At 70.6% G+C, this 230686-nt stretch carries 212 protein-coding genes, 1 pseudogene and 1 riboswitch (1 of these 214 running past the window's edge); of the genes and pseudogenes, 116 read left to right on the forward strand and 97 right to left on the reverse strand.

Going from position 1 to position 230686, the window contains the following annotated elements; genetic code table 11:
* Positions 1-116 carry the 3' portion of an EamA family transporter gene (locus BJ998_RS28860; protein ID WP_184866502.1) on the forward strand. 790 nt of this gene lie to the left of the window's left edge, so the window shows 116 of its 906 coding nt (coding positions 791-906); the start codon falls outside the window, past its left edge; it ends in the stop codon at positions 114-116.
* A 10-nt stretch (positions 117-126) separates the two neighbouring features.
* Here the strand turns inward: BJ998_RS28860 and BJ998_RS28865 are convergent, their stop codons facing one another.
* The 3 genes from BJ998_RS28865 to BJ998_RS28875 all read right to left on the reverse strand — a co-directional run bounded on the left by BJ998_RS28865 (position 127) and on the right by BJ998_RS28875 (position 4117).
* Positions 127-1062, reverse strand: a complete 936-nt coding sequence (locus tag BJ998_RS28865; RefSeq protein ID WP_184866503.1) for an ABC transporter permease — start codon at positions 1060-1062, stop codon at positions 127-129.
* Positions 1059-3740 (reverse strand): alpha/beta fold hydrolase, encoded by a 2682-nt coding sequence (locus BJ998_RS28870; protein WP_184869010.1) that lies wholly within the window; start codon positions 3738-3740, stop codon positions 1059-1061. The genes BJ998_RS28865 and BJ998_RS28870 overlap by 4 nt, the downstream gene beginning before the upstream one ends.
* 68 nt (positions 3741-3808) lie before the next feature.
* The gene (locus tag BJ998_RS28875; protein ID WP_184866504.1) at positions 3809-4117 is read right to left on the reverse strand and encodes an antibiotic biosynthesis monooxygenase family protein; all 309 of its coding nucleotides are present in this window, start codon (positions 4115-4117) and stop codon (positions 3809-3811) included.
* Positions 4118-4487: 370 nt separating this feature from the next.
* On the opposite strand from BJ998_RS28875, the gene BJ998_RS28880 reads away from it, so the two are divergent.
* From BJ998_RS28880 to BJ998_RS28890, 3 genes are read left to right on the forward strand one after another with little or no spacing between them, the layout of a single operon-like run.
* Positions 4488-5519 (forward strand): TerC family protein, encoded by a 1032-nt coding sequence (locus tag BJ998_RS28880; protein ID WP_184866505.1) that lies wholly within the window; start codon positions 4488-4490, stop codon positions 5517-5519.
* Between the two features lie 15 nt (positions 5520-5534).
* Positions 5535-7454: a S9 family peptidase gene (locus BJ998_RS28885; protein WP_184866506.1), complete on the forward strand. Its 1920-nt coding sequence runs from the start codon at positions 5535-5537 to the stop codon at positions 7452-7454.
* A gap of 17 nt (positions 7455-7471) precedes the next feature.
* Complete coding sequence (locus BJ998_RS28890; protein ID WP_184866507.1) at positions 7472-8050, forward strand: GNAT family N-acetyltransferase; 579 nt, start codon at positions 7472-7474, stop codon at positions 8048-8050.
* Positions 8051-8053: 3 nt separating this feature from the next.
* On the opposite strand, the gene BJ998_RS28895 is transcribed toward BJ998_RS28890, so the two are convergent.
* Positions 8054-8710 (reverse strand): RES family NAD+ phosphorylase, encoded by a 657-nt coding sequence (locus BJ998_RS28895; protein ID WP_184866508.1) that lies wholly within the window; start codon positions 8708-8710, stop codon positions 8054-8056.
* 99 nt (positions 8711-8809) lie between these two features.
* Positions 8810-9394, reverse strand: coding sequence for a helix-turn-helix domain-containing protein (locus tag BJ998_RS28900; RefSeq protein WP_184866509.1), 585 nt, complete (start codon positions 9392-9394; stop codon positions 8810-8812).
* A 200-nt stretch (positions 9395-9594) separates the two neighbouring features.
* Between BJ998_RS28900 and BJ998_RS28905 the strand changes: the two genes are divergently transcribed.
* Complete coding sequence (locus BJ998_RS28905) at positions 9595-10857, forward strand: glycosyltransferase 87 family protein (RefSeq protein WP_184866510.1); 1263 nt, start codon at positions 9595-9597, stop codon at positions 10855-10857.
* On the opposite strand, the gene BJ998_RS28910 is transcribed toward BJ998_RS28905, so the two are convergent.
* Positions 10819-11364, reverse strand: coding sequence for an HdeD family acid-resistance protein (locus BJ998_RS28910; RefSeq protein ID WP_221338155.1), 546 nt, complete (start codon positions 11362-11364; stop codon positions 10819-10821). The two genes, BJ998_RS28905 and BJ998_RS28910, sit on opposite strands and share 39 nt — an antisense overlap.
* 333 nt (positions 11365-11697) lie before the next feature.
* Here BJ998_RS28910 and BJ998_RS28915 point away from each other — a divergent pair, with 333 nt between their 5' ends.
* The gene (locus tag BJ998_RS28915) at positions 11698-12129 is read left to right on the forward strand and encodes a DoxX family membrane protein (RefSeq protein ID WP_184866511.1); all 432 of its coding nucleotides are present in this window, start codon (positions 11698-11700) and stop codon (positions 12127-12129) included.
* Positions 12130-12177: 48 nt separating this feature from the next.
* Here the strand turns inward: BJ998_RS28915 and BJ998_RS28920 are convergent, their stop codons facing one another.
* Complete coding sequence (locus BJ998_RS28920; RefSeq protein WP_184866512.1) at positions 12178-13194, reverse strand: LacI family DNA-binding transcriptional regulator; 1017 nt, start codon at positions 13192-13194, stop codon at positions 12178-12180.
* 203 nt (positions 13195-13397) lie between these two features.
* On the opposite strand from BJ998_RS28920, the gene BJ998_RS28925 reads away from it, so the two are divergent.
* From BJ998_RS28925 to BJ998_RS28940, 4 genes are all read left to right on the forward strand, one after another.
* Positions 13398-14702 (forward strand): ABC transporter substrate-binding protein, encoded by a 1305-nt coding sequence (locus BJ998_RS28925; RefSeq protein ID WP_184866513.1) that lies wholly within the window; start codon positions 13398-13400, stop codon positions 14700-14702.
* A gap of 4 nt (positions 14703-14706) precedes the next feature.
* The gene (locus BJ998_RS28930; protein ID WP_184866514.1) at positions 14707-15588 is read left to right on the forward strand and encodes a carbohydrate ABC transporter permease; all 882 of its coding nucleotides are present in this window, start codon (positions 14707-14709) and stop codon (positions 15586-15588) included.
* A gap of 73 nt (positions 15589-15661) precedes the next feature.
* Positions 15662-16477: a carbohydrate ABC transporter permease gene (locus BJ998_RS28935; protein ID WP_184866515.1), complete on the forward strand. Its 816-nt coding sequence runs from the start codon at positions 15662-15664 to the stop codon at positions 16475-16477.
* A 27-nt stretch (positions 16478-16504) separates the two neighbouring features.
* Positions 16505-19507: an alpha-mannosidase gene (locus tag BJ998_RS28940; RefSeq protein WP_184866516.1), complete on the forward strand. Its 3003-nt coding sequence runs from the start codon at positions 16505-16507 to the stop codon at positions 19505-19507.
* A gap of 25 nt (positions 19508-19532) precedes the next feature.
* Here BJ998_RS28940 and BJ998_RS28945 read toward each other — a convergent pair whose 3' ends face one another.
* A complete protein-coding gene (locus tag BJ998_RS28945; protein ID WP_184866517.1) occupies positions 19533-21281 on the reverse strand; it encodes an AMP-dependent synthetase/ligase in 1749 nt (582 codons plus the stop codon).
* A gap of 171 nt (positions 21282-21452) precedes the next feature.
* Here BJ998_RS28945 and BJ998_RS28950 point away from each other — a divergent pair, with 171 nt between their 5' ends.
* From BJ998_RS28950 to BJ998_RS28965, 4 genes are read left to right on the forward strand one after another with little or no spacing between them, the layout of a single operon-like run.
* Positions 21453-22271 carry an oxygenase MpaB family protein gene (locus BJ998_RS28950; protein ID WP_184866518.1) on the forward strand — a complete coding sequence of 273 codons (819 nt, stop codon included), beginning with the start codon at positions 21453-21455 and terminating at the stop codon, positions 22269-22271.
* The gene (locus tag BJ998_RS28955; protein ID WP_184866519.1) at positions 22261-22821 is read left to right on the forward strand and encodes a TetR/AcrR family transcriptional regulator; all 561 of its coding nucleotides are present in this window, start codon (positions 22261-22263) and stop codon (positions 22819-22821) included. The genes BJ998_RS28950 and BJ998_RS28955 overlap by 11 nt, the downstream gene beginning before the upstream one ends.
* Before the next feature lie 37 nt (positions 22822-22858).
* A complete protein-coding gene (locus BJ998_RS28960) occupies positions 22859-24178 on the forward strand; it encodes a flavin-containing monooxygenase (RefSeq protein WP_184866520.1) in 1320 nt (439 codons plus the stop codon).
* A gap of 1 nt (position 24179) precedes the next feature.
* A complete protein-coding gene (locus tag BJ998_RS28965) occupies positions 24180-25013 on the forward strand; it encodes a crotonase/enoyl-CoA hydratase family protein (RefSeq protein ID WP_184866521.1) in 834 nt (277 codons plus the stop codon).
* A 7-nt stretch (positions 25014-25020) separates the two neighbouring features.
* On the opposite strand, the gene BJ998_RS28970 is transcribed toward BJ998_RS28965, so the two are convergent.
* On the reverse strand, positions 25021-25431 hold the full coding sequence (locus BJ998_RS28970) for a PPOX class F420-dependent oxidoreductase (protein ID WP_184866522.1): 411 nt from the start codon (positions 25429-25431) through the stop codon (positions 25021-25023).
* Between the two features lie 59 nt (positions 25432-25490).
* The gene (gene pgm, locus BJ998_RS28975) at positions 25491-27134 is read right to left on the reverse strand and encodes a phosphoglucomutase (alpha-D-glucose-1,6-bisphosphate-dependent) (protein ID WP_184866523.1); all 1644 of its coding nucleotides are present in this window, start codon (positions 27132-27134) and stop codon (positions 25491-25493) included.
* A gap of 120 nt (positions 27135-27254) precedes the next feature.
* On the opposite strand from pgm, the gene BJ998_RS28980 reads away from it, so the two are divergent.
* Together BJ998_RS28980 and BJ998_RS28985 are read left to right on the forward strand one after the other, a co-directional pair.
* Positions 27255-28259 (forward strand): LacI family DNA-binding transcriptional regulator, encoded by a 1005-nt coding sequence (locus tag BJ998_RS28980; protein WP_184866524.1) that lies wholly within the window; start codon positions 27255-27257, stop codon positions 28257-28259.
* Positions 28260-28308: 49 nt separating this feature from the next.
* Positions 28309-30750 carry an FUSC family protein gene (locus BJ998_RS28985; protein ID WP_184866525.1) on the forward strand — a complete coding sequence of 814 codons (2442 nt, stop codon included), beginning with the start codon at positions 28309-28311 and terminating at the stop codon, positions 30748-30750.
* A 289-nt stretch (positions 30751-31039) separates the two neighbouring features.
* Here the strand turns inward: BJ998_RS28985 and BJ998_RS28990 are convergent, their stop codons facing one another.
* The 4 genes from BJ998_RS28990 to BJ998_RS29005 all read right to left on the reverse strand — a co-directional run bounded on the left by BJ998_RS28990 (position 31040) and on the right by BJ998_RS29005 (position 35846).
* The gene (locus tag BJ998_RS28990; protein WP_184866526.1) at positions 31040-32185 is read right to left on the reverse strand and encodes an HNH endonuclease; all 1146 of its coding nucleotides are present in this window, start codon (positions 32183-32185) and stop codon (positions 31040-31042) included.
* 257 nt (positions 32186-32442) lie between these two features.
* Positions 32443-33222, reverse strand: a complete 780-nt coding sequence (locus BJ998_RS48690; protein ID WP_312890382.1) for a lysophospholipid acyltransferase family protein — start codon at positions 33220-33222, stop codon at positions 32443-32445.
* Between the two features lie 10 nt (positions 33223-33232).
* Complete coding sequence (gene crtI / locus BJ998_RS29000) at positions 33233-34759, reverse strand: phytoene desaturase family protein (RefSeq protein WP_184866527.1); 1527 nt, start codon at positions 34757-34759, stop codon at positions 33233-33235.
* A gap of 1 nt (position 34760) precedes the next feature.
* The gene (locus BJ998_RS29005; RefSeq protein ID WP_376776011.1) at positions 34761-35846 is read right to left on the reverse strand and encodes a polyprenyl synthetase family protein; all 1086 of its coding nucleotides are present in this window, start codon (positions 35844-35846) and stop codon (positions 34761-34763) included.
* A 158-nt stretch (positions 35847-36004) separates the two neighbouring features.
* On the opposite strand from BJ998_RS29005, the pseudogene BJ998_RS29010 reads away from it, so the two are divergent.
* Positions 36005-36888, forward strand: a pseudogene (locus BJ998_RS29010) (methylenetetrahydrofolate reductase).
* Between the two features lie 224 nt (positions 36889-37112).
* Entirely contained in the window at positions 37113-37466 is a 354-nt protein-coding gene (locus tag BJ998_RS29015; RefSeq protein WP_184866530.1) for a hypothetical protein, read from the forward strand.
* A gap of 69 nt (positions 37467-37535) precedes the next feature.
* Here BJ998_RS29015 and BJ998_RS29020 read toward each other — a convergent pair whose 3' ends face one another.
* Entirely contained in the window at positions 37536-38216 is a 681-nt protein-coding gene (locus tag BJ998_RS29020; protein WP_184866531.1) for a DUF3153 domain-containing protein, read from the reverse strand.
* A 92-nt stretch (positions 38217-38308) separates the two neighbouring features.
* On the opposite strand from BJ998_RS29020, the gene BJ998_RS29025 reads away from it, so the two are divergent.
* Positions 38309-39991: a DUF885 domain-containing protein gene (locus BJ998_RS29025; protein ID WP_184866532.1), complete on the forward strand. Its 1683-nt coding sequence runs from the start codon at positions 38309-38311 to the stop codon at positions 39989-39991.
* Positions 39992-40015: 24 nt separating this feature from the next.
* On the opposite strand, the gene BJ998_RS29030 is transcribed toward BJ998_RS29025, so the two are convergent.
* Together BJ998_RS29030 and BJ998_RS29035 are read right to left on the reverse strand one after the other, a co-directional pair.
* A complete protein-coding gene (locus BJ998_RS29030; RefSeq protein WP_184866533.1) occupies positions 40016-40585 on the reverse strand; it encodes a GNAT family N-acetyltransferase in 570 nt (189 codons plus the stop codon).
* Positions 40582-41079: a YbaK/EbsC family protein gene (locus BJ998_RS29035; protein ID WP_184866534.1), complete on the reverse strand. Its 498-nt coding sequence runs from the start codon at positions 41077-41079 to the stop codon at positions 40582-40584. Before BJ998_RS29035 ends, BJ998_RS29030 begins: the two co-directional genes overlap by 4 nt.
* A gap of 177 nt (positions 41080-41256) precedes the next feature.
* On the opposite strand from BJ998_RS29035, the gene BJ998_RS29040 reads away from it, so the two are divergent.
* Together BJ998_RS29040 and BJ998_RS29045 are read left to right on the forward strand one after the other, a co-directional pair.
* Positions 41257-41715 carry an SAV_6107 family HEPN domain-containing protein gene (locus BJ998_RS29040; protein ID WP_184866535.1) on the forward strand — a complete coding sequence of 153 codons (459 nt, stop codon included), beginning with the start codon at positions 41257-41259 and terminating at the stop codon, positions 41713-41715.
* A complete protein-coding gene (locus BJ998_RS29045; RefSeq protein ID WP_312890383.1) occupies positions 41712-42476 on the forward strand; it encodes a maleylpyruvate isomerase N-terminal domain-containing protein in 765 nt (254 codons plus the stop codon). The genes BJ998_RS29040 and BJ998_RS29045 overlap by 4 nt, the downstream gene beginning before the upstream one ends.
* 114 nt (positions 42477-42590) lie before the next feature.
* Here BJ998_RS29045 and BJ998_RS47730 read toward each other — a convergent pair whose 3' ends face one another.
* Entirely contained in the window at positions 42591-42899 is a 309-nt protein-coding gene (locus BJ998_RS47730) for a ribosomal protein L7/L12 (protein WP_184866536.1), read from the reverse strand.
* Positions 42900-42951: 52 nt separating this feature from the next.
* On the opposite strand from BJ998_RS47730, the gene BJ998_RS29055 reads away from it, so the two are divergent.
* Both BJ998_RS29055 and BJ998_RS29060 read left to right on the forward strand, forming a co-directional pair.
* Positions 42952-43638 carry a GntR family transcriptional regulator gene (locus BJ998_RS29055; RefSeq protein WP_184866537.1) on the forward strand — a complete coding sequence of 229 codons (687 nt, stop codon included), beginning with the start codon at positions 42952-42954 and terminating at the stop codon, positions 43636-43638.
* A 210-nt stretch (positions 43639-43848) separates the two neighbouring features.
* Entirely contained in the window at positions 43849-44838 is a 990-nt protein-coding gene (locus BJ998_RS29060; protein WP_184866538.1) for a 1-aminocyclopropane-1-carboxylate deaminase, read from the forward strand.
* Positions 44839-44911: 73 nt separating this feature from the next.
* Here the strand turns inward: BJ998_RS29060 and BJ998_RS29065 are convergent, their stop codons facing one another.
* On the reverse strand, positions 44912-49450 hold the full coding sequence (locus BJ998_RS29065) for an ATP-dependent helicase (RefSeq protein WP_184866539.1): 4539 nt from the start codon (positions 49448-49450) through the stop codon (positions 44912-44914).
* A 166-nt stretch (positions 49451-49616) separates the two neighbouring features.
* On the opposite strand from BJ998_RS29065, the gene BJ998_RS29070 reads away from it, so the two are divergent.
* The 4 genes from BJ998_RS29070 to BJ998_RS29085 all read left to right on the forward strand — a co-directional run bounded on the left by BJ998_RS29070 (position 49617) and on the right by BJ998_RS29085 (position 55919).
* Positions 49617-51293: a chitinase gene (locus tag BJ998_RS29070; RefSeq protein ID WP_221338156.1), complete on the forward strand. Its 1677-nt coding sequence runs from the start codon at positions 49617-49619 to the stop codon at positions 51291-51293.
* Positions 51294-52077: 784 nt separating this feature from the next.
* Positions 52078-52692 (forward strand): sigma-70 family RNA polymerase sigma factor, encoded by a 615-nt coding sequence (locus BJ998_RS47735; RefSeq protein ID WP_376775928.1) that lies wholly within the window; start codon positions 52078-52080, stop codon positions 52690-52692.
* Positions 52693-52819: 127 nt separating this feature from the next.
* Positions 52820-54559, forward strand: coding sequence for an Hsp70 family protein (locus BJ998_RS29080; RefSeq protein ID WP_184866542.1), 1740 nt, complete (start codon positions 52820-52822; stop codon positions 54557-54559).
* 43 nt (positions 54560-54602) lie between these two features.
* Complete coding sequence (locus BJ998_RS29085; protein ID WP_312890384.1) at positions 54603-55919, forward strand: MFS transporter; 1317 nt, start codon at positions 54603-54605, stop codon at positions 55917-55919.
* Here the strand turns inward: BJ998_RS29085 and BJ998_RS29090 are convergent.
* The 6 genes from BJ998_RS29090 to BJ998_RS29115 all read right to left on the reverse strand — a co-directional run bounded on the left by BJ998_RS29090 (position 55856) and on the right by BJ998_RS29115 (position 60754).
* Positions 55856-57127 (reverse strand): glycoside hydrolase family 27 protein, encoded by a 1272-nt coding sequence (locus BJ998_RS29090; protein WP_221338157.1) that lies wholly within the window; start codon positions 57125-57127, stop codon positions 55856-55858. The genes BJ998_RS29085 and BJ998_RS29090 overlap by 64 nt on opposite strands.
* 381 nt (positions 57128-57508) lie before the next feature.
* Positions 57509-58126 carry a histidine phosphatase family protein gene (locus BJ998_RS29095; protein WP_376775929.1) on the reverse strand — a complete coding sequence of 206 codons (618 nt, stop codon included), beginning with the start codon at positions 58124-58126 and terminating at the stop codon, positions 57509-57511.
* Positions 58045-58884, reverse strand: a complete 840-nt coding sequence (locus tag BJ998_RS29100; protein WP_184866544.1) for a CbtA family protein — start codon at positions 58882-58884, stop codon at positions 58045-58047. Before BJ998_RS29100 ends, BJ998_RS29095 begins: the two co-directional genes overlap by 82 nt.
* Before the next feature lie 24 nt (positions 58885-58908).
* Positions 58909-59124, reverse strand: coding sequence for a CbtB domain-containing protein (locus tag BJ998_RS29105; protein WP_221338158.1), 216 nt, complete (start codon positions 59122-59124; stop codon positions 58909-58911).
* A gap of 33 nt (positions 59125-59157) precedes the next feature.
* Positions 59158-59277, reverse strand: a riboswitch (cobalamin riboswitch).
* 50 nt (positions 59278-59327) lie between these two features.
* Positions 59328-60149, reverse strand: coding sequence for a bifunctional 5,10-methylenetetrahydrofolate dehydrogenase/5,10-methenyltetrahydrofolate cyclohydrolase (locus tag BJ998_RS29110; RefSeq protein ID WP_184866545.1), 822 nt, complete (start codon positions 60147-60149; stop codon positions 59328-59330).
* On the reverse strand, positions 60146-60754 hold the full coding sequence (locus BJ998_RS29115; protein WP_184866546.1) for a cyclodeaminase/cyclohydrolase family protein: 609 nt from the start codon (positions 60752-60754) through the stop codon (positions 60146-60148). Before BJ998_RS29115 ends, BJ998_RS29110 begins: the two co-directional genes overlap by 4 nt.
* A gap of 511 nt (positions 60755-61265) precedes the next feature.
* Between BJ998_RS29115 and BJ998_RS29120 the strand changes: the two genes are divergently transcribed.
* The 3 genes from BJ998_RS29120 (at position 61266) to BJ998_RS29130 (ending at position 63214) form a co-directional block, all read left to right on the forward strand.
* On the forward strand, positions 61266-61460 hold the full coding sequence (locus BJ998_RS29120; protein ID WP_184866547.1) for a DUF3046 domain-containing protein: 195 nt from the start codon (positions 61266-61268) through the stop codon (positions 61458-61460).
* A gap of 166 nt (positions 61461-61626) precedes the next feature.
* Complete coding sequence (recA, locus tag BJ998_RS29125) at positions 61627-62667, forward strand: recombinase RecA (RefSeq protein ID WP_184866548.1); 1041 nt, start codon at positions 61627-61629, stop codon at positions 62665-62667.
* A 4-nt stretch (positions 62668-62671) separates the two neighbouring features.
* Entirely contained in the window at positions 62672-63214 is a 543-nt protein-coding gene (locus BJ998_RS29130) for a regulatory protein RecX (RefSeq protein ID WP_312890385.1), read from the forward strand.
* Positions 63215-63510: 296 nt separating this feature from the next.
* On the opposite strand, the gene BJ998_RS29135 is transcribed toward BJ998_RS29130, so the two are convergent.
* Entirely contained in the window at positions 63511-63699 is a 189-nt protein-coding gene (locus tag BJ998_RS29135) for a hypothetical protein (protein WP_184866549.1), read from the reverse strand.
* A 103-nt stretch (positions 63700-63802) separates the two neighbouring features.
* Here BJ998_RS29135 and BJ998_RS29140 point away from each other — a divergent pair, with 103 nt between their 5' ends.
* Positions 63803-64216, forward strand: coding sequence for a hypothetical protein (locus tag BJ998_RS29140; RefSeq protein WP_184866550.1), 414 nt, complete (start codon positions 63803-63805; stop codon positions 64214-64216).
* Between the two features lie 4 nt (positions 64217-64220).
* Entirely contained in the window at positions 64221-64877 is a 657-nt protein-coding gene (locus tag BJ998_RS29145) for an HAD family hydrolase (protein ID WP_184866551.1), read from the forward strand.
* On the opposite strand, the gene BJ998_RS46655 is transcribed toward BJ998_RS29145, so the two are convergent.
* The 6 genes from BJ998_RS46655 to edd form a co-directional block, all read right to left on the reverse strand.
* On the reverse strand, positions 64834-66210 hold the full coding sequence (locus tag BJ998_RS46655; RefSeq protein ID WP_221338159.1) for an MFS transporter: 1377 nt from the start codon (positions 66208-66210) through the stop codon (positions 64834-64836). The two genes, BJ998_RS29145 and BJ998_RS46655, sit on opposite strands and share 44 nt — an antisense overlap.
* Before the next feature lie 193 nt (positions 66211-66403).
* A complete protein-coding gene (locus BJ998_RS29155) occupies positions 66404-67819 on the reverse strand; it encodes an MFS transporter (RefSeq protein WP_184866552.1) in 1416 nt (471 codons plus the stop codon).
* On the reverse strand, positions 67816-69774 hold the full coding sequence (locus BJ998_RS29160; protein ID WP_312890386.1) for a PEP/pyruvate-binding domain-containing protein: 1959 nt from the start codon (positions 69772-69774) through the stop codon (positions 67816-67818). Before BJ998_RS29160 ends, BJ998_RS29155 begins: the two co-directional genes overlap by 4 nt.
* Before the next feature lie 186 nt (positions 69775-69960).
* Positions 69961-71643, reverse strand: coding sequence for a PQQ-dependent sugar dehydrogenase (locus BJ998_RS29165; RefSeq protein WP_221338160.1), 1683 nt, complete (start codon positions 71641-71643; stop codon positions 69961-69963).
* A 249-nt stretch (positions 71644-71892) separates the two neighbouring features.
* On the reverse strand, positions 71893-72528 hold the full coding sequence (eda, locus tag BJ998_RS29170; RefSeq protein WP_184866553.1) for a bifunctional 4-hydroxy-2-oxoglutarate aldolase/2-dehydro-3-deoxy-phosphogluconate aldolase: 636 nt from the start codon (positions 72526-72528) through the stop codon (positions 71893-71895).
* An 8-nt stretch (positions 72529-72536) separates the two neighbouring features.
* The gene (gene edd, locus BJ998_RS29175) at positions 72537-74390 is read right to left on the reverse strand and encodes a phosphogluconate dehydratase (protein WP_184866554.1); all 1854 of its coding nucleotides are present in this window, start codon (positions 74388-74390) and stop codon (positions 72537-72539) included.
* A 371-nt stretch (positions 74391-74761) separates the two neighbouring features.
* Here edd and BJ998_RS29180 point away from each other — a divergent pair, with 371 nt between their 5' ends.
* From BJ998_RS29180 to BJ998_RS29200, 5 genes are all read left to right on the forward strand, one after another.
* Entirely contained in the window at positions 74762-75052 is a 291-nt protein-coding gene (locus BJ998_RS29180) for an Rv0250c family protein (protein WP_184866555.1), read from the forward strand.
* A 69-nt stretch (positions 75053-75121) separates the two neighbouring features.
* Entirely contained in the window at positions 75122-75910 is a 789-nt protein-coding gene (gene sdhC / locus BJ998_RS29185) for a succinate dehydrogenase subunit SdhC (RefSeq protein WP_184866556.1), read from the forward strand.
* 27 nt (positions 75911-75937) lie between these two features.
* On the forward strand, positions 75938-77839 hold the full coding sequence (locus BJ998_RS29190) for a fumarate reductase/succinate dehydrogenase flavoprotein subunit (protein ID WP_184866557.1): 1902 nt from the start codon (positions 75938-75940) through the stop codon (positions 77837-77839).
* A 1-nt stretch (position 77840) separates the two neighbouring features.
* Complete coding sequence (locus tag BJ998_RS29195) at positions 77841-78587, forward strand: succinate dehydrogenase/fumarate reductase iron-sulfur subunit (RefSeq protein WP_184866558.1); 747 nt, start codon at positions 77841-77843, stop codon at positions 78585-78587.
* A 78-nt stretch (positions 78588-78665) separates the two neighbouring features.
* Positions 78666-79532: a transporter substrate-binding domain-containing protein gene (locus BJ998_RS29200; RefSeq protein WP_184866559.1), complete on the forward strand. Its 867-nt coding sequence runs from the start codon at positions 78666-78668 to the stop codon at positions 79530-79532.
* Positions 79533-79653: 121 nt separating this feature from the next.
* Here BJ998_RS29200 and BJ998_RS29205 read toward each other — a convergent pair whose 3' ends face one another.
* From BJ998_RS29205 to BJ998_RS29220, 4 genes are all read right to left on the reverse strand, one after another.
* Entirely contained in the window at positions 79654-80553 is a 900-nt protein-coding gene (locus BJ998_RS29205) for an amino acid ABC transporter permease (protein ID WP_184866560.1), read from the reverse strand.
* Entirely contained in the window at positions 80550-81227 is a 678-nt protein-coding gene (locus BJ998_RS29210; protein ID WP_184866561.1) for an amino acid ABC transporter permease, read from the reverse strand. Before BJ998_RS29210 ends, BJ998_RS29205 begins: the two co-directional genes overlap by 4 nt.
* 191 nt (positions 81228-81418) lie before the next feature.
* The gene (locus tag BJ998_RS29215; RefSeq protein ID WP_184866562.1) at positions 81419-82264 is read right to left on the reverse strand and encodes a glutamate ABC transporter substrate-binding protein; all 846 of its coding nucleotides are present in this window, start codon (positions 82262-82264) and stop codon (positions 81419-81421) included.
* Positions 82265-82293: 29 nt separating this feature from the next.
* Positions 82294-83022, reverse strand: a complete 729-nt coding sequence (locus BJ998_RS29220; RefSeq protein ID WP_184869020.1) for an amino acid ABC transporter ATP-binding protein — start codon at positions 83020-83022, stop codon at positions 82294-82296.
* 406 nt (positions 83023-83428) lie between these two features.
* On the opposite strand from BJ998_RS29220, the gene BJ998_RS29225 reads away from it, so the two are divergent.
* Positions 83429-84127, forward strand: a complete 699-nt coding sequence (locus BJ998_RS29225) for a response regulator transcription factor (RefSeq protein ID WP_184866563.1) — start codon at positions 83429-83431, stop codon at positions 84125-84127.
* A gap of 1 nt (position 84128) precedes the next feature.
* On the forward strand, positions 84129-85532 hold the full coding sequence (locus BJ998_RS29230; protein ID WP_184866564.1) for a sensor histidine kinase: 1404 nt from the start codon (positions 84129-84131) through the stop codon (positions 85530-85532).
* Positions 85533-85587: 55 nt separating this feature from the next.
* Here the strand turns inward: BJ998_RS29230 and BJ998_RS29235 are convergent, their stop codons facing one another.
* Complete coding sequence (locus tag BJ998_RS29235) at positions 85588-86538, reverse strand: TAXI family TRAP transporter solute-binding subunit (protein ID WP_184866565.1); 951 nt, start codon at positions 86536-86538, stop codon at positions 85588-85590.
* Positions 86539-86605: 67 nt separating this feature from the next.
* On the opposite strand from BJ998_RS29235, the gene miaB reads away from it, so the two are divergent.
* Both miaB and BJ998_RS29245 read left to right on the forward strand, forming a co-directional pair.
* Positions 86606-88069 carry a tRNA (N6-isopentenyl adenosine(37)-C2)-methylthiotransferase MiaB gene (gene miaB, locus BJ998_RS29240; RefSeq protein WP_184866566.1) on the forward strand — a complete coding sequence of 488 codons (1464 nt, stop codon included), beginning with the start codon at positions 86606-86608 and terminating at the stop codon, positions 88067-88069.
* Positions 88066-88569: an Rv2732c family membrane protein gene (locus BJ998_RS29245; protein WP_184866567.1), complete on the forward strand. Its 504-nt coding sequence runs from the start codon at positions 88066-88068 to the stop codon at positions 88567-88569. The genes miaB and BJ998_RS29245 overlap by 4 nt, the downstream gene beginning before the upstream one ends.
* A gap of 188 nt (positions 88570-88757) precedes the next feature.
* On the opposite strand, the gene BJ998_RS29250 is transcribed toward BJ998_RS29245, so the two are convergent.
* Positions 88758-90134, reverse strand: a complete 1377-nt coding sequence (locus BJ998_RS29250) for a DUF349 domain-containing protein (protein ID WP_184866568.1) — start codon at positions 90132-90134, stop codon at positions 88758-88760.
* 177 nt (positions 90135-90311) lie between these two features.
* Between BJ998_RS29250 and BJ998_RS29255 the strand changes: the two genes are divergently transcribed.
* The 3 genes from BJ998_RS29255 to dapF are packed head-to-tail and all read left to right on the forward strand — an operon-like array spanning position 90312 to position 92735.
* On the forward strand, positions 90312-91019 hold the full coding sequence (locus tag BJ998_RS29255; protein WP_184866569.1) for a class III extradiol ring-cleavage dioxygenase family protein: 708 nt from the start codon (positions 90312-90314) through the stop codon (positions 91017-91019).
* 2 nt (positions 91020-91021) lie between these two features.
* Entirely contained in the window at positions 91022-91915 is an 894-nt protein-coding gene (miaA, locus tag BJ998_RS29260; RefSeq protein ID WP_184869021.1) for a tRNA (adenosine(37)-N6)-dimethylallyltransferase MiaA, read from the forward strand.
* The gene (dapF, locus tag BJ998_RS29265) at positions 91893-92735 is read left to right on the forward strand and encodes a diaminopimelate epimerase (protein WP_184866570.1); all 843 of its coding nucleotides are present in this window, start codon (positions 91893-91895) and stop codon (positions 92733-92735) included. Before miaA ends, dapF begins: the two co-directional genes overlap by 23 nt.
* 160 nt (positions 92736-92895) lie before the next feature.
* Here the strand turns inward: dapF and BJ998_RS29270 are convergent, their stop codons facing one another.
* Both BJ998_RS29270 and BJ998_RS29275 read right to left on the reverse strand, forming a co-directional pair.
* Positions 92896-93492: a lamin tail domain-containing protein gene (locus BJ998_RS29270; RefSeq protein ID WP_184866571.1), complete on the reverse strand. Its 597-nt coding sequence runs from the start codon at positions 93490-93492 to the stop codon at positions 92896-92898.
* A gap of 453 nt (positions 93493-93945) precedes the next feature.
* Complete coding sequence (locus BJ998_RS29275; RefSeq protein WP_312890388.1) at positions 93946-95175, reverse strand: MFS transporter; 1230 nt, start codon at positions 95173-95175, stop codon at positions 93946-93948.
* Between the two features lie 54 nt (positions 95176-95229).
* On the opposite strand from BJ998_RS29275, the gene BJ998_RS29280 reads away from it, so the two are divergent.
* From BJ998_RS29280 to tatA, 3 genes are all read left to right on the forward strand, one after another.
* Positions 95230-95745 carry an ArsR/SmtB family transcription factor gene (locus tag BJ998_RS29280; RefSeq protein WP_184866572.1) on the forward strand — a complete coding sequence of 172 codons (516 nt, stop codon included), beginning with the start codon at positions 95230-95232 and terminating at the stop codon, positions 95743-95745.
* A gap of 43 nt (positions 95746-95788) precedes the next feature.
* Positions 95789-97234, forward strand: a complete 1446-nt coding sequence (gene hflX, locus BJ998_RS29285; RefSeq protein WP_184866573.1) for a GTPase HflX — start codon at positions 95789-95791, stop codon at positions 97232-97234.
* 67 nt (positions 97235-97301) lie between these two features.
* Entirely contained in the window at positions 97302-97583 is a 282-nt protein-coding gene (gene tatA / locus BJ998_RS29290) for a Sec-independent protein translocase subunit TatA (protein WP_221338162.1), read from the forward strand.
* Between the two features lie 186 nt (positions 97584-97769).
* Here the strand turns inward: tatA and lexA are convergent, their stop codons facing one another.
* Positions 97770-98477 carry a transcriptional repressor LexA gene (lexA, locus tag BJ998_RS29295; protein WP_184869024.1) on the reverse strand — a complete coding sequence of 236 codons (708 nt, stop codon included), beginning with the start codon at positions 98475-98477 and terminating at the stop codon, positions 97770-97772.
* Between the two features lie 204 nt (positions 98478-98681).
* Here lexA and BJ998_RS29300 point away from each other — a divergent pair, with 204 nt between their 5' ends.
* The 4 genes from BJ998_RS29300 to BJ998_RS29315 all read left to right on the forward strand — a co-directional run bounded on the left by BJ998_RS29300 (position 98682) and on the right by BJ998_RS29315 (position 103018).
* A complete protein-coding gene (locus BJ998_RS29300) occupies positions 98682-99107 on the forward strand; it encodes a LysM peptidoglycan-binding domain-containing protein (RefSeq protein WP_184866574.1) in 426 nt (141 codons plus the stop codon).
* A gap of 230 nt (positions 99108-99337) precedes the next feature.
* Positions 99338-99832: a transcriptional regulator NrdR gene (nrdR, locus tag BJ998_RS29305; protein ID WP_184866575.1), complete on the forward strand. Its 495-nt coding sequence runs from the start codon at positions 99338-99340 to the stop codon at positions 99830-99832.
* 42 nt (positions 99833-99874) lie between these two features.
* Positions 99875-102688 (forward strand): vitamin B12-dependent ribonucleotide reductase, encoded by a 2814-nt coding sequence (locus tag BJ998_RS29310; RefSeq protein ID WP_184866576.1) that lies wholly within the window; start codon positions 99875-99877, stop codon positions 102686-102688.
* 171 nt (positions 102689-102859) lie between these two features.
* Complete coding sequence (locus BJ998_RS29315; RefSeq protein ID WP_184866577.1) at positions 102860-103018, forward strand: hypothetical protein; 159 nt, start codon at positions 102860-102862, stop codon at positions 103016-103018.
* A gap of 345 nt (positions 103019-103363) precedes the next feature.
* On the opposite strand, the gene BJ998_RS29320 is transcribed toward BJ998_RS29315, so the two are convergent.
* Positions 103364-103501 (reverse strand): hypothetical protein, encoded by a 138-nt coding sequence (locus tag BJ998_RS29320; RefSeq protein WP_184866578.1) that lies wholly within the window; start codon positions 103499-103501, stop codon positions 103364-103366.
* 430 nt (positions 103502-103931) lie between these two features.
* On the opposite strand from BJ998_RS29320, the gene BJ998_RS29325 reads away from it, so the two are divergent.
* Positions 103932-104768 (forward strand): aminoglycoside phosphotransferase family protein, encoded by an 837-nt coding sequence (locus BJ998_RS29325; RefSeq protein WP_221338164.1) that lies wholly within the window; start codon positions 103932-103934, stop codon positions 104766-104768.
* Here BJ998_RS29325 and BJ998_RS29330 read toward each other — a convergent pair whose 3' ends face one another.
* The 4 genes from BJ998_RS29330 to BJ998_RS29345 all read right to left on the reverse strand — a co-directional run bounded on the left by BJ998_RS29330 (position 104769) and on the right by BJ998_RS29345 (position 107933).
* A complete protein-coding gene (locus tag BJ998_RS29330; protein WP_184866579.1) occupies positions 104769-105761 on the reverse strand; it encodes a glutathione S-transferase family protein in 993 nt (330 codons plus the stop codon).
* A 91-nt stretch (positions 105762-105852) separates the two neighbouring features.
* Positions 105853-106830: an aldo/keto reductase gene (locus tag BJ998_RS29335; RefSeq protein WP_184866580.1), complete on the reverse strand. Its 978-nt coding sequence runs from the start codon at positions 106828-106830 to the stop codon at positions 105853-105855.
* 102 nt (positions 106831-106932) lie between these two features.
* Positions 106933-107553, reverse strand: a complete 621-nt coding sequence (locus BJ998_RS29340) for a GyrI-like domain-containing protein (protein WP_184866581.1) — start codon at positions 107551-107553, stop codon at positions 106933-106935.
* Between the two features lie 8 nt (positions 107554-107561).
* Complete coding sequence (locus tag BJ998_RS29345; RefSeq protein ID WP_184866582.1) at positions 107562-107933, reverse strand: DUF4267 domain-containing protein; 372 nt, start codon at positions 107931-107933, stop codon at positions 107562-107564.
* 95 nt (positions 107934-108028) lie between these two features.
* On the opposite strand from BJ998_RS29345, the gene BJ998_RS29350 reads away from it, so the two are divergent.
* The 7 genes from BJ998_RS29350 to BJ998_RS29380 all read left to right on the forward strand — a co-directional run bounded on the left by BJ998_RS29350 (position 108029) and on the right by BJ998_RS29380 (position 113079).
* Positions 108029-108604 carry a TetR/AcrR family transcriptional regulator gene (locus BJ998_RS29350; RefSeq protein ID WP_184866583.1) on the forward strand — a complete coding sequence of 192 codons (576 nt, stop codon included), beginning with the start codon at positions 108029-108031 and terminating at the stop codon, positions 108602-108604.
* 34 nt (positions 108605-108638) lie between these two features.
* Positions 108639-109370, forward strand: a complete 732-nt coding sequence (locus BJ998_RS29355; protein ID WP_184866584.1) for an SDR family oxidoreductase — start codon at positions 108639-108641, stop codon at positions 109368-109370.
* Positions 109371-109482: 112 nt separating this feature from the next.
* Entirely contained in the window at positions 109483-109695 is a 213-nt protein-coding gene (locus BJ998_RS29360; protein WP_184866585.1) for a hypothetical protein, read from the forward strand.
* Positions 109692-110555 carry an ADP-ribosylglycohydrolase family protein gene (locus tag BJ998_RS29365; protein ID WP_184866586.1) on the forward strand — a complete coding sequence of 288 codons (864 nt, stop codon included), beginning with the start codon at positions 109692-109694 and terminating at the stop codon, positions 110553-110555. The genes BJ998_RS29360 and BJ998_RS29365 overlap by 4 nt, the downstream gene beginning before the upstream one ends.
* Before the next feature lie 172 nt (positions 110556-110727).
* Positions 110728-111783 carry a nucleotide disphospho-sugar-binding domain-containing protein gene (locus BJ998_RS47740; protein ID WP_376776012.1) on the forward strand — a complete coding sequence of 352 codons (1056 nt, stop codon included), beginning with the start codon at positions 110728-110730 and terminating at the stop codon, positions 111781-111783.
* Entirely contained in the window at positions 111783-112271 is a 489-nt protein-coding gene (locus BJ998_RS29375; RefSeq protein WP_184866588.1) for a GNAT family N-acetyltransferase, read from the forward strand. Before BJ998_RS47740 ends, BJ998_RS29375 begins: the two co-directional genes overlap by 1 nt.
* A gap of 10 nt (positions 112272-112281) precedes the next feature.
* Complete coding sequence (locus BJ998_RS29380; protein ID WP_184866589.1) at positions 112282-113079, forward strand: helix-turn-helix domain-containing protein; 798 nt, start codon at positions 112282-112284, stop codon at positions 113077-113079.
* Here BJ998_RS29380 and BJ998_RS29385 read toward each other — a convergent pair.
* Entirely contained in the window at positions 113063-114067 is a 1005-nt protein-coding gene (locus BJ998_RS29385; protein WP_246488679.1) for a DUF2293 domain-containing protein, read from the reverse strand. The two genes, BJ998_RS29380 and BJ998_RS29385, sit on opposite strands and share 17 nt — an antisense overlap.
* A 24-nt stretch (positions 114068-114091) precedes the next feature.
* On the opposite strand from BJ998_RS29385, the gene nudC reads away from it, so the two are divergent.
* The gene (gene nudC, locus BJ998_RS29390; RefSeq protein WP_221338165.1) at positions 114092-114892 is read left to right on the forward strand and encodes an NAD(+) diphosphatase; all 801 of its coding nucleotides are present in this window, start codon (positions 114092-114094) and stop codon (positions 114890-114892) included.
* A gap of 58 nt (positions 114893-114950) precedes the next feature.
* Positions 114951-115379, forward strand: coding sequence for a CBS domain-containing protein (locus tag BJ998_RS29395; RefSeq protein ID WP_184866591.1), 429 nt, complete (start codon positions 114951-114953; stop codon positions 115377-115379).
* 40 nt (positions 115380-115419) lie between these two features.
* Here BJ998_RS29395 and BJ998_RS29400 read toward each other — a convergent pair whose 3' ends face one another.
* Together BJ998_RS29400 and BJ998_RS29405 are read right to left on the reverse strand one after the other, a co-directional pair.
* Entirely contained in the window at positions 115420-117630 is a 2211-nt protein-coding gene (locus BJ998_RS29400) for an RCC1 domain-containing protein (protein ID WP_184866592.1), read from the reverse strand.
* Positions 117631-117685: 55 nt separating this feature from the next.
* Positions 117686-118240 (reverse strand): TetR/AcrR family transcriptional regulator, encoded by a 555-nt coding sequence (locus tag BJ998_RS29405; RefSeq protein ID WP_184866593.1) that lies wholly within the window; start codon positions 118238-118240, stop codon positions 117686-117688.
* A gap of 91 nt (positions 118241-118331) precedes the next feature.
* Between BJ998_RS29405 and BJ998_RS29410 the strand changes: the two genes are divergently transcribed.
* From BJ998_RS29410 to BJ998_RS29425, 4 genes are read left to right on the forward strand one after another with little or no spacing between them, the layout of a single operon-like run.
* Complete coding sequence (locus BJ998_RS29410) at positions 118332-119375, forward strand: aldo/keto reductase (RefSeq protein WP_184866594.1); 1044 nt, start codon at positions 118332-118334, stop codon at positions 119373-119375.
* A 37-nt stretch (positions 119376-119412) separates the two neighbouring features.
* Complete coding sequence (locus BJ998_RS29415) at positions 119413-120468, forward strand: S-methyl thiohydantoin desulfurase family protein (protein ID WP_184866595.1); 1056 nt, start codon at positions 119413-119415, stop codon at positions 120466-120468.
* A complete protein-coding gene (locus BJ998_RS29420) occupies positions 120465-121928 on the forward strand; it encodes a hypothetical protein (RefSeq protein ID WP_184866596.1) in 1464 nt (487 codons plus the stop codon). The genes BJ998_RS29415 and BJ998_RS29420 overlap by 4 nt, the downstream gene beginning before the upstream one ends.
* A 34-nt stretch (positions 121929-121962) precedes the next feature.
* Positions 121963-123171, forward strand: a complete 1209-nt coding sequence (locus tag BJ998_RS29425; RefSeq protein WP_184866597.1) for a D-alanyl-D-alanine carboxypeptidase family protein — start codon at positions 121963-121965, stop codon at positions 123169-123171.
* Positions 123172-123189: 18 nt separating this feature from the next.
* Here the strand turns inward: BJ998_RS29425 and BJ998_RS29430 are convergent, their stop codons facing one another.
* On the reverse strand, positions 123190-124731 hold the full coding sequence (locus BJ998_RS29430; protein WP_184866598.1) for a PP2C family protein-serine/threonine phosphatase: 1542 nt from the start codon (positions 124729-124731) through the stop codon (positions 123190-123192).
* 283 nt (positions 124732-125014) lie between these two features.
* Between BJ998_RS29430 and BJ998_RS29435 the strand changes: the two genes are divergently transcribed.
* The gene (locus BJ998_RS29435) at positions 125015-129028 is read left to right on the forward strand and encodes a HAMP domain-containing protein (RefSeq protein WP_246489641.1); all 4014 of its coding nucleotides are present in this window, start codon (positions 125015-125017) and stop codon (positions 129026-129028) included.
* 31 nt (positions 129029-129059) lie between these two features.
* Positions 129060-129605 carry a hypothetical protein gene (locus tag BJ998_RS29440; RefSeq protein WP_184866600.1) on the forward strand — a complete coding sequence of 182 codons (546 nt, stop codon included), beginning with the start codon at positions 129060-129062 and terminating at the stop codon, positions 129603-129605.
* Between the two features lie 84 nt (positions 129606-129689).
* On the opposite strand, the gene BJ998_RS29445 is transcribed toward BJ998_RS29440, so the two are convergent.
* The 6 genes from BJ998_RS29445 to BJ998_RS29470 form a co-directional block, all read right to left on the reverse strand.
* Positions 129690-130064 (reverse strand): FKBP-type peptidyl-prolyl cis-trans isomerase, encoded by a 375-nt coding sequence (locus BJ998_RS29445; protein WP_184866601.1) that lies wholly within the window; start codon positions 130062-130064, stop codon positions 129690-129692.
* A gap of 44 nt (positions 130065-130108) precedes the next feature.
* On the reverse strand, positions 130109-130513 hold the full coding sequence (locus BJ998_RS29450) for a hypothetical protein (RefSeq protein ID WP_184866602.1): 405 nt from the start codon (positions 130511-130513) through the stop codon (positions 130109-130111).
* A 79-nt stretch (positions 130514-130592) separates the two neighbouring features.
* On the reverse strand, positions 130593-131222 hold the full coding sequence (locus BJ998_RS29455; RefSeq protein WP_184866603.1) for a response regulator: 630 nt from the start codon (positions 131220-131222) through the stop codon (positions 130593-130595).
* Positions 131215-132327: a sensor histidine kinase gene (locus BJ998_RS29460; RefSeq protein WP_184866604.1), complete on the reverse strand. Its 1113-nt coding sequence runs from the start codon at positions 132325-132327 to the stop codon at positions 131215-131217. The genes BJ998_RS29455 and BJ998_RS29460 overlap by 8 nt, the downstream gene beginning before the upstream one ends.
* Positions 132328-132333: 6 nt before the next feature.
* Positions 132334-133050 carry an ABC transporter permease gene (locus tag BJ998_RS29465; protein WP_184866605.1) on the reverse strand — a complete coding sequence of 239 codons (717 nt, stop codon included), beginning with the start codon at positions 133048-133050 and terminating at the stop codon, positions 132334-132336.
* The gene (locus BJ998_RS29470) at positions 133050-133964 is read right to left on the reverse strand and encodes an ABC transporter ATP-binding protein (RefSeq protein ID WP_184866606.1); all 915 of its coding nucleotides are present in this window, start codon (positions 133962-133964) and stop codon (positions 133050-133052) included. Before BJ998_RS29470 ends, BJ998_RS29465 begins: the two co-directional genes overlap by 1 nt.
* A gap of 134 nt (positions 133965-134098) precedes the next feature.
* On the opposite strand from BJ998_RS29470, the gene BJ998_RS29475 reads away from it, so the two are divergent.
* A complete protein-coding gene (locus BJ998_RS29475; RefSeq protein ID WP_184866607.1) occupies positions 134099-134521 on the forward strand; it encodes a DUF4383 domain-containing protein in 423 nt (140 codons plus the stop codon).
* A gap of 76 nt (positions 134522-134597) precedes the next feature.
* On the opposite strand, the gene BJ998_RS29480 is transcribed toward BJ998_RS29475, so the two are convergent.
* Positions 134598-134891 (reverse strand): hypothetical protein, encoded by a 294-nt coding sequence (locus BJ998_RS29480; RefSeq protein WP_184866608.1) that lies wholly within the window; start codon positions 134889-134891, stop codon positions 134598-134600.
* A gap of 304 nt (positions 134892-135195) precedes the next feature.
* Between BJ998_RS29480 and BJ998_RS29485 the strand changes: the two genes are divergently transcribed.
* The gene (locus BJ998_RS29485) at positions 135196-135636 is read left to right on the forward strand and encodes a L,D-transpeptidase (protein WP_184866609.1); all 441 of its coding nucleotides are present in this window, start codon (positions 135196-135198) and stop codon (positions 135634-135636) included.
* 45 nt (positions 135637-135681) lie between these two features.
* Here BJ998_RS29485 and BJ998_RS47745 read toward each other — a convergent pair whose 3' ends face one another.
* From BJ998_RS47745 to BJ998_RS29505, 4 genes are all read right to left on the reverse strand, one after another.
* Positions 135682-138627 carry a S53 family peptidase gene (locus BJ998_RS47745; RefSeq protein WP_246488680.1) on the reverse strand — a complete coding sequence of 982 codons (2946 nt, stop codon included), beginning with the start codon at positions 138625-138627 and terminating at the stop codon, positions 135682-135684.
* A gap of 202 nt (positions 138628-138829) precedes the next feature.
* Positions 138830-139045 (reverse strand): hypothetical protein, encoded by a 216-nt coding sequence (locus BJ998_RS29495; protein ID WP_184866610.1) that lies wholly within the window; start codon positions 139043-139045, stop codon positions 138830-138832.
* A 34-nt stretch (positions 139046-139079) separates the two neighbouring features.
* Positions 139080-139580, reverse strand: a complete 501-nt coding sequence (locus BJ998_RS29500; RefSeq protein WP_246488681.1) for a Uma2 family endonuclease — start codon at positions 139578-139580, stop codon at positions 139080-139082.
* Positions 139581-139986: 406 nt separating this feature from the next.
* Positions 139987-141255 carry an MFS transporter gene (locus tag BJ998_RS29505; RefSeq protein WP_184866612.1) on the reverse strand — a complete coding sequence of 423 codons (1269 nt, stop codon included), beginning with the start codon at positions 141253-141255 and terminating at the stop codon, positions 139987-139989.
* A gap of 133 nt (positions 141256-141388) precedes the next feature.
* Here BJ998_RS29505 and BJ998_RS29510 point away from each other — a divergent pair, with 133 nt between their 5' ends.
* Positions 141389-142042 carry a peptidoglycan recognition protein family protein gene (locus BJ998_RS29510; RefSeq protein WP_184866613.1) on the forward strand — a complete coding sequence of 218 codons (654 nt, stop codon included), beginning with the start codon at positions 141389-141391 and terminating at the stop codon, positions 142040-142042.
* Between the two features lie 2 nt (positions 142043-142044).
* A complete protein-coding gene (locus tag BJ998_RS29515; RefSeq protein WP_184866614.1) occupies positions 142045-142536 on the forward strand; it encodes an NlpC/P60 family protein in 492 nt (163 codons plus the stop codon).
* Here the strand turns inward: BJ998_RS29515 and BJ998_RS29520 are convergent.
* The 4 genes from BJ998_RS29520 to BJ998_RS29535 form a co-directional block, all read right to left on the reverse strand.
* Complete coding sequence (locus tag BJ998_RS29520) at positions 142533-143726, reverse strand: MFS transporter (protein WP_184866615.1); 1194 nt, start codon at positions 143724-143726, stop codon at positions 142533-142535. The two genes, BJ998_RS29515 and BJ998_RS29520, sit on opposite strands and share 4 nt — an antisense overlap.
* A gap of 98 nt (positions 143727-143824) precedes the next feature.
* On the reverse strand, positions 143825-147904 hold the full coding sequence (locus BJ998_RS29525) for a non-ribosomal peptide synthetase (protein WP_184866616.1): 4080 nt from the start codon (positions 147902-147904) through the stop codon (positions 143825-143827).
* Positions 147888-148370 carry an SET domain-containing protein-lysine N-methyltransferase gene (locus tag BJ998_RS29530; protein ID WP_184866617.1) on the reverse strand — a complete coding sequence of 161 codons (483 nt, stop codon included), beginning with the start codon at positions 148368-148370 and terminating at the stop codon, positions 147888-147890. Before BJ998_RS29530 ends, BJ998_RS29525 begins: the two co-directional genes overlap by 17 nt.
* 105 nt (positions 148371-148475) lie before the next feature.
* Positions 148476-149933: an aminotransferase-like domain-containing protein gene (locus BJ998_RS29535; RefSeq protein WP_312890389.1), complete on the reverse strand. Its 1458-nt coding sequence runs from the start codon at positions 149931-149933 to the stop codon at positions 148476-148478.
* Here BJ998_RS29535 and BJ998_RS29540 point away from each other — a divergent pair.
* Positions 149884-150906 (forward strand): DMT family transporter, encoded by a 1023-nt coding sequence (locus tag BJ998_RS29540; protein WP_221338167.1) that lies wholly within the window; start codon positions 149884-149886, stop codon positions 150904-150906. The two genes, BJ998_RS29535 and BJ998_RS29540, sit on opposite strands and share 50 nt — an antisense overlap.
* Here the strand turns inward: BJ998_RS29540 and BJ998_RS29545 are convergent, their stop codons facing one another.
* Complete coding sequence (locus BJ998_RS29545; protein WP_246488682.1) at positions 150907-152055, reverse strand: citrate/2-methylcitrate synthase; 1149 nt, start codon at positions 152053-152055, stop codon at positions 150907-150909.
* 92 nt (positions 152056-152147) lie between these two features.
* Here BJ998_RS29545 and BJ998_RS29550 point away from each other — a divergent pair, with 92 nt between their 5' ends.
* The 3 genes from BJ998_RS29550 to BJ998_RS29560 are packed head-to-tail and all read left to right on the forward strand — an operon-like array spanning position 152148 to position 155271.
* Positions 152148-153341 (forward strand): citrate synthase, encoded by a 1194-nt coding sequence (locus BJ998_RS29550; protein WP_184866620.1) that lies wholly within the window; start codon positions 152148-152150, stop codon positions 153339-153341.
* A 6-nt stretch (positions 153342-153347) separates the two neighbouring features.
* Positions 153348-154409, forward strand: a complete 1062-nt coding sequence (locus BJ998_RS29555) for an HpcH/HpaI aldolase/citrate lyase family protein (RefSeq protein ID WP_184866621.1) — start codon at positions 153348-153350, stop codon at positions 154407-154409.
* Positions 154402-155271, forward strand: coding sequence for an HpcH/HpaI aldolase/citrate lyase family protein (locus tag BJ998_RS29560; RefSeq protein WP_184866622.1), 870 nt, complete (start codon positions 154402-154404; stop codon positions 155269-155271). The genes BJ998_RS29555 and BJ998_RS29560 overlap by 8 nt, the downstream gene beginning before the upstream one ends.
* Here BJ998_RS29560 and BJ998_RS29565 read toward each other — a convergent pair.
* Entirely contained in the window at positions 155180-155644 is a 465-nt protein-coding gene (locus BJ998_RS29565) for a DUF3995 domain-containing protein (RefSeq protein ID WP_184866623.1), read from the reverse strand. The two genes, BJ998_RS29560 and BJ998_RS29565, sit on opposite strands and share 92 nt — an antisense overlap.
* A 47-nt stretch (positions 155645-155691) precedes the next feature.
* Between BJ998_RS29565 and BJ998_RS46660 the strand changes: the two genes are divergently transcribed.
* A complete protein-coding gene (locus BJ998_RS46660; protein ID WP_221338168.1) occupies positions 155692-156177 on the forward strand; it encodes a ClpX C4-type zinc finger protein in 486 nt (161 codons plus the stop codon).
* Positions 156178-156203: 26 nt separating this feature from the next.
* Here BJ998_RS46660 and BJ998_RS29575 read toward each other — a convergent pair whose 3' ends face one another.
* Positions 156204-156638 (reverse strand): hypothetical protein, encoded by a 435-nt coding sequence (locus tag BJ998_RS29575; protein ID WP_184866624.1) that lies wholly within the window; start codon positions 156636-156638, stop codon positions 156204-156206.
* 82 nt (positions 156639-156720) lie between these two features.
* Between BJ998_RS29575 and BJ998_RS29580 the strand changes: the two genes are divergently transcribed.
* A complete protein-coding gene (locus BJ998_RS29580; RefSeq protein ID WP_184866625.1) occupies positions 156721-157797 on the forward strand; it encodes a J domain-containing protein in 1077 nt (358 codons plus the stop codon).
* A 77-nt stretch (positions 157798-157874) separates the two neighbouring features.
* Here the strand turns inward: BJ998_RS29580 and BJ998_RS29585 are convergent, their stop codons facing one another.
* From BJ998_RS29585 to BJ998_RS29605, 5 genes are all read right to left on the reverse strand, one after another.
* Positions 157875-158630 carry an SWIM zinc finger family protein gene (locus tag BJ998_RS29585; protein WP_184866626.1) on the reverse strand — a complete coding sequence of 252 codons (756 nt, stop codon included), beginning with the start codon at positions 158628-158630 and terminating at the stop codon, positions 157875-157877.
* A complete protein-coding gene (locus BJ998_RS29590) occupies positions 158623-161403 on the reverse strand; it encodes a DEAD/DEAH box helicase (protein ID WP_184866627.1) in 2781 nt (926 codons plus the stop codon). The genes BJ998_RS29585 and BJ998_RS29590 overlap by 8 nt, the downstream gene beginning before the upstream one ends.
* 37 nt (positions 161404-161440) lie before the next feature.
* Positions 161441-161854, reverse strand: coding sequence for a MarR family transcriptional regulator (locus BJ998_RS29595; protein WP_184866628.1), 414 nt, complete (start codon positions 161852-161854; stop codon positions 161441-161443).
* A complete protein-coding gene (locus BJ998_RS29600) occupies positions 161851-163296 on the reverse strand; it encodes an MFS transporter (RefSeq protein WP_184866629.1) in 1446 nt (481 codons plus the stop codon). The genes BJ998_RS29595 and BJ998_RS29600 overlap by 4 nt, the downstream gene beginning before the upstream one ends.
* 182 nt (positions 163297-163478) lie before the next feature.
* The gene (locus BJ998_RS29605) at positions 163479-164150 is read right to left on the reverse strand and encodes an ImmA/IrrE family metallo-endopeptidase (protein ID WP_184866630.1); all 672 of its coding nucleotides are present in this window, start codon (positions 164148-164150) and stop codon (positions 163479-163481) included.
* Between the two features lie 42 nt (positions 164151-164192).
* On the opposite strand from BJ998_RS29605, the gene pnuC reads away from it, so the two are divergent.
* The 5 genes from pnuC (at position 164193) to BJ998_RS29630 (ending at position 171054) form a co-directional block, all read left to right on the forward strand.
* A complete protein-coding gene (gene pnuC, locus BJ998_RS29610; RefSeq protein WP_184866631.1) occupies positions 164193-164798 on the forward strand; it encodes a nicotinamide riboside transporter PnuC in 606 nt (201 codons plus the stop codon).
* Entirely contained in the window at positions 164795-165835 is a 1041-nt protein-coding gene (locus BJ998_RS29615) for an AAA family ATPase (RefSeq protein ID WP_184866632.1), read from the forward strand. Before pnuC ends, BJ998_RS29615 begins: the two co-directional genes overlap by 4 nt.
* A 96-nt stretch (positions 165836-165931) precedes the next feature.
* Positions 165932-168508: a hypothetical protein gene (locus BJ998_RS29620; protein ID WP_184866633.1), complete on the forward strand. Its 2577-nt coding sequence runs from the start codon at positions 165932-165934 to the stop codon at positions 168506-168508.
* Positions 168509-168622: 114 nt separating this feature from the next.
* Positions 168623-169903: a sensor histidine kinase gene (locus BJ998_RS29625; protein ID WP_184866634.1), complete on the forward strand. Its 1281-nt coding sequence runs from the start codon at positions 168623-168625 to the stop codon at positions 169901-169903.
* Positions 169900-171054, forward strand: coding sequence for a S8 family serine peptidase (locus tag BJ998_RS29630; RefSeq protein ID WP_184866635.1), 1155 nt, complete (start codon positions 169900-169902; stop codon positions 171052-171054). The genes BJ998_RS29625 and BJ998_RS29630 overlap by 4 nt, the downstream gene beginning before the upstream one ends.
* On the opposite strand, the gene BJ998_RS29635 is transcribed toward BJ998_RS29630, so the two are convergent.
* Positions 171044-171688: a TetR/AcrR family transcriptional regulator gene (locus BJ998_RS29635; RefSeq protein ID WP_184866636.1), complete on the reverse strand. Its 645-nt coding sequence runs from the start codon at positions 171686-171688 to the stop codon at positions 171044-171046. The two genes, BJ998_RS29630 and BJ998_RS29635, sit on opposite strands and share 11 nt — an antisense overlap.
* Positions 171689-171745: 57 nt before the next feature.
* On the opposite strand from BJ998_RS29635, the gene BJ998_RS29640 reads away from it, so the two are divergent.
* Positions 171746-172189 (forward strand): VOC family protein, encoded by a 444-nt coding sequence (locus BJ998_RS29640; protein ID WP_184866637.1) that lies wholly within the window; start codon positions 171746-171748, stop codon positions 172187-172189.
* A gap of 74 nt (positions 172190-172263) precedes the next feature.
* Here BJ998_RS29640 and BJ998_RS29645 read toward each other — a convergent pair whose 3' ends face one another.
* The 6 genes from BJ998_RS29645 to eccCa all read right to left on the reverse strand — a co-directional run bounded on the left by BJ998_RS29645 (position 172264) and on the right by eccCa (position 179451).
* Complete coding sequence (locus BJ998_RS29645; protein ID WP_184866638.1) at positions 172264-172983, reverse strand: transglycosylase SLT domain-containing protein; 720 nt, start codon at positions 172981-172983, stop codon at positions 172264-172266.
* A gap of 1 nt (position 172984) precedes the next feature.
* On the reverse strand, positions 172985-174229 hold the full coding sequence (locus BJ998_RS29650; RefSeq protein ID WP_184866639.1) for a WXG100 family type VII secretion target: 1245 nt from the start codon (positions 174227-174229) through the stop codon (positions 172985-172987).
* Positions 174220-174570, reverse strand: coding sequence for a DUF2563 family protein (locus tag BJ998_RS29655; RefSeq protein WP_052395864.1), 351 nt, complete (start codon positions 174568-174570; stop codon positions 174220-174222). Before BJ998_RS29655 ends, BJ998_RS29650 begins: the two co-directional genes overlap by 10 nt.
* Positions 174571-174657: 87 nt before the next feature.
* On the reverse strand, positions 174658-174960 hold the full coding sequence (locus BJ998_RS29660) for a hypothetical protein (RefSeq protein WP_184866640.1): 303 nt from the start codon (positions 174958-174960) through the stop codon (positions 174658-174660).
* 16 nt (positions 174961-174976) lie between these two features.
* Complete coding sequence (locus BJ998_RS29665; protein WP_312890390.1) at positions 174977-175336, reverse strand: WXG100 family type VII secretion target; 360 nt, start codon at positions 175334-175336, stop codon at positions 174977-174979.
* A 188-nt stretch (positions 175337-175524) separates the two neighbouring features.
* Positions 175525-179451, reverse strand: a complete 3927-nt coding sequence (gene eccCa, locus BJ998_RS29670) for a type VII secretion protein EccCa (protein ID WP_312890391.1) — start codon at positions 179449-179451, stop codon at positions 175525-175527.
* A gap of 116 nt (positions 179452-179567) precedes the next feature.
* On the opposite strand from eccCa, the gene BJ998_RS29675 reads away from it, so the two are divergent.
* The 7 genes from BJ998_RS29675 to eccD all read left to right on the forward strand — a co-directional run bounded on the left by BJ998_RS29675 (position 179568) and on the right by eccD (position 186911).
* Positions 179568-181442 carry a multicopper oxidase family protein gene (locus tag BJ998_RS29675; RefSeq protein WP_184866642.1) on the forward strand — a complete coding sequence of 625 codons (1875 nt, stop codon included), beginning with the start codon at positions 179568-179570 and terminating at the stop codon, positions 181440-181442.
* A gap of 81 nt (positions 181443-181523) precedes the next feature.
* Positions 181524-182264: a WXG100 family type VII secretion target gene (locus BJ998_RS29680; RefSeq protein WP_184866643.1), complete on the forward strand. Its 741-nt coding sequence runs from the start codon at positions 181524-181526 to the stop codon at positions 182262-182264.
* A gap of 14 nt (positions 182265-182278) precedes the next feature.
* Positions 182279-183319 (forward strand): WXG100 family type VII secretion target, encoded by a 1041-nt coding sequence (locus BJ998_RS29685; RefSeq protein ID WP_184866644.1) that lies wholly within the window; start codon positions 182279-182281, stop codon positions 183317-183319.
* Positions 183316-184746: an AAA family ATPase gene (locus tag BJ998_RS29690; protein WP_184866645.1), complete on the forward strand. Its 1431-nt coding sequence runs from the start codon at positions 183316-183318 to the stop codon at positions 184744-184746. Before BJ998_RS29685 ends, BJ998_RS29690 begins: the two co-directional genes overlap by 4 nt.
* Positions 184740-185210 (forward strand): hypothetical protein, encoded by a 471-nt coding sequence (locus tag BJ998_RS29695; RefSeq protein ID WP_184866646.1) that lies wholly within the window; start codon positions 184740-184742, stop codon positions 185208-185210. Before BJ998_RS29690 ends, BJ998_RS29695 begins: the two co-directional genes overlap by 7 nt.
* Positions 185203-185553, forward strand: coding sequence for a YbaB/EbfC family nucleoid-associated protein (locus tag BJ998_RS29700; RefSeq protein ID WP_246488683.1), 351 nt, complete (start codon positions 185203-185205; stop codon positions 185551-185553). Before BJ998_RS29695 ends, BJ998_RS29700 begins: the two co-directional genes overlap by 8 nt.
* Positions 185550-186911, forward strand: a complete 1362-nt coding sequence (gene eccD, locus BJ998_RS29705; RefSeq protein WP_184866647.1) for a type VII secretion integral membrane protein EccD — start codon at positions 185550-185552, stop codon at positions 186909-186911. The genes BJ998_RS29700 and eccD overlap by 4 nt, the downstream gene beginning before the upstream one ends.
* 101 nt (positions 186912-187012) lie before the next feature.
* Here eccD and BJ998_RS29710 read toward each other — a convergent pair whose 3' ends face one another.
* On the reverse strand, positions 187013-188092 hold the full coding sequence (locus BJ998_RS29710) for a type VII secretion protein EccE (protein ID WP_184866648.1): 1080 nt from the start codon (positions 188090-188092) through the stop codon (positions 187013-187015).
* A 162-nt stretch (positions 188093-188254) separates the two neighbouring features.
* On the opposite strand from BJ998_RS29710, the gene eccB reads away from it, so the two are divergent.
* Together eccB and BJ998_RS29720 are read left to right on the forward strand one after the other, a co-directional pair.
* Positions 188255-189622 carry a type VII secretion protein EccB gene (gene eccB / locus BJ998_RS29715; protein ID WP_184866649.1) on the forward strand — a complete coding sequence of 456 codons (1368 nt, stop codon included), beginning with the start codon at positions 188255-188257 and terminating at the stop codon, positions 189620-189622.
* Between the two features lie 14 nt (positions 189623-189636).
* The gene (locus tag BJ998_RS29720; RefSeq protein WP_184866650.1) at positions 189637-190296 is read left to right on the forward strand and encodes a LuxR C-terminal-related transcriptional regulator; all 660 of its coding nucleotides are present in this window, start codon (positions 189637-189639) and stop codon (positions 190294-190296) included.
* Between the two features lie 6 nt (positions 190297-190302).
* Here BJ998_RS29720 and BJ998_RS29725 read toward each other — a convergent pair whose 3' ends face one another.
* Together BJ998_RS29725 and BJ998_RS29730 are read right to left on the reverse strand one after the other, a co-directional pair.
* Positions 190303-191982 (reverse strand): APC family permease, encoded by a 1680-nt coding sequence (locus tag BJ998_RS29725; protein WP_184866651.1) that lies wholly within the window; start codon positions 191980-191982, stop codon positions 190303-190305.
* A 170-nt stretch (positions 191983-192152) separates the two neighbouring features.
* Positions 192153-192653 (reverse strand): winged helix-turn-helix domain-containing protein, encoded by a 501-nt coding sequence (locus tag BJ998_RS29730; RefSeq protein WP_184866652.1) that lies wholly within the window; start codon positions 192651-192653, stop codon positions 192153-192155.
* A 198-nt stretch (positions 192654-192851) separates the two neighbouring features.
* Here BJ998_RS29730 and BJ998_RS29735 point away from each other — a divergent pair, with 198 nt between their 5' ends.
* Entirely contained in the window at positions 192852-193601 is a 750-nt protein-coding gene (locus tag BJ998_RS29735) for a DUF1684 domain-containing protein (RefSeq protein WP_184866653.1), read from the forward strand.
* Here the strand turns inward: BJ998_RS29735 and BJ998_RS29740 are convergent.
* Positions 193598-193999: a rhodanese-like domain-containing protein gene (locus tag BJ998_RS29740; protein WP_184866654.1), complete on the reverse strand. Its 402-nt coding sequence runs from the start codon at positions 193997-193999 to the stop codon at positions 193598-193600. The genes BJ998_RS29735 and BJ998_RS29740 overlap by 4 nt on opposite strands.
* Positions 193996-194514, reverse strand: a complete 519-nt coding sequence (locus BJ998_RS29745) for a cysteine dioxygenase (protein ID WP_184866655.1) — start codon at positions 194512-194514, stop codon at positions 193996-193998. Before BJ998_RS29745 ends, BJ998_RS29740 begins: the two co-directional genes overlap by 4 nt.
* Before the next feature lie 211 nt (positions 194515-194725).
* Here BJ998_RS29745 and BJ998_RS29750 point away from each other — a divergent pair, with 211 nt between their 5' ends.
* Positions 194726-195109, forward strand: coding sequence for a Na-translocating system protein MpsC family protein (locus BJ998_RS29750; RefSeq protein ID WP_184866656.1), 384 nt, complete (start codon positions 194726-194728; stop codon positions 195107-195109).
* A gap of 7 nt (positions 195110-195116) precedes the next feature.
* Here the strand turns inward: BJ998_RS29750 and BJ998_RS29755 are convergent, their stop codons facing one another.
* From BJ998_RS29755 to BJ998_RS29770, 4 genes are all read right to left on the reverse strand, one after another.
* Positions 195117-195782, reverse strand: coding sequence for a histidine phosphatase family protein (locus tag BJ998_RS29755; protein ID WP_184866657.1), 666 nt, complete (start codon positions 195780-195782; stop codon positions 195117-195119).
* A 10-nt stretch (positions 195783-195792) separates the two neighbouring features.
* Positions 195793-197007, reverse strand: coding sequence for a hypothetical protein (locus tag BJ998_RS29760; RefSeq protein ID WP_184866658.1), 1215 nt, complete (start codon positions 197005-197007; stop codon positions 195793-195795).
* Complete coding sequence (locus BJ998_RS29765; RefSeq protein WP_246488685.1) at positions 197000-197596, reverse strand: RNA polymerase sigma factor; 597 nt, start codon at positions 197594-197596, stop codon at positions 197000-197002. The genes BJ998_RS29760 and BJ998_RS29765 overlap by 8 nt, the downstream gene beginning before the upstream one ends.
* 102 nt (positions 197597-197698) lie before the next feature.
* Positions 197699-198817 carry a glycoside hydrolase family 3 N-terminal domain-containing protein gene (locus BJ998_RS29770; protein ID WP_246488686.1) on the reverse strand — a complete coding sequence of 373 codons (1119 nt, stop codon included), beginning with the start codon at positions 198815-198817 and terminating at the stop codon, positions 197699-197701.
* A 246-nt stretch (positions 198818-199063) separates the two neighbouring features.
* Here BJ998_RS29770 and BJ998_RS29775 point away from each other — a divergent pair, with 246 nt between their 5' ends.
* The 5 genes from BJ998_RS29775 (at position 199064) to BJ998_RS49250 (ending at position 204025) form a co-directional block, all read left to right on the forward strand.
* Positions 199064-199825: a DeoR/GlpR family DNA-binding transcription regulator gene (locus BJ998_RS29775; RefSeq protein WP_184866660.1), complete on the forward strand. Its 762-nt coding sequence runs from the start codon at positions 199064-199066 to the stop codon at positions 199823-199825.
* Between the two features lie 79 nt (positions 199826-199904).
* Positions 199905-201266, forward strand: coding sequence for an ABC transporter substrate-binding protein (locus BJ998_RS29780; protein WP_184866661.1), 1362 nt, complete (start codon positions 199905-199907; stop codon positions 201264-201266).
* 1 nt (position 201267) lies between these two features.
* On the forward strand, positions 201268-202215 hold the full coding sequence (locus tag BJ998_RS29785) for a carbohydrate ABC transporter permease (protein ID WP_184866662.1): 948 nt from the start codon (positions 201268-201270) through the stop codon (positions 202213-202215).
* Positions 202212-203039 carry a carbohydrate ABC transporter permease gene (locus tag BJ998_RS29790; RefSeq protein ID WP_184866663.1) on the forward strand — a complete coding sequence of 276 codons (828 nt, stop codon included), beginning with the start codon at positions 202212-202214 and terminating at the stop codon, positions 203037-203039. Before BJ998_RS29785 ends, BJ998_RS29790 begins: the two co-directional genes overlap by 4 nt.
* The gene (locus tag BJ998_RS49250) at positions 203036-204025 is read left to right on the forward strand and encodes a zinc-dependent alcohol dehydrogenase family protein (protein WP_184866664.1); all 990 of its coding nucleotides are present in this window, start codon (positions 203036-203038) and stop codon (positions 204023-204025) included. The genes BJ998_RS29790 and BJ998_RS49250 overlap by 4 nt, the downstream gene beginning before the upstream one ends.
* A gap of 82 nt (positions 204026-204107) precedes the next feature.
* Here BJ998_RS49250 and BJ998_RS29800 read toward each other — a convergent pair whose 3' ends face one another.
* Positions 204108-205679, reverse strand: coding sequence for an MFS transporter (locus tag BJ998_RS29800; protein WP_184866665.1), 1572 nt, complete (start codon positions 205677-205679; stop codon positions 204108-204110).
* Positions 205676-206254 (reverse strand): PadR family transcriptional regulator, encoded by a 579-nt coding sequence (locus BJ998_RS29805; RefSeq protein ID WP_312890392.1) that lies wholly within the window; start codon positions 206252-206254, stop codon positions 205676-205678. Before BJ998_RS29805 ends, BJ998_RS29800 begins: the two co-directional genes overlap by 4 nt.
* A 127-nt stretch (positions 206255-206381) precedes the next feature.
* On the opposite strand from BJ998_RS29805, the gene BJ998_RS29810 reads away from it, so the two are divergent.
* Both BJ998_RS29810 and BJ998_RS29815 read left to right on the forward strand, forming a co-directional pair.
* Positions 206382-207290: a proteasome assembly chaperone family protein gene (locus tag BJ998_RS29810; RefSeq protein WP_184866666.1), complete on the forward strand. Its 909-nt coding sequence runs from the start codon at positions 206382-206384 to the stop codon at positions 207288-207290.
* Positions 207290-208075, forward strand: a complete 786-nt coding sequence (locus tag BJ998_RS29815) for a PIG-L family deacetylase (protein WP_184866667.1) — start codon at positions 207290-207292, stop codon at positions 208073-208075. The genes BJ998_RS29810 and BJ998_RS29815 overlap by 1 nt, the downstream gene beginning before the upstream one ends.
* A 126-nt stretch (positions 208076-208201) precedes the next feature.
* Here the strand turns inward: BJ998_RS29815 and BJ998_RS29820 are convergent, their stop codons facing one another.
* Positions 208202-208618 carry a nitroreductase/quinone reductase family protein gene (locus BJ998_RS29820; RefSeq protein ID WP_184866668.1) on the reverse strand — a complete coding sequence of 139 codons (417 nt, stop codon included), beginning with the start codon at positions 208616-208618 and terminating at the stop codon, positions 208202-208204.
* 101 nt (positions 208619-208719) lie between these two features.
* Between BJ998_RS29820 and BJ998_RS29825 the strand changes: the two genes are divergently transcribed.
* The 8 genes from BJ998_RS29825 to BJ998_RS29860 all read left to right on the forward strand — a co-directional run bounded on the left by BJ998_RS29825 (position 208720) and on the right by BJ998_RS29860 (position 215458).
* A complete protein-coding gene (locus BJ998_RS29825; RefSeq protein ID WP_184866669.1) occupies positions 208720-210258 on the forward strand; it encodes an esterase-like activity of phytase family protein in 1539 nt (512 codons plus the stop codon).
* Between the two features lie 196 nt (positions 210259-210454).
* Positions 210455-212026 (forward strand): tannase/feruloyl esterase family alpha/beta hydrolase, encoded by a 1572-nt coding sequence (locus BJ998_RS29830; protein WP_184866670.1) that lies wholly within the window; start codon positions 210455-210457, stop codon positions 212024-212026.
* 85 nt (positions 212027-212111) lie between these two features.
* Positions 212112-212777 (forward strand): DNA alkylation repair protein, encoded by a 666-nt coding sequence (locus BJ998_RS29835; protein WP_184866671.1) that lies wholly within the window; start codon positions 212112-212114, stop codon positions 212775-212777.
* Entirely contained in the window at positions 212777-213037 is a 261-nt protein-coding gene (locus BJ998_RS48700) for a hypothetical protein (RefSeq protein ID WP_184866672.1), read from the forward strand. The genes BJ998_RS29835 and BJ998_RS48700 overlap by 1 nt, the downstream gene beginning before the upstream one ends.
* Positions 213038-213081: 44 nt before the next feature.
* A complete protein-coding gene (locus tag BJ998_RS29845) occupies positions 213082-213450 on the forward strand; it encodes a VOC family protein (RefSeq protein WP_184866673.1) in 369 nt (122 codons plus the stop codon).
* A 173-nt stretch (positions 213451-213623) separates the two neighbouring features.
* Complete coding sequence (locus tag BJ998_RS29850; RefSeq protein WP_184866674.1) at positions 213624-214634, forward strand: hypothetical protein; 1011 nt, start codon at positions 213624-213626, stop codon at positions 214632-214634.
* A gap of 121 nt (positions 214635-214755) precedes the next feature.
* Entirely contained in the window at positions 214756-215151 is a 396-nt protein-coding gene (locus BJ998_RS29855) for an SRPBCC domain-containing protein (protein WP_221338171.1), read from the forward strand.
* Complete coding sequence (locus tag BJ998_RS29860) at positions 215141-215458, forward strand: ArsR/SmtB family transcription factor (protein WP_184866676.1); 318 nt, start codon at positions 215141-215143, stop codon at positions 215456-215458. The genes BJ998_RS29855 and BJ998_RS29860 overlap by 11 nt, the downstream gene beginning before the upstream one ends.
* Positions 215459-215573: 115 nt before the next feature.
* On the opposite strand, the gene BJ998_RS29865 is transcribed toward BJ998_RS29860, so the two are convergent.
* Positions 215574-215939: a DUF2203 domain-containing protein gene (locus tag BJ998_RS29865; protein ID WP_184866677.1), complete on the reverse strand. Its 366-nt coding sequence runs from the start codon at positions 215937-215939 to the stop codon at positions 215574-215576.
* Between the two features lie 34 nt (positions 215940-215973).
* Here BJ998_RS29865 and BJ998_RS29870 point away from each other — a divergent pair, with 34 nt between their 5' ends.
* The 6 genes from BJ998_RS29870 to BJ998_RS29895 all read left to right on the forward strand — a co-directional run bounded on the left by BJ998_RS29870 (position 215974) and on the right by BJ998_RS29895 (position 222326).
* The gene (locus BJ998_RS29870; protein WP_184866678.1) at positions 215974-216642 is read left to right on the forward strand and encodes a DUF4129 domain-containing protein; all 669 of its coding nucleotides are present in this window, start codon (positions 215974-215976) and stop codon (positions 216640-216642) included.
* Positions 216639-217100 (forward strand): hypothetical protein, encoded by a 462-nt coding sequence (locus BJ998_RS29875; protein WP_184866679.1) that lies wholly within the window; start codon positions 216639-216641, stop codon positions 217098-217100. The genes BJ998_RS29870 and BJ998_RS29875 overlap by 4 nt, the downstream gene beginning before the upstream one ends.
* 73 nt (positions 217101-217173) lie before the next feature.
* Positions 217174-218121, forward strand: a complete 948-nt coding sequence (locus BJ998_RS29880; RefSeq protein ID WP_184866680.1) for an AAA family ATPase — start codon at positions 217174-217176, stop codon at positions 218119-218121.
* Complete coding sequence (locus tag BJ998_RS29885; RefSeq protein WP_184866681.1) at positions 218118-219452, forward strand: DUF58 domain-containing protein; 1335 nt, start codon at positions 218118-218120, stop codon at positions 219450-219452. The genes BJ998_RS29880 and BJ998_RS29885 overlap by 4 nt, the downstream gene beginning before the upstream one ends.
* Positions 219449-219943 (forward strand): hypothetical protein, encoded by a 495-nt coding sequence (locus tag BJ998_RS29890; protein ID WP_184866682.1) that lies wholly within the window; start codon positions 219449-219451, stop codon positions 219941-219943. Before BJ998_RS29885 ends, BJ998_RS29890 begins: the two co-directional genes overlap by 4 nt.
* A gap of 79 nt (positions 219944-220022) precedes the next feature.
* Positions 220023-222326 (forward strand): polysaccharide lyase 8 family protein, encoded by a 2304-nt coding sequence (locus BJ998_RS29895; protein WP_184866683.1) that lies wholly within the window; start codon positions 220023-220025, stop codon positions 222324-222326.
* A gap of 69 nt (positions 222327-222395) precedes the next feature.
* Here BJ998_RS29895 and BJ998_RS29900 read toward each other — a convergent pair whose 3' ends face one another.
* On the reverse strand, positions 222396-223091 hold the full coding sequence (locus tag BJ998_RS29900; protein WP_184866684.1) for an SDR family oxidoreductase: 696 nt from the start codon (positions 223089-223091) through the stop codon (positions 222396-222398).
* 302 nt (positions 223092-223393) lie between these two features.
* On the opposite strand from BJ998_RS29900, the gene BJ998_RS29905 reads away from it, so the two are divergent.
* Positions 223394-224254, forward strand: coding sequence for a LysR family transcriptional regulator (locus BJ998_RS29905; protein WP_221338172.1), 861 nt, complete (start codon positions 223394-223396; stop codon positions 224252-224254).
* On the opposite strand, the gene BJ998_RS49255 is transcribed toward BJ998_RS29905, so the two are convergent.
* The 3 genes from BJ998_RS49255 to BJ998_RS29920 form a co-directional block, all read right to left on the reverse strand.
* Positions 224251-225363: an acyl-CoA dehydrogenase family protein gene (locus BJ998_RS49255; RefSeq protein WP_184866685.1), complete on the reverse strand. Its 1113-nt coding sequence runs from the start codon at positions 225361-225363 to the stop codon at positions 224251-224253. The two genes, BJ998_RS29905 and BJ998_RS49255, sit on opposite strands and share 4 nt — an antisense overlap.
* Before the next feature lie 119 nt (positions 225364-225482).
* Positions 225483-229724, reverse strand: a complete 4242-nt coding sequence (locus tag BJ998_RS29915) for a GH92 family glycosyl hydrolase (protein WP_184866686.1) — start codon at positions 229722-229724, stop codon at positions 225483-225485.
* Positions 229725-229818: 94 nt separating this feature from the next.
* Entirely contained in the window at positions 229819-230664 is an 846-nt protein-coding gene (locus tag BJ998_RS29920; RefSeq protein ID WP_184866687.1) for an SCO6745 family protein, read from the reverse strand.
* Positions 230665-230686 lie beyond the last annotated feature (22 nt).

The following is a 230686-nucleotide window of genomic DNA, read 5'->3' on the forward strand; positions in this document are numbered from 1 at the left end:
CCGCGCTGGCCGGGGTGCTCGTGCTCGGCGAGAACCTGCGGCCGGTGCAGTGGCTGGCGATCATGTGCGTGGTCACGGCCTCGGCCGGCGCGACGTACCTGGCCCGGAACAAGTGAGTTCGGGCTCTCAGGACGTGATGTCCTTGCGGCCGAAGCGCCGCGCGGCCAGCACCACGAAGACCGCCGCATAGGCCAGCGACGAGAACGAGCCCCGGACCATGTCGCCCCAGTCGACGTCCGAGCTGAGCAGGTCCGACCACGCCGTCGCGTAGTGCGTCGGCAGGTAGTCGCGCAGGTCGCCGAGCGCCGTGATCGAGTCCAGGATCTGCGACACGATCGACACCAGCACCGCCCCGCCGACCGCGCCCAGCGGCGCGTCCGTGGACACCGACAACAGCAGCGCCAGGCCGGCGATCCACGTCAGGTAGACGATGAGGTAGGCGACGGCCAGGGCGAGCCGGACGAGGCCGGTGCCGAACGCCAGCGACTCGCCGGTGGTGCTGATCAGGTCGCCGCTGCCGTACCAGATCAGGCCCACGACCAGCGCGACCGCCGGCAGCACGATCAGCCCGAGCACCGACAGCAGGCCGGAGACGACCGCCTTCTGCCGCAGCAGCCGGCCCCGGGGGACCGGGATCGCCAGCAGGTACTTCAGGCTCGACCAGGAGGCCTCGCTGGCCACGGTGTCGCCGAAGAACAGGGCGATCACCACGACCAGCAGGAAGCTGGCCGAGGCGAACAGCGCGAAGATCGCGAAGTTCAGGCCGCTCGACGTGGCCAGGTCCACGAACGCCGACGAGGCCGACCGGGAGTTGCTCTGGTTCGGCGCCGCCTTGAACGCGATCAGCAGCAGGAACGGCAGCACCGCCAGGAAGCCGAGCGCCAACTGGGTGCGCCGCCGCCGCAGCTGGCGACGGAGCTCCACTCCCAGCCGCAACGTCCGCGAGCCGCGGTAGCCGGCGACGGACCCGTCGGCGGCGATGTCGGCGTGCTCGCTCTCGGCGGCGGCGACCAGCTCGGCGATCGCCGCCGGATCGGTGTGCACCCCGTGGTCGTCGGTCATGGCTGCCCCTGTTCGTTCTCCACGAGCCGGAGGAACGCGTCCTCCAGCCGCCGCCGCGGCCCCGCCTGCTCGACCGCGATGCCGGCCCGGACCAGCGCGTCGACCGCCGCCGACCGGGCCGTCGTGCCCAGGTCCGCGTGCACGAGCTGGCCGTCGGCGGTGACCGACGACGTGCCGTTCAGGTCACGCAGCACCCGGGCGGCGTCGGTGACGCGGTCGACCCGGAACGTCGCCTCGCCGCCGCCGGCGACGATGTCGTCCACGTCGCCCGCCGCGACCAGCCGGCCGCGGTGCATCACCACGACGTGGCTGCAGGACTGCTCCACCTCGGACAGCAGGTGGCTGGAGACGACGACGGTGCGACCCGTCGCCGCGTACCGCTTGAGCACGTCCCGCATCTGGTGGATCTGCGGCGGGTCCAGCCCGTTGGTGGGTTCGTCGAGCACGAGCAGGTCCGGCAGGCCGAGCATGGCCTGCGCGATGGCCAGCCGCTGCCGCATGCCCTGGCTGTACGTGCCGACCCGGCGCCGCACCGCGTCGCCGAGGCCGGCGATCTCCAGGGCCTGCTCCAGGTGCGCCTCGGCCGGCGGCCGCCCCGTCGCAGCCCAGTACAGCCGCAGGTTGGCCGTGCCGGACAGGTGCGGCAGGAAGCCGGCGCCCTCCACGAACGAGCCGATCCGTGACAGCACCGGCGCGCCGGCGTGCACCCGGTGGCCGAACACCCGGATCTCGCCGGCAGTGGGCCGGACCAGGCCCATCAGCATTCGCAGCGTGGTCGTCTTGCCGGCGCCGTTCGGTCCGAGCAGGCCCAGGACCTGGCCCTTCTCCACCCGGAACGACAGGTCCTTCACGGCCGTCAGCCGGCCCGGGTACGACTTGGTCAGCCCGGTGATCACCATCGGCACGTCGACCAGGTCCGGGTCGACGTCGCCGCCGCCCCGGCGGCGCAGCGCGGCGACCAGCGCCGCCAGCAGGCCGAGGCCGAGAATGACCGCGATGCCGATCACCGGTCCGGCCGGGATGCCGCTGCCGGAGGCGCTGGCGCCGTTGACCACGGGCACTCGCAGCGGGCCGGCCAAGGTGACCGTCCGCACCGACGGCGCGGTCTGGTTCGCGTACGCCTGGTCCGTCGTCGTGACGACCAGTTGCAGCCGGTGTCCGGCGGCTACCGGCCGGACGATGCCGGCGAGGCTGACGTTCACGTCGACAGACGAGCCGTCGGCCGGCAGTTGCACCCGGAACGGCGCGACCGCCGATCCGGGCAGCGTCCGCCGCCCGTCGGGGCCGACGTCGTAGAGCTTGGCGAACAGCACGGTGTCGCCGGAATCGCCCTCGGCCGGCACCGGCGCCCGGCCGATACGCAGCGTCGTGAGGGTGGAGCCGGCGATCGTCAGCGGCGACCCCAGCGGCTCGCTCGTGAAGACGGCGGACTGCCCGGGCAGGTCCACGGCGAGACCACCGGCCAGGCCGGCCGCCGATCCACCGAGCAGTGCCGTCCCCACGCCGGGCAGGCTGCTCACGGACGCGGGGCTGCCGCCCGGTGGCGTGATCACCGGCTGCTGCGGGCCGGTCAGGAGCACCTTCTGCCGGGCCGTCGGATCGTTGCGCAGACCGGGATAGTCCGGCGCGGCGATGGTCCGCAGCGTCGGCGCGCCGCGGGCCCGGATCGTGCCCTGCACGTCGTACGAGAAGCCGGTGCCGGGATCGGGAGCGTTGCCGTGCTTGAGGTAGAAGGCGAACCAGTCGGCGACCTCGGCCCGGACGTCGTCGCCGGGCGCGCCGCCGTCGTGGCCGCCCGGGTACCAGGAGACCTTGACCGGGACGTTGTTCTTCGCCAGCTGCCGGGCCGTGGCGTCGGCCTGGTCCAGCCCGAACAGCGTGTCCTGCTCGCCCTGCACCAGCAGCGTCGGGGCGCTGATCCCGTCGGCGACGCTGACCGGCGAGTTGCGCCGCAGCAGGTCGATCGTGGCCTGGTCGGCGCGCCCGGTGGTGGCGACCCGCGTGTAGGCCGCGCACACGTCCGGGGCGAACCGCCCGCACGAACTGGCCGCACCCGGCCGGATGCCGGTCATCGCGCTGCCGAAGAGGTTGCCCGCCCACGTCTTCTTGAACACGCCGTCGTCGCCGCCGACGCCCGCGGCCGGTGTCGACCCGTCGATCGGGGCGGCGGTCGCCGCGTCCGGCAGCAGGGCCTTCGACAGGTCGTTGTACGTGATCAGGGACGCGACGGCGTCGACCCGCTTGTCCTTGTCCAGGCCGGCGAGCATCAGCGCCAGCGCGCCGCCGTACGAGCCGCCCATGACGCCGACGCGCGGGTCGTCCTGCTTGTCCTGGACGACCTCGGGCTGCCGGGACAGCCACCCGACCAGCTGGTCGGCGTCCCGCACCTCGTAGTCCGGCGAGTTCAACTCGATCTGTCCGGTGCTGCGGCCGAAGCCGCGGGCCGAGTAGGCCAGCACCGCGAACCCGCGCCGGGCCAGGTCGGTCGCGTCGTCGGCGAGGTCGGCCTTGGTCTGGCCGAAGCCCGGCGACACGATCACCGCCGGCGCCGGTGTCGTCTCCGGCACGTAGAACGTGGCGTCCAGCTGGATCGGCTGCTTGGCGTCGTCCGGGCCGTCGACCACGTCGATCAGCACGTCCCGGGAACTGATCGACGGTTGCGGCGCGGGCCGGGTCATCCACAGCACGCCCGCCACCGCGAGCAGCAGCAGGACGACGAGACCCACCGCGGGCCATGTGCGGCTGGTCAAAGCTCTCCCCGTGCGTCGAGCACCTCGCTGACGTGTTCGACCATCGGCGGTTCGTCGAAGAACTCGCTGACCGCGGTACGCCAGTTGACGAGGTGCTCGGAGTAGTAGAACTGCTGGGTGTGCGACTCGAGCGAGTCCCACTCGGTGATCACCAGATACCGGCACGGATCCTCGACGCTGCGGGTCAGCTTGGCCGACCGGCAGCCCGGGCTGGCCAGGATGTGCTCGATCGCGCTCCGGGACGCGTCGACGAAGGCGTCTGCGCAACCCGCCCGGATGTGGATCTCGGCGATCGTGAGGATCACGGGGTGAATCGTGTCATGGGCTCCCGAAGGTGTGGTGACCGGTTGTCCGTGGAACCCCGGCGAGTCACGCTCTGGGACACCCCGAATGCAGGTTTCGGGCACACCCGTTCGGAGGTACCCGAAACCGGCATTCGCCCTGCCTGAGAGCGTGACTCGCCGGGGTGGCGAGGTGAGGTTGCCCGCCCTGGCTGGCTTCGGACAGGGGGCATGAGGGACACTGGGTGTGTTGGAGGGGAGTATTCCCCCGCGGCGGCGTCGTCAGCACGGTGTTCGACGAGGAGCACCCGGTTCCGCCGGTCGGCATCCCCCGGGATGTCGGCGGAAGAGACCTCCGGTCAGTGGCGCACGCCCTAGGACCGGAGGTTGTTCAATGATCGTCCCACTGTGGTTGTGGATCGCCACCCTCGGTGGACTGGCTGTCCTCCTCGCCCTTGACCTGGTGATAGTCGACCGCCACCCGCACGTTGTGAAGGTGGGCGAGGCGGCGCGGTGGGTCGTCTTCTACATCGCCTGTGCGCTGGCGTTCGCCGGCGGTCTGTGGTGGTTCGCCGGCTCGACGCCGGCCAGCGAGTTCATCGCCGGCTATCTCACCGAGTACTCGCTGTCGGTGGACAACCTGTTCGTCTTCGTGATCATCATGACCACGTTCGCCGTGCCGAAGATCCACCAGCACCGGGTGCTGCTGGTCGGCGTGGTGCTGGCGCTGCTGATGCGCGGCGTCTTCATCGGCGTCGGCGCGGTGGTGATCAGCCACTTCAGCGCGGTCTTCTACCTGTTCGGCGCGTTCCTGGTCTACACGGCGGTGCAGATGGCCCGCTCGCAGGGCCAGTCGCACGACGACGAGGAGTACAAGGAGAACCTGATGATCAGGCTCTCCCGCAAGGTCCTCCCGGTGACGGACGACTACCACGACGCCAAGTCGTTCGTGCGGCACAACGGCCGCCGCATGGTGACCCCGATGCTGATCGTGATGATCGCCATCGGCACCACCGACCTGCTGTTCGCCCTGGACTCCATCCCGGCGATCTTCGGCCTGACCAAGGAGCCCTACCTGGTCTTCACGGCCAACGCCTTCGCGCTGATGGGCCTGCGGCAGCTGTACTTCCTCATCGGCGGCCTGCTGGACCGGCTGGTGTACCTGCCGATCGGCCTGTCGGTGCTGCTGGGCTTCATCGGCCTGAAGCTGATCCTGGAGGCCCTGCACGACAACGAGCTGCCGTTCATCAACGGCGGCGAGGGGCTGCCGGTGTGGGAGATCAGCACCGGCACCTCGCTCACGGTGATCGGCGTCGTCCTGGTCGTCACCACCGTGGCCAGCCTGATCAAGACGCACGTCACGGGCAAGGCCGGCAGCACCGGAAAGCCCAAGACAACCGGCAAGCCGAACACCGAAGCGGCCTAGAGGTACGGTCGCCGGGTGCGCCCTGAAGACGTCGCGCTGCTGCGCGTGCCCGGTTCCGTCACCCTTCGCGGCGATCTGCTGCTCACCGACGTGGCCCGCCCCGACCTGGAGTCCGACAGCTACCGGGGCGGGCTCGTCCGGGTGCCGACGGACGGTTCCGAGCCGCAGCCGTGGACCCGGGGCGAGCGGGACACGGCGCCGCGGATCTCCCCGGACGGGCGCTGGGTCGCCTTCCTGCGTGACCGCCAGCTCTACGTCATCGCCACGGACGGCGGCGAGGCCCGCCGGGTGACCGACCTGCCCGGCGGCGCCGGCACGCCGGTGTGGGCCCCGGACTCCCGCCGCGTCGCCTTCGCGGCGAGGGTGCCCGAGGAGGGCCGCTACGGCATCGACGGCGCACCGGCGGCCGAGGCCGAGGCGCCGCGCCGGATCACCGACCTGCGGTACCGGCTGGACGGCGTCGGCTTCCTCCGCGACCGCGTCCAGCAGCTGTTCGTCGTCGACGTCCTGGCCGAGGAGGAGCCTCACCGGCTGACCGACGGCGATGTCGACCTCGACGACCCGACGTGGACTCCGGACGGCCAGCACGTGTTGGCCGTCGGCGCACGGCAGGACGCCGGGCCGCAGAACCTGCACGACGACGTGTACGCCGTGCCCGCGGCCGGCGGCCAGCTGGTCGTCGCCGTCCGCGGCGAGGGCATGATCACCTCTATCGCCGCCGCCGAAGGGCGGATCTACCTGCTCGGCTCCGAGTTCACCGGCCTGGCGGCGCGGCCGCTGCCCGATGGCGTGTGGGTCGCGCCGTTCGACCCGGCCGGCTCCCCGCAGCCGCCGCGGCTGCTGACCGATCCGCGGACCGTCGACTGCGAAGGCGGCACCGGCAACCTCGTCGTCACGGCGGACGGCGTCCTCGCGCTGGTCCGCAACCGGGGCGCGGTGGAGCTGCGTCTGGTGCCCGTCGACGCCGACCGGGCCCCGCTCGACGACCTTCCCGTCATCGCGGGCGGCCAGGTGGTCGTCAAGACGTTCGCCGAGGACGCCGGCCGCATCGCGGTGGTCGTGTCGACGCCCGAGAGCGCTGGCGAGGTCGTCCTGGTCGGCACGGACGTCAAGACCGACTTCGGCGCCGACCTGCGGGCCGCCGGCATCCGGCCGCTCCGCGAGATCCACGGCACCGCGCCGGACGGCTACCCGGTGCACGGCTGGGTCGTGCTGCCCGAGGGCGACGGCCCGCATCCTGTGCTGCTGAACGTCCACGGCGGCCCGTTCATGTACTACGGCTGGGGCCTGTTCGACGAGGCCCAGGTCTATGCCTCCGCCGGCTACGCCGTGGTGCTGCCGAACCCGCGCGGCTCGGCCGGCTACGGCTTCGACCACGGCGTGGCCATCGTCAACGCGCTGGGCACCGTCGACGCCGACGACGTGCTGGCGCTGCTCGACGCCGCCCTTGAGCTGCCCGAGTGCGACGCCGAGCGGGTCGGCGTGATGGGCGGCTCCTACGGCGGCTTCATGACCAGCTGGCTGGCCGCCCACCACGGCCACCGGTTCAAGGCGGCGTGGAGCGAGCGGGCCGTCAACGCCTGGGACTCGTTCGTCGGCTCGTCCGACATCGGCTGGTGGTTCGGGCAGGTTTACTGCGGCTCCGATCCCGATGTGCAGCGGGCCGTGAGTCCGCTCACCTACGCCGACAAGATCCGCATCCCGTTCGCGGTCGTGCACTCGGAGCAGGACTGGCGCTGTCCCATCGAGCAGGCCCAGCGCATGTTCGTGGCGCTGAAGAGCAACGGCACCGAGGCTGAGCTGCTGCTTTTCCCCGGCGAGGGGCACGAGCTGACCCGCTCCGGGCGGCCGGTCCACCGGCGGCAGCGGTTCGACGCCGTGCTCGACTGGTGGCAACGGCACCTCGGGGAATCCATTGGCACCGGGACCCGGTGATTTGGCAGGCTCCCGTCATGACATGGACGGTGCGACGGGCCGATTCCGGTGACGTTCGCGAGCTGGCCAGGATCAACCAGGAGTCCTGGCGAAATGCCGCTCGCGGCACGGTGCCGGACGTGTTGCTCGACCGGATGCTGCCGGAGAGCCACCTGAACGGATGGCGGCGATGGGTGTGCCTACCCGACCCCGACGGGGTGTTCGTCGCCGAGGACGCCGAGGGGCGAATAGGGTCCTACTGTGTCGTCGCGGAGGCCCGTGACGACGATGACGTGCACGCCGACCTGCGTACCGGCGAACTCGTGGGGGTGCACGCCGATCCCGAGTGCCAGGGCACCGGCGCCGGCCGGATCGTGCACGACGCCGCCCTGGACCACCTGGCCGACCAGGGCTTCCGGTACGCCGTGCTGTGGGTGCTCCAGGACGACTGGACCACCCGCTCCTTCTACGCCCATCTCGGCTGGCGGCACGACGGCGCCGCCAAGGAACACGTTGTCGGCGAGCACCGATTGGGGCTGGTCCGCTACGGCAGGTTTCTTCCTGCCCGCCGACGCAACCACCCCCCGTCCGGCTGGCGATTCCCCGCCTTCGGCTGAGCCTCAGCCCAACATGATGTAGTTCAGTTCCTCGCAGATCCGGCTCAGCGGCAGGTCAAGGCCCGGATGCTCCAGCGGCAGCAGCACGTCGGGGGCGTCCGGCATGGCATTGCCGCCGGGCGGGTCCCACAGGCAGATGGCCGGGTCGCCGGCGTCCATCGACGAGCGGTACCAGAGGCCGTCGAGCTCCGGGTAGGCGGCGCGGATGGTCCGCGCCCACGCCTGCGTCAGGTCCTTGGGGCCGCTGCTGATCTCCTGGGACGCGCCGGCCCGGGTCGGCCACAGCCCGGCCAGGTCGAGCAGCCGCAGGGTCCGCTTGGGCCGGAACACGACCAGGTGCGGCCGCCGCGTCTTGCGGTCGACGGTGGACGTCGCCTGGTACACCTCGGCGACGCTGGTCCGCACCGAGAGTCCGAAGTAGAGGACGCCGTGCGCCGGGTCGTCCGCCGGGACGCCGTCGGGCGTCGGCGGGTGCGGGTCGAACCGGGCGTGCGGCAGCGGGCCGGTGTACCGGAAGGAGTTCCACCGCTGCGGGTGGCTGCCGCCCGCCGTGAAGATGCGGACCAGCCGGGTCGCGCGGTGCACCGCCACCACATCCTCGGCGCGGCGCAGAAGCGCCTGCAGCACTGCGGGTGCCGGCGGTGGGGGGAGCCGAGCCATTCAGATACGTCGTTTCCGTTCGGGGATGGTGCAGGGGCCGACCCCACATGCTGCCGGGTCGGGCCGGATGTCGATCATTGAGGGGGCATTCCTCGGGCGTCAGGCCGGTGTGCCGAGCATGGCGGCCTGGGCGGCGACGCGCCGGGGATCGCCGCCGGCGAGCAGCCAGGCCCGGGGCGTGCCGGGGGCGTCGCCGACCGGGAAGTCCGACTGCGGCGTCGTCATGAAGCCGGCCAGCACCAGCGGCGGCTGGTCCTCGGGCATGGCGGCGAGCACCACCTCCAGCCCGGGCAGCACGCCGGAGTCGGTGAACTGCCACGCGGGCAGCCGCCAGCTGCCGCGGTCCTTCCAGCCGGCGAGCCGGCCGGCGGCGAGGCGGTGGCGGATACGGCTGGTGTCGACGTCGAGTACCCGGGCGGCGTCGGTGACCGTCAGCGCGGTGTCCAGCAGCACGGTCTGGGCGGCGAGCTCGCGGGCGCGCGGCTCGAAGTCGTCCTCGCGCAGGCCGCCGAGGTCGAGGCCGACGTCGGTGAGCGCGACCTGCTGCTCGGGTGTGAAGTAGGTCGCCGGCTCCGGGTGGGGCGGCGACAGCCGCTTGGCGACGTCCTCGACCAGGGTGAGGAACTCGTCGGCGGTGACCCGTAGGCCCGCCTTGGCCAGTACAGTCTCCAACGCCATGGTCATACGCACAGGGTAGCCTGCGCGTGCGCATTCGTGCGACAGGTGTCACCCGAATCACCGTGGAATTCGACCGACCGCACCCGTCCAGCCACTCTACGTAGGCACTACCTAGCCAAAACGGCCGGAGTGCCCTTGGGGGAATGCCCCCGGCGGCGACCCGTTACCCTGGCCTTCTTGTGACAGGCCGACTCGTAAGGGAACCGGTGGACGACCAGCCGAACCCCACGTCCGTGCGCAGGTCTCCCGTTGAGTTGATCTTGTGGTCGCTGGCGGCCGTCGCGCTCGTCGCGGTGATCGTGATCAGCACGGTCTACATCGGGACGTACAACCAGCACCATTTCACCGACCTGTACGTCTATCTCGGCGGTGGCGACGCCTGGCGGCACGGCCAGGACCTCTACCAGACGGAAATGGCGACGCCGTTCGCCGGCTTCATGCTCAAGTTCACCTATCCGCCGCTGGCCGCGGTGCTGTTCGCGGCGCTGGCGGTGCTGCCGCTGGCCGTCGCGATCGGCATTTTCACCACGGCGACACTGGTGATCCTCTTCCTGTGCATCCGCGCCGTGCTGGTGCGGGTGGCGCCGGCGCGGCTGCTGGCCCGGTTCCCGGTCCCGGTGCTCGCGCTCCTGCTCACGCTCGGCGCCGCGTGGCTGGAGCCGGTCCGCGAGACGATCTCGTTCGGCCAGGTCAACATCCTGCTGCTCGGCCTGATCGTGGCCGACTGCCTCGTCGCCAAGCCCTGGTGGCCGCGCGGCCTGCTGATCGGGCTCGCCGCCTCGATCAAGCTCACCCCGGCGGCGTTCGTGCTGTTCTTCGTGGCCAAGCGGGAATGGCGGGCCGCGCTGACCATGATCGGCGGTTTCGTCGGCTTCGGCCTGGTCGGCTTCGCGCTGGCCGCCGGCGACTCGACCAGCTACTGGTTCAAGGACTTCTTCGACACCAACCGGGTCGGCAACCTCGGCTTCAGCTACAACCAGTCGCTGCGCGGCATGGTCGCCCGGCTGGGCATCCCGGCCAACCTGGAGGGGCCGCTCTGGGTGGTGCTCTGCCTCGGCGTCCTGGTGCTGACCTGGCTGGTCGTGCGCCGGACCCGGATGGCGGGGCAGGACCTGCCGGCGATGCTGGCCGTGGGCGTGTTCTCGCTGCTGGCGTCGCCGGTGTCCTGGGCGCACCACTGGGTGTGGGCCGCGCTGGCGCTGGTGTGGGGCGCCGCCGCAGCGGTCCGCGCCCGGTCGTGGCTGCTCGGCGCGCTCACCCTGTTCGCGATCTACCTGTTCTGGCAGGCCCCGTACCACCAGGCGCCCGAGCTGCGGGACCCCGGGCAGTACTGGGACCTGTACGACAACGTCATCGGCAACGCCTACGTGTGGCTGGCCATCGCCGTGCTGGCGGTGATGACGGTGTGGTCGCGCCGGCTGCGGTCGGCCTCAGACCGCGTCGACCGTGCCGTAGCGGAGACCGCGTAGCCGCAGGGCCAGCAGGATCAGCGAGATCCCCCAGATCAGCGCGAACACCGCGATCGTCGTCACCAGCGCGAGCGCACCGGCGCCGGGGTTGAGCAGCAGCACGATGCCCAGCACGAGCGTCAGCGCGCCGGTGACGACCAGGAACCAGGCGTGTTTCAGCGTGCGCCGCAGCGCGAGCGCCGCGGCCACCTGGATCACGCCGGCCACGATCGCCCAGATCGCGATGATCACCAGCAGCACGACGGCGGTCTCGCCCGGCAGCATGATCGCCACCAGGCCGGCGAGCACGCCGACGACGCCGATCAGCACGTTCGCCCAGCGGTGGCCGCGCACGGCCGCGCCCAGCGCGATCGAGCTGATGCCGTCGACCAGGGCGTAGATGCCCCACAGCAGGATCAGGGCCACCAGCGTCACGCCCGGCCAGGCCAGGGTGAGGATGCCGAAGATCACGGCGAGTGCGCCGCGGAGGGCCACCAGCCACCAGTTGCGCGCCATCAGTTCGACCACGCGGTCATGGTCGCGGTCGGCGCCCACGCCCGCAACGCGAGAGGGGCCAACGACCCGTGATCCTTGCCGCGACCACTCGGCGCGGTTGGCCCAATCCGGTCGTATGGGCACTGGGCTGAATAGGTGACATTGTTGCTCGAGATTTCTCAGAACTAGCTTGGAGCGAGATGTGAAGATGATCGAAGTATCGCTCGAAAGTGGCCGCTGAAGTGGGACGTTCACTGCTTTTAACAAAAGCGACAACTGTCAACGTTAACGGTTAAGGGTACTCCAGGTCGGAAGTCACTGGTGAGAATTGGCGGAGCCGCCCGTCCGTACGTGCTTGGAGCGACCATGCGTTTTCTTGAGCAGGGAAAAGAGTATGTGATCTCTTTGTATCGCATCGTGATAGGGCTGCTGTTCGTCTGTCACGGGGCGTCCAGCCTTTTCGGCATGTTCGGCGCCAAGAAGGCGGTCGCCTTCGGCGTCTGGCCGAGCTGGTGGGCCGCGGCGATCCAGCTTGTGGCCGGCGGGCTGGTGCTGGTCGGCCTGTTCACCCGGGTCGCGGCGCTGCTGTGCTCGGGCTCGATGGCGTACGCCTACTTCACCGTGCACCTGCCGAAGTCGTTCTTCCCCATGGTCAACGGCGGCGAGGCCTCGGTGCAGTTCTGCTGGGCCTTCCTGCTGGTGGCCTTCCTCGGCCCCGGTGTGTGGTCGATCGACCGGCTGCTCCGCCGCACCGCCGCGATCCGGGTCAACGCCGTTCCGCAACCGGCGGCCCGGTGATCCGCTGACCGGACACCTCCAGTGGAATTGTGGTCGCCGAATACGGTTTCAGGCCGAGGGCGCCGACGTGCTTTCCCGATGGACCAGTATCGGCACATGGTCCTCCACGTCGGCGCCCTCGCCGCCGTCGAGAACCGCCAGCAGTGACCGCGCGGCCGAGGCGCCGAACGCGAACGTGTCGCGGGTGAGCGCGGTCAGCGGCGGATGCAGCAGCTGGCACAGTGGCGAGTCGTCCCAGGCCACAATGGACAGTGACGCCGGGACCGCGACGCCCAGTTCGGTCGCCACCGCGACACCGGCCACGGCCATCACGTCGTTGTCGTAGACGATCGCGGTCGGCGGCTGTGGCGACCGGAGCAGCCGCCGGGTGGCGGCGGCGCCCTGCTCGCCGGAGTAGTCGGTCATCAGAATCGGGGCCGCGTCGATGCCGTGCGAGTGCGCGGCCGCACGGAAGGCCTCCGTCCGCCGCTCGGTGTGCAGGAGGTCGGGCAGCCCGGCGATGCGCGCGATCCGCCGGTGACCGAGCCCGGCGAGGTGGTCGACGATCCGGGTCATCGCCTTGGCGTCGTCGGCCCACACGCTCGGCAGCCGGCCGTGATGCCCGGGGCCGCCTATCACCATCGCCGGCAGGTCCAGTTCCTCCATCAGTTCGACGCGCGGATCCTCGACCCGGAGGTCGATCAGGAACACCGCGTCGACCCGGCGTTCCGACCACCACTGCCGGTAGACGGCGATCTCCGCGTCCAGGTCCTCGACCACCTGGAGCAGCAGCGCGATCCGCCGCCCGGACAGTTCCGCCTGCAGGCCCGAGATGAGCTGGAAGAAGAACGGCTCCACGCCGAGCGTGCGGGCCGGGCGGGCCAGCACCAGACCGATCGCGTCCGCCCGGGCCGCGGACAGGGCCCGGGCCGCGTTGTTCGGGTGCCAGTCCAGCTCCCGCGCCACCTCGAGGATCCGGCTGCGGGTCGCCTCGGACACGCCCGGCAGGCCGTTGAGCGCCATGGAGACCGCGCCCTTGGACACGCCCGCCCGGCGGGCGATGTCCATGATCGTCGGTCGTTTCACGGCTACCCCAAACGGCGAGAGCGCAGCAGCTAAACCGGTTCAGCCACGTCGCTAAACCGGTTTATCTCCATCGAAGGATCCGACGGTACGGATGACATGTCAAGGCCTCTACCAGGACAAATTCGACGGTTGACAACGATGGCGGGCCTTTGGCACATTCGTGCGGGTCCCCCGGCGCTGCTCAACACCTTTGGACGGTTGTCATGCCGACGAATCCCCTGTCCAGGCGTGGTTTCCTGCTCGGCGTCGCGGCGACAACCGCGCTGGGAGTGGCCGGCTGCGGCCTGGGCGGCTCCTCGGACGACAACGCTGACAGCGGCCCGGTCACCGGCGACGTCACCGGCGAGATCAAGTTCCAGACCTGGGCGCTCAAGCCGAAGTACACCGACTACATCAACGGCCTGATCACGGCGTTCCAGAAGCAGCACGCCGGCGTCAAGGTCAACTGGATCGACCAGCCCGCCGACGGCTACCTGCAGAAGGTCACCGCCGACGCCGCCGCCGGCAACCTGCCCGACGTGGTCAACGTGCCGCCGGACCTGTCCTTCCCGCTGGCCCGCAAGAAGCTGCTGCTCAACATCGACACGGCCATGCCGGACGCCAGGAAGGACTACCTGGACAACGCCTGGGCGGCGTACGCGATCCCGGGCCAGACCGGCTCCTACGGCTTCCCCTGGTACCTCAACACCGGCCCGACCTTCTACAACAAGGCGCTGTTCCGGCAGGTCGGCCTGGACCCGGAGCACCCGCCGACGAACTACTCCGAGCTGGAGAACGACGCCCTGGTCATGGCCCAGCGCAGCGACAAGAAGATCGCCATGCTCGGGCTGACCCCGGTGATCGCCGACTTCGGCCTGTACGGCGTGACGGTGATGAACGCCGACGGCAGCAAGTTCACCTTCAACGAGCCCAAGGGCGTGCAGTTCGTCGAGATGTACAAGCGCCTCTACGACGCGGGCGCGCTCATTCCCGAGGCGCTGACCGCGAACTACACCGGCGCCGGCACGAAGTTCATGAACCAGCAGATCGCCTGGGCCCCCGGCTCGGCCTACGACCTGCAGAACTTCAAGACCAACGCGCCGAGCCTGTACGCCAACGTCGGCATCACCAAGACGATCACCAACACCGGCAAGGCCGTGCTGTACGTGCAGGGCCTGTCGGTGCCGGCGGCCAGCAAGAACAAGCCGACCGCGCTGGCGTTCGCCAAGTTCGTCACCAACGCCGAGAACCAGATGGCCTTCGCCAAGCTGACGGCGATCTTCCCCAGCACCAAGGGGACGATGAGCGACCCGTACTTCTCCCAGGACGGCGGCACCGACGAGGGCCGGGTCCGGGTGGCCGCGGCCAAGCAGCTGGAGACTGCGGTGAACTACACGCCGGTGCAGTGGAGCGAGCAGATGACCACGCTGCTGCAGCAGAAGATGTCCGACGCCATGCAGGGCAAGACCTCGCCGAAGCAGGCGCTGGACGACACCGTCGCCCAATGCAACAAGCTGTTGGCCGGCTAGCGCGGTGAGGATCGCTCAGCAGCGCTGGTTCACGCCCTGGCTGTTCCTGCTGCCCGGCCTGGCCGTGGTGATCGGCTTCAGCCTGTTCCCGTTCCTGAACACGGTCGTCCTCGCCTTCACCGACGCCAAGGTGTTGGGCGGCGGGCACTTCACCGGCGCGGACAACTTCGTGCGCATGGTGCGGGATCCGGCGTTCTGGACCGCGGTCGGCAACAGCGCCCTCTACATCGTCGGCGTCGTGCCGCCGCTGGTGGTGCTGCCGCTGCTGCTGGCGCTGCTGGTGGAGCGCAAGCTGCCCGGCATCACGTTCTTCCGCACGGCCTTCTTCACGCCCGTGATCGCCTCGATTGTCGTCGTCGGCCTGATCTGGACCTGGCTGCTCGACACCCGCGGCCTGGTCAACGACGTGCTGACCGCGTTGGGCGTGCTGAAGACGCCGATCCCGTTCCTCACCGACCAGTGGCTGCTGCTGGTCAGCGCCATGCTCGTGACGGTGTGGAAGGGGCTGGGCTACTACATGGTCATCTACCTGGCGGCGCTCGGCACCGTGCCGAAGGACCTGCACGAAGCCGCCCAGGTGGACGGGGCCGGCTGGTGGCGGCGGCTGTTCTCGGTGACGCTGCCGGCGCTGCGCCCGACGATGGTGCTGGTGGCGGTGCTGTCCTCGGTGTCGGCGTTCCGCGTGTTCTCCGAGGTGTACCTGCTGGCCGGCCAGGCCGGCGGCCCCGGCGGCGCCGACACCACGCTGGTGATGCTGATCCAGCAGGTCGGCACCGGGCTCACCGGCGATCTCGGCTACTCGTCGGCGCTGTCGGTGGTGCTGTTCGTCCTCACGCTCGGGCTGCTGCTGGCCACCAACCGGCTCAACCGCCAGGAGGACCTGTGAGCGAGCTTGCGAGCGAACCATCGAGCACTGCGCCCTTGCTCGCAGGCGCGACGAGCGCTAGCGAGGAGGGCCTGTGAGCCGGATCGTCGGCCGGTACGCGTTGCTGCTCCTGGTCCTCGTGATCACGGTCGGCCCGTTCCTGTGGCAGCTGTCGACGTCGCTCAAGGGCGTCACCGAGGACATCTACTCGACGCCCCCTCAGCTCTTCCCGCTGCACCCGACGCCCGGCAACTACGCGCGGGTCGCCGACGCGGTGCCGATCTGGTCGTTCGCGCTGAACTCGCTGATCGTCGCGGTGGCCAACGTCGTGGCGAACTGCCTGGGCGCGAGCATGGCCGGCTACGCCCTGGCCCGGCTGCGGTTCCGTGGCCGGACGGCGGCGACGACGGTGTTCCTGGCCAGCCTGCTCGTCCCGTTCGAGGCGATCATGGTGGCGCTGTTCCTGGTGATGCGATCGCTGCACCTGAGCAACACTCTGGCGGCGGTCGTGCTGCCCGGCGCGATCGGTGCGCTGAACGTGATGCTGATGCGCAACGCCTTCCTGGCGCTGCCGTCGGCCGTCGAAGAGGCCGCTGTCATCGACGGGGCCAACGCCTGGCAGCGGTTCACCCGCATCGCGCTGCCCTCGGCGCGGGGGACGGTGGTCGTGGTCGCCGTCTTCTCGTTCATGTTCAGCTGGGACGACTTCCTGTGGCCGCTGATCGTGCTGAGCGATCCGGCCCGCTACACGCTGACGATCGGGCTGAGCTACCTGCAGGGCACCTTCGTCAACGACCAGCGGCTCATCGCGGCTGGCACGATGATTGCGGTGGCGCCGCTGGTGCTGCTGTTCGTGGCGGCGCAGAAGTACTTCTTCCGCGGGGTCGGAGAAGGCGCTGTCAAGGGTTGACCAACACACGGGGACACGGAGCGACCCATGCACGATGATCGCAGCCTGCTCGACGAGCGGCTGACCAGGACCGTCCGCCAGCGCATCCGGCCGGAGGTCTACGGCGCGGCCGTGCCGCTGCGGCTGGAGGTCTGGCACGCGCCGGGGGAGCCGGTGCCGGTCGCCGAGGCGCTGGCCGCGCAGTACGGGCCGGCCGCGGTCGGCGACGCCTGGGGCGCGCCGTGGGCGACGAGCTGGTTCCGGATGTCGGGCACGGTGCCCGCGGAGTGGGCCGGCCGGCACGTGGAGGCGGTGGTGGATCTCGGGTTCACCCACCCGGGCCCGGGTTTCCAGTGCGAGGGCCTCGCGTACACGCCCGAGGGCAAGCCGATCAAGGGCTTGGCCCCGCGCAGCACCCACATCCCCGTCGGCACGTCCGTGGCCGGCGGCGAGGAGGTGCTGTTCTACGTCGAGGCGGCGGCCAACCCGGTCATCCAGGACATCGTGCCGTTCCAGCCGACCCAGCTGGGCCTGAAGGAGACGGCCGGCACCGACCCGATCTACCACGTGGTCCGGGCCGAGTTGGCCGTGTTCAACCGGGACGTCTGGGACCTGCTGTTGGACATCGAGGTGTTGAGCAGCCTGAAGAACGAGCTCGGCGACCGGGAGCCGCGCCGCTGGGAGATCCAGCGCTCGCTGGACCGGGCGCTGGACCGGCTGGACTTCCTGGACGTGCCCGGCACCGCCGCGCTGGCCCGCGAGGAGCTGGCCGAGGTGCTGTCCCGGCCGGCGCACGCCAGCGCGCACCGGGTCACGGCCGCCGGCCACGCCCACATCGACTCCGCGTGGCTGTGGCCGCTGCGGGAGACCGTCCGCAAGTGCGCCCGCACGTTCTCCAACGTGACGGCGCTGATGGAGGACTACCCGGAGTTCGTCTTCGCCTGCTCGCAGGCCCAGCAGTACGCGTGGATCAAGGACAAGCACCCGGACGTCTGGGAGCGCGTCAAGCAGCGCGTCGAGAGCGGGCAGTTCGTGCCCGTCGGCGGCATGTGGGTGGAGTCCGACACCAACATGCCCGGCGGCGAGGCGATGGCCCGCCAGTTCGTCCACGGCAAGCGCTTCTTCCTGGACGAGTTCGGCATCGAGACCGAGGAGGTGTGGCTGCCGGACTCCTTCGGCTACAGCGCGGCCATGCCGCAGCTGGTGAAGCTGTCCGGCTCGCGCTGGTTCCTCACCCAGAAGCTGTCGTGGAACCAGATCAACCGGTTCCCGCACCACAGCTTCTACTGGGAGGGCATCGACGGTTCCCAGGTGTTCACCCACTTCCCGCCGGTCGACACGTACAATTCCGACCTGCTCGGCGCCGACCTGGCCCGCGCCAGCCGGCAGTTCTCCGAGCACGGCAAGGCGACCCGGTCGCTCGTGCCCTTCGGCTACGGCGACGGCGGCGGCGGTCCGACCCGGGAAATGCTGGAGACTGCCCGGCGCTCGGCCGACCTCGAGGGTTCGCCTCGGGTGACGATCGAGCCGCCGTCGAAGTTCTTCGCGGCGGCCGAGGCGGAGTACACCGACGCCCCGGTGTGGTCGGGGGAGCTGTACCTGGAGAAGCACCGCGCCACGTACACCACGCAGGCGCGGACCAAGCAGGGCAACCGCCGCAGCGAGCACCTGCTGCGCGAGGCCGAGCTGTGGGCCACGGCGGCGCTGCTCAAGGGCGGGTACGAGTACCCGTACGAGCAGCTCGACCGGTTGTGGAAGACGGTGTTGCTGCACCAGTTCCACGACATCCTGCCGGGCAGCTCGATCGCGTGGGTGCACCGCGAGGCCGAGGCGACGTACGCGAAGGTCGCCGAGGAGCTGGAGTCGATCATCGGCGGGGCGCTGGAGTCCTTGGCGGGCAACGGTGAGCAGACCATCGTCTTCAACGCCGCCCCGCACGGGCGCTCCGGCGTGCCCGGACTCGCCGCCGGCGCAACGGATTCCGCCGACGAGCAGCCGGTTGCCGTCGAAGGTTTGGTGCTGGACAACGGGTTGCTGCGGGTCACCGTCGACGAGCGGGGTCTGATCACGTCCCTCCGCGACCTGGTGGCCGACCGCGAGGTGCTGGCCCCCGGCGCTGTCGGCAACCTGCTGCAGCTGCACGTCGACACGCCGAACCAGTGGGACGCGTGGGACGTGGATCCGTTCTACCGCAACAACGTCCGCGACCTGGTCGAGGCCGACGAGGTCGTCGCCGTCGACGAGGGCAAGGACGTCGGCGCGATCCGGATCCGCCGCACGTTCGGGGAGTCGACCCTGACGCAGGTGCTGCGGCTGCGTGCCGGCGAGCGGCGGCTGGACGTCGAGACCGAGGTCGACTGGCAGGAGACCGAGAAGTTCCTGAAGGTCGCCTTCCCGGTCGACGTGCACGCCGACCGCTCCACGTCGGAGATCCAGTTCGGCCACCTGCACCGGCCCACGCACGTCAACACCTCTTGGGACGCTGCGAAGTTCGAGATCTGCGCCCACCGCTGGGTGCACGTCGGCGAGCCCGGCTACGGCGTCGCCGTCGTCAACGACTCCACCTACGGGCACGACATCACCCGCAAGGCCCGGTCGGAGGGCGGCACCACCACGACCGTCCGGCTGTCGCTGCTGCGGGCCCCGCGCTACCCGGACCCGTTGACCGACCAGGGTTTCCACAAGCTCAACTACTCCCTGGTGCCCGGTGCGGCCATCGCCGACGCGGTGCGTGAGGGCTACCGGATCAACCTGCCCGAGCGTCGGGTCACCGGCGGCGAGCCGGTCGCGCCGGTGTTCACCGTCGACAACCCGGCCGTGGTCGTTGAGGCCGTCAAGGCCGCGGACGACCGCTCCGGCGACATCGTGGTCCGCCTGTACGAGTCACTGGGCGGCCGGGCCAAGGCTGTCGTCACCCCGTCGTTCACGGCTTCGGGCGTTCGCGAGACCGACCTGCTGGAGCGGACCCTGGCCGACCGTTCGTTGGCGGACAACGGGGTTGAGGTCGAGCTGCGACCGTTCCAGGTCCTGACGCTACGCTTCACCCGCTGAATCGCCAGAGGAGCTGTGCGCCGGCTCAGTCGGCGTACAGCTCCTCGATCTCGGCGGCGTAGCGCTCGGTGATCGGGCCGCGGCGAAGCTTCAACGTGTGCGTCAGCTCCGGGCAGCCGGGCTCCCACCAGGTCGGCAGGATGGCGAACCGCTTGACCTGCTCGACCCGGGACAGCCGCTGGTTGCCGGCGTCGATGCCGGCGGCGACGGCATCGCGCACCGCGTCGGCCTTGGTCAGTTCGACGAGGTCGGCGTCGGCGAGGCCGTTGGCGCTGGCGAAGCCCTTGGCCACCTCGGGTTCCAGCAGCACCAGGCCCACGTTGTACGGCCGCGCGTCGCCGATCACCACGAGCTGGCCGATCAGCGGGCAGCCGGCCTTGATGGTGTTCTCGATCGTGCTCGGCGACATGTTCTTGCCGCTGGAGTTGATGATCAGTTCCTTCTTGCGGTCGATGATGCGGACGTACCCGTCCGGGTCCATCGTGGCGACGTCGCCGGTGTGCAGCCAGCCGTCCTCGTCGAGGGAGGCGGCCGCGTGCGTGACGGCGCCGCGGTAGCCCTTCATCACCAGGTCGCCGCGGACCAGTAGCTCGTTCTCGTCGCCGAGCCGCAGCTCGACGCCGGGGATGGCCGGCCCGCAGGTGCCGAAACGGTTGGCGTGCGGGGGATTCAGCGTCGCCAGCCCGCACACCTCGGACATGCCCCAGCCCTCGGACAGCGGAATGCCCAGCGCGTTGATGAACTCGACGGCGTCGGCGGTGATCGGGGCGGCGCCGCACAGCGCGTACCGGATCCGGTCGAAGCCGATCATCGCCCGCAGCGGCGCCAGCGTGCGCTCGTCGGCCGATCGGTAGCGCGACCGCAGCTGCTCGTCGGGCTCCTCGGCGCGGACGTAGTCCAGGCCGATCCTGATCGCCTGGGTGAGGGCGGTCTTGCGGGCCTGGTTGATCTCGCCGGCGATCATCGCCTCGACGCCGGCGCGGATGTTGTACCAGACCTGCGGCACGGCGCCGAAGATCGTCGGCTTGGTCTCGCCGACCGCGGCCAGCACGGCCCGGCGGTTCGCCACGCACGTGACCTGCAGGCCGGTGACTATCTGCGTGTAGTGCGTGCCCCAACGGTCGGCGACGTGCGCGTGCGGCAGGAAGGAGATGATCCGGTCGTTGTGGTCGGCCGGCAGCACGGACGCCGCCGCAGTCACCGCGGCGAGCATGTTCCGGTGGCTGAGTTCCACCCCTTTGGGCGGCCCGGTCGTCCCGGACGTGTAGATCAGCGTCAACACGTCGTCCGGTTCGACGGCCTGCCACGTCCGGTCGAAGTCGAAGTCCTCCGGCTCTCGCGTCTCCAGCTCGTCGAGGCCGATGGTGCCCTCCGGCGCGGCGTCGACGCAGACGACGTGCTCCACGGCGGTGCCGTCGCGGCCCGCGAGCACGGTCGGCAGGAACTGCTCCTCGCAGATCACCACCCGGTTGGCCGCGTTGCCGACGAGGAACTGGATCTGCTCCGGCGAGGACGTGTTGTACAGGGAGAACGGCGTCGCGCCGAGATGGAAGACGGCGGTGTCGACCAGGTGGAACTCGGGCCGGTTGACCATCATCAGGGCCACGGTGTCGCCGCGGCGGACGCCGAGCGTCGCCAGTCCGGCGGCGATGCGCCGCACCCGCTCCGCGTACTCGCGCCAGGTGACGGTGACCGCGTCGGCCGGGGTGCGCAGCGCCACCAGGTCGGGGTGCTTGGCCGCCGTCGCCTGGAACACGGCGCACAGCGTGCTCATCGATCCTCCTCCCCGCCGGCTCCTCCACACGCCCCCAGCTCAGAATCGCGTTGACGCTAACAGTTCCCCTGGTGGGTGCCAATCGACGTGCCCGAGCGCCGCGAGGGTGGTGGCCGAGTTGCCGCGGTGATACAAAGAGGGGGAATCGTCTCACCGTTTCGGGAGGCGGCCATGGACCTGGCCGGACCGGGCTCGCTGCACTGGCGGCACGCCGGGGACAACCGCGTTCTGCTGCTGCTCGTACGGGTCGGGCTGCTGCAGCTGATGCATCCCGGCCTCGGCGCGGGCGTGCGGGACCATTCCGACTTCTTCGGCGAGCCGTGGGAGCGGATCATCCGCTCGGTGCCGCAGATCCAGGGCGTCACCTTCGACTGGCCGGACGCGGAGACCACCGCCCGTCAGATCACCTCGTACCACGTGGACATCAAGGGCGTCGACGAGCAGGGCCGGCGCTACCACGCCCTCGATCCGGAGACGTACTTCTGGGCGCACCTGACGATTTTCGACACGATGGTTCGCTCGATCGAGTTGTTCGACCATCGGCTCAGCGACGCCGAGAAGGCGCAGCTCTACGCCGAGACGATGGCCGGCTACCGGCTCTACGGCGTCAGCGACCGCGTCGCCCCCGAGGACTGGGCCGGCTACGAGCGCTACCTGGACCGGATGTGCCGCGAGGTGCTGGAGGTGACGCCGGTGGCCCGGGGGCTGCTCGATTTCGTCGACCGCCCGCCGGAGCGGTTTCCGCTCCTGCCGGCCCCGATCTACCGGCTGTTCAAGCGCCCGTTCGGCAAGTTCCTGTGGTGGGTGAACCGCGGCACGCTGCACCCGGCGATTCTCGACCGGATCGGGGCGTCCTGGACGGCGCGGGACGAGCGGCTGCTGCGGATCTTCGCCAAGATCGTGCACGTGGTGTGGCCACTGGTGCCGTACCGGCTGCGGTATTCGCCCCGCTCCCGGGCGGCGATGAAGCGGGTCGCCGTTGCCCGTTGACGACGACCTGATCCTCGACGCGGCCGTCGAAGAACTGCGTGCCTACGGATTGCGGCGCACCAGCGTGGACAACGTCGCCCGCCGCGCCGGGCTGTCCCGGGCGACCGTGTACCGGCGGTTCGAGAACAAGAACGTGCTGGTCCAGGCGGCCCTGGTGCGGGAGAGCGCCCGGTTCTTCGGCGAGATCGTCGCGGCGATCGGCCCGCTGCCGACGGCCGCGGAGCGCCTGGTCGAGGGCTTTGTGGTGGGGCTGCGCAAGGTTCGCACGGACGCGCTGCTCACCCGGTTGCTGATCAGCGATCCCGAGGAGCTGGTGCCGTACCTGACGCTGCGCGGCTCGGGGGTCATCGCCGCCGCCAGCGACTTCCTCGTCTCGCAGTACGAGGAGGTGGCCGGCCCGTCGATGAGCCGGGATCCGCGGGTGCTGGCGGAAATTCTGGTGCGGTTGGCCATCTCGTTCACGCTGACGCCCGACGGTGTCGTCGCCGTCGATGACGACGACGCGGTTCGGGAATTCGCCAATTCCTATCTGGTGCCGCTGCTGTCCTGACTGCGAGGCTGATGCCCGTCGACCGGAGGGAGGGCGCATGGCCGAGGTGTGTGTCATCGGGGCCGGCTCGTCGGGCATCGCGGCGGCCCAGGTGCTGCAGTCCCGGGGAATCGAATTCGACTGCTACGAGGTGGGGTCGGAGGTCGGCGGCAACTGGCGGTACCGCAACGACAACGGCATGTCGTCGGCGTACCGGTCGCTGCACATCAACACCTCGACCCGGCAGATGCAGTACGCCAGCTTCCCGATGCCGGCGGGCCTGCCGGCCTATCCCGACCACTTCCAGATCGCCCGCTACTTCGACAGTTTCGTGGACCACTTCGGCCTCCGCGACAAGATCGCCTTCCGGACCGAGGTGACGGCCGTCGTCCCTCGCGACGGTGGGTACGACGTGACGATCCGCGAGCGGGACACCGGGGCCGAGCGGACTCTGCCGTACCGCTCGGTGATCGTCGCCAACGGCCACCACTGGGATCCGCGGGAACCGGAGTTCCCCGGTACGTTCACCGGCGAGCGGGTGCATTCCCACTACTACAAGACGTTCGAGCCGTACATCGGCAAGCGGGTGCTGGTGCTCGGCATCGGCAACTCGGCGTGCGACATCGCGGTCGAGCTGTCCCGGGTGGCCGACCGGACGTTCCTGGCCATGCGCCGCAGCGCCCACATCCTGCCGAAGTTCCTGTTCGGCATTCCGACCGACCACCTGACGACGTCGCCGCTGGCCCGCGGACCCCTGTGGCTGCAACGGCTTTCCATGCGAGCGTTGCTCGCGTTGACCCGCGGTTCGGTGACCCGCTACGGCTTGCCCGAGCCGGACCACAAGGTGTTGGCCGCGCATCCGACCGTCTCCGACGACATCCTCACCCGGGTCGGTCACGGCGACATCGTGGTGAAACCGAACATCGCTCGTTTCGACGGCTCCGATGTCGTTTTCGACGACGGCAGCCGCGAACAGGTCGACGCGGTCATCTATTGCACGGGATATCGGATAACTTTCCCGTTCCTGGCCGACGACATCGTGCCCACGGCCGACAACGAAGTGGCGCTCTATCAGCGGGTGGTGCCGGTGAACCATCCCGGGCTGTACTTCCTCGGACTGATCCAGCCGCTCGGCGCGATCATGCCGCTGGCCGAGGCGCAGGCGCACTGGATCGCCGACCTGATCGAGGGGGCGGCCGCGCTGCCGTCCGCCGACGAGATGAACCGGGAGATCCGCCGCTACCGGGAGCGGATGCGCCGCCGCTACGTGGCGTCGAAACGGCACACGATCGAGGTCGACTTCCAGGAGTACCTGGCCGACCTGAAACGGCTCCGCCGTATGTTACCGTCGAGTAAGTTGATGGGCACGGGGAGCTGAGATGGCCGATCTGGATCAGTTGGTGTCGCTGAACGTCAAGGTGACCGGGCACGTCGCCGAGGTGACCCTGCTCGGGCCGGGCAAGGGCAACGCCATGGGCCCGGACTTCTGGCGCGAGCTGCCGGTCGTCTTCGGCGCGCTGGACGCCGACCCGCAGGTCAGGGCCGTCATCCTGACCGGCAGCGGGGCCAACTTCTCGTACGGGCTCGACCTGCCGGCGATGATGCCGAGCTGGGCCGAGCTGCTCGGCTCCGACCCGGCGCTGGCCGAGCCGCGGACCCGGTTCCTGCACGACCTGCGCCGGCTGCAGGACTCCGTCACCTCGGTCGCCGCCTGCCGCAAGCCGGTGATCGCGGCCGTGTCCGGCTGGTGCATCGGCGGCGGCGTCGACGTCATCTCCGCCGCCGACATCCGCCTGGCCAGCGCCGACGCCAAGTTCAGCGTCCGCGAGGTCAAGGTGGCCATCGTCGCCGACCTGGGCAGCCTGCAGCGCCTCGTCGGCATCATCGGCGAGGGGCACCTGCGGGAGCTGGCGTTCACCGGCCGGGACGTCGACGCCCGCCGGGCCGAGAAGATCGGCCTGGTCAACGACGTCTACGAGACCCAGGACGACGTGCTCGACGCCGCCCGCAAGCTGGCCGAGGAGATCGCCGCCAACCCGCCGCTGGTCGTGCAGGGCGTCAAGGACGTGCTCGACACCGCCCGCGCCCCGCAGGTCGCCGCCGGCCTGCGCTACGTCGGCGCGTGGAACTCCGCGTTCCTGCCCAGCAAGGACCTCGGCGAGGCGGCGCAGGCCTTCTTCGAGCGCCGCCCGCCGAAGTTCACGGGGGAGTAGGCCCCGCTCAGCCGTTGCGGTCCGGACCGGCCTTGTCGAGGCTGATCCGGACCAGCACGCGCTTGTCCCGGACCATCGCCGCCCGGTAGTCGTCCCAGTCCGGGTGCTCACCCGAGACCCGGCGGTAGTACTCGACCAGGCCGTCCATCGCCTCCGGCAGGTGCACGACCGACGCCGTGCCCTCCACCTGGATCCAGCGGCCGAAGAACTCGTCCGGCAGCACGCACACCGCCACCCGCGGGTCGCGCAGGATGTGCTTGAGCTTGTACGCGGTCTCCCGGGTGCTGATCACCACGTAGCCCTCGTCGTCCACGTCGACCGTCACCGGCGACATCTGCGTCGAGCCGTCGGCGCGTGTCGTGGCCAGCACCGCACGGTGCTGCGTGCGGATCACGTCCCTGGCGGCGTCGAGATCCATCGGGGTCCCTTCCCTAGGTGTTTGACGGCTGCAACCGCCGTGTCCCGGGACACATTCCCCTAGCCGGCCAGGGCCTGCGTGACCACGTCCCTGGCCTCCTGCTGGATCCGGGCCAGGTGCTCGTCGCCCTGGAAGCTCTCCGCGTAGATCTTGTACACGTCCTCGGTGCCGGACGGCCGTGCCGCGAACCAGCCCGACCGGGTGGTCACCTTGAGGCCGCCGAGGGCGGCGCCGTTGCCGGGGGCCTCGGTCAGCCGCTGCTCGATCGGCTCGCCGGCCAGTTCGGTCGCGGTGACGGCCTCGGGGGAGAGCTTGGCCAGCTTGGCCTTCTCCTCCCGGGTGGCCGGCGCGTCGACGCGGGCGTAGCTGGGCGCGCCGAACTCGCCGACCAGCTCGGCGTAGCGCTGGCTCGGGGTCTTGCCGGTGCCGGCGGTGATCTCCGCCGCCAGCAGGCACAGCAGCAGCCCGTCCTTGTCCGTGGTCCACACGCGGCCGTCGCGGCGCAGGAACGACGCGCCGGCGCTCTCCTCGCCGCCGAACGCCACCGAGCCGTCCAGCAGGCCCGGCACGAACCACTTGAAGCCGACGGGCACCTCGACCAGCCGCCGGCCCAGGCTGGCGGTCACGCGGTCGATCATCGACGAGCTGACCAGCGTCTTGCCCACGGCGGCGTCGGCGGACCAGCCGTCGCGGTGCCGGTACAGGTAGTCCACGGCGACGGCGAGGAAGTGGTTGGGGTTGAGCAGGCCGGCGTCGGGCGTGACGATGCCGTGCCGGTCGGAGTCGGCGTCGTTGCCGGTGGCCAGGTCGAACTCGGCGCGGCGGCCGATCAGCGAGGCCATCGCGTTCGGCGACGAGCAGTCCATCCGGATCTTGCCGTCCCAGTCCAGCGTCATGAACCGGAAGGTGGCGTCCACCAACGGGTTCACCACGGTCATGTTCAGCCCGTACCGGTCGGCGATCTCGCCCCAGTAGGCGACCGATGCGCCGCCCAGCGGGTCCGCGCCGATACGCAGCCCGGAGGACTTGATCACGTCCAGGTCGACCGCAGTCGGAAGTTCGCTCACATACGCGTCGAGGAAGTCGTAGCGGCCCGTGGTGTCGGCGGCGAGCGCCTTCGCGTAGGTCACGCGCTTCACGCCGTCGAGTCCGGCGGCCAGCAACTCGTTGGCGCGGTCCTGGATCCAGCGCGTCACGTCCGTGTCGGCGGGGCCGCCGTTGGGCGGGTTGTACTTGAAACCACCATCGCGTGGGGGATTGTGCGACGGCGTGATGACCACGCCGTCGGCCCGATCGGCGCCGCCGCCGGCGTTGTGCGCCAGGATCGCCCGCGACAGGGCGGGGGTCGGCGTGTAGCCGTCGCGGCTGTCGATCAGCACCCGCACGCCGTTGGCCGCGAACACCTCCAGCGCGCTCACGAACGCCGGCTCCGACAGGGCGTGCGTGTCCTTGCCCAGATACAGCGGACCGGTGATGCCCTGGCCGGCCCGGTACTCGCAGATCGCCTGGCTGGTGGCCAGGATGTGGTCCTCGTTGAACGCGATCGACAGGGCCGAACCGCGGTGGCCGGAGGTGCCGAACGCCACCCGCTGCTCCGGCACCGACGGGTCCGGGTGTTCGGCGTAGTAGGCCGTGACCAACTTGGCCAGGTCGACCAGATCGGACGGCTCTGCGGGCTGTCCGGCCCTGGGATCCACCGACATCCGGGCTCCTCCTCGATAGGTGCGCAGCGGCGGTCGGCATTGTCTCACCCTGACGGCGGTGTTCCGCCGGGCCCGGATGCAATCAGGTAACTCCAGGGGAATCCGAGCGAGGAAGGGCGCATGAGCAGACCTGGACGCCGGGGCCGAGCGACCATCGAGGACGTCGCGAAACTGGCGGGGGTGTCGCGGCAGACCGTCTCCCGGGCGGTCAACGACATGGCCGAGATAACGCCGTCCACCAAGCAACGCGTTCTGGAAGCGGTGCGCACCCTCGGCTACCGGCCGAGCCGGTTCGCGCGGGGACTGGTCAAACAGGACACCACCACCATCGGCCTGATCGTCTCCGACCTGGCCAACCCGTTCTTCCCGGAGGTGACGGCCGGCGTGCTGGCCGCCGCCGAGCACCGCGGCTGGCACGTCGTCGTCTGCGACACCCAGTACTCGCTGGAGCGGGAGCTGGCGGCGCTGGAGGTGCTGTCCCACCAGGCCGACGCGATCGTCGGCTACCTCGGCAACCCCGACGACGAGCTGGAGCGGCACGCCGGCGGGGTGCCGCTGGTGCTGCTGGAGCGGCCCAGCACCTCGCCGCGACTGGGGTCGGTGCGCATCGACATCGAGGGCGGCATGCTCGCCGGCCTGCGGCACCTGGTGTCGTCCGGGCACAACCGGATCGGCATGCTCGACGGGGCGCCGTACCCGTCGCAGAGCGGCCGCCGCCGGCACTACCTGGCCGTCGCCCAGGAGCTGGGGCTCGCCGTCGACGAGGGCTGGATCTTCGACTGCGACCACTCGGTCGCCGGCGGCGCGGCCGCGATGGAGGCCCTGCTCGGGGCCCATCCCGACGTCACGGCGGTGTTCGCGTTCAACGACCTCGTCGCCGTCGGGGCCGTGCAGGCCGCGCGGGGGCTGGGGCGGCAGGTGCCGGCCGACTGCGCCGTCATCGGCTTCGACGGCCTGCAGCTGGGGGAGCTGGTCGACCCGCCGCTGACCACGCTGCACATCGACAAGCGGCGGATCGGGGAACTGGCCGTGGAGCAGGTCGGGCTCATCCTGTCCGAGCAGACGACGGCGGCGACGCACTGGCCGGTCGTGCGCCCCAGGCTGGTGATTCGGCGCTCAGCCTGACGGCATGTCTTGATCTCCCGGTGCCGGCGTACGGCATAGTCGTCAGCCTATGAGGCACGTGTTCGACGCCGTGCTCGATCGGTTCGCCGCTGCCGATCCGGGCACGCTCCGGCTCCGGCAGGCGATCCGCACGGCGGTCAGCGTCGTGCTGGCGATCGCCGCGCTGGCGCTGCTCGGCCTGCCCATCACGACGATCATGCTGGGCACGATCGTGGCGATGATGTCGGCGATGTCGGTCAACGACAAGACCGTCCGCGCCAAGGCCGGCACGTTCCTGCTGCTGCCGGTGTCGGCCGGGGTGTCGATCTCCGCCGGCGCGCTGCTGGAGCCGTGGCCGCCGGTCGGCGACGCGGTGTTCCTCGTGATCATCTTCGTGGCCGTCTACCTGCGGCGATACGCCCCGCGCGGGTTCGCCGTCGGCATGGTCGCGTTCATGACGTTCTTCTTCTCGCTGTTCATCCACGCCACGGTCGAGCAGCTGCCGACGCTGCTGCTGTCGGTGGTGGTGGCGCTGTGCTGCTCGGCGCTGGCGCACTTCGTGCTGGTGCCGCGCCGGCCCCGGCTGTCGCTGCGGCGGATCGTCGTGGCGTTCCGAGCGCGTCTCGGCCAGCTGGTCGACGCCGCCGCGCATCTGGTGGAGGACCCGGACGACCGCCGGCACGAGCAGCTGCGGCGCCGGGTGGGGCGGCTGCACGAATGCGCGCTGATGGTGGAGACGGAGCTGGCCGAGCTGGTCGAGCCGGCGCAGTTCGACCAGTGGCAGCTGGACGTCGTCGACATCGAGCTGACCGGCGAACGGCTGGCCATCGCCGCCCGCCGGCTGGTCGCGGGCGCGGAGATCCCGGCGGAGCTGCGGTCGGGGCTGGTCGCCGAGCTGCAGGAGCTGCGGCTGCTGGCGGGCCGGGATCCGCGGCCGGCACTGGTGTACGAGGACGACATGTCGATCAGCCGGCTCAGCGAGATCGGCCGGCAGCTCGACGCCCTGGACAACCCGCCGCACGTGACCCGGCTGCGCCGGGCGATCCGGGAACTGGCCGTCAGCATCACGTCCGCCCGGGCCGAGCTGGAGTCGGACATGCTCGCCGCCGTCACGGAGGAGCACGCCGGCCGGCATCGCCGGGTCGAGGAACCGGCGTCCGACCAGTCGTCGACACCGCCCGCGCCCCAGGAGGGCTTGCGGCTGACGACGCGGCAGGCGATCCAGGCGGTGATCGGCGCGGGCTTGGCCATCCTGGGCGGGGAGTTCGTGTCGACCCAGCGCTGGTACTGGGCGGTGATCACGGCGTTCCTGGTGTTCGCCAACACGACCTCCCGTGGCGACATCCTGATCCGGGGCTTCCGTCGGACCATCGGCACGCTGCTGGGCATCCTCGCCGGCATGGTCGCCGCGACCCTGGTGTCGGGGCAGAACGCGCTCATCCTCATTCTGATCATCGGGTGCATCAGCCTGGGCGTGTACGTCGTGCAGGTCTCGTACGGGCTGATGACCTTCTTCATGACGATGATGCTGGCGCTGCTGTACAGCCTGATCGGCACCTTCACGCCCGAGGTGCTGGTGCTGCGGCTGGAGGAGACCATCATCGGCGCGCTGGGCGGCGGGATCGCGGCGGTGCTGGTGCTGCCGACCAAGACCCGGACGATCATCAAGGAGGACGTCGCCGCCGTGCTGCAGGCGCTGCGACAGTTCATCCAGGACGCCACCGGGCTGCTGCGGGACGCCGACAACGTGGATCTCATCGACCAGTCCCGAGAGATCGACAAGAAACTGGCCGACCTGCGCAAGGCGGCCGAGCCGATGACCCATGTGATCAGCCCGTACCGGAACCAGCGCAGCGAACTCCGGCACATGCTGGCGATTCTCGGCAGCGCGGCCTACCACGCCCGGAATCTGGCGGCGAACGCCGAGCCGGCGTTGCTGGCGCAGGACGATCGGTTGCCGCGGACGAGCGGTCGGATCGCGGAGAACCTGAGTCGACTGATCGGGGCGGTCGGCGGGGATGACGGGGCGGGTGGGCGGGAACGGGTCGTCGCCGGTGACGCTCTGTCGACGCACGTGCGGCCGCGGCATCTCGCCGAAGGCAATGCTGAGGCCGATGACGCCGTCGGGCGGCGGATCATGGCCAGCGTCGACCATCTCGACGAGCTGGTGGTGGCGCTGGCTCGGCCGCTCGGGTTGGCCGACGACACCGAGACCGAGCCCGCGGAAGAGGTCGACCGGGTCACGTCACGGCTGCTCGGGCAGGTCCGGGACGGGGCCGGGGAGCCGGTTGTGGACGCGGCTTTGACCCTGGTCGATGGCAAGGGACGGCAGGTGGGGCGGTCCGTGCCGGCAGATGACGGGCGGTACCGGATCGAGGTGCCGGAGAGCGGGACGTATTTGCTGATCGCATCCAGCCCGGGGCGGCATCCGAGTGCGGATCTGGTGACCGTGGGGGCGGGACCGGTGAGCAAGGACGTGGTGTTGGAGGAGGAGCGGGACGCCTGGCGGTGAGGCGGGGATTTGGTGATTGATGAGTGCGTGAGATTTCTCTGTCGGGCCGTGGCGGGTTTATGTGGTGTTGGGTGGGCCGATTTGGTGTGGAGCCTCTGGACGATGGCACTCAGGGCTGTTTAGGGGCAGGCAGAGCCTGCCCTGAGTTGCTGTCAATTGTATGCCATCGTCCACCTCCACACAAAATCGGCCCAAGTGTGGGGTGGAGGTGGTGAAAGGGCTCCGGCAGGTTGGGGTGGGCGGGTTTCGTTCGCTGTGGAGTTGTCAAAGAATGGGGGGCGGGGGCGGGTCAGTATTGGTGGGGTCGGGTGGTATGGACCCGGCCCTGGGGTGTGGTCCAGCGGATGGTGCCGTCGGAATCCAGGGTCACCGTGTAGTTGTCGTGTTTGCGGTGGTGGTGCCAGGAACACAGGCCCTTGAGTTGGGTGGCCTTGGTTTTGCCCTTGGGCCAGGGGATGACGTGGTCGAGTTCGCGGATAGGGCTGGTGCAGCCGGGGGCGGTGCAGAGGCCGCCGTCATGGACCTTGACCATCTCGCGCATGGGGGCGGTGGGCCGGTACTTGGCGGTGCTCATGGCGGTGGCGTGGCGGTACTGGTCGAGCAGGATCCCGCGCCAGGGGCCTTGCATGGCCAGTTCGCAGGCGAGTTCGGCGGGGATGGGGCCGTAGCCGTCCAGCAGGCCGGGCTCTTTGGTCAGGCCGATGAGGGTCTCGACGGGGATCGTCACATGGACCTGGACCTGGCGGTCCTTGGTGTTGGCGAGGAAACGGTCGAGGAAGGCGTCGGCCCGCTTCTGGTCGGTGGTCCGGTCGTCTTTGGGTAGCTCGGCGACATCAGCGTTGAGCAGGTCGTAGACCATGCGGGCCTCCACAGCGGGCAGCACCGCCTTGAGCTGGGCCATCCCGTCCGGCAGCGGCGTGAACTCAACCCGCCGCTCGGCTTTGGCGCGCTGACAGCGCTGGTCGCTACCGTCGGGATCGGCCAGCGCGACCAACTTCGTCGTCTGCCGGGCGAGTTGGCTGCGGTTCAACCCCGCAGCGACCTCGACCAGGGAGTCCTCGACCTGGGTGACCAGGGCCTGGGTGGGCAGGTGGGCGACCCGCTCATCCACGACCTCCAGCCGCCGCTGGTCGATTTCCCCGCGCCGCAGCTGGGCGAACAGGCGGGGCAGTGTCTCGACCACCCGGCTGAATTCCTTGCGTTGTCCCAACGCCCGCTCGGGTTCGTGGCCGGCCATGGCCAGTTCGGTGAGGTCGTCGACGTGGTGGAGGACCTCCAGCTGGATGGCGTGGCCGAATGCGGCGATCTTGCCGGCCAGAATGTAGGCGGTGACCTTCTCCTGATCGGAGAGGCCGGGAATGTCCACCCTCGCCAACAGGTCAAACAGGGCCCCGCAGGGCTCCTGGTTCTCCATGTCGAGGGTGAGTTCTTCCATGTGTCTAGAATATGCTCGGCGAAGATCGAACTCGAATCACTAACGGGTGATTGTTTCATGCATAATCGCCGACTCCCGGCGCTGTGCGCCCTGGGGGATCGGGGAAGCGCTGAGCGAAGCGTGGATTTTGTGTGGAGGTGGACGATGGCATGCAATTGACAGCGACTCAGGGCAGGCTCTGCCTGCCCCTAAACAGCCCTGAGCGCCGTCGTCCAGAGGCTCCACACCAAATCCACGCGACCCAACAGAAGCCCCCCTCAAACCCCCCGAGGCGCCTTCTCCCCCCGAGCCCTCTCCACCTGCTCCACGATCCCCTTCACGATCCGCCGCGTCGCCTCCTCCACCACTTCCCGAGTCGGCTCCTGCCCCAGCAGATCCGCCAAATCCACCGGCTCCCCGGTGCAGATCACCACCCGCCGTCGCGGCAACAACCGCGGAAACCGCCCCTTCGGCGGCAACACGAACTGCGTCCCCCAGTGCCCGATCGGCACCACCGGTGCCCCGGTCGCCAACGCCAGCCGCGCGATGCCGCTCTTGGCCTGCTTCACCGACGGCCACCCGTCGGGATCCGCGGTGAACGTCCCCTCCGGGAACACCAGCACGCACTCCCCGGCCTCAACTGCCTTCACCGCATCCCGGTAAGCATCGGTCGCCTTCGACGTCCCCCGATGCACGGGAATGTGCCGCCCACCCGCCAGCACGCTCCGTACCACCGGAACCTTCCACAGCCCGGCCTTCGCCAGATACCGCGGAATCCTCCCGTGCGCCAGCACGTACGCCGTCACCGTCACCGGATCCGCGAAGGACACGTGGTTGCTGGCGATCAGCACCGGCCCCTCGGCAGGTATGTGCCGCCCGCCATGCCAACCCGACCGCGTGAAGATCATCACGAACGGCCAGAGCACATCGATCGCCAAGCCGTACCAGAAGCCGCGCCCCCTGCGCGGGGTGCGCAGCGTCAGCAGGAACTTCTCGCGCACACCGCGGGGCGCGGTGCTGGTGTCGTCGGTCGCCTCCGGGATGAGCACAGCGGCCACTCTCGCACGATCAGGTGGCTGAGCGGGCCAGATCGTGATGTGACGATCCACTGGCCGCCGCCCGCCCGCCGGTGATCCGGTCGGCCGCCAGCCGCCCCGAGATCAGCACCGGCGGGATGCCCACCCCCGGCGTCGTCCCGCAGCCGGCCAGCACCACGTTGTCGATGCCCCGCAGCAGGTTCCGCGGCCGGAACGGACCGGTCTGCGCAAACGTGTGCGCGGCGGCGAACGGCGTCCCCGCGGCCAGCCCTTGCCGGGCCCAGTCGGACGGCGTGAGCACCCGTTCCACGGTGACCGAATCGCCGAGGCCGGTCAGCCCCCGCTCCTCCAGCAGACCCACCAGCTCGTCCCGGTATGCCGGCGCCACCCGGTCCCAGTCGATCGGAGCCAGCTCCAGGTTCGGCGTCGGGGCCAGCACCGACAGCAGCTGCCGGCCCTCCGGCGCCAACGAGGCGTCCGTCGCGGTCGGACGGGTGATCAGCAGCGACGGATCGCTCATCAGCCGCCCGAGCGAAGTGATCTCCGAGAACGTGCGCTTCCAGGCCGCCCCGAACGAGATCGTGTGATGCCCCAACGTCTCCCACGACCGGTCCACGCCGGCGTGCAGCACGAAGGCCGACGGCGACCACCTCAGTGGCACGACCCGCCGCGGCAGATGCCCCAGCAGCCGGTACGAAGCCGGCAGGTCCGGCGTCAGAACCACGGCGTCACAGGCGATCCGCTCACCATGGGTCGTCCGCACGGCCGCCACCCGCGACCCGATGCGCTCCAGCCACGCGACGGTCGTGCCGTAGCGGAACTCCGCGCCCGCCCGGGCCGCCGAGGCCGCCATCGCCTCCGGCACGCTCCGCATGCCGCCGCGCGGGAACCACACGCCGGCGACGGTGTCCATGTACGCGATCACCGCGTACGCCGCGAGCGCCCGCTCCGGCGGCACGCCGGCGTACAGCGACTGGAACGAGAAGATTCGCCGCAGCCGGCGGTCCTTGACGAAGCCGCCGACCTTCGCGCCCAGGCTCCCGAACGCACCCATGCCGGCCAGCCGGGCCAGCGACGGCCCGACCAGGTCGAGCGGCGAGTCGAAGTTCGCGCCGATGAACCGGTCGCGCTCAGCGACGTACAGCCCGGTCAGCCACTGCCGTAGCCGCCGATACCCCGCCGCCTCGCCCGGCCCGGCCACCCGCAGCACCTCCGCCTCCATGGCGTCGGCGTCGCTGTGCACGTCGATGGAGCTGCCGTCCGGGAACCGCGCCACGTACGCGGGATGCAGCGGCACGAGGTCCAGGCGCGCCGCCAGCGAGTCGCCGACCGCCGAGAAGGCCTCGTCGAGCAGCTCGGGCATGGTCAGCACGGTCGGGCCGGTGTCCAGCCGGTAGCCGTCGACGTCGAGCTGCCCGGCCCGCCCGCCCGGGACCCGGTCGCGTTCGACGACGGTCACCCGCCGGCCCGCGCCGAGCAGGTGCAGCGCCGTGGAGAGCCCGGCCAGCCCGGCGCCGACCACGACGACGTGGTCCGTGTGCCCCTTGATGGCTTTCATGTCAGTGGTTACGCCTGGTCGCGGCGACTGCCAGGCGCGCGAGCTCGGACGCGGCGGGTTCGGCCACCGGTGTCGCGGCCAGCGTCGCCAGCGCCTGGTCGCGCAGCTCGGCGATGCGTGCCTCCACGGCCGCCACCGCGCCCAGGTCGACCAGCAGGTCGCGGATCACGTCCACGGCGGGCTCGTCGAGGTCGTGCCGGCCGATCGCCGACCGGAGCCGCGTGGCGTCGTCGAACCGGCGCTGCTCCTCGGCGTGGCGGAGGCCCAGCGACACGAGCAGCGTGCGCTTGCCCTCACGGAGGTCGTCACCGGCCGGCTTGCCCGTGACGGCCGGGTCGCCGAACACGCCGAGCAGGTCGTCCCGCAGCTGGAAGGCCAGGCCGATGTCCACGCCGAACTGCCGCAGCCCCTGCACCAGCCCGTCACCGGCACCCGCCAGCACGGCGCCGAGGTGCAACGGCCGCTCCACGGTGTAGGCGGCGGTCTTCAGCCGGTCCACCCGCAGCGCCGCCTCCGCCGACTCGTCGGCGTGCGCCTGCGTCAGCACGTCGAGGTACTGCCCGGCGAGCATCTCCGTACGCATCGCCCGCCACGGCTCGTACGCCCGGTGCAGCTGGCCGGCGCCGAGGCCGGACTCACGGAGCATGTCGTCGGCCCAAGCCAGCGCGAGGTCGCCGAGCAGCACCGCCGACGCCTGCCCGAACCGCTCCGCGGTACCGGCCCAGTGCGAAGACCGGTGCATGTCCGCGAAGGCGACGTGCACGGTCGGCGAGCCTCGGCGCACCGCCGAGGCGTCCATCAGGTCGTCGTGCACGAGCGCGCACGCCTGGATCAGCTCCAGCGCGCTGACGGCCATCACCACGGCGTCGGTGCCCGCGTCGCGCGGGTCGCCGCCCGCACCGCGCCAGCCCCACCAGGCGAACGTCGGCCGGATCCGCTTGCCGCCGCCCAGCACGAAGTCGGCGAGGGCGTCCACCGCGATCGCGAAGTTCTCGTCCACCAGCGCCGCCTCGGTGCGGCGGCGGTTGAGGTAGTCGGTCAGCGCCCGCTCGACCAGGCCGAGGAAGCCGGTGTCGCAGGGGTGCAACGCCGTCGGGTCGTCGCTGGGCTGGTCCGGCCAAAGCTCGGCCAGAATGCCCGGCTTGCTCATGCCAACCTCCGTCGTGCGCCCAACGCGTGCATTGCCAACAGTACGTGGCCCGGCGCGGGCGCCACTGGCGAGGCTCCTCCCCGTAATCTTGAGTCATGACGTCGGTGGTCGAGCGACTCCACGGGCCTGATCCGGTGTTCTCGGTGGAGTTCTTCCCGCCCCGCGACGAGGCCGATGAGCAGCGGCTTTGGCTGGCGATCCGGCAGTTGGAGGGCCTGGAGCCGGCGTTCATGTCGGTCACCTACGGGGCCGGCGGGTCCAGCCGCGATCGCACGATCCGGACCACCGGTCGTGTGGTGCAGGAGACGTCGCTGTTGCCGATGGCACACCTGACGGCCGTGGACCACTCGGTGGCGGAGCTGCGCAACGTCATCGGCTGGTACGCCGCGGTGGGCGTGCGCAACATCCTGGCCGTGCGGGGCGACCCGCCCGGCGACCCCAACGGCGAGTGGATCAGGCACCCGCAGGGCCTGACCTACGCCGAGGAGCTGGTCGCCCTGGTCAAGCAGCTCGGCGACTTCTGCGTCGGGGTGGCGGCGTTCCCGTACGGGCATCCCCGCTCGACCGACCTGGACTCCGACACGGAGAACCTGGTGCGGAAGTTCCGGGCCGGCGCCGGCTTCGCCATCGCGCAGCTGTTCTTCGAGGCCGAGGACTTCCTGCGGTTGCGGGACCGGCTGGCCAAGCGGGGCTGTGACGCCCCGCTGCTGCCCGGGATCCTGCCGCTGACCACGGTCCGGACGCTGCGCAAGACGGTCGAGCTGTCCGGCGCCCCGGTACCGCCATCGCTGGCCCGCCGGCTGGATCCGCTGGTCGACGACCCGAAGGCGTTCCGCGCCGAGGGCATCGACATCGTGACCGAGCTGGCGCAGCGGCTGATCGACGAGGGCGTGCCGGGCGTGCACTTCTACACGTTCAACATGTCCAAGGCGACGACCGAGGTGGTCGAGCGGCTGGGCCTGCACCGGCCCGCGCATGATCGTTCGGCCGGGTGACACACCCCGACCGGTCGGGTGGGTGAACGGCCTGGTCAGCCCGGGTGCCGGTGGCGACACGCCGTGCGATCGAACTGTCACTCAATGGGGTCGTGACGAGGCGAAGTTGCTCCGAATGGCGGTAGTTTTCACGCCTGCACGGCTTCGGCGGTTTCGCCGGTGCGGTGTCTTCATGAAGAAGCGGTGCAACTCAAGGAGTGTGGAGTCCGTGCTGAAGAAAGCCGGAATGATCGCTGGCGTCGCGGCCGGTCTGATGATCGTCGGCTCGCCGGCGTTCGCGGACGCCCCGAACGACCTGGTCCTGCACGACGGCGGGGACACCCAGGTCACGCACTACGTGCCGATCCAGATCGTGGACAACCACGTGCCGGTCTCCAGCGAGGAGTACGTGGACGGCTCCGGTGCCAGCCACACCAACGCCTCCAACGTGCTGGGCGGCGGTGGCGACCTGCAGGAGTCCGACTACCTGCCGATCCAGTTCGCGGGCAACACGCTGCCGATCAGCAGCTACCTCGAGTACATCGGCTCCAACGCCGACAACAGCTCGAACACCGCCGGCTGATCACGGTCGACGAGAAACGGGGCGGGCCCTGCGGGGCACGCCCCGTTTTCGGGTGTACGGGACCAGGTTTCAGCGGCGGCGGACCCGCAGGCTGCGGCGGTGCGCCCGCAACGCGAGCACGCTGATCACCAGCACCGAGCCGACCAGCAGCGCCGCGACGAGCACGCTCCAGCGCATCCACGACGCGGTCGCCAGCGTCGACAGGTCGGACGTCGCCGACAGCGACGTGATCGAGCCGGGCTTCGGGTTCCAGGTGACGGTGTCGTCGTCGACCGACCCCGTCGCGCTGGTCACGCCGGCCGGAAAGGTCATCTTCAGCTCGACGTCGGAGTGGTCGGCCGGCACCGTGCGCAGGTCGACGGAGCCGGTGAAGTAGACCAGGTCGCCGACCCGGCGCAGCAGCAGCTGGTAGTTGCTGCTGGCGGCGCTCGACCCGCCGACGAGCGTGGTGAACTGGTCGAACTCCAGGTCGCTGAACGACAACTGGGTGCCGACGTAGCCGTCCGCGCTGTACGGCTGCACCATCACCTCCTCGCCCAGATCGGACGGGATCGACAGCTGCGGGCCGTGGTCGTCGGGGGAGGCCGGCACGGTGGCGGCGATCATCGTGCCGGACACCTTGAAGTCGCCGGACACGGTCAGGTCGGCGCGGGCGCGGACACAGCCCGTCAACATCACCACGGCGGCCGTGAACGCGAGCGAGAGCCCGACGATCCGGGGGAACGGCCTGGCCACAAGCCTTGACAGCACCGGGTCATCCTGCCAGCAGGACCGGACTTCCCGGCGGATCACCGCCCGAAGGAGCTACGGAGGTGTCGGTGTGGCCGGGTAGCGTGCCGAACATGTCATCCACCCCACGAGGCGTGCATCAGCTGAGCGACGACTTCGTCGCGGACTACGCCGCTCTGGACCCGAACGCGGCGACCCACCTCGGCATCACGGGGTACGACGAGGACCTGACGGACTATTCGCCCGAGGGCCACGAGAGCCGGGCCGAGCTGACCGCCCGGGCCGTGCGCGAGATCGGGGCGGCCGAACCCGCCGACGACTCGGAGCGGGCGGCCAAGGCCGTGTTCCTGGAGCGCAACGGGCTCTTGCTGGAGTTCCACGACGCCGGGCTGGACCTGTCCTCGCTGAACGTGATCGCGAGCCCCGTGCAGGACCTGCGGCAGCTGTTCGACCTCATGCCGACCGAGACCGCCGAGCAGTGGTCGACCATCGCCACCCGGCTGACCAAGGTGCCGCAGGCGCTGGCCGGGCTGCGGGCGTCGCTGGCCAAGGCGGCCGACCGCGGCGTGGTGTCGGCGCTGCGCCAGGTGACCCGTGTCGCGGAGCAGTGCGACACGTGGGCGGGCCTGCGCGGCGGATCGTCCTTCTTCGCCACGATGATCGCCCGCGCCGAGGGCGTCGACGACGCGCTGCGCACCCGGCTGGAGACCGGCGCCAACGCGGCCGCCCAGGGCTACGCCGACCTGGCCACCTTCCTGCGTGACGAACTCGCCCCGAAGGCGCCCGCCAAGGACGCCGTCGGCGTGGACGTGTACCGGCTGAACTCCCGCTACTTCACCGGCGCCCAGCTCGACCTCCAGGAGGCGTACGAGTGGGGCTGGGAGGAGTTCTCCCGCATCGAGACGGAGATGAAGCAGGTCGCCAACCGCATCCGCGGCGGCGCGACGCTGGCCGAGGCCGCCGCGGTGCTGGACGCCGACCCGCGCTACCAGCTGCACGGCCAGGACGCGCTGCGCGACTGGATGCAGGGGCTGTCCGACAAGGCCCTGGCCGACATGCGCGGCGTGCACTTCGACATCCCCGACCCGTTGATGGCGCTGGAATGCAAGATCGCGCCGCCCGGCGGCACCGTCGGCGCGTACTACATCGGCCCGACCGACGACTTCAGCCGGCCGGGCGCGATGTGGTGGTCGGTGCCCGCCGACCGCGAGGAGTTCTCCACCTGGCGCGAGACCACCACCGTCTACCACGAGGGCGTGCCCGGCCATCACCTGCAGTTCGCCACCGCGGTCTACCGGGCCGACCAGCTCAACCGGTTCCAGCGGCTGATGTGCTGGGTCTCCGGCCACGGCGAGGGCTGGGCGCTGTACGCCGAGCGGCTCGTGCGCGAGCTCGGCTACCTCGACGACGACGGCGACCTGCTCGGCATGCTCGACGGCCACCTGTTCCGGGCCGCGCGGGTGATCGTCGACCTCGGCATGCACCTGGAGCTGGAGATCCCGGCCGGCACCGGATTCCACGAGGGCGAGCGCTGGACGCCGGAGCTGGGCCTGGAGTTCATGCTGACCCGGACGATCACCGACCCCGCCCACGTGCGCGACGAGATCGACCGCTACCTCGGCTGGCCGGGGCAGGCGCCGTCGTACAAGCTCGGCGAGCGGCTGTGGCTGGCCGCCCGCGACGAGGCCCGCGCCCGCCAGGGCGACGCCTTCGACCTGAAGGCGTTCCACAAGCAGGCGTTGGAGATGGGCTCGATGGGCCTGGACACGCTGCGGGAGCGGCTCGCCCAGATCTGAGGGTTGCTCACCCTCCCGGTCGGATCAGGCCGGTTCGATCGGGAGGGTGCGGCCCAGCACGGCAAACGGCCGGGGGTCGCCGGCGAAGTGGTAGTGCCGCAACACATCCTGGAAGCCGACCCGTCGGTACAGCCGCCACGCCCGGGACGGACCCTCCGGCGTGGACAGCAGGACCCGCTCGGAGGTGACGCCGTCCAGCAGCCCGCGCAGCAGCCGCTCGCCGATGCCGCGGCCCTGCGCGTCCGGCGACACGTGCAGCTCGGTCAGCTCGAAGTAGTCGCGCATCCACTCGTCGACGGCGGTCGGCGTGGACACCGCGGTGAGACCGCGGCGGACCTGCTCGTGCCACCACTGGCCGGCGGCGCCGCGATAGCCGTAGCAGATGCCGACCAGCGCGCCTTCCTGGTCGAGCGCGCCGACGCAGCGCCAGCCCGCCCGGATCATGTGCGCCAGCCACATGGGGGCGCGCTGCTGGGCGGTGCCGCTGGGGTAGCGCATCGCGGTGACGTACAGGTTGAGCGCCTCCGGCAGGCGGGCCCGCAGCGTCTCGGCGCTGAACTCGACCAGTCGCTCGGTGCGTGGCGACGCTGTCATTGCTGGTCTCCGGCCACGGTCGCAGGGGTTCCGCCGGTGACGGCGACCAACTCGTCGAACGTCGTCGGGTAGACGGCATTGGGATGCCCGGCGGCGGCCCAGACGACGTCGTACTCGGCGAGGTGCACGTCCACCAGGGTACGGATCTTTTCGGGGTGGCCGACGGGCGAGACGCCGCCGATCACCTGACCAGTGTGCGTTCGGACGGCATCGGGGTCCGCGCGCTGCACCTTCCGCACGCCGACGAGTTCGGCCAGGCGCTTGGTGTCCGCGCGGTGCGCGCCGGACGTCAGCACCAGCAGCGGCTTGCCGTCGGCGAGGAAGAACAGGCTGTTCGCGATCGCGCCGACCGGCACCTCGACCGCGTCCGCCGCGGCGGACGCCGTGCGCACCGCGTCGTCGAGCACCCGGATCCCGGCGGCCGCATCGGTCGCCCCCGCCGCCCGCAGCGCGTTGCGGACCGTGCTCACCCCTGGGTGCTCCTGATCGCTCACGCAGCCAATGACACCACGGCTGGGCCGTCCGAGGGGAAGTGACCCCTGTTCCGGCGCGGGCTTGAACCCGCCGTCGGCTACGCGCTATTCTCGAAGTATCGAACAGACGTTCGATCCGAGCCGCCGGCTTCCCCACGGCGGAGACGTCGAGCCACGACGCCTGCGAGGAGGCCGCTGATGTCTGTGCCCGTTCGTCTTCCCGAGTCGTTCCTGGTGTCCACCCCGCCCAGGTCCCGACTTCGCGCGGTTCCGTCGCCCGGCGCGTCGCCGTCGGCGCGGACGCTGCTCGCCCAGGCCCGGCAGGGGCTGCTGCAGGCCGAGCAGGAGGCCGACCCCGCCGAGCGCTTCGTGCGGGCGCACCTTGCCGCCCTGCGGGCCGCCGCCGCCGTGCTCGCCCTGCGCGGGCGGCCGCACCGCACCCGCACCAAGCCCATGAGCGCGTGGGTGCTGCTGGCCAAGGTCGCCCCCGAGTTCGCCGAGTGGGGCGCCTTCTTCCAGTCGTGCGCGTCCACCCGGCACGCCGTCGAGTCCGGCATCACCCGGCTCGTGTCCGCCCGCAGCGCCGACGACCTCGTCCGGCAGGCCGGTCAGTTCGTCGAGCTCGTCGACCGTGCCGTGCACGGGGCGGGGCGGTGACCGGGCGGGCACTCATCGACCACGACAGGTTGCTCGACGTTCTCGTCGCCGAGGGAGAGCTGATGGCCGACACGGCCGACGGCGCCCGGCCGGACCTGCCCATTCCCAGCAAGCCCACCTCCACCCTGGCGGACACCGTCCGTCATGTCGGCGGTGTGTTCCGGATGGTCGCCGCGCGGCTGCGCGGCGGGAACGGGCCCGTGCGGTGGGAGAGCGAGCCGCCGCCCGGCGGCGCACTGGTCGAGTTCCTGCGGGGCGGGCTGCACGAGCTGGTCGATGAGTTGGCTGCACATCCCGCCGACGAGGTGTGCACCACGTGGTGGACCTTGGACCAGACCTACGGCTTCTGGCGCCGTCGGATGGCCCACGAGGCCACCATCCACCGCGTCGACCTCCAGTCGGCCACCCACACCGAGGTCTTCACCGTCGACGACGACGTCGCCGTCGACGGGGTGGACGAGGCCCTGACGCTCTGGTTCGCCCACCGCCTGTCGGTGATAGGAGTCTCCGGCAGCTCCGAGTTCAAGGTCGCCGTCCGCTCCGGCGGCCGGGTGTGGCTGGTGACGTCCCATGGCGACAACAAGGCCGCCTGGCGCGCCTCGCCCGCCGACACCAAGTCCGCCCAGGCCACGGTGACCGGCGAGCCCATGACCGTCTACCTGTGGCTGTGGGGGCGGTTGCCCTTCACCGCCGTCCGGATCACCGGCGACATGGACGCCGTCGCCGCCCTCTGGGCCCTGCTCCGCCTGGCCACCCACTGAGCGGTCCGGCCGGTTCCCGTACCGGCCGGCCCCCGAACCGGCGAGGCGCGCCCGCTCCGCGCGTCTCGCCGGTTCCTGGTGGCTCCGCAGGTTCCCGCGTGCCTCGCGGTTCCTTCAGTGGATCCGTTCCACCGCGTCCTTCGCCTCCTTGAGTCCCACTCCCGTGAGCTCCCGGTAGCGCTTGATCGCCTCGATCTTACGGCCCGCCCGGGCCAGGGCGACGACGTCCTGGTCCACCGCGAGGTCCGGGCCGGCGAGTCCCGGCTGCGGCACGTCGAGGTGCTGCATGAGCACGTCGAGCTTGCGTTCCAGACGATCCAGCCGCCGTTCGAGCTGCTTGGTCGAGCCGCCGCGGCCCGCCACCGCGAGGAGCAGCACCAGCACCGCGACGCCGACCAGCACGGCCGTGAGTGTGGGATCCACCGGAGCACCGTAGCCCCTTGACGAATGCGTCCCAGCAGGTCACGCTACCGAAATGCAATATATTAGTCGCCTGGACCGGCCGCTCCTGCGGGATCGTGCCCTGGCCACGATCCGCCAGGCCATCGTCTCCGGCGACCTCGTTCCGGGCGAGGCCATCCGCGACCTCGACCTCGCCGCGCGCCTCGGCCTCTCCCGCACCCCCGTCCGGGAGGCCCTCAGCCACCTCGCCGAGGAAGGCCTGGTCGAGTCCAAGCCGCACAGCTACACCCGCGTCACCCCCATCGACCCCGTCGCCGTCCGCGACGCCCTCCAGGTCGTCCAGGCCATGCACGGCCTCGCCCTCCGCCTCGCCGTGCCCCTGTTGACTCCCGACGACCTGGCCCGCATGCGTTCCCACAACTCCCGCTTCGCCGCCGCCCTCACCGCACCCGACATCGCCGAGGCCCTCGCCGCCGACGACGACTTTCACCGCATCCCCGTCGAGGCCTGCGGCAACTTCGCCGTGGCCGCCACCATCCAGCGCTACACCCCGCTGGTGCGACGCCTTGAGTACCAACGCTTCTCGTCCAGCTGCGGCGTGGATTCCGTCGCCATGCACGAGGAGATCGTCGTTGCCTGCGAGCAAGGCGACGGCGACCTGGCCAGCCGCCTCACCGAACGCAACTGGGCCACCCTCGCCGCGGAGCTGGCCGACCAGACCACCGCGGGCGAGACCCCGTCCACCGATCCCGCGGACTAGTGCGGGCTCGCCGACCATCCGAACCGGCCGGCAGCGACCCGGATCCCGCCGACCATCCGAACTGCCCGGCAGCGAGCCAGATCCGGCCGCCGACCATCCGAACGATGCCCTGCTCGCCTGACCGTGTGATCCGTCCGGCCGCGCACATTCCTGCCCTCCCGTGTGGCCCTCCCGACCATCGCCGACCACCAGACCGATTGGAGCCTTCCCATGGGGCTTGAGGACTTCGCGCGTTATCCGCTGACGTTCGGGCCGTCGCCGGTGCATCCGCTGGAGCGGCTGAGCGATCACCTTGGTGGCGCGAGGGTGTGGGCGAAGCGTGAGGACTGCAACAGCGGCATCGCTTACGGCGGCAACAAGACCCGCAAGCTGGAGTACCTGGTGGCAGAGGCGCTGGCGCAGGGGTGCGACACGCTGGTGTCGATCGGCGGCGTGCAGTCGAACCACACCCGCCAGGTGGCCGGCGCGGCGGCGCGGGCGGGGCTGAAGTGCGTGCTGGTGCAGGAAAGCTGGGTGGAGTGGGAGGACCCGGGCTACGACCGCGTGGGCAACATCCAGCTGAGCCGCCTGATGGGCGCGGACGTCCGCCTGGTGCGGTCGGAGTTCGGCATCGAGTTCAAGCAGAGCTGGCAGGACGCGATCGCGGAGATCGAGCACGCCGGCGGCAAACCGTACGCGATCCCGGCCGGCGCCTCGGACCACCCGCTCGGCGGGCTGGGGTTCGCGGGCTGGTCGCGTGAGCTGGAGCAGCAGGAACGCGAACTGGGCGTCTTCTTCGACACGATCATCGTGTGCTCGGTGACGGGCGGGACCCAGGCCGGCATGCTCGCCGGCTTCACCGACCGGCGGGACCGGCGGGTCATCGGCATCGACGCCTCGGCCAAGCCCAAGGAAACGTTCGACCAGGTCACGCGCATCGCCACCGCGACGGCGGCGCTGATCGGCGCCGAGCCGCTGGAGGTCATCCTCGACGACCGCTACCACGCCGGCATCTACGGCGTGCCCGATGAGTCCACTCTGGAGGCCATGCGGCTGGCGGCCCGAACCGAGGGCATGATCACCGATCCGGTGTACGAGGGCAAGTCGATGGCGGGCCTGATCGATCTGGTGAGCCGCAAGGAGATCCCGGCCGACAGCACGGTCCTCTACGTCCACCTCGGCGGCCAGCCGGCACTGAGCGCCTACAGCACCATCGGCTAGGTCCCTTTCGCACGTGAGTGGCTCATTTCGCGCCAGGGGGCAAGTGAGCCACTCACGTGCGAAGCAGGAGCGGTCAGGCGCGGAGGCGCAATCCCTTGGGGGTGGCGCGGAAGCCGGCGTCCTGGAGCACCACCGACAGCTTGGAGCCCAAAGCCCCCTCGCCGTCGGCGCGTTGCACGGCCAGCTGGCCGAGCCAGCCGTCGCGGACGGAGCGGGCAAGGGCCTCGGCGGCCTGGCGGAGTTCGGGCTCGGACTCGGTGAAGGACAGCAGGGACCGCCCGCCGCGTTCGACGTACAGGGCGGCGACGCCGTCGACGAGCACGGCGAGGGCGCCGGCCTTGCGGGCGGGGCGGTGCTTGCCGTCGCCGACCGGATCGGGCCACGGCAGGGCGGCGCCGTAGGGCTGGGCGGGGTCGGCGGCCGCCAGCACCAGGGCGTCGAGGGAGGTCTCGCCGGGACGGGACAGGGCCCGCAGGCGGTCGACAGCCCCACGGGCGGCGAACTGGGCGGCGCCGAGCCCGTCGACGACGTAACCACGGACAACCTGGCCGGAGTCCTCCATGGCGCGAAGAACCCGGTACACGCCGCTGAAGCCGCCGGACACCCGCTCGGTGTCGAGGGCGCCGCGGGTGAGAACTCCGTGCCGCTCGAGGAAGACCTCGGCCCGGGCGTGGGCCCGCCGGGTCGGGTCGGACTCCCGCGCCGGCACCAGCGACCACCGGCCCGAGACGGTGGGCGGACCGGTACGGCTGGGCATCTGCGCCCGCCCCAGCCGGGCGTAGCGGCCGCGAGGCGTGGGCCGCCGCGGTCGGTGGGCGGCGCCGCGCCCGGAGACGAGGGAACGCAGCGGCGCCAACGTGTCGTTGGTGACGAGCCCGGCCCACACGAGGTCCCACAGCGCGGTGACAACGGCCGGATCGTCCACCGGATCCTCGACGAGGCCGGTGACCCGGTCGGTGAGCTGACGGAAGAACAGCGCCCCGCCCGCCAAGGCCGTCAGCACGCCGGAGTGCAGCGGCGACTCCGGCACGGTCTCGTCGAGATCGGGCAGCACGAGGTCGGCGACGTCGGCGGGCGCCAACGCGATCCACCCGTCGCCGCCGGCCAGCGCGCCGCAGCCGGCCCAGGTGACCTCGCCGGTGGCGGTGAGCTCGTCCAGCAGCGCGGGGTTGTAGCCGGGCAGCCGGGAAGGCAGGATCAACGACTCCAACCCGCTCGCCGGCAGCGGCGCCCCGGCCAGCTGTTCCACGACGGACAGCACGTCGTCGACGGTCGGCGCGGACCGCAGCCGGCGGGAGACGCCGTGCCAGCCGGGCAAGAACCGACCGTAGGCGGCCTGCTCGACGGGCTCGACCTCGGCCCGCAGCCGGGCCAGCGACGCCCGGCGGAGCCGCCGCAGCACCTCGGCGTCGCAGTACTCGGTGCCCATTCCGCCGGGCCGCAGTTCGCCGCGAACCAATCGGCCGGCACCGGCCATCCGGTCCAGCACGCCGTGCACGACGGCGACGCCGAGCCCGAACCGGGCGGCGGCCTGCGCGGCCGGGAACGGGCCGCGGGTGCGGGCATACCGGGTCAGCAGGTCGCCGAGCGGATCGGCGACGGGCTCGGTGAAAACCTCCGGCACGCCAACGGGAAGCGCCGCGCCGAGGGCGTCACGCACCCGGCCGGCGTCCTCGATGGCCAGGTACCGCAGCGAACCGGCGATCCGCACCTGGATCGCCCGCCGCTCGGTGACCAGCTGCTCCAGCCACTCCGGCTGGGCGCCGCGTTCGGCCGCCTCCTCGACGGTGAGATCTCCCAGCAGCCGCAACAGGTCCGCGGTCTCCTCGACGTTGCGGGCGTGCCGGTCGGGCGCCAGGCGCTGGAGCTGCTGCTCGATCTCCTCGAGCACCTCCGGGTCCAGCAGCTCGCGGATCGCCTCGGAGCCGAGGAGTTCGGCCAGCAGCGTCGTGTCCAGGGACAGCGCCGCGGCGCGGCGCTCGGCCAGCGGCGTGTCCGTCTCGTACAGGAACATGCCGACGTAGCCGAACAGCAGGCTGCGCGCGAACGGCGAGGGCTGCGGCGTCTGCACCTCGACGACCCGAACCCGCCGCGCCCGCACGTCGCCCATGAGTTCCCGCAGGCCGGGCAGGTCGTACACGTCCTGCACGCACTCCCGCATGGCCTCCAGCACGACCGGGAACTGCTCGTACTGGGACGCCACGGCCAGCAGCTGCGCGGACCGCTGGCGCTGCTGCCACAGCGGCGACCGGCGCCGGGGATCCCGGCGCGGCAACAACAACGACCGCGCGGCGCACTCCCGGAACCGGGCGGCGAACAGCGCCGAGCCGCCGACCTCGGCCACCACGACCTGCTCGACCTCCTCCGGGTCGAGCAGCATGTCCTCGGCGCTGGGCAGCACGTCGGCCCCGGTGTCGTCGAACGCCTCGGGCAGCCGCACCACGATGCCGTCGTCGGAGTGCGCGACCTGCGGGTCCAGCCCGCGGCGTTCCCGCAGCCGCGCCCCGATCGCCAGCGCCCACGGCGCGTTCACCTGCGCCCCGAACGGCGAGTGCACGACGATCCGCCAGTCGCCGAGCTCATCCCGGAACCGTTCCACCACAACGGTTCTGTCGTCGGGCACGTGCCGGGTCGCCGACTTCTGCTCGTCCAGGTAGGACAGCAGGTTGTCGCACGCCCACTCGTCCAGCCCCGCCGACACGGCCCGCTCCCGGGCCTTGGCCGAGTCCATGGTGGACAGCTCGCGGACGAACTTCCCCAGCGCACGGCCGAGTTCCAGCGGGCGGCCGACGCTGTCGCCCTTCCAGAACGGCAGCCGGGCCGGCTGGCCCGGCGCCGGCACGACGATCACCCGGTCGTGCGTGATGTCCTCGATACGCCAGGAACTGGTGCCCAGCAGGATGTTGTCGCCGACGCGCGACTCGTACACCATCTCCTCGTCCAGCTCGCCCACCCGCGACCCCGGCCGGCCGTCCTCGCCGCCGGGAGTCATCACGGTGAACAGCCCGCGGTCGGGGATGGTGCCGCCGGAGGTGACGGCCAGCCGCTGCGCGCCGGGTCGGCCGCGCAGCTCGCCGGAGATCCGGTCCCAGACGATCCGCGGCCGCAGCTCGCCGAACTCCTCGCTGGGATACCGCCCGGCCAGCATGTCCAGCACGGAGTTCAGCGCCGACTCCGGCAGCCCCGCGAACGGCGCGGCCCGCCGGACCACGGCCGCCAGCTCGGTCACCGACCACGGCTCCATCGCCACCATGGACACGATGTGCTGGGCCAGCACGTCCAGCGGATTCCGCGGATAGCGCACGGATTCGATGGCGCCGACGGCCATCCGCTCCGCGACCACCGCGCACGCCACCAGGTCGCCGCGGAACTTCGGGAACACCACACCCTTCGACACCGCGCCGACCTGGTGCCCGGCCCGGCCGACCCGCTGCAGCCCGGACGCCACCGTCGGCGGCGCCTCGACCTGCACCACCAGGTCCACCGCGCCCATGTCGATGCCCAGCTCCAGCGAGGACGTGGCGACCACGCACGGCAGCCGTCCCGACTTGAGCTCCTCCTCGACCAGGGTGCGCTGGTCCCGTGACATCGAGCCGTGGTGCGCCTTGGCGATCACCGGCAGGGCCCCGGTGGCTATCCCCGAACCACCGACGGCCTCTGCCGGGAACCGCTCCATCTCCACGGGTTCCTCACCCGCGAGCTCGTTGAGTCGCGCGGTCAGCCGCTCGGCCAGCCGCCGCGAGTTGGCGAACACGATGGTCGACCGGTGCTGGCGCACCAGGTCCAGCACCCGCTGCTCCACCGACGGCCAGATCGAGGTCCGCTGCTCCGCCCCGGCGGCCGAGCCGCTGACCTCGCCCGTCGGCTCGCCGAGCGTGGCCATGTCCTCGACGGGCACCTCGACGGTGACCTCGATGGTCTTGCTGGCCGGCGGCTGCACCACCCGCAGCGGCCGTCCGCCGGCCAGGAACGCGCCGACCTCTTCCACCGGGCGCACGGTCGCCGACAGCCCGATCCGCTGCGCCGGCTTGGGCAGCAGCGCGTCCAGCCGCTCCAGCGACAGCGCCAGGTGCGCCCCGCGCTTGCCGCCGGCGACGGCGTGCACCTCGTCCACGATCACGGTCTCGACGCCGCGCAGCGACTCCCGCGCCGCCGACGTCAGTATCAGGAACAGCGACTCGGGCGTCGTCACGAGCACGTCCGGCGGCGTGCGAACGAAGGCGCGGCGCTCCTCGGCGGGCGTGTCGCCGGTGCGCATGCCGACGGTGATCGACGGCTCCGGCAGGCCGAGCCGGTGCGTGGCCTGCCTGATGCCGGCCAGCGGCGCGCGGAGGTTGCGCTCCACGTCCACCGCCAGCGCCTTCAGCGGCGACACGTACAGCACGCGGCAGCGGTGCTGCTTGTTCTCCGGCGGCGGCTGCGAGGCCAGCCGGTCCAGCGCCCAGAGGAAGGCGGCGAGCGTCTTGCCGGAGCCGGTCGGCGCGACGACCAGGGCGTGCTCGCCGGCCGCCACCGCCGACCAGGCGCCCTGCTGGGCGGCGGTGGGCGCGACGAAGGCCCCCGTGAACCAGTCCCTGGTCGCGGGGGAGAACACCGACAGCGCGTCCGCCATGCACCCATCATGACAAGCGGGTCTGACACTTCCCGCGCGACCGCCACTGACCTGCGGAAACGTGACTTTCTCTTGACACCGGGAAATGGTCTAGTCCATTTTCATCAGCACGTGTGTGCGTCACTCGATGCCCAGGCCGCCACCCCTGCGCATGGAGGTAGCAGCTATGTCACGGAAGTGGACACGCTGGTTAGCCGGAGCGGTCGCCGCCGCCACGGTCGTGCTCGGCATCGCCGCCCCGGCGGCGGCAGCCACGAATCTGCTGGCCAACCCCGGCTTCGAGGCCGGCAACACCAGCGGCTGGACGTGCAGCGGCGCGACCACCGTGGGCAGCCCGGTGCACAGCGGCTCGTACGCGGTCGCGGCCACCCCTGCCGGCCAGGACTACGCGCAGTGCAGCCAGAGGGTCACCGTGCTGCCGAACTCGGCGTACACGCTGTCCGCGTACGTCCAGGGCAGCTACATCTACCTCGGCGCCACCGGCACGGGCGGCACCGACCCGCAGACGTGGACCTCCGCCAGCGGCTACACGCAGCTGTCGACGAACTTCACCACCGGTGCCAACACCACCAGCGTCACCGTCTACATCCACGGCTGGTACGGCCAGCCCACCTACTACGCGGACGACTTCGTGCTCAGCGGCCCCGGTGGTGGTGGCGGCAACCCGACGGCGCCGGCCGCGCCCACCGGTCTCACCTCGACCGGCACCACGTCGTCCTCGGTCTCGCTGGCCTGGACGGCCCCGTCCGGTGACGTGAGTGGCTACAACGTGTACCAGAACGGCACGAAGGTCGCCTCCGTGTCGGGCACCTCCTACACCGTGACCGGCCTGTCCGCGTCGACGAGCTACCAGTACGCGGTCACGGCATACAACTCGGTCGGCGAGTCGCCGAAGTCCGCCACCATCACCGCGACCACCAAGTCCAGCGGCGGCGGCACCCCGGGCGGCTCCCTGCCCGCCCATGTGCTGACCGGCTACTGGCAGAACTTCTACAACGGCGCCAAGGCCCTGAAGCTGGCGGACGTGCCCACGAGCTACGACCTGATCGCGGTCGCCTTCGCCGACGCCACGAGCACCCCCGGCGCCATCTCCTTCACCCTCGACTCGGGACTGTCCGGCCAGCTCGGCGGCTACACCGACGCGCAGTTCACCGCGGACATCGCCACCGCGCACTCCCGCGGCCAGAAGGTGATCCTGTCGGTCGGCGGCCAGAACGGCACGATCAGCGTCGGCGACTCGAGCGCCGCCGCCAACTTCGCCAACAGCGCGTACTCCCTGATCCAGCGCTACGGCTTCGACGGTGTGGACATCGACCTGGAGAACGGCGTCAACGCCACCTACATGGCGCAGGCGCTGCACTCGCTGGCGAGCAAGGTCGGCTCGGGCTTCATCGTGACGATGGCGCCGCAGACCATCGACATGCAGTCCACCGGCATGGCGTACTTCCAGCTGGCGCTGAACATCAAGGACATCCTGACCATCGTCAACACGCAGTACTACAACTCCGGCACGATGAACGGCTGCGACCAGGGCGTCTACGCGCAGGGCACGGAGAACTTCGTCACCGCGCTGGCCTGCATCCAGCTGCAGGGCGGCCTGCGCGCCGACCAGGTGGGCCTGGGCCTGCCGGCCTCCGGCTCGGCGGCCGGCGGCGGCTACATGTCACCGTCCACTGTGAACGCCGCGCTGGACTGCCTGGCCAAGGGCGCCAACTGCGGCAGCTTCCACCCTTCGGCCACCTACCCGGGGATTCGCGGCGCGATGACCTGGTCGATCAACTGGGACGCGTCCAACGGCTACGCCTTCGCGAACACGGTGCACCCGCACCTCGGCGGCCTGTAGGACATTCGACATCGTACTCGCGGTAACCCTTAACTGATGTCGAGTGTCACGGAGGGCCCATTCTCCAACGGGAATGGGCCCTTCGGCGTGCGTGTCACTCGATCGAATGAGTATCGGCGGGAAATGTCCCCGACTATTGATTACCAATGGGTAGGTAGAAAGCCTTTTCTATCCCTATTATCAGGGTGGACTACGGCTGGTGTTCGACCGACTGCGCAACGCTCGTGGGTGGTTGTGGCGACAGCGGACAGTTGTTACCGGAGCGTGTCCAGCCGGCCGGCCGCAGGCGAAGGTCACGGTTGCGTTTCGTGTTCTCCCTGGTAAGCGGGAGTGCACGAGGCCGGGGTGGTGCACGTTTTCCTGGTGTGTCTGCACGAGCCGCCCTGGACCGACCGGCGGAAACTTGCGTACTCCTCACGGTGGGTAGCGGCGTGTTCACCAGTACGGATCCATTCCTGGAAAGTTTCCCAGGGTCCTTGTGAGGGCGGCCACGCAGCGTTAGCGTCATCCGTGCGTCCGGGAAGTCGGTGGGACGACAACCAGGACGCGCATCGCGCCGGATGGGGCTTTGGGAATGGTCCGATCCACTGCGGTGCGGCACGGGGCAAGGGGTGTCGGGGGTGTTCGGATCGCCGGCCGCTACGGAGACGGTCTGATTACCCGGCGCGTGGGGTGCACTGACGCAGTTGCCAAACCGATTCGCCGTCGATTCTCCAGTCGAGGACGGATCACCACCCAAATTCACGTGCGGGGACAGATGAATAACTTGGCACAGGTTCTACCTGTGGGGGCGGCCGTCGCGCCGGCGCCGAAGCCGGTGGCCGCCTACGGTCCGCAGGACGAGCAGTTCCGTCAGCTCGTCGACGCCGCGGTCAACCGCGATCCGGTTGCCACGCAGCGGGTGTTGGAGTCGATCAGGCCGATCGTGCTGCGGTACTGCCGGGCCCGGATCGGCCGGCTGGACCGGTCGTTCTCCTCGGCCGACGACGTGGTGCAGGAGGTCTGCCTGTCGGTGATCTCGGCGTTGCCGTCCTATCGGGACCAGGGGCAGCCGTTCCTGGCCTTCGTGTACGGCATCGCGCAGCACAAAGTCGCCGACGCGCACCGGGCGGCGGCGCGCAACCGGTCGCTGCCGGTGCCCGAGGTGCCGGACCGGCCGGAGACGGTCGCGGGTCCGGAGCAGCGGGTGCTGCAGGACGAGTTGAAGGGTTCGATGGACAGGCTGCTCGCGGTCCTGTCCGACAAGCAGCGCGAGATCGTGGTGCTGCGGGTGGTCGTCGGCCTGAGCGCCGAGGAGACCGCCGATCTGGTGGGGTCCACCCCGGGTGCGGTCCGGGTGGCGCAGCACCGGGCGCTGACCAGGCTGCGCAAGCTGGTCGGCAACACGAAGGAGATCTGAAGGTCGGGCACCCGATGGGGTGAGGGAGTGTCATCCCATCGGGCTCGTGACGGGCTTGGTCAACCGGCGCACCGGACATCGTGCCGTGTGGCAGCATCTGCGCGAAGCCAGAGGTGAGGGGGCGCGCGTGCGGGTGTTGTCGATCGACGTGGGGACGTCGAACACGGTCGCGGTGCTCGCCGCGCACGGACAGCAGCCGCGTGTCGTCGAGGTCGACGGCGCGGCCACCATGCCGTCGGCCGTCTACGTCGGCGAGGACGGCGTGATCCTGGTCGGCCGGGACGCCGAGCGGCAGGCCCGGCTGGATCCCACGCGCTTCGAAGCCAATCCGAAGCGCCGCATCGACGACGGCGCGCTGCTGCTCGGCGGCAGCGTCGTTCCCGTCACCGACGTGCTCGCCGCCGTGCTGCGGCGGGTGCTCGACGAGACCGTCCGCCAGCTCGGCGGCGCACTGCCGGACGAGTTCCGGCTGACGCATCCGGCCCGCTGGGGCGCGCCGCGACGCAACACCCTCATGTCGGCCGCGCGGCTCGCGGGCATGACCGGCGCCATCGTGCTCGTGCCGGAGCCCGTCGCGGCGGCCGCCCACTTCAACCGCCTCACACCGGGAAGTTCGCTCGCCGTCTACGACCTCGGCGCCGGCACGTTCGACGTCGCCGTGGTCGCCGCGACGCCGCAGGGCTTCACCGTGCTCGCCGAGGACGGCCTGTCCGATCTCGGCGGCACCGACATGGACCAACTGCTGCTGGAATACGTCGGCCGCCAGGTCTCCAACCGCGACGCCGCCAAGTGGCAGCAGCTGCTGCGGCCGGAGTCCACAGCGGACCGTCGTGCCCGCCGCGCCCTGGTCGAGGACGTGCGCGCGGCCAAGGAGACGCTGTCCCGGCACCCGCAGACCGAGGTGCCGATGCCGGAGCCGTTCGCCGACGTCCTGGTCACCCGGCCGGAGCTGGAGGCGCTGATCCGGCCCAGCCTCACCCGGAGCGTGGAGCTGCTGTCGTCGACGATCGCGGCCAGCGGTGTGCACCCGATGTCGCTGGCCGGCATCTACCTGGTCGGTGGAGCGAGCCGGACACCGCTGGTGGCGACGCTGATCGGGGAGCGGTTGCGGGTCGCGCCGGCGAGCCTGGACCAGCCGGAGACGGCCGTCGCGTTGGGGGCCCATCTCGTGCCGCGTGACGGCGTGACGATCCGGGCCCAGGTTGCCGCTGCCGCACCGCCGCAGCAGTACCCGAGCACCGGCGACTTCATGGCGGCGGCCCAGTTCCCGCAGCTGCCGCCCCCGTCCGCCGCGCCGCCGCGGAAGGGCGCATCGAAGGCGACCATGGTCGCGCTGGGCGCGATCGTGCTCGTCGCTCTTGTCGTGCTGGGCGGGTTCCTGGTGCTCAGCCCGAGCCGGTTCCCCAGCGCCGCGGACTGCGCCGGCAAGCCGGGAGCGCCGGACGCCAAGGGCTTCACCACCTGCACCCGCCAGCTCGCCGGGCCCGTCGCCGACCGGGGCGACTGCCACGGCGGCTACGACGGCACCGGCGTCGCCGTGGCGGGGCTGGCCAGCGTCACGTGTCACATCGACGGACAGACCGTTGTCTATACCCAGACAGGTTCGCTCGATGAGGTGAACGGGAAGGTACGGGCGCTGATGGACGCTTATCCGAACACCACCAAGGTTCGTGCGTCGTGGAAGGGGAACGGGCTGTCCGGCGAGTACCAGGCGCTCGCCTCCAGCGGCGTGGGCGTCGTCGTGTTCACGGTGTCGGACCGCCCGCTCGTCGGCGTGCTCACCGCGCCGGCCACGGCGGACCCGACGTCACTGACCGCAGCGAAGGCGGCCGGCGCGTTCGAACGTTCGGTACAGCCGGGCACCTGATTGGTCGTCAACGACGATGGTCGCGGCGTGTGACGATCGAGTGGTGGATCGCCGCCATCCCGCGCAGCGCCGGGTACTCGGTTTCCTCGTGGGCACCCAGGCCGTCGGTTCGATCGGCGTCGGCACCGGCATCACGCTCGGTGCGCTGACGGCGACGACGCTGTCCGGCTCCGTTGCCGTCGGTGGTTTGGGGGCGACCGCGATCGCGGTCGGCGCGGCGGTGCTGGCGGTGCCGGTCGCTGCGTTCGCCGGTCGGTTCGGACGGCGGCGTGCCTTGACGGCGGCGTACGGGGTCGGCGCGGTGGGCGGCGTCGGATGCTTTGGCGCGACGGCTCTTGGCTCGTGGCAGCTGTTGCTGCTGGCGTTGGTGGCGTTCGGTGGCGGCACGGCGGCGACGCTGGCCGCCCGCTACGCCGCGGCGGATCTGGCCCATCCGGAGCGTCGCGCCGGCGCAATGTCCACAGTGGTCTGGGCGACGACGCTCGGCGTGATCGCGGCGCCCAACCTCGTCGCGCCGGTTGCTGCTTTCGGTGCCGGTGGGCCGTTTCTGGTGTCGGCTGCCGCATTTCTCGTGGCGGGCTGCGGGGTGCTGCTCGGGTTGCGGCCGGATCCGTTGCTGGCCGGGCGGGTTGCGGTTGTCGTCGGCGACAGTTGTTGCGGCGTCGGGGCGTCCGAGCTGCCGCGCCGGCACACCCGGGCCGAGGTGTGGGCGGCGATCGGGCCCAACGTCCGGTTGGCGCTGCTCGGCGTGGCCCTGTGCAACACGGCGATGACCGGGATGATGTCGATGATGCCGGTGCAGATGACCGGCGGCGGGTCGACGCTGGTGGTCGTCGGCATCGTCGTCAGCGTGCACGTGACGGGGATGTACGCGGCGAGCCCGCTGTTCGGCGTGCTGGCGGATCGGATCGGCCGGGTGCCGGTGCTCGCCCTCGGGGCGGCGCTTGTCGTTGCCGGCGCGGGTGTGTGTGGGATGGCGTCCGCGCACGACGCCCCGCAGATGGCCATCGGCATGATCATGCTGGGTTGTGGTTGGTCGGCCGGCGTGGTCGCGGGTTCGGCGCTGCTCACCGAATCCGTGCCGGCAGGGCTGCGGCCGTCCACCCAGGGGCTCGCCGACCTGGTGCTCAACGTCGGCGGCGCCCTGGGTGGCCTGCTGGCCGGCCTGATCATGAGCGCCTGGTCGTTCACCGTGCTCGGGCTCGTGGTCGGATTCGCCGCCCTGCCGCTGCTGATGGCGTGCATGGGAACGACCCTGCGGCCGGTGGCTCCCGCGCCGGAGCCACCGGCCGGTGATCAGGACGTCGCCGGGACCGCGCGGATGAGCCGCGTCTCGCCGGGGCGCAGCGTCGCGCTGTAGCTGCCCTTGATCGTGCCCTTGGCCTTCTGCGCCCACAGGTCCGTCACCGCGGCCGCGCCCGTGGTGATGCCGACCTGCGACCAGTTCACCGTGATCGTGGCGCTGCCGCTGGTCGCCGTGTTGAACAGGGCCACGACGTAGGCGCCGGACGGCTCCTTCTTGGCCCACACCTGGTTGTTGCCGCTCTTGATGATCCGCTTCGCGGCGATCGCGTCCTGGTCGACGCCGAGCACCGAGTCGTTGGTCAGCATCGCCTTGTCGGTGGCGTCCAGGTGGGTCAGGTCGGTGCCCAGCAGCAGCGGCGCCGCCGCCATCGCCCACAGCGTCAGGTGGCTGCGCCGCTGGTCGCTGGTCAGGCCCGTGTTGTCGCCGTTGCCGATCTCCAGCGAGTCCAGGTCGTTCCAGCCGCCCGGGCCCGCGTACTGCTGCCAGCTCGACGCCGAGTCGAACCTGCTCGACACGTGCTTCCAGTCCGTCAACGGGAAACTGGCGCCGTTCGTGCCGCAGTAGCACTCCACGTCGCCCTGGGTGCGCCAGCCGTTCGCGTACTGCCGCCACGTCTTCGCGTCCGCGATGGCCAGGTTGTTCGACAGCTCGTAGTGGATCGGCCGCCCCGAGTTCCGCAGCGCTTGCGACCACGCCTTCACGTCCGGGATGTCCGGGCTGCCAACGCCGTCGATCTTCAGGTAGTCCACGCCCCAGTCCGCGAACTGCTTCGCCCAGGAGTCGATGTACTCCTGCGCCCCCGGCTTCGTGTAGTCGATGCCGTACATGTGCTTGCAGTTGTAGTTCTTCTCCTGGGTCGTGGTCACCGCGATGTCCTTGGCGTGGAAGCTCGTGCCCGCGATGGGGGAGTTCGCCTTCACCGCGTTCTCCGGGATCCCCGGTGTGACGTAGAGCCCGAACTTCAACCCGTCCCCGTGCACGTGATCCGCCACGGCCTTCATCCCGCCCGGGAACTTGCTCGTGTCCGGGACCCACCGCCCGTTCCCGTCCACCAGTGGCCCGCTGCCGTCGCACTTCATCCAGAAGTCGTCGAGGTTGACGTACTCGAACCCGTGCTGCGCCAGCCCCGAGCTCTTGATCGCATCCGCCTGCGCCTCGATCTTGGCCGCGGTCGGCGCCTTCCGGATGAAGCTCCAACTGCTCCACCCCATCGGCGGCTTGCTCGCCAGCCCGTTGTCCTCGGCATTCGCCGCAGGTGTCACCGCTAGAAGCGCTAGCACCGCCAGCGCCCACGCGTACCGACGCACGAGACCCTCCCACCCAAGTCGTGCGGCGGCGGGCCTGCAACAGGTTGGAAACGTTTGCAGTCTAGGTGGCCCAGGGCGGATCGGCCAGCCCTGCTTTCTCGCGCTGCGATCGCACGACAGCCAGGTTGCCGCGCCTGATCAACGTGCTCGGGTGCTCCGCTCCCAGCGGTCGGGTGCTGAACGTGTCCGGTGCGCTTTCGTGCTGCGTGATGTCACCAGACAATCGACACGTCGAAGCAGCCCGGTCCACCACTTGTCCTTGATCCCGGCAGTGTCGCAACGTGACGGCCCGAGCGAGGCGGCGGAACGCGGGGGAGCCACCCGAACGTACGCGGATCAGCCGAGTGGGAGGCCGGTCTCCCGGACCGTCCACCGGCCGGGGCTGCCGGTGAGTTGGGTGACCGTCAGCGGCGCGATGTCGACCCGCCAGAACGCGGCGGCGGGCGCGGCTAGCGCCGCTAGGATCGCTGCCCGTGCTACGGCCGGCGACGTGACGACACCGAGTCGACCAACGTCGCCCTGACGGTCCAACCAGTCGGCGACCCGCTTGAGCACGGCGCTCACCGGTTCGCCGCCGTGCGGGGCGGCGTCGGGATCGGTCATCCACGCCAACAACTCGTTCTGGTCGACCTCGGCCAGTGACCGGCCACGCCACGAGCCGTGATCAAGATCGGCGAGGGCCTCGTCCACGGCGGCGTCCCAGCCGAGGGCCTCGGCGGTCTGCGCGCAGCGCAGCTCCGGCCCCCGGCTGAAACCGTCCAGTCTGGCCGGTCCGGCCAGCGCCTCCGGCCGTCGCGACAACGGCTCGTCAACGGGGAAACGCGCCTGCCGCACGGCGTCGGTGGCGCCGTGGCAGACCAGGAAGATCCGGTTCAGGCCGTCACCCGCGCGGCCGGCTTCGGTGCGAGCAGCCGCTCGGCCAGCGGCGCGAACACCAGGCCGATGACCGCCCACAAGATCGCCTGTGCGGCGAGCGAGTAGAAGCGGAAGTCCCACAGAACATCGGCCGGGAAACCCGGATAGACGATCTGGCCGGCCGGGTTGCGCAGCGGCTGCGGCGTCTCGGTCGCCTGCTGGCCGTAATCACGGACGTTCGCCGCGAGTTCGCCCAGCGACGGCAGCAGCGCCATCACGACCCCGATCACCACCACGAAAGCCAGCGATGCCAGCAGCGTCGCGTTCCAGTTGCCGAACCGCTTGGCCAACCGCTTGCCCAGCACCACGGCGCCGATCAGGAACGCCACCGAGCACACCATCATCAGCACGTACAACGCGCCGCGGACACCGATCGTCGCCTGGTGGCCGATCGACGGCGGATTGGCCGGATACTTCACGAACGGCACCAGGTAGATGCCGAGGAAGCCGCCGCCGGCGACCAGCACCGACAGCGTGCGCGGCCGCAGGTTGCCGACCCGGCCCAGGCAGACCGCGTACGCCACGGCGAACAGCGCGCCCATCGCGACGCCGAACAGCACCATGCCGACGCCGATGCCGACGTTGGCCTGGATGGCCCGGCTGAAGATCTCCGGGCCCTCGTCGCCCGCGGGCAGGCCGGCGGCCTTGTCCAGGGCGGCCTGCGCCTCGTCACGCCCGCTCTCGTAGTCGATCGCGGCCTGGATCTGCGGCTCCGCGAAGATCCGGGCGAAGACGAACGCCAACAGTCCGGCGAGGGCGCCGGCCAGCACACCCCGCAGGATGATTCGCTTCTCCATGTTCGGTTGTCCCGCCCCTGGTGATCAGTGGCAGGGGAAGCCGAGGAAGTGGCGCGCGTCGTGCACGAACTCGTGGATGTACATGTTGTCGCCGAACACCGAGGTGGCACCCTGGTCGATGCCGATGAAGTAGTACAGGGCCAGGGCGAGGAGCACGGTGCCGCCCAGCCACAGAATCGCCTTGGGCAGCGGCAGGACGACCGGCGTCGGAACGGCGGTGGTCGCGGGAATGGTGCTCATGGAGCCTCCTTCGGGGATCGTGCGTCCCGTTCGTTCGTGGGGCAGGTGATGGCGTGGTGTCTGGCTCGCCCGCGTCCGAGGACCCGGGCACACAGTGGCGCGACCGCGCCGGAATCCCACCGGCTTACGCACACCATCACTCAGCGCCGCACACTACGGACCCCGATCGGGGCACGTCAATCCGCCGAGCAGGCAGTATGAAATCAGTGTGAAGCAGCGGTCACGACGTTGCGCAGCAGCAGCGCTGTCGTCACCGGACCGACACCTCCCGGCACCGGGGTGATCGCCTCCGCGATCGGCTCCACCGCCTGCGTGTCGACGTCGCCGACGAGGCCGCCGTCCGTCGTCGGGTTGGTGCCGACGTCGATCACCACCGCGCCCGGGCGGATGTGCGCCGCGCCGAGCACGTGCGCGCTGCCGACGCAGGCCACCACGACGTCCGCCCGGCTCGTCTGCACCGCCAGGTCCTTCGTCCGCGAGTGGCACACCGTCACGGTCGCGTTCTCCGCGAGCAGCAGCAGCGCCGCCGGCTTGCCGACCACCGTGCTGCGGCCCACGACCACGACGTCCGCGCCGGCCAGCGTCGTGCCGTGGGCCCGCAGGAGCTCCACCACCGCCTGCGCCGTCGCCGGCGCGAACGCCGGCAGCCCCGCCGCCAGGCGGCCGAGGCTGGTCGGGTTGGCGCCGTCCACGTCCTTGGCCGGGTCGATGTGCACCGCGATGTCGTCGCGGCTGATGCCCGGCGGCAGCGGCGTCTGGCACATCACGCCGTGCACCGTCGGGTCCGCCGACAGCTCCGCCAGACACGGACCAAGCAGCTCCCGCTCGTCGACGACGCGCACCGCGACGCCGACCTTCTCCGCCGTGCGCACGATGGAGCGGACGTACCAGGCCGTCGCCTCGTCGTCGGTGGGGACCACGATCGCCAGCGTCGGGGTCGTGCCGGCGGCCCGCAGCCGGGCCGCGTCGTCGGCGATCCGGGCACGGATGGTGGCGGCCAGCGCGCGGCCGTCGATGAGGGTCATGCCAGCTCCTCGATGAACTTCTCGGCCGCGGCGACCTCGTCGCCGATACGGGCCAGTTCCGCTTCCAGTCGGGCTCGGGCGACTACGTCGGTCATCGACGCCCGGTTCACCGCCACATTCACCGCCGCCGCCTGCATGGCCGCGCGGGCCGACACCGCCGCCACCGCCACGTCCGACAGCACGTTCACGTTGGCCCCCGGCCGGATCCTGCGCGCCAGCTCCAGGACCTCGCCCGCCAGCGCCGCCGTCCTCAGCGGCACGTCCGCCGCCTTGACCAGCGCCTCCTGGATGGCAGCGGTTCGGGCCGCCTTCTCCTCGTCCGTGGCCTTCGGGAGCCGGTAGGCGGCCGTCACCGCCGTGAACGCCTCCGCGTCAGCCTCCGCGAGCTCCACCGCCGCCTGCCGTCGCTCACCCGCCAGCGCCAGGACTTCTCGCATCGTCGGCTCGTGCTCCGCGTACTTCGGTCTGCCGACGGTCAGTTCACACACCATCGACACGAGCCCGGCCGCCATCGCCGCGTGCATCGCCGCCACCGCTCCGCCGCCCGGCGCCGGCGCGCCCGACGCCAGCTCGTCGAGCCAGCCACCGATCGTCTGCTCCCGCATGCGATCAAGCGTAGAACCGCCCTCCACCCCCAGAAGTGGTAGAGGACAGGGTGAGGCGAAGGCGGTCCTCGGTGCGAATGGTGCAGCGAAGGCCGCCCTGGTGGCAGAGACGCGCGCGCCCCGGGTTGGGCTCAGGTGAAGCGAACGGCGGTTTTGTGGCCGGTAGTGGTGCGAAGGCGGACTTGGCGGCAGTGCAGCCCGAGCGGCACCGCCCGGCAACGTCGAGCGCGGGAGGCCCACCCCGACCACTTCGCGCCCCCGACGCCCCTCCCCGCCTCCAAGACAGGAGAGCGCGAGGCATCGGCTACCCGGGGGCCGAGCCGCGACGCCGAAGAGACGGCAAAAAGAAGCGCCGCAGCCCTGGGGGTCGACTGCGGCGCCTCGCCGTGAGTTTCCAACTGCTGAGGTCGGGGGGATCACGGGCCCACGTCAAGGATAGCGTGTTTCCGGGGGCAGGGAAGCCCTCGGTCCCCACTTTCTGCAATTTGCTGTCGGCGTAGGGTTGACCACGATGCGTATCACTGTCTTCCGGGCCCTGATGGCCGAGGAGTTCGGTCGGGTCCGGTCCGAGATGATCGCCCGCGACCACGTGTTTTCCGAGCTCGACGGGCTGACCGTGGACCAGGCGCTCGAGGCCGGCGTGCCGGCGAGGACCATCTGGCGGGCGGTGTGCGAGGCGTTCGACGTCCCGGTCGAGCGGCGCTGACGGTGCGGACGGCGTGTCGGTTTTCCCTCGAACAGGTGTTCGGCTAGCCTGGGGATCCGCGGGTCGCCGAAATTGTCAGACCCTCCCCGTAGCGTCCTCGGTGACGACAACCCGGCGGCGGGCCCTGGGCAAGCGGGCCGGCCAGACAGACAGAGGTGGACTTCCCATGGCACCAGCAGCACCGGACAAGGACAAGGCGCTCGAACTGGCCCTGGCCCAGATCGACAAGAACTTCGGCAAGGGCTCGGTGATGCGCCTGGGCCAGGAGGGCCGGGCGCCCATCGAGGTGATCCCGACCGGCTCCATCTCGCTCGACGTGGCGCTGGGTATCGGCGGCCTGCCGCGCGGCCGGGTCATCGAGATCTACGGCCCGGAGTCCTCCGGTAAGACGACGGTCGCGCTGCACGCGGTGGCCAACGCGCAGCGCAACGGCGGCATCGCCGCGTTCATCGACGCCGAGCACGCGCTGGACCCGGACTACGCGAAGGCGCTGGGCGTGGACACCGACGGCCTGCTGGTCTCCCAGCCGGACACCGGTGAGCAGGCGCTGGAGATCGCGGACATGCTGGTCCGCTCGGGCGCGCTGGACATCCTGGTGATCGACTCGGTGGCCGCCCTGGTGCCGCGGGCCGAGATCGAGGGCGAGATGGGCGACAACCACGTCGGCCTGCAGGCCCGCCTGATGAGCCAGGCGCTGCGCAAGATGACCAGCGCGCTCAACAACTCGGGCACCACCGCGATCTTCATCAACCAGCTGCGCGAGAAGATCGGCGTCATGTTCGGCTCGCCGGAGACCACGACCGGTGGCAAGGCGCTGAAGTTCTACGCCTCGGTGCGCCTGGACGTGCGCCGCATCGAGACGCTCAAGGACAGCGGCGACGCGGTCGGCAACCGGACCCGCGTCAAGGTCGTCAAGAACAAGGTGGCCCCGCCGTTCAAGCAGGCCGAGTTCGACATCCTGTACGGCCACGGCATCAGCCGCGAGGGCTCGCTCATCGACATGGGCGTGGAGCAGGGCATCCTGCGCAAGTCCGGCGCCTGGTACACGTACGAGGGCGACCAGCTGGGGCAGGGCAAGGAGAACGCCCGCAAGTTCCTGCTGGAGAACCCGGACGTGGCCAACGAGATCGAGAAGAAGATCAAGGAGAAGCTCGGCATCGGCGCCAAGCTGGACGCGGAGGACGCGCCGGCGCCGGTCGACTTCTGAGCCGGTGACGGAGCGGGAGGAGGCGTCCGGCGAGACCCCGGCGGTGCGTGACGCGCCGGAGGTGCGCCGGGCGCAGGATCTCTGCGTGCGGCTGCTGAGCGTGCGGGCCCGGTCCCGTACGGAACTGCGGCAGGCCATGGCGCGCAAGGAAGTCGAGGAGGAGGTGGCCGAGTTGGTGCTCGGCCGCCTGGACCGGGCCGGCCTGATCGACGACGAGGCGTTCGCCCACGAGTGGGTCGCCTCTCGGCACAATCACAAGGGCCTGTCCCGCCGTGCGCTGGTCAACGAGCTCCGTCGCAAGGGCGTCGACGACTCGGTAGCCGCTCAGGCGGCCGCCACCGTCGGCGAGGACAGCGAGCTCGAACGGGCCCGCGAACTCGTCCGCCGCAAGCTACCCTCGGTGGCCCGTGTCGACGACACCACCAAGCTCCGCCGGCTGGTCGGCGTGCTCGCCCGCAAGGGTTACGCCGAAGGCATGGCCATCCGGGTCGTCCGCGAGGAACTGAGCCGGGACGGCACATCGGGCATCCCGGAGGACGACTTCTGATCGGTGACCGGTCGGACCGGGCTCGGCATTCCGGACCCTGGACGGGGTCGGTGCGATCAGCGGTCGCGGCGGAGTCCGGCTGTGGCGCGCGATGCCCGGGCGACATCGGTTCGGCAGGCCACGCCGATGGCCGGCACTGCCGTGAGTGCACGTCGAGTGTCGGCGCACGCCGAGCGCCGACAGGACGGGGTGCGGCGGGCCGGCTGGGTCGGCGCCGAGGCAGAACCACGGGCGGGAGCGCCGAGCGGGCCGGCCGCGAGGTGACGTCAGTGGTGGGTCGGTGCGGTTCGGACTGGTCAGCGCTGCCAGCGGAACTCGTGCATGGCCTGATGGCGGCCGCCGCGCATCATGGTCATGGTCTCCGAGTCCTGGATCATCTGGTCCACGGTCACGCCGAAGAAGCGGGCCTGCGCCTCGATCTCGTCGCCCTCCTCGGGCGGCACGAAGCGGTGGAAGCGGATGGTGTCAGGGTCGTCGCTGCTCATGTCGTTCATCTACGCGGCAGCGGCCGAATGTGCTCAGCGCCACCACGGATCGGTTCGGTGAAAGTCCCGGACTTCACTCGGAGGGATGAGGGAAGCTGGACACATGTCCGACCCGCGGGCGATGGCCCGCCGTGAACTCCGGCTGCTCCGCCGCGACGCGCGGCAGCCGTGGCGGCGGTGGCCGAGACGGCTGGGTGGGGCGATCGTGGCGGCGACGCGGGCGGTGGCGGAGTTCTTCAGGGAGCTGATCCTCGAGATCGTCGGAGAGGCGCTCTTCACGCTGCTGGCGGTGGGTCTGCTGGCGGTGGTCGGTGCACTGGTCTCCTGGGGCTGGGCGCGCAGCCCCGCGGCGACGATCGTGTTGCTGGCGGGGATCATCGGCTTCCTCGGGTACGGCGGGTACGAGCTGGTCGCCTCCGTCCGTCGGCGGAAGGGGCGGCTGGCGGCCACGGCGGCCGGAGCAACGGGCTTTGTGGTGCTGTGGGCGTCGTACGTGGCGACGTATTACGTAGGCTGACCGCGTGACAAAGCTGCGCGCACGGCATGTGGTGTGGGATTGGAACGGCACGCTCCTGAACGACAACCACGCGGTGTTAGCGGCTGTTAACTCCGTGTGCGCGCAGTACGGGCGGGCGGCGGTGACGCTGGACGAGTGGCGTGAGGTGTTCAGCCGGCCGATCCTGGCGTGCTACGAGAAGGTGCTGGGCCAGGCGCTCACGGAAGCGGACTGGGACGTCATCGACCGGCACTACCACGACGCGTACCGGCTGGAGCTGGAGACGTGTGGCCTGGCGGCGGGCGTGCCGGACCTGCTGCACCAGTGGCGGGACGCGGGACGGACACAGTCGCTGCTGTCGATGTGGTTCCACGACGAGTTGGTGCCGCTGATCGGAAAACTGAGCCTGACCGACCTGTTCAACCGGGTGGATGGCCTGCGCGGCTACAACATGGGCGGCTCCAAGGCGACGCACCTGGTCGAGCACCTGAAGGCGCAGGACCTGGACCCGGCGGACGTCGTCCTGATCGGCGACGTCGTGGATGACGCCGAGGCGGCGGCGCAGGTCGGGGCCCAGTGCGTGCTGGTGACGACGGGCATGATGCCGCGATCGCGGCTGACGACGGCGGGAGTGCCGGTCACCGACTCGATTCCGGAAGCTCTGGCGCTGATCGACGCATAGCGCGGCGCCATGACAGGGCAGCCGGCACGCCGACCGCGATGCCGCCGAGGCCCGCGAGACCGATGGTCAGCGGCGTCCCGATCACGTCCGCGAGAACGCCCGCGACCATCACGCCGACGCCCTGCACGGTGACGAGGCCGCTCACCACGATGCCCATCACCTGCGCCCGCCCCGCGCTCGGCACGGCTCGCGCCAGCGAGGCGGTGTCCTGCGTCTGGTACGCCTGCGCCAGCGCACCCGAAACCCCTAGCGCTGCTAGCGAAACGAGCAACCCCGGCTGCACCGCGCACACGAGCAGCGGCAGGCCCGCTAGCACCGCTAGCAATCCGAGCACGCGCGGCCGAATTCGCTCCGGAACCCACCGAGCGAACACGAAGGCCCCGACCACCGACCCCGCCGGATCCGCCGCCATCAGCAGGCCGACCCCGACCGTTCCCGTCCCGATCGCCGCCGCATACGGCGCCGCCAGTCCCTCCGGCACCACGTAGAAACCGGCCAGCCAACTCAACACCGCCAACGCCCGCACCGCACGGTCGCCGAACACAACGCGGACCCCCGCTAGCACCGACCCACCAGCCGACGACCGAGCGGACCGCGATTTCGCCGCTGGGGATTGGGATGCGTGCGTCGCACCCGTGGCCGGGAGTTGGGGCGTGGAGGGTGATTTCGCCGCTGGGAGCCGGGACGTGAGTGGCGGCACGGTTGTCGGGCTGGGTGCGGACGATCGTTCTGCCGGCGAGGACCAAGACGTAGGCGATGAGACGGCGGCTGGGTGGTTGACGCCGGAGCGGACCGACACCGCCGATGCCAGGAAGGTGGCGGCGTTGACGGCAAGGGCCCAGTACGGGGTCAGCGCGGCGACCAGGACACCGCCGCAGGCGAAGCCGGCCAGTTGGGCGGTCTGGATGGTCATGCCGCGCAGGGCCAGGGCGGAGACGTAGAGCTCGCCGGAAAGGATGTCCGGGAGCAGGGCCTGTTGGGCGGCGCGGAAGGGGCCGCCGAGGAGGGTGACGGCGATGAGCAGGAGGTAGAGGGCGGGCAGGGGCATGCCGGGGATGGCCATGGCGGCGACGAGGAGTGCTCGGGCGACGTCGCACGCGACCATGACGGTCCGCCGGGCCACCTGGTCGGCGACCCAGCCGAGCAGGGCGCCGCCGACCAGGGTCGGCACGAAGGTGAGGGCGTAGGACAGGGCGGTGAGTGCGGGGGACGAGGTCCGCTGGAAGACCAGCACGGCGAGGGCGACCCGGGCCAACTGGTCGCCGGCCTGGGACAGCGCCTCGCCGGCCCACAACCAGCGGAAGTCCGCGACCGCCAGCACCGAGCGGAACATCAGCCCACGGTAGCGGCATCCGCCCGCCGCCGCGCCGTCTTGATCGGAAGGCCGATCGTGATTGTCGGGTCACGGTGGCGGCGTCTGCTCGTGGTCGGGCTGCCTTGGTCGGCGCGCCGATCGTGATCGGCGGGACGGGGTGGCGGCTCCGCTCGGAGGTCGGTATGCCGGCGATGGCTGTCGGGTGAGGTGGTCAGGCTGCGGTGGTGGCCTCCGTTCGTCGTCGGACGGCCTTGATCAGGATGCCGATCACGACCATCACCACGCAGGTGACGATGGCGGTCTGGACCAGGAAGCCGGTGAGGTTGCCGGCCGCGAGGTAGGAGCCCAGGGCGAGGGCGACCAGGGCGCAGACGGCACGGTCGATGATGGACTCGATGGACAACAGCGTTGCGCGGTAACGGGAATCGGTGATGGCGGCGTTGAGCAGGGCCCGCTGGATGGGGAAGGAGAGACCGCAGGCGAGGGAGAAGACGCAGAGCGCGATGACGGAGCCGGCGATGCCGAGGAGACCGGCGAGGGCGAGGGTGACGGCCATGGCGACGGTGAGGAGGAAGACCGATCGCACGTCGCTGATGCGGTTGCGGAGCCAGTTGGGCCGGGCGGCGCCGAGGGCCTCGAAGACGGTCATCAGGGCCATGACGACGCCGTAGAGGACAACGGGAGTGTTCTTGCTGTCGAGGATGGGCTGGAAGAGGTTGACGGAACAGATCCGGGCGAGGGTGAAGATGGCTACACCCTGAACCATGAGCAGCACCAGGAGCCGCGAGGAGCGCATCTGGGCGAAAGCGCCGCGGAGGGCGACCGAGATGGGGGGACGGGCGGGTCGGCCGGACTGGTCCGGAGCGGGATCGTCGGAGCCGCCAGGAGCGTTGGACGCGGTGAGGCGATCGGAAGGGTCGGGGTTGACGGGCAGGGCGGCGGAGTGGCCGGGGCGAACGGGGTCGGTGGGTGGAGCGGCCGAGTGGCCCTGGTGACCAGGGTTGGTGGATTGAGCGGCCGAGTGGCCGGGGCTGGCGGCTGAAGCGGCGGAGCGGCCCGGGATTGCGGGCAGGGCCACGGCCGCGAAGACGGCTATGGCGGCGTTGCAGGCGCTGAGCCAGTACGGCGACGGCATGTTCCACTGCATGAGCAGGCCCACCACGGGCCAGCAGACGACCTTGCCGATGAGGCTGTAGGACCGGCCGTAGCCCTCGGCCTGGGGATAGGCCTCGCCGGCACCGGCGGAATGCATGTACTCGTACAGGTACGCGCTGGCGGCGCCGGAGACGAGGGAGCGGGCGAGGGCGATGAGCAGGAAGTGGACGAGAAAGCCGGTGTAGGAGGCCAAGAACACCGGTGTGAGGTTGGCGGCGATGAGGACGACGCCGCCGGCCACCAGGCAGTGCCGGTAGTCGAAGCGGTCGGCGACCATGCCGGTGGGGATCTCCAGCAGGCAGAAGGCGATGTAGTAGATGCTCTGGATGCCGAAGATCTGCTCGTCGGACAGGCCGATCTGCCGCTGGTACTCGTAGAACACGGGCAGCCACAGCAGCAGACCGAAGAAGAACTGGAAGGTGTAGCTCAGCCACACCGCCCGCCGCACGGCGGGCGCGACCCGGGCGCTCACGCGCTGTAGGGGCGGAGTTGGACGATGGTGATGCGCTTCTCGTCGGCGATCCACTCCACGTCGACGGGAGAGTCGAACGTGTAGTCGGGCGAGAAGTGGGCCTGCAGCAACCTGCCGGCGATGGCGAGGCGCTGAAGCTGTTGGCGCGTAGCGACATCCAGGTCCGATGGAGCGTCGCCGAGCGAGACGGTACGGCCATCGCCCTCGACGGTGCTGTAGAGGTACTGGATCGGCAGCTCGGCGCCGGACACGACCTCGGTCACGGAGTTCACCGACACGTTCACGTACACGTTCCGGAAATCGTTGCGGTTCAACGGGTTGGTGGTCACCATGACGCCGCCGATGGCGCCGTCGACCTGTTCCTGAACGATGACGCCCATGTAGCTGTCGTCCAGCGAGATGCCGGCCTGCTGGCGCAGCCGCACACTGCGCGGCGACACCAGCGATGCCCAGACCTCCTTGATGGAGGCGAAGATCCGGTCGGCGGTGGTCACGTGGTTGATCGACTCGTAGATGCCGGCGGCGGAGAATCCGGCCAGGTCCTCGGCGTTCGACGAGCTGCGGACCACGAAGGTGCGCACGCCGCCGAGCTCCGACACCAGGGCGCTGTCCACGGCCTCGCGCAGGTCGTCGGGAATCCGGGTGCCGCGAATGAGCCGTTGCAGCTCGAGACAGAGCCGGTCGACGTCCGGAACGTCCAGTTCCAAGGCCATCTTCAGCTTGCCGATGGACTGCTGCACACGCGGGGACGACTCCAGGAACCGCCGCTGCACCGAGAACGGCAGCGCGATTCCCCTCGGCACGGCGATGTTGTCGCGCAGCAGCCGAATGGCGGCGTCGTTGAGGTCCGCGTCGACCGGCACCTCCAACAGCTTTGCCAGGTACGGCAACAGGTTCTCGCGCGGCGGCCGGCGGACCTGGTAGAAGCCCAGCAGCCGGCCCGACCCGTTGGCGAGAACATGGTGCAGCTCGCCGAGATTGGCGGCCTTGGTGCCGTAGCGGTGCCGGTCGTGCAGCCGCAGCCGGTCCAGACTGGTGATCGGGGACGTCTGGGATTCCGGCTCCTCCAACACGATCCGCTGCGCGTACCAGGCCGGCTTGCGGCTGACGTCGACGGCGTCCTCGGTCGGCGTCAGGGTGATCTCGTCGGCGGCCGGGTCGACCTCGTAGCGGACCCATCGGCCGTTCAGCTGCTCGGCATCGATGCGGTCGAAAATGCCCAGCTGCACGGCATTGGGCACCTGCCAGCCCGAGGCCAGCACATTGGTGTGGGACAACGGGGTGGTGTGGTCGGCGTTGACGATGCCGGCCAGCCGCGGCACGTCGTCCGGCACCCGATGCATGACGATGATGTCGTACCACTCGAGGGAATCCGCCGCGGCGAGGTAGTCGTCCTCGGTGCGGAAAGCGCGCAGCCGGCCGTGCGCGGAACCGGCGTTCAGCGGCACGAAACGGGCCGAGGAGAACAGTTCGTGCGCGCGAATGCGCGGCACCTCGGCGGTGGGGATCTCCGCGAGCAGCTGTTCCTGGCTGTGATTGGCCGGTTTCACCAGAACCGGCAGCGCCGGATCGACCGCGGCCCGCACGGCCAGGTAGAAGTACGCCAGCATCGGGCCGGACATGGTGTCCACCTCGACGGTCTCCAGCGACAGCATCCGCCGGTCGTCGGTGGTGTGCAGGGCGAGGATGCCGAGATAGAAACGCCGATCTTCGGCGTGGTAGACGCTGTGATTGAAATCATCGATGCCGGCTTCGAGTTCGGCCTTCGAGATGCCGAGGATCTCGGCGGCGATGTACTCGGCGTGGAAAGAATACCGCGCGTCGTTGATGAAGTGGATGTGCCCGCCGGGCCGGTCGACGACGACCTTCACGAACGGATAGCCGCCGAGTCGGCCGGCTAACTGGGTGAAGGCGGTCATCGTCAGCTGAGCATCGATCAGTGCGGGTGCATCCACGTCGTCTCCCCAGGTCTCGTCAACGGCGAGCGAACCTACCACGCGGGACGAAAGGGATCCGCCGTGGAAACGGGGGCAATGCTCGAATTTCGTCGATAAATAGGCCGTACATACCAACTTCCGGGAACACGAGAAACGGGGACCCCACCCGCCCGGGAGGCCCCCGTTCCCGCCACCGACGCGCCGCTAGTTCAGCTGCACGTGGAAGATCGCGTCCTTGCTGTTGTTGCCGGTGCTGTCCTTGTCACCGCTGGAGTTGGTCAGCCACAAACCGCCGTCCGGCGCCGGCTCGACCGTGCGCAGCCGGCCGTAGGTGCCGTCGAAGTACGCCACCGGCTTGCTGGTGCTGTTGCCGTTGATCTCCATGCGGTACAGCCGTTCGCCGCGCAGCGCCGCCATGAACAGCGTGTCGTGCACGATCGCGAGGCCGCTGGGCGAGGCGCTGGACACCGGCCAGGTCTGGACCGGCTTGACGAACTTGGAGTTGCCGCAGCCGCTGCCCGAAGTGCCCTCGCACGACGGCCAGCCGTAGTTGCCGCCCTTCTGGATCAGGTTCAGCTCGTCCATCACGGAGTTGCCGAGCTCGGCCTCCCACAGCCGGCCCTGCGAGTCGAAGGCCAGGCCCTCGACGTTGCGGTGGCCGTAGCTCCAGACGTACTTTCCGGGGAACGGGTTGTCCGACGGGACGCTGCCGTCCGGGTTGAGCCGCAGGATCTTTCCGTTGAGGGAGTCGAGGTTCTGCGCGTTGTTGCCGTTCTGGCCGTCACCGACGCCGGCGTACAGCTTGCCGTCGGGCCCGAAGCGCAGCCGGCCGCCGTTGTGGAACTGGTTGCGCAGAATGCCCTTCAGCAGCACCTGCTGGCTGCCGGTGTCGAGCTTTCCGCCGGTGTACTTGAAACGGGCGATCCGGTTGTCCGACGACGTCGTGAAGTAGACGTAGATCCAGTTGTCGGACTTGAACGTCGGCGAGATCTCCAGGCCGAGCAGCCCGCCCTCGCCGTTGGTTCCGGACACGCCGGGAACCGTGCCGGCGGTGGTCTTCGTGCCGGTCTTCGGGTCCAGGTGCACGAGGTTGTGGGTGTCCCGCTCGGTGAACAGGATCGTGCCGTCCGGCAGCGTCACCAGACCCCAGGGCACGTCCTTGTCGTCGGTGACCTTGGTGACCTGGCCGGGCGTGGTGCCGCCGCCACCGCCGGTGCCGGAGGTCTTGCCGGTGACCTTGCCGCTCGGCTTGGACACGTTGCCGGCCGCGTCGCGCGCCGTGACGGTGTAGGTGTGCGAGGAGTTCGGCGCGAGACCCTGCACGGTGAACGAGTTCGTGGTCGACAGGCCCACCTGTGAGGAACCCTCAAGAACGGTGTAGCCGGTGACGCCGACGTTGTCGGTCGACTTCGTCCATGCCAGGGAGATGGAGTTCGCCGTGGTGCCGGTGACCTTGAGGTCGGTCGGCGCGCTCGGGGGCGTGTTGTCGCTGGACTTCTTGGTCGTCACCTGGACGGTGTTGCTGGCCTGGGAGACGCCGCCCTTGGTGTCGCGGGCGTTGACGTAGAAGCCGTAGCTCGTGTTCTGGTTGAGGCCGGTGACGGTCGCCTTGAGCGTCTTGCCGTCGACGGACTTGGTCAGCTGGCCGTCGTGGTAGATGTCGTACCCGGCCAGGCCGACGCTGCTCGTCGACGCGCCCCAGCTCAGGTCGACCGAGGTCTCGGTGATGTTGGCGGCCTTGAGGTTCTTCGGCGGTGTCGGCACCGCCGCCGGCGCCTGCGTCGACGCCAGGGCGGCCGGCACGGCCGTCATCGTGAGCCCGGCGGCGAGTGCGCCGGCAAGCAGGGCGCCGGCCACGGCCAGCGACCGCCGTGTGCGTGGTGCCACGGATACCTCCCACTGGTTCGGTATCGCGGCGGCGGGCCACAAACGTTTTCATAAAGTTGCAGCCCGGTCAACCGCCGGTGCGCGGAAGCCTACGACGAGTGACCCTCACGTGCGGCGGAACCGATTGTGTGATCGGCGAGTCGCGCTGTGGGGCACACCGAATGCAGGAACGGGGCAGATCTGAGCCGCAGGGCTCAGATCTGCCGGAAACCTGCATTCGGTGTGTCTGAGAGCGTGACTCGCGGGGGATCAGCGGAGGGCGGCGGCTGCGGCGGCCAGGTCCTCCACGCGCTTCCAGTCCCCGGCGGCGAGGGCGTCCTTGGGCGTGAGCCACGAACCGCCGACGCAGCCGACGTTGGGCAGCGCCAGGTACTTCGGCGCCGACTCGACGGTGATCCCACCGGTGGGGCAGAAGCGCAGCCCCGGCAACGGGCCGTACACCGACTTCAGGTACGGCACGCCACCGGCGGCCTCGGCGGGGAAGAACTTCAGCACGGTGCAACCCCGCTCGGCCGCCCGCATCGCCTCGGCCACGGTGCTCACGCCCGGCAGGTACGGCAGCCCGGTGGCGGCAACGGCGTCCAGCAGCGCATCCGTGCTGCCGGGGGTGACGATGAACCGCGCGCCGGCGTCCAGAGCCTGCTTGGCGTGCCCGGGAGCGGTGACGGTGCCCGCGCCGACCACCAACTCCGGCACCGAGGCGGCGATCCGCTCGATGGCCGCCAGCGCGACCGGCGTCCGCAGCGTCACCTCGATCACCCGGATGCCGCCGCGCAGCAGCGCCTGCGCCACCGGCACGGCGTGCTCCACGTCGTCCAGCACGACAACGGGCATCACGGGGGACAGTTCCAGCAGCTCGGCCGGCGAGGTCCCAGGGGTGGTCATTGCAGTCCTCACTTCCAGGTCGTCACGGGGACGGCGAACTTGTCCGGGGTCAGCGTGCTGCCGAACACGCTCGCGCCCTCGTCGGCGGGGCCGATGGCGCGGCGCAGCGCCCCGAACAGCTCCCGCCCGGTGCCCATCCACTCCTGCTCGTGCGGCGGCCCGTCCACCAGCCGCCGCCCCGACAGCTCGGCGTCGTCGACGAACACCTCGATGCTGCCACGGTTGGCGTCGAGCCGGATGACGTCCCCGTCACGGACCCGCGCCAGCGGTCCCCCGGTCGCGGCCTCCGGAGTCAGCTGGATGGCGGCGGGGATCTTGCCGGACGCGCCGGACATCCGGCCGTCGGTGACGAGCGCGATCCGGTGCCCGCGGTCCATCAGCACGCCCAGCGCCGCGGTGAGCTTGTGCAGCTCGGGCATGCCGTTGGCCTGGGGACCCTGGTTGCGCACGACCACGACCACGTCCCGGTTCAGCTCGCCGGCCTTGAAGGCCGCGGTGAACGCCTCCTGTGTCGTGAACACCCGCGCGGGCGCCTGCACGACCCGGTGTTCCGGGGCGACGGCCGACACCTTGATCACGGCGCGGCCGAGGTTGCCGGCCAGCATGCGCAGCCCGCCGTCGGCGGAGAACGGGTCCGAGGCCGGCCGCAGCACGGCCGCATCCAGGCTCTCCGTGGGGCCGTCCCGCCACACCAACTCGCCGTCGGAGAGGAACGGCTCCTGCCGGTAGCGGTCCAGCCCCGGCCCGGCGACGGTGTTCACGTCCGGGTGCAGCAGCCCGGCGTCGAGCAGCTCGCCGACGAGGAACGGCACGCCGCCGGCGGCCTGGAAGTGGTTGATGTCGGCGCTGCCGTTCGGGTAGACGCGGGCCATCAGCGGCACGACGGCGGACAGGTCGGCGAAGTCGTCCCAGCCCAGCTGGATGCCGGCGGCGGCGGCGATCGCCGGCAGGTGCAGCGTGAGGTTGGTGGACCCGCCGGTGGCCAGCAGCGCCACGACGCCGTTGACGACGGCCTTCACGTCGACGATCTCGGCCAGCGACACCGACCGGGCCAGCCCGACGACGCGACGCCCGGCCTCCTCGGTCAGCGCCTTGCGCAGCGGCGTGTTCGGCGGCACGAAGCTGGCGCCGGGCAGGTGCAGGCCCATCACCTCGACGACCATCTGGTTGGAGTTGGCCGTGCCGTAGAAGGTGCACGTGCCGGGGCCGTGGTAGGACGCCGACTCGGCCTCCAGCAGCTCCTCGCGGGTGGCCTTGCCCTCGGCGTAGAGCTGCCGGATCCGGGCCTTCTCCTTGTTCGGCAGCCCCGAGGACATCGGGCCGGCCGGCACCAGCACGGCCGGCAGGTGGCCGAAGGCCAGCGCGCCGATCAGCAGGCCGGGCACGATCTTGTCGCAGACGCCGAGCAGCAGCGAGGCGTCGAACATCTCGTGCGACAGGGCGATGCCGGTGGCCATGGCGATGACCTCGCGGCTGAACAGGGACAGCTCCATGCCGGGCTGGCCCTGGGTGATGCCGTCGCACATGGCGGGCACGCCGCCGGCGAACTGGGCGACGCCGCCGGCCGCGCGCACCGAGTCCTTCAGCCACGCCGGGTACTCGTGCAGCGGCTGGTGGGCCGACAGCAGGTCGTTGTACGAGGAGATGATCGCGACGCCGGGCTTGGTCAGGCCCTTCACCGCCAGCCGGTCCTCGCCGGCGCACGCGGCGAAGCCGTGCGCGAGGTTGCTGCACGCCATGCCGGCGCGTGCGGGCCGATCGCTCGCGGCGGCCCGCATCCGCTGTAAGTACTCGGTGCGGGTGCGCTCACTTCGTGTCGCGATCCGCGCTGTGACCTGGGCAACCACGGGGTGAATCGCCATAGCCGACAACTCCTGTCCTGCTCACGGGCCGCCCTTGCGGCCCGGCTGGACGACGGCACTGGCGTCGCTTCACGGGCAACGTGACGGGTCCCACACTAGGTGATGTCCCCCGAGGGAATCAAAACCGATTCAGTGAAATGCCTAGTCACGGTGACTTTCGCCACTTCTCTAGTCGTTTGCTGGTCCCCTCCCATGATCCGCGCCTGGTCGCGCGACGGGGCGCCGACGCTGGCAGAACTGGCGTGCGGACTTGCTTGTCAAGATCGCGTGTGGCACTTGTCACAGGCCTGTGGTTCAGGCAGAGTGCAATGAGAGGGCGCGGTGTGGCGCCGAACACGTTGACGCCTGATCAAGCTTTGGGAGGTGCCGAGATGCCCACTTCGGAGATCGCGAACCTGCGGCGAGCCATCGGACAGCTTCGGCAGTGCATCACCGCGTTGGAGGCCCAGTACGGCGACGCGACGGTGGTGAAGCGCCTGGTCAACGACCTGGAGCGGTTGGACATCGACGCCGAGGACCTCGGCCAGTCCCGGCCGACGCCGGCTCCGCGTGCGGCGACGCCGATGGAGGTCGTTGTGGTCCCCGACACACCCTACGATCCGGCGCTATGGCATGGTGCTGACGACGAGGGGGTCGGCGGCTACCAGGCCCACCGCGGGTGACCCGCGGCCGAGCCGAGTGAACCAGGCGCTCGACCCACAACTTCATCGCAAAGAGGCGAAGAGGTCTTCATGACGGCTGGCACCACTGCCCCGGGTCGGGCGCAGATTTCCGCGCGCACATTGCGCACCGACCGGTGGTGGGTCCAGCCCGCCGTCACGGTCGTTGTGCTCGTCGCGTTCATCATCTACGCGACCATCCGCGCGTTCGCGAACGCCGACTACTACTCGGCCCCGTACATCTCGCCGTTCTACTCGCCGTGCCTGGCCACCAGCTGTGTGCCGGGCTCCGGCGAGATCGCGATCTTCGGCGACTGGTGGAAGCTCTCCCCGGCGCTGATCATCCTGATCTTCCCGCTCGGCTTCCGGCTGACCTGCTACTACTACCGCAAGGCCTACTACCGCGGCTTCTGGTCCTCGCCGCCGGCCTGCGCGGTCGCCGAGCCGCACGGCAAGTACACCGGTGAGCGCCGGTTCCCGTTGGTGCTCAACAACGTGCACCGGTACTTCTTCTACATCGGCCTGATCTTCAACGTGATCCTCACCTACGACGCCGTGCTCGGGTTCCGCGACTCGACCGGCGCGTGGGGGCACATGGGCCTGGGCACCCTGGTGCTGCTCGCCAACGCGGCGCTGCTGTGGCTGTACTCGCTGTCCTGCCACTCCTGCCGGCACGTGATGGGCGGGCGGCTGACGCACTTCTCCAAGCACCCGGTGCGCTACAGGGCGTGGACGTTCGTGTCCAAGCTCAACACCAGGCACATGTTCTTCGCCTGGGCCTCGCTGATCGGGGTCGCGCTCGCCGACCTCTATGTCGCGCTCGTCGCCGGCGGCGCCATCTCCGACCTCCGGTTCTTCTGAGCCCGACAACGCAATAGTGGAGCGTTCATGACCGAGTTGGAACGCCACGACTACGACGTCGTGGTCATCGGCGCGGGCGGCGCGGGCCTGCGGGCGGCCATCGAGGCCCGGCAGCAGGGCAAGCGCGTCGCCGTGGTGTGCAAGTCGTTGTTCGGCAAGGCCCACACGGTGATGGCCGAGGGCGGCATCGCCGCCTCCATGGGCAACGTCAACAGCAACGACAACTGGCAGGTGCACTTCCGCGACACCATGCGCGGCGGCAAGTTCCTGAACAACTGGCGGATGGCCGAGCTGCACGCCAAGGAGGCCCCGGACCGGGTCTGGGAGCTGGAGACCTACGGCGCGCTGTTCGACCGCACCAAGGACGGCCGGATCAGCCAGCGCAACTTCGGCGGGCACGAGTACCCGCGGCTGGCGCACGTCGGCGACCGCACCGGGCTGGAGCTGATCCGCAGCCTGCAGCAGAAGATCGTGTCGCTGCAGCAGGAGGACAAGGCCGAGACCGGCGACTACGAGTCCCGGCTCAAGGTGTTCGCCGAGTGCACCGTCACCGAGCTGCTGCTGGACGGCGACCGCATCTCGGGCGCGTTCGGCTACTGGCGGGAGAGCGGCCGGTTCGTGCTGTTCGGCGCGCCCGCGGTGGTGCTGGCCACCGGCGGCATCGGCAAGTCGTTCAAGGTGACGTCGAACTCCTGGGAGTACACCGGCGACGGGCACGCGCTCGCCCTGCGCGCGGGGGCGTCGCTGATCAACATGGAGTTCGTCCAGTTCCACCCGACCGGCATGGTCTGGCCGCCGTCCGTGAAGGGCATCCTGGTCACCGAGTCGGTCCGCGGCGACGGCGGCGTGCTGCGCAACAGCGACGGCAAGCGCTTCATGTTCGACTACATCCCGGACGTCTTCAAGGACAAGTACGCGGACAACGAGGAAGAGGCCGACCGCTGGTACACCGACCAGGGCAACAACCGGCGCCCGCCGGAGCTGCTGCCCCGGGACGAGGTGGCCCGGGCGATCAACTCCGAGGTGAAGGCCGGCCGGGGATCGCCCCACGGCGGCGTGTTCCTGGACGTCTCGTCCCGGCTGCCGGCCGAGGAGATCATCCGGCGGCTGCCGTCGATGCACCACCAGTTCAAGGAGCTGGCCGACGTCGACATCACGAAGGAGCCGATGGAGGTCGGCCCGACCTGCCACTACGTGATGGGTGGCGTCGAGGTCGAGCCGGACACCGCGGCCTCCAGCGTGCCCGGCCTGTTCGCGGCCGGCGAGGTGGCCGGCGGCATGCACGGCTCCAACCGGCTGGGCGGCAACTCGCTGTCCGACCTGCTGGTGTTCGGCCGGCGGGCCGGCGCCGGCGCGGCGGCGTACGTCGACGGGCTCGCTGACAAGACCCCCGTCATCTCCGAGTCCGACGTGGACGCGGCGTCCCGGCGGGCGGTGGCCGTGTTCGAGGGCGGCGAGGCCGGCGCGCAGGAGAACCCGTACAGCGTGCACACCCAGCTGCAGCAGACGATGAACGACCTGGTCGGCATCATCCGCCGCGGCGGCGAGGTGGAGCAGGCGCTGGTGCAGCTGGAGGAGCTCAAGCAGCGGGCGCGCAACATCGTGGTCGAGGGCCACCGGCAGTTCAACCCGGGCTGGCACCTCGCGCTCGACCTGCGCAACATGCTGCTGGTCAGCGAATGCGTGGCCAAGGCGGCGCTGCTGCGCACCGAGAGCCGTGGCGGGCACACCCGGGAGGACCACCCCGGGATGGACGCCGAATGGCGCAGGCAGCTGCTGGTGTGCACCGCCAGCGGCGACGGCGTGGACGTGACGCCGAAGGACCAGATCCCGCTGCGGCCCGACCTGTTGGGCCTGTTCGAGTACACGGAGCTGGCGAAGTACTTCACCCCCGGCGAGCTCGCCGACATCCCCGCGAAGGAGAGCTGACATGGGGTACAAGGCGAAGTTCAAGGTGTGGCGCGGCGACGCCTCCGGCGGCGACCTGCAGGACTTCACCGTCGAGGTGAACGAGGGCGAGGTTGTGCTGGACGTGATCCACCGGCTGCAGGCCACGCAGGCGCCGGACATGGCGGTGCGGTGGAACTGCAAGGCCGGCAAGTGCGGCTCCTGCTCGGCCGAGATCAACGGCCGGCCGCGGCTGATGTGCATGACCCGGATGTCGGTGTTCGCCGAGGACGAGACCGTCACGGTGACGCCGATGCGCACCTTCCCGGTGATCCGGGACCTGGTCACGGACGTCAGCTACAACTACGAGAAGGCCCGCGAGGTGCCGGCGTTCGCGCCGCCCGAGGGGGTCGCGCCGGGCGAGTACCGGATGCAGCAGGTGGACGTCGAGCGCTCGCAGGAGTTCCGCAAGTGCATCGAGTGCTTCCTGTGCCAGAACACCTGCCACGTCGTCCGTGACCACGAGGACAACAAGGCCAACTTCTCCGGGCCGCGGTTCCTGATGCGCATCGCCGAGCTGGACATGCACCCGCTCGACGCACACGAGAACCGGGCGCAGGAGGCCAAGACCGATCACGGCCTGGGCTTCTGCAACATCACCAAGTGCTGCACCGAGGTGTGCCCGGAGCACATCAAGATCACCGACAACGCGTTGATCCCCATGAAGGAACGGGTCGCCGACCACTACTACGACCCGATCCTGCGGTTGTTCAAGCGTTCGAAGAAATAGGTTGTCTCCGAAACGGGTGGGATTGCTCCCACCCGTTTCGGGTCGACAGGGTCGACAACCCTGGGCACGATGGGACGCGTGAACCAGCGAGTCACCGGCCTCGCCGCGCTGGTGGCGGCGGTGTCGGTGCTGGTCGCCGCGTGCGGCGGCCCCGATGAGCCGGCTCCGACCACGTCCACGCGGCCGGCCGAATCGGCGACCCTGAAACGGATAACCGACCGCGGCAAGATCATTGTCGGGCTGCGGGCGGACACTCCCGGACTGGCCCACCGAAATCCCGTCTCCGGCGAGTTCGACGGCTTCGAGGTGCGGCTGGCGCAGCTGATCGCCACCGGCCTCGGCCTGAAGCCGCAGCAGATCACCTTCACCCAGTTGACCGCGGACACCGCGCTGCCGTCCGTCACCGCCGGGAATGTCGACATATATCTCGGCGGCACGACTCCCGCGCAGGCCCAGCAGGCGGGGCTGCTGGCCGCCGGGCCGTACCTGACGGCCGGGCTGGGGATGCTGTACCGCAAGTCGGGCCCGACCGTCACCGACGCGACGACCGCCACCGGGCGCAAGGTCTGCACGGTGTCGAACTCACCGGAGCAGCAACTGGCCCGCGACGCCAAGCTCACCGATCCGAGCAAGCTCGTCGGCAGCACCTCGGTGCGTGACTGCGTGGACGAGCTGGGATCCGGCGGTGTCGACGCCGTCGCCGACTACCTGCCCGTGGTGAGCGGCTACGCCTCGGCGGACCCGACGAACCTGTCGGTTTCCGCGCTCGCCGCCCCGAAACCGGTCGACTACGTCATCGCGGTGCCCGGCGGGGACACGGGCCTGCGCGACCGGCTCACCCGCATCGTCCGCACCGCCGTCACCGACGGCACCTGGCAGCGCGACTACGACCAGACCCTCGGCGCCGCCGGCCCCAAACCCGCCCCACCCACCATCCCCAGCTGAAACTCCCGCGAGTCACGCTCTGGAGCACACCGAATGTAGATTTCGGGCAGAAGTGAGCCCCGAGGCGCAGAACTGCCTGATTTCTACATTCGGTGGGTCTGAGAGCGTGACTCGCAGGGGGTTACAGGGGGTCGGCTACGGGGAGGTCGGCCATCGGGACGGCCGTTGTGCTGGCGGGGCCCTCGGGGCGGGCGGTGCTGCGGCCACGACGGGACATCCGGCGCTCCAGCATCGCCGCCAGGCGGGTCACCACCATGTTGACCACCACGTAGATCACGCCGATGACGATCAGCGTGGGAATGGTGTTGCCGTAGTTGGCCGACAGGATCCGGTAGTTGGACAGCAGGTCCGAGAACGACAGGATCGTGCTGCCCAGGGCGGTGTCCTTCACGACGACCACGAGCTGGCTGACGATGGCCGGCAGCATCACGGTGACCGCCTGCGGCAGCAGGATGGTCAGCATGGTCTGGGTCTTGCGCAGCCCCAGCGCGTACGCCGCCTCGGACTGGCCCCGCGGCAGCGAGGAGATGCCGGCCCGGAACACCTCGGCCAGCACCGACCCGTTGTACAGCACCAGGCCGGTCACCACGGCGAACAGCGGCCGGATGTCGGAGTCGATGTCGGTGTACCAGACGTAGAAGAAGTTCGAGAACAGCATGAGCATCAGCACCGGGATGGCCCGGAACAGCTCGACCAGCACGCCGGCCGGCACCCGGATCCACACGTGCTCGGACAGCCGGGCGATGCCGAAGATCGCGCCCACCGGCAGCGCGATGACGATGGCCAGCACCGCGGCGAGCAGGGTGGTGCCCAGGCCCGGGATCAGGTACTCGGTCCAGGTGCCGCCGTCGACGAACGGGCTCCACATCTTGGCGGTGAGCTGGTCCTTGTTGCCGAGCGCGGCGAGCACGAACCAGGCCGCGGCGGCCAGCACGACGAGGAACACCACGCTGTAGACGGTGTTGCGGACCTTGGCCTTCGGGCCGGGGGCGTCGTAGAGGACGGAGGGCGCGCCGCTCATCGCTTCACCGCCACCTTCTGGGAGAGCCAGCCCAGCAGCAGGCCGACGGGGAGGGTCAGGATCACGAAGCCCAGCGCGAAGACGAGGAACACCAGCGTGCCGGCCTGGCCCTCGTTCTCGATCATGGTCCGCATCAGCACCGCCGCCTCGGCCACGCCGATGGCGCTGGCGACGGTGGTGTTCTTGGTGAGCGCGATCAGCACGCTGGCCAGCGGCGCCACCACCGAGCGCAGCGCCTGCGGCAGCACCACGATCGTCAGCGTCTGGAAGAAGCCCAGGCCGAGCGCGCGGGCTGCCTCGGCCTGGCCGACCGGCACGGTGTTGATGCCCGAGCGCACCGCCTCGGACACGAACGTGCCGGTGTAGAGGATGAACGCCAGCACGGACAGCCGGAAGTTGGTGATGTCGATGGCCGATGTGGTGGTGTCCGTGGTCAGCGAGACGCCCAGCGTCTGGTACAGGCCCAGCGACGAGGCCACCACCAGCAGCGTCAGCGGGGTGTTCCGGACGACGTTGACGTACGCGGTGGCGAAGGCGCGCATCAGCCAGACCGGGCTGACCCGCATGCCGGCCAGCACCACGCCCCACACCAGGGCGCCGATCGCCGACCAGAACGTGAGCTGCACGGTGACCCAGAACGCACCGAGCAGGTCGTAGTTGCTCAGGAAGTCCACCTGGCAAGCTCCTCGGGGTGTGAAACGGGGCGCCGGAATCGGCTCCGGCGCACGCGCCTTTGCCGCGCGTTCCGCGCGGGGCGAGGCCGCCTTGAGGCCAGTGCCTTCCCTTGCCGCATGTCGATCGATGGACGGACTCGATCGACATGCGGCGGCGGTCCAGGCACCGGCGCGGCCTCGCGATCAGACGATCACTTCTCGGTGATCGGGGGCTCGGCCGGGACCTTGTAGCTGTCGCCGAAGTTCTTCTTCAGGGCGGCGGCCCAGGAGCCGTCCTTCTCCATGTCCTGGATGTAGCCGTCCAGCGCCTGCTGGGTCTTGGTGTCGCCCTTCTTCAGGCCGATGCCGTACGGCTCGTTGCTGAACGGCTTGCCGACGACCTTGAGCTTGCCCTGGTTCGCGGCGGCGTAGCCCTGCAGGATGATGTCGTCGGTGCTGATCGCGTCGATGGCGCCGTTGAGCAGGCCGGTGACGCACTCGGAGTAGCCGCCGTACTGCTGCAGCGCGACCTGGTTGGCGAACTTGGTCTGGATGTTCTGCGCCGAGGTGGAGCCGGTCACCGAGCAGAGCTTCTTGCCGTTGAGGCTGTCCGGGCCGGTGATCGCGGTGTCGTCGGCCTTGACCAGCAGGTCCTGGCCGGCGACGAAGTACGGGCCGGCGAAGGAGACCTTCTGCTTGCGCTTGTCGTTGATCGTGTACGTGGCGATCACCAGGTCGACGTCGCCCTGGGCGATGAGGTCCTCGCGCTGGGCGGAGGGGGCCTGCTTGAAGACGATGTTCTTCTCGTCCACGCCAAGCTTCTTGGCGATGTACTTGGCCACGTCCACGTCGAAGCCGGTGTAGCCGTCGGCGGTCTTCAGGCCGAGGCCGGGCTGGTCGAACTTGATGCCGACGGTCAGCTTGTTGTCCGCCTTGGCGCGGTCGACGAGCGAGTCGCTGCCGCCCGCGGCCTGCTGGCTCTTGCCACCACAGGCGGTCACGGCCAGCGCGAGCGTGGCCACCAGCGCGCCTGCGCGCAGAACCGGGCTCAACCGCATGATGTCGTTCCTCTCGGACAGTGGGTACTTCAGTGGCTGAGGATCTTGCCGAGGAAGTCGCGCGCCCGCTCGGACTTCGGCGCGGTGAAGAACTCCTCGGTCGCGGCGTCCTCGACGATCTCGCCGTCGGCCATGAACACCACGCGGTCGGACGCACGGCGGGCGAAGCCCATCTCGTGCGTGACCACGAGCATCGTCATGCCGTCGCGGGCCAGCGACGTCATCACGTCCAGCACCTCGTTGACCACCTCGGGGTCCAGCGCCGAGGTGGGCTCGTCGAACAGCATCACCTTGGGCCGCATGTTCAGCGCCCGCGCGATGGCGGCCCGCTGCTGCTGGCCGCCGGACAGCTGCGCCGGGTACTTGTCGGCCTGGTTGGCGATGCCGACCCGCTCCAGCAGTTCCATGCCGGTCTTGCGGGCCTCGCCCGAGGCCACGCCGCGCACCTTCACCGGCGCGAGCATGACGTTCTCGATGATTGTCTTGTGCGCGAACAGGTTGAACGACTGGAAAACCATGCCCACGTCGGCGCGCAGCCGGGCCAGCGCCTTGCCCTCGGCCGGCACCGGCTGGCCGTCCACCTCGATGACGCCGCTGTCGATCGGCTCCAGGCGGTTGATCGTGCGGCACAGCGTCGACTTGCCGGAGCCGGACGGCCCGAGCACGACGACGACCTGGCCCTTGGGCACCTCCAGGTCGATGCCCTTGAGCACGTGCAGCGGACCGAAGAACTTGTCCACGCCCGCCATCCTGATCATCGGCGGCGTGGCGCCGGCAGCAGACATCGATCCTCCACGACGACAAAGGGGGGCGGGTGTTGGCGGAAACCTAGGGGCCACCGTCGACACCAGTCCAGCCAGCTTGACCAAGACTTAGGGTTGCAGCTCAGTCACGCAGCCTAGCGGCGTCCGAATGGCCGCCCGCCACGGGTGTGACGGACACTCGACATCGCCCGGCGTGTCCACAGTGGAGGAATGGGCCCGTCGGCTGTCAATAAAGGGATTGTAAAGAATTTGCTAACACTTGACGGTGGTTCGCCCTTGCTTCACCCATTCGGAGCAATGGCCGCCAGGGGCCGCCCCGCGGCCGTGTGACCCCAGCCACCTAGAGTTGCTGTCGACCCCGCCGCACCGGCCGGGGAGGACACGCGGGGAGGTGCCACTGGTGCGGGTACTGCTGGTCGAGGACGACGACCGGGTCGCCGAGGCGCTGCTGCCGGCCCTGGCCAGGCGGGGGCTGACGGTGGAGCGGCTGGCCACCGGGCGTGGCGTGCTCGATCGCCTCACCGGTGTCGACGTCGTGCTGCTCGACCTCGGCCTGCCCGACATCGACGGGATCACGCTGTGCCGGCAGATCAGGGCCGCCAGCGACGTGGCGATCATCGTGGTGTCGGCTCGCGGCGAGGTGGACGACCGGATCCTCGGTCTGCACGCGGGGGCCGACGACTACCTGGTCAAGCCGTACGACGTGGGCGAGCTGGTGGCCCGGGTGCACGCGGTGCGGCGCCGGCGCGGCGACGCGGTGCCCGGCGCCGGCGGCGGCACCGCGGGCGTGGTTCAGGTCGGCGACGTCCACATCGACCTGGTGCGTCACCAGGTGACGGTGGGCGACGAGCCGATCACCCTGTCCCGCAAGGAGTTCCAGGTGCTGGCGCTGGTGGTTGGCGCGGGCGGCGCGGTGTGCACCCGGGAGCGGATCATCGCCGAGGTGTGGGGGCGCAGCTGGGCCGGCGCGAACCGGACGCTGGACGTGCACGTGGCCACGCTGCGCACCAAGCTGGGCCGGCCGGCGCTGGTGGAGACCGTGCGCGGCGTCGGCTACCGGCTGACCGCCGACGGGCACGCCGGGGCCGGAGCCAACTGAGGTGCGCACCCGGCTGCTCGGCAGCTTCGTCACCGTCGTCGCGATCCTGGTGCTGGGCCTGGGGATTCCGCTGGCGCTGACGTTCGCCCAGAACTTCCAGAGCGTGCTGTTCGTGGACCGGGCGGCCGACACCAGCCGGTACGCGTCGCTGTCGCAGCGGCTGCTGGAGCAGGGCGCCGACGACCCCGGCCTGGACAACCAGCTGAAGAGCTACCGCGACGTGTACGACATCGCCGTCGCCGTGTTCGACCGTGGCGACCAGGCGCCCGACGGGTCGTTCCGGGCGCTGGCCCAGGCCGGGTCGCGGATCGACCCGACCGACGCGATCGTGCGCGAGGACCTGGTGAACGCCCGCGCCGGCCGCGGCACCCAGCAGGGGGCGCTGCTGATGCCGTGGAACGGCGCGCCGATGGTGGTCGCCGAGCCGGTGCTGGTCAACGGCGAGGTGCGCGGCGTGGTCGTCACGTCGTCGCCGACCGACCGCACCCGGACGCTGATCTGGCTGTCCTGGGCGGCGATCCTCGTCGGCGGCGTGCTGGCGGTGGGGCTGGCCGTGCTGGTGGCGCTGCCGCTGGTGCGCTGGATGCTGCGGCCGGTTCTGTTGCTGGACAACGCGACCGCCGCGCTGCTGCCGGCGATCGTCAACGGGCGCAAGGTGGATCCGGTCGGCGGCGACATCGGGCCGCCCGAGCTGCGCCGGCTCACCCGGTCCTTCGACCAGATGGCCGCCAGCGTCGGCGACGTGCTCGCCGCGCAGCGGGCCTTCGTCGCCGACGCGTCGCACCAGCTGCGCAACCCGTTGACGGCGTTGCGGATTCGTCTGTCCAATCTGGAGGGACACGTCGATCCGGACGTGCAGGAGCAGCAGTCGGCCGCGCTGGAGGAGGCCGACCGGCTCAACCGGATCCTGGACGAGCTGCTGGCGATGGCCCGCGCCGAATCCTCTTCGGTCGATCCCGTTCCCGTTGACGTGGACCAGGTTGTGACCGCGCGACTGCGGGCCTGGCAGGCCGTGGCGACGGCCAAGGGGGTCGCGCTGGTGCTGGACGGCGAACCCGGCGGCACCGCGCTCGCCCCGCCGCGCGGCGTCGAGACCGTGCTGGATGCGTTGCTGGACAACGCGTTGAAGTTCACCGGCGACGACACGCTCGTGACGGTCGAGGTGCACCGCCGGGACGGCCGGGTGCGGCTGGCCGTCCGGGATCACGGGCCCGGGCTGCAGCCCGAGGAACTGGAGCGGGCGACCGACCGGTTCTGGCGCAGCGCCGCCCACCAGAACGTCCGCGGCTCGGGGCTCGGGCTGGCGATCGTCCGGCTGATCGTGGAACGGGTCGGCGGCACCGTCGAGCTGGACCTGCCCGAGGGCGGCGGCCTGCGGGTCGCCTTCGACGTGCCGGCGATCTGAGGTTGGGAACGGACCATTCCTCAACTCCGAGTAGAGGAACGGTCCTTTCCGAACCTCAGACCTTCGCGCTCCGGTAGTACTCCATGGCGCCGTCGTGCAGCGGGATCGGCAGCGTCTCGATGGCCGACCGGCGGTCGATCAGCTGCGCGGTCAGCGCGATGACCTGGTTGGAGTCCGTGGCCAGCTCGGGCTGGACGTCGAACAGCACGCGCAGCAGCGCCTCGGCCTCGTCCGCCGGCATGTCCGCGCGAACCATCAGCAGGTTGTGCACGGCCAGCGTGCTCACCGGCTTGTCGCCCTGCTTCAGCTGCGGATACGCGGTCCCGGGCACCGTCTCCACGTTGTAGTAGGTCAGGTTCTTCACGTTCACCGTGCTCAGGTCGAGCATGCGCAGCTGGTCCGGGTGGGCCTTCAGCGTGGCGGTGATGTCCGGCGTCGGCAGGCCGCCGGACCAGAACAGCGCGTCGCGCTGGCCGGCGACCAGGTAGGCCAGCGAGTCGTGCAGCGTGTCCGTGTGGTAGTCCGGGCTCTTGTCGGGCAGCCCGGCGGCGGTCAGCAGGTTCGTGGCCACGACCTTGACGCCGGAGTTCTCGCTGCCGATGGACACCGGCCGGCCGCGCAGGTCGGACAGCGCCGTGATCGGGGAGTTGTCGCGGACCAGGACCTGGATGTAGTCGTCGTAGATGCGGGCCAGCGCGCGCAGCCCGGCCGAGGCGTCCTTGTTCGAGGCGGCGTCGGCGGCCACGAAGCCCACGTCGGCGTGGTTGCCCCGCAGCGCGTCCAGGTTCGCCACCGAGCCGGACGTCGGCAGCACGCTGGTGGTCACGCCGAGCTGGTCGTGCCACACCGAGGCCAGCTTCGAGCCCAGCGTGAAGTACACGCCGCCGGTGCCGCCGGTGGCCACCCGCAGCGGCGTCCCGGACAGGCTGGAACCGCAGCCGGCCAGCGCCGGGGCGGCCAGCGAAGCGGCCCCTAGCATGATCAGGGCCCGTCGTGTCAGTGGCACCTGTCCATCCTGCCAGCAGGGGGTTCTACGCTGGGACGGAGCGGGTCGTCGGGAAGAGGTAGGGGCAGTGACACGGAGTTACGAGATTCGCACGTTCGGTTGCCAGATGAACGTGCACGACTCCGAGCGGCTGGCCGGCATGCTCGAAGACGCCGGCTACACGCCCGCGCCCGACGGCGCCGCGCCCGACCTGGTCGTGTTCAACACGTGCGCGGTCCGGGAGAACGCCGACAACAAGCTCTACGGCACCCTCGGCCACATGCGGCCGCTCAAGACCGCCAACCCGGACATGCAGGTCGCGGTCGGCGGCTGCCTCGCGCAGAAGGACCGCAGCACCATCGTCGAGCGCGCGCCGTGGGTGGACGTCGTGTTCGGCACGCACAACATCGGCTCGCTGCCGACGCTGCTGGAGCGCGCCCGGCACAACAACGAGGCCCAGGTCGAGATCCTGGAGTCGCTGGAGACCTTCCCGTCAACGCTGCCGGCCCGCCGCGACTCCGCCTACTCGGGCTGGGTGTCGATCTCCGTCGGCTGCAACAACACCTGCACCTTCTGCATCGTTCCGTCGTTGCGGGGCAAGGAGAAGGACCGCCGCCCCGGCGACGTGCTGGCCGAGGTGCAGGCCCTGGTCGACGAGGGCGTGCTGGAGGTGACGCTGCTCGGGCAGAACGTCAACTCCTACGGCGTCGAGTTCGGCGACCGGCTGGCGTTCGGAAAGCTGCTGCGGTCGGCCGGGCAGATCGACGGGCTGGAGCGGATCCGGTTCACCTCGCCGCACCCCAAGGACTTCACCGACGACGTGATCGCCGCGATGGCCGAGACGCCCGCCGTCTGCCACCAGCTGCACATGCCGCTGCAGTCCGGTTCGGACCGGTTGCTGAAGGAGATGCGGCGGTCCTACCGGACCGACAAGTACCTGGGCATTCTCGACAAGGTGCGGGCCGCCATGCCCGACGCCGCGATCACCACCGACATCATCGTCGGCTTCCCCGGCGAGACCGAGGAGGACTTCCAGGGCACGCTGGACGTGGTGCGGGAGGCCCGGTTCGCCAGCGCCTTCACCTTCCAGTACTCCAAGCGCCCCGGCACGCCCGCCGCCGAGATGGACGGGCAGCTGCCCAAGGAGGTCGTGCAGGAGCGCTTCGACCGGCTGATCGCCGTGCAGGAGGAGAACTCGCTGGCCGGCAACCAGGCGCAGGTCGGCCGCGAGGTCGAGGTGCTGGTGGCCCATGGCGAGGGCCGGCGGGACGGCGAGACGCAGCGGATGAGCGGCCGGGCCCGTGACGGGCGGCTGGTGCACTTCGCCGCGACACCGGGGGTTCGGGCCGGCGACGTCGTGAACACCGTCGTGACGTATGCCGCGCCGCACTACCTGGTCGCCGACGGGGCCATCGTCGCCCACCGGCGGACCAGGGCGGGGGACAACACCGAGGCCGGTTTGCGGCCCAAGACCTCGGGGGTCAGCCTGGGGCTGCCCTCGTTCGGCACGCCGGCCCCGCTCGCGCCGGCGGGAGGATGTGCGATCCAGTGACTGACGACTTGTCCGACCTTCAGGTCGAGGTGCCCAAGGCCCCGCGCCGCGCGTTCCGCCAGATCGACCCCGGCGCCCGCGCCCTCGTGGTCGCCGTCTGCGTGATGCTCATGCTGGTGGCGGCGCTGCTGCCCTGGGTCGAGGGTGCCAGCGGCTGGCAGATCCTGTTCGGCCTCGCGCCCAAGGGGACGGTGATCGGCCTCGTGCCGATCCTCTTCGTCGTCTGCTCCACGCTGTTCGGCGTGCTGATCTCCGGGGCCGCCCTGGTGACCCGCCTGTGGGCGCTGGCCTTCGCCTCCGCCGCGGGCTGTGGCTTCAGCCTGATCATCGCGCTGCTAGCCGTGTGGTCCCAGCAGTCGACGTCCAGCCACGAACCGGGCCCCGGCCCGGGCATCGGCATCATCCTGGCGCTGCTGACCCTGATCGTGCTGACCTTCCAGTGGGTCAAGCTGACTCTGTTTTCGGCGCCGCCTTCGGCGTCGCGGCTCGGCCGCTCGTGACCGGTGCCTTCCCTGGCCGGATTTAACCCGCCGCATCGGCTGGGTGGTGGGTTGCGTCGGGTGGCGGCGGGTGAAATCCGGCGACTGTCCAGGCACCGGCGCGGCCGAGCGTTCGCCTGAGTTGCCGGGTCGGCTGAGCGCAAAGCTGAGGCCCCGCCGGATCGTCCGGCGGGGCCTCAGCCTTTGACTCAGCGGGTCGCTACGGCCTGCTCGGCCGCGGCCAGCCACTCGCGCCACTGCGCCGCCTGCGCCTCGGCCTGCTCGGCGCGGCGCTTGTCGCCGGCCGACCGGGCCTTGGCGGCCTGCGCCTCGAACTGGTTGACGCGCTCGCGGAACTGCGCCACCCGGGCCTCGGCCTCCGGGTCGGTGCGGCGCCACTGGGCGTCGACCGCGCCGCGGACCTTCTCCTCGACGGCCCGCAGCCGACCCTCCAGCTCACGCACCCGCTCGCGCGGCACCTTGCCGATCTGGTCCCAGCGCTCCTGCAGCTTGTACAGCGCGGACCGGGCCGCCTCCAGCCCCGCCGACGGGTCGATGCTCTCGGCCTCGGCCAGCAGCTCCTCCTTGAGCTTGGCGTTCTGGCCGAACTCGGCGTCCCGTTCGTCGAACGCCGCGGACCGGCGCGCGAAGAACTTGTCCTGCGCGGCCCGGAACGCCTGCCACAGCGCGTCGTCGGACTCCTTGGGAGCGCGGCCGGCGGCCTTCCACTCCACCATCAGTTCCTTGTAGCGCCCGGCGGTGACGCCCCAGTCGTCCGAGGTGGACAGCTGCTCGGCCTCGTCGACCAGCTCCTGCTTGCGCGTCTTGGCCGACGCCCGCTGCCGGTCCAGGTCCGCGAAGTGCGCGCCCCGACGCCGGTTGAAGGCGTCCCGCGCCTTGGAGAACCGGCGCCACAGCTGCTCGTCGGTCTTGCGGTCGACGCCGCGGATGGTCTTCCACTCGTCGAGGATGGCCCGCAGTCGGTCGCCGGCGGCCTTCCACTGGGTCGACTCGTTGGCCAGCGTCTCGGCCTCCTCGACCAGCGTCTGCTTGCGCGCGGCCGACTCGGCGCGGGCCGCTTCGCGGGCCACCTTCGCCTTGTCCACGGCCTTCTCGGCGCTGGCGATCACGAAGTCCACGCGGGCGCTCAGCGCCGCGAGGTCACCGACCACGGCGGCGTTCACCAGGCCGTCGCGGACGTGCTTGGCGCTGGTCAGCGCCTGCTTCGGGTCGCCGGCACCGGAGCGCAGCCGCGCCTCCAGCAGCTCGACCTCGGTGCGCATGTCGTCGAAGCGGCGGGCGAAGTGGGCCAGCCCCTCGGCGGGCTCGCCGGCCTGCCACGAGCCGACCTCGCGCTCACCGCCCTCGGCCTTGACGTACACCTTGCCGGCTTCGTCCACCCGGCCCCACCGGGTCGGATCATCCGAGGCGACGGGCACCGCGGGCGGAGTGGACCCCGCCGGGTCGGCCCCACCCGAATTGGACTGGCCCGCCTCGTCCCGCGGCGCCGCAACCACCTCCGTGGCCACCTGGCCCGCAGTCGCCTGCTCAACCCCGTCCACCGGGGCCGTCTCCTGGTCCGTCATCGCCGGCTTCCTCCTCGCCTGCCACCATGAGCTCGCGCCGAGGCGCGAGCGCCCCGCACACAGGCGAGGCCCAAACGACCGGGTACTCCGAACGCGTGGTTCGAATACCTTCGCCGGGCATTCAAACAGGTCAGGGCTCGGCTTGGTACTCCGAGTCGGCAGGTAGCGTGCCGTATCGTGATCGTAGGCGTTGCCGTGGTGCCCCATCCGCCCCTGCTGGTACCCGAACTGGTGGCCGGCGCGGTGGCCGAGACGGAGGCGGTCAGACGCGCCTGTGTGGCCGCCGGCAAGCGGCTCGCGGCGCTCAGCCGGGACTGGCTGGCGATCGCCGGCGATCCCCATTTCCACGGTCTGACCAGCGCGGACGCCGTCGGCACCTTTCGCGGCTACGGCGTCGACAAGATCGTTTCGCTGGCCGAGGGCGCCGGTGCGGACGACGTCGATCCGGGACTGCCGCTGCCCGTGCTGGCCGCCGGCTGGCTGCGGGAGCAGGCCGGGGCGGCGCGAGTGGTCGTGCAGACGATCGATCCTGTGGGTTCGGTGAACGACAGCAAGCGAGTGGGTGAACGACTGGCCCGGCAGGACCGGCCGGTCGGCCTGCTCGTGCTGGGGGACGGGTCGAGCCGGCACCCCGGGCCCTCCGGCCACCCCGACGAGCGATCCGTCGGCTACGACCTGGGCGTCCGTGAGGCGCTGGCGACCGCCGACCTGGACGCCCTGCTCGGTCTCGACGTGGAGTTGGCCGCCGAGCTGAACGTGTCGGGCCGGGCGGCGTGGCAGGCGCTCGCCGGGGCGGCCGCCGGTCGGTCGTGGCGGGCCGAGCTGCTGTACTCGGACGCCCCGTTCGGCGTCGGGTACCACGTGGCGTGCTGGGAGCCGGCGTGACCGTGCGGGCCATCGCGGTGGTCGGGCCGACCGCCGCCGGCAAGTCCGATCTCGGCGTGGAGCTGGCCCGGCGGTTCGGCGGCGAGGTGATCAACGCCGACGCCATGCAGCTGTACCGGGGCATGGACATCGGGACCGCCAAGCTGTCCGTCGCCGAGCGGCGGGGCGTGCCGCACCACATGCTGGACGTGCTCGACGTGACCGAGACGGCGTCCGTCGCCGCGTACCAGCGGCAGACGCGGGAGTTGATGGAGCGGCTCATCGCCGACGGGGTGACGCCCGTGCTCGTCGGCGGCTCCGGGCTGTACGTGCAGGCCGTGCTCGACGAGCTGGAGTTCCCCGGCACCGACCCGGCCGTCCGCTCCCGCCTCGAAGCCGAGCTGGCGGCACTAGGTCCGGTAGCGCTGCACTCCCGTCTAGCAACGCTGGATCCCGTAGCGGCGGCAGCGATCCTGTCGTCGAACGGCAGGCGAGTGGTGCGCGCCCTGGAAGTCATCGAGCTCACCGGCCGGCCGTTCTCCGCGACCATGCCCAAGCGCGGCGAGGCCCGGTACGGGACCGTGCAGATCGGCATCGACCGTGACGTGGCCGAGTTGGACGCCCGCGTCGACCTGCGCGTGCAGGTCATGTTCGATGCCGGTCTCGTCGACGAGGTTCGCGCCCTTGAGGCCGTCGGCCTCCGTGACGGCAAAACCGCCTCCCGGGCCCTCGGCTACCAGCAGGTGCTCGCCCACCTCGACGGCTCCTGCGACGTCGACACGGCCGCCGAGGAGACCGCCCGCGCCACCCGTCGCTTCGTGCGGAGGCAGCGCTCGTGGTTCCGGCGTGACCAGCGCATCACCTGGTTCGACGGCGCCCGGCCCGACCTGGCCGATGCCGTCGGCGCGATACTCTGAACGGGTGGGTATCGAGTTCGTCAAGGGACATGGCACCGAGAACGACTTCGTCGTGCTGCCCGATCCCGACGGCACGCTGGAGCTGACCGAGAGCCGCGTTCAGGCGCTGTGCGACCGCCGCCGCGGGCTCGGCGCCGACGGCGTGCTCCGCGTCGTGCCCAACAAGGTCTTCCTCGGCGCCGGCGACGGTTGGTTCATGGACTACCGCAACGCCGACGGCTCCATCGCCGAGATGTGCGGCAACGGCGTTCGGGTTTTCGCCGCCTATCTCGTCGACGCCGGCCTCGCTTCCCCCGGTGAGTTCGTCATCGGCACCCGTGCCGGCGACCGTCCCGTTGTCGTTCACCCCGACGGCTCCGTCACCGTGCAGATGGGCCCCGCCCGCATCACCGGCGATTCGGTGGCCACCCTCGGCGGCGTCTCCTTCCCCGGCGTCGCCGTCGACGTCGGCAATCCGCACCTGGTCTGCGTCACCGACGTCCCCGTCGCTTCGTTGGATCTTTCGGTGGCCCCCGGCCGCGACCAGTCGTTCTTCCCGCACGGCGTCAACGTCGAGTTCGTCAACCGCCTCGCTCCTGGGGCTTTGGCGATGCGTGTCCACGAGCGTGGCGTCGGCGAGACCCGCTCCTGCGGCACCGGCACCGTCGCCGCCGTCGCCGCACATCTCCACCTCTCCGGCCTCGCCACCGGCTCGGCCACGGTCGCCATCCCCGGTGGCCAGGTCACCGTCACCATCGGCGACGGCGAAAGCACCCTCACCGGCCCGGCCGTCCTGGTCGCCCGCGGCGAACTCGGCGACGCCTGGTGGTCCTCGCACTGACCAGTTTCTGACGGGCGCGTGCGGCTCCTGCACCGGCCCGACGACGGCGACGGGGCCCGCCGGGACTCGATGTCCCGGCAGACCCCGTCGTTGTCGGTGACCACTGGTGTTCGACCGGCGAGTTGCCCGGTCGTCATCCGGTCAGCGGTCGGTGGGCACGTCAGATGAGCGGGTCCGGGCCGGGCAGGCCCGGGGTCCGGTTCTGGACCTGGAAGTCGACCGCGTTGTTGCCGGTGTTGGTGACCCGCACGAGCGCGAGCGGCTGGTTGGTGGTCAGCGGCGGAGCCGGGGCTCCCTGCACGAAGGGCGAGTTCGAGATGGTGGCCGCCGAGTCGATCACGGTGTTGGACGGGGCCAGCAGGCCGACGCCCACCAGGTCGGGCAGGGTGGTGTTGCTGTAGAACTGGTTGGGGGGCGGGCCGGTCCAGCCCCGCACGTTGGCGATCAGGTAGACCTCGTTCGGTTGCAGAATCGTGCCCTGCGGGATCGTCACCAGGGGGATGATCGAGAACGAGTTGGGCGCGGCCGCGACCGTGAAGTTGCTCAGGTCCTGCACCGCCTGGCTGGTGTTCTTGAGCTGGATGTACTGGTCGGCCTGGCCGCCGGGGCCGCGGGTGGCGAACTGGTCGATCACGACGGTGAAGGACGGTTGCGCCTTCGGTGTCTCCTGCGGGGCTGCGGACGCGGACGCGGCCCCGGTGACCAGCGAGAGGGCCGCGATGCCCGCCGTGATGAAGGCCGTGAGAGAACGCCTCATCGGTGTTGCCTCCTTCTCGGAATGGTGGTGAAGCGCCTCGTTGTGCCGGGAAAGGTGTGAGCAATCCGGTTGTGGCGACGATCGCCGCCGCGAATGACCCTCCCGAACGATGCGCTTCTGCCGTAGAGCCTTCGGTCGGTTTTCTTTCTGCGCTTCAGTGGCGTGGTTGCGCGCGAAACCCGGTACACCCTGTCGCAAAGCCTGCCGATGGGAAGACGCTCGGCAAAGAGGCCAACTATTTGGCCCCGGCGAACGTGGTGTGTCGCCTCGTGGCCGTATTCGGGCGTGCCGATGTCGAATATGATCGGCTCGTGAAAACCGCCGATATCACTTCAGGGACGCCCACGGGAGTCGGCGGAGCGGAGTCGAGGCTTCGAGAGCCGGCGACGACGAGCCACGTGCGGGTTCCGCTGTGTGCTAGGGCAGCGGAACCCGCACGGGCGCCCGCGCAGGTCAGACGGCCTGCGAGGTCGGGAGGTCGCGCATGGTGCGCAACGGGGAGGCGAGCACCCACAGCACGGCGAGGGCCTCGCCGATGACGCCGACCCAGAGGGCGCCGCGAGGCGTGAGCCAGGTGGCCAGGCCGCCGCCGATGAGGCCGCCGATGGGCATGGTGCCCCAGACGAGGAACCGCACGGAGGCGTTCATCCGGCCGAGCAGGTGGTCCGGGCAGATGGCCTGCCGGTAGCTGACCTGGGCCACGTTGTAGATGACGGCCGCGGCACTGAAGGCGAGGTTGGCCACGGCGAACAGCGACAGCGCCCAGCCGGGCTCCGCCAGCGGCATGAGCAGCACGAACGGGCACAGGACGACCAGGCTGAGCCAGATGGTGCGGGCCTGCCCGAACGTCCGGGTCCACCAGGTGGCGGTGAGGCTGCCGATGACGCCGCCGACGCCGCCTGCGGTCATGAGCAGGCCGGCGATGCCGGTGTCGACCCCGAGCTGGCGGATGAGGAACAGCAGCATGGCGGCGCCGGAGATGCTGTTGAACAGGTTGGACGTCCCGGTGCAGAAGGTGATGGCACGCAGCGTCGGCTGGTGCAGCACGAACCGGAGTCCCTCGGCGATCTCGGACCGCATGCCCCGCCGCTCGGTCCGTACGGGCGACGGCTCGACGGCGCGGATCCGCAGCAGGAAAAGGGCCGAGGAGAGGAAGCCGAAAGCAGTGGCGAGCACGGAGGTGGCGGCGCCGATGGCCTGCACGAGCACGCCGGCGAGGGCGGGACCGGAGACGAAGGCGGCGGACTGGCTGGCCTGGAGCTTGGCGTTGCCCTCGACGATGTGTTCGCGTCCGACCAGCGACGGCAGGTAGGACTGGTACGCGACGTCGAAGAAGACGGTGAGCAGCCCGACCAGCAGCGCGACGACGATCAGCTGGGCGATGGTCAGCACGTGCAGCCACCAGGCGACGGGAATGGTCGCCAACAGAACGAATCGGCCGAGGTCGGCGCGCAGCATGAGGGGTCTTCGCCGCAACCGGTCGACCCAGACGCCGGCGGGCAGGCCGACCAGCAGGAAGGCGGCGGTCTCGGCGGCCGACAGGGCGCCGACCTCGAAGGGCGTGGCGGCGAGCTGGGTGACGGCGAGCGCGGGGAGGGCGAACTGGCCGATGGCGGCGCCGAACTGGCTGAGGGTGTCGCCGGCCCACAACTGGCGGAAGTCACGGTGCTGCCGCAGGGACATGCGCGACAGCCTCACCCAAGTGATTGGAAACTGTCAATCAGTTATTCTGGGCGGGTGCCCCTCGCCGTCAAGAAGCGTGCTGCGACCAGGGCCGAGGCGGCGGCGCTCGCCTCGGACGTGCGCCTGCGCATCATCCGACTCACCCAGGGCCGGGCGATGACCAACAAGGAACTCGCGGCGGCGCTGGGCAAGGACCCGGCGACGACCCTGCACCACGTGCGCAAACTCGTGGACACGGGCTTCCTGGTCGAGCAGCCGCCCCGCCGCGGCACCCGCGGCTCACGGGAGAAGCCGTACCTGGGCACACAGCTGTCGATCACCCTCAGCTTCGACGAGAACGAGGAGCGGGCGGCGGTCAGCGAAGCCGCGCTGGGTGCCTTTCTGGGCGAGGTCGCCGATCTCGGCGTCGGCGCGGCCGACCTGACCCGGGTGGTGTTCCAGCTGCCGGCCGAGCAGACCGAGGAGCTGCTCAACCGGCTGCACGCGGTGCTCGCCGACTACGTCGACCTGCCCTACGACCCGTCCGCGGAGCGCCTGGCGATCTTCCTCGCCAGCTACCGCAGCGCCTGATCGGGTAACGGAGTGGACAGCACGTGGGACACTAGATGTCAAGATGACGGAAACCTACGCATTCGATCCTGACGACGCGGCCGACGACGAGCTGCTGTCGACAGGCGAACTGGAACTCGCCGACCGCGCGGCGCTGCGCCGCATTGTGGGGCTGTCCACCGAACTCGAGGACATCACCGAGGTCGAGTACCGACGGCTCCGGCTGGAGCGGGTCGTGCTCGTCGGGGTGTGGACCGAGGGCAGCGCCGCAGACTCCGAGGCCTCACTGGCCGAACTGGCCCGACTCGCCGAGACGGCGGGCTCACAGGTGCTCGAGGGACTGATACAGCGGCGCGACCGCCCCGACCCGGCCACCTACGTCGGCTCGGGCAAGGTGCGCGAGGTGCGGGACGTGGTCGTCGCCACCGGTGCCGACACGGTCATCTGCGACGGTGAGCTCTCGTCCGGCCAGCTGCGCAACCTGGAGGACCGGCTCAAGGTCAAGGTGGTCGACCGGACCGCCCTGATCCTGGACATCTTCGCCCAGCACGCCCAGTCCAAGGAGGGCAAGGCGCAGGTGGAGCTGGCCCAGCTGCAGTACCTGCTGCCGCGCCTGCGTGGTTGGGGTTCGGCGATGTCCCGGCAGGCCGGCGGCCGCGCCGGCGGCGCGACCGGCGGTGTGGGTCTGCGCGGTCCCGGTGAGACCAAGCTCGAGACCGACCGCCGCCGCATCCACAAGCGCGTCGCCAAGCTCCGCAAGGAGATCGCGGCGATGAGCGTGGTGCGGGAGACCAAGCGCGGCCGGCGGGTGGCCAACGACGTGCCCAACGTGGCGATCGTCGGCTACACCAACGCCGGCAAGTCCAGCCTGCTCAACGCCATCACGCAGGCCGGCGTGCTGGTGGAGGACGCCCTGTTCGCCACCCTGGACCCGACCACCCGGCGGTCGCAGACCCCGGACGGGCTGCCCTACACCCTGACCGACACGGTCGGCTTCGTCCGGCACCTGCCGCACCAGATCGTCGAGGCGTTCCGCTCCACCCTGGAGGAGGCCGCCGACGCCGACCTGCTGCTGCACGTGGTCGACGGCTCCGACCCGCGGCCGGAGTGGCAGGTCAGCGCCGTGCGCGAGGTGCTCGGCGAGATCGGCGGCAAGCTCAACCGGTCGATGCCGGCCGAGTTGGTGGTGGTCAACAAGACCGACGCCGCCGACGAGGTCGCGCTGGCCCGGCTGCGCAACCTGCTGCCGGGGGCGATGTTCGTCTCGGCCCGCACCGGTGACGGCATCGCCGCGCTGCGGGAGGAGGTCGCCGGCCGGCTGCCCGCGCCCAACCTGCTCGTCGAGGTCATGGTGCCGTACACCAGGGGCGAGCTGGTGGCCCGCGTGCACTCGGAGGGCGAGGTGCTCGCCGAGGACCACACCCCGGAGGGCACGGCGCTCAAGGCTCGGGTCCGTGGTGACCTCGCGGGCGCACTCGAGGCGTTCGCGGTGAACGGGACGCCCGCCTGAGTTCCAACGGTGTGCCCCGGCGGTTACTGTAGGGGGGACGAGGTTCATGCGGTGAGGAGGAACGGCTATGGGCTTGGGCGAGTTCGGCCCCTGGCACATCGCGATCGTGGCACTGGTGTTCGTGCTGCTCTTCGGCGCGAGGAAGCTGCCTGACGCGGCTCGCGGCATCGGACAGTCGCTGCGCATCTTCAAGGCCGAGATGAAGGCGGGCATCGACGGCGAGCCGAAGCCGGCCGAGACCCCCGCACCGCAGGCGCCGGCGGCGTCGGCCGAGCTGCCGCAGGCCGCTCCGGCCCCGGCCGTCCAGCCGACCGCGACCACCCCCGTTCAGCAGTCCAGCACCAGCTGACGGACCGGAACGACAAGGGACCCTTCCCGGTTCTTCGGGAGGGGTCCCTTTTGTCGTGTGAGCCACCGGTGCACGTGACCCTGGGGTCGCTCGGCCGCGCCGGTGCCAGGGAAGGCACCGGTCACGAGCGGCCGAGCCCCGCGCGGCACGCGCGGCAAAGACGCGGCACGCGCGGCAAAGACACAGTCAGAGGCGGCGGAGCACCGCGACCACCTTGCCCAGGATCTCGGCCTCGTCGCCGAGAATGGGCTGGTAGGCCTCGTTGTGCGGCATCAGCCACACGTGGTCGTCACGCCGCTTGAACGTCTTCACGGTGGCCTCGCCGTCGATCATCGCGGCCACCACGTCGCCGTTCTCCGCGGTCGGCTGCTGGCGCACGGCCACCCAGTCGCCGTCGGTGATGGCGGCGTCGACCATCGAGTCGCCGACCACCTTGAGCAGGAACAGCGAGCCCTCGCCGACGATCTCCTTCGGCAGCGGGAACACGTCCTCGAAGGACTGCTCGGCCAGGATCGGCCCGCCGGCGGCGATCCGGCCGACCAGCGGCACGTACACGGGCTGCGTCGCGGGAGCGGGCGTGGCCACGGCCGCCTCGCCGCCGAGCATGCCGACGGCGCGCGGCCGGTTGGCGTCGCGGTGCAGGTAGCCCTTGCGCTGCAGCATCTTCAGCTGGTGCGACACCGACGAGGTCGAGGTCAGGCCGACCGCGTCGCCGATCTCGCGGATGCTCGGCGGGTAGCCGCGGCGCTCGACCGACTCCTGGATCACGCGCAGCACCTTGCGCTGACGCGGGGTCAGCCGCGGGTCCTGGGACGGCGAGTCCTCCGCCTCGTCGAACACCTCGACCTCGGCCACGGGTCCCCCTACGTCGCCCTCGGCGCCCTTGCGTGCCATCACGCTGCCCTCCTCCTCGACGCCGACCTCCCTGGCGGCGCCCCATGCCCAGTGATCTTCAGGGTCCAACGGTAGCCCGCCGCGCCGATTCGATCAAACACCTGTTCGAAGGACACGCCGTCGAACTCTCGACCCGGCGGGCTCGGTGTGGTACATCTTCGCACGGACGTTCGATAGAACGCCTGTTCGATCATGGGAGGCGTCATGGCGACCCAGGAGCTGCTGATCAGGCCCGGCACCCGTCGCACCCGGGTGCTGCGCACCGGCGCGGGCGACTTCCGCCGCCCTCCCGGCCGCCCCCGCCCGGTCACCGCTCCCGGCGTCGCCGCCGCGGCCGCCTGCGGCCCGAAGCGGATGTCCGGCGGCCTGCAGCTGGTCCTGGTCGGCGTGCTGACCTTCGTGGCCTGTCTCGGCCTCGCCGCCGTGAACGGCTTGTCCTCGACCGGTTCGCAGCCCGTGCCGACGGGCGTCGCCACCGTGCAGGCGCAGGCCGGCGAGACCCTGCCCGAACTGGCCCACCGCGTCGCCCCGAACAGCCCCGTGGACGAGGTCGTCGACCGCATCGTCACGCTCAACAACCTCGGCGACCGCACGCTGCACGCCGGCCAGCCGCTGCAGGTCCCCGCCTAGCACATCACCCGATCGTTGTTTCACCCGAGTGCCCGAGTGACATTCGGCGCAAGATCTCTCTCACGACGCGGTCACACGGCGTGTCGCGGTTTGCGCAGCGGCCCCCGTAGGCATACCTTCTACCCCTACATCTAGTGGGTCGCAGCGCTGACGCTGTCCACAGATTGTGGGTAACCGCCCCCAACCTGTGGATGACTTCAGCCGTTGCAGGTCGGGGAGGAGTTGGCGCCGTGCGATGCCCGTTCTGTCGGCACCCGGACTCCCGGGTGGTCGACTCCCGGGAGGTCGAGGAGGGCCAGGCGATCCGCCGCCGCCGCTCCTGCTCCCAGTGCAGCCGCCGGTTCACCACCGTCGAGGAGGCGGTGCTGGCCGTGGTCAAGCGGTCGGGGGTCACCGAGCCGTTCAGCCGGGACAAGGTCGTCACCGGTGTCCGCCGGGCGTGCCAGGGCCGGCCCGTGGACGAGGACGCCCTGCAACAGCTCGCGCAGCGGGTCGAGGAGTCGATCCGCTCCACCGGCTGCGCCGAGATCCCCAGTCACGAGGTCGGGCTGGCCATTCTCGGCCCGCTGCGTGACCTGGACGGGGTCGCCTACCTGCGCTTCGCCAGCGTCTACCGCTCGTTCTCCTCGGTCGAGGACTTCGAGAAGGAGATCGCCGAGCTCAAGCGCGCCGAAGAAGTTGCCTCTGGGCAGATTTCCCCTGGTCAGGAGCCAGCGACCGAGTAGATGAACAGACGCAGGTTTCGCCGTCCCGTGCTCGGGACGGCCATGTTGACGCGCACGAAAACGGAACGAGAGGGAACGGTCATGACGAAGGCCGTCGGCAAGACAGGGCTGAACGTGCAGCGGGTCTACACGACCGAGGGCGTGCATCCCTACGACGAGGTGACCTGGGAGCACCGCGACGTCGTCATGACGAACTGGCGCGACGGCTCGGTCAACTTCGAGCAGCGCGGCGTCGAGTTCCCCGACTTCTGGTCGGTCAACGCGACGAACATCGTCACCAGCAAGTACTTCCGCGGCGCAGTGGGCACCGACGTGCGCGAGCGCAGCCTGCGCCAGCTCATCGACCGGGTCGTGCACCGCTACGTGAAGGCCGGCGTCGAGCATGGCTACTTCGCCGACGACAAGGCCGCCGAGATCTTCGAGCACGAGCTCACCTGGATGCTGCTGCACCAGGTGTTCAGCTTCAACTCGCCGGTCTGGTTCAACGTCGGCACCGCGTCGCCGCAGCAGGTCAGCGCCTGCTTCATCCTGGCCGTCGACGACACCATGGAGTCGATCCTCAACTGGTACCGGGAGGAGGGGCTGATCTTCAAGGGCGGCTCGGGCGCCGGCCTGAACCTGTCCCGCATCCGGTCCTCCAAGGAGCTGCTGTCCTCCGGCGGCACCGCCTCCGGCCCGGTGTCGTTCATGCGCGGCGCCGACGCCTCCGCCGGCACCATCAAGTCCGGCGGCGCCACCCGCCGGGCGGCCAAGATGGTCGTGCTCGACGTCGACCACCCCGACGTCGAGGAGTTCATCGAGACCAAGATGCGCGAGGAGGACAAGGTCCGCGCGCTGCGCGACGCCGGGTTCGACATGGACCTGGGCGGCAAGGACATCGTGTCCGTGCAGTACCAGAACGCCAACAACTCGGTGCGCGTCTCCGACGAGTTCATGCACGCCGTCGAGGCCGGCGGCCAGTTCGGGCTGCGCGCCCGGCAGACCGGCGAGGTCATCGAGCACGTCGACGCCAAGTCGCTGTTCGGCAAGCTGTCGCAGGCCGCGTGGGCGTGCGCCGACCCCGGCATCCAGTACGACGGCACCATCAACGACTGGCACACCTGCCCCGAGTCGGGCCGGATCACCGCCTCCAACCCGTGCAGCGAGTACATGCACCTGGACAACTCCAGCTGCAACCTGGCGTCGCTGAACCTGATGAAGTTCCTGCGCGAGGACGGCACCTTCGACGCGCCGCTGTTCGCCAAGGCCGTCGAGCTGGTCATCACCGCGATGGACATCTCCATCTGCTTCGCGGACTTCCCGACCGACCCGATCGCCGACACCACGCGCAAGTTCCGCCAGCTGGGCATCGGCTACGCCAACCTGGGCGCGCTGCTGATGGCCACCGGCCACGCGTACGACTCCGACGGCGGCCGGGCGCTGGCCGCGGCCATCACCTCGCTGATGACCGGCACCGCCTACCGGCGCTCCGCCGAGCTCGCCGGCGTCGTCGGCGCGTACGACGGGTACAAGCAGAACGCCGAGGCGCACCAGCGGGTGATGCGCAAGCACGCCGCCGCCAACGACCTGATCCGCACGTACCACTCGAACGACGCCTCCGTGCAGAAGCTGGCCACCGCCGAGTGGCAGCGGGGCCTCGAGGTCGGCGCCCGCAACGGCTGGCGCAACGCGCAGGCCAGCGTGCTCGCGCCCACCGGCACCATCGGCCTGATGATGGACTGCGACACCACCGGCATCGAGCCCGACCTGGCGCTGGTCAAGTTCAAGAAGCTGGTCGGCGGCGGCTCCATGCAGATCGTCAACCAGACCGTGCCGCGTGCCCTGAAGGCCCTGGGCTACCAGCAGGAGCAGATCGAGGCCATCGTCGAGTTCATCTCCGAGCACGGCCACGTCATCGACGCCCCCGGCCTGCGGCCCGAGCACTACGAGGTGTTCGACTGCGCCATGGGCGAGCGGTCCATCGCGCCCATGGGGCACGTGCGGATGATGGCCGCCGTGCAGCCGTTCATCTCCGGCGCCATCTCCAAGACCGTCAACATGCCCGAGTCGGCGACCGTCGAGGACGTGCAGGAGATCTACTTCCAGGGCTGGAAGCTGGGTCTGAAGGCGCTGGCCATCTACCGCGACAACTGCAAGGTCGGGCAGCCGCTGTCCGCCGGCAAAGGCGGTTCCTCCACTGCCGAGGCCAAGACCTCGGAGACCGTCATCGAGTACCGCCCCGTGCGCAAGCGCCTGCCCAAGAAGCGCCCGTCGCAGACCGTGTCGTTCACTGTCGGCGGCGCCGAGGGCTACCTGCACGCCGGCTCCTACCCCGACGACGGCCTCGGCGAGATCTTCATCAAGCTCGGCAAGCAGGGCTCCACCCTCGCCGGTGTCATGGACGCCTTCTCCATGTCCATCTCCGTCGGCCTGCAGTACGGCATTCCGCTGGAGTTCTACGTCTCCAAGTTCCAGAACCAGCGGTTCGAGCCCAACGGCATGACCGACGACCCCGACGTGCGGATCGCCACCAGCGTCGTCGACTACCTGTTCCGTCGGCTGGCGCTGGACTACCTGCCGTACGAGAAGCGGGCCGAGCTCGGCATCTTCACCGCCGAGGAGCGCACCGCCCAGGTCAGCGCCGACTACGGCCAGGTCGACCTGGAGGCCCTGCAGGTCGGCGTCGAGGCCCCGACCACCAAGGTCGAGCCGGCGTCCAAGCCCGTCGGTGAGGCCCACAGCTCCACCGAGCTGGTCGAGCTCACCCTCGGCAAGGCCGCCGACGCCCCGCTGTGCATGACCTGCGGCACCAAGATGCGCCCCGCCGGCTCGTGCTACGTCTGCGAGGGCTGCGGCAGCACCTCCGGCTGCAGCTGAGCACAGGATTTGCTGCACCTGATACACGACATTGAGCACTGCCCCAGTAGCGGTGCTTTCCGGTCAGGGAGCCAGCAGGAGCTGGCTCCCTGACCGGAACCACGAGCTACCGCCACGCCGTTGTGGCGTGACGGGGATGTTCCTACTGAGATGGGAGGAGGTGAAAGAGACGTGGCGAAGAACACTGGAGACGGCTACCGCAAGGGGGCTGTCAAGGGGCGTTCGCAAGTGCAGACACCCAATGGCGACTGGATGAAGCGTGACACCGGCACCGGCCAGTTCATGGACGGTAGCGACAAGCCGTTCAAGGGTGTCCGCAAGGAGCACTAACTGATGGTGAGATAGGCGGCCCGGGACGGGGATGTAAACGGCATCCCCGTCCCGGGCTCTTGCACTCTAGAGGCATCAGCGCATGCCTGCTGTGCGGCAATGTCGACCAATCGTGTGATTGGCCCCACGCCTGCCAGTCGCTGTGGGACTCACTGATGTCATGCACCGATGTGGCGTGGGTAAGGTTTCCCGCCGGCACCGTCGTCAGCAGTGCTGCATCCAGAGGTTGTTCTTCAGGTAGACGCCTTCGTCTCTCGGTCGCGGTCGATCACTGCCAGGTCCAGACCGCCGGAGGACGACGCAGCGGCCGGTCTGTGGGAACGTCATGCTGGTCGACTTTCCCTACTACGCAACGTTTCCCGCGACGACCATCGATCGAGGCGCCAGGGCGAGGATGGTCATGCCGCGGCGTTGATAGGTGCGGATCCATGGGGCCAGGTGCAGGCTGTCCGCGTGCGAGGTCCAGGTCATGAAGCCAGTCATGGACGTCAAGGGATGACTGGCTTCGGTCGTCGGACGGGTCGGCACGATCGCCTTGTCCAGTCCGTCTTGTGCGGTCCATGACGCCTGGTGAGGCGGATAACCGGTTGTCCGAGATGTGAGAATCGGAGTCTGAGCGACGGGGGGCAACTGGTGGGGCGTACGGTCACGTTGGCGTTGGTGGATCCGGACGGCAGGCCGCTGGGGACGACGCGGCCGTACGAGGTGGAACCCCAGTGGTGGCAGGAAGTCGCGCCGGTGGTCGCGGGGGCCCGGGCCGAGTTCGGCATCGAGGTGACGGTGCTGAGGTTGGCGGCGGCGGAAAACGCCGCGCCGCACGGGGGGAGCGGTCACCTACCTGGCGGAGTACGACGGGCCGCCGCTCGAACTGGGGCCGCTGGACGACAGGTGGCTTGAGCCGCACCCGTTGCGGATGACGTGGGCGGAGCCCGGCGGCCCGAAGGCGTCGCTGCGGTGGGCGGGGACGAAAACCGGCGTGCAGCAAAGAACCTGGAACCTGTCGTCGGTGTGGCGGCTGGACGGGGCGTGGCTGAAGGAAGTGCCGCCGTTCCTCCGCCAAGAGCCGATTGTGCTGGAGTGGCTGGGAAAGCGGGTACCGGATCTGGTGCCGGGGCTGCTCCGGGCGGAGGGAGGGCGGATGCTGCTCGCCGACGTGCCCGGGACCGATCGCTACGAGGCGCAGCCGGCCGAAGTCGTTGGCATGGTTGAGGATCTGTTCACGATCCAGGAGATGGCCGCCGACCACGTTGACGAGCTGCTGGCGCTCGGGGTGCCGGACTGGCGGGCGAAGCCGTTCATCGAGCGGGTTTCGGCGGCTGCGGAAGCGTATGCCGATCAGTTGACGTCGGAGGAACGGGACAAGCTGGGGAAGCTGGTGGCGGGCCTGCCGGAGCGGTTCGCGGCGCTCGCCGACTGCGGCATCCCGGACAGCCTGGTGCACGGCGACTTCCACCCCGGCAACGTCCGATCCGACGGCGTCCGGCGGGTGATCCTCGACTGGACCGACAGCGTCATCGGGCATCCGGCGCTGGACGTACGGAACGCGCCGGAGCTGAGGCGGCGCTGGAGTTCGTTGTGGCGCAACCGGATTCCCGGCTGCGAGCCGGAGCGGGCGCTCGAACTCGAGCGCCCGCTCGGCGCGCTGCGCGGCGCCGCCGTCTACGACGCGTTCCTCGCCGGCATCGAGCCGTCCGAGCGGCCGTACCACGCCACCGACCCGGTCAACTGCCTGCGTTCGGCGGTCGGCTGATCAGGCGGCGACGGGACCGTTGTCGGCGGGCACGGTCTCGGCGGCCGGCGGCGGCCCGGGCGGCGTGCCGTCCCCGAACGGCCGGCCACCGAGTTCCTCCCGCCCGTGCGGGGTGAGCCAGTTCCGCAGGTCGGGGCCGACGGGCACGATGCCGGTGGGGTTGATGTCGCGGTGCACCTCGTAGTAGTGCTGCTTGATCTGCACGAAGTCGATGGTGTCGCCGAAACCGGGCGTCTGGAACAGGTCCCGGGCGTAGGCCCACAGCACCGGCATCTCGTTGAGCTTGCTGCGGTTGCACTTGAAGTGCCCGTGGTACACGGCGTCGAACCGGGCCAGCGTGGTGAACAGCCGCACGTCGGCCTCGGTGATGGTGTCGCCGACGAGGTAGCGCTGCCCGGCGAGCCGGTCGCTGAGCCAGTCGAGCCGGTCGAACAGCCGCCGGTACGCCTTCTCGTACGAGTCCTGGTCGCTGGCGAACCCGGCCCGGTACACGCCGTTGTTGACGTCCCGGAAGACGACGTCGTTGACCTCGTCGATCTCGGCCCGCAGGTGCTCGGGATACAGCGCGGGCGCGCCCTCGCGGTGGTGGGCGGTCCACTCCAGCGACAGGTCGATGGTCATCTGCGCGAAGTCGTTGGTGACGACCTCGCCGGTGGCGATCTCCACGATGGCCGGCACGGTGATGCCGAGCTCGTAGCCGGGGACCCGCTTGAAGTACGCCTCCTGCAGCCGTTCGATGCCCAGCACCGGGTCCTTGCCGCCCGGGTCGAGGTCGAACGTCCAGCTGCGCTCGTCGTGCACCGGCCCGCAGACGCCCATGGACAGCACGTCCTCCAGGCCGAGCAGCCGCCGCACGATGATCATCCGGTTGGCCCACGGACAGGCCCGGGCGACCACGAGTCGGTAGCGGCCCGGTTCGACGGGGTAGCCGTCCCGGCCGTCGGCGGTGATCCGGGTGGTGATGTACCGCGAATCGCGGCTGTACTCCGACATGACTCCAGTATCGGCCCGGCGCGGGCGGCCCGCCCGGCTGTGCCCGCTCGGAAGGCCGGGTCCGGGGACCGGCATTCCGGGCGGGCGCGGGTCAGAAGCCCGAGGCGGGACGGGGCGTGTAGTGCTCCTCCAGCCGCTGCAGCTCGTCGGCGCCGAGCTTCAGGTCGGCGGCGGCGACCGCGTCGGTGAGGTGGTGCGGCTTGGTCGTGCCGACGATCGGCGCGGTGACGGCGGGCTGGTGCAGCAGCCACGCCAGCGCCACCTGGGCCCGGCTGACGCCACGCTCGGTCGCGACGGCGGCGACCGCGTCGATGATCCCCTTGTCGGAGTCGGCGGTCTTGTCGTAGAGGACCTTGCTGAACGCGTCGGTGCCGCTGCGGGTGGTCTCCTCGCCGGGATCGCGGGTCAGCCGGCCCCGCGCGAGCGGACTCCACGGGATGACGCCGATGCCCTGGTCGAGGCAGTACGGCAGCATCTCCCGCTCCTCCTCGCGCTGGAGCAGGTTGTACTGGTTCTGCATGGACACGAACCGGGTCCAGCCGTGCAGGTCGGCCACGTGCTGCATCTGCGCGAACTGCCAGGTCCACATCGAGGACGCGCCGATGTAGCGGGCCTTGCCGGCCTTGACCACGTCGTGCAGCGCCTCCATGGTCTCCTCGACCGGCACGTTCGGGTCGCGCCGGTGGATCTGGTACAGGTCGATGTAGTCGGTGCCGAGCCGGCGCAGGCTCTCGTCGACCTGGGTGAGGATCGCCGCCCGGGACAGGCCGCCGCCCTTCGGGCCGGGGCCCATCGTGCCCATCACCTTGGTGGCGATGACCACCTCGTCCCGTTTCGCGAACTCCCGCAGCAGCTGGCCGGTGATCTCCTCGCTGGCCCCGAGGGAGTAGACGTTGGCGGTGTCGTAGCAGGTGATTCCGGACTCGACCGCCTGCCTGAAGTACGGCCGGGACTCGTCGATGCCGAATGACCACTGATGGGTGCCGCGGGCGGGCTCGCCGAAGCTCATGCAGCCCAGCACGATCTTGGAGATCGTCAGCCCGCTCCGGCCCAACCGAACGTATTCCATGCCCTGGACGCTACTCCTCCGGGGTGGCCGCGCGCGGTGGTCGCGGGTCACCGCGATCACTGTGCCGCAAGGGATACGCGCCGTCCGGGCCGGGAAAACCGGTCAGCATGCCGTTACGACGGGCTGCCGGAGGATGGTGCGGCGCTTGCCCGGCTCGACCTTGCGGAAGTCGCTGAGGTAGATCTCGTGGTGCTTGCCGCCCATGGTCAGGCCGTGGGCCGGGATGAAGTCGTCGTGCATGGCGGCGAGGACCTCGGCCTCGTCGTCGAAGGATCCGATGTGGAGGGTCTGGACGCAGGGGCCTTCGGCGAGGGCCTCGAGACGGACGTCGTCCAGGCGCGCGGGGCGGTCGCCGGCGGAGGCCTTGGCGACGGCGGCGTCGAACATGGTGGTGGTGATCCAGTCGGGCACCATCATCAAGAGTGTCCAGTCCCAGCGGGACTTGTCGCGGGCGGTGGTGAAGGCGGCCATGTCGGGGGACCACCACAGGCCCTCCAGGGGCATGACGACGTAGTCCCGGCCGAGATCCTGTTTGCTGGCGAACTTGAGCTTGTACGCGACGGGATAGAGAGCGCTGACGGCATCGGCGAACTCGGGTGAGGAGTTGGGATCGCCGCGTCCGTCGATCATGAGGTACTGCATCGGCGGGACCTCGACGACCCGGAACTCGTGCCGGCGAGCCTGGTAGGAGTCGAGCGTCTTCTTGAAGTCGGTCTTGGCCATGGCGGGAGTCAACCAGCCAGCAGGGCGACGGCGAGGGCGATGACGACGGCGGCCGTGCCGCCGTGCATGGCCCAGGCGAGGACCTTGGAGCCGCCCCAGCGCAGGACGATGATCGCGTCGCCGACGGGGATGACGGCGGCGACGAGCATGAACCAGCCCATGGCGTGCGGACCGGAGGCGGCCAGCATCACCAGCGTCGCCAGGCCCGTGGCCAGGTCCCGGATGCCCTTGACGTTCAGCCACGCGGCCAGGACTCCGTCCGGCCACTCGGGCAGGCCGAAGCCCTTGGCGGTGGCCGTCGGCGCGATCAGGAAGAACGCCCCCATCACGACCACCGCCACGCCGAGCACCACCGCCAGGATCACTGTCGCTGTGTACATCTGCTGCCACCCCTCGGGAATCTAGCGCTGCTAGCTTTCGTAGCGACGCTAGCAGTAGCTGCGCTCGGAAAGCTAGCGGTGCTAGAATTTCGAGCGTGACCGTGCAGCAGCGGCGCGAGCGGGACCGCGCGAAACGGCAGGAACTGATCGTCCGGACGGCTCGGGAGCTGGCCGAGGCCGAGGGCTGGGACGCGGTGACCACGCGTCGGCTGTCGGAGCGGATCGAGTACAGCCAGCCGGTGCTGTACAGCCACTTCGCCAACAAGGACGCCATCGTCACCGCCGTCGCCGAACAGGGCATCGTCGAACTGTCGGCGGCCATCAAGACGGCGCGGCGCAAGCACGTCGAGCGCTACGACCTGCTGCGGGCCGTCGCCGTCGCCTACCTCGACTTCGCCGCGGCCAACCCCGCGCTCTACGAGGCGATGTTCACTCTCGACGTCGGCCTGCGCTTCGCCCAGCCCGACTCGCCGCCGGCGCTGCGCGAGGCGTTCGCCCAGTTGGCGGCCACCTTCGACACGCTGGTCGAGGACCCGGCCGAGGTCGGCACCTTCACCGAGGTCGCCTGGGCCGCCCTGCACGGCCTGGCCACGCTGACCCGCGCCGGCCGGCTCTCCGATGGCCACCACGACGCCCGGATCGACCTGCTCATCACCCGGTTGCTGGCATGACGGGCGTAGTGGCGTGGGGCAGGGGGCTGCCGGCATGAGAAGCAAGATCGTCGTCACGGGCGGCACCGGCCGGCTCGGACAGGTGGTGGTCGAGCGGCTGGCCGACCGGGGCTGCGAGGTGCAGTCGATCAGCCGCCGCAACACGACGGTCTCGGTCGACCTGCGCAAAGGGACGAACATCGATCAGGCCATCGAGGGAGCCCGGGCGATCGTGCACTGCGCGACGACGAACGGGCGCGGGGACATCGTGGCGACCCGGAACCTGATCGAGGCGGCGAAGCGGGCCGGCGGGCCGCACCTGGTCTACATCTCGATCGTGGGCGTCGAGCGGGTGCCGATGCCGTACTACCGGGCGAAGCTGGCGGTGGAGCGGGAGATCGCGGAATCCGGACTGCCGTGGACGATTCTGCGCACGACCCAGTTCCACGAACTCGTCGCGCAGATCCTGGGCCTGGCCGCCCGGCTGCCGGTGATGCCGCTGCCGGCGGGCTTCCGATTCCAGCCGATCGACGCGACCGATGTCGCCGACCGGCTGACCGGGCTGGCCCTCGGCGCGCCGGCCGGCCGGGTGGCGGACATGGGCGGGCCGCAGATCCTGGACGTGCGGCAGCTGGCCCGCACCTACCTGATGCTCACGGGCAAGCGCCGGCCGCTGCTGTCGGTCCCGGTGCCGGGCGCCATCGCCCGTGGCTATCGGGAGGGCCACCACCTGGCCCCCGACCACGCCGTCGGCCGCCGCACCTTCGAGGAGTTCCTGGCCGGATAAAAAGCACGTGCCCGGAGCGGTTTCGGCTGGTACCGTCATCGGCATGATCCTCTGAGCGCGCCTTCGTGCGACTTCATCCCCAGGTACGTGACGAACCCTCAGGAGGACACTCATGCCCGAGCAGCATGCCGACCAGAACCCGGCCGATCAGGCCCCGGAGTCCACCGCGGTGGGCGACGAGTCCACCGTCCGCCCCAACCGCGCGGAGCGCCGGCACAAGGGCAAGGCCGCCAACAAGACCAACGGCGTGGCCTACAACCCGCACATCAAGACGGCGAGCACCGGCCACCAGCGCCAGTACTCCAACCGTCGCAGCGGGGGATGACCCGGCTCGACCTCGCCCGTGACGCCCTGGCCGGCCTGTCGGTCGGGGACGCCCTCGGCGCGCAGTACTTCGTTCCCGGCAACGCCCTGCCGCGTATCCCGGCGGGACCCTGGGAGTGGACGGACGACACCGAGATGGCCTGCTCGGTGTTCACCGAACTGCGGGATCGCGGGGAGATCGACCAGGACGAGCTGGCGGGCCTGTTCGCGGACCGGTGCGAGCCCTACCGGGGCTACGGCCCCGGTGCGGTGGTGATCCTGCACCGGATCCGCGACGGCGTGCCGTGGCAGACGGCGGCCGGCGCCGCGTTCGGCGGCACCGGCTCCTGCGGCAACGGCGGCGCGATGCGCATCGCGCCGCTCGGCGCCTTCTACGCCGACGACCCGGACCGGGTCGTGGAGCAGGCCACGCGGGCATGCCAGGTGACGCACCTGCACCCGGAGGGCGTGGCGGGCGGCGTCGCCGTCGCGCTGGCCGCCGCCTACACGGGTGGTTGCCGGCTCAAGTCCTCGCCGCCGACGGCGGAGGGGCTGTTCGACTTCGTGCTGGGCCGCCTGCCGGACAGCGAGGTCCGCCGCCGCGTGGAGCGGGCCAAGCAGCTGCTGGGCCGGTCGGCGGCGGAGGTGGCGTTCGAGCTCGGCAACGGCTCGCGGGTGCTGGCCCAGGACACGGTGCCGTTCACGCTGTGGGCGGCGGCGACACATGTCGACGACTACCGGCAGGCCGTGTTGACGTGTGTCGAGGTGGGCGGCGACATCGACACCACCAGCGCGATCGTCGGCGGCATCGTCTCGCTCGTCGCCGACGTGCCCGAGGACTGGCTCGCCGCGCGGGAACCGCTGCCGTCCTGGGTGTCCTGAACGAGAGCGCCGGCGTCGGGCCGCCGATAATCGTTGGCGCCGTCGGCTCGGGAGCTGTTAGCTTCGGGTCATGCGCTTCGTGCAGCTGCCCCTGTACCACTGAGTGTCGAGTGGACCTCGCGTACCCACTCGTCTTCGACTCAGCAGGAGTTCTGCCGTGCACATCTCGTTCATGGCCGTGCCCGAGCACGGCCACATCAACCCCGGCCTGCCGCTGGTGACCGAACTGGTCGCGCGCGGGCACCGGGTCAGCTACGCGACCACCGACAAGTTCGCCGACCTCGTCGAGAACGCCGGAGCGACGGCGCTGCTGCACACCACGACGTTCCCGGAGCGCATGCCCGAGGACGGCGAGGCCGGCACGCGCATGTTCGTCGACGAGTTCAACGCCGTCACGCCGCAGATCGAGGCGTTGTACGCCGACGACCGGCCGGACGTGATCGTGTGTGACATCGGCGCGTTCCAGGGGCCGGTGCTGGCCGACCGCTGGGGCATCCCGGTGGTGCAGCTGTCGGCCAGCTACATCGCGATTCCCGGCAGCGATGCCGACGACTTCCCGGCATTCGTTGCCGCGTACGGGATTCCGCCGGCGTTGCTGACGCCGCGGCCGTGCCTGGTGGCGATGCCGCGGTCGTTCCAGTTCGACGCCCCGGCCGTGGACGGCGCCTTCACCTTCGTCGGCCCGATGGGGTCGCCGGAGCCGTGGCCGGCGCCGGACGACCGGCCGGTGCTGCTGATCTCCCTCGGCTCGTCCTACACGGACCGGCCGGACTTCTTCCGCGCCTGCCTGGCCGCGTTCGCGGACAACGGCTGGCACGTGGAGATGGCCGTCGGGCGGTTCGTCGAACCGGCCGATCTGGGGCCGCTGCCGGCGAACTTCGTTGTCCGGCAATGGGTTCCGCAGGCGTCGATCCTGACGCGGGCGAGCGCCTTCATCACGCACGCCGGCATGGGCGGCGTCATGGAGGCGCTGGCGCAGGGCGTACCGCTGATCGCGGTGCCGCAGGCCGTCGACCAGCTGCTCACCGGTCCGCGGATCGAGGAACTCGGCCTGGGGCGGCACATTCCGCGCGACGAGGTCACGGTTGACCGGCTTCGCCAAGCGCTGCACGAGGTCGCGACCGACAGCGAGATCGCCGCCAACCTCAAGCGGATCCAGCAGGAAATCGTTGCCAGCGGCGGAGTCCGGCGAGCCGCCGACATCGTGGAGTCCCAGGTGGAGGGTTAGTGACACAGGTGCGGGTGGCCGAGGCCGGCGAGCTGGCCGGTCTCGTGGCCGTCGAGGACGCGGCCGACCAGCTGTTCGGCGCGTACGGGATCGTGTTCCCGCCGAGCCCGGACATCGACCGGGTCGCCGACCCGGCGGACGTGTTCGTCGTCGGCCGGCCGGCGGTCGGCTTCGCCCACGTCGGCGACGTCGACGACGGCCTGCACCTGCACCAACTGGCCGTGCACCCGGATCACGGGCGCCGCGGCCTGGGCACCGACCTGCTGGCGGCCGTCTTCGGGCGCGCCGCCGGCAGGGCGGTCACGCTCACCACGTTCCGGCACATCCCGTGGAACGAGCCCTGGTACCGGGAACGCGGCTTCACCGAGGTGACGGCGTTCGGCCCGGAGCTCAGGCGCATCGTCGAGGGCGAGCGGTGGCTGCGTGACCTGGGGGAACGCGTGACCCTTACGTCCAAGGTAATGGTCCGGGCGACCTCGCGTGGGTAGCGTCGCCGGTATGACGACGGCGGAGATCAGGCAGCGGCCGGTGGGGGAGCTGCTGCGGCAGTGGCGGGAGCACCGCCGGCTGAGCCAGCTGGAGTTGTCGAACCAGGCTGAGGTGTCGACCCGGCACCTCAGCTTCCTGGAGACGGGCCGGTCGACGCCGAGCCGGGACATGGTGCTGCACCTGGCCGACCGGCTGAACGTGCCGCTACGGGAGCGGAACACGCTGCTGGTGTCGGCCGGCTACGCGCCGGTCTACACGAGGACGTCGCTCGACTCGCCGGAGCTGGCGCCGGTGCGGGCGGCGGTCCGGCAGATCCTCACCGGCCACGACCCGTACCCGGCGGTGGTGGTGGACCGCTACTGGAACCTGCTCGACGCCAACGCGAGCGCGTCGTTCCTGACCGCCGGGGCGGCGGAGCACCTGGTCGGTCCCTCGACGAACGTGCTGCGGCTGGCGCTGCACCCGGAGGGCATGGCGCCGCAGATCGCCAACCTGGGGGAGTGGCGGGCGCACCTGCTCGGTCAGCTGCGGCGGCAGCTGGACGCCGTCGCGGATCCGGAGCTGACCGAGTTGTACCGGGAGCTGAAGTCCTACCCGTGCGACGACGAGGAGCCGGACATCGAACTGATGCCGGGCCCCAACAACCTGATCGTGCCGCTGCGGATCCGGCGCTGCGACGTGGAACTGTCGTTCTTCAGCACGATCGCCACCTTCGGCACGCCGCTGGACGTGACGGTCGCCGAGCTGGTGATCGAGTCGTTCTTCCCGGCCGACGACGTCACGCGGAAGTTCATGACCAGCTTGTGAGCACCTCGTCGATGCGCTGCCAGATCCGGTCCCGCGCCTCCTGACGAGGCACGCCCTTCATCAGCAGGGCGTCGTAGTCGGTGTCCTCGTGTCGTACCGAGGCGACGACGGCGTGCCGGACCGCTCGCTCGTCCAGCGCCCGCCCGGCCGCGGACCGCCCGACCCGGCCGCTGCCACGCAGAGCCGTGTGCCGGGCGATGGCGTCCGCCCGCTCGGCCGGGATCTTCGGGAACAGCAGCCGGATCTCGACCGCGAACTGGCCCATGAACTTCTCGTCGAGCAGCTCGCGGCGCTCCGCGTCCTTGACCCGGCGCCGGGCGCGCAGCTCCTCGTCGTCGAGGCACTGCTGCTCGGCGCGGTCGAGCGCGGCCGGCTCGACCAGGATGCCCACCCGCCAGATCCGGTTGCGGCGGCGCGGATCCGGCCGGACGACGATCGCCGCCAGGCCGCTCTCCTTGCGGGCGCGGCGGCTCAGCGTCGCGTTGCCGGCCTTGAGGAACACCAGGTGGTCCAGGTCGGCGCAACCCATGCAGATCGCGGCGCCGGCGTCCATCATCAGCCACTCGTCGGGGCTGCCGCACTCCTCGCACCGGAACTCCTCGCGCGCCTCCAGCACGACGAGGTCCGGCACCTTCTCATCGGTGGCCGGGCGTGCGTCCGCCTTGCTGCAGCGCAGATGCACCCACTCGGTGTCGCGGTCGGCGGTGAAGCGCAGGGCGCGGCGGTCGCGAGTGGCCGAGACGTGCGGGGCGGTGTTCAGGTTGAATCCACTGCCGCCCCACAGCCGGAACACCTCCGCCGCCTCCAGCAGCTTGTCGTCGTCCACGGAGACGGCCTTGGACAGCGGGTCGAGCTCGCCGCGCCGCCAGCTGTCCACGTTCTTCTGGTGCACCCAGCCGAGCTCGACCAGGACCTCCAGGAACGACACCCGACCGCGGCGGCTCACCAGGGTTTCCGCGATGGTCCGCACTCGCGTGCTCAACTGCATGGCACTGACCATACGATCGGTCCGGTGATCCCCTACAGCGGGCTGCGGCTCGACCGTGCCAGTGACCGTCGGTCCGATCCGGACTGGATCGCCGCCCTGCGGGCCCGGCCGGGCGCCCGGGTGCTGCCGTTCTGGCAGGACCGGTACGCGCCGGACAGCGAGCCCCACGGCGAGGAGGTGTTCCTCGGCCTCGACGGTGAGGACGGCGCGTTCGCGGTGGAGCTGGCCGAGGAGCCGGCGTCCACGGTGGACGTGCGGGCACTGTTCGGTGACGTCAGCGCCCAGGAGTCGGCGATGCTGGTGTACGCCAAGGCGCTGCTGCACTGGAACCGGAACCAGCGGTTCTGCGGCGCGTGCGGTGGCGGGACCAGGCCCCGGCACGGCGGCAACGTCCGGGACTGCCTCGACTGCGGGCGGGAGCTGTTCCCGCGGATCGAGCCGGCGGTGATCGTTCTCGTCGAACACGGCGACCGGGCGCTGTTCGGCCGGAACGCGCGGGCGGACCGGTTCTCCACCCTGGCCGGCTTCGTCGAGCTCGGCGAGAGCCTGGAGGACGCGGTGCGGCGGGAGGTCGCCGAGGAGGCCGGCGTCGCCGTCGGTGACGTGTCGTACGTCGGCTCGCAGCCGTGGCCGTTCCCGGCCGGTCTGATGGTCGCGTTCCGGGCGGTCGCGCTCTCCGACGTCATCAACGTCGACGGCGAGGAGCTGGCCGAGGCCCGCTGGCTGACCCGGGAGCAGGTCCGCGAGCAGCACATGCCCCGGCTGCGGGACTCGATCGGCGCCCACTTGATCGAAACATGGCTCTCGACCCCGCGCGCTTTGTGACGCCGACCACTAATCTGAGCGGTCAAGGCAGCCCCTGCGCCGAACGGAGGCGAGCACGATGCGGATCGCGGACGTCCTGCGGAGCAAAGGGTCGAGCGTGGCCACCGTGCCACCATGGACCACGGTCACCGAGCTGGTCGGTGAACTGGCCAAACACAACATCGGCGCGGTTGTCGTGCTGACGCCCGAGGGGGTGGCCGGCATCGTCTCCGAGCGCGACGTGGTCCGGCGGCTCGCCGAGCGCGGCCCGGCGCTGCTGGACCGGCCGGTGTCGGAGATCATGACCACCTCGGTGTTCACCTGCACGCCGGACGACACCGTCGAGACCCTGTCGGTGCTCATGACCGAGCGGCGCATCCGGCACGTGCCGGTGCTGGACAACGGCCGGCTGGCCGGCATCGTCAGCATCGGCGACGTGGTGAAGCGCCAGATCAGCAAGCTCCAGGAGGAGCAGGCCCAGCTGGAGCAGTACATCATCCAGGGCTGAACCCGGCGCCGGCCCGCGTGCTGGGCCGGCGCCTGCTTTCTCACCTTTGCAGCGCGAAGCCCTGCGTGTCGCTGCCGGTGAGCGCGGAGATCGACGTGAGGCCGACGACCGGCGCCGGTGTGGCGACCGCGCCGCCGACCGTGCCGTTGCCGAGCTGGCCGAAGGTGTTGTCGCCCCAGGTCCAGGCGGTGCCGTCGCCCCGGACCGCGCCCGGGACGTGGGTGGCGAGCGCGATGACCGGGCCGATGCTGGCCGGCACCGGCGTGGCCTGGAGATCGAAGCCTGTGGTGCCGTTGCCGAGCTGGCCGGCGTCGTTGCGGCCCCACGACAACACCGTGCCGTTGTTGCCCCGCGCATGTGTGCCGGAGGTCGAGTCGATGTTGGACAGGCCGGGCACCGGCACCGGCTCGTAGGCCGGCCCAGCGGTGGCGACGCCGGTGCTGTAGGCCTTGGCGTCCGGGCCCCACGCCGCCACGCTGTAGTCGGCCAGCACCGCGAAGGCGGTGTCACCGGAGCCGGTGTCATCCGTGGGGGCGACGGAGATCCGCCGGACACCGGACAGGTTGTGCACCTGCACCGGAGTGGTGGCTGGGACGTCGTTGGCGGTGCCGATGCCGAGCTCGCCGCCGTAGTTGGCGCCCCACGCCCACACCGTGCCGTCGTTGCGCAGCGCGTAGTGGGTGGTGTCGCCGCCGGCGATCGCGGTGATGCCGCTCAGGCCGGGCACCTGCCGCAGCGAGGTGCCGATCTGCCAGACGGTGCCGTCGAAACGGAGCGCGTAGCCGCTGTGCCGGCCGGCGACGACGGCCTCGACGTTGCTCAGGCCCGGCACACGCACCGGCACATCCGAGTGACAGTCGACATCAGCCGCCGGCCCGGCCAGCGCGCAGCTGGCGTTGGTGCCGAGCTGGCCGAAACCGTTGCCGCCCCAGGCCCACACGGTGCCGTCGCTGCGCAGCGCCAGGGTCGAGCCGCCGTTGCTGTCGACGATGGTGACATGGTCGAGGCCGAAGACCGGCGTCGGCGTCGGCGCGGGCGTGGTCACGTTGCGGCGGGTGCCGAGGTAGCCGGAACCCCAGCCGTAGACACAACCCTGGGTGCACGTGAACGGCGGCGCGAAGTAGGCGTAGACGTCGACGATGACATCCACTGTGCCCCAGGCGTTGTACAGGTCGATCTGCCCATCGGCGCTCACCGCGACGGTGGCCGAGTTGGACACGGTCTGGCCGGCGACGAGATTGAGGGTGGAGGCGTTCGGTTTGGGCGAGCCGTGCGGCGCAACCGTGACGAAGGTGTTGCTGGACGGGTTGGTGGCGGTCAGGTTGAGCACCACGGCGGTCGCGGTCGGCGGAATGACGCCGGACAGGTCGACGCTGCGGGCGGTGCCGGTGACGGGGGTCGAGGTCCGGGTGTCGATGGCCCGCGACGAGATGACCGTGCTGAACGTGGCCGGTGAGGTCGGCGCGTAGTAGCCGGTGAGGTCGGCGACGAGATCCACGGAGCCGAACCGGTTGTACAGGTCGATCTTGCGGCCCTCGCCGAGCGGGACAGTGACGCCGTTCGGCGTGTCGAGGCCGGGCGTCACGTTCAGGCTGGAGGTGCCGGGCCGCGGCGCACCATGCGGCCACGCCGTGACGAAGGTGCTGGTGGTCGCGTTGGTGCCGGTCAGGTTGAGCACGACCGCCGTCGCGTTGGCCGGAACGCTGCCCGACAGGTCCAGCGTGTACGTCGAATCGGCCCGGATCGCGCCGATGCCGTTGCGGGTGTCGAGCACTCGTGACGGGTTCTGCGCGGTCAGGCCGGTCGTCGCGGACGGCGAGTAGTAGCCCTCCAGATCGACGACGAGCTGCACGGAACCGTTGCGGTTGTACAGATCGACCTTGTGACCGGCCCGCAGCTCGACGGTGACGGCGTTCGGGATGGCCCGGCCCGGCACCACGTTCACGTTCGAGGTGATCGGCAGTGGCGCGCCGTCCGGGTACACGGTGATGAAGGTGTTGGTGGTGGCGTCGACCGCCGTCACGTTCAACAGCACCGCGGTGGCGTCCGCCGGCACGGCCGCCGACAGGTCCAGCGGCCGCGACGCGTCGTCGCCCACCGGCCCGGAACCGTCGCGGGTGTCCAGCACCCGTGTCGGCGTGACCGCCGTGAAACCGTTGCCGGCGCCGGGACTCGTCGCCGCCGATGCCGTCGCCGGCGCCAATGTGACGCCCGCTAACAGCGCGCAGGCGACAACCGCAGAGATCCGCACGTAGAGCCCCCTAGACGTGAAACGTCCCCGACCTGCGTGCACTGTACGGCGGCGGTCACACCCCGCGCAGCCCACCGACCAGGGTGGAGGTGACCAGCGCCGCGAGGGTGTCGGGCTCGTTGCCGGTGGCCGCGCGCCGCTCGATCGCCTCGTGCAGGAGCGCGAAGAAGACCCGGATGGCCCAGTCGAGGTCGGTGTCCGGGGCGATGGTGCCGGTGTCGGCCAGCCGCTGGAACAGGGCGCGGTTCTTGGCCTTGATCCGTTCGACGACGTCCTCGTGCGCGGCGGAGGGATGGGCGTCGGCGATCCGCCAGCGGCTCTTCACCCGGATGTAGCCGGCGCTCAGCTCGTGCAGCGCGACCAGCGGCGGCGCGGTGTCCGGCCGGCTGTCGTCGATCACCGCCTCCATCTGCTCCAACATGTCCTGCACGAGCGCGTCCAGCAGCGCCTCGCGGCTGGCGAAGCGCCGGTGCACGGTGGTGCGCGCGACGCCGGCGGCGTCGGCGATCTGCTGCAGCGTCGCGGCCGGGTTCTCGGCCAGCACCCGGTCGGCGGCGTCGAGGATGGCGCGCACCGTCCGTTCGGAGTCGGCACGCAGCGGTCGGGTCACGTGACCATGGTATGCGGCAACTCCGGGTTGCAACTTTTGGCAATGTCGCTACATTGATGTTGCAACTCTGAACGCAGAGGGGACGAACGAGATGCAGATGCGGGTATTGGGCGGGACCGGGATCAAGGTCAGCCCGTACTGCTTCGGTGCCATGAACTTCGGCGCCTGGGCGAACTCCGACCACGACGAGGCGGCGGCGATCATCAACGCCGCGCTGGACGCCGGCATCAACTTCGTCGACACCGCCGACGTCTACTCGGCCGGCGAGTCGGAGGAGATCGTCGGCAAGGCGATCAAGGGCCGGCGCGACGACGTCGTGCTGGCCACCAAGTTCCACGGCAAGATGGGCGAGGACGTCAACCACCAGGGCGCGTCACGCCGCTGGATCATGCACGAGGTGGAGAACAGCCTGCGCCGGCTGGACACCGACTACATCGACGTCTACCAGATCCACCGGCCCGACCCGGACACCGACATCGAGGAGACCCTGTCCGCGCTGACCGACCTGGTGCGCGCCGGCAAGATCCGGGCGTTCGGCTCGTCGACGTTCCCGGCCGAGCTGATCGTGGAGGCGCAGTGGGCCTCGCAGCGGCGGGGCTTCGAACGGCTGCGCACCGAGCAGCCGCCGTACTCCGTCCTCAACCGGACCATCGAGACGGCGGTGCTGCCGACGACCCAGCGCTACAGCATGGGCGTGCTGGTGTGGAGCCCGCTGGCGATGGGCTGGCTGGCCGGCAAGTACCGCAACGGCGTCGACATGAGCACCGGTCGGGCCAAGATCGTGCCCGCGATGTACGACCAGGCGCTGCCGGCGAACGTGCGCAAGGCCGAGGCGGTCGAGGAGCTGGCCAAGATCGCGGCGGACGCCGGCTGTTCGCTGACGCACTTGGCGATGGCCTTCAGCATCGCCCACCCGGGCGTGACGTCGGCGATCATCGGCCCGCGTACCCGTGAGCAGCTCGACGACCTGCTCGCCGGCGCGGACCTCGTGTTGGACGACGAGACGCTCGACCGGATCGACGAAGTGGTCGCGCCGGGCACCGCGATCAACGCCGAGGACTCCTTCTACACGCCCCGTGAGGTCAGCGAGATCTCGTTGCGGCGACGGCCCGTCGCAACCCGTTCGGCCGCCTGAGACTGGCGCTCCGTCGCCGGGTGATTACCATCGCGGCATGCACCTGGCCGGGGGACGCCTGCGCGACTTCGCGCGGGGCTGCGACGCGCTCGGGGGCGGGGGTGGAGGGCAGGCGCGCTATGCGCTGCCGCTGGCCGCCCACGCCGTCGAGCTGACCGGCCCGGTCCAGGTGGTGCAGCCGGCCGAGCTGCCCCCGGACGGCCTGGTGATGCCGTGCACGTTCCTCGGCGCGCCGGCGATCGGGGCGGAGCGGATCGGCACCTGCCGCGAGGCCGCCACCATCCGCGTGCACATCGAGCGGCACTTCGGCAAGCCGGTCGTGGCCATGCTGTGCAACGAGATCGGCGGCTTCCACGGCGCCGCGTCGGTCGCGCTCGCCGCCCACGCCGGCCTGCCGATGCTGGACGCGGACGGCATGGGGCGGGCGTTCCCCGGCATGTCCCGGGTGGCGATGCACCTGGCCGGCGTCACCCCGGACCCCGTCGTCCTGGCCGACGAGCACGACCGCGTCGTCGCCGTGCACGCGGGCGACGGCTGGGCGGAGCGGATGGCCCGCTCGGTGGTCGTCGGCTTCGGCGACCGCGGCGTGAGCAGCGAGTACGTGATGACGGTCGACCAGGTCGCCGACGCCGTCATCACCGGCTCCGTCGGCAAGGCGCTGCGAATCGGCGAGCTGATCGGCGAGGCGGCGTCCGTGCCGGATGCGGCGCGGGCGATCGTCGCCGAGTTCGACGGCCTGCTGATCGCCGAGGGCCGGGTCACCGCGGCGCTGCCGGAGCCCGGCCGGCACACGCCGGCGACGATCGAGGGCACCGGCGCGGACAGCGGCCGCACGCTGCGGCTGGAGGCCGGGCACGAATACCTCGCCGTCATCGAGGACGGCGAGGTGCTCGCGACCGTGCCGGACATCATCACCGTCTTCGACACGTACACCGGCGAGGCGCTCGGCGCCGGTGAACTGCGCTACGGCCAGCGCGTGGTGGCGGTGGCGCTGCCGTGCCCGGACGTGTGGCGCACGCCGGCCGGGCTCGACCTGGTCGGGCCGGCGGCGTTCGGCCTCGACCTGCCGTACCGACCGGTGGCCGCGTCATGACCCCCGACCGGAGCTGCCGGCTCGGCATCTCGATGCACCGCGACCGGTTCGCGGCGGCCGTCGTCGAGAGCGACGGCACCGTGCTGGCCTCGATCGAGCGGCCGACGCCGACCGCGACCGTCACGACCGTGCTGCCGGTGGTCGTCGACGAGCTGATGGCGCAGGCCGGGCCGCGGGGCGTCGACCTCGAGCACATCCAGCAGGTGATGGTCGGCGTCAGCGAGATCGACGGCCTGGCCGGGCTGCCCGGCGCCGAAGCCGGTTGGCGGCGGTGGCCGGGGCAGCTGGGGCCGGTCGCCGTCGTGCGGCTCGGGGCGGCGACGACCTCGCTGCCGCCGCTGGCCGGCTGGCCGGCGTCGTTCCGTGCCACGGTGTCGATCGCCGAGGCGTGCGTCGCCGGCGGGGCGCGGCTGGACGGCACCGACTTCGAGCCGCTCGACACCGCCGGGCTGGTGGCGTTCGCGCGGAAGATCGCCGGCAAGGTCAACGCGGTCGCGGTGAGCAGCGTGTTCGCCGCCGTCGCGCCCGGGCACGAACTCGCCGCCGCCGGCCTGCTGCGCGCCGAACTCGGCGACTCGGTGCCGATCCTGCTCTCCCACGAGATGAGCGGCTCCGGGCTGCTGGAGCGCGAGAACGCCACGGTGCTGCAGGCCGCGCTGATCCGGCGGGCCTGGGGTGCGGCGCACCGGCTGCGCCGTGCCCTGGTCGACGTCGGCCTCTCGCACGCCGAGCCGTTCCTCGCCCGTAACGACGGGTCGATCATGACCGTCGACTACGCCCTGACCCGGCCGCTGCTCATGCACGGCGCCGCGGCGGCGGTCGGCGCGCGGGGAGCCGCGCTGCTGGCCGGCGAGCCGGAGGCGCTTGTCGCCTTCACCGACGTCGACGGCGAGCCGACGGCCGTGTGCTCGGTGACCGCCGGGTCGGCCCAGCTCGCCGCCGGCTCCACCGTGATCGCCGGCGTGCAGACGGGACTGCGGACGGTCGCCCTCGTGCCGACCACGCCGCCGATCGGCGGGACCGGGTGCGGGCTGCCGCAGCTGGCCGAGGCCGTCGACCGGGCCAAGAGCTCGCCACGGGACCTGCCGCTGCTGGTGATCGGTCCGGGCGCGGAGAAGCTCGTGGACACCCTGCCGGGGCCGCTGCCGGGCACGACGCTCGTGTGCTGCCCGCCGCGGGCGGACGCCGCCGCGGCCGTCGGCGTGGCGGTCGCGCCCGTGAGCGGCGAGGCGGTGCGGATGTTCAGCGCCAACAGCCCGCACGGCGACGACATTCGTCACCGCGTGAAGGAGCAGGCGCGAGCCGCGGCCGTGCACGCCGGGGCCGATCCCGCGACGGTCGCCGTGACCGACGTCGAGGAGTCGACGGTTCCTTACGTCAGCGAGCCCACCATGGTGCTGCGTGTGCGCGCCGAGGGACCGCCGCGCGTCGGCTGGCGGCGCACATACGAGCGGAGTTGACACGGAGCGACCGGAAATCCGGCTACCCTGCCCTGTGCCTCGACGACTGCTGCGCCTGCTGGTTGCCCTTTTCGTGCTGATGTGCACGGTTGTGGCGCCGGCAGCGGCCGCCGACCCGGCCGGCTGCGACTTCCGGACCGCCCCGCCGCCGCCCGTCGACTCGTCCGAGAATCCGGCGCCCGGTCAGCAGCCGCCGGCCCCGGTGCCCGTGCCGAAGCAGCCTGTCGGCGGTTCGCGGATGACCGAGTGCGGCCTCGTGCTGCCGCCCGGCGCCGGCCAGCCGCCCGGCAACCAGTTCGAGTCGTGGGTGCTCGCCGACCTCGACACCGGCCAGGTGCTGGCCGCCCGGGACCCGCATGCCCGGCAGCGCCCGGCGTCGCTGATCAAGGTGCTGCTGGCTCTGGTCGTCATGCGCGAGCTGAAGATGGACACCGTCGTCACCGGCACCTGGGACGACGCCAACCAGGACGGCACGCGCGTCGGCATGGGGCCCGACGGCAAGTACACCAACGACCAGCTGTTCCATGCGCTGCTCATGCACTCCGGCAACGACTGCGCGTACGCCTTCGCCACCCAGCTCGGCGGCGTCGACAAGACCGTGGCCAAGATGAACGCTCTCGCCCACAGCGTCGGCGCCCTGGACACCCGGACCGCGACGCCGGCCGGGTTGGACGGCCCCGGCATGATGTCCTCCGCCTACGACCTGGCCGTGCTGTTCCGGCTTGCCATGCAGGACAAGCGTTTCGCCGACGCCGTGTCCACCCAGCAGATCCAGTTCCCCGGCTGGCGCGACAAGCCCGGCTTCGTCGTCGGCAACGACAACCCGTTGCTGTACAACTACGACGGCGACCTCGGCGGCAAGACCGGCTACACCGACGACGCCCTGCACACGTACATCAATGCCGCGCAGCGCAACGGCACCCGGATCGTCTTCGTCGGGATGCGGGGCACCATGAGTCCCGTGACGGCGATGTACTCGCAGTCCGCGCCGATGATGGACTACGGCTTCTCCCTCAAGTCCTCCGGCGCTCAGCCCGTCGGTCAGTTGGTCGACGCCGACCCCACCGCCAAGCCCACCGTCACCACCGCCGCCCCACCGCCGGGCGAGTCCCAGCACGTGCTGGCTTCCGGCCAGTCCGGCGACGCCGGCTTCAGCATCTCCACCGCCCTGGCCGTGGTGGCGTTGTTGTTGGTACTCGGTGGGGTCGTCTACGCGGGCATGCGCCGGCGGCGCCACACCTGACCCCGGCTCGCCGGGGTTCTACACCGCTTGCAGGGCCAGCAGGGCCACGTCGTCGTGGTCGCGGCCGGCGAGCCAGTCGTCCAGGCGGTGTTCGACATGCCGGGTGAGGTCCCCGGCGGGCATACCCACCCCGGAGCCGACGGCCTCGTTGAGCCGGTGCGCGCCGAACTGCTCCCGGCCGTCGTTGCCGCCACGGGCCTCGGTGACGCCGTCGCTGTACAGCATGCAGACGTCTCCGGCCGAAAGAGTGACACTGGCCTCGCCGAAGTGGGGATCGGGCAGCACGCCGACGAGGGTGCCGGGCACGGTGATCTCCTCGACGGCGCCGGAGGCGCGCAGCACGACGGGGGAGGGATGGCCGCCGGAGGCCAGCCGGACGCGGAGGGAACCGGACTCGAGGCGTTCCAGCACGCCGACGACCAGGGTGGCGAAACGGTTGTCGGCGCTGGTGAGGATGGCCTTGTTCAACAGGTGCAACAGCTTCGTCGGCTCGGTCTCGACGAGGCGAAGGGCCTCGACGGTGTGCCGGATGCGGCCGGCGAGGGTGGCGGCCTCGACGCCGTTGCCGCAGACGTCGCCGAGCAGAAACAGGACCCGGCCGTCGGATTCCGGGTACACGTCGTAGAAATCGCCGCCGACCCGGATGGTGCTCTGCGCCGGCCGGTAGCACGCCGACCACACCACGCCGGGCACCTCGGGCAGCGGCGTGGGCAGCAGGCTGGACTCCAGGGCCTCGGTGGCCCGCGCCTGCTCGCTGTACGAGTGCGCGGAGCTCAACGCGGCGGCGGCCCGGCTGGCGTAGTCGCGCACGATCTCGAACTGCTCGTCACGGGAATCGTTGTTGGCCAACACCAATGCCCCGGCGTCCAGGCCCTCGTGCCGCAGCGGGACGACGACCACGTTGTCGGGCGCGGCGGAACCGCCGGCCAGCAACCAGTCCAGCCGCGCCCCGGCGACGGGGTGGCCGGGCATCGGCTTGGTCGCGGAACCTGAGAAAGCCTCGGCTAGTGCGGTGACGGAACGCAGCGCGTGCTGACCCATTCGGCCGTGCTCGGTGTCACCGCCCCGGGTGTACCGCCACCACTCGACGCGACCGCGCTTGGCGGGCAGCACGACGGCGCAGCAGTCGCCCAGCGTCGGCACGGCGAGCTGCACGATGCTGCGCAAAGTCTGGTCGCGACGCAGGGAACTGCCCAGCAGCCGGCTGCTGTTGGCCAGAAACCGTGCCTGCGCGCACTTTTCGCACCACGGCTCCTCCGGCTCGGCCGGATCACCGTGCCATGCCACGTGGTCGGCGTCCAATCGGGTGGGTGTCCACCGCCACGGCACGCCCTGGCACGTCGTGTCGACCTCGCCCTGCTCCGAACCGGTGAAACCGGCCACACCGGCCAATTCGACACCGGGCCGCAGATCGGGGAACAGCTCGGCCGCCCGCCGGCTCACCACGCGCACCTGGCCGCGGCCGTCCTGCACGAGCACCGCCTTGTCGGCAGCGTCCAGCAGCGCCTGCCACACGGCGGCGCCGACGGTTTCCTGCCTGCTCAGGGGTATTCCGTCCAACCTCGTTCCGGTCGGTCCCGATCTGGTCGGCACGGGAATCCCGGGTGCGGAGTGCCGGTCGACCACCGCGCCACCTCCAGACTCCTGGCCGGTTTGCGTTCCCAGACTAGCCCGGCGCACTCGGCTGCTCACCATTGCTCGTCTCGTGGCAGGCTAGCGGTCACCGACACGCTATTCGATGGCAGCCGATTCGAGGGAGGCCGACGTGGACACCACCTCGCTGCCGGTCGGGACCAGGCAGTCCGCCGGCGATGACGTGTTCCTTGACCGCCTGCTCAGCGCGATGCGCGACGTGCGGGACGGCAACTTCCGCCGTCGGCTGACCCCGGTCGGCGACGGCACGGCCGCCCGCGTCGCCGAGGTCTTCAACGAGATCGTGGAGCGCAACCAGGACCTGGTCGGCGAGCTGTCCGCCCTGCGTGGCGGGGTGGGCGAGCGGCTGTCGACGGAGCCGTTCACCGGCGGCTGGGCGGTGGCCCGCCAGTCGGTGAACCTGGTGCTGGAGGACCTGCTGTACCCGACGACGGAGCTGAGCCGGGTGCTCGCGGCCGTCGCCGAGGGCGACCTCTCGCAGCGAATGTCCTCGCACCGCAACGGACAACCGCTGCGCGGCGAGGCCGCTCAGCTCTGCGCGACGGTCAACGGGCTACTCGAGCAACTTTCGGTGTTTGCCGAGCAGGTGACGCGGGTAGCCCGGGAGGTGGGCACCGAGGGCAAGCTCGGTGGCCAGGCCGTCGTGCCCGGAGTGGCCGGAATCTGGAGGGATCTCACCGACAACGTGAACCTGATGGCGGGCAACCTCACCGCCCAGGTTCGGGACATCGCCCAGGTGACGACGGCGGTGGCCGACGGCGACCTCAGCCGGAAGATCACCGTCGAGGTCTCCGGGGAGATGCTCGGCCTGAAGAACACCGTGAACACCATGGTGGACCAGCTTTCCGCGCTGGCCGACGAGGTCACCCGGGTGGCCCGCGAGGTCGGCGCCGAGGGCATTCTCGGCGGCCAGGCCACGGTTCCGGGCGTCGCCGGCATCTGGCGCGACCTCACGGCGAACGTGAACTTCATGGCGGCCAACCTGACGTCGCAGGTGCGGTCCATCGCGCAGGTGACGACCGCGGTGGCCAAGGGCGATCTGTCGCAGAAGATCACCGTGGACGTCAAGGGCGAGATGCTCGAGCTGAAGAACACCGTCAACACGATGGTGGACCAGCTTTCCTCCTTCGCGGCGGAGGTCACCCGCGTCGCCCGCGAGGTCGGCGGCGAGGGCCGGCTGGGCGGCCAGGCGACGGTGCCGGGGGTGGCCGGCACGTGGCGAGATCTCACCGATTCGGTGAACTTCATGGCCGGCAACCTGACGTCGCAGGTGCGGTCCATCGCGCAGGTGACGACGGCGGTGGCGAAGGGCGACCTGTCGCAGAAGATCACCGTCGACGCCCGCGGCGAGATCCTGGAGCTGAAGAACACCATCAACACGATGGTCGACCAGCTCTCCGCGTTCGCCGACGAGGTCACGCGGGTCGCCCGCGAGGTCGGCACCGAGGGCAAGCTGGGCGGTCAGGCGACCGTGCGCGGCGTCGCCGGCACGTGGAAGGACCTGACCGACAACGTCAACGTCATGGCGCACAACCTGACCGGCCAGGTGCGCTCGATCGCCCGGGTGGCGGCGGCCGTCGCCGACGGCGACCTGTCCAAGAAGATCGTGGTCGAGGCGGCCGGCGAGGTCGCGGCGCTGGCCGCGACGATCAACGGCATGGTGGACACGCTCCGCGCGTTCGCCGACGAGGTCACGCGGGTCGCCCGCGAGGTCGGCACCGAGGGAATGCTGGGCGGCCAGGCCCGGGTGCCCGGTGTCGCGGGCACGTGGAAGGACCTGACCGACAACGTCAACTTCATGGCGGACAACCTGACCAGCCAGGTCCGCAACATCGCCCAGGTCACGACGGCCGTGGCCCGCGGCGACCTGTCGAAGAAGATCGACGTCGACGCGCGCGGCGAGATCCTGGAGCTGAAGAACACCGTCAACACCATGGTCGACCAGCTGTCCGGCTTCGCCGACGAGGTCACCCGCGTCGCCCGCGAGGTCGGCACCGAGGGACAGCTGGGCGGCCAGGCCGAGGTCGTCGGCGTGACCGGCGCGTGGAAGCGGCTGACCGAGAGCGTCAACGAGCTGGCCGGCAACCTGACCACGCAGGTGCGGGCGATCGCGGCGGTCGCCACGGCGGTGACCGCGGGCGACCTGACCAGGCAGATCACCGTGCAGGCCCGCGGCGAGATGGCCGATCTGAAGGACAACATCAACCGGATGATCGGCAACCTGATGGAGACCACCACGGCCAACCGGGAACAGGACTGGCTCAAGACCAACCTGGCCCGGCTGTCCGGTCTCATGCAGGGCCAGCGGGACGTCGCCGAGCTGGCGTCGCTGATCATGAGCGAGCTCGCCCCGCTCGTCTCCGCCCAGCAGGGCCTGTTCTTCCTGGTCGACGGGGACGTGCTGACCCGGGCCGCCGGCTACGGCGTGCCCGCAGGCGGCCACCACCCGCGGTTCGCGCTGGGGGAGTCGCTGGTCGGGCAGGCCGCGGTGGAGAAGAAGACGATCCGGATGACGTCCGCGCCGCCCGGCTACATCAAGATCACCTCGGGGCTGGGCTCGGCGCCGCCGTCGGACGTGATCGTGCTGCCGGTGCTGTTCGAGGGCAAGGTGCTCGGCGTGATCGAGCTGGCCTCGGTCGGCCAGTTCACCAACGTGCACCGTGACCTGCTGGAACAGCTCAAGGAAACGATCGGCGTCACCGTCAACACCATCCAGGCCAGCTCCCGCACCGACGCGCTGCTCACCGAGTCGCAGCGGCTGGCCCAGGAGCTGCGGGCCCGCTCCGAGCAGCTGCAGGCGCAGCAGGAGGAGCTGCAGCGGTCCAACGCCGAGCTGGCCGAGAAGGCGGCGCTGCTGGCCCGGCAGAACAGCGACATCGAACTGAAGAACACCGAGATCGAGCAGGGCCGCCAGGAGCTGGAGGAACGCGCCCAGCAGCTGGCGCTCGCGTCCCGCTACAAGTCCGAGTTCATGGCCAACATGTCGCACGAGCTGCGCACACCGCTGAACAGCCTGCTCATCCTGGCCAAGCTGATGGCCGACAACCTGGAGGGCAACCTCTCCGACAAGCAGGTCGAGTTCGCCCGCACCATCCACGCCGCCGGCAGCGACCTGCTGCAGCTGATCAACGACATCCTGGACCTGGCCAAGGTCGAGGCCGGTCACCTGCAGCTGGAGCAGACCACGGTGTCCGTCGTGGACCTCGTGGACTACGTCGAGAAGCTGTGCCGGCCGCTGACCGGGCAGAAGGGGCTGGACTTCTCCGTCGCCGTCGACACCGACGTGCCCGACGAGCTGCACACCGACGTGCAGCGGCTGCAGCAGATCCTGCGCAACCTGCTGTCCAACGCGGTGAAGTTCACCCAGGAGGGCAGCATCCGGCTCACCATCAAGCAGGTCGAGCCGAGCCAGGTGCGGCGGTCCACGCTGCGCGCCGCGCCGGCGCGGATCGCGTTCTCGGTCGAGGACACCGGCATCGGCATCCCGTCGGACAAGCTCGGCGTCATCTTCGAGGCGTTCCAGCAGGCCGACGGCACCACCAGCCGCAAGTACGGCGGCACCGGGCTGGGGCTGTCCATCAGCCGGGAGCTCACCCACCTGCTCGGCGGCGAGCTGCAGGTGCGCAGCACCCCCGGCCAGGGCAGCGCCTTCGTGCTGTGCCTGCCGGTGACGCCGCCGCCCGCGCTGCTGGCCGCCGCCTCCGAGCTGCCCGAGGTGGACGAGCTCGAGGAGTCAGTGCTGGTCGAGGACCCGACTCCGACGGTCACCGTCCCGTCGCCGACCGCGCCGCGGTTCCACGGCGAGAAGGTGCTCATCGTCGACGACGACCTGCGCAACGTGTTCGCCCTGAGCACCGTGCTGGAGCTGCACGGGCTGCACGTCGTGTTCGCCGACAACGGCGTGGCCGGGATCAGGGCGCTGGAGCAGTACGACGACATCGCCCTCGTGCTGATGGACATCATGATGCCCGAGCTCGACGGCAACGCCACCATGGCGGCGATCCGGGACATGTCCGCCCACGCCGACCTGCCGGTGATCGCCGTGACCGCCAAGGCGATGAAGGGGGACCGGGAGAAGAGCCTCGCCTCCGGTGCGAACGACTACGTGACGAAACCGGTCGACACCGACCTGCTGCTCAACCTGATCGGGGCATATCTGGACTACGACGTCGACCAGTCCGTGGATCAACAGCAGCAGGCGTGACACCCGCTGTCGCGGTGCCTAGGGTCGGGGGGTGGGCGCCAGCCGGCCGGTTCTGCTGCTGGACGTGGACGGGCCGCTGAACCCGTACATGGCCGACCGGAACCGGCGGCCCGACGGTTACAGCACGTACCGGACCAAACCCAGATCGTGGATCGCCGCCAACCGGCACCGCCCCGAGGCGTTCGTGCGGCCGCTGCGGGTGTGGCTGAACGCCGGGCACGGCGCCCGGCTGCTCGCGCTGCCGTACGACCTGGTGTGGGCCACGACGTGGCAGGACGAGGCCAACGAGTGGATCGGGCCGCCGCTGCAGCTGCCCGAGCTGCCGTGGCTGGACTGGCCGCGGGGGCACGAGGAGGACCCCGACGGCATCCACTGGAAGACCCGGCACATCGTCGACTGGGCCGCCGGGCGGCCGTTCGCCTGGGTCGACGACGAGATCGCGCCCGCCGACCGGGAGTGGGTGGCCACACACCACGCGGGGCCGGCGCTGCTGCACTGGGTGGATCCGCGCCTCGGCCTCCGTGACGAGGACTTCGAGACCTTGGAACGCTGGGCGACCCAATACCCTGCCACCTAGCCCCTGTCAACCCCCTGATGTTCGGAACGGACCATTCCTCAACTCGGAGTTGAGGAATGGTCCGTTCCGAACGCTGACCTGGGGTCAGTTCACGCCGAGGAGGTCCACCACGAAGATCAGGGTCTCGCCCGGCTTGATCACACCGCCCGCGCCGCGGTCGCCGTAGCCGAGGTGCGGCGGGATGACCAGCTTGCGCCGGCCGCCGACCTTCATGCCCGCGACGCCGCGGTCCCAGCCCTGGATGACCCGGCCGCCGCCGAGCGGGAACTGGAACGCCTGGCCGCGGTTCCAGGAGGCGTCGAACTCCTCGCCGGTCGAGTGCGCGACGCCGACGTAGTGGACGTTCACGGTCTGGCCCGGGGTGGCCTCGGGGCCCTCACCGACGGTGATGTCCTCGATGACCAGGTCGGCCGGGGCGTCGCCGTCGTACGGGTCGACTACGGGCTTTTCCAGCGCCATGGCGGAGCTCTCCTCACATGTTTCAGGTGGGCCCACCCTATCGGTCACCGGGTCAGCCACTGCACGTCCCGGAGCCACGGGAGCGTGATGATCAGGATCACCATCAGCAGCGCCGTCGCGCCCACCACGCTCAGCTGCCGGCGCATCAGCAGCTCGCCGGTGCGGTGCGTGATCCGCTCCGGCTCCTCCTCGTGGAACTCGATCGCCTCTTCCGGCCGCAGCCCGGTGTCCAGCCACAACACCAGCCCCACCACCGCGGCAAGGCCCATGACCACGTCGCCGACGGCTTCGCCGCCGAACGCGACGAAGGTGAGGGCCACGACCGGCACCGCGAGATAGGCGACCGCGACCGGTTGGCGGGGCGGCGGCAGCCTGAGCCAGACCAGGAGCGCCGCCACTCCCCAGAGGACGACGGTCGCGATGGTGAGCATGAAGACCAGTGTTGGCATGGCGTCTCCCCCACGGCCGACCATACGGCGATCGACCCGCCGCCAAAGCCGAGATCGGGGTGGGGCATTGCCACTCGACTCAGCGCAGCAGCCCCCGAGCGAAGGCCGTCGCCACAGCCGCCGCCCGGTCCGAGACCCCGAGCTTGGCATAGAGGTGGAGCAGGTGGGTCTTGACCGTGGCCTCGCTGATGAAGAGCTGGGCGGCGGCCTCCCGGTTGGTCGCTCCCTTTGCTATCAGTGCTAGGACTTCGAGCTCACGCTTGCTGAGGTCGTCCTTGGCCGGGGCCCGGACCTGGCCCAGCAGCTTCGTCGCGACGGTGGGGGACAGGACGGCCTCGCCGCGGGCGGCGGCGCGAACCGCGCGGAGCAGCTCGGCCCGGGGGGTGTCCTTGAGCAGGTAGCCGGTGGCGCCGGCCTCGATGGCGGGCAGAACGTCGCTGTCGGTGTCGTAGGTGGTGAGGACCAGGACCCTTGCCCGGATTGCTAGCGCCGCTAGCTTTCGTATCGCCGCTACGCCGTCCATGCCCGGCATACGGAGGTCCATCAGCACGACATCGGGGTCCAGCGACCGCGCGTAGGCGACGGCCTCGGCGCCGTCGGCGGCCTCGCCGACGACCTCGAACTCGGGGTCGCCGGCGAACATGCCGTGCAGCCCGTTCCGCACGACCGGATGATCGTCGACGATGAGCAGCCGGATCGGGTCACTCACCGGGCACGCTCGCCGAGATCGCGGTGCCGGCGCCCGGCTCCGACTCGATGGCCAGGGTGCCGCCGACGCCGTCCATCCGCTGCCGCATCACGGTCAGCCCGAAGCCGCCGTCCCGTCCACGGGCCAGCCCGCAGCCGTCGTCCCGGACATCCAGCACCACCTGGTCGTCCAAATAGGACAGCGTCACGCCGACCCGGGAAGCCTTGGCGTGCTTGGCGACATTGGCCAGCGCCTCCTGCGCCACCCGGAACAGCGCCACCTCCCGGTCCGGGGTCACGGGCCGCGGCCGGCCCTCCGTCGACATCGTCGCCGGCACACCGCTGTCCCGCGACCAGCCCTCGGCCAGTTCCGCCACCGCGTCGACCAATCTGTTGTCCTCCAACGGTTCCGGCCGCAGCGCCTGCACGGATCGGCGCGCCTGGGTCAGGCTCTCCCGAGCCAGCCGGGTGGCCTTCTCCACGTGCGTGCGGTCACCGGTCTGCTCGGCGGCCTGCAACTGCGTGATGATGCCGGCCAGTCCCTGCGCCAGCGTGTCGTGGATCTCCTGGGCCATCCGCTGCCGCTCGTCCAGCACGCCGGCCTCCCGGGCCTGCACCAGCAACTGCTCGTGCAGGCCGGTGTTCTCGGCCAGCGCCGCGGCCAGCTCCTCGCTGATCCGCTGGTGCTTCTCGGTCTGCCGGCCGACCGCCACGCCGGCCCACACCATCGGCACGATCACGTTGATCAGCACCACCCAGCCCGGCGCCTCGGGCCCCTGCACCAGCACGGTCAGCGCGGTCTGCGCGCCGAAACCGACCGCGATCCAGCGCGGCGGCAGCAAGCCGAGCGCCTGCCCGAAGCCGATCGCGCCGAACACCGAGTACCACGAGTTGGCCCACACCAGCGCGACGATGAGCGTCAGCAGCACGACGTAGTAGAGGACCGGCTGCCGCGGCACGCCCCACACCGTCCACAACAGCCACAACGCGGCGGCTCCGGCCAGCGCGAGGGTGACCGGCACCGACTGGTGGGTGTCGTTCATCGGCACGGTCAGCGCCAGCAGAGTGGACACCGCCAGCAGCGCGTAGCTGCTCACCCAGAAGATCAACCGGTCCTTCTCGGTCATGACGAGCTACTCCCAGCGGAACAGCCGGGCCGAGGCGAGCCCGAACACCACCGTGATGGTAGCCAGCACGACCAGATGCGGCAGCTGCGGGAAATGCCCGTCCCACGAGTCGCGCACCGCCTGCATCGTCGCGCCCAGCGGCATGAAGTCGCCGATCCGGTTCAGGAAGCCGGGCAGCGCCTCGCGGGGCGTGAACACGCCGCCGGTGAACATGTTGACGAAGAACAGCAACATGCCGATCGCGGTGGCGATCCGGGCCGTCGGCGCGATCGCGGCCACCAGCAGGCCGACCGAGAACAGCGACAGCGCGCCGAGCACGAACGCCAGCACGAAGCCCAGCGGCTGGCCCGGCAGCGGGTAGCCGATGATCCGGCCGGCCGCCACCACGACGACCGCCATCGCCACGGCGACCGCCGAGCTGACCAGCAGCTGTCCGATCAGGACCTTCGACGGGTGCACGGGCGTGGTGTGGAGGCGGCGCAGGATGCCCTTCTCCCGGTAGCCGGCCAGGATCGTGGGCAGCAGGTTCAGCGACAGGATGGCCAGCGAGAACGAGATCGCCAGGCCGGGGAAGTAGGTGTAGATCGGGTCGTCGCCGGGCGTCACGATCAGCCCGAAGGACACCATGATCAGCAGCGGCAGGCCGAGCGTGGCCGCGACGGCGGCCGGCTCGCGCAGGTACAGGCGCAGTTCCGAGACGGCGATGCGGGTCTGGGCGCTCATCAGTGCGTCTCCTCCAGCTTCCGGCCGGTCAGTGCGACGAAGGCGTCGTCGAGGCTGGCCTGCTCCACCCGCAGGTCGGCGGCGACGATCCGGTGCCGGGCCAGCACGGACGTGACGGCCTGCAGCACGTCGCCGGTGCCGGTGACATGGAGCTGCGGCCCGACCTGGCGCACCGACGTGACCTCCGGCAGGTCGATGAGCAGCCCGTCCGGCACGGGCACGCTCGGCCGGAACCGGATGCGCTGCTCGGCGGCGACCGACGACACCAGCCCGGCCGGCGTGTCCAGGGCGACCACACGGCCGCGGTCGATCACCGCGATCCGGTCGCACAGCCGCTCGGCCTCGGCCATGAAATGCGTGACGAGCAACACGGTGACGCCCTTGCCGCGGATGTCCTCGACCAGGCCCCACGTGTCCCGACGGGCCTGCGGGTCCAGGCCCGTGGTCAGCTCGTCGAGCACGGCGATCTCCGGGTTGCCGACCAGTGCCAGCGCGATGAACAGGCGCTGCTTCTGGCCGCCGGAGAGCTTGCCGAACGGGGTGTTCGCCTTGTCCTGGAGGCCCCAGTCGTCCAGCAGCCGTCGCCAGTCCACCGGGTCGGCGTAGAAGGAGCTGTAGAGCTGCAAAGCCTCCCGTACGCGCATCTTTTCGGGCAGCTGGCTCTCCTGGAACTGCACGCCGATGCGGGTGCGCAGGGCGTCGTGGTCGCGGTGCGGGTCCAATCCGAGCACCCGTACGGCGCCGCCGTCGGGCACCCGCAGCCCCTCGACGCATTCCACGGTGGTGGTCTTGCCGGCCCCGTTGGGACCGAGCACGCCGAAGATCTCTCCTCGTTCGACGGTGAACGACACGTCGTGCACGGCGACGTGATCCCGATAACGTTTGTGGAGCCGGTCCACCTCGATGACGGTCATGGGAAAAGCGTCGCCGCGCAGGCCACGCCGCGGGATCGACCGGGCTGTCGGGCCGGGGTCAACCGATCGGTGGATGCCGGGGTCGGCACGAGCGCCCGCGCGGACTGTGCGAGGATCCCGCCTGAGATCCACTGATGTCCCGAAAGGCGGAGGAGATGGTCGACCACTCGCGCGTGCCGCGACTGATCTTCGCGGTGGTGGGCGTGCTCGTCGCCGTCATCGGCGTCGTCGGGCTGGTTTCCGGGCACGGCGGTTCGCTCGGCGACACCACGCCGGACGCGAACGTCATCGGCCTGCAGCTGAGCCCGCTGCACAGCCTGTTGCTGGTGATCCTGGGCGCGATCGGCGCGCTGAGCACGCTGGTGCGCAGGCTGACCGCGCCGTGGGCGCTGCTCCAGTTCGCGATCTTCAGCGGCCTGTTCTGCTACGGCGTGGCCCAGCCGGACTCGCTCGGCCTGAACCTGGCCGACCACATCCTGCACCTGGTGGTGCTGACCGTCAGCGCCATCTGCGCGCTGCTGGTCGCGGCCCCGTTCATGGGCTCCGACCGGCACTGACAGCCGAAAAGCGCAACGCCACGTGTGACGGCCCGACGGGCCGCACACGTGGCGTTCGCACGTTCTGCCCGGGACGCTACATGGTCGCCGTCGGCGGCTGCTGAGTGGCGAGGGTGAACGTCGGGTTGCCCTGGTCGTCCACATTGGCGTCCAGGATCTTGTCGTCGAGATAGGCGGCGGCCGAGTCGTCCAGGAACAGCCGTGCGCCTTCGCCGGCGATGACTCGGTCGGCGTCGTCGGGCTGGGGAGCCAGGGCGAGCGCGAGACGGCCGTTCTGGTTGGCGATGCGCAGCCCGGTCCCCTCGGGCACGCCGTCGTCGCTGGTCAGACTGCGCACGACCTCCACGGCGGTCGGCGTGAGCGTGAGCATGGATTCTCCGTTCGACGTCGGTTCCGGTCCGGAATGGGCCACGCTAGCGCCGTCTCACCCGCGTCGCAGCCCCAGGCACGCCACTGTCCTTTGTGGACCACTGAACCCCGGTGGTCAAAGCACTTGACAGCGACGGGAAATTTTCTGGTTTGCCGGTCGGCCTGATTGGGCACACCGAATTCGGGTGCGGGAACGGATATGGGCGCGCACAGGTCGGGGGTGCGCGCCCATACCGCCGTGCGATCCCCATGTTTTCGCCGGGCGAGCAGGGGTAGTCCTCCATCGAGGACGGAGGCGAAAACTGATGACCAGTACAGTGAAGTTGGCTACCGGTGCGGCGATCGCCGCTGGGTGTGCCGTCTGGGCGATGGCGACGCCGGCTCAGGCCGCGCCGTCGGCCCCGTGTTCCGCGGCCGCGCGGGCGTGCGTCGACCTGTCGACACACCAGGCGTGGCTGATGCGCGGCGGAGTCGTGACCTACGGACCGGTGCCGGCGATGCCCGGCATGGCGAGCGCGCCGACGGATCCGGGCACCTTCCGCGTGACGTTCAAGGATCTGCACCACCGCAGCACCATCTTCAACAACGCGCCGATGCCGTATTCGGTGTTCTTCAACGGGGGCGACGCGTTCCACGAGGGCAGCCTGAGCGAGCCCTCGCACGGGTGCGTGCACCTCTCGCACACCGCGGCCGCCACGTTCTACAACAGCCTGAAGCCGGGTGACGTGGTTCAGGTGGTGCCGTGATTCGACGCTCGGGGCGCGCGAACCGCGCGCCCCGAGCGTTTTTCCTTACAGGGCACCGAGTCCGTTGGGCGTGCCGAGGCCGGTCGGGCCGTCGTATCCCGTGCCGGCGGTGCACAGGTAGTCACCGCCGCAGTCCCAGTGCTTGTTGCTGCCGGTCGTCACGTCGTTCAGCGCGCTGGTGTGCTGGTAGATGTACTTGGCGTTGCCCAGTTTCGCGGCGTTGCCGGCCAGCGCGATCATGGACGCGATGATCGGCGAGGACGCGCTCGTGCCGCCGGAGACGTACCACTCGCCGCTGGAATAGACGGCGGGACCGGTGGCCGGGTCGGCGACCGCCGAGATGTCCGCGATCGTCCTGTTCGGACAGTTCTTGTCCTTCTGCCACGACGGCTTGGCCACGTAACCGGAACAGCCGGAGCCGGCCTTCTGCCACGCCGACTCGGTCCAGCCGCGGGCGTTGCCGGCCTTGGTGAGCGTGGTGCCGCCGACGGAGATCACCGTGCTCAGCGACGCCGGCCAGCTGGCCTCCAGGAAGCCGGAGTCACCGCTGGATGCGGTGATCGCGACACCTGGCTTGGCGAAGTCGGCGGCGTGCGACATCGAGCTGGTGCTCTCGTCGCCGCCGAAGCTGTTCGACACCGCGACCGCGCCCGAGGCAGTGGCGGCCGTCTCGGCCCTGGCCAGGTCGACGGTGTCGGAACTGTTGGCCTCCACCAAAACGATGTGGCAGGCCGGGCATACGGCGCTGACCATGTCCAGGTCCAGCGAGATCTCGTCGGTCCAGTCGTCCTCCGGGTCGACCGGCGGCAGCGGGGCGGTCTTGCCGTTCTGGTTGAGGAGCGTCAGGCAGCCGTTGGCGATCGTGCAGGCCGGCAGCCCGTAGGTCTGGCGGTAGACGGCGAGGTCGGCCTCGGCGGTGTCGTCGCCGTTCGCGTCCACGATCGCGACGGTGCCGTGCTTGGCGTCGGCCGGGATGTTGTACGCGGACTTGAGGTCGGCCGGCGAGAGGCCGTCCGGCAGCTTGGCCGCGGACGGTTGCCACTTGGCCGCGGCGGCGAGGGCAAGGCAGCGAGCGTGGCCACGCTGTGCGTTGGCGCACACGGGATGGGCGCCGGCGGTGGGAATGGTGTCCTCATCGGACGGTGCCGTGGCGATGCCGTTCGGGGCGTTGACCAGGGCGGCGTTGTGCACGGTCTCGTCCAGGATGCTGCCGGCCTTGTCGACGGCATGGAACCGCACCGCCAGGTAGCCGGGCTTGGTCTCGGCGGGCACGGTGAAGGCGCCGCGCGCGTGGTGGCCGTCGGTCAGCGTGACGGCCGTCGGCTGCCAGGTCTTGCCGTCGTCGTAAGAGACATCGGCGGTCACGGCGGCGACGTCCGAATCGGCCGCGCCGGACTGGTGGTGGAAGGTGAGCGACACAGTTGCCTTGCCGGGTGCGATGTTGTCGTGGCTGTCCTCGCTGAAACCCGCGCCGGCGAACAGGATCGGTACTGGACCGGTCGACGTGGTGGAGTCGAAGCCCCAGGCGATCTGGGTGTGTGTGGACAGGGCGGTGGTGTCGGTGCCGTGCGTCGCGTCGATGGCGTAGACGTAGTGGTGCCTGCCGGCGGCCAGCTTCTGGTCGAACTCGTAGCCCTCGGTGCCGCCGCTGTAGATCTGCTTGCCGTCCTCGGACAGCGTGGTCGGACCGTCGCTCCACTGGCCGATGTCGCCGGAGAAATCGGTGTCCATCACGCCGATGCCGTGCAGGGTGTCGCCGTCACGGCAGAGGAAGCACGGACCGTCCACAGTCGACGGTGTCGGCGTGATCACGCCGCCTCGCCAGGTCAGCGACACGTGCTGGCCGGGCTTGAGCGCCAGTGTGCGCTGAAGGTTGGTGTAGGGGCTGCCGTTGGGGTTGAAAGTGCCTTCGTAGTCGAAGGAGGCGTCCGTCGACACGTAGTGCCGGTCGGAGCTCGGCGCGTGTACGGGAACGTAAGGCGTGCTGGGCAGCGCCGGATTGCCGGGGCCCTGGCCGTGCAGCACGAAGTCGTCCCAGGTGATGGCGTTCTGGCTCGGCTGATCGGTCACGAAGGTGTTGTCGATCGTGGCCAGGCTCGAGGCGGCGACGTTGTAGGTCTGGTTGGCGCCGATGGAGTCCGTCTTCGGCACGGCCAGGGCGTAGCTGTACGGGGCGATCGCGGCGGCGGGGGACACGCGGCGGCCGGCGGCGGAGTACTGCAGCGTGCCGTACTTCGGCTTGGCCGCCTGGCCGACGTAGAACCGGGTCCCGGCCAGCGCACCGATGTCCAGGGTGGCCAGCTTCGTGCCGAGACCGCGGCTCCAGCCGATGACAGTGGCGCTTTCGACGCTGGGCAGCGGCGTCGTGAACGACACCGGCGATGCCTTGCGGCCGTCGAGAGCGACCGTGGTGCCGGCGGTCGGCACGGTGACGTCGGTGACCGACAGGAGTTCCGTCTCGGTCGGGTTGTCGTTGGCGTCGGTCTCGAAGGCGGCGACGGCGACGCTGTAATGCCCGGCCGGCACGGCAATGCGTGAATCGCCGGTGAACATCAGGCCGTCCCACATCGCCCGGCCCGGGTCATCGGTGTTGATCACGACGACCTCGGCCGCCTGCACCGGCTTGCCCTCGTGGTCCACGGCGGTGACGTGCAGCGGCGCCATCACGTAGTTCGGGTGCGCGGCGGCGGGTTTCGGCCCGCCGATCTCGAACGCGTCCAGCGAGCTGATGTGACCGATCGCGCTGGCCGGCACGACGGTCGGGCGGCCGTCCAGCCACGTCGTGACGGCGGCCGCGCTGTGCCCCGGCGCGGGGAGGAAGTCGGCGCGGTCGCCCTGGATCCGCACCTGGTCCCCGGTCGGCAGCGCGTAGACGCCGGGCCGGACCGGCGGCGTGGCGGCCTGGGCGACCGGGGTGACCACGGCGGCGGCCGCGAGAACCAGTGGGGCGGCGGCGAAGCCGGCTGTCAGCCGGCGTCCGGTGAAGCGCACGCGAGAACTCCGTCCTGTGGCGGTGTCGTGACCGCTCGGGCGGGGCGGAGCCGCTGGCGAGCCGCTCTCACTTCTACGAGAGACGGCGCCGATGCGTCAAGAGAGGGCTCGGAGTGTTTCGGGCAGATGTGGCCGTACGATGCCAACAGAACGGGCAAAACGGGCGATGACATCCGATGTTCAGACCAATTCACCGACGTGATCAGCGCGGACGTCGAATGATCGGCTCGACCGAACCGGGCGCTGGCCGCTCGGCGACCACCGCCCGCCGGTCGTCGCTCAGGGTCACGATCCGGCCGGAAACGAAGATCGCGATTGGCATCATGGACCGATGGCAACACAGCGCGACGCCGAGAAGCCGGCGCGCAAGATCATCCACCTGCACCGCCTGTTCGACCGCAAACCCGATGGGGCGCAACGGGAAAACCGCCGGGAAACCGACTCCGACGCGGTCAGCGACCGTACGGTGCGACCAGGTGGGCGGGACTGAGCATGGCCGAGAACGGCTCCGTCACCTCGACGATGTCGTCACCGACCGCGGTCACGATCTGGCTGTACACCCCGTCCCGCAGCGCCAGGCAGCGCAGCTCCGGCACCGCCGGATCCACCACCCAGTAGTTGGGGCAGCCGGCCTCCTGGTACTTGGCCCGCTTGAGTTTCAGGTCGACCAGCCGGGTGCTGGGCGAGAGCACCTCCACCGCCAGCACCGGCACGCCGGCCAGGTGCGTCGGGGTGAAGTCCTCGCGCCGGCCGACCACGACGTCCGGGATGAACACCGTGTCGTCGGCGAGCACGACATCGACGGGGGCCGGCAGCACCTCCAGGTGCGCCGGGCAGTTCATCGTCAGCGCGATCAGCAGCCGCGCGACGATGCGCTGGTGCAGTGGCCGGGGCGACGGGCTCATGACGAGCGTCCCGTCCACGAGTTCGTAGCGGTGCCCATCATCTGGCATCGCCTCCAGGTCCGCCCGCCTCAGCGGCCTACCGTGGGGAAATGCAGGAACATCTCCCATGGTGAGCCTCCTCGTGCCGACGATCCACCCGCCCGGCAGCGTACCCGCGGCGGACAGAGGCGACTTCCGCGCGAAATCCTCTTGAACCGACGGAGTTTAGCGACCCGACCGGCACAGCGCCGGTCCTGGTTGCCGCGATGATCACCGCCGCGCGCTGCGCACGGTAGCCGATTCGGCGGCAACCGTTGCGCCGCACGGGCGGTCGGCGGCTGTCCGGGTGATTTTGCCGGCAATAGCCCGAACGGCCGACTGTCGAGTATCTGCGCTGGCTGACGCCGTTCTCTTGCGACACGGTCGTGTCACGGTCGGCTACCGGGCGAGTCTCGCCACCGACGCCAGGGTGAAACTACGTGAGGGTCTTGCCCTTGGTCTCCGGCAGCGTGAGCACCACCAGGAAGCCGATCACCGCGATCGCCGCGAGGTACCAGAAGAACAGCGTGGACAGGCCGGCCGCGGCCAGCGCGTTGATCACCAACGGCGCGGTGCCGCCGAGCAGTGCGACCGTGATGTTGTACCAGGCGCCGATGCCCAGCGCGCGGACCTCGGTCGGGAAAAGCTCGCTCATCAGCGCCGGCGCGATCGACGTCTGCGCCGTGTACAGGCCGAGCCCCACGCAGAACACCACCGTGAGACCGGCCACGCCCGGGCCGATCAGCGCCGACAAGGGGACGCTCAGCACCGCCGTCGCTCCCGTGAAGACGAGTAGCTGCGGCCTACGGCCGAACCGATCAGCCAGTGCGCCCAACGGGTATTGCAGCGCGACGAACAGCGCCGTGCCGATGGACAACGCCAGGAACACGTCCTGCGCCGCCGCATGCCGGCTCGTCACCGCGAACGGCGTCAACGCGCTGAAGTACGTGTAGTAGACCAGCGTCGACACCGCCGTCGTGCCGACCAGCCAGCCCACCGCCTTCGGGTGCTCCCGCAGGGTCGTGCGCAACGGGTGCGTCACCTTGATTTTGTTCTGCGCGAACGGTTCCGTCTCGCGGAGCGTGGTGCGCAGCACCAGCCCGACCAGCCCCAGCACGCCGCCCACCGCGAACGGGATCCGCCAGCCGTACGAGGTCAGCGTCGCCGTCGACATCGTGTGCGACAACAGGAAACCGAGCACCGACGCCAGCAGCACGGCCGAACCCGTTGAGATGTAGAAGAACGACGAGTAGCGGCCGCGGCGGTCCGGCGGCGCGATCTCCCCCAGGTACGCCGACGCGTTCGACACCTCACCGCCCAGCGACAACCCCTGGGCGATTCGCGCCAGCAGCAACAGCACCGGCGCCAGCCAGCCCGCCTGCTGGAAGCCCGGCAGCACCGCGATCAGCAGCGAGCCGCCGGCCATCAGCAGGATCGTGCCGATCATCGCCGGCTTGCGCCCCCGGACGTCGGCCCACCGCCCCAGCAGATAGCCGCCCAGTGGCCGGAAGAAGAAGGCCAGCGCGTAGGTCGCCGCGGTGTTGATCTGCGCCAGCACGTCGTTGCCGGCCGGGAAGAACACCTTCGCGAAGTAGATGCTGAACGTCGCGTAGATCGTCCAGTCGTACCACTCGATGGCGTTGCCGACCGACGCGGCGACCAGGACGCGGACCGGGAGCCGGTGGCGGCTGAGCTGCTCCGTCATGGCCGAATCGTGCCAGTCGTCGCTGTTCGCCGCTGGTTTGACAGTTGACGAACCGGGACTCTTCGGGACCGTTCGTTGACGTTTCGCGAGCGTGGGCAGAAGTCTGTGAGCACCTGACGAACGGAGATCGACGGTGCGCGACTTCCTCGACCGGCGGACCCTGTTGCGGTCGGCCGCCCTCACCGGCATCGCGCTCGGCGGCGCGGCGCTGGGCGCCGGCTCGGCCGCCGCGGTCACCGTCCCGACGATCAGCGGCTGCGCGGCCTGGGGCGCGCGGCCGCCCGCCGACCCACTCACCGTGCTGCCGCACAGGCCGGTGCGGATCCTCGTGCACCACACCGACACCCCGAACAGCACCGACTACTCGCAGGCGCACGCCTTCGCGCTGGCCCGGTCCATCCAGGACCACCACATGGACGACAACCACTGGAGCGACACCGGCCAGCACTTCACCAACACCCGCGGCGGCTACCTGTTGGAGGGCCGGCACAACAGCCTGTCCACGCTGCGCGGCGGCACGGAGATCGTGCGGGCCGCACACTGCCCCGGCCAGAACGACATCGCGATCGGCATCGAGAACGAGGGCAACTACATGACCGTCCAGCCGCCGGCGAAGCTGTGGAACTCGCTGGTGACGCTGTGCGCGTACGTCTGCTCGCAGTACTCGATCTCGCCGAACGCCATCCAGGGCCACCGCGACTACCGCGACACCGACTGTCCCGGCGACGTGCTCTATTCGATGTTGCCGCAGCTGCGCAAGGACGTTGCCAAGAAACTGGGAGGATAGCCATGATAGGCAAGGCATTACTGGTCGCGGCCGCGGTGCTGGGCCTCGGAGCCCCGATCGCCGTCGCCGCCCCCGCGGCCCCCGCCGCGGCGACCTGCGCGAGCCCCGCCACCAGCAACCCGCGCACCTGCGCGCAGGCCGTCACCTGGGCCAAGAACCATGTCGGCGCGACCAGTTCCGACTACGACCACCGCTGCGACCACGTCGTCGCGCTCGCCTACGGCCGGTCCGCCAGCGGCCACGCCAGCGCCGCGCAGCACTGGAGCTCGATGCCGTCCCAGTACAAGCACTCCGGCACCACCGTGCCCGCCGGCGGCCTGGCGTTCTTCAGCATTCCCGGCAGCTCCTACGGCCACGTGATGATCTCCATCGGCGGCGGCAAGTTCGTCTCCAACGACATCGTGGCCGCCGGCAAGCTCAGCGAGACCACGATCGCCACCATCCAGAGCAAGTGGGGCGGCCACTACCTGGGCTGGTCCAACCCCTGGTTCTAGAGTCGGCTCGGGACGCGGCTGCGGGCGGCGAGCCCGAACAGCAGGACGGGCAGCACCAGCAGGCCGGCGGCCAGGCTCAGGCCGCTGTAGGTGAGCAGTGACAGGACCACGCCGGACAGGGCGGCGCCGATCGCGCCGACGAGGCTCATGAGCAGATCGGAGACGCCCTGTACGGCTGGTCGTCGCGCCAGTTCAACGGAATCGGCGACGAGGGTCGAGCCGGCGACGGTGGACATGGACCAACCGGTGCCGAGCACGATGAGGGCGACGGTCACCCGGGTCATGGAGTCGCCGGAGGTGGCGGCGAGCAGAACGGCCAGCACGAGCACGGCCTGGCCGGCCAAGGCGGTGCGGACGCGGCCCCAGCGGTCGGAGATCCAGCCCATCACCGGGGAAAGCGCGTACATGCCGGCGATGTGCAGGCTGATGGTGAGGCCGATGATCGTCAGGGTGGCGCCGTGTTCCTGCATGTGCACGGGAGTCATGGCCATCAGCGACACCATCACGGCATGTGAGAACGCGACGGTGGCCACGCCGAGCCGGGCCGGCGCGGAGGATCTGAGGACCTCCCAGCCGACGCGCAGGTTGCGGCCGCGGGACCCGTTGCTGGCCAACGGATCGGGACGCAGCGCGACGAACAGCACGACGGTGGCGACGGCGGCGGCCACCGCGGAGAACACGAACGGGCCGGAAAGCGGTGGGATGCCGAGGAATTCGGCGACCGAGGCGCCCGGCTTGGTCAGGTTCGGCCCGGCGACCGCGCCGATCGTGGACGACCACACGACCAGCGCCAGCGACCGGCCACGGTGGCGGGGATCGGCCAGGTCCGTGGCGGCGAAACGGGACTGAAGATTCGCGGCGTTGCCGGCGCCCATCAACAGCATCGCCGGAAGTGTCAACGGAAACGAGCGGCCGACCGCCGCCACGATCACCAGCACGGCGCCGAGCAGCGACACCACCCAGCCGAGGCTGAGCGCGAGCCGCCGCCCGCGCGCGGCCGCGATCCTGGCCAGGGGTAACGCCCACAGCGCGGCACCGAGCGTGCTCATCGTGGAAGCGCTGCCGGACCACGCGGCGGACCCGGACAGGTCGGCGGTGAGCACCGCGCCGACCGACACCGACGCGCCGATCCCGATGCTGCCGGCGATCTGCGCGGCCACCAGCACAGTCAGCGTTCTCCGTTGTGACACGTGCCGACCTTAGATCGTGCACGGGCCGAAAGTCCTGCCATTACGGGCAGTGACGCGAAGCGGGCATATCGCCCAGTATGCGGGAAGGTGACAAGTCGTCAGCCCTCACCCGACCTTCGCGCTTTCGCCCGTGGCACGCGGTGCCTGGCCACGCCGACCACCACCGGCTGAACGGTCCATAATGGACCTTCGAGTTCCTGTCGGCCGATGTCGACCGGATCGGCGTCGTCGTCGCCTCTCCGTCGCGTCGGCGCGCCCTCGTAGCGCAGGCCCGGCAGCAGGTGTTCGTGCTTCATGATCACGCTGTGTGGCGCGACCGTGGTGTGCTCGCCGACCACGGCGCCGTACAGCGGGACCGTGGCGTCGCCGAGCGTCGAGTGCGCGCCCACCTTGACGTGACCGATCTTGAGCACCCGGTCCTCGAAGGTGTGCGCCTGGAACATCGCGTTGACGGTTGCGCCGTCACCGAACTCCAGCATGTCCGGGTCGACGATCTGGGCGAAACCCTCGCCCAGCGCCACCCGTTTGCCGATCTTCACGCCGATCCAGCGCAGGTAGATCGGCAGCAGCAGCGTGCCCTCCAGCGCCGACAGCGGCTTGCCGGCGATGAAACCCCAGGCCACGTAGAGGAAGTCCCAGCGGCTGCACCAACACGACCACAGTGGGTGGATGCCTTCCTTCACGCGGCCCAGCAGTCCCCACTTCATCGCGAGCACGGTCAGGCACAGGAACGCGCCGGTGAGCAAGCTCGTCGTGGGGACCCCGAGCAGCAGAAAGGCCGGTGGGTCGAGGAAACTGGCGGCTTTGGTGATGCCGTACGTCCACAGGGAGACCGCGGCCAGCGGCACCAGTGGCAGCGTGAACCGGAGCCACTCCCAGAAGTTCCGGTCGATCACGCGGATCAGGGACGGCTCGTGCGTCAGTGACCGGTCGACGCTGACGATCTCCCGCTGCGGCAGCTCGAACGGCGGATGCCCGAACCAGGACGTCCCGGGCCGCACCAGCCGGTCGTCGGCGACCGTGGAGATGCCGATCAGGATGTCCGGCGGCAGGTGCTGGCCGGTGGCGATCACCGCATGGTTGCCGAGGAAGGTGTTGGCGCCCAACTCGACCTCGTCGAGCACGACTATGCCGCGCTGCACCCGTGGCCCGCAGAGGTAGATGCCGTCGGCGAAGAACGTGTCGGGACCGATGGTGACCAGTTCCGGCACCACGTCGATGATCGTGCTGATCTCGCAGCCGGAACCCACCCTCATGCCGGCGGCACGCAGCCAGACCGGCCAGAAGATGCCGCCGGACAGCCACTTCCCGGCCGAGTCGACCAGGCCCGTCTTCAACCACACCCGGATGTAGTCGACGCTGTACCGGCTGATCACGCCGGGAAGGATCGGCCCGAGGGCGCGGGAGACGATGGCCTCCAGGGCGACCTCGTACACCAGTGCGAGGCAGGCGCAGACGCCGAGCATCGCCAGCAGCGCGAGGTGATCCAGGGGATTGGCCAGCGCCGCAAGGAGGGTGTCATACGTCAGGTCCAGCTCGGACACCACGAAGGCGGCGATCAGCGCATACGGCAACGCCAGCACGAGTCCGAGCAGGGTACGGCTGAGGATCATCGCCAGCCCGTGCGCCTTCGGTGAGAGCGTCGGGGCGGTTCTGGTCGGTTCGGGCGGGTCTTCGGCTCGGCCGGCCGGCTTGGCCGGCGCGCCGTCCCATCGCTCGCCGTCAGGAACGGTGCTCCCGGTCGGCAGATGGGACAAGGCGGACAGCCAGGCGTTGCGGCCGACGCGGGCGTGCGGGCCGACGCCGGCCCGGATGTCGATCGTCGCGCCGCTGTCGATCGTCACCGGGCCGAGCACGACCTGGCCCTGTTCGAGGTGCACCAGGCCGAGCGAGGCGTCCTGGCTGACAGTGACGTCGTCGCCGATGTCCAACAGGTCCCAACCGCCCTGCTGGAGATTGACGCCGCGATGGATGTGCACGCGCTCGCCGATCCTCGCGCCGAGCTTGCGCAGCACGATCGACGTGTACTCGGTGCCGGCGATCGTGCCCCACGGGATGAACCGCATGAACTGCCGGACGATCCAGATCCTGACGTGGAACGGACTCCACACCGGCGTGCGCACCGCGGTGTACTTCCCGATGAGCAACCGCTTGGCCCGGACGGCGATCTCGATGGACAGCGGCGTGATCGCCAGCCGCAGCAGGCCGAGGATCACCGGGGTGAGGAAGATCAGCCCGGTCAGCCCGATGCGTTCGGACAGCCAAGGGATCACCCAGAACACGCTCAGATAGGCGACGATCGACCCGACCGCGAGTTCCAGCGCGAGCCACAGCGCCTGCGCGACCGTCGCGCCGATCACGTCGACGGTGTGCCGTTCTCGCTGGCTGCCGGTGGATTCCGTGTCCGGCACGGCCCGTTCGAGCAACGCGCCGATCGTGCGCGTCTCGTAGAGGTCCCGGACGGTGATCGACGCGGTCGCGGGGTTCGTGCGCAGCTTGGTGATCAGCATCGCGCCGTTGAGGGAGCTGCCGCCGAGATCGGTGAAGAAGTCGTCGGTGGGGCCGGGAAGTTCGGGTAGTTGCAGCACGGCCTGCACGGATTCCGAGATGAACAGGGCGACCGGATCCGTCGGGGTGGGCTGTGCGGTGTGCTTGCGGGCGCGATGCGTGGTCAGCACGGGAAGCTCGGTGCGGCGCAGCTTTCCGCCCGCGGTGCGGGGGAGCTCGTCGATGATGCCGAAGGCGCCCGGCATCATGTAGGTCGGAAGGGCCTTGCGCAGCTCGGCCTTGAGCGCCTCGACGTGTGGCGGCTTGCGTGGATCGGTCGGAACGACGTGCGCGGCAAGCATTTCCGTCGCGCCTTCGCCCTGTACCCGGCAGGCGGCCTCGCGGATTCCGGGGCAGCGGGCGAGAACGGCCTCGATCGCCTCCAGCTCGATGCGATAGCCCCGCAGCTTCACCTGCGAGTCGATTCTGCCGTGGTAGAAGAAGGTTCCGTCCGGTTCGGCGTGCACGAGGTCGCCCGTCCGGTAGATCCGGCCGAGCTTCGGGTGGTCGACGAACTTCGCCTTCGTCAGCTCCGGCTGGTTCAGATACCCCAGCGCCAGCCCGGCGCCGCCCATGCACAGCTCGCCCTTCTCGCCCGGGGCAACGGGTTCGAGGTTGTCGTCGAGCGCGTACGCCTGCATGCCCGGCACCGGCTTGCCGATCGCCACCGGCTCGCCGGGCACGATGTCCTGGCGCATGCACGTGACCGTGCACTCGGTCGGGCCGTAGCCGTTGACCATCCGGCGTCCGAGCGACCAGCGTTCCGCGACGTCGTCCGGCAGTGCCTCGCCGCCGACGTACAACAACCGTAGGTGCAACAGTTCCGTACGCGGATCGTCGCAGCCGGTGGCACGCAACAGGGTCGGCGGCGGGCAGAGCACGGTGATGCGCTCATTCCGTAGCCAGGGCACCAGATCCGGCCCGAGCCGCGCGGTCTCGTCATCCATCGACACGACGGTGGCGCCCGTCGCCAGCGCCATCCAGATCTCCTCGACCGAGGAGTCGTAGGCGGGCGAAGACCCCTGTGCGACACGGTCTCCGGGGCCGAGGTCGAACTCCGTCATGTCGCCGCCGACCAGGTTCGCGGCGCCCCGGTGCGGGATCATCACACCCTTCGGCCGGCCGGTGCTGCCGGAGGTGTAGATGATGTACGCGACGTCGTCCGGGCCGGGCGGGTCGGGCAGTGGCAGCGCCGGCGTGGTCAGCGGCAGGTCGACGCGGATGATCGGCCCCGGGTAGCCGATCCGGGCCGCCCGCTCCGCGCCGGGGGCGTCGGTCAGCAGCGCCCTCGCCTTGGAATCGCCGAGGATGTGCGTGACCTGGTCGTCCGGGAACGCCGGGTCGACGCACACGTACGCGGCGGCGGAGCGCAGCACCGCCAGCTGCGCCACGTACAGGCGCGGCGTGGTGCGTCCCAGCATGATCGCGGCGACCGCGCCGCGGCCGACGGCCAGATTCACCACGCCGGCCAGCAACTCCGACTCGTGCTTGAGCTCGGCGTACGTCAGCGTGTCGCGGCCCGGACGGTTCGCCGCGGGCGGCACGTCCACCGCGACCGCGTCCGGCCAGCGCACCGCGGCCTGCGCGAAGAACTCGTGCAGGACCCGTGGCCGCTCAGCGGTGGACGACATTGAGCATGGCCAGCAGGTGGTCGGCGAGCATCGGGCGCAGCAGCTCACGCTCGTCGTCGGTGCGGAACTTGAAGCCCTGGATCCGGCCGAAACACGTCGCGTCACCGCAGCGGCAGTCGAACGGCTCGGCCATCTCGAACTCGGTGCTCTCGTAGTGGAACGTGATCTCCTGCCACGGCTCGATCGGCCGCAGCGCGAAGAACGCCCGGCCGCGGAGCTGGGCGTTCGGCGCGCAGCTGTGGTTGGTGAACCGCCAGAAGAAGCGGTCCATCAATTCCTCGGGCGCGTGGCCGCCGGGCAGGTCGAGATGGATTCCGGCGCCGACCTGGACCGAATAGCGGGTCGGTTCCTCGGTGATCTGGCCGTCCACCCCGAAAAGTCGGCTGCCGGCCGGGAAATCGCGTTGCGCGACGAGTTTGAATTCGCCGCTCGTGCGCACCACCGCGAATCCGTCCGTGGTTGTCATCACCGGGTCCTCCCTGCTCGTTTCCGGTGATGACTACGTGTCGGCTCGCCCCGTCGGTTCACCGGTGAGCAGGGGTTACATTCGGAAAAGTCGGACGTTGATTGACTATCCGGCCGGTATGCCGACCGCCGCGGCCGCGTCGGCCAGCCGGCGCACGCCGTCGATCAGCACCTCGGGCGGCGCGCCGGCGAAGGTGAGCCGCAGGTGTGGCGCCGGCGGGTCGGCCGCGTACCAGCCGCGGCCGGGGGAGACGACCACGCCGTGCGCCGCGGCGGCGGAGGTGAGCGCGAGGTCGTCGACGCCGTCCGGCAGTCGGACCCATGCCTGCATGCCGCCGGTCGGGATCGTCACCGGGCGGAGTTGGGGGAGTTCGGTGGCCAACGCCGAGAGCAGCGCGTCTCGGCGGGCCTTGAGTGCCGGTCGGAGCGACTTGAGGTGGCGCTGCCAGGCTGGCGATGACAGGAATTCCAGCGCTGCCAGCTGGAGCGGGCCGGCGACGAAGAAGTCGTCGAGGACGCGGGCCGTGCGCAATCTAGCGCCGGCAGCACCCCTAGCGCCGATGGCGGCGACGCGTAGCCCCGGAGCGGCGGTTTTCGTCAGCGAGCGCAGGTAGATGACGTGGCCGTGGACGTCGTCGGCCGCCAGCGGTGGCGGTGGCGCGCCGTCGATGACCAGGTCGCGGGCGAAATCGTCCTCGATGAGGAACGCCCCGTGCTCCGCTAGCACCGCTAGCACTTCCAGCCGCCGCTCGCGGGACAGCACCGCCCCGTGCGGATTGGCGTAGAGCGGCTGGCAGTAGAAGACCTTGGCACCCGTGTGGGCGAAGGCCGCCGCCAGCAGATCCGGCCGGACGCCGTCGGCATCGGCCGGCACCGCGACCACGCGCAGGCCCCCGCTGCGGGCTGTCGCGATCGCCCCGAGATACGTCGGCGCTTCGACGAGGAGCGTGTCGCCCGGCGCCGTCAGTGCCCGGAACGCCGTGGACAACGCCGCTTGGCCGCCCGGGCACACCACCATGTCGCCCGCCCGGAACGCGCCACCCGCCTGCCGGGCGAACCACGCCCGGAGCTCCTCCCGCCCTTCGACCGGCCCTCGCGCCCAGGCCTCCGGCCGTCGGGACGCCCGGCCGAGCGCCGCGCCGAGGGCTGCCACCGGCTGCAGCTCCGGGTCCAGGTAGCCGCCCGACATCGGCACCATCTCCGGGCCCGGCATCGCCAGCAGATCGGGCAGCGACTCGTCCCCCGGCGGCTTCGCCCCGAGCGCCACCGACTGCCACTCCAGATCCGGCACCTCCGGCGCCGGCTGCCTCGTCGCCGCGTACGCCCCCTTGCTGGCGCGGACCTCGATGACCCCTTCCGCCGTCAGGCGGCGCATCGCGTGCTGCACCGTCACCGGCGAGACCCGCAGCTCGGCCATGATCGTCCGCACCGACGGCAGCCGTCCGCCCGGTCCCGCCGTGTGGGCCGCCGCGCGAAGCAGTCGGATAACACCTTGCTCTGCGTTATCCTCATTCATGAGAGTCAAGGATAACGTTACTGCTCCCGGGCGGGTAACGTCCGGCATCCTGCTCGGGGCACTCGGCGTGTTGGCCTTCAGCTTTACCCTGCCCGTCACCAGGATCTCCGTCGCCGCCCTCGACCCCTGGTTCGTCGCATTCGGCCGCGCCGCGGTAGCCGGCGTCCTCGCGATCGGCTACCTCGCGTTATCCCGCCCACCGCGCCCGGTCACCGGTCAGCCCGCTGACGCCGAACAACGCGTGATGTCAGGCTCGTCTCCGACGGCCGCCCAGCCTGATGCTTGGACAGGTCAGGTCGCCGTCGATGCGGAGCGGGAGTTTCCCCGTGGCTCATGGCCCACCGCCGCCCAACTCCGTCGGCTCGTCGTGGTCGCGTGCGGCGTGGTCATCGGCTTTCCGCTGTTCACGTCCATCGCCTTGACCCAGGCGACGGCCGCGCACGGGGCGGTGGTGATCGCACTCTTGCCGGCGGCTACTGCGGTCTTCGCCGTCGTGCGAGGGGGCGAGCGTCCGTCGCCGAAGTTCTGGCTGGCGGCGGGGGCCGGCTTTGCGGCGGTGTTGGGGTTCGTCGCCGTCTCCGGCGGGATGGCCGGCGGCTTCAGGGCCGCCGACCTGTGGTTCCTCGCCGCGGTGGTGGTGTGTGCGCTGGGCTACGCCGAGGGCGGCGCCCTCGCCCGCGAGCTGGGTGGCGCGCGGACGATCTGCTGGGCGCTCGTCCTGGCGTTGCCGGTGACCATTCCCGTCGCCGTCGTGTCCGCGAACGGGCTCGGTGCCGCCGCGGGGCCCGCGTGGCTCGGCTTTGCTTACGTCGCCCTGGTTTCGCAGTTCCTCGGCTTCTTCGCCTGGTACGCGGGGTTGGCCCGCGGCGGCGTCGCCCGGATCGGCCAGATCCAGGCGGTGCAGCCGGTGCTGACGCTGGCGTGGTCGGTGGTGCTGCTGCACGAACACGTCGACGTCGTGACGGTGGTGGTCGCGGTCGTCGTACTCGGGTGTGTGGTGTTGACCCAGCGCGCCCGGTGATCAGGCGGCCGGCACCGGCTGGGGCGCCGGCGGGCCGACATAGCGGGCGGCGGGGCGGATGACCTTGCCGCCGCCCGCCTGCTCGAGGACGTTCGCGGACCAGCCGATCACCCGGCTGGCGGCGAACGTCGGCGTGAACATCGAACGCGGGATGCCGCACTGCTCCATCACGACGCCGGCGTAGAACTCGACGTTCGCGTACAGCTGCCGGCCGGGCTTCAGCTCGGCGAGGATCTCCACGATCCGGCGCTCGACGGTGACGGCGAACTCGGCCAGGTCCGGCGCGAAGCCCCTGGCGGCCAGGTCGAGCGCGATGTCGCGGAGCATGCGGGCGCGCGGGTCCTCGGTGCGGTATACGGCGTGGCCGAAGCCCATGATCCGGTCGTCGGCGGCGACCTTGCCGCGGGCCCAGGCGTCGATCTTCTCGGGCGAGCCGATCTCGTCGAGGCTGTCCAGCGCCCGGTCGGGGGCGCCGCCGTGCAGCGGGCCGACGAACGCCCCGATCGCGGCGGCGACCGCGGAGACGACGTCCGAGCCGGTGGACGCGACGACCCGGGCGGTGAACGTGGACGCGTTGAAACCGTGGTCCACCGTCGAGACGAGATAGCTCTGGACGGCGGAGACCTGGTTTTCGTCGGGCATCTCGCCGGTGACGAGATAGAGCCAGTTCGCCGCCGCGGACAAGTCCGCACGAGGCTCCAGCGGCGGCAGGCCGGAGCGCAGCCGGTACAGCGCGGCGAGGATCGTCGGCGTCACGGCGCTGACCAGCAATGCGTCGGCGCGGCGGCGCTCGGGCGTCGAATCCCAAACGGGCGGCAGGTCGCGGGCGGCGGCGATCAGCGACAACGCCGTCCGCAGTCCGGCCAGCGGGCTGAACTTCTCCCCGGCGCGCGCGATCGCCGGCAGCACCTCGCGGACCTCGTCGGGCAGCGGACGCAGAGCGGCGACCTTGTCGGCGAACTCGAGCCGTTCGACGGCGTCGGGCAGCCGGCCCTCGACGAACAGGAACCAGACGTCCTCCAGCGTCCGGGTCCTGGCCAGGTCGATCGCGGGGTAGCCGCGGTAGTGGTAGAAGCCCTCGGCGCCGCGCACGTCGCCGATTTCCGTGGTGGTGACCACGACGTCACGTAGACCAGCCGGTACATCCATGACAACCTCCATCTCGACTGGTCAACTGTCGATTTGGCAATCAACTATTGTCAATGTTGATACAGTCAACATGAACCGAGGAGTCGCAGGTCGTGGCGAGCGGGAGTGACGAGCGTTACCTGAGCACGGCCGATGTCGCCCGCCGGCTGGGCGTGAAGGCGACGACCGTCTACGCCTACGCCAGCCGCGGCATGCTGCGCAGCACCAAGCTGCCCGGTCGTCGCGGCAGCTTCTTCCGGCAGGACGAGGTCGACGAGTTCGTCGCGAACAGCCGTGACGCCCGTCAGGCGTCCGGCGCCGTCGAGCGGATCCGCACCGAACTCACCCTGCTCGACGACGACATGCTCTTCTACCGCGGTCACAATGTCGCCGAACTCGCGCTGACCGTCAGCTTCGAGGCCGTCGCCGGACTGCTCTGGACCGGCGAACTCGACAAGACCCGCACGTTCCGGCGTTACGACAAGCTTGTCGACACCGTCCGCACGGCACTGGCCGCTCTGCCGGCGGAAACCGGGACGATCGACGCGATCAAGGTGGCCGTCGCGGTTCTCGGCGCCGTCGACCCGCTGCGGTTCGACCTGTCGACGCCGGCCGTCGTCCGCGTCGGGCAGAAGCTCATCGGCGTGCTGGTCGACGCCCTCCCCGGCGGCGCAGAAGGCGGTGCCGACGACGGGCTGCTGATCACCGAACGGCTCGCCGGCAAGCTCGGCGGCCGACCCGTCGACATCGGGCTGCTCAACATCGCCCTGGTGCTGCTGGCCGACCACGATCTCGCCGCGTCCACGGTCGCCGCCCGTGTCGCCGCCAGCGCCCGCGCCCACCCGTACGCCGTGGTTTCCGCCGGACTCGGCGCGGTCGACGGTCGGTACCACGGTGTGCAGAGCACACTCGCGTACAGATTCCTCAGCGAGGCGATGGACAACCCGCTGCGGGCCATCGCCGAACGGCAGCGCGCCGGCGGCATCCCCGGTTTCGGGCACCGCGTCTACCGCGCCCATGACCCCCGCGCCGAGGTGTTGCTCGGCCTGCTGCGCGGCCATCCGGACGCCGCCGAAGTGATGGGCACGGTCGACGCCGTGATCATCGCCGCCGACTCGTTCCCCAACGTCGACCTGGCCCTGGCCGCCCTCATGCACGCCTACGACCTGCGTCCCGACGCCGGCGAGACGATCTTCGCGCTGGCCCGCACCGCCGGCTGGCTGGCGCACGCGATCGAGGAGTACCGCGAACCCGGACTGAGGTTTCGACCACTCGGCGTGTACACCGGCGACCGTCCGGAGCGATGATCGGCCATGCGCTCCGCCAAGGACTTCTTCCGGCCGCTCGCGGTCGGCGCGCCGCAGCCGCTGCGGGAGATCCCGTTCCGGCCGTCCCGGATGATCCACTTCTTCGACCCGGGCAACGAGAAGATGGCCGCCAAGGTGCCCGACCTCGTGCCCAAGGTGGACGTGCTGCTGGGCAACCTGGAGGACGCCGTCCGGGCCGACCGCAAGGAGGCGTCCCGGGCCGGCCTGGTCGCCGTCGCCAGGGCCACGGACTTCGGCGACACCCAGCTGTGGACCCGGGTGAACAGCCTCGACTCCCCGTGGGGCCTCGACGACCTGCTCACGCTGGTCACCGAGATCGGCGACAAGCTCGACGTGATCATGGTGCCGAAGGTGGAGGGCGCCGAGGACATCCACTACGTCGACCGGCTGCTCGCCCAGTTGGAGGCGAAGGCCGGCCTGACCAGGCCGATCCTGGTGCACGCCATCCTGGAGACGGCCCGCGGCGTGGCCAATGTGGAGGAGATCGCCGGCGCGAGCCCCCGCATGCAGGGCATGTCGCTCGGCCCGGCCGACCTGGCGGCGAGCCGCCGGATGAAGACCACCCGGGTCGGCGGCGGCCACCCCGGATACCTGGTGCGCACCGATCCCACCGGTGACGACCTGACCGCCGGCCGGCACACCTACCAGCAGGATCTGTGGCACTACACCGTCGCGCGCATGGTCGACGCCTGCGCGGCGCACGGAATCCTGCCTTACTACGGGCCGTTCGGCGACATTCGCGACGTCGTCGCCTGCGAGGACCAGTTCCGCAACGCCTTCCTGCTCGGCTGCGTCGGCGCGTGGAGCCTGCACCCGGCGCAGATCGACATCGCCCGCCGGGTGTTCTCGCCGTCTCCGGACGAGGTGGCGTGGGCCCGGAAGGTGATCGCCGCGATGGGCGACGGCACCGGCGCGGTCATGATCGACGGCAAGATGCAGGACGACGCCACCGTCAAGCAGTGCCGGGTCGTCGCGGAACTCGCCGACGCGCTGGCGGCGCGCGACCCCGAACTGGCCAAGGCGTACGCGGAGGCGTCCCATGACTGACCTGCGACCGCGCCGGTCGGCCCTCTACATGCCGGGTGCCAACGAGCGTGCCCTGGAGAAGGCCAAGACGTTGCCGGCCGACGCGCTCATCCTCGACCTGGAGGACGCCGTCGCCCCGGACGCCAAGATCGCCGCTCGTGACCGGGTCTGCGCCGCCGTCGCCTCCGGCGAGTACGGCCGCCGCGAGCTGACGATCCGCGTCAACGGCATCGACACCCCCTGGCACGAGGACGACGTGCGCGCCGCCGCGAAGGCCGGGCCGGATGCCGTGGTGGTGCCGAAGGTCAACTCCGCCGCCGACGTGCACGCCGTCGAACGCGTGCTGGAGCAGGAAGGCGCCCCGGACCGGACCAAGATCTGGGCGATGGTGGAGACTCCGGTCGCTATCCTGCACGCCAAGGAGATCGCCGCCGCGAGCGGCCGGCTCACGGTGCTGGTCATGGGCACCAACGACCTGGCCAAGGAGCTGCAGGCGCAGCATGTTCCCGGCCGCGCCCCGCTGCTGACCGACCTGTCGCTGTGCCTGCTCGCCGCGCGGGCGTACGGCAAGCAGATCCTCGACGGCGTCTACAACGACGTGAAGGATCTCGACGGGTTCGCCGCCGAGTGCCGGCAGGGCCGCGAGTTCGGGTTCGACGGCAAGACGCTGATCCACCCGAGCCAGCTGGAGCCGTGCAATCGGGCGTTCGCGCCGTCCGAGGCCGAGATCGAGCGGTCGCGGCGGATCATCGCGGCGTTCGACGAGGCCATGGCGCGCGGCGACGGTGTTGTCACCGTTGACGGGCGGATGATCGAGAACCTGCACGTCGACGACGCCCGCCGGCTGCTCGCGCTCGCCGACGCCGTCGAGGCGATTGGTTGAACGCCGTCAGCCACAGCACGCCGCCCAACGCGAACCACGGGTTCCACAGCACGAGGCTCCAGAACCGCTCGTCCGCGCCGACGTCGGCGATGCCGGTCAGCAGCACGAATTCGATCAGCACGCCGCGCGCCACCAGGATGGCGCCGGCGAACTGGCCGACCCGCTGCCACGGGTGCTTGAGCAGGCAGAACGCCGCGCCGGCGACCAGCAGCACGGCGACGCCCCACAGTCCGAACAGGACGAACCAGAGCGGTCGCCGCGCCGCCAGGTCCGCGCCGGCCGAGGCGGCCAGCCCGATGTCCCCGCCGACGGCCCAGTAGACGTGCAGTGCCGCGAACAGCGCGCACCAGCACGCCGCGATCTTCCCCCACATGTCCAGTGATGCTAGACGAACGCTGTTTGTCTAGGTACGGTAGACAGATGCCGGTAGACCGGGACCTGCTGCGGGACGCCCGCGCGGCCGCCGATGCGTGGGCCGAGGCGCAGGAGCGTACCGAACTTGCCAAGGCCGACTACCACCACGCGGTGCGGCGGCTGCACCTCGCCGGGGCCTCGCTGCGCGAGATCGCCGACGCGCTGGACATCAGCCACCAGCGGGTGCACCAGATGATCGAGGAAGCGGGCGGCACCGAGGGCTGGAAGCCGCGGCTCAAGGTCGGCGACTGCTCGTTCTGCGGCGCGAGCGCCGAGGAGGTCGAGCGGCTCATCGCCGGTCCGGGCGTTTTCGTCTGCGACGGCTGCGTGCGGCGGTTCCGCGCCCAGCCGCCACTGACCTCCAGCGCGTCGGACTGCTCGTTCTGCGACCGGCCGGCCGCCGCGGACGGCTGGCTCGCCGAGCAGGCGGGCGTGCGGATCTGCGACCGCTGCCTGGAGTTCTGCGACGAGGTCCTGGCGACCCAGGTCTGAGGTCCGGGCCGCCGGGACCGCCGCGGCTACTTGTCGGCGATGCGGGTCGCGGTGGCGGTGCCGTTCGCCTTGGTGGCGACGATGACAACCTTGTCGCCGGTGTGCACGTCGCCGATCGCGGATGCCTTGCCGCCCTTGCGGATCTTGGTGTCGCCGTTGACGGCATAGGTCGCGGTGAAGCCGTCGTCGCTCTTGACGCTGACCGACGTCGAGCTGACCGAATGCACCTCGCCCCGCTGCAGGTCGACGACACGGTGATCCTTGCCGTTCAGCGTGACTTCGCCGTGCGCGACGTGGCCGAGCAGCTGCCGGTGGTGCTTGGCCTTGGCGGGTGCCGGCGCCGGTGCGGAGTTCGAGGTGGACGTGGGTGCGCTGCTGACGGCGTACGCCACGCCGCCGCTGGTCACCAGTGCCATCACTGCCGCGCCGGTGATCAGTGCCGTCCTGGTTCTGCGTGTCATGACCCCACTGTGTGCCATCAGGCTGAACCTGGCCTGAAACCTGCATGATCAACATTTGTGGGGCTGCACTAGGGTGTGCGCCGTGGCCGAGGTCGACTACTACGAACTGCTCGGAGTCTCGCGCGGTGCATCGGCCGCCGAGGTGAAGTCGGCCTACCGTGCGCTGGCCAAGGTGATGCACCCGGACGCGGGCGGCACCGCCGGCACGTTCCGGCTGCTCCAGCTCGCGTACGAGACGTTGACCGACCCGACCCGGCGCGCCCGCTACGACCTCGGCGACCCGCCGGAGCCGGCGCCGGCCACCGCCCCGCGGACCAGAAGACCCGCGCCGAGGCGGGATTTCGGCGACGACCCGAACTACGTGCCGAAGCTGCCGCGGATCGATCCGCGTGGCATCCCCTGGTGGCAGACCGTCGACGCCGGCGAGCGGGTCCGGTACGTGCCGCAGGTCGGGCCCGGTCACGCCCCCGTCGTGGTCGCGCTGGCCAGCCTGATCCTGTTGCTCTCCATCCTGTTGGCGATCAACCTGAGCCCGTTCTTACTGGCCGTCGTGCTGGTCCTGATGGCCGCCGCCGTTGTCGTGCTCGTCCGGATGGGGCGGGGCTTACTGGCCGCGAAGCGGGAGCACCAGGCCTTCACCGCCGAGATCGGCACCAGCAAGTCGTTCGGCCTGCCGGGTGACCGGGCCGAGAAGCTGACCGCCGAGCTGCTGGCCAAGTACCTCAACCGGCTGCCCGGCGTGCGTGTCTTCCATGGCCTCGCGCTGCCCGACTCCGTGTTCGCCGACGTCGACCACGCCGTGCTGTGCGGCCATCGGCTGGTGCTGATCGAGTCGAAGCTGTGGCTGCCCGGTCATTACGAGGTCGACGACGCCGGCGCGATGTGGCGCAACGGCCATCCGTTCCGCGGTGGCGCCGTGCGGCTGGAGGACTCCATCGACGCCTTCGCCGACCTGCTGCCCGGCGTCGAGGTGCGGGGCGCGGTGCTGATCTACCCCAGCCGCGCCGGCGAGGTGTCCACCGGCGACCCCGACGACGCCTTGGCGCCGCCCATGAGCCCGCACCGCTTCGTGGCCGAGCTGGGCCAGTGGCTCGCCGCCGATCCGTCCACTGTGGATCGAGACGTGTTCCGGCTCGTGCTCGACCGGGTGGTGTCGTAGCCGGCCGGATTGAGCAGCCCCCGAATCGATCCAACCAGATCAACCTGGCAGAGGGCCGTTCGTGGGGCCGATGTCGATCAGTCGGTTGGCTTGTGGGCCATGGTGTGGTACGCGGGGCGGAGCAGGTCGACGACGCGTTCGCCCCGCAGGTCCAGCGGCAGGGGAGCCAGCTCGTCGAGGACGGCGTCGGGACGGACGGCGGGCGCGGCACTGGCCGACTCGGCGGCAGAGGGGCTGGTCGGTCCGGCGACCGGCTTGGCGTCCGAGTGATCGGCTGGGGCGCCGGCGGGGTGCTGCAGTCGCCAGAAGCCTTTGACGGGCGGGGTTTCCCGGGTGCTGCGGCGGATCTCGCCGAGCCGGGACAAGAGCTCGTCACGGCCGCGACCGCGCCAGGCCAGGGCCTGGAAAGGGTCCTGGTCGAAGAGTTCGGCCAGGAGATGGCAGACGGCGGCGAGGTGCTGGCAGGGCATGTCCCACGTGTCGCAGGTGCAGTCCATGGCCAGCTCACGCATGTCATCGGGGAACAGCCGCAGGCCCAGGTCGGCGAACATCTCGTAGGGGACCTCGCCGGCGAGCAGCCGGGCGGCATGCAGGGCCTGACCGGCGAGGGCCTTCTCGACAGCGACCCACTCGGGCTTGGTGAAGGCCTTGATGCCGATACGGCACCGATGGGTCCGAGAACCGTCCTGGACCTGGGCGACGACAACGCTGGTGGACAAGGACATGCTCAGGACCTGGCCGGCGCGAGCGGCGAGCCGGCCCTGGCGCAGCCGGGAAGCCATGCCGAGGGACTCCAGGACGGCGACGAACTGGGCGCCGAGACCGCTACTCACCGACGGCCTCCGGGGCGAGAGTGACGAGTTCCCGAAGCTCGCTGGTGGACATCTCGGTCAGCCAGCTCTCGCCGGCGCCGACGACGAGCTGGGCCAGGGCCCGCTTCTCGGCGATGAGGCGGTCGATCCGTTCCTCCAGGGTGCCGACGCAGACGAACTTGCGCACCTGGACGTCCCGGCGTTGCCCGATGCGGAAAGCACGGTCGGTGGCCTGGTCCTCGACGGCGGGGTTCCACCAGCGGTCGAGATGCACGACATGGTTGGCGGCGGTCAGGTTCAGCCCGGTGCCGCCGGCTTTCAACGACACCAGCAGCACGGAAGGGCCGTCGGCGGACTGGAAGCGGGCGACCAACTCGTCGCGAGCACGTTGCGGGGTGCCGCCGTGCAGGAAGGGAACCTCGATGCCGAAGCGCGAGGACAGGTGACCGACGAGCATGCGGCCGAAGGCGACGAACTGGGTGAAGCACAGCACCTTGTCGCCGTCGGCGAGCACCTGCTCGACGATCTCCTCCAGCCGCGCGACCTTGCCGGAGCGGCCGGCGACCCGCGAGCCGTCGCCGAGCAGCTGGGCCGGGTGGTTGCACACCTGCTTGAGCTTGGTCATGGCGGCCAGCACGAGACCCTTGCGTTTGATACCACGGCTTTCGCCGATGCGACCGAGCATGTCGTCGACGACTGCCTTGTACAGCGTGGCCTGCTCGGCGGTGAGGTTGCACAGCTGGCGCACCTCGAACTTCTCCGGCAGGTCGTCGATCACGGTCTGATCGGTCTTCAAGCGCCGCAACAGGAACGGTCCGGTGATCCGGCGCAGCCGAGCCGCCGCGTCCTGGTCGCCGAACCGCTCGATCGGCACCGCGAACCGGGCCCGGAACGTGTGCTCGGTGCGCAGCAGCCCAGGATTCAGGAAATCCATCACCGACCACAGCTCGGCCAGCCGGTTCTCCACCGGCGTCCCGGTGAGCGCGACCCGGTGTCGGGCCGGCAGCGCGCGAACCGCCTTGGCCTGCACCGAAGAGCTGTTCTTGACGTACTGCGCCTCGTCGAGCACGACCCGATCCCAGTCCACTTCGGACAGGTTGGCCACGTCCCGTGCGACCACGCCGTAGGTGGTGATCACGAGGTCGTGCCGGGCGAGTTCCGCGGCGCCCACCCGGTCGTCGCCGTGATGGACGTGCACGGACAGCGTGGGCGCGAACCGCTCCGCCTCCCGCTGCCAGTTGCCGACGACGGACATCGGGCACACCACGAGCGTCGGCCCGCGCCCGGCGGTCGACACGGCCAGCGCCAGCAGCTGCACGGTCTTGCCCAGCCCCATGTCGTCGGCCAGGCACGCGCCGAGCCCGACCCGGTCCATCAGGCTCAGCCACGCCAGCCCCCGCTGCTGGTACGGCCGCAAGGTCGCGGCGAACGCGGCCGGGGTGTCCACGGGTTCGAGTCGCTTGTCGGCGTGCTGGGACAGCAGCTCACCGAGCCAGCCCTCGGCGTGCACGTCGGTCACGGGCAGCGGCAGGTCGGCCTGCTCGGCCCACAGCACCTCGCCGGCGGTCATGGTGCCCCGACCGCTTCGCCCGAGGTAGTCGAGACCGGCTGCCAAACGTTTGCGGTCCAGGTGGAGCCACCTGCCGCGGAGTCGTACCAGCGGCACCTTGGCCGCGGACAGGGTTGCCATCTCCGCGTCGGTGAGCGGTTCGCCGCCCAGCGCCAGCTGCCACTTGTAGTCGACGAGCAGGTTGAGGCCCATGCCCCGTTCGTGGGCGACCGTCCCGATCGCCTGCGGACTGCGCGCCGACAGCCGCATGCCGAGATGCCCCCACTTCGCCGGCAGCAACACGGCGAAGCCGGCCTGCGTGAGCAGCGCCGCGTCGAGCAGGAAGGCATGGGCGCCATCGGCGTCCGTCCGCAGCTCGGCCGGCTGCGGCTGCCGCAGCAACTGCTCCAGGCCCCGGTGCAGGCGGCTGGCCCGGCCGAGGTCGGCCAGCACCTGCGCCTGCGGGTCGTCGATCCACCGGTACAGCACGTCGTCGTTGCCGTGCCAGATCTGCTTCGCCGGCACCAGCACGCTCGGGTCGTCCACCGACTGCAGCAGCACTTCCAGCAGCCAGAAGTCGTCGTCCTCCAGATCCGGCGAGCTGAGCCGGAAGCAGGTGCGCACCGGGCTGTCCGACGCCGCGGTCGCCCGCCATGCCGCCAGCGGCTTTTCCAGGCCGGGGAACGACTTCGGCTCGCCCGTCAGGGCCGCGAGCCAGCGGTCCAGTTCGGACCGTCCACGGCTCAGCCGCACGCCGGCGAGCCGTCGCCGGACTTCCTCATCCACAATACGGTCCACTGTATACTGTAGGATGATGCCGGAATCCGTGTCGAGCGACTCCGCGCGGCACGCCGGCGGCATCGCCCCGGCCAGCGCGACGAATCGTGCGGAGTCCACACCGGACAGCACCGCGCGCCAACGGGATTCCTCGTCCGGCACGACGCGGCCACGCGAGACCAGGTTCTCGGCGAACGCGGCGACATCGGCGAGAAACCGCACCGTGTCACCGAGCTCGTCGTCCAGCAGCTCTGCCAGCACCGCCGCGTCCACCACGCCGACCGGAACCTGCCACGGCCGCAACCGCTGCCCGTCCGACGGATCCGTCGACGCCAGCGGCCCGGATTCCGTGGACGGCAACGTGATCGTGCGGGTCTCCACCTTGCCGTGCGGCGGTGGCACGGCGAACGGGTGTGCGTCGCCGTCGGCGTCCCGGGGCAGCGCGGGATCCTCCGCCCACAGCGCCATCCGGCCGTCCGGTCCGCACAAACCGTGCAGCAGCAAGTCAGTCGCCCGCCAGCTTGGCCAGGATCCGGTCCAGCTCGGCCAGATCCTCCTCGGGCAGCGCCAACAGCGGGGCCGGGGGCGCGCCGAGGATCGCGTTCGCCTTCTCCGCCTCGGCGGCGCCCTTCGCCGTGATCGTCACGATCTTGGAGCGGCGGTCCTCCGGGTGCCGCGTGCGCTCCACCAGGCCGCGGTCCTCGAGGTAGTCCACCACCAGCGTGGTGTACGGCTTGTCGGTGGCCAGAGCGTCGGTCAGCTCGCGCATGGTCATCGGGCCCCGGGCCAGCTTGTACAGCGCCTTCACCTTGATGAAGCTCATGTCCAGTGCCTGGCAGACCTCGGCGCGGCGGTCGTGCTGCTCCAACACCAGCGACCGCATCGCCTGCCAGGCACGGCCCGCGGTCGGGTAGGTCATGACGTCGTCACCGGAATCCTGGGCTCGTCGCTCTCGAAGGTCGCCGCGGCGGTGTCGGCGGTGCGCCGAGCCCACCGGCTCGTGGTCAGAATACCCATGGCCAGCACCAGCCCGCCGCAGCCGACCATGATCCACCAGCCGAGGTGGCTGGCCGCGGTGAATCCGGTGGCGAACGGGCCGGTGACGTGCGAGGTGACCACCGAGCCGATGATCGCCACGCCCAGCGCGGCGCCGAGCTGCCGGCTGGTCGACGCCACCGCCGCGGCCACGCCGGCCTGCGCGCGGGGCATGCCGGAGACCGCCGTGTTGGTGATCGGCGCGTTCAGCGTGCCGAAGCCGATGCCGAACGCGATGTACGGGAGCAGCAGCAGCGGGATCGGCCAGTTCACGGTCAGCTGGGTGAGCAGCAGGCCGCTGAGAATGATGCCGATGCCGGCGATGACCAGCGGCAGCCGGGCGCCGCGGTGGGCGACGACGCGGCCCGACAGTGGAGCGAGGACCGCCGTGATTGCGGCGGACGGGAGTGAAAGCAGCCCTGCTTCCAGCGCCGTCAGGCCACGGACCTGCTGGAGGTAGAGGGCGTTGAGGAACAGGTAGCCGGCCAGCGCCGCGAAGCCGCTGATCGCGATCAGGGTCGTGCCCGAGAACGGGACGCTGCGGAAGAACCGCACGTCGAGCAGCGGTTCCTCGCGCCGCGGCTCGTACAGGGCGAGGCCGAGCGCCGCCAGTGCGGCCAGCGCGAAGCAGCCGATGATCTCCAGTGAGCCCCAGCCGTGGCCCGGGCCCTCGATGATGCCGTACGTCAGGCCGGCGAACAGCACGATCACCAGCAGCTGGCCGACCGGGTCCAGCCGGCGCGGGCGCGGCGAGCGGGACTCCGGCACGAACTTGGCGGCCAGGATGATCGCGGCGATGCAGACCGGCACGTTGACCCAGAAGATCGACGGCCAGCCGGCGGACTCCACCAGCGCGCCGCCGAGCAGCGGGCCCAGCGCCATGCTCAGGCCGACGACGCCGCCCCAGACGCCGATCGCCTTGGCGCGCTCGCGGCCGTCCGTGAAGGTGTTGCTGATGATCGACATGGCGACCGGGTTGAGCATCGAGCCGCCGACCGCCTGCACCATCCGGAAGGCGATCAGCGCGCCGGCGTTCGGGGCCACGCTGCACAGCAGGGACCCGAGGCCGAACAGGGTCAGGCCGGTCTGGAAGGTGCGGCGGCGGCCCACCCGGTCGGCCGTCGAGCCGGCCAGCATGAGCAGGCTGGCCAGCACCAGCACGTAGGCGTCGATGGTCCACTGCAGGCTGCTCACCGAGGCGTTCAGGTCGTGCTGGATGGCCGGCAGCGCGAGGTTCACGATGGTGTTGTCCAGGCCGACGATGAACAGGCTCATGCAGCAGATGGCCAACACGAGCTGCCGCCGGCGGCGGCTGAGCTCAGGCACCCGTCCCCCTTGGGTAGTTGTATGACTGTAATTGTTCATAGCGTACAACTATCTGGGTGGGAGGGGAACCGTGAGCCCGTTCACGGCCCGGGCGGCTCGGCCGGCGGGCCGGGCTGGGACACCGCCCCGCATCGACGGCTGCTCGGTCTGGTCGGCCGTGTCCGGCAGTTCGCGCCCGTGTCCTACGGTTCGCCGGATTGTCCGACGGTGGTCAGGTAGCGGAGGCCTCGCCGCAGGTAGACGCGCGGGTTCACATCCAGATACCGAGCCCAGGTCGGGCGTCGCTCGCCGCGGAGCCAGGCGTGGCGGGCGAGCGCGTAGCCGTACATCGGCTCGGTCAGGTAGCCGAGGCGACGGACGATGCGCCGGCGGTTGTCCCGGGTGAGGTCGAAGCAGGCGTTGGCGGTGAAGATGCCGAGGCCGAAGTGGACGGTCAGCAGGTCGGTGAGCGGTTCGTGGTCGGCGCCGTCGTGGACGCCGTCGAGGCGGACGTGCCCGAGCTCGTGCGCGATCGTGGCGATGAGTCGGGTCGGCGCGAGGGTCTGGTCGACGGCGATGACCGGGCGGCCGCCCTCCCGGCGGTAGTGGCCGGCGGCGCCCGTGGACCGCCGGGTGAGGCCGGCGGCGCGGGCAAGGTCCTCCTCGGCGGAGTCGCCGAAGAGCTCGACGGTGAGCTGGCCCGGATCCACGTCCATGTGTCGGCACACCTGCGTGACGAGGTCCTGGTGCGTGAAGGAGCCGGGCAGCACGACGGGGCGCGGTTCGCCGAAGGTGGCCCGGAACCAGGCCTGGGATTCCTCGATCCACTTCTGTTCCCGCGCGTTCACCGGGCACGCAGTGGTGAACAAAGCCACCGCCGAAAGGTAGCGTGAGCCGGCTCGCGGGGGAGGGAACGGATGATCGACTGGCTCAACCAGGTGCTGTTCGTGCTCGGCGACGACCAGGTGTCGGTGGCCGAGCTGCTCGGCTTCGTCACCGGCGGCGCCTGCGTGGTGCTGACGGTGCTGGCCCACGTGGCGAACTTCCCGGTCGGCATCGCCAACAGCGCGTTCTTCCTGGTGCTCTTCGTGTCGGCGCAGTTCTACGCCGACGCCGGGCTGCAGGTGATCTACATCGTGCTGGGCTTCGTCGGCTGGTGGCAGTGGGTGCGCGGCGGCCCGCAGCGGACGGCGCTGGAGCCGGGGCACGCAAGTCCGTTGATGCTTGCGGGCTGCCTCGCGTTCGTGGTGCTCGGCACGGCCGGTCTCACGGTCCTGCTGACGGCGGTGGACGACGCGGCGCCGTTCTGGGACGCGCTGACCACGGCGATCTCGCTGGCGGCGCAGTTCCTGCTGAACGCGAAGAAGATCGAGAGCTGGTTCTTCTGGATCGCCGCCGATGTCATCTATGTGCCGTTCTACCTGGTGAAGCGCCTCGATCTGACGGCGATCGTGTACGTGCTGTTCCTGGGCCTGTGCGTGCTGGGGCTGCGCCAGTGGCGGCGGACGCTGGTGCCGGCGTGACGTACGAACACGGCCTGGTGCTGGGCAAGTTCTACCCACCGCACGCTGGGCACCATCACCTCGTGCGGACCGCGGCCGCGCAGTGCCGGCGGCTGACGGTGCTGGTGGAGGCGGCGAGCGTGGAGTCGATCCCGCTGGCCGACCGCGTCGAGTGGCTGCGCGAAGTGCACCCGGGAGTACAGGTCGTCGGCACCCGCTGCGACGTCCCGGTGGACATGGCCGACGAGCCGATCTGGGCGGCGCAGGTGGCGGTGATGCGCGCGGCGCTCGGCGGAACGGCTGTGGATGCGGTGTTCACCTCGGAGAAGTACGGCGACGAGCTGGCTCGGCGGTTCGACGCGGAGCATGTGCTCGTGGATCCGGCGCGGCTGAACGTCCCCGTGTCGGCGACGGCGATCCGGGCGGACCTCGCCGGCCAGTGGGACTTCCTCGACCCGGTGGTCCGGGCCGGCCTGGCGACCCGGTTGGTGTTCGTCGGGGCGGAGTCCACGGGCACGACGACGGTGTCCCGGCTGGTCGCCGAGGCGTTTCGGGCCCGCGGTGGCGTGTGGGAGCGGACCGGCTGGGTCGAGGAGTACGGCCGCGACTACACGTACGTGAAGTGGCGGGCCGAAGGTGGTGAACTGGACGGTTTGGTTTGGATGCCGGCGGACTTCGACAAGATCGCCGCCGAGCAACGCCGCCGCGAGGACGAGGCCGCCGCGGCCGGATCGCCGCTGCTGGTCTGCGACACCGACGCGTTCGCGACCGCCGTGTGGGAGCGCCGGTACGTCGGTTCGTGGCGGCCGCGGGTCGGGGTCGGCGACTTCTACCTGCTCACCGATCACGTCGGCGTGCCGTGGCTGGATGACGGTTTGCGTGAAGGCGACCTTGCCGTCCGGGCCGAGATGACCGCCTGGTTCACCACCGCGCTGCAGGAATCCGGGCACGCGTGGGCGCTGCTCACGGGGAGCTTGCGGGAGCGGGTGGACCTGGCGATGAAGATCGCCGAGCAGACGTTGCGGCAGCGGATGACCTTCGCCGAGCCGCTGGGCTGAGCGGCTGCCCGGCGGGAGGTGCGCCTTGCCGTGCCCCGCGTCCCGGTGTCATCATGCAAACATGATCTCCAGGAAGGACGACGCCACCTCCGTCCGGTGAGCGCGCCTGTCGACCGGCTCCCCTTCGCGGCGCGGATGCGCGCCCTCGCGGAGCACGCACTGTTGTTGTCCGAGGCCGAGTACCGTTCGGTGCACTCCGAACTGGACTCCGGCGATTCCTATCACCGCCACCTGGCGTTGCACTACGCGACGGTTCGGCGGGACATTCCCGAAGTGGTCCGGGCGCTGCGCGATCCGATGTTGCGGCGGCGCGCGTTGTCGGCGGCGATGCGGCTGCCGGTGCCGGACGAGGCGCTGGTCGAGCTCGTCGAGACGGCGCCGAGGCGGGATCGGCTGCTGGTGTACGGCCTGGTGAAGCGATCCCGGCGGCGAGGGCTTGCGGATGCGTTGCTGCCCAAGGTGTTCGAGCGTCGAGGACGGGTGGAGGCGTCGCGCCTGCTGTCGGCGTGCTCGCCGGCGGTGGTCGAGGAATGGCTGCCGAGAACGGGCGCGGACCTGTCGGTGCAACGCCAGCTGGTCCGGACCGCGCCGAAGGCCGTGCTGGCGTTGATCTCCGATGAGCTGAATCCGCGAGGACATGTCCTGCTGCTGGAAACGTTGGTGGAGCGAGAACCCGAGGCAGTGGGCGAGTTCGTGGCCCGGCATCCGCAGCTGTGCCGGTCGGCGAGGTTGGCGCTGGCCGCACTGCCGTCCGTATCGGACGTGAAGGACCTCTTGACATACCTCGACCCGGCCGAGCGGGCCCGGGTGCTGGCCGCCCTGCCGTTGGAGCGGAGACGGGATCTTGTCGGCGCGCACAGCTCCGCCGACGAGGTCGCCACGCTGCCGGTCGAGGAACGTAGGCCGCACGTGGATGGCCACCGGCATTTGCTTGCGGCGCTGCCGTTCGAGGAAGTGTCCGAGCAGCTGCTGCGCGTCACGGCGAATCGTACGCTCCACCGGAGGGCGTTGGCTTGGCGCGACTTCCTCGCCTGCGCGGAGCGGAGCGGTGACCGTGCGCTGTTCGCGAGCGCGGTGGCGTGCACGGACCGAGCGTGGCGCGACAGGCACCATGTGCGGACAGCGGTCCTCGAACAAGTGGCATCCGCGCCGAGACGGTTGCTCGACGCGGTGCCGACGGCGTTGTTGCAGCGGATGGTGGCCACCATCTCGTCACATCTCGACAATTCGCGGCGTACGCGGCGGGCACTGCGGCGGTTCTCGAACCGGATCGGGGCCATGACAGCGGAACGGGCCGTCCAGTTGGTGCGCCGGGATCCCCGTGACGGCCTCAGGCCCGAGGTGTGGGAACACATCGCGGCCAGCCGGACCGATCTCGTCGACGTCGTGTTGGACGCCGGCTGGCCGGGGCCGACGCGCCGGACTGGTCGCTGGAACCCCCGGCAACGGGCGCGATATGAGCAACAGGCCGTCAGGCTCGCGACGGACGACACCGTCGAGATGACCGTGCGCGCTGCGGCGGCGACCGTGATCCGCGATCAGAAGGTGTTGGCGAACCTCGTCGACAGTGCGCCGCAATCGCTTGCGGTGACGGCGATCCGTGGCGTGAGCACGCAATCGGTGCTGGTGCGCTGGGTCGAGACGCGGCCGGGCGCGATCGCGGGGGCGGCGAGTCGCGTGCTCGTGGATCTGGTGGACGGCCGGTGGGCGGCGGCATCCGTTGGCGGAGCGAAGGAACAGGCGCGGCTGCTGGCCGAGACCAGGCCGCCGGACGCGGTGGATGCGCTGCTGGACATGTGGCGCAACGGTCATCGTGACGTCAAGGCCGTCGCCGCCGCCTCGCTGCTCACGTTCCTCGGCGAGGACCCGCGAGCATCCCTGGCGGTAGCCGAGGCCATGGCCGATGTCGAGCCCACGATCCGACAGGCAGTTCTCCAGGGGCGGCCGGCCACTCTGACTCGCGACCAACTCCTGCTGAGGGCGCGGCTGGTTGTCGAAGCGATTCGACGCGGGCGTCCGGACGTGATTCGTGCTTACGGAACACTGTGGCGGCTCGCACCGGAGGGCTTCGATCGCGTCGTGGAGCGAGCCGGCGGTCGCTACGACCCCGACGTCTCCGCTGCCATCACGACGGCGATATCGGCCGCCGTGAACACGGAGGTCGGCGATCGGGCCGCACTGTCCCTGCTGGACCGGATCGTTGCGATTGGTGTCGACGTTCGCCAGTGGCTCGGCGACTGCCGGCGGATCGACGCCCGCTCGGAGCGCATGATCCGGCGACGGGTGAACGTGTTCCTTCAGGTCGGGATGCCCAGGGCAGCGGCGGATGTGTTGTTCTGCCACGCGATCCGCACCCTCGACGTGACCTGGTGGCGGGAACTGGTCGCGGTTGTCGGCGACCGTCCGGACCGGCTGCCCGAGCTATCCTTCCTGTCGTCGACGGAGTGGGACGATCACGCCGCGGTGGCCGTTCTCGACGAGCTGACCGCAATCGGCGGTTATGTGTGCGCGAAGCTCGCGGTGCGACTGGTGGCGATCGCCGGCCCGCGGACGCAATGGGCACTGCCGTGGCGGGATCGGCTCGACGAACTCCGTGCGCACGAGGACATCGACATCCGGGAACTGGCCGGCGTCGTGCGGGTACCCGAACGTGGCCTGAAGATCCTGGGCTGATCGGCTCAAGGGGGTTGCCTTCGCGCACCATGGTGACTTCCCTTGAGCCTCTCGAAGGCCCGCCCCGGCCTCGGTACGGTGCTGGGGTAGCCGAGGCGCATCGGAGGGGTCCTGATGTCGTTGGCCGGATACCCGGCGCGGGTGCCGAGTTTCCTCGGGCAGCTGCTGCGCCGGGGCGCGCCGGTGATCGCGGCCACGCCGAGGGACGTGCCGGACCTGGTGGTGGACCCGACCCCAGTGCCGGGCTGGCAGCGGATCTCGGCGATGTGCTCGGCGGAGAGCCAGCCGGAGCCGGACTCGCTGATGGTCCGCGCCTGCCGGTACGTGGTGCTGGTGCCGATGGTGTACCGGTTCGTGGTGCTGCCGGCGATGCTGCTGCCAGTGATCGCGGCCGGTCATGCCGGAGTCGGCCTCGCGGTGGGAATGCTGCTGTTCGTGTTGAACGCGGCGACGATCGTGTGGGCGCTGCGGGTGCCGGGCGTGTTGAACGAGTCGATGCGTGGCCTGCTGATCACCGACGCGTGCATCGCCTTCGGGGCGAATCTCCTTGTGTCCTACGTAGACCCGGGTGCGTCGGTGCTGACCTGGACGCATCTGGTCGGCTCGGTCGCGTTGTGGACGGTCGCGTGGGGAATCCCGTTCGGGCTGCTGCTCGCGGCGCTGAGCGTGCCGCTGCAGGCGGCGATGTCCGTGAACGTGATCACGTTGGCCAGCAACACGTTGCTGCTGGGCGTGACGATCGTGACGTCGACCGGCGCGCTGCTGCTGGTCGGCCTGGGCACACGGTTGGCGCTGGGGTTGGGCATTCGGCGCGGGCGCGAGGCCGAGGCGGCGAAGGTGCGGCGCGAGTTGCACGACACGGTGCTGCAAGCGTTGGAGGCCATGGCTTTGCCGGCGCCCGGCGACGAGAAGCACGCGGCCGAGCGACTCGCGGAGCTTCGCGGCATCGCCCGTGCGCAGGCGATGGAACTCCGCCGGGGGCTCGCGGGCGAGCCGGATCTGCCGCAGCCGACGACCATCGGTGAGGATCTCACCCTGCTGGCGACGGAAATGGCCCGCGAGGGGCTGCGGGCCCAGTTGGTGTTCGCGGAGATCGACGACAGCACGATGCCGGAGGCGCGGCGGCGGGCCGTTCGCGAGGCGGCGCGGGAAGCTCTGCGTAACACGATGAAGCATTCCGGCACGAACGAGGCCGTGCTGCGGATCGAGGAGCGGGACGGCGGCATCGCCGTGATCGCCCGTGATCACGGCAGCGGTTTCAGCGACGCCGACCGCCCGGCCGGCTTCGGCATCAGCGAATCGATCACGGCCCGGTTGGCCGAGGTCGGCGGCCGCTCGCACGTGGATTCCCAGCCGGGCCGGGGAACCCGGGTGACGCTGTGGGTGCCCCGGTGAGGGCTGCCGCCGCGCTGTTCGTGGCGATCGTGCTGGCGATGCTCGTGGACGGGCCGAGTGGACATGCCGCCGGCTGCGCGAAGTCGGCGCAGGTGTACCAGGATCCGCCGTCGTGGGCCCAGAAGCTGGTGGATCCGTCGCGGATCTGGTTGCTCACCAAGGGAACCGGGCAGACGGTGGCGATCGTCGGAGCCGGGGTCGACGGCAGCAACCCGCAGTTCGGCCGCGATCAGGTGTTGTCGTCGAGTGACCTGGTGGCCCGTCCCGGTGGTGTCGCCGACTGCGACGGCCGCGGCACGTTCGCCGCCGGCATCATCGGCGCGCAACCTGACGACCAGACGACCTTCGTGGGCATGGCACCGGGTGTGAAGCTGCTGCCGATCCGGTACACCGCCGGCGCCGGCGACACCAATCCCGGTGATCCCGGGCGCCTCGCCACCGCGATCACCCAGGCCGTGCACGCCGGCGCCGGCACGATCCTGATCGACGTGCCGACCACTGTGGACAGTCCGGCGCTGGACGACGCCGTTGGTTCGGCGATTGCGGCCGGCGCGGTGATCGTGTCGCCGGCCGTCGGCACACAACAAGGCGTCACCAGTTATCCGACCGCTCTGCCGGGGGTGCTCGGGGTCGGCGCGGCGGACAAGAACGGCGTGGCCGTGCAGACGGAATCCGGCGACTACATCGACATCGCCGCGCCCGGGGCGGATCTCGTCGGCACCTCGGCCGGCGGCTACGGCCATTCCTGGCCCATCAAGGATCCCGCCGCGGCCGCCGCCTACGTCGCCGCGACTGTGGCGCTGTTGCGGGCGTATCAGCCGAGGGCGACGCCGGCGCAGATCGTCAACCGGCTGACGCTCACCGCCTCCCGTGCGGCCGGCGGCGGCCGGGATCCCCGGCTGGGCTGGGGAATCGTCGACGCCTACACCGCCGTGACCTCGCAACTGCCGCTCACCGCACCCGGACCCGGCACCTCGCCGACCGCCGCCCCGCCGCCCACTCTCGTGCCCGCCGCCGCCCCGGCCCAGCCGCCGATGAACGCGCTGGTCGGTGGCTTGGCGTTGGGTGGCGTGGGGTTGGCGGCACTGGCCGGGCTGGTCACGGTGACGATCCGGCGCGGGCGGGAGCGAGGCTGGAAGGTCAGCCCTTGAGCACGGTGGCCAGTAGCGTGTCGATGAACCAGTCGCGGTAGCGCTCGGCTGGCCAGTCCTGTTGCCGCCGCAGCAGATGATGCACGTGCGGGGAGCCGAGGGTGTGCAGCAGCGCGCCGGCGGCGGTGGCGTCGAGGTGATCACGTAGCAGGCCGTTGCGCTCCCACGCCTGGGCCAGGGCGAGCATGTTCGCCTGGTGGTTGGCCGCGCCGCGGTCGCAGAACTCGCGCATGTCGGCGTCGGCGCCGGAGGACTCGATGGCGGCCATGATCAGGTCGCCGGCGCGCTCCAACACGGCCGTGCCGAAGTCGACGGCCAACTCGGCGGCGCGGCGCGGATCGGTCGCGGCGAGACAGTCGGCGAACCCGGGGCGGTTGGCGACGGCGATCGGCAGGTCGTCGCCGGCGGTGGCGATGTTGACGACCTCGTTGAACAGCACGGCCTTGGTCGGGAAGGCGGTGTAGACGGTGCGCTCGGCGACGCCGGCCTCGGCGGCGACCTGCCGCATGGTCGTCGCGCTCACGCCCTGCGTCACGAACAGGCGCGCGGCGGCCGCCCGGATCAGGTCCCGGGTCTGTTCCGCCGACTCCGCGCGGCGGCGGGACCGGTAGGGGCGCTTGACGTCGTCGCTCATCGAGCGCATGCTACCAGCTGTGAATGCAGTGCCACTGCATTGAAATTGGAGGTGCCAATGCCGCAGCTCACGGGCATCCACCACGTCAAGTTCCCGGTCAGCGACCTGGCGGTCAGCCGCGCCTGGTACGAGAAGGTGTTCGGGTTCGAGGTGACCCTGGAGTTCCCCGACTCCGACGGCGTCGTCCGGGGCATCGCCGGCACCGCGAAGGGCCTCGGCGAGCTCGGCCTCGGCCTGCGCGAGCACCCGGCGGCGGCCGCCGGCATCAAGGGCTTCGACCCGGTCAGCTTCGGCATCGAGGACAAGGCGGCGGCCGACGAATGGGCGGCCCACCTGGACGACCTCGGCGTGCCGCACTCGTCGGTCATCGACGCGACCGTCGGCTGGCTCCTGGTGTTCCACGACCCCGACGGCACCGAGATCCACCTGTACAGCTTCGCCGCGCACGGCATCGACCAGACCGGGCGCCGGGGCTACGGCCGGCCCGTCGTGCGGACGTAGGCAATGATCGGGGGGCGGAAGCGGTGTGCCCGAAACCTACATTCGGTGTGCCTGAGAGCGTGACTCGCGGGGGATCAGGGCATCAGTGACAGGTACGAGCGGGCGGTCTGCTCGTCACCCTGCTGATAGTTGGCGGAGCTGGACCGGACGCCGGCGGACAGCGCCGAAGCCCGGTTCTGCTCGGCGGTGATCCGGGAGGCCAGCGACTCCAGCAGCTTGGCGTGCACCTCGGCGGCCTGCTGCGACTGCGGCAGGCCGCCGAAGGCGGACGCGGCCGGGCCGGGGGACCCGACCTCGCCCTGGACGGACCGGAGCCGCTGGGCCTGCGCGGCGAGCTCGGCGGCCACCTGGTCCAGGGCGCGCGGCGCGGCCCGGAACGAGGTGGGGGTGGCGCCGCCGACCGCCGCGCCACCCGTGACCTGGCGGCTCGCGGTCCTCGCCTGGTTCAGGTAGCCGCGATACGCGCCGTTGGTGTACGTCGACCAAGGCCGGAAGTTGGTGCCGTGGCGGGAAATCGTGTACGCGTGGCGGGCGTTGGTCGCGGGGTCGGCGTTGGCCTGGGCGTTGCGCAGGGCCTGCTCGGAGGCGGTGCCGTGGCCGGGGTTGAGGGACCGGATCTGCCACAGCCCGACGGACGGGCCCCAGGTCCCGGTCTGCAGGTTGATGTCGCCGTGGATGCCGGTGTCGCCGTGGGATTCGGCCAGTGCCACGGCGACGGCGGTGGTCAGCGAGTCGCCACGGAAGCCGGCGTTGTAGGCGTACTGGGCGATCTCCCGGGCGCTGATGGTGGGCACGTCAGAAGTCCTCGCCGATCACGGACGGCGCGACCGCCGACGACTCGCCCCACACGTCCTCGGTCTCGACCAGCCAGGGCGGGATCCGCCGCCCGCCACCCATGTCTCCGGAACCGGCCCCGTTCATCGGCATCATGGGCATCATCGGCCCCATCGCCTTGCTGCCGGCCGCATCCGCGACGGCCGCGCCCAGCGCTCCGCCGGCGATGTCCGCGGCCGGGCCGGAACCACCGGACAGCATGCTGGCGTCCGCGGTCGGCACGGAACCCGGCACACCGCCGCCGATTCCGCCGCCACCGCCGCCGCCCATGCCGCCGGGAAGCTTGAACGAGCCGCTGCTCGCGCCGTCACCGAGCTTCGCGCCGGTCGGGGTGGTCGGCTTCTCGTCGCTCTTGGGCTTGGCGAAGCCGGGAACCTTGGGCATGATCGAGCCGAACCGGCCGAACGCCGCCGCCGACGCGGCCGCGAGCCCGGCGGTGAACATGCCGCCGAACAGCGGAGAACCGGTCTGCGTCTGGCCAGTGGTCGGCACGCCGCCGGCCGGCAGGGTCGTCGTGGTGCCGGTGGCCGTGTTCACCCACGTGGTCGACACGATCGGCGCACTCACGGCGCCGGTGCCGGACTGCGTGGTCGTCGGCGCGGTCCCCGACGGCACCTGCTCGGCGTTGGGCGACGGCGGAATCGACTGCTGCGCCGTCGTGTAGTCGCCGGCCAGCGCCTGCATCACCATCACGGCCTCGGCGTGCGCCGCATTCGACGCCGCCACCGCCTGCTGCTGGTCACGCACCTGCGCGATCGCGGCGGCCTGCTGTTGCTGCATCTGCGCCACGACCTGCGGCGGCGTGTCCGCCTGCACCTGGATCTGCGTGGTGGCAAGGGACATCACCGACGGCGACACCTGCGGCACGTTCACCGGCTTGGGCATCTTGGCCCGCGCGGTGGTCAGCGCCTCGCCCGCGTCGTGCGTCAGGTCCCGCATCGCGAACGCGGTGTCGGCGACCTTGCGGATGCCCTCGGCGAGATCGCTGATCATCGACTGGTACTGCTGCGCCGCGCCGCCCTGCCACTTGTCCTTGAAGCCGGTCAGCTGCGACTGCAGGTCGTTGGCCTTGTCGTGCAGGCCCTTGCCGGTCGAGTCCCAGATGTCCGCGGCGTCGCCGACGGTGTCCGGGTCGCTGGCGAACAGCATCGTGTAGAGCTGTTCGTGGCTGTACTGCGCGAAGTTCGTGTGTGGGGTCATGTCCATGTGGAGTCACCCTGGCTGTCCGCGTAACCGGTCGTCACCTGCATGCCGCTGGCCAGATCGTCGTCCAGCCGCTCGTAGCCGGTGGCGACGGTCTTCGTCACGTTCTCGGCGAACTCGATCGCCTGCCGCACCTGGTCGAGCAGGCCGTGCATCTCCGCGACCGCCGCCTTCGTGCGCTGCGCCAACGTGAACGCCTCGCCGAAGTCGCCGAGCAGCACCGGCGCCGACGCCAGCTGCGTGAGCTGGTCCATCGGGTTGCCCATGCCGTCCAGCTGCGTCTGCAGCTCGCGGGCGAAGTCGGTCAGCGACTCCAGGTGGACGGAGAACGACTGGTCCCACATCCCTGGTCAGCTCCCCAGTTAGTCCGTGTTCGACACGCGCGCCGACGGCGGCGGTCCGGCGCCGGGCCGGACCGCCGCCGCCGGAGGTCACGCGAAGTACTGCGTGTTCTTGTTCTCCAACGCCAACTGGAGGTCGTGCGCCTCCATCACCTTGCCGCCGAACTGGCCGATGATGTTGGTGATGTCGTTGGTGGCGTTGCGCAGCCGCGTCTCGGCCTGCTCCGCCGCCTGGCCCGCGGAGCTGCCGGAGGCGTACCAGGTGGCCTTGATCGGCTGCAGCGCGGTGTGCAGCTGGTCCAGGTACTCCTGCAGGGCCTTCGCCTTGGCGGCCAGGGTCTGCGAGCTGACCTGGAGCGCCGCGAAGTCGACGCTGATCTGGTCGGCGGTCATCGTGTGCTCCCTCTGGTCAGGCCAGCGTTCCGCCGGTGAGGCGGCCGAAGACCGCGCCGCCGGCGTCGACGTTGTTGGACAGGCTGGTCAGGCTCTGGGCGACCGTGCTGTCACCGCTGCCGTAGTTGTGGAAGCTCTGGTTCACCAGGTTCGACATGGTGTCGAGCTCGGTGCTCGCAACCCGCATCTTGTCCTGCAGCTGGGTGTGCAGCTGCCAGAACGCGGTGGCCTGGCTGCCCTGGTAGTGGCTCAGCGCCGAGACCAGGTCGTTCTCCAAGTCCGACATGGTCTTCTTGGCGTTCGCCGCGCACTCCTCGAAACCCTGGACCGCTCGCGTCATCGCCGCTGCGTCGGCCTTGAAGCCGGGGCTGCTCACGGGCCACCTCCTCTCGCTCGACTGCCTTCTCGTCACCGGTAACGCTAGGAACAGCGAGGCTTTGAGCAAACGGCACAACTGCCATGTGCGGTGACGGCACTATTACCCACAGGACTTTCGCGCCGCGTGCCGCGCGGGGCTCGGCCCCCCTTTAAGCCGATGCCTCGCGACTCCTCAGCTGGCCGCAGCTAGTTGGACAAACCGACCTGTACAAGGGAGGTTCGGGCACGACGGCGGACCAGCTGACCACGGCCGGGCGGCTGGGCGGTGGGCTTGGCGTCGCCCAGCAGGATGCCCTCCTCCTTCGAGCCGGACAGCACGAGGCCGGGGGAGCCGAGTTCCCGCACCCGTTGCACGAGCGGCTCGAACAGCGCACGGGAGGCGCCGCCGCTGGCCCGGGCGATGATCAGGTGCAGGCCGACGTCCCGGGCCTGGGGCAGGAAATCCATCAGGGGGGACAGCGGATTCCGGCCCGGATTGGCCACCAGCTCGTAGTCGTCGACGAGCACGAACAGCTCGGGCCCGGTCCACCAGCTGCGTTCCCGCAGCTGCTCCACGGTCACCTCGGGCCCGGGCAGCCGGGTCCGCATGGCGGCAGCGGCCTCGGACACCAGGCCGGTGACGGCGTTCTCCGCGCCGGCATAGCCGAGCAGGTGCGGGCCGGTGACGGCGTCCAGTAGGCCGCGCCGGTAGTCCACGACGATGATCGCGGCCTCGTTCGGCGTGTACCGCTCGGTGATGCCCTTGGCGATGGTCCGCAACAGGGTCGTCTTGCCGGACTCGACATCGCCGAAGGCCAGGAAGTGCGGCTCCGCGGCGAAATCCAGGTGAACGGGCTTGAGGTCGGCCTCGGCCAGGCCCAGCGGCACGGCCTTGCCGTCGCCGCCGGAGATCTCCGTGAGCGGAACCTCCCGGGGCAGCAACCGGACCGGCGGCGCGGGCGGCCGGCTCCACGCCTTGGTGACGGCCTCGACGAACGCGGTCGTGCCGGCGGCCAGCGATCCCGGCCGCTGGTCACCGTCCACTCTGGGCAGTGCGGTGAGGAAGTGCAGCTTGTCCTTGGTGAGGCCGCGTCCCGGCGCCCCGGCCGGCACGTTCTGCGCGGCGCGGCGGTCGATCGAGGAGTCGGCCGGGTCACCGAGCCGGAGTTCGAACCTCGTTCCGGCGGCGTCGCGCAGTTGCGGCCGCACGCCCATCCACCAGTTGGCGGAGACGATCACGTGGATGCCGAAGCCCAGGCCACGAGCCGCGAGCCCGATCACCTCCTGCTCCAGCTGTTCCTGTTCCTCGCGCAGCGTCGCCCAGCCGTCGACGACGAGGAAGACGTCCCCGAACTCGCGGCCGTCGGTGCTCTCGGTGAACTCGGACCGGCGCTGCCGGAACGTGTTGATCGAGTCGATTCCGTTGGCGGCGAAGAACAGTTCCCGCTCGGCCAGCAGCGTCGTCACCTCGGCGACGACGCGGCGGAGGCGCTCCGGCTCGCGCCTGGTGGCGTAACCGCTGGTGTGCGGCAGGCCGGAGATCGGCCGCAGCGCGCCGCCGCCCATGTCCAGCACGAAGAACTGGGCTTCGGCCGGCGTGTGGGTCAGCGCCAGCACACCGATCAGGGTGCGCAGCAACGTGCTCTTGCCGCTCTGCGGCGCGCCGACCACCATCGCGTTGCCGGCCGCCCCGGACAGGTCCGCCCACAGCAGGTCCCGCCGCTGCTCGAACGGCTTGTCCACGATGGCGATCGGCACGATCAGCCGGCCGTTGCCGCCCCAGCCGACCGGGCACAGCCCGCGCTCCGGATCCACGCCCAGCGGCGGCATCAGCTGGTCCAGCGTCGGCGGCTCGCCCAGCGGCGGCAGCCAGATCTGGTGTGCGTCGGGTCCCTTGCCCTGCAACCGTTCCACGATCGTGCCCATGATCGTCTCGCCGGTGCCGGGCAGCTCCGGCGTCGCCGGGGCCTCCACGACCTCGGGAATGGGCGTCGGCGCCAGCGTGAACGGCAGCACCGTGCGGACCTGCGTCGGCCCGGCCTCGACGACTCCGCGCGGCGGCAGCTCGCCGGACACGAACGCCGCCTTGAACCTGATCAGCGTCTCCGTGTCCACGCGCAGATAACCCGAACCCGGCACCGGCGGCAGCTGGTGCGCGTCGGCGACACCGAGCACGGAACGGCTTTCCGAGGCGGAGAACGTGCGCAGGCCGACCCGATACGACAGGTGCGAGTCGAGCCCGCGCAGCCGGCCTTCCTCAAGCCGTTGCGAGGCAAGGAGAAGGTGGATGCCGAGGCTGCGGCCGAGCCGGCCGATCATGACGAACAGGTCGATGAACTCCGGCTGGCTGGACAGCAGCTCGGAGAACTCGTCGATGATCACCAGCAGCGACGGCAGCGGATCCAGCGACGCGCCGTCCATGCGGGCCCGCTCGTAGTCGCGGACCGAGGCGTAGTTGCCGGCCGCCTTCAGCAGTTCCTGCCGGCGGACCAGCTCGCCCTTGATCGCGTCGCCCATCCGGTCGACCATGGACAGGTCCTCGGCCAGGTTGGTGATCACCGCGCAGGTGTGCGGCAGGCCGGTCATGCCGGCGAAAGTCGCGCCGCCCTTGAAGTCGATCAGCGCCAGGTTGAGCTGTTCGGACGAATGCGTCGCCGCCAGGCCGATCACCAGTGTGCGCAGCAGTTCGCTCTTGCCGGAGCCGGTCGCGCCGATCACCAGGCCGTGCGGGCCCATGCCGCCCTCGGCCGACTCCTTCAGGTCCAGGTCGACCGGCCGGCCGTCGGGGTCGACGCCGATCGGCAGCCGAAGCCGCTCCCGCGCGGTGCGGCGGCGCCACGTGACCGCCGTGTCGAGGTCGCGGGGATCGCCGATGCCGAGCAGCCCCGGCAGCCCGAAGCTCGCCGCCATCGGCGACTCGGACACCACTGGTTTGCCCTGGTAGAGCGGGGTGAGCTGGCGGGCGAGGGCCTCGGCCGAAGCGTGGTCGAAGCGGTCGGGGCGGCCCAGCAGCGCGATCCGCCGGTCGCTGTCCTCGCCGACGACCATGCCCAGCCGCTCGCCGGCCACGTGCAGGAACAGGTCGGTGTCCTGGGCGGGTTCGTCCGGGATGCCGCCGCTCACATCGATCACCGTGACGGCATGGCGGCCGCCGACCGCGGTCAGCCGACTGTCATCGGACGTCCGGCCGCCGTCCAGAACCACGACAATGTGCTGGTACTCAGGGGAATTCGCCTTGCTGAACGGCGGCCGCTCGCCGAGGTCGGCGCCGAGCAGGTCGGCCAGCAGGCCGACGCGGTCCGCCACCAACCGGGTCGGGCCGGTCGGATCGCCGGTCGAGCCCTGGTTGTGCGGCAACCACTTCGCCCACTCCCAGTCCCGGATCCGGTTCGCCGGCAGGCAGAACGCGATGCGCAGGTCGGTCGGCGAGTGGAAGGCGGCCAGCTGGGCCAGCACGGCCCGGACCAGGTCCAGCACCTGCCGCCGGTCGCCGGTCACGGTGATCCGCGCGAACGAGCGCAGCGAGATCGCCACCGGCAGGTCCTGGACAGTCGCGTAGGCGCGGATGAAATGCCGCAAGGCCGTGGAGGAGACGGGATCGAGGTCCTCCAGCGGCACGGTTTGCGGCGCCCGCAGCGGAGTGGCGAGCCGCTGCGGACCGGTGCCGACGCGGACCCGGCCGAACGCCGCGTCCATCCGCCGCCGTTCCCACAGCCGGCCGCGCTCCACGAACGCCCACAGGTCGGCCGGGTCCGGCTGGGCGGCGGTCAGCGCGATCCGCTGTCGCTCCGCCACTTCCCGCACCTGGCCGCGCAGGCCCGTCAGGTAGCGCTGGTAGTCCCGCCGCTCCTCGTTGATCTGCGCCTTCTTCGCCGCCCCGCCCCGGGCCAGCGACATGATCACCATGCCGGCCATGGACACCGCGAACAGCGCGCCGAAGACGTAGGTCATCACGCCGCCGCTGCGTCCGATGTAGACGAACGACATGGCGCCCATGCCGAGCATCATCGGCAGGAAGAACAGCAGCTGCACCGCGCCCTGGTTGGAGCCCTTGGGCAGCATCGGCGGGGACTGCAGCACGATCTCGCCGCTGGGTGGCTCCAGCGGCGCCCGCCGGGTCTGCGTAGCACTCACCACGGCATTCTGCCCAGAACCGGGCCCGGTTCTTGTGGGTAGTTCTACCGTCATGAGGGATGGCAGACCCACCGGTCCACAGGTGTACTCCGCTGCGACACGCAGGAGGACACCCCATGAACGACCCCGTCGACCGCCGCTCGTTCCTCACCACCGCCGTGCTCGGCTCCGCGGGCGTCGTGGCCGGCGCGAGCCTGCTAGCTCCCCCGGCGGCAGCGGCGCCGACGCCGGCCACGCCCGATTTCGGGCTCACCAAGTTCCTCGATCCGCTGCGGATTCCGCCGGTGCTGCGGCCGCATGCGCGGCGCCAGGACCAGATCACGGTCACCATGAAGAACGCGCGGATCAAGCTGCATTCCCAGCTGCCGGCGACCGAGATGTGGACGTACGAGGGGCATTTCCCCGGCCCGACCATCGAGGTGTGCAGCGGCCGACGGCTGCGTGTGGCGTGGACCAACGACCTTGACGGGAAGATCCCGCTCACGGCGGTGAAGGTGCCGTTCCGGAAGCCGTCGCCGGCCAACGTGCCCGGCTACCGCAACCCCGACGGCAGCCTGCCCGCCGGGGTGGAGCTGATCGACGGCGCCGCCGACCTGCCGCCGTGGACCGTCGTGCACGTTCACGGCGCGGTGACCAACGCCGGCAGCGACGGCTGGACGCACAACGCGATGCTGCCGGGGAATTCGCAGCTCGCCGAGTACCCGAACCGCCAGGCGGCGTCGCCGCTGTGGTACCACGACCACGCGATGGCGATCACCCGGTTCTCCGTCTACGCCGGGCTGTGCGGCATGTTCCTCGTGCGGGACGAGGAGGAGGACCGGCTGGGGCTGCCCAGCGGCGACCACGAGGTTCCGCTGGTCATCAGCGACCGCAACCTCGACACCGACGGCTCCGGGGCGCTGACCGGCAAGCTGCTGTACAAGATGCCGTACGCGCCGGCGACCGGCACGATGGTTCCGGTCACCGGCCCGTTCACCCTGGTCAACGGCGTCATCTGGCCGCATCTGGACGTGCAGGCGCGCTGGTATCGCTTCCGGGTGCTCAACGCGGCCAACTCCCAGTTCTTCCGGCTCGATCTGGTCGACGAGGCCGGCGTCGTGCCCAACGACGCCGTGCGGATCATCGGCACCGACGGCGGCCTGTTGCCCGCGCCGGCCGAGGTGCCCGCGGGCGGCGTGACCCTGACCCCGGCCGAGCGGATCGACCTGCTGATCGACTTCAGCCGGTTCCAGGGCCGGCGCTTACGCCTGACCAGCACCGGCAGCGTGGTCGAGCCGGACATCATGGAGTTCCGGGTGGAGAACCGCAGCCGCCGCGACCCGTTCCGGCTGCCGCAGCGGCTGTCGAAGTCGTACGTGCGGTTGGTGCACGGCACGACCGTGCCCGAGGAACACGAGCACGTGTTCGTGGCGATGCTGCCGCCGAACGTGGCCGGCGAGCCGAACCCGACCATGTGGGAGCTGCGGGAGATCACCGACCCACCGGCGCAGTTCCCGGCCAACGGGATCATCCAGCTCACCGATCCGAACACCGGCAAGGTGAGGACGTTCCGTCGCGGCGCGGCCTTGTTCGACGACACGACGTCGTTCTTCTTCCACCGTGGTCAGTGGGTGGTGTGGAACTTCCTCCAGCTCGGCAGCGCCCCGCACCCGATGCACATCCACGCCGCACGGTTCCAGCTGCTGAGCCGGCGGACGTGGACCGACCTGTCGGCGTTCGACCTCGCCACCGGCGGCACGAGTAGACCGATGCCCGTGCCGACCGAGGGGCCGGTGATCGAGAAGTGGGAGCAGGGCTGGAAGGACACCTTCCAGGCCCGGCAGGGGGAGTGGCTCACCGTCGCCGGCCGGTTCGACGGCGCGACCGGCGAGTTCATGTACCACTGCCACATCCTCGAACACGAGGACATGGGCATGATGCGGCCGTTCGTCGTGCACCCGCCGGAGGTGGCCAGGGTGATGGGCACGGGCGGCTCCGGGCACCACATGTAGTGGGTACTTTTGCCGTCTGGGTTGCCGTCGCGCCCGCTCTACGCTCCGTCCCACAAGGTCGCCGACCAGGGAGGGAGTGGGATGGACACCGGTCAGTACGAGGTGCGTCCGGAGGCCATGCGGTCCGCGGTCGGCAACATCGGCGGCATCATCATGCAGACCGTCAACGCCGTGCTCGACCTGGAGGCGCTGGTGTTGGCGCCGACCTCGTTCGCGATGATCGGTGACGCGGTCGCGTCCGGCAACGTCGCGATGCAGGCGCAGCAGGTCGCCGCGTTGCAGTCGCTGCTGAAGGGCCTGCAGGCCGTCAACGACCTGATCCGCAAGAGCGCCGACGCGTACGACGACGCCGACCGCGCGGTGGCGCAGGGTTTCGGCGGCAATCCGTCCGCCGGCACGGCCAACACCGCGAGCCTGTGGTCCAGCCCGGCGGCCGGCCTGGTGGCGGCGCAGGCGTTCAACGACAGCGTCGGCGGCGCGGGCGATCCGCACTCGGTGGCGAACGTGCTGGACTACCTGGGACACGCGGGCCTCGGCCACGACTCGTCGGCCGGACAGTTCGCCCATGACAGCACGGGTTTCGCCAACTGGCTGGACTCGAGCCCCAATCACCAGGCCCAGGTCGGCGTGATCGGCGTGTACTCGGGCGTGGCCCGCAACCTCGGCGACATCCCCGGCGGCGTGCACGCGGGCGACGTGGTGGTGGTCAACTCCACCATCGGCGTCGCCGGCGCCGGCGGGCAGCTCTACAACCACGGCCTGCTCACCCCGGACTTCGGCGGCCTCGCGATGGTCCGCGTCTACCGTCCGATGCCGGCCTGACAGGAGAGACCACCGTGTTCACGTTCCCGAACTCCAGCGCGATGGACGCGACGGCGAGCTCCGGCGGGCCGATCACGTTCCTGCCGCGCATCGTCACCGGCCAGCCCGAGCAGATCGCCGCGCACGTCGCGCACGTGCTGGACAAGGCCAAGCAGTTCGTCACGCTGATGGACGACTTCGCCAAGGCCGAGAAGCAGCTGGCGCAGGTGTGGTCGGGCGCGGCGTCCGAGACGGCGCTGAAGAAGATCACCGACTCGCTGCAGTCGTTCGAGAAGATCATCAAGGTGGTGCAGGAGGGCGCGCAGCTGCTCGGCGTGGCCGGCACGCTGGTCAAGTCCGCGCAGGCCGCCTACACCTCGGTCGTCTCGGCGGTGAACCCCACCGTTGCCGCGCTGATGTCGAACCCGTGGACACACGCGGCAGCGGTCGCGCTGTCCACCGCGACCTCGGCCTCGCTGCGCGGCTTCATCGAGGCGATCGGCGGGCTGCTCAAGACGTTGGGGCTGACCAAGCTCGGCACCGAGCTGACGACGCTGGCGTCGATCATCCAGGAGCTGGAGAAACTGTTCGGTGGCACCAACTCCGCCTCGGCGTCGACCCCCGGCGGCACCACGCCGTCGACGTCGACCGTGACGAGCACCCCGGTGACCGCGCCGGTCGCGCCGCCGCCGGTGGCCTCGCCGACCGGCCAGTTGGTGGCGTCGCACACGACGCCCACGCCGGTGACGCAGTCGAACCCGTACGCCTACACGCCGCCCGCGCTCGGTGGGACGGGAACCACGCCGAGCACGGCCGATTCGTGGATCCCGGTCGACCCGCCGGCCGGGACCACCCCCGCCGGGACGACTCCCGCCGGGTCCACGCCTGTCGTCTCGGTCCCGCCGGTCACCGATCCCGGCGTGATCAAGGTGACCACGACGATCGGCGCCGAGTCGACCACCGTGGAGATTCCGACCGGCCACGACGCCCAGGTCGACGTGGACATCCCGGTCAACGGCGAGCACGTCACCGAGCACATCTCCGTGACGGGCACCGGCAAGGTCTCGGTGTCGTGACCGACATCTCCGGGGTCGTCGCCTCGGTCCTCACCCGATACCTGACCGTGCTCGACGAGTGCGCCAAGCAGGTCACCGGCGATCCCGCCGCGCTGCAACGACAAGCGCAGCGGCAGGCGGACGAGGCGACGAACCTGGCCGCGGTGTCGGCGGAGATCTCCAGCTGTGCCGGGAAAACCGACGCCAGTTGGCAGGGCACCGCGCAGCGGGCGTTCGCGTCGGCCGCCGGCGTGCTCACCAAGGACATCGAGGACGTCACCCAGCAGCTGAAGGCCGAGGCGCAGCGGCTGTCGATGACCGCCGCCGCGATCCAGACCACGATGTCCGCGATGGACACCGTGCGGGCCGAGTTTCTCCAGTACGCCAGGGTACTCGTCGACGAGGCTCGGACCGCGGCGACCGGCTCCGAGCAGGCGTTCCTCAACGCGGCCCAGCAGTTGGGCGACTCGGCCGTGAGGTCGGCGACCGCGCTGCGGCAGCGGCTCGTCGACGCCTTGACCCAGTTGTACGGCCTGAAGCCGGAAACCTCGGAGCCGGCGGAGTCTTCGGAGAAGGAGGACGAGGGACCGGGCAAGGTCAAGGTCGACTTCGCGCAGCTGAAGAAGGGTTCGCTGTCGTGGATCGGCGAGGAGATCCTCGACGGCCGCAAGCGGCCGCGCTCGGTGCCGTCCTGGTTCTCCAACTCCGGCTGGTACAAGCTGACCGAGGACGGCTTCTCCGGCACCCGTGCGCCGAAGAAGGACGACACCCCGTTCGGCGACGCCGAGCTGCCCGAGCACGCGTCGACCGGCCAGAAGCTGTGGCACAGCACGGACATCACGCTGCTCAAGGGCGAGGGCGTGCTCGGTGACGAGAGCTGGGGCGCGAAGGTCGGCGACAACGTCGACGAGGCCCACCTCTCTGTCGGTCCTCGTGCCACCTGGGACGCGGCCGCGCTCGTGCACGGCGGCGAGTTCCGCCTCGACGGCAAGGTTCAGGGCACCCTGGCCGATGTCGGCGCGAGCGGCGCGTTGACCAACGGCGTCGTCACGGCGAAGGGTGACGTCGACGCGTACGTCGGCGGACAGCTGGGCGGCCATCTCGACGGCAGCACCCACGGCGTCGCCGCGCACCTGGATGCCTTTGCCGGAGCCAAGATCAGCGGATCCGCCGGTGTCGACGTGGCGGGCATCGGCGTCGGCGCGAAGGGCGAGCTGGAGGCCGGCATCGGCGCGCAGTTCGACGGACAGGCCACTATGGACAATGGCCACATCAAGGTCAACTTCAAGGTCGGCGCCGCCCTCGGCGTCGGCGGCAGCCTCGGCGCGAACATCGACATCGACCTGCCCAAGGTGTGGGAGACGGCGTCGCACTACGGTCACGAGGCGTACGAGTCGGTGAGCAACACGGCGTCGCAGGCGGCGCGGGCGATCGGATCGGTATGGTAGAGCTGCCGCTGGGACTGGACGTGCCGGACGGCTGGGTTCCCGTGGACCCGGCCGAATCGGGGGCTCCCGGCGCGGCGCTCGTCGTCGTGTTGCCCACGCCCGAGGGGGAGTTCACCCCGAACATCACCGTCGGCGTCGGTGAGCCCCAGTCCACTGTGGACGTGCACGCGGCCGCCGACGCCGCCGTGGAACGGCTGTCCGAAGTGGCCGACGAACTCGTGGTGCGCAGCCGGCAGGACGTGGGCGAGGAGCCCGCTCCCGGTGTCGCCCAGGTGATCGACCTGCTGGTGGGTGGCCAGCGGCTCGCGCAGTACCAGGTGCACCTGTCGATTCCGTTGCCGGACAACGACGGGCACGTGGCGGTGGAGCTGGCCGGCACCTGCACGCCGTCGCAGGCCGAGCGGGCGGTGCCGGACTTCCAGCGAGTGGTGGGCAGTTTCCACCTGCGCGCGGACGATGAGTGAGAGGCGGATCATGGACCTGGAGACCGGTGTCGACGTGCAGGGCCTGCTCGATCAGGTGCGGGCGCAGCAGGAGCAGGTGCAGCGCATCCAGCGCGGCGTCGAGGCCATGGAGGTCAAGGGGTATTCGCGCGGCAACGAGGTGACCGTGTCGCTGCGGGGCAGCGGGCAGTTCACCGACGTCAGCATCGATCCCGAGGCGATGCGCCGCTACAACGCCCGTGACCTGGGGGACATGGTGCTGGAGGCCGTCAACGACGGTTTACGCAAGATGGCCGAGGCCACCAGCGCCCGGTTCGCGCCGGTGATCGAGGCGGCCGGCCGGATGGAGCGGTTCACGTCATGATCTCCACGACGCGCCGGATCACCGTTGTCACTCCCCGGGCGCGTGTGGATGTCGCGCTGCCGGTGCAGAGCACCCTCGCCGAGCTGGTGCCGCAGCTGGTCCGCCTGTCCGGCGCCGAGGGGCAGGCGTCACCCGACAATCCGGGCTGGGTGCTGTCCCGGCTCGGCGATTCGCCCTTCCCGCCGGGCCTGACTGTCGCCGCGATCGGCCTCCGTGACGGCGAAGTGCTGCACCTGAGCCCACGCGAACGACAGGTCGTGCCCCTGCTTTTCGACGACGTCGTCGACGCCATCGCCAGCGTCGCCGCGACGAAAACCGGCGCCTGGGCCGGACATATCGCCCGCCGATCGGCTCAGTTGGCCGCCGTCGTCGCTTTGCTCGGCGCCGGAGTCCTGCTCGCCGCCGGCCTGTCGGGCACGTGGTTCGCCCCGGCTTCTTGCGGCGCCTTCGCGCTGGTTCTGTTGCTCACCGGTGGCGCTTTGTCCCGTGCCTACGGCGATTCCGGCTCCGGCGTCGCTTGTGCGACCGCCGGCGTCGGTGCCGCCTTGTTGGCCGGCTTGACCGCCGTGCCGCCCTTCGCCGTGTCCTTGGACGTCGCCTCGCTCGCCGCCGGCCTGGCCGCGTTGACCGCATACGGCGTTCTGGCCGCCGTTCTGCTGTCCGACCGGTTGCCGTGGTTCGGCGGCCTGGCCGTGGCCGCCGGTGCCGGCACGATCACGTCCGCCATCGTTCTGTTGTCCGGCGTTCCCGTCGCCGGCCCCGCCGCCGTGCTGACCGCGCTGATGACCGCCTTGGCCGCATTGGCCCCGATGTTGGCTTTGCGCCTGGGAAAGCTGCCTCTGCCCCGCGTGCCCGCCGACATCGAGTCCTTCCGGGCCGAGGAGGAGCCGACCCTCGGCCCCGATGTGCTGGACCAGACCGCCAGCGCCGAGCGGATTCTCACCGGTTTGCTGGCCGCTCTGGCCCTGGCCGGCGTCGGCGGCGTCTTCGCTTTACTGGGTGACGATTCCCCTTGGCCGGCCGCTCTTTCCGGTGTTCTGGGCGTGGTGTGGCTGTTGCGTTCGCGCTCATACGCCGGCACCGCCCAGCGGCTGGTCCTGCTGTTGGCCGGCCTTGCCATGCTCGGCCGCCTCGGCGCTTGGCTCATCGCGTGGCAACACGGCACCCTCGTCGCCGTCGGTGTGCTGGTCGTCGCCGCGGTCCTGTGTCTGGCCCACGCCTCCCGCGTCCGCCGGGGCCTGCGGTCGCCCTACTGGTCGCGGATGATGGACATCGCCGAGTTCCTCGGCCTCATCGCCATCGTGCCTCTGGTCGGCGCTGTGCTGAACGTCTACGAGGTGGTCCGCGGCGTCCTGTAGCCCCCCGGATGCTTGCGCACGTGAGTGGCTCACTTGGCGGCCAGAGCCAAGTGAGCCACTCACGTGCGCTTCGGTGTGCCGCTGAGCGGGACTCGCCGGGGTTACTCCGGGGTGGCCAGGGGGAGAGACCGGAGCAGGGCGGCCGACTGGCGGCCGTTGGCCGGGTACAGGTCGGCGGCGAGGCGCTTGACCAACCCCTCGGGGCGTTGCTGGGCGTGTTTGGCGACGTAGCCGACCCGCAGCGACACCGACGTCTCCGTCGTGCCGCGAGGGGTGCGGCGAAGCAGCAGCGAGCTGCACGTGAACTCGGTCCCGGGGACCAGAACGCCCAGGACCTCGGTGGCGACCCGAGGGCCCGGGGCGAAGGACGTCTGGGTGAGGCGGCCGATGGACCAGGTCCGCCAGGTCTCGTCGACCTTCACCATGGGGCGGGCGCCGGGGGTGGAGCCGGCGAAGGCACGGGGGTCGGCGCCGAGGGCGACCAGGAGGTCCTGGCGTAGCTCCGGCTCGTCCAACACCGCGGAGGCCTGGCCGGCTTCGGCCAATCGGCCGACCAGGCCAAGGGCGGCGCTGGCGGCGGCACGGTCGGAGCCGGTGGAACCGCCGCCACGGGCCAGGGCGGCGCCGGGCGCGACGGAAGGGCGGTACCGCAGGGCGAGCCAGTGGATCCGCATGGGCTCGACGGAGGTCGGCCCCGGCACGGTCCACACCACGAGCTGGGCGCCGGCGAGGGGGATGTCGGTGCGCTGCTGGGCTTCCCGCAAGGCGGTGACCAGCACGTCCAGCTCGGGCCGCACGCCGGAAGGCAGGCGTACGACGGCGACGCGGTCGGGGCCGATGGATGCCAGACCCACGCGGTTGCCGGCGCGGTCGACGTGACGGACAAAACCCAAACCGGGCAGGACCGCCGCGATGGGGTCCTGCGAGGGAGAAGGCTTGGAGCGGCGCAGATACGACAGACGCACGCCGATCCACTGGTACAGGCACAGGCCGCCGCGACGCACCGAGGTCACCGCGATCAAGAGCACGGCGACGGCGGCGACGACAATTCCGGTCACGTCGAACGGCTGAGAGGTCATCAGGACCGCAAGAGCGGCGATCTGCCACACGGCGATCTGGCCGGCGGTGACCGGACGCAGCCACCGCGCCCTGACCCGCGTCCTCGTGTCTGCCAACGTCATGGCGCTGCGACGCTCCTTGCCCTCGTGTCCGGCAAAGCTGCCCGAAAATCCTCGAACTTCTCCCGGGCGCCGCAGGCAGCATAGGTATGCTCGGGGCGCCCCGTACAGAGGGATTTCTTACCGGGCAAGGTGTTTCTAGGGGGCACGGGCTGGGGGCACGTGGTGTGGACGCAGCGAGACCAGATCCAGGCGTACCAGTTTCTCCGGCGCCGCCTGGTGTCGGCGCTGGTCGCCGCCGACGCGAACCACCCGGTGTCGCCGAGCCGGCGGCTGGTGCTGGGCGTCGCGATCGGTGCGGGCGCGGCTCTGCTGGTCACGGCGGTGTTCGGCGTGCTGGGCGTCCTCAACCCGACCGGTGACGCCGATTGGCGGCAGGGTGGCCAGGTGATCGTCGAGCAGGAGACGGGCGCGCGGTTCGTCCTCGGCCAGGACAAGCTGCTGCATCCGGTGCTGAACTTCGCCTCGGCCCGCCTGCTGGCGGGCGGCAACGGGGACAAGACCGTGACCGTGCCGGCGGCGACGCTGGCGAGCGTCTCTCGCGGCCCGGCCTACGGCATCCCGGGTGCGCCGGACTCACTTCCGTCGACGGATCGCTTGCTGGGCGGAGCGTTCACGAGTTGCACGAGCGCGTCCGCGGATCACCCGGCCGGCGTGGAACCGGTGTCGACGGTCATTCTCGGCCCGGTCAGCGGCGGCACGCCGGAGCCGAACGGCCAGGGCCTGCTGGTGCAAGCGCATTCCGGCGACCGCTACCTGATCACGGCCGGTCGGCGCTACGCGCTGCCGGATGCGGCGTCGATCACGGCGCTCGGCTATGACGGCCTGCCGTTCGTGCCGGTCGCCAGCGCCTGGCTGGACACCGTGCCGGCGGGCCAGGCGCTGGGCCTGGTCAAGGTGGACGGCAGCGGCGCCGGCGGCCCGAGCGTCGGCGGCAACGCCACCCGAGTCGGCCAGGTGCTGCAGGCCGACAACGGCGGGTTCTACCTGGTACGGAAGGATTCCGTGCAGGCCATAACCCAGACCGAGGCGAAGCTCGTCGCCGGCAACCCGGCGAACACCGGCACCCGCACGATCCAGGTGTCGACGGCGGACGTGAACTCCGCGCCACGGGCCACGACGTCCACTGTGGACGAGAATGCCGGCGGTTATCCCGTCAGGGTGCCGCAGGTGGTCGCCACGGTGCCGGCGACGATCACGTTGTGCGCCAGCGGGTCCAAGGTCACCGTGAGCAAGGCTGTGCCGCTGCCGAGCGACGCGCACCCGCTCGCCGTGGACCCGACCGATGCCCGAGGCGTGCAGAACGTCTACGTGCCACCGGGTTCCGGTGCTCTGGTGAAGGACCGCTCCAACGCCGTGTACCTGATCACCGACACCGGCAGCAAATACCCGGTCGCGGACGCGGATTCGGTCAAGGCGCTGGGCTACGGCGGCGTCGACGCGCCGACCGTCGACACCAGCCTGCTCGCGCTGTTGCCCAAGGGCCCGGCGCTGGACCGGTCCGCCGCCACGAAACCGGCGCCGGTCAACTGAGGGGAGCGGAACACATGGGGGCCGAAGGGGAGCCGATCGTCGTCGGCGTGATCGAGGACCACCCGCTATACCGCGCGGCGGTGGCCCGGGTGCTGGCCGACGCGCCGGACATCGAACTGGGTGTGGTCGCCGACTCGGTGGGGCGTTTCGCCGCCGGTCGGCAGCGGCCGGACAGCGTTGTGGTGCTGGACCTCAAGCTCCGGGGCGTGCAGGACGCGGCGGCGGTGCTGGAGGTCGTCGGCATGGGCCACAAGGTGCTGGTGGTGTCCGCTCACGCGGGCCAGGCGGAGGTGCTGGGAGCCATTGCGGCCGGCGCGAGAGGCTACCTGTCCAAGGATTCGGACGGCGACGAGATCCTGCGGGCCGTGAGGGAGATCGCGATCGGCAACAGCTACGTGTCGCCGACGCTGGCCTCGTTCGTGCTCAACTCGTCACGGGAGCGGCACAGCGGGCCGAAACTGGTGCTCTCCGACCGCGAGCGGCAGGTGCTGTCGCTGCTCGCGGCCGGCGAACGGGACCAGGACATCGCCGAGGCGATGAACATCACGGTCCGAACGGTGCGGTCCTATTTGGACCGGATCCGGGACAAGACCGGCCGCCGCCGTCGGCCCGAGCTGACCAGGCTCGCGATCGAGGAAGGCATCGCGCACGAGGTGGCCAGGCGGGCCGACTGAGCGGGATCAGGCGGTGGTGATCTCCGGTCCCTGGGCCAGCTCGGCCTCCTCCGCGTCCACCGCGGCGAGCACCTTTTCGCTGGGCAGCGCGCAGTTGACCGCCCAGTAGAAGATCGCGAGGCTGAACACGACGATCACCAGCACGTCGATGCCGTCGGGCAGGATGTTGCTGGGCGGGTCGTCCGGGCCGCTGCTGTAGCGGCCGAGGTAGCCGAGCACGACCTGGCCGACCAGCCACGGCACGACCCACTGGGCGGAGCGCAGGTTGAGGTCGGAGCGCTTGTCGGAGGGCTGGAAGGCCCTGGTGACGAAGAAGATGACCAGGCCGATGACGACCGCGATGCCGATCTTGTAGACGACGTCCCAGCCGCTCCAGTAAATGATCAGGTTGGCGCAGATGAAACCGAGCGGCGCGAGCACGGCGGGCATCGGCGCCCGGTACGGCCGGGGCCGATCCGGGTCCCGCCTGCGCAGCGCGGTCAGCGAGACCGGCGCGAAGGCGTACATCACCGCGGTGGCCGAGGTGACGATGCCGACCAGCTTCTGCCAGCTGGGGAACGGCGCGAACGACGCCTCGCCGATGACGAACGCGAGCACGATCGACCACAGCGGCACGCCGCGCACGCTCAGCTTGCCGAACACGCCCGGGATCTGCTTGTCCCGGCCCAGCGCGTAGGTCAACCGCGCCGAGGTGCCCACGTAGATCAGGCCGGTGCCGGCCGGTGACACGAAGGCGTCGATGTAGAGCACGTAGGCCAGCCAGCCGGCGCCGGCGGCGATGGCCAGCGTGGCGTACGGGCCGAAGTCTCCCTTGGCGATCGGGTCGGCCCAGCCGTGCACCAGGTTCGCCGGGTCGAGGCTGCCGATGAACGCGATCTCCAGCAGGATGTAGACGATCGCGCCGATGCCCATCGCCACGATCACCGCGCGGGACAGGTCCCGCTTCGGGTCGGCGGCCTCGGCGGCCAGCTGGATGCACTGCTCGAAGCCCTGCAAGGCGAACACCACGCCCAGTGGCAGCGCCGCGAACACGCCGTGCAGGCCGAACGGCATGAAACCGCCGCCGGCGCTGAAGTTGGAGCCGTGGAAGCTCAGCGGCAACAGCACCAGCACCGTCAGCAGCGGCACCGCGGTCTTCCACAGCACCGTGATGGTGTTGCTCTCCGACAGCAACTTCACGCCGACGATGTTGACCAGCGTGAACACGATCATCAGCAGCGTGGCCCAGAAGAACCCGCTGGCGGTCAGCGTGCCGTCCAGGTCACCGCCGATGTGCAGCAGGTTCAGGTTGTCCTTGACCCATGGGATGTTGTCCAGGTACGCCAGGCTGGCCTCGACCTCGATCGGCGCGATGGCCACCGCCTGCAGCCAGGCCGACCAGCCGGCGATGAAGCCGGTGATGCTGCCGAAGGCGAACAGCGGGAACCGCGCGGTGCCGCCGGCGACCGGGTAGGCCGCGCCCAGCTCCGCGTGGATGAGGGCCAACACAGCCAACATCGCCGCCGCCAGCACCCAGGAGATGAGTGAGGCGGGGCCGGCGGCCTTGGCGGCGTTGAGCGCGCCCAGCAGCCAGCCCGACCCGATGATCGAGCCGAGCGAGATGAACATCAGCCCGTAGAAGCCGACGGTTCTCTTGAAATGCCCGGATCCACCCGGTGACGAAGCGACGTTTGACGGCGAAGCCATCGCTCACCCCTGCTCTCTGGTCCACTATGGACGTGACCTGCACCACCCGTTCAGGTGTGGCGGAGCATGGCGTAAAGCCGGGCCGATGTGAACCGGTCTCCCGGTTACGATCTGGTTTTGGGTCCGGATTTGAGGAAGATTTGAGGTTCTAGCCCGACATATCGGGCGGTTCAGTCCTCGATGATCACCCGTTCAGCCCCGTCCATGCGGTAGCCCACGCCACGGACGGTAGTGATCAGCTCGGCGGCGGGGCCGAGCTTGCGGCGCAACCGGCGAACGTGCACGTCCAGTGTCCTGGTCTCGACACCGTCGGGCAGGCCCCACAGCTCGGACAACAGAGCGGTGCGCAGCTGCACGTGTCCGGGACGGCGGGCCAGGTGCAGCAGGAGGTCGAACTCCATGCGGGTCAGCTCGACGGCGCCGTCCCGGTGGAAAACCCGCCTGGCGGCCGGCAGGATCCGCAGCTCACCGCGCTCGTACGCGCGGGGCTGCGTCGGCACGGAGACGGTGAGCGTGGTGCCCGGCACGTCCACCGCGGTGCGCACGGCGTCGACGACGCGGGCGGCCACCAGCGGGGCCTGGTCGTTGTTCGTACTGACCCGAACGACCACCGTGACCTCGGCGGCCTGGCTCGAACTGACTGTCATCGGGGCGGAGAACTGGTACGGCATGGTGGTTTCCTCGCAAAAGTGATGGATAGGGGCGCGGCTACTTCGGCGCGGCCGCACAGCCCTGCGCGTTCACGCGGGCGAGGTCCACGTGCAGGCGCCTGGTCAGATCCATGAGGTCATGGGACCAGTGCGCAGTGTCACTGTCAACGGCGCTCCAGGATGTGGACGCTGCGGGCGTTTCGCGGTGTCATGTCGAACATGAGTGGATGGCAGGAGTGGCTGGCCCGGCGGGAACGTGACCTGCGCGAGCCGTACGGGTGGCTGAGCCTGGTGGGGCTGCACTGGCTGGACGCCAGGCCGACCCGGTTCGACGACGTGCCGGGGGAGTGGAGCGCCGAGTCGGGCGTGATCCGGGTGAAAGCCTCGGTGTCCGACGGACTTCGCCACGACGGCAGGCCGCTCGACGGGGTCCGCGAGGTGAAGGGCGACGCGGCGCAGTTCGTGACCTACGGCGGCATCCACGTGGAGACGCTGATCCGCGACGGCCGCGCCGGCATCCGGCTACGCGACCCGGAGGGGCCGGCGCTGCGGGCGTATGACGGTCCCTCGGTCTTCGACTACGCGCCGGAATGGGTGGTGGAAGCGGAGTTCACGCCGCGGCACCCGGCGAAGCGGCTGGTCGTGGACAGCGCGCAGCCGGGCGTCAAGGAGGTGCTGTTCGACGTCGGCGAGGTGCGGTTCACCGTCGGCGGCCGGGAACAGCGGCTGACCGCGACCGCCGGCGGCGACACGATCAGCCTGGTGTTCCACGACCCCACCAACGACGACACCACCGCGCCGTGGCGGCAGCTCGACGCGCCGCTGCCGGTGGACGGCCACGTGACGCTGGACTTCAACCAGGCCAGGAACTTCCCGTCCGCGTTCACCGACTACGGCATCTGCCCGATGCCCCCGGCCGGCAACGAGATCACCGTACCCGTCACCGCCGGGGAGCGTCGCGCCCGCTAGTCGGCCAGCCGACGCACGATGGGATGTCCGGCGTCCCGCCAGGCCGCGAACCCGCCGTCGACGTCGTTGACGTTGCGCAGGCCGAGCTGGGTGCGCAGCTGGTAGGCGGCGAGGCTGGAGGTGTAGCCCTCGTTGCACAGGAGGATGACCTCCTGGTCCAGGTCGCCGGGCCGGAGTTCCTTGATGCGGTGCGGACTCGTCACGTCCATCCGCCACTCCAGCACGTGCCGGGACACCGCGACGGCGCCGGGGATCTCGCCGAACCGCCAGCGGTACTCGGTCGGCCGCAGGTCGACCAGCACCGCGCCGGCCCGCATCGCCTCGGCCGCCTCCGCCGGGCTGTAGCGCGTGATGTGCTCGCGCGCGGTCTCCAGCAGCCCGGTGATCGTGTCGGTCATACCGCTGCCTCGCGCATCCGGGCCGCGGTGGCCTCCAGCGCGGTGGTGTCCGGCTCCGGCGTGTCGCACGGCACTTCACGCAGGTGGTGGATGCCGGTCGGCAGCCAGCAGTAGAAGTTCATCGACGTCAGCGGGCGTGAATAGGCGTGTATGGAGATGGCGGGCTCCATGCCGACGTTGACCAGGTTGTGCAGGTAGGTCCGCCCGAACGCGACGGAATCGCCGGCGCGGTGCCGCCGGGTGCGCAGGCCGTCCTGCCCGGTGTCGCCGAAATCCTCGATCAGCTGGCCGCTGGCCACGGCGAAGGCGCCGACGCTGCCGCCATGGTCGTGCAGCAGCGTGTCCTGCCCGAGATCCCAGCAGATGAGCCAGACCTCGACGGAATCGTCGCGGTACAGGCGGGAGAAGTACCGCTCCGTGAGATCGAAGCGGACGTGCGGCGACCACTCGTCGCGGCGCGCGACGTAGTCGTCGACAAGGTCCCGCAGCTGTGCGGGACTGGTCTGAACTGCCACGAGACAAGCCCTTTCGCTTGGCATCCCGCGGTGTCGCCGCGCGCCTTTCCGGGGTTTTCCGGACCTTCGCGCCGCGCCAACGTGGGAGATATCTCGCCCGGGCCACACCGCCTCGGAACAGCTGTTCCGCTGCGGCACGGCTCGGAAGCCACTATGTTGTTGTGGTCTTTCAGCAGGGTAACCCGCACCCCTCGCGAGAGGAAAGCCGCCGGTGCGCATCACCAAGGCCCAACGCAACGCGGTCGCCGAGAAGGTCACGAGCCTGGAGCGGTCGTTCTACGGGCGAGGCCCCCGCAACGTGAAGGTCTCGGTCAGCGACGACGATCCGATCAGCCTGGTCGTGCTGTCCATCGACAGCCTCACCGTCGCCGACGCCGTGCTCAACGAGCGCGGCTACTCCGACGCCGTGCTGCGCCATCACGAGGCGCTGCACGAGGCCACCAAACAGGAGTTCCTCGACGCCGTCGAGGAGATCGTCGGCAGCCCGGTGTCGGCGTACCTGGCGCAGGTGCACCCGACCACCGGCTACGCGGTCCGCGTGTTCGTCTTCTCCGACCTGGGCGACTTCGACGCGGAACCGCCGTCACAGGTGTGACGTGTCCCTAAACCGGGCGGGTGAGGTGGGAAATGTCGTTGTAGCCCCGGATGATCCACTGCTCGCCGGCCACCACGACCACCGACACCGACCCGTTGTCCGCGCCGATGAACGCGAACGGCTCGGAGCTCGCCGCCATCGCCAGCACCTGCCCGATCACGCCGCCGTGTGCCACGACCGCCACCCGCTGGTCCGGGTGCGCGCCGGCGATCCGCCGGATGCCCGCCCCGACCCGTTCCGCCAGCTGCTCGGTCGGCTCCGCGCCGGGGATCACGTCCCAGCGCTGCTTGAGGTTCATCTCCGTGACGAGCGGGTGGCCCTCGGCGACGTGCTTGCGCAGCAGGCCGCCCTCCCACTCGCCGAGATGCACTTCCCGCAGGTCGGGCTCGACCCGCGGGGTGATGCCCAGCCGCTCGGCCAGCGGCGCCGCGGTCTGCGCGGTGCGCCGCAGCGTCGTCACGTAGATCGCGTCGAAATGCTGGTCCTGGAACCGGTCCGCGAGTTTCAGCGCCTGCTCCCGGCCCTGCGGCGCCAGCTCCGGATCGCCGTGCCCGTCCTTGTACGGATAGGGGCGGTCGAACCGGGCCGGCGCCGACTCGCCGTGCCGGATCAGCACCAGTTCGGTGGAGCCGTGCGGCCGCTGGAACCGGAACTGCCGGTATTCGGTGGTCACCCGGCCGAGCCTAGATCGTGAACTGGTCCAGCACGGTGCCGTTGCTGTCCTTGACGATGACGTTCGAGCCACCGACCGGTGGCCCGGTCCCGGTCACGATGAACGTGCCGTGGTCGATCGCGGCGGTGCGCGCCTCCATACCGGGCGCCTGCACCGTGACGGTGGCCGCGTCCGGGTTGCTGGCGATGCCGGCCAGCTGCGTGGCGATGTTCGCACCGCCGAGCTTGGTGGCGGACGTCCACTGGATCGAGTGCGTGGTCGGCGCCAGCGGGACGTACGCGGCCGGGGCGTTGGGGTCGGACGTGCACCAGACCAGGGAGCCGCCCTGCACGCCCACCTGGATCCAGTCCTTGGAGTCGACCACGATGGACGCGCCCGGCGCGTACCAGTCGGCGTCCGCGACCGGCGGATTCGAACCGGACAGGCAGTCACCCAGCCGCTGGCCGGCGGCCGAGCTCCGGTCCCCGCGCGGGTCGCCGCTCTGCTGGCTCACCGGCAGCGGCTGCGGCAGATCGGCCTTCGGCACGCCGTAGTCCGGCACGGTGAAGCCGCGCAGCGTCATGGTGTCGGTCCGCTTGTAGCTGTTGGGCAGGATGAACACGCCGTTGCCGATGGCCGACGGCTCCCCGACCACGCTGTTGCTCGGCATGATCACCAGGTTGTCGATGCCGGGCGCGGTCACGCCGGCGTAGGTGCCCTCGGCGGTGATGAACAGGATCTTCGCGGGCACGCTGCCGGTGGGCGGGGCCGGGTACGGCGCCGACTTGGCGGTGACCGTCTTCGGCGTCAGCTGGCAGAAGACCATGTCGTTGCCCACTCGGTAGAGCAGCGCCACCAGGTTGTTGCGCTCGACCCGCAGCAGCGGCACCCACGTCGAGTTGCCCCGGTTGTCGGCCTCCGCGCAGCGCCCCATCTCCTCGCTGGTGCCCCAGTCGCGCTGAGCGTGGAACAGGTCGAAGCCGTTCTCGCGGCCGCCGGCCGATGTGGTGGTCGTGGCACTCGGGCCGGCCGTGTTGATTTTGTGGTCGTTGTTGCCGAGCACGGTCGTGGTGACGATCGTCGCGCCGGCCATCAGCACCACCACGGACGCCGCGATCAGCAGCGGCACCAGACCGGACTTGCGGCGCGGCGGCTCGTGGGCGATCTCGGTCATGACCCGGCGCAGCGCCGCCCGGCGGACGGGCTCGGGCAGTTCCCGCTCGGGCAGGTCGAACGGGTCACTCATCGAAGCTCTCCTCGGTCATGCCGCGCAGCCGGGTGCGCGCCCTGGACAAGCGGGAACGGACACTGACCTCGTTGATGCCGAGCAGTTGGGCGGCGTCGGCGGTGCTCATCCGCCCCACCATGCACAGCTGCACGGCCTCCCGCTCGGACGCCGGCAGCCGGTCCACCGCGGCGAGCACCCGGGTGAGGCGCTGCCGGGTGTGGTCGTTCTCGGCGAGTTCCTCCGCGTGGTCACGGCTCTCGTCGGGCACCGCCAGCTTCGGCGCCAGCCGCAGGAAGCGGCTGCGCCGGCGGTGGTCGTTGCGCACGAGGTTGGCGGCCACCGTGTAGAGCCACGGCAGCGCGCTCTCGCGGATCAGCACCACTTCGGCCCGGCGCCGCCAGGCGGTGAGGAACGTCGTCGACAGCACGTCCTCGGCCGCCGACCAGGAACCGGTCAGCCGGTAGACGTAGTTCCACACGGCCTGGGCATGCCGTTCGAACAGCGCGGTGAACGCCCTGTGGTCGTCCCCCGCGATCGCCCGCCACAACTGCGCGTCGGGTGCCGACTCCGGGTCGGCCAGCATCTCCACCCCCGTATGTGGTCGCAATCCGGCCAGTGTTGCATTGCGATCGCAAATGTTCTGGGTGGGGCACAACCGGCGGCTCGAACGAGTGGCGACCTTGACGGGACAGGTCCTAGCCCGGGGAACTCACCGGAGGGTGCCGCGCATCGCCAGGACGCGGTCCACCGACGCCTCGAACGCGCTGTGATCGAGCTTGTTCGCCGTGACGGCGGCGGAGATGGCGGCGGCCGCCTGGTCACCCTGGCTGACGTCCCGGCCGGAGCACAGGATGAGGTCCATGCCGGCGCCGGCGGCCGTGACGGCCCGCTGCGCGGCGGTGCCGAAGGCCTTGAGCGAACCCGCCTCCAGCGCGTCGGTGATGGTGACGCCCTTGAAGCCGAGCCGGCCGCGCAGCTCCTGGTTGATGATCGTGGGGGAGAGCCCGGCCGGCAGCTGCGGGTCCAGCGCCGGGTAGATCGCCCAGGACAGCATCACCGACTTCACGCCGGCCGCGATCGACCCCGGGTAGGCCGCCTCGTCGACGGTGCGCAGCGTGTTGGCCGACGCCGTCAGCGTCACGGGCTGCTCGTCGGTGTTCTGCTTGGTGGTCGCCGAGCCGAGGCCGGGGAAGTGCTTCACGGTGGCGGCGACGCCGGTCTGCTGCTGGGCGGTGACGAACGCCTGGCCGAGGGTGTTCACCTTGGCCGGGTCCATGCTGTACGAGCGCTGCGCGGAGTCGGCGAAGTCGCCGGGGGTGCGGTAGACGTCCAGCACCGGCGCGAGGTTGAAGTTCATGCCGACGCCGGCCAGGTTCTGGCCGGCTCCGGTGCCGGCGTTGGCCGCCTGCTGCTGCGCGTCGGCGGCCTGCCCGATCTGCTTCTCCGACATCGTCGGCGCGCCGGGCAGCCGTCGGACCAGGCCGCCCTCCTGGTCGGTCATCAGCAGCAGCGGCTGGTGCACGGGGCTCTGCGCGGCGGCCTGCCGCAGCTGGTCGATGACGCCGGCGATCTGCGCGGTGGACGTGATGTTCTCGCCGAAGAAGATCACCCCGCCGACCCGGCCCTGGCGGATCCGGTCCAGCAGGGTCTGCGGCGGCGTCGCGCCCGGGTACGAGTAGATGACCCGCTGGCCGGCCAGCTGGTCGGTGGACAGTCCCGGCGGGAGCTGGCTGTTGGTCGCCAGCGGGGCCGGCGTGCCGACCAGCGCCAGCGGCCCGGCCATGGTGACGACAACGGCCCAGCGAACCAAGTCCGAGATGCTGCCCATGGCCATCAGTTAACCGCATCCGGTGAAGTCGAGCAGCGAACGGGCACGGTCACGCCGGGAAACGGGCAGGACACGGGCCGTCGACCACCGCGACCGCAGATGAGGGCCACTCAAACGGGCGAAAATCGGGCACCGTGGCGGCCGCTGTGGCGCTGGCCACACCGTTGTGACGGTGTTAAACCTGGTTCCTGCCCGAACGGGCCGGTGAATGCCCGAGTCAACACGGAGCGCGGGAGGTGGGCGGCGATGCAGGCGGACGAGCGTCAGCGCCGGATCCTGGCCCGCGCCCGGGCCAACGGCCGGGTGGACGTCGGCGACGTGGCGGCGGAGCTCGACGTCGCGCCGGAGACGGTCCGCCGCGACCTGAAACTGCTCGACCAGCACGGGCTGGTCCGCCGCACCCACGGCGGGGCGGTCCCGGTGGAGACCGCGGGCTACGAGACCGGCCTCGCCTACCGCGCCACCTCGCACCTGCCGGAGAAGCGGCGCATCGCCCGTGCCGCCGCCGACCGGCTCGGCGACGCGGAGACGGTGTTCATCGACGAGGGCTTCACCCCGCAGTTGGTGGCGGAGTCGCTGCCGACCGACCGTCCGCTGACGGTCGTGACGGCGTCGCTGCCGGCGGCCGCGGCGCTGTCCAGCACGCCCAGCGTCACCGTGCTGCTGCTGGGCGGCCGGCTGCGCGGGCACACTTTGGCGACCGTCGATCACTGGGTGCTGCGGATGCTGGGCGAGATGGTGATCGATCTCGCTTACATAGGCGCCAACGGCATCTCCCGCGAGCACGGGCTGACCACGCCCGACCCGGCGGTCGGCGCGGTCAAGGCGAAGGCCGTCGCGGTGTCCCGGCGGCGCGTCTTCGCGGGCGTGCACACCAAGTTCGGCGTGTCCAGCTTCAGCCGGTTCGCCGACATCGCGGACTTCGAGGCCATCGTCACCGACACCGGACTGTCCACAGCGGACGGACAGCGGTACGCGGTGCTGGGGCCCAAGGTCGTCCGCGTCTGAGTGCTCCCGGTGCGCGCCACCGGGATATGGGGGCTGTCGAAATGCCCGAGCGTTACGGAAAAACGAGGAGATGTCTCGGATGGCGCGAATCGGAGCACGCCGTGCCGGATGCGCGGCGATCGGTGCGGCGCTGGTCGCCGCGGCGCTGACCGCGTGCAGCGGCGCGGGTGGCGGCGGCGCCGGCGGCGCGAACTCGATCAACGTGCTGATGGTGAACAACCCGCAGATGGTTGACCTCCAGAAGCTCACGGCCGACAACTTCACCAAGCAGACCGGCATCACGGTCAACTTCACCGTGCTGCCGGAGAACGACGTCCGCGACAAGATCAGCCAGGACTTCTCCAGCCAGGCCGGCCAGTACGACGTCGCCACCATCAGCAACTACGAGATCCCGTTCTACGCCAAGAACGGCTGGCTCGCGCCGCTGGACGACCACATCGCCAAGGACAGCGCGTTCGACCAGAACGACATCCTGGAGCCGATGCGGGTCTCGCTCACCGCCGACGACGGCAAGGTCTACGGCGAGCCGTTCTACGGCGAGTCCTCGTTCCTCATGTACCGCAAGGACGTCTTCCAGGCCAAGGGTTTGAGCATGCCGGCCAACCCGACCTGGCAGCAGGTGGCGGACCTCGCGGCGCAGGCCGACGGGGCCCAGCCGGGCATGAAGGGCATCTGCCTGCGCGGGCAGCCGGGCTGGGGCGAGGTGATGGCCCCGCTCGACACCGTCGTCAACACCTTCGGCGGCACCTGGTTCACCAAGGACTGGCAGGCGCAGCTGACCAGCCCGGAGTTCAAGCAGGCCACGCAGTTCTACGTGGACCTGGTCCGCGCGCACGGTGAATCCGGCGCGCCGCAGGCCGGTTTCTCCGAGTGCCTGAACAACCTGGAGCAGGGCAAGGTCGCGATGTGGTACGACGCCACCTCGGCCGCCGGTTCCCTGGAGGCCAAGGACTCCCCGGTCGCCGGCAAGCTCGGCTACGCGCCGGCTCCGGTCGTGAAGACCAAGTCCGCGGGCTGGCTGTACACGTGGGCGTGGGGCGTGCAGAAGGCATCTTCAAAGCAGGACAACGCCTGGAAGTTCATCTCGTGGGCGTCCGGAAAGGACTACGAGAACCTCGTCGGCAAGCAGCTGGGCTGGTCCCGGGTGCCCGCCGGCAAGCGGTCATCGACCTACGAGAACCCGGACTACATCAAGGCGGCCGGGCCGTTCGCGCAGCAGACCAAGGACGCGATCAGCACCGCCGACCCGAAGAACCCGGGCGTGCAGCCGCGGCCGACGCTGGGCATCCAGTTCGTCGACATCCCCGAGTTCACCGACCTGGGCACCCAGGTGTCGCAGCAGATCAGCTCGGCGATCGCCGGATCGACCACAGTGGACGCCGCGCTGGCCGCATCGCAGTCGCTGGCCGAGAAGGTCGCGACCAAGTACCAGGGCAAGTGACATGGCCACCCAGACCCTGGACCGACCGCTGGCGGGCGCCGTGCGCACCGGGCCGAAGCGGGCCGCCGAGTGGGCCCGCCGGGCGCCGCTGCTGCCCGCGCTGGTGTTCACGATCATCATCACCCAGCTGCCGTTCGTGGTGACCCTGATCATCTCCTTCCTGCGCTGGAACGCGCTGGATCCGGACGATCGCGGGTTCGCCGGTCTGGGCAACTACATCGCGGTCGCCACCGACAGCGCGCTGCGCTCGTCGGTGGTGTCCACGGTGATCCTCACGGTTGCCGTTGTCGTCGTCAGCCTGCTGCTGGGACTGGGACTCGCGCTGCTGCTGGACCAGAGATTCCGCGGCCGCGGGTTCGTGCGGACGCTGCTGATCGCGCCGTTCCTGGTGGTGCCGGTGGCCGCCGCGCTGCTGTGGAAGCACGTGCTCTACAACCCCGAGTACGGCCTGCTCAACGGCGCGCTGACGTGGATCTGGGGGCTGTTCGGCGGCGCGACGCCGCCCCAGCCGGACTGGATCTCGACCATGCCCAAGATCGCCGTCGAGGCGGCGCTGGTGTGGCAGTGGACGCCGTTCATGATGCTGATCCTGTTGGCGGGCCTGCAGAGCCGGCCGGCCGACGCCGTCGAGGCGGCCCGGATGGACGGCGCCACCCCGTGGCAGGTCTTCCGCTACCTGACGCTGCCGCACCTGCGGCAGTACCTGGAGCTGGGCGGGCTGCTCGGGTCGATCTACATCGTGCAGAACTTCGACGCGGTGTTCACCATCACCTCCGGCGGCCTGGGCACCGCCAACCTGCCGTACACCATCTACCAGACCTTCTTCCAGGCCCACGACTACGGGCAGGCGTCGGCGGCCGGGGTGGTCGTGGTGATCGCGTCGATCGTCATCGCCACCTTCGCGCTGCGCGTCGTGTCCTCCCTGCTGCGCAACGAGGTGAAGCGATGAGGGCCCGCAAGGCCTGGCGGCCGTGGGGCGTGTTCGCCTGGCTGGCCGGGATCCTGTTCGCGCTGCCGGTGCTGTGGATGGTGCTGACCTCCTTCCACAGCGAGTCCGACGCGGCCACCAATCCGCCGTCGCTGCTGGCGCCGCTGACCCTGAGCGGCTACGAGGAGTTCTTCGGCGCCGGCAGCGGGGCCAGCCCGTGGCCGCCGCTGATCAACTCGGCCAGCGCCAGCATCGGGTCGACGGTCCTCGTGCTGCTGCTGGCCGTCCCGGCGGCGTACGCGCTGTCGATCAAGCCGGTGCGCAAGTGGTCGGACGTGCTGTTCTTCTTCCTGTCCACCAAGATGCTGCCGGTGGTCGCCGGCACGCTGCCGATCTACCTGTTCGCCCAGTTCTCCGGGCTGCTGGACAACATCTCGTTCCTGACCGTGCTGTACACGTCGATGAACCTGCCGATCGCCGTGTGGCTGATGCGGTCGTTCCTGGCCGAGGTGCCGTCGGAGATGCTGGAGGCCGCCGCCCTGGACGGCGCCGGGCTGGTCACCACGCTGCGGCGGGTCGTCGCCCCGGTCGCCATGCCCGGCATCGCCGCGACCTCGTTGATCTGCTTCATCTTCAGCTGGAACGAGCTGCTGTTCGCCCGGGTGCTCACCGGTGTCGTCGCCGGCACCGCGCCGGTGTTCCTCACCAGTTTCGTCACCAGCCAGGGGCTGTTCCTGGCCAAGGTGTGCGCGGCGGCGACGGTGATCTCGTTGCCGGTGCTGGCCGCGGGGTTCGCCGCCCAGGACAAGTTGGTCCAGGGCCTGTCGTTGGGAGCCGTGAAGTGAAGGCAGCCGTGATCAGCGGGGTCGGCCAGGTGGAAGTGACCACTGTGGACGATCCGGCGCCCGGGCGCCGGCAGGTCGTGGTGGACGTGTCCGCCTGCGGGCTGTGCGGCACCGACCTGCACATCCTGCAGGGCGAGTTCGCGCCGACGCTGCCGGTGATCCCCGGCCACGAGTTCGCCGGCGTGGTCGCCGAGATCGGCGCGGACGTCACCGAGGTGGCCGTCGGCGACCGGGTGGCCGTCGACCCGTCGCTGTACTGCTTCGAGTGCCGGTACTGCCGGTCCGGGCGGAACAACCTGTGCGAACGGTGGGGCGGCATCGGCGTCTCCACCGCCGGTGGGGCGGCGGAATTCGCCGTCGCGCCCGTGGCCAACTGCGTCAAGCTGCCCGATCACGTGCGGACCGAGGACGCCGCCCTGATCGAGCCGCTGTCCTGCGCCGTGCGGGGCTACGACGTGCTGCGTTCCCAGCTCGCGACGTCCGTGCTGATCTACGGCTCCGGCACGATGGGGCTGATGATGCTGGAGCTCGGCAAGCTCACCGGCGCCGCCAGCATCGAGGTCGTGGATCTCAACGAGGAGCGCCTGGCCACCGCCCGCCGGCTCGGCTGCACCGGGGTCGCCACCAGCGCCGACGAGCTCGACCGGCCCGCCGGCTGGGACGTGGTCATCGACGCCACCGGCAACGCCCGGGCCATCCAGGACGGTCTCGGCCGGGTGGCCAAGGGCGGCACCTTCCTCCAGTTCGGCGTCGCCGACTACGCCGCCCGCGTGGAGATCGACCCGTACAGGATCTACAACCAGGAGATCACCATCACCGGGTCGATGGCCGTGCTGCACAGCTACGAGCGCGCCGCCGACCTGTTCGCGGGCGGCGTGCTCGACCCCGAGGTGTTCATCAGCGACCGCCTCCCGCTGGACGACTACGCCGCCGCCCTGGAGCAGTTCAAGGCCGGCAAGGGCCGCAAGATCCAGGTCCTCCCGTGACACCCCGCGAGTCACGCTCTCGGACACACCGAATGTAGGAACGGAGCAGAACTGAGCCCCGAGGCTCAGTTCTGCACGAAACCTACATTCGGGGTGCCGCAGAGCGTGACTCGCCGGGGTTCGGGGCGGGGGCGGGGCGGCGGCTGGTGCGCATGGCCAGTGCGGCCAAGGCGCCGAGGACCAGGAACCCGGCCGGCAGCCACAGGGTTTGGCTGGCGGCGGTGGTGAGTCCACTGTGGATGGCGTCGGTGACCTGCTGCCGCACGCCGTCCGGCACGGAGCCGAGATCCGGCGGGGCGCCGCCCTCGACGTTGGCGGCGTCGGAGAGGCCGGTACGGATCTGCGGCGGCAGGCCGGCGGTGGAGTCGGCCAGGGACGCGGTGATCCGGGCCTGCAGCAGCACGCCGACGGCGGCGCTGCCGAGCACGCCGCCGACCTGGCGGGCGGTGTTGAAGATGCCGGAGGCGGCGCCGGTCAGCTCCCGCGGCACGGAACCCATGGTGACGGCGCTCATCGGCGAGAAGATGAACCCGATGCCCAAGCCACACACCAGAAGCGCGGGGATGAGGGCCAGCGGCGCGGTCGTGGGCGTGACCTGGAGGGAGATCCACGCCAACCCGCCGGCCAGGGCGACCAGGCCGAACATGAGCAGGAACTTGGCGTTCACCTTGTCCGACAAGCGACCCACGAACGGCGCGACGGCACCGGACAGCAGGGACATCGGCGCGGTGAGCAGGCCGGCGTGCAGCGGCGTCAATCCGAGCACGGTCTGCAGGTAGATCACGATCGGGAAGAACATGCCGGTCATGGTGAAGCCGACCGTCACGGACGCGAGCACGCCGCTGGAGAAGTTGCGGTTGCCGAACACCCGCAGCGGCAGCAGCGGCTCCCGCCGGTTGAACCGCTGCCACACGGCGAACGCGATCAGCAGCACCACCCCGGCGGCGATGATCTCGAAGACAGTGATGCCGCCCCACACCTCGCCCCAGTCGTACTGCTGCCCGTTCTGCAGCCCGAACACCAGCAGCAGCAACCCGGCCCCGGACAGCAGGATCCCCGGCACGTCGAAGGAATGTCCGGTGTTGGGCCGCCAGTCCGGCACCAGCGCCACCGTCATGACGACCGCGACGACGCCGATCGGCACGTTCACGTAGAAGATCCACGGCCAGTTGAAGTTGTCCACGAGCACGCCGCCGAGCAGCGGCCCGGCGACCGTGGCCAGGCCGGCGACGCCACCCCACACGCCCATCGCGGCGCCGCGACGGGCCGGCGGGAACAGGAAGCTGATGAACGCCAGCGTCTGCGGCGTCATCAGCGCCGCGCCGATGCCCTGCACGCCACGGGCCGCGATCAGGGTGCCGACGTCGCCGGCCAGCCCGCACCACAGCGACGCCAGCGTGAACAGCACCAGCCCGACCATGAACACGCGCTTGGGGCCGAACCGGTCACCGAGCCGGCTGGTGAACAGCATCGGCACGGCGTAGGTGAGCAGGTAGACGCTGGTCACCCAGACGACGGCGTTCAGGCTGGCGTTCAGCCCGCGCAGCATCGCGGGAATGGCGATGGACACGATGGTCGCGTCCAGCAGGATCATGAAGAAGCCGATGCAGAGCGCGGCCAGCGCGCCCCACGGATTGCCGGGTCTGTCGTTCACGCCTCGTCCTTCGGGTCGGCGGGCACCCAAGCGACCCGGCCGGTGGTGATGTCCTCGATCAACTGGTTCGTCCAGGCCAGTTCGAACGCGCGCCGGGCGGCCATGAACTTCACGTCCAGCCAGTAGACGGCCGGCAGCGGCTTGGCCTCGAGGCTGTCGATGATGACCTGGTCGGCCGCCGCGGCGGCCTGCAGTTTCAGCGCCCGCGCGCGCAGCTCGGCCAGCGCGTCCTCGCGCTCCAGCTCGTTCAGCGCGGACAGGCCGGTCGCGTACTCCGGGTAGTCCGGCGCGACCGAGCCGACCATCGCCTTGGCCCGCTCCAGGAACGCGTCCCGGCCGGCCTCGGTCACGCCGTACACGGTCCGCTCCGGCCGCCGCCCCTCGCGCTGGGTGTCCACGACCTCGATGTGGCCGTGCGACTCCAGCCGCTCCACCGCGTGGTAGAGCGAGCCGGGTTTCACGTTCGCCCGGGCCTCGATGTGCCGCGTCCGCAGCACCTGGGCCATCTCGTACGGGTGCATCGGCTTCTCCAGCAGGAGCTCCAGCACCGCCATGGCGAGCGGGGTGAGCTTCACGTCGTCCTCTCGGGTGACCTAGCTTTGATTGTTCAAGCGTTGACTATAGCTGACCGGCCGGGATGAATCCGAACGGGTTACGCGTTGTACCTTCGAGAACGTCTGTACGGCTGCGTGGGAGGTAGCGGTGGCACGGGATCCGGAAGACCTGGTCGAGGTCGACTCGGACACGCCCGACCTGGACGGTTCGGTGCTCCTGGTGAACTTCGACGGCTTCGTCGACGCCGGCAACGCCGGCAAGCTGGTGGTCGAGCACCTGCTGGAGCGGTTCGAGAACCGCGTGGTCGCGACCTTCGACGTCGACCGCCTGATCGACTACCGCTCGCGGCGCCCGATCATGACGTACAGCACGGACCGCTGGGAGAGCTACCAGGCGCCGAAGCTGGAGGTGCGGCTGCTGCACGACACCGCCGGCACCCCGTTCCTGATCCTCTCCGGCCCTGAGCCCGACCACGAGTGGGAGCTGTTCACCGCCGCCGTGATGGGGCTGATGGACCGCTGGGGCGTGCGGCTGGTCGCCAGCTTCCACGGCATCCCCATGGGCGCGCCGCACACGCGGGCGCTCGGCGTCACCGCGCACGCCACGCGGCCCCAGCTGATCGGCGACCACCAGCAGATGCCCAACACCTTGCAGGTGCCGGGCAGCATCACCGCGCTGCTGGAGTTCCGCCTGGGCGAGGCCCGCCGCGACGCCGTCGGCTTCGCCGCCCACGTGCCGCACTACCTCGCGCAGACCGCCTACCCGACCGCCGCCGTCACGCTGCTGGAGGCCGTGGTCAAGGCGACCGGCCTCGACCTGCCCGACGACTCGCTGCGGGAGTCCGCACGCCGGGCTGCCGTCGAGATCGACCGCCAGGTCAACGAGTCCGCCGAGGTCGCCGACGTGGTCCGGGCGCTGGAGCGGCAGTACGACACCTTCGCCGAGGCCGCCGGCCGGCCCAGCCTGCTCAGCGACGTGCTGGAGCAGATGCCGACGGCCGACGAGCTCGGTGACCAGTTCGAGCAGTTCCTCGCCGAGCAGAGGCCCAACGACTGATGGCCACCATCGTCACCTTCCAGGCGCATCCCGACGACGAGTCGATCACCGTGGGCGGCAGCCTGCGCAAGGCCGCCGACGCCGGGCACCGGGTCGTGCTCGTCGTCGCCACCAACGGTGAGCTGGGCGAGATCCCCGAGGGGCTGCTGGCCGAGGGCGAGACCCTCGTCGAGCGGCGGGCCGCCGAAACCCGGGCCGCCGCCGACATCCTCGGCGTGAAGCGGCTGGAGTTCCTGGGCTACAAGGACTCCGGGATGATGGGCTGGGAGCAGAACTCCGCCCCCGGCTCGTTCTGGACCGCGTCCGTCGAGGAGGCCGCGGCCAAGCTCGCCGCCATCCTCGTCGAGGAACGCGCCGACGTGATCACCTTCGACGACGACAACGGCGGCTACGGGCACCCCGACCACATCCAGGTCCACCGCGTCGGCAGGCGTGCCGCCGAACTCGCCGGCACGCCCCGGGTCTACCAGCACACCTCCAACCGCGAGGAGTCGGTCGCCCGCTGGCGTCGCTACGCCGAGGAGACCGGCGCCGAGATCCCCGACCTCGACACCGCCGAGTTCGGCAAGCCCGGCGCCCTGCTCACCGCCCGCGTCGACGTGCACGAGTACGTCGAGGCCAAGCGCGCGGCCATGCGGGCCCACCGCAGCCAGATCCCCGAGGACTCCTGGTTCCTGGCCATGCCGGACAAGCACTTCGCCGAGACCTTCGGCACCGAGTGGTTCATCCGCGAGGGCCAGGGCCCCGGCATCACCGAGACCGACCTGATGGCCGGGCTGGCGTAAGCGGGAGGAGTTCGCCGGGCCGGCCGCCGCCGGGTTCCGGCCGGAGCCCGGCGAACCCTTCGCCCCAGCTGCGGCTGGCCCAGGCCAGGTCGGAGACCCAGAGCTCGACGTGGTGCGGCGCCCCGATCACGCGCGCCTGAGCACGACGATGGGGATCTCCCGCGCGCCGGCCTTCTCCTGGAAGTCGAGCAGGAACGGCTTCAGCGCGGCGATCTTGTCCCACAGGCGGGAGCGCTCGGCGCCGGTGGCGACGATCGCCTTCGCGGGGTATGTGGCGGCGCCGACCTCGACCGTGACATCGGGGTTGGCGACGAGGTTGTGGTACCAGGACGGGTGGTTGGCGCTGCCGCGGTTGGCGGCGACGACAACGAGGTCGTCCCCGTCGACGACGTGCCCCAGCGGCGTGGTGAGCTTCCGACCGGTCCGCGCCCCGGTGTGGGTGACGAGCACGAGGTCGACGTCCGCGAGCCGGCCGCCGACGCGGCCGCCGTTGGCCCGGAACTCCTCGATGACCGTCCGGTTGAAGTCCTGCTGTTCCGACATGCCTGTTGTCTACCTCGTGACCGCCGGCCCGGCCGAGTTTGTTCACCGGCGCGTCGCCTGCCGGCCGAGTGGCGTCCACCTCCCGTGACGACACTCCTGCGGTGAATCGCAACCGGATCGCCGCCACCGCCGGCATCATCGCCCTGAGCATGCTGGCCACGGGCGTCGCGGACGCCAGCCCCGAACCCGGCTACCGCACACACCGCGGCCAGCCCGTGACAGTGACCGCCAGACAGACGGTCGTGTCGCACACCGCCCCCGCGCACGGCACCGTCACCCGCAACCAGGACGGCTCGCTGCGCTACACCCCGGCCGCCGGCTTCACCGGCACGGATTCCTTCACGTACACCGAAACCGACGCGGTGCGGTTGTACGACACGCACGTGTCGCCGTTAGGCGTGATCGGCGGCGTGCCGATCACCGGCGGCGCCTACGGCTCGTCGCTGGCCCCGGTCCCCGGCAGCTGCGACGAGTTCTACGGCCTCACCGACCGAGGCCCGAACGTGGACGGCCCGAACGGCGAGAAGATCGAGCCGCTGCCGAGTTTCGACCCGGCGATCGGCAAGTTCCGCCTGGTGAACGGGAAGGCAGTCCTGGAGCGGACGATTCCGTTGCGCGCCAAGGACGGCACGCCGTACTCCGGCCGCGTCAACACGGCGGCCGACACCGGGGAGACGATCGTCGACCTGAACGGCAACCCGCTGCCCGCCGACCCGAACGGCTACGACTCGGAGGGCCTGGTCGCGCTGCCCGACGGCACCTTCTGGGTGTCCGACGAGTACGGCCCGTTCATCACCCACTTCGACCGCAACGGCCGTGCGCTGCAACGGCTTTCGCCGTTCGACGGCTCGTTGCCGGCGGAGCTGGCCAACCGCGTACCGAACAAGGGAATGGAGGGCCTGACCGTGACGCCGGACGGCCGGACCCTGGTCGGCATCATGCAGTCGGCGCTGCAGCAGCCGGACCTGACCAAGAAGCCCGGCAACGTCACCACGCTGCGCATCGTCACCTACGACCTGCGCACCCATGCCACGCACGAGTACCTGTACCTGCTGGACGACCCGAAGACCAACAGCGGCGCCGTCAGCGAGATCACCGCGCTGTCCGACACCACGTTCCTGGTCGACGAGCGGGACGGCAAGCCGGAGCCGGGCGCTTACAAGAAGCTGTTCAGGATCGACCTCGCCGGCGCTACCGACGTCGGCCCGGACGCGGCCGGCTACGACGGCGCCAGGGGCGGTCTGCTGGTCGGCCCGAACAAGGCCACCATCGACGCCTATGTCGGCACCGATGACACCAGGACCGCCTTGGCGGACCTGGCGAAGGTCGGCATCACGCCCGTCGGCAAGACCCTGGACGTCGACCTCGGCGCGTTGCTCACCGGTCTCGACCCCACCGGCGGCTTCTTCGGCCACGACAAGATCGAGGGCATCGCCACCACCGACCGAGGCCGCACCATCGTCGTCAGCAATGACAGTGACTTCGGCATCGACGGCGTCACCAACACCGCCCCGCCGTTCCAGTTGCACGCCAAGACCACGCCCGCCGGTGTCCAGGACGACGGCGAGTACCTGGCCATCGACACCCGCAAGCTGCCGGCCCAGACGAAGACCGTCACCGTGACGGTGGTCGTGCACTAGCCGATACGAACGATCCGGGCCGCCGAGGCCGACCGGTGCGATCCGCACGGTCGGCCCCGCGGTTCGCGCACAGTGTTGCCCGATCGTCCCCTTGTGCGGCACCGCGCCGACTGCTCGAAGGGCGATTGACGACCGTTGTGGCGAGATGCGTGGAGTGAAGGCGGTTTCCCGCTTCGCGCCGCTTAGGGTCCCAGCCATGAAACGAAGAGCAGGCGTGATCGCCGCCCTCGTGCCGCTCGCCCTGCTGGTGCCGCTGCCGGCGGCGGCCGCCAGCACGGGAGCCTGCGCCGGCCTTCCCGTCGCGGCCCCGCCCGGCACCACCGTCGAGTCCGTCACCGCCGTGCACAAGCCCGGCGGCACCGTGACGTTCCCGGACACCGTGCTCGGGCCGACGCCGCCGATCAGTGGTGTGCCGTCCTACTGCGAATTCACCGTCACGCTCAGCCATCCGGGCGCGGGCGACCACGTGCACACGACGATCGACCTGCCCGACACCGGTTGGACCGGCCGGTTCCAGGCGGTCGGCGGAAGTGCCTACGCCGCCGGCGATTTCGTCGGCAACGGCCTCGTGCAGGCGGTGAAGGACGGCTACGCGGCCGGCACCACCGACGCCGGCCTGTCCGGCAATCCCCTCGACACCAGTTGGGGTCTGACCGCCGATGGCAAGGTCAACCAGGGCCTGCTGACCGACTTCGCCTACCGGTCCGGGCACGACCTTGCCGTGGTGGGCAAGGACCTGACCGCACGGTTCTACGGCCACGGCGTCTCGTACTCGTACTGGAACGGCTGTTCCACCGGCGGTCGTCAGGGCTACTCCGAAGCACAGCGCTACCCCGGCGATTTCGACGGCATCCAGGCCAGCGCACCGGCCGTCCATTGGGCACAGTTCGCGGTCGCGACGCTGTGGCCGGCCGTGGTGATGAACCAGGAGCACGACATCCTGCCGCCCTGCGAGTTCGACGCCTTCAACCAGGCGGCCACGGCCAAGTGCGCCGGCGCTGACGGCATCATCGACCAGCCCGAGCTGTGCGGCTTCGACCCTCGCTCGCTGATCGGCAAGCAGATCGTCTGTGACGGCAAGCAGATCACCATCTCGGCCAAGGACGCCGACGTCGTCCGCAAGATCTGGAACGGCCCCACCGACGAGCACGGTCGGCACCTCTGGGGCGGTCTGCCCAAGGGGGCGAGCTTCGCCGGCATCGCCGCGACCGGTCCCGCTCCCGACGGCACGCCCGCCGCGCCCGGCTTCATCGTCGCCGACGGCTGGGTGCAGACTTTCCTGTTGCACCAGAAGACCTTCGACGTCTCCAAGATCACCTACACGCAGTTCGCCGCGCTGTTCCGGCAGTCCGTGGCCCAGTACGACACGGTCATCGGCACCGCCAACCCCGATCTGTCCCGCTTCCGGGCCGCAGGCGGCAAGCTGCTCACCACCGTCGGCACCGCCGACCAGCTGATCCCGACCAGCGGCCTGTTCGACTACCGCCGCCAGGTCGATCGACTCTTCGGTGGCACGCAACGGGTCGACAGCTTCTACCGGCTGTTTGTCGTGCCCGGTGGCTTCCACTGCAACGGCGGCTACGGCGCCAGCCCCACCGACCCGCTCGGGGCCATCGTCAACTGGGTCGAGCACGGCAAGGCCCCCGACACCCTGCCCGCCGCCAACCCGGCCGGCACCGTCACCCGTGACCTCTGCCGCTTCCCCAAGGTGTCCCGCTACCTCGGTCACGGCGACCCCGCCTCGGCCAGCAGCTACCGCTGCGTCTGACCCCCACCAGGCCCGCGCCGGCCGCGTCGCCCCTCCGACGCGGCCGGCGCTCGCGGATCGCGGGCAGCGACGGCATCATCGTGGGATGACCGATACGACCGTGGCCGAGGTGATGGCCGAGCTCGCCGCGCTCGAGGACCCGAAGGCCCGGGCCGTCAACGAGAAGCACGGTGACGATCACGGCGTCAATCTCGGCAAGCTGCGCGCGGTCGCCAAGCGTCTCAAGACACGGCAGGATCTCTCCGTCGAGCTCTGGGCGACGGGCGACACCGCGGCCCGGCTGCTGGCCCTGCTGATCTGCCGCCCCAAGGCGTTCTCCCGTGACGAGCTCGACGCCATGCTGCGCGAGGCCCGCCGGCCCAAGGTCCACGACTGGCTCGTCAACTACGTGGTGAAGAAGAGCCCACACGCGGAATCGCTGCGCCTGGCCTGGTTCGACGACCCCGATCCCGTCGTCGCCGGCGCGGGTTGGGCCCTGACCACCGAACGTGTCGCGAAGAAGCCCGCGGGGCTCGACCTCGCGGGCCTGCTCGACGTCATCGAGTCGGAGCTGAAGGGCGCCCCGGATCGTTTGCAGTGGGCCATGAACCACTGCCTGGCCCAGATCGGCATCGAGCACCCCGAGCATCGCGCCCGTGCCGTCGCCATCGGCGAGCGCCTTGAGGTGCTCAAGGACTATCCGACGCCGCCGAACTGCACGTCTCCATACGCCCCCGTCTGGATCGCCGAGATGGTCAGTCGCCAGGGCTAGTGGCCAGCTGCAAGCTCGCGAGCCTCATCGGGCCCGGCAGCGCGGCCGCTCAGCACAACAGCGACTGGCACGACAGCGTGCTCGACCTCACCCGCCGCAGCGACGCCGCCCATCTGCTACCGCCCCACGGCATCGGCGCCAACCTGGCTCTGATCGACGGCTCCGACCTGGCCGCCGCCATCGCCGCCCACGACGACCTCGACCAGGCCGTTCGCGCCTACGAGGCCGTCATGCTGCCCCGCTCCACCGGCGCCACCTGACGCCGATGTGGCGGTCACCGTTGTCCGTGCCGGACACTGTGCCGATGGCAAGAGTCACTGGTATCGGCGGGGTTTTCCTTCGAGCACGGGACGCCGCGGCGTTGCGTGCCTGGTACGCCGAGCATCTCGGCATCGACGGCGGCGACTGGGGCGGCAAGCAGTTCGAGTGGACCGCGGGCGGCTCGACGACCTGGGCCGTCTTCGACGCCGACTCCGAGCACCTCGGCGACCGCGGCCAAGGGTTCATGGTCAACTTCCGGGTGGACGACCTGGACGCGATGCTGGCGCGGTTGCGGGCGGCCGGCGCGCAGGTCGACGACAAGGTCGAGGACACCGACTTCGGCCGCTTCGGCTGGGCCCACGACATCGAGGGCAACCGGTTCGAGCTCTGGCAGCCCCCGGCCGGCCAGTAGGCCTCCCGGCCGATGCGCCTGCCTCGCTCCCGGCGAGGCCGGCGTGCTCCCACCCCTTGCAGGCAAAACGAAAGAGTCACGGGGTGGCCGGCGAGCAAACCTCGCTCCGCTGACAACCGGGCGCAGCCCAAGATCGTCAGTCACGGCGAGAGCCTCGTCGAGAAGGAGCTTGGATGCCTTACAGCACAAAGCATTGCGTGATCGGCGTCGTGACGGTCGCGGTGCTCGCCGCCGGGGTGGGCACCGCGACGGCGCAGGCCGCGCCGGACCGGTCGACCTGCTCGTGGACCGTGCAGAAGCTGCCGGCCGTCCCCGGCTTCAAGCAGTCGTCCAGCTACGGCACCGACCACGCATCCCACGTGTTCGGCGCGGTGACCAACGACAGCGGCCTCACCGAGAGCCCCACGGTGTGGAGCACCGACGCCGGCACACCGCCGCGTGTCCTCGGCTCCGCGCACGGGGCGGACACGAGAATCACGGCACTGAACGCCGCTGGGGTGGCCGTCGGCTACTACCACGACAGCACCGGTCGTCACCCGGTGCGCTACGTCGACGGCGCCTACCAGGACCTGCCCGTTCCGGCCGACGCACGCCAGGCCGAGGCGGTGGACATCAACGCCGGCGGCGACATCGTCGGCACCGTGGACGGCAGCAGCATCATCCTGTGGCCCGCGGACCGGCCGGGCAGCTACACCGTGCTGCCCAAGGCGGCCGGCGACAGCGCTGCGGCCAACGGCATCGACAACGCGCGCAACATCGTCGGCACCGTCGGCCACGACGACCAGATCACCGCTTACGTCTGGAACTCGGCGGGCAAGGCCACCGCGCTGCCGACCGCCACGGCGGGCACGTGGGCGGCACCCCGCTCGATCCGTAACGGCCGGGTGGTCGGCGCCGAGGAGGGCAGCGGACGCGGTGCGGTGATCGTGTGGGACCTGTCGGGCCGCGTGCTCTGGCGTCTCGTCACCCACGGCGCCTCGTCGATCAACGCCGACGGCCTGGTGTCCGGCTGGCAGAGCGTGCCGGACGGCCTGGTCCAGCAGGTGATGCGGAACGGCCGGGTCGTCGCCCCGGTGCCGAGCGAGCAGGGCTTCTTCGCCGCCGGCGGGTCCTCGGCCCTCACCGACAGCGGTCTGCTCGCCGGTGATGTTCAGCAGCAGGTGGCAACGGCGCGCTGCCGTTAGTACGAGTGGTGGTGTCCTCCGCCGGACGGAGGACACCACCACTCCTCCTTGTGAAACCTCCGGGTTGCACTTTCTGGCGACGAGGTGCAACCTTGGGGTAGCACATGAGGAGGAGAGAGACGTGGACGACATCCAGCGCGAGATCACCATCAACGCCCCGGCCGACCGGGTATGGGGCCTGGTCAGCCAGGCCGGGTGGTGGATCGGCGACGGGGATCGCAGCCGGCAGACCCGGCGGCGCGAGGCCGACGACATCGACGTCGTGGTGGACCCGACGTACGGCACCTTCAGGATCCGCACGGAAAAGGCCGAGCCGCACAGCTACGTGTCGTACCGTTGGTTGGACGACGGCAACGAGCGGGCGACCACGCTCGTCGAGTTCTGGCTCAGCGAGGCCGACGGGGTGACCACGCTGAAGGTCGTCGAGAGCGGCTTCGTGTCCGCCGAGCACCGGGAGGGCAACATCAAGGGGTGGCGCATGCAGTTGGACGTCGCGAAGGCCGAATGTGAGCGTTGACGCCGTGCTCGTCGCGCTGGCCGACCCGACCCGCCGCCAGCTGCTGGACGTGCTGGCCGAGCTCGGGCAGGCCAGCGCGACCACACTCGGCGCACGGCTGCCGGTGTCCCGGCAGGCCGTGATGAAGCACCTGCTCGTGCTGGAGCAGGCCGGCCTGGTCAGCTCGCGCCGCGACGGCCGTCAGGTGCTCTACCAGGTCGAATCCGCCCCGCTCGAAGGCGCCTCCCGCTACCTGGCCGGCCTGGCCTCGGTCTGGGACCGCCGGCTGGCCATGCTCAAGCGCGCAGCGGAGGCCACCGGTGGCTGACGCCCGCCGCCCCTGACCGCCACCGGCAAGCCGATCCCGGCTTCAGGCTGTCCACTGAGGACGGTTCGCCGGGCATCGGCGATGGTGGCGCGGGCCCGGCCAAGTGAACGAGCGTTCAGCCGCCGAGTGGCCGGCGGCCGGCGAAGCCCAGGTCGTCGCGGTGGTACCAGGCCAGTTCCCGGTCACCCTCCAGCCAGCACAGCAGCACGGGAACGCCGTCGAGGTCGGACGGGAAGTCGACGAGCAGCGGCGCGAGGCCCTTGAGCTCGGCGCCGGTCTGCTGCACGACGGTCATCAGCTCGTCCAGGCGCGCCTGCGCCGCCTTCCACTCGGCCATTCCGCCCAGCGCGGTCGGCCGCCCGCCGGGCGCCAGCGACGCGGCCAGCTCGGCGGCGTCGGCCCGCAGCGCGACGAGCTCGTCCAGCACGGGCAGCAGCTGCGCCAACTCCGCCCGCGCCTGATCGATCGTGAACAATCCCATGCGTCCAGCCTGTCAGATGGTGCATTCTTCGAGGATGTCGCGTGTCGCGCCCCGGATGCTGGCGTTGGCGGCGCTGCTGCTCCTCGCGGTGGTCGCCGCCCGCGGCGCGGTGTCGTACACGCTGAATCCGTTGCGGCTGGGCGGCAACACCCGGCCGACCACCCCGCCCCCGACGCTGTCGACGAATCCGGCCCCGCAGCAGCAGGGCGGGCCGGTGACCTACCTGATTCTGCTGCTGGGGGTCATCGGCCTGCTGCTGTCGGTGGCGGCCGTGGTCTCGCTGGTCACCCTGATCCGCCACCGCCAACGAGTGCGCGCGATTGTGGCCCCGCAGGGCCACGACCAGGACGGGGAGGGTGCCTTCGGCCCGGTCGCCCCGCTGGTCCTGGCCGGGAGGCAGGCCGTCATCCGGCTACGACGACGTGAGGGCGGGCCGCCGTCGGACCGGGTGATCGCGGCGTGGCTGAGCCTGGAGCAGGCCGCCACCGAGACCGGCACCGAACGCCAACCGCACGAGACGCCGACGGAGTTCGTCGGCTCGGTGCTCGCCGGCCACGACGTGGACCCCGCGGCGCTGGAGGATCTCCGCCGCCTCTACGGACGGGCCAGGTTCGGCCGCGAGGGCGTGATGACCGACGCGGACGCCGACGCCGCGGGCGACGCGCTGGACCGCATCATCGCCGACCTGGAGGCGACCCGTTGATCTGGCTAGTCACCGCCCTGACCGCAGCGGTCGCGCTCGTCTTCCAGTACGTGGTGGTCGGCGTGCCGCTGGTGCCCTGGGCGTTGCTGATCACGCTGGTCATCGCGGCGCTCGCCCACCTCGCCGTGCGCCTGCTGCCGCCGGTGGACCCGAACTGGCAGGCGTTGCCGGCCGAGTCGTCCGCGCCGATCGCGACGTACGCCAGCTCGCTCGGCGCCCGCCTGGCCGACGCGGAGAGCGATCCGCACCGGTTCACCAGCCGGATCCGCCCGCGGCTGCAAACGCTGGCGCTGGGCCGGATCCGCCGCCACCCCGGCTGTGGCGACATCGGCCTGGACGACGGACGAGCCCGTGAGCTGCTGGGCGACGACCTGCACCGGCTGCTCACCGATCCCGCCGCGACCATGCCTAACCCGGCGCGGTTCGCGGAGATGCTGACGCGACTGGAGGAGCTGTGACCGAGCTTGCGAGGGCACCATTCAACGCAGTGGCCTGGGTCGCAGACCCGCCGAGCGCCAGCGAGGTGGGACTGTGACCGCTGTGGCCGCCGCGAGCGAAGCGGTGCTCGACGCCGTCGGTGAAGTCGTCGTGGGCGCGCGCCGCACGCTACGGCTCGCGCTGGCGGCGGTGCTGGCGGGCGGTCACGTGCTGCTGGAGGACGTGCCCGGACTGGGCAAGACGCTGCTGGCGCGCAGCCTGGCGCAGGCGCTGGGCCTGGAGTTCCGCCGCTTGCAGTGCACACCGGACATGTTGCCGGCCGATGTCACCGGCTCCTTCCTCTACGATCCGTCGACCCGGGAATTCGCCTTCCGGCAAGGCCCGGTCTTCGCCGGCCTGCTGCTCGCCGACGAGATCAACCGCACGCCGCCGAAGACGCAGTCGGCGCTGCTGGAAGCCATGCAGGAGAAGCAGGTCACGGTCGAGGGCCGCACCTTTCCGTTGCCCCGGCCGTTCCACGTGCTGGCGACCGCGAACCCGGTCGAGTACGAGGGAACCTATCCGCTGCCGGAGGCGCAGCTCGACCGGTTCCTGCTGCGGCTGGACGTGGGCTACCCGCCGGCGGAGCAGGAGGTCGAGGTGCTGCGCCGCCGGCTGGCCCGGCAGCGCGAGGAGACTCAGGTCGCTCCCGTGGTGGACGCCGCCGGGCTGGCAAAACTCCAGGCAGAGGTGGAAAAGGTCGCGGTGGACGAGGACATCCTGCGCTACTGCGTGGATCTCGTCGCGGCGACCCGGGCCCACCCGGCGGTCGAGGTCGGGGCCTCGCCGCGCGGTTCTCTCGCGCTGACCCTCGTCGCCCGAGCTCTGTCCGTCGTGGACGGACGGGATCACGTTCTTCCCGAGGACGTCAAGGAATGCGCGGTCGCGGCGCTGGCCCACCGGCTGGTGCTGCGCCCGGAGACGTGGACCTCGGGCCTCACCGGCGTGCAGGTGGTGACGGAGCTGCTGGGCAAGGTCCCGGGGCCGGCGAGCACGCGATGAGCACCCGTGCGGAGCGGATCCGCGCGGCCCTGCTGGGCGGCCGCAACGAAACGTGGCACGGCACCGAGACCATGCGCCGCGCCCTGCTGCTCGGCGTCGGGTTGGCCGTCGTCGGCGTGATCATGCACCAGGTCGAGCTGGTGCTGCTCGGCGCGCCGCTGCTGATCTCGGGTGTCCTCGGCATGCTGGCGGCCCCGGCCGGGGAGCCCAAGGTGAGGATCACGCCGCCGCCCCGCACGGCCGAGAGTACCGACACGCCGACCGTGATCGTCGACATCGAGCCAGGCGAGAACGCCGAGCTGCTCGCGATTCGCCTGCCCACCAAGGGAGTCGGTGGTCCGGGCCGGGTTCACCTGCTGCCGGCGACCGTGCGGCGCGTGTCGGCCCCGCTGCGACGCTCGGCGTGGGGCGAGGGCGTCGACGTGCGCGTCGATCACCTGCTCGCCGGGCCGGACGCGATGGTCGTGCACGGCCCGATGGTCGGCAGCGACATGAGTCGAACCGTGTTGCCACCGCTGGACAAGCTGCCCGTCGGGCCGCTGCCGCCGCGGCCGGCCGGCCTGGTCGGCGCGCACCGATCGCGCCGCCCCGGTGACGGCGTCGAGCTGCGCGACATCCGGCCGTTCCAGCCGGGGGACCGGCTGCGGGGCATCGACTGGCGGGTTTCCCTGCGTAGCAACAATGGCGAGTTGTACGTACGGGAACGACACGCGACCGCCGACGCGGACATCGTGCTGGCGCTGGACACCCGGACCGATGTGGTGCCGGAACTCGCCGAATGGTCGACCTCGCTGCTGGGCGCAACGGTCCGTCCCGGCGGCAGCCTGGACACCTCCGTGCGCGCCGCCGTCTCGCTCGCGGCGAGCTACCTGCGGCTGGGCGACCGCGTCGGCCTCGTCGACCTCGGCCGGCCGCAGCTCGGCCTGCGGCCCGGAGTCGGCCGGCGGCAACTGTTGAGGCTGCGCAACCAGATCGTGGTGTGCGCGGCCGCCGCCGGCTGGTCGCCGTCGCCGGTGCTGACCGAACATCAGGTGCCGCACGGCGCCGTTGTCGTCGTGCTGTCACCGTTCCTCGACGACGCGATCGTGCAGGTGGCGGTGCACGCCGCCCGGCGCGGGAACCGCGTGCTGGCGGTGGATGTGCTGCCGTCACAGCTGATCACGGACAGATCGGATCGGTGGGGCGAGGTCGTGCGGCGAATGCTGTTGCTGGAGCACAGCGCCCGGCTGACCGCACTGCGGGATCGCGGCGTCGCCGTGATGTCCTGGTCGACGGCGTCCTCCTCCGGGGCGGCCTCCATCGCCGACCTGCTGCGCCGGACACGCCGATGACCATGGAACTCGAGCCCGGCCTGTCGGCGTGGTGGCTGCGGGCGGCCATCGGCGTCGTCGGCGCTGCCGTGGTCGGACTGCTTGCCCTGCAGGGACTGGGCTTCTCGCTGCTGATCGTGTTCGCGGTGGTCGTCGCGGTCACGGTGGCGATGCCGAGCTCGCCGGGCATGACCGTGTTGATCGGCGGCGCCGCGCTGGCCACCGCCTTCATGGACGGCGACAGCATCGGCTTCGAGGCCGTGCTGCTGATTCCGTTGCTGCACCTGGGACACCTGCTCGCGGGCATCGCCGCCGTGCTCCCGGCAACCGCGCGGCTGCACCTGTCGGCGTTCCGCCAACCGCTGCGCCGCTACCTGCTCATCCAGGTCGCGGTGCTCGCTCTGGTCGCCGTCGCGGTGCTGCTGCCGGCGGGTCGGGTCGATCCGATCGTCGAGGTCGCGGGCCTGCTCGCGGCGGCCGGGATCGCCCTGGTCGCGCTGCCGCGCCGTTGACAGGTGCTGCCCGTCACACTAATTTCTCCGCGTATTCGAGAATGTGAAGTGTGTTCACATACGTGAAACGGAGGCGGGGATGTCGATCAACCGCAGGGACCTGCTCCGATACGGCGTCGTCGCCGGCGTCTCCACCGCGGCGGTCGGCACGCTGACCGGGGCGCTCGGTTCCAACGTCGCCGTTGCCGACACCGCGCCCGCCGACGCCGAGAAGATCATCGCCGCCTACCGGGAGCTCCAGGTCGGACGCAACCTGCCGTCACCGGAGAGAACCGGCGCGGTGAAGGCACTCGACGAGGTCGCCGTCCAGTACGACTCGGCCATGACCGTCGGGGGCGACCAGCTGTGGGCCGACCTCAAGGTGGGCCCGGGCAGCGACTACTTCCCGACGATGTACTACCGGCTGCGCACCATCGCGGTGAACTTCGCGACGCCCGGCTCCGCGCTGTCGACCAAGCCCGGCCAGGCCGAGCGCATCGCGACCGCGCTGGAGACCCTGTACCGCACCGAGTACAACGAGAACACCGCCGAGATCGGCAACTGGTACTCCTACGAGATCGGCGTGCCGTACTGGCTGATCCAGATCCTGGTGTGCATGCGCGAGCACCTCGCGCCGGCCGACCTGCAGCGCTACCTCAAGCCCGTGCTGCGCTTCAACAACGACCCCAACCGGCGCACCAACTCGGCGACCACGATCGAGACCGGCGCCAACCGCGCCGACAAGTCGCTGATCAGCATCGTCGCCGGCGCGCTGGCGGGCGACTCGCAGCGCATCGTGAACGCCATTGCCGCCGTCACCGACCAGGCCGGCGGCGGCGCGGCCAACCTGGTCGCCCGCGTGACCAAGAGCGACGGCTACCACACCGACGGCTCGTTCATCCAGCACGACGTCGTGCCCTACCCCGGCCACTACGGGCTGGTGCTGCTGACCGCCGCGGCCGGCATCATCCACGTCACCGAGGGCACCGCGACCCAGCTGCCCGCCGACGTGAAGCAGAAGTTCTACGACACAGTCGCCGACGTGTACGCGCCCTTCGTCGCGTCCGGCGCGATGATGGAGCCCGTTCGCGGCCGCATGCTGTCGAGGCAGGGCGAGACCGGCTACGACGCCGGCCACCAGCTCACCGCCGCCGTCGTGCTGCTCGCCCGGCACGCCACCGGCGCCACCAGGAAGCAGCTGGTCTCCCTGGCCACCAAGTGGATCAAGGAAGGCCAGTGGGCGCCGTACTTCAAGGTGGAGAACCTGGTGCGATTCTCCGGCGGCCTGCAGATGGTCGGCGTGCCCGAGGTGGAGTTCGCCAAGGAACTGTCCACAAGGGACGCCGCGCACACCGTGTCCTCGCACCGGATCTTCCCGCAGCAGGACCGGATGGTGCACGTCACGCCGACCTGGTCGGCCTCGCTCGGCGTCGGCTCCACCCGGATCTGCCGGTACGAGTCGATCAACGGCCAGAATCTGCACGGCTGGTATGTCGGCGACGGTGTACTGTATACATTCCTGCCTGGCGACCAGGGCAACTACAGCGACGCGTACTGGCCGACGGTCGACGCCACGGCGCTGCCCGGCACCACGGAGAAGGACTCCACCCCGCCCGCGCTGCAGGCGACGCCGGTGACCACGACGCCGTGGGTCGGCGGCTCGCGCTGGGACGACCGGCACGGCGCGTTCGGGCTCGACTTCCTCTCCCAGGACGGCACCCTGTCGGCGAAGAAGTCCTGGTTCTTCACCCCGGACGGCGTGGTCTGCCTCGGCGCCGGCATCACCGACGCCACCGGCGCGCACGTGCGCACCACCATCGAGAACCGCAACCTCGGCGAGAACGGGAACCGGCGGCTCACCTCGCAGCGGCACTGGCTGCACCTGGACGGCATCGCCGGTTACGCGCTGCTCGACGACGCTTCCGTCGTGACGTCGCGGGAAGACCGCACCGGCACCTGGTTCGGCGTCGACACCGGGGCCAACACGCACGGCACCACCGTGCCGTACACCCGGCGGTTCCAGAAGATCCTCATCGACCACGGCGCCAACCCCAAGGGCGCGACCTACGCCTACGTCGTGCTGCCCGGCGCGTCGCCGTGGGAGACCGCCGGGGCCCGCGGGCGGTACCGCGTGCTGGCCAACACCGCTGTCGTGCAGGCGGTTCAGCTCGACTCCGACATCGTCGGCGCCAACTTCTGGGCCGCCGGCTCCGTCGGCCGGGTGTCGGTGTCCGCGCCGGCCTCCGTGCTCTGGTCGCGGGGTTGGGGCGGCTGGCACTTCGCCCTGTCCGACCCCACCCAGCTCCAGACGTCCATCACCGTGACGGTGGCCGGCGTCGGCAGCCACACCGTCGACGTCACCGCCTCCCTCGGCGCCACCCACACCTTCACCATCGGCTGGTAGTTGTCAACCCCTTGACGCTCGGAAAGGACCATTCCTGTCGTCCAACGTCAGGAATGGTCCTTTCACCCACTACCAGGCCACCGGGCCGTTCTCGTTGAAGAAGCCGCCGTTGGGGCCGTCCTCGCCGATCGTGGCCAGCTTGACGGCGATCTCCGCGCCCTGCGCCGGGGTGCGGGTGCCGGTGAAGCCGTTCAGGTCGGTGGCGCAGTAGCCCGGGCAGACGGCGTTCACCTTGATGCCCTGCTTGCCCAGCTCCCGGGCGTACTGGACGGTGACGGCGTTCAACGCCGTCTTCGACGTGGGGTAGGGCAGCAGGAACGGCAGCGGATTGTCGGGCGCGCCCATGAACTGCAGCGAGCCGACGCTGCTGGACACGTTGACGATGCGCGGCGCCTGGGAGCGCTGCAACAGCGGCACGAACGCGTCGATCATGCGGATCACGCCGAACACGTTGGTGTCGAACACCTTCTGCACGGTGGCCACATCGTTGTTGCCGCGGCCGCCGGTGATGCCGGCGTTGTTGATCAGCACGTCCAGCCGGCCGTGCTCGGCTTCGACCAGCTTGGCGGCGGCGGCCACGCTGGCGTCGTCGGTGACGTCCAGGATGACCGGACGAACGCCGAGCTCGGCGGCGGCCGGCTCGACCAGGTCCGGGTTGCGGCCGGCGAGCAGCACGGTCGTGCCGCGGGCCGCCAGCTGCGCGGCGATCTCGCGGCCGATGCCCTTGTTGGCCCCGGTGACCAGGGCGATGGTGTTCTCGGTCATGGCCGAAGTCCACCAGCCCCGGGGCGCTTCGACCAGGACCCGTTCGATACCCGGCCATACCCTGACGGTATCGCTGAGGAGGGCGCGGTGGTCGTCCTTCATCGGCAGTTCCCGTTCGACGCGAATCCGGAATGAACCTCATTCCTGGTGGCGTCGTTCCGACCGTAGGATGAATCGGGTCGATGGTGTCGATAAACCCAACTCGACAAATACGGAAATCGAGCCGGCCGCACGGACGGCGACGGCGTGCTCGGCCGGCGGGCACGGCGGGCCGGAGCTGGGATGATGCCCTGGGAGGAGACATGGTGGATCTCAGCAGGCCGGCGGTGGACTCGGAGGACATCCGGAAGTTCGTGGCCGTGGCGGAGGAGCTGCACTTCGGCCGGGCGGCGGGGCGGCTCGGGATCGCGCAGCCGCCGCTGTCGCGGGCGATCCGGCAACTGGAGCACCGGCTGGGAGTCGAGCTGCTGATCCGGAACAGCCGGGGCGTGCGGCTGACCGAGGCCGGGGAGGTGCTGCTGCACGAGGGGCGCAAGGCGCTGGACGCGGTGACGGCGGCGGCGCGGCGGGCGCAGCGGGCGGGGACACCGGAGCGGCGGCTGGTGATCGTCATGAAGGCCAACGGTGATGCGGGGCTGCTGGGCGGGATTCTCGCCGCGTACGAGCAAGATCCGGACGCGATGCCGGCGGACGTGATGATCTGCGGCGTGGGGGAGCAGGCGCGGCTGCTGCGCGACGGCCGCGCGGATGTGGCGTTGCTGCACGGGCCGTACGACGACATCAGCGGATTCGACACGGAGGAGCTGGTGACGCTGCGGGCGGTGGCGGTGCTGCCCCGGGCGCACCGGCTGGCGCGGCGGCGCAGCCTGCAGCTGGCGGACCTGGACGGCGAGACGATGCCGCGCTGGCCGGGCATGCCGGGGGACGGGCAGGAGATGCGCGACTCGGCCCAGGTGATGCAGCTGATCGCCCTCGGGCGGATGGTCGCCGTGCTGCCGGAGTCGGTGCGCGCCAACCTCCGCGCCGAGTTGGTGGCGATCCCCGTCCTGGACGGCCAGCCGACCTCCGTCGTCCTGGCGTGGCCGGAACGTTCCCGGTCCCGCGCGGTCGCCGCCTTCGTGCGGGCGGCCACCAGCCCGCGGGAGCCGGCGCGGGTGGGCTAGTCGATGCCGAGCAGGGCTCGGCCGTAGCCCTCACGGCTGCTGTCCGGCACGAAGACCTGATGCCGGCAGGCAACCTCGATGTCACGCCAGACGCGTTGCAGCGGACTGCTCGTCGCGAACGCGCCGGCGCCGGTGACGTCCAACAGCAGTGCGACGGCCTGGCGCACGTTCTCGGAGACGATGCCGGCGTCCATGCGGATCCTCGCGACGGTCGTCGGGTCCGGGACGATGCCGGCCCGCATCGACTCCGTCAGTTCGCGGACGGACCGGTCCACATGCAACCGGGCGCCGTCGACGAGCCCGGCCGCCCTGGCGATCGCGATCTGCACCGCCGGTGAATCGGCCGCCCGCGCGTAGTCGGTGCCGACGATCGGGCCGCGCCGCCGCACCACCTCGATCGCGTGCCCCAGCGCCGCCTCGGCCATGCCCAGCACCGGACCGACCGCGATCATCGGCAGCAGCGCCGAGGCCGGCACCGTCGCGAACGGCACGTTCGGGCGCTGCTCCGCGTAGCCGGCGGCCATGGCCCGGGCCATCGACAGCAACCTGCGCTCCGGCACGAAGACGTCCTCGGCCACTACCGTCTCGCTGCCCGTGCCCTGCATGCCGCTCACCGACCAGGTCGGGACGATCCGCGTCTGCTCCGTCGGCACCAGCGCCTGGACGGGGCCCGGTTCGATCGGCACGCCGAGCAGGATCCACCGCGCGTGTCGGACTCCCGACGCCGGCCGCCACTGCCCCGAGACCCGCCAGCCGCCCGGTACCCGCTCGGCCGTCGCCGTCGGCGCCATCACGCTCGCCACCGCCGCCTTCGGGTCGTCGCCCCACACCTCGTCCCGGACCTCGTCGTCCAGCAACGACGTCAGGGCCCCGCCGGCCGACAGGATCATCGCCACCCAGGCGCTGGACCCGCACCCCCGCCCGAGCGCCGCCAGCACGTCGACCGCCGTGCCCAGATCGGCGTCGATCCCCGGCGCGAACAGGCTGAACATGCCCGCATCGGCCATCGCCTTCGCGCAGACGACGTCACCGGACCGCTCGGTTTCGGCCGCCTGCTCGGCCAGCAACGGCGTCAACTCCTGCGCACAAGCCACGAGCTCATCGATCACGTGATCCAGTGTGCCGAAAACCGACATTCGGTGTGACGCTGAGCGGGACTCACGGAAGTCCGAAACGACGAGTGGCGCCCGACCCCGGCAGGGGTGGGCGCCACTCGTGGGGGAGAGGGTCAGGCGGTCAGGGTGCTGCACTGGCCGGCGGCGGGGCCGGCGACGGTGTCGGGGAGGCCGTTGTCGGAGGGCGCCGGGGAATTCCCGGTGCACGACAGCGGACCGCCGACCGAGGTGGAGGTGACGACGGTGCCGGCGTTGCCGGTGAGGGACACGGGACCGTCGACGCGAGCGGTCTCGAGGCTGGTCTCACCGGTGGTGCCGACAACGCTGACCGGACCCGACACGTGAGTGCCGAGCAACACCACCGCGGCGGCGTTGGCGGCCGTGACGGGGCCGGTGATGGCGCCGCCGAAGGCGTAGAGGGAAGCGCCGGGCGACACGGTGACGGGGCCGTTGACGGTGCCGGTCAGGCAGGTCACGCCCTTGACGGTCAGCGGACCGTTGGTGGCGCCGTCGATGGTGGTTCCACACACGGGGTTCGGCTTGCCGAGAAGCTCCACTTCGGACAGGACGCCGGTCGAACCGAGCTCGAGACGGTAGTAGCTGTACCGCCCGACCTTGGCCACGCCGAACGCCTTGGTCTGCCGGGCATCGGTGAACTTGACCCCGCTGCGCTGGTCGATGGTGGTCCACGTCTTGCCGTCGTAGGAACCCTTGAGCGCCCAGCTCGACGGAGCCGAAGCCGCCTGGGAGCCCGAGGTCAGCGTGTACATCTGCACCCGCTGGGTCGGGTCGGAGGGCTGCACCTGAACCGGCGAGTCCACAGTGGACTGCGTGTTCGACGTGTTGTCGAACAGCGCCCCCTGCTTGGGATCGGTCAGGTCGTGCAGCGGCTGCGCGACGGCATCGCCCTGGGTGATCGACACCGGCGCGTCACCGACGCCGCTGCCCCACTTGGACGGCTTGGGGCCCATGTCGAAGTCCAGCGTGCCGCCGGCGGCGAGCAGGCTGTTCGGCAGGTACGTCCTGTCGTACGCCTTGCCGTTGACCTTCAGCCCCTGCACGTACACGTTCTTGGCGTTGTTCTTCGGCGCGTTGATCACCAGCGACTTGCCGTTCTCCAGGTGGATGGTCGCCTTGGTGAACAGCGGGGAGCCGACGGCGTAGTCGCCGCTGCCCATCGCCAGCGGGTAGAAGCCCAGCGCGCTGAAGATGTACCACGCGGACATCTCGCCGTTGTCCTCGTCGCCGGGATAGCCCTGCCCGTCCTCGCTGCCGGTGTACAGCCGCGACAGCGCCTCCCGCACGTACTGCTGCGCCTTCCACGGCTGGCCGGCGTAGTCGTACATGTAGATGATGTGGTGCGACGGCTGGTTGCTCGCCCCGTACTGCCCCATCCGCACGTCACGGGCCTCCACCATCTCGTGGATGGTGCCGCCGTAGGAACCGGGGAACTTGGCCGTCTCCGGCGTGGAGAAGAACTGGTCGAGCTTGGCCGCGAGCTTGTCCTTGCCGCCGTACAGGTTGGCCAGGCCCTGGCCGTCCTGCGGCACCGAGAAGGCCATGTTCCAGCCGTCGGTCTCGGTGTAGTCGCCGCCCCACACCCGCGGGTCGTAGCCGGCGGTCGGGGTGTGCTCGCTGCCGTCGGGGTTGCGGCCCTGGAAGAAGCTCACCGACGGGTCGAACAGGTTCACGTAGTTCTGCGCCCGGTTGAGGAAGTACTGGTAGTTGTCCGCGTACTCCTGCCGGCGTGGGTCGTTCGGCTTGGCCTTGTCCAGCAACGCCTTGGACATCTGCGCGATGCCGTAGTCGTTGACGTAGCCCTCCATCGCCCACGAGAAGCCCTCGCCGGTGGCGGTCGAGGTGTAGCCGAGGAAGTTGGACGTGTCCAGACCCTTGCGGCCGACGCCGGAGGAGGTCGGCGCGACGGTGGCGTTCTTCACCGCGGCGTCGTAGGCCGCCTGCACGTCGAAGTTGTTGATCCCCTTGACGTACGCGTCGGCGAAGGCGACATCGGAGCTGGTGCCGGTCATCAGGTCCGCGTAGCCGGGCGAGGACCAGCGCGAGGTCCAGCCGCCGTCCTTGTACTGCTGCACGAAGCCGTCGATCATCTTGCCGGCCATGCTCGGCGTCAGCAGCGAGTACGCGGGCCACGTGGTCCGGGCGGTGTCCCAGAACCCGTTGTTCACGTACATCGTGCCGTCGCCGATCTTCGCGCCGGTCTGCGTCGGCGTGTTCGCGCCGACGGCCGGCGACACCGGGCTGGCGTACTTGTACACCGGCTTGTCGGCGGTGCCGACGTTCTCGTACGCCTCGTTGGGGTACAGGAACAGCCGGTACAGGTTGGAGTACAGCGTCACCAGCTGGTCCTGGCTGGCGCCCTGCACGGTGATCACGCCCAGCTGCTTGTCCCACGCCTGCTGCGCCCGCGCCCGCACCGAGTCGAACGTGTCGGAGGCGGAGATCTCCTGCTCCAGGTTCTTCTTGGCCTGGTCGACGCTGATCAGCGAGGTCGCGATCCGCATCGTGACGACCTTGTCCGCGCTGGTGTCGAACTGGAAGTAGCCGGTCACGTTGTCCCGGCCGGCGCCGGTGATCTTCGCGCCCGCGGTGACGGGCTTGTCGACCGTGGCGTAGACGAACATTCGCGTGGCGCCGGTGGAAAGCCCGCTGCGGACGTCGGAATAGCCGGTGGCGACGCCGTTGGCCGGGTCGAGGGTGAGCCCACCGGAGTTGTTGACGTTGTCGAAGTCCACGACGGACTGGTTGCCGGTGAAGGTGAACCGGAACACCGCGGCGTGGTCGGTCGGCGTGATCTCGGTGCGCATCCCGTTCTGGAACCTGACCGAGTAGTAGTCCGGCTGCGCGATCTCGTCGTTGTGGCTGAAGGCCAGCGCCCGGGCGTTGCGGTCGGCGGTCGGATTCCCGTCCTCCGGCATCACCTGGAACGTCTGCCGGTCACCCATCCACGGGCTCGGCTCGTGGCTGGCCGCGAACGCCTGCAGCGTCGGCAGGTTCTGCGCGTTGTTGGCCTTCGCGTACTGGTACAGCCAGTCCTGCGAGCCGGCGTTGGTCATCGGCGTCCAGAAGTTGAAGCCGTGCGGCACCGCCGTCGCCGGGAAGTTGTTGCCACGCGAGAAGGAGCCGCTGGCGTTGGTGCCGCGCACCGTGCTGACGTAGTCGGTCAGGTGCGCGTAGTTCGGCTGCGCCGGGTTGCCGGCGATCTTGATGTCGTCGACCCAGCCGGAGAACGCGCCCGGGCCGGTCGGCTTGTCGTAGCCGATCAGGATGCGCTTGATCGTCTTACCCGCGGCGACCGTGCCGATGGTGGACGCGATGTGGTTCCACTGGTTGGTGTACAAGGACTTCGACGCGCCCTGCCCCTGCGGCGACAGGGTGAAGCCGTGCTGGTCGAGCGCGCCGAGCTGGCTCAGGTAGGTGCCGTCGTCGAAGGCCAGGTCGACGGCCGCGTAGGTGCTGGTGTAGTCCGGGTCGTCGCCGATCAGCTCGGGGAAGATCTGGTACGACAGCTGGGTGTTCGGCGTGACGGCCAGGTCGACGTCGAAGATCTTGTTGTACGAGTAGGCGTGCCCGGCCACGAGGTGGCTGCCGGCGTAGCGGAACGACCTGACGCCGGTGAAGCCGGCGTTGGCCTTGGAGTTGTAGCCGCCGCTGGGGCCCTTGCCGGCGAAGCTGCGCATGGTGGGCGGCGGCGGGGTGGAGCCGACCTCCTGGATCAGCTGCACCTCGGCGAGCTGCACGATCGGGTCGCCGTGGTTCTGCGTGATGTCCAGCCGGTAGTAGAGGTACGCGGTGGTGTTGGCCAGCTTGTACGACTTGGTCTGCTGGCGTTCCTCGAAGCTCTGCCCGTTCTGGGTGTCCAGCGCGGTCCAGTGCTGGCCGTCCTGCGAGCCGGACAGCGTCCACTGCTGCGGGTCCCGGCCGGGCGCGTCGTTCGCCGACGTCAGCGCGTACTGGATCACCGCGATCGGCTCGGACAGCTGGAACTGCGCCCAGCCGGTGCTGGTGAAGGTCAGCCACTTCGTGTTGACGTTGCCGTCGACGAGGTTCTCCTTGACCTCGCCGCCGCCGTCGTTCTGCGAGTTGGCCTGGACGTCGACAACCTTGTCATCGACGTTGCCGGGGATGGTCGACGCGTCCGCCCCGTTCACGCCGGCGGCCCGCGGCGTGCCGGCCGCGTCCGTCTCGACGGTGTCGGTCCAGGTCGGCTGCGGGTCGCCCGCCTCGAACGAGGAGGAGAAGTCGGTGGCGCCCGCCGCGGACGCCACCGCCGGGACAGTTGCTGTGAGCCCTGCTATCAACGCCGTACTGAGCAGCAGTAACCACAGTCGTCTCATGACGTCGAGTCCTCCCGGTGCGCCGTTGCCTGGGCGACAGCGAAACCGGGTGTGACATCGATGTCAAGAATCTGTCCTGTTTCCTGTCCGGACGTTACTTCTTCTTGAGGTGCGGCAGCATCCCGGCCTCGATCACGGCCTGCGCCAGCGGTTTGCCCACCTCGACCAGGCGTTCCACGCCGTCCTCGCCGAGCGCCGCGTACGCCGGCTCGGCCAGCCGGTCGGTGAGGTCCTCGACGTGTTGCCGCTGCGCGCGACCCTCTTCGGTGAGCGCGAGTTCCTCGCCCGGCTCGAGAATCTTGCGCTCCTGCAGCACGGTCACGGCCGCGGCCCAGTCCTCTTCGCTCCACTGCCGGGTCTTGCGCAGCGCCTTCGCCGGCAGGTAGCCGGTCGCGGCGTGCACGACGAGCGCCTCCAGCCCGGTCAGTTCGGCCGTGACGAGGGCGGCGATGTGGCCGTCGCCGCGGAATTCCCGCAGCAGCGTCTGGGCGTGGAACAGTTCGAGGTGCGGCTCCGTCGGCCAGGGGAGCGCGGCGTGGGCGGCGAACAGCGGGCGTCCCTCCAGCCGTTGGCACGCCGCCTCGGCCGCTTTGCGGGTCAGCGCCGCGGTTTCCGCGACGGCGTCCGTACCGATCAAGTCGCCCAGTCCGCGGCGCAGCGCGGCGTCGGCGGCGTCGAGCCGGGCGGCGAGCACCTGCTCGGGCGTGGCCTTCTCCCACGCGGCCGGGATGTTGAGGCGCACGAAGGCCGGGTTGAAGTTGTAGAAGGTGGCGATCACGGTCTCCGCCGACGCCCGGCCGAACGCCGCCGAGCGGGACGCGAAGTAGCCGGCCCCGCCGTGCAGGCCCAGCGCCTCGAAGCGCTCGTGCGCCTCCGGCGCGAAGTAGATGAAGCCGTGCAGCGGCTCGATCGTCTGCCAGGCCCTGCGTCCGAACGTCATTTCGCCTCCCATACCGACCGGT

The organism is Kutzneria kofuensis, assembly GCF_014203355.1.
Lineage (GTDB): Bacteria > Actinomycetota > Actinomycetes > Mycobacteriales > Pseudonocardiaceae > Kutzneria > Kutzneria kofuensis.

Bases quoted from the DNA above. Each gene is read 5' to 3' on its own strand.
- BJ998_RS28865 (WP_184866503.1), bottom strand. From the start codon at position 1,062: ATGACCGACGACCACGGGGTGCACACCGATCCGGCGGCGATCGCCGAG.
- BJ998_RS28870 (WP_184869010.1), bottom strand. From the start codon at position 3,740: ATGACCCGGCCCGCGCCGCAACCGTCGATCAGTTCCCGGGACGTGCTG.
- BJ998_RS28880 (WP_184866505.1), top strand. From the start codon at position 4,488: ATGATCGTCCCACTGTGGTTGTGGATCGCCACCCTCGGTGGACTGGCT.
- BJ998_RS28890 (WP_184866507.1), top strand. From the start codon at position 7,472: ATGACATGGACGGTGCGACGGGCCGATTCCGGTGACGTTCGCGAGCTG.
- BJ998_RS28895 (WP_184866508.1), bottom strand. From the start codon at position 8,710: ATGGCTCGGCTCCCCCCACCGCCGGCACCCGCAGTGCTGCAGGCGCTT.
- BJ998_RS28900 (WP_184866509.1), bottom strand. From the start codon at position 9,394: ATGACCATGGCGTTGGAGACTGTACTGGCCAAGGCGGGCCTACGGGTC.
- BJ998_RS28915 (WP_184866511.1), top strand. From the start codon at position 11,698: ATGCGTTTTCTTGAGCAGGGAAAAGAGTATGTGATCTCTTTGTATCGC.
- BJ998_RS28925 (WP_184866513.1), top strand. From the start codon at position 13,398: ATGCCGACGAATCCCCTGTCCAGGCGTGGTTTCCTGCTCGGCGTCGCG.
- BJ998_RS28940 (WP_184866516.1), top strand. From the start codon at position 16,505: ATGCACGATGATCGCAGCCTGCTCGACGAGCGGCTGACCAGGACCGTC.
- BJ998_RS28945 (WP_184866517.1), bottom strand. From the start codon at position 21,281: ATGAGCACGCTGTGCGCCGTGTTCCAGGCGACGGCGGCCAAGCACCCC.
- BJ998_RS28950 (WP_184866518.1), top strand. From the start codon at position 21,453: ATGGACCTGGCCGGACCGGGCTCGCTGCACTGGCGGCACGCCGGGGAC.
- BJ998_RS28960 (WP_184866520.1), top strand. From the start codon at position 22,859: ATGGCCGAGGTGTGTGTCATCGGGGCCGGCTCGTCGGGCATCGCGGCG.
- BJ998_RS28965 (WP_184866521.1), top strand. From the start codon at position 24,180: ATGGCCGATCTGGATCAGTTGGTGTCGCTGAACGTCAAGGTGACCGGG.
- BJ998_RS28970 (WP_184866522.1), bottom strand. From the start codon at position 25,431: ATGGATCTCGACGCCGCCAGGGACGTGATCCGCACGCAGCACCGTGCG.
- pgm (WP_184866523.1), bottom strand. From the start codon at position 27,134: ATGTCGGTGGATCCCAGGGCCGGACAGCCCGCAGAGCCGTCCGATCTG.
- BJ998_RS28980 (WP_184866524.1), top strand. From the start codon at position 27,255: ATGAGCAGACCTGGACGCCGGGGCCGAGCGACCATCGAGGACGTCGCG.
- BJ998_RS28985 (WP_184866525.1), top strand. From the start codon at position 28,309: ATGAGGCACGTGTTCGACGCCGTGCTCGATCGGTTCGCCGCTGCCGAT.
- BJ998_RS28990 (WP_184866526.1), bottom strand. From the start codon at position 32,185: ATGGAAGAACTCACCCTCGACATGGAGAACCAGGAGCCCTGCGGGGCC.
- crtI (WP_184866527.1), bottom strand. From the start codon at position 34,759: ATGAAAGCCATCAAGGGGCACACGGACCACGTCGTCGTGGTCGGCGCC.
- BJ998_RS29025 (WP_184866532.1), top strand. From the start codon at position 38,309: ATGTCATCCACCCCACGAGGCGTGCATCAGCTGAGCGACGACTTCGTC.
- BJ998_RS29030 (WP_184866533.1), bottom strand. From the start codon at position 40,585: ATGACAGCGTCGCCACGCACCGAGCGACTGGTCGAGTTCAGCGCCGAG.
- BJ998_RS29040 (WP_184866535.1), top strand. From the start codon at position 41,257: ATGTCTGTGCCCGTTCGTCTTCCCGAGTCGTTCCTGGTGTCCACCCCG.
- BJ998_RS29055 (WP_184866537.1), top strand. From the start codon at position 42,952: ATGCAATATATTAGTCGCCTGGACCGGCCGCTCCTGCGGGATCGTGCC.
- BJ998_RS29060 (WP_184866538.1), top strand. From the start codon at position 43,849: ATGGGGCTTGAGGACTTCGCGCGTTATCCGCTGACGTTCGGGCCGTCG.
- BJ998_RS29065 (WP_184866539.1), bottom strand. From the start codon at position 49,450: ATGGCGGACGCGCTGTCGGTGTTCTCCCCCGCGACCAGGGACTGGTTC.
- BJ998_RS29070 (WP_221338156.1), top strand. From the start codon at position 49,617: ATGTCACGGAAGTGGACACGCTGGTTAGCCGGAGCGGTCGCCGCCGCC.
- BJ998_RS29100 (WP_184866544.1), bottom strand. From the start codon at position 58,884: ATGGAGAAGCGAATCATCCTGCGGGGTGTGCTGGCCGGCGCCCTCGCC.
- BJ998_RS29105 (WP_221338158.1), bottom strand. From the start codon at position 59,124: ATGAGCACCATTCCCGCGACCACCGCCGTTCCGACGCCGGTCGTCCTG.
- BJ998_RS29110 (WP_184866545.1), bottom strand. From the start codon at position 60,149: ATGACCCTCATCGACGGCCGCGCGCTGGCCGCCACCATCCGTGCCCGG.
- BJ998_RS29115 (WP_184866546.1), bottom strand. From the start codon at position 60,754: ATGCGGGAGCAGACGATCGGTGGCTGGCTCGACGAGCTGGCGTCGGGC.
- BJ998_RS29120 (WP_184866547.1), top strand. From the start codon at position 61,266: ATGCGTATCACTGTCTTCCGGGCCCTGATGGCCGAGGAGTTCGGTCGG.
- recA (WP_184866548.1), top strand. From the start codon at position 61,627: ATGGCACCAGCAGCACCGGACAAGGACAAGGCGCTCGAACTGGCCCTG.
- BJ998_RS29135 (WP_184866549.1), bottom strand. From the start codon at position 63,699: ATGAGCAGCGACGACCCTGACACCATCCGCTTCCACCGCTTCGTGCCG.
- BJ998_RS29140 (WP_184866550.1), top strand. From the start codon at position 63,803: ATGTCCGACCCGCGGGCGATGGCCCGCCGTGAACTCCGGCTGCTCCGC.
- BJ998_RS46655 (WP_221338159.1), bottom strand. From the start codon at position 66,210: ATGTTCCGCTCGGTGCTGGCGGTCGCGGACTTCCGCTGGTTGTGGGCC.
- eda (WP_184866553.1), bottom strand. From the start codon at position 72,528: ATGACCACCCCTGGGACCTCGCCGGCCGAGCTGCTGGAACTGTCCCCC.
- edd (WP_184866554.1), bottom strand. From the start codon at position 74,390: ATGGCGATTCACCCCGTGGTTGCCCAGGTCACAGCGCGGATCGCGACA.
- BJ998_RS29180 (WP_184866555.1), top strand. From the start codon at position 74,762: ATGCCCACTTCGGAGATCGCGAACCTGCGGCGAGCCATCGGACAGCTT.
- sdhC (WP_184866556.1), top strand. From the start codon at position 75,122: ATGACGGCTGGCACCACTGCCCCGGGTCGGGCGCAGATTTCCGCGCGC.
- BJ998_RS29190 (WP_184866557.1), top strand. From the start codon at position 75,938: ATGACCGAGTTGGAACGCCACGACTACGACGTCGTGGTCATCGGCGCG.
- BJ998_RS29195 (WP_184866558.1), top strand. From the start codon at position 77,841: ATGGGGTACAAGGCGAAGTTCAAGGTGTGGCGCGGCGACGCCTCCGGC.
- BJ998_RS29205 (WP_184866560.1), bottom strand. From the start codon at position 80,553: ATGAGCGGCGCGCCCTCCGTCCTCTACGACGCCCCCGGCCCGAAGGCC.
- BJ998_RS29215 (WP_184866562.1), bottom strand. From the start codon at position 82,264: ATGCGGTTGAGCCCGGTTCTGCGCGCAGGCGCGCTGGTGGCCACGCTC.
- BJ998_RS29220 (WP_184869020.1), bottom strand. From the start codon at position 83,022: ATGATCAGGATGGCGGGCGTGGACAAGTTCTTCGGTCCGCTGCACGTG.
- BJ998_RS29250 (WP_184866568.1), bottom strand. From the start codon at position 90,134: ATGACGGACCAGGAGACGGCCCCGGTGGACGGGGTTGAGCAGGCGACT.
- dapF (WP_184866570.1), top strand. From the start codon at position 91,893: ATGCCGTCGGCGCGATACTCTGAACGGGTGGGTATCGAGTTCGTCAAG.
- BJ998_RS29270 (WP_184866571.1), bottom strand. From the start codon at position 93,492: ATGAGGCGTTCTCTCACGGCCTTCATCACGGCGGGCATCGCGGCCCTC.
- BJ998_RS29275 (WP_312890388.1), bottom strand. From the start codon at position 95,175: ATGTCCCTGCGGCAGCACCGTGACTTCCGCCAGTTGTGGGCCGGCGAC.
- hflX (WP_184866573.1), top strand. From the start codon at position 95,789: ATGACGGAAACCTACGCATTCGATCCTGACGACGCGGCCGACGACGAG.
- tatA (WP_221338162.1), top strand. From the start codon at position 97,302: ATGGGCTTGGGCGAGTTCGGCCCCTGGCACATCGCGATCGTGGCACTG.
- lexA (WP_184869024.1), bottom strand. From the start codon at position 98,477: ATGGCACGCAAGGGCGCCGAGGGCGACGTAGGGGGACCCGTGGCCGAG.
- BJ998_RS29300 (WP_184866574.1), top strand. From the start codon at position 98,682: ATGGCGACCCAGGAGCTGCTGATCAGGCCCGGCACCCGTCGCACCCGG.
- BJ998_RS29310 (WP_184866576.1), top strand. From the start codon at position 99,875: ATGTTGACGCGCACGAAAACGGAACGAGAGGGAACGGTCATGACGAAG.
- BJ998_RS29320 (WP_184866578.1), bottom strand. From the start codon at position 103,501: ATGACTGGCTTCATGACCTGGACCTCGCACGCGGACAGCCTGCACCTG.
- BJ998_RS29325 (WP_221338164.1), top strand. From the start codon at position 103,932: ATGACGTGGGCGGAGCCCGGCGGCCCGAAGGCGTCGCTGCGGTGGGCG.
- BJ998_RS29330 (WP_184866579.1), bottom strand. From the start codon at position 105,761: ATGTCGGAGTACAGCCGCGATTCGCGGTACATCACCACCCGGATCACC.
- BJ998_RS29335 (WP_184866580.1), bottom strand. From the start codon at position 106,830: ATGGAATACGTTCGGTTGGGCCGGAGCGGGCTGACGATCTCCAAGATC.
- BJ998_RS29340 (WP_184866581.1), bottom strand. From the start codon at position 107,553: ATGGCCAAGACCGACTTCAAGAAGACGCTCGACTCCTACCAGGCTCGC.
- BJ998_RS29345 (WP_184866582.1), bottom strand. From the start codon at position 107,933: ATGTACACAGCGACAGTGATCCTGGCGGTGGTGCTCGGCGTGGCGGTG.
- BJ998_RS29355 (WP_184866584.1), top strand. From the start codon at position 108,639: ATGAGAAGCAAGATCGTCGTCACGGGCGGCACCGGCCGGCTCGGACAG.
- BJ998_RS29360 (WP_184866585.1), top strand. From the start codon at position 109,483: ATGCCCGAGCAGCATGCCGACCAGAACCCGGCCGATCAGGCCCCGGAG.
- BJ998_RS29365 (WP_184866586.1), top strand. From the start codon at position 109,692: ATGACCCGGCTCGACCTCGCCCGTGACGCCCTGGCCGGCCTGTCGGTC.
- BJ998_RS47740 (WP_376776012.1), top strand. From the start codon at position 110,728: ATGGCCGTGCCCGAGCACGGCCACATCAACCCCGGCCTGCCGCTGGTG.
- BJ998_RS29380 (WP_184866589.1), top strand. From the start codon at position 112,282: ATGACGACGGCGGAGATCAGGCAGCGGCCGGTGGGGGAGCTGCTGCGG.
- BJ998_RS29385 (WP_246488679.1), bottom strand. From the start codon at position 114,067: ATGCAGTTGAGCACGCGAGTGCGGACCATCGCGGAAACCCTGGTGAGC.
- BJ998_RS29395 (WP_184866591.1), top strand. From the start codon at position 114,951: ATGCGGATCGCGGACGTCCTGCGGAGCAAAGGGTCGAGCGTGGCCACC.
- BJ998_RS29410 (WP_184866594.1), top strand. From the start codon at position 118,332: ATGCAGATGCGGGTATTGGGCGGGACCGGGATCAAGGTCAGCCCGTAC.
- BJ998_RS29415 (WP_184866595.1), top strand. From the start codon at position 119,413: ATGCACCTGGCCGGGGGACGCCTGCGCGACTTCGCGCGGGGCTGCGAC.
- BJ998_RS29420 (WP_184866596.1), top strand. From the start codon at position 120,465: ATGACCCCCGACCGGAGCTGCCGGCTCGGCATCTCGATGCACCGCGAC.
- BJ998_RS29435 (WP_246489641.1), top strand. From the start codon at position 125,015: ATGCGCGACGTGCGGGACGGCAACTTCCGCCGTCGGCTGACCCCGGTC.
- BJ998_RS29445 (WP_184866601.1), bottom strand. From the start codon at position 130,064: ATGGCGCTGGAAAAGCCCGTAGTCGACCCGTACGACGGCGACGCCCCG.
- BJ998_RS29450 (WP_184866602.1), bottom strand. From the start codon at position 130,513: ATGCCAACACTGGTCTTCATGCTCACCATCGCGACCGTCGTCCTCTGG.
- BJ998_RS29460 (WP_184866604.1), bottom strand. From the start codon at position 132,327: ATGACCGAGAAGGACCGGTTGATCTTCTGGGTGAGCAGCTACGCGCTG.
- BJ998_RS29465 (WP_184866605.1), bottom strand. From the start codon at position 133,050: ATGAGCGCCCAGACCCGCATCGCCGTCTCGGAACTGCGCCTGTACCTG.
- BJ998_RS29470 (WP_184866606.1), bottom strand. From the start codon at position 133,964: ATGACCGTCATCGAGGTGGACCGGCTCCACAAACGTTATCGGGATCAC.
- BJ998_RS29475 (WP_184866607.1), top strand. From the start codon at position 134,099: ATGTCCCGAAAGGCGGAGGAGATGGTCGACCACTCGCGCGTGCCGCGA.
- BJ998_RS29480 (WP_184866608.1), bottom strand. From the start codon at position 134,891: ATGCTCACGCTCACGCCGACCGCCGTGGAGGTCGTGCGCAGTCTGACC.
- BJ998_RS29485 (WP_184866609.1), top strand. From the start codon at position 135,196: ATGACCAGTACAGTGAAGTTGGCTACCGGTGCGGCGATCGCCGCTGGG.
- BJ998_RS29500 (WP_246488681.1), bottom strand. From the start codon at position 139,580: ATGCCAGATGATGGGCACCGCTACGAACTCGTGGACGGGACGCTCGTC.
- BJ998_RS29505 (WP_184866612.1), bottom strand. From the start codon at position 141,255: ATGACGGAGCAGCTCAGCCGCCACCGGCTCCCGGTCCGCGTCCTGGTC.
- BJ998_RS29515 (WP_184866614.1), top strand. From the start codon at position 142,045: ATGATAGGCAAGGCATTACTGGTCGCGGCCGCGGTGCTGGGCCTCGGA.
- BJ998_RS29525 (WP_184866616.1), bottom strand. From the start codon at position 147,904: ATGTCGTCCACCGCTGAGCGGCCACGGGTCCTGCACGAGTTCTTCGCG.
- BJ998_RS29530 (WP_184866617.1), bottom strand. From the start codon at position 148,370: ATGACAACCACGGACGGATTCGCGGTGGTGCGCACGAGCGGCGAATTC.
- BJ998_RS29540 (WP_221338167.1), top strand. From the start codon at position 149,884: ATGAGAGTCAAGGATAACGTTACTGCTCCCGGGCGGGTAACGTCCGGC.
- BJ998_RS29535 (WP_312890389.1), bottom strand. From the start codon at position 149,933: ATGCCGGACGTTACCCGCCCGGGAGCAGTAACGTTATCCTTGACTCTC.
- BJ998_RS29545 (WP_246488682.1), bottom strand. From the start codon at position 152,055: ATGGATGTACCGGCTGGTCTACGTGACGTCGTGGTCACCACCACGGAA.
- BJ998_RS29555 (WP_184866621.1), top strand. From the start codon at position 153,348: ATGCGCTCCGCCAAGGACTTCTTCCGGCCGCTCGCGGTCGGCGCGCCG.
- BJ998_RS29560 (WP_184866622.1), top strand. From the start codon at position 154,402: ATGACTGACCTGCGACCGCGCCGGTCGGCCCTCTACATGCCGGGTGCC.
- BJ998_RS29565 (WP_184866623.1), bottom strand. From the start codon at position 155,644: ATGTGGGGGAAGATCGCGGCGTGCTGGTGCGCGCTGTTCGCGGCACTG.
- BJ998_RS46660 (WP_221338168.1), top strand. From the start codon at position 155,692: ATGCCGGTAGACCGGGACCTGCTGCGGGACGCCCGCGCGGCCGCCGAT.
- BJ998_RS29575 (WP_184866624.1), bottom strand. From the start codon at position 156,638: ATGACACGCAGAACCAGGACGGCACTGATCACCGGCGCGGCAGTGATG.
- BJ998_RS29590 (WP_184866627.1), bottom strand. From the start codon at position 161,403: ATGGCGCTGTGGGCGGAGGATCCCGCGCTGCCCCGGGACGCCGACGGC.
- BJ998_RS29595 (WP_184866628.1), bottom strand. From the start codon at position 161,854: ATGACCTACCCGACCGCGGGCCGTGCCTGGCAGGCGATGCGGTCGCTG.
- pnuC (WP_184866631.1), top strand. From the start codon at position 164,193: ATGATCGACTGGCTCAACCAGGTGCTGTTCGTGCTCGGCGACGACCAG.
- BJ998_RS29625 (WP_184866634.1), top strand. From the start codon at position 168,623: ATGTCGTTGGCCGGATACCCGGCGCGGGTGCCGAGTTTCCTCGGGCAG.
- BJ998_RS29635 (WP_184866636.1), bottom strand. From the start codon at position 171,688: ATGAGCGACGACGTCAAGCGCCCCTACCGGTCCCGCCGCCGCGCGGAG.
- BJ998_RS29640 (WP_184866637.1), top strand. From the start codon at position 171,746: ATGCCGCAGCTCACGGGCATCCACCACGTCAAGTTCCCGGTCAGCGAC.
- BJ998_RS29650 (WP_184866639.1), bottom strand. From the start codon at position 174,229: ATGGACATGACCCCACACACGAACTTCGCGCAGTACAGCCACGAACAG.
- BJ998_RS29655 (WP_052395864.1), bottom strand. From the start codon at position 174,570: ATGTGGGACCAGTCGTTCTCCGTCCACCTGGAGTCGCTGACCGACTTC.
- BJ998_RS29660 (WP_184866640.1), bottom strand. From the start codon at position 174,960: ATGACCGCCGACCAGATCAGCGTCGACTTCGCGGCGCTCCAGGTCAGC.
- BJ998_RS29675 (WP_184866642.1), top strand. From the start codon at position 179,568: ATGAACGACCCCGTCGACCGCCGCTCGTTCCTCACCACCGCCGTGCTC.
- BJ998_RS29680 (WP_184866643.1), top strand. From the start codon at position 181,524: ATGGACACCGGTCAGTACGAGGTGCGTCCGGAGGCCATGCGGTCCGCG.
- BJ998_RS29695 (WP_184866646.1), top strand. From the start codon at position 184,740: ATGGTAGAGCTGCCGCTGGGACTGGACGTGCCGGACGGCTGGGTTCCC.
- BJ998_RS29700 (WP_246488683.1), top strand. From the start codon at position 185,203: ATGAGTGAGAGGCGGATCATGGACCTGGAGACCGGTGTCGACGTGCAG.
- eccD (WP_184866647.1), top strand. From the start codon at position 185,550: ATGATCTCCACGACGCGCCGGATCACCGTTGTCACTCCCCGGGCGCGT.
- BJ998_RS29710 (WP_184866648.1), bottom strand. From the start codon at position 188,092: ATGACGTTGGCAGACACGAGGACGCGGGTCAGGGCGCGGTGGCTGCGT.
- BJ998_RS29720 (WP_184866650.1), top strand. From the start codon at position 189,637: ATGGGGGCCGAAGGGGAGCCGATCGTCGTCGGCGTGATCGAGGACCAC.
- BJ998_RS29725 (WP_184866651.1), bottom strand. From the start codon at position 191,982: ATGGCTTCGCCGTCAAACGTCGCTTCGTCACCGGGTGGATCCGGGCAT.
- BJ998_RS29730 (WP_184866652.1), bottom strand. From the start codon at position 192,653: ATGCCGTACCAGTTCTCCGCCCCGATGACAGTCAGTTCGAGCCAGGCC.
- BJ998_RS29735 (WP_184866653.1), top strand. From the start codon at position 192,852: ATGAGTGGATGGCAGGAGTGGCTGGCCCGGCGGGAACGTGACCTGCGC.
- BJ998_RS29740 (WP_184866654.1), bottom strand. From the start codon at position 193,999: ATGACCGACACGATCACCGGGCTGCTGGAGACCGCGCGCGAGCACATC.
- BJ998_RS29760 (WP_184866658.1), bottom strand. From the start codon at position 197,007: ATGAGTGACCCGTTCGACCTGCCCGAGCGGGAACTGCCCGAGCCCGTC.
- BJ998_RS29770 (WP_246488686.1), bottom strand. From the start codon at position 198,817: ATGGGCAGCATCTCGGACTTGGTTCGCTGGGCCGTTGTCGTCACCATG.
- BJ998_RS29775 (WP_184866660.1), top strand. From the start codon at position 199,064: ATGCAGGCGGACGAGCGTCAGCGCCGGATCCTGGCCCGCGCCCGGGCC.
- BJ998_RS29780 (WP_184866661.1), top strand. From the start codon at position 199,905: ATGGCGCGAATCGGAGCACGCCGTGCCGGATGCGCGGCGATCGGTGCG.
- BJ998_RS29785 (WP_184866662.1), top strand. From the start codon at position 201,268: ATGGCCACCCAGACCCTGGACCGACCGCTGGCGGGCGCCGTGCGCACC.
- BJ998_RS29790 (WP_184866663.1), top strand. From the start codon at position 202,212: ATGAGGGCCCGCAAGGCCTGGCGGCCGTGGGGCGTGTTCGCCTGGCTG.
- BJ998_RS29815 (WP_184866667.1), top strand. From the start codon at position 207,290: ATGGCCACCATCGTCACCTTCCAGGCGCATCCCGACGACGAGTCGATC.
- BJ998_RS29820 (WP_184866668.1), bottom strand. From the start codon at position 208,618: ATGTCGGAACAGCAGGACTTCAACCGGACGGTCATCGAGGAGTTCCGG.
- BJ998_RS29830 (WP_184866670.1), top strand. From the start codon at position 210,455: ATGAAACGAAGAGCAGGCGTGATCGCCGCCCTCGTGCCGCTCGCCCTG.
- BJ998_RS29835 (WP_184866671.1), top strand. From the start codon at position 212,112: ATGACCGATACGACCGTGGCCGAGGTGATGGCCGAGCTCGCCGCGCTC.
- BJ998_RS29845 (WP_184866673.1), top strand. From the start codon at position 213,082: ATGGCAAGAGTCACTGGTATCGGCGGGGTTTTCCTTCGAGCACGGGAC.
- BJ998_RS29850 (WP_184866674.1), top strand. From the start codon at position 213,624: ATGCCTTACAGCACAAAGCATTGCGTGATCGGCGTCGTGACGGTCGCG.
- BJ998_RS29865 (WP_184866677.1), bottom strand. From the start codon at position 215,939: ATGGGATTGTTCACGATCGATCAGGCGCGGGCGGAGTTGGCGCAGCTG.
- BJ998_RS29870 (WP_184866678.1), top strand. From the start codon at position 215,974: ATGTCGCGTGTCGCGCCCCGGATGCTGGCGTTGGCGGCGCTGCTGCTC.
- BJ998_RS29885 (WP_184866681.1), top strand. From the start codon at position 218,118: ATGAGCACCCGTGCGGAGCGGATCCGCGCGGCCCTGCTGGGCGGCCGC.
- BJ998_RS29890 (WP_184866682.1), top strand. From the start codon at position 219,449: ATGACCATGGAACTCGAGCCCGGCCTGTCGGCGTGGTGGCTGCGGGCG.
- BJ998_RS29895 (WP_184866683.1), top strand. From the start codon at position 220,023: ATGTCGATCAACCGCAGGGACCTGCTCCGATACGGCGTCGTCGCCGGC.
- BJ998_RS29900 (WP_184866684.1), bottom strand. From the start codon at position 223,091: ATGACCGAGAACACCATCGCCCTGGTCACCGGGGCCAACAAGGGCATC.
- BJ998_RS29905 (WP_221338172.1), top strand. From the start codon at position 223,394: ATGGTGGATCTCAGCAGGCCGGCGGTGGACTCGGAGGACATCCGGAAG.
- BJ998_RS29915 (WP_184866686.1), bottom strand. From the start codon at position 229,724: ATGAGACGACTGTGGTTACTGCTGCTCAGTACGGCGTTGATAGCAGGG.
- BJ998_RS29920 (WP_184866687.1), bottom strand. From the start codon at position 230,664: ATGACGTTCGGACGCAGGGCCTGGCAGACGATCGAGCCGCTGCACGGC.